At 32.3% G+C, this 216,874-nt stretch carries 183 protein-coding genes and 2 tRNA genes; 66 read left to right on the plus strand and 119 right to left on the minus strand.

Annotation, left to right across the window (positions count from 1 at the left end; translation table 11 throughout):
* Positions 1-57: 57 nt before the first annotated feature.
* From FHK87_RS12855 to FHK87_RS12890, 8 genes are all read left to right on the plus strand, one after another.
* A complete protein-coding gene (locus FHK87_RS12855) occupies positions 58-846 on the plus strand; it encodes a TatD family hydrolase (protein ID WP_140593527.1) in 789 nt (262 codons plus the stop codon).
* 27 nt (positions 847-873) lie between these two features.
* The gene (locus tag FHK87_RS12860) at positions 874-1,896 is read left to right on the plus strand and encodes an asparaginase (protein ID WP_140593529.1); all 1,023 of its coding nucleotides are present in this window, start codon (positions 874-876) and stop codon (positions 1,894-1,896) included.
* Positions 1,897-1,965: 69 nt separating this feature from the next.
* A tRNA-Ser gene (locus FHK87_RS12865) sits at positions 1,966-2,053 on the plus strand.
* A gap of 211 nt (positions 2,054-2,264) precedes the next feature.
* On the plus strand, positions 2,265-2,942 hold the full coding sequence (locus tag FHK87_RS12870) for a MotA/TolQ/ExbB proton channel family protein (RefSeq protein WP_394344923.1): 678 nt from the start codon (positions 2,265-2,267) through the stop codon (positions 2,940-2,942).
* Positions 2,943-3,054: 112 nt separating this feature from the next.
* Positions 3,055-3,528 (plus strand): hypothetical protein, encoded by a 474-nt coding sequence (locus FHK87_RS12875; RefSeq protein WP_140593533.1) that lies wholly within the window; start codon positions 3,055-3,057, stop codon positions 3,526-3,528.
* Positions 3,529-3,530: 2 nt separating this feature from the next.
* Complete coding sequence (locus FHK87_RS12880; RefSeq protein ID WP_140593535.1) at positions 3,531-4,139, plus strand: ExbD/TolR family protein; 609 nt, start codon at positions 3,531-3,533, stop codon at positions 4,137-4,139.
* Positions 4,140-4,163: 24 nt separating this feature from the next.
* Entirely contained in the window at positions 4,164-4,649 is a 486-nt protein-coding gene (locus FHK87_RS12885) for an ExbD/TolR family protein (protein ID WP_140593537.1), read from the plus strand.
* Positions 4,650-4,809: 160 nt separating this feature from the next.
* Positions 4,810-5,520, plus strand: coding sequence for a porin family protein (locus tag FHK87_RS12890; RefSeq protein ID WP_140593539.1), 711 nt, complete (start codon positions 4,810-4,812; stop codon positions 5,518-5,520).
* On the opposite strand, the gene FHK87_RS12895 is transcribed toward FHK87_RS12890, so the two are convergent.
* From FHK87_RS12895 to FHK87_RS12925, 7 genes are all read right to left on the minus strand, one after another.
* Positions 5,515-6,120 carry a hypothetical protein gene (locus tag FHK87_RS12895; protein WP_140593541.1) on the minus strand — a complete coding sequence of 202 codons (606 nt, stop codon included), beginning with the start codon at positions 6,118-6,120 and terminating at the stop codon, positions 5,515-5,517. The two genes, FHK87_RS12890 and FHK87_RS12895, sit on opposite strands and share 6 nt — an antisense overlap.
* Positions 6,120-7,580 carry an RNA polymerase factor sigma-54 gene (gene rpoN / locus FHK87_RS12900; RefSeq protein ID WP_140593543.1) on the minus strand — a complete coding sequence of 487 codons (1,461 nt, stop codon included), beginning with the start codon at positions 7,578-7,580 and terminating at the stop codon, positions 6,120-6,122. Before rpoN ends, FHK87_RS12895 begins: the two co-directional genes overlap by 1 nt.
* Positions 7,581-7,834: 254 nt before the next feature.
* Complete coding sequence (locus FHK87_RS12905; protein WP_394344924.1) at positions 7,835-8,479, minus strand: response regulator; 645 nt, start codon at positions 8,477-8,479, stop codon at positions 7,835-7,837.
* A 50-nt stretch (positions 8,480-8,529) separates the two neighbouring features.
* The gene (locus FHK87_RS12910) at positions 8,530-9,324 is read right to left on the minus strand and encodes a sensor histidine kinase (protein ID WP_140593547.1); all 795 of its coding nucleotides are present in this window, start codon (positions 9,322-9,324) and stop codon (positions 8,530-8,532) included.
* Positions 9,325-9,966: 642 nt separating this feature from the next.
* Complete coding sequence (locus tag FHK87_RS12915) at positions 9,967-10,671, minus strand: hypothetical protein (RefSeq protein WP_140593549.1); 705 nt, start codon at positions 10,669-10,671, stop codon at positions 9,967-9,969.
* Between the two features lie 363 nt (positions 10,672-11,034).
* Entirely contained in the window at positions 11,035-12,258 is a 1,224-nt protein-coding gene (gene odhB / locus FHK87_RS12920; protein ID WP_140593551.1) for a 2-oxoglutarate dehydrogenase complex dihydrolipoyllysine-residue succinyltransferase, read from the minus strand.
* 65 nt (positions 12,259-12,323) lie between these two features.
* Positions 12,324-15,101 carry a 2-oxoglutarate dehydrogenase E1 component gene (locus FHK87_RS12925; protein WP_140593554.1) on the minus strand — a complete coding sequence of 926 codons (2,778 nt, stop codon included), beginning with the start codon at positions 15,099-15,101 and terminating at the stop codon, positions 12,324-12,326.
* Between the two features lie 116 nt (positions 15,102-15,217).
* Between FHK87_RS12925 and FHK87_RS12930 the strand changes: the two genes are divergently transcribed.
* Entirely contained in the window at positions 15,218-15,757 is a 540-nt protein-coding gene (locus FHK87_RS12930) for a hypothetical protein (RefSeq protein ID WP_140593556.1), read from the plus strand.
* Positions 15,758-15,761: 4 nt separating this feature from the next.
* Here FHK87_RS12930 and FHK87_RS12935 read toward each other — a convergent pair whose 3' ends face one another.
* Together FHK87_RS12935 and FHK87_RS12940 are read right to left on the minus strand one after the other, a co-directional pair.
* Positions 15,762-16,391: a hypothetical protein gene (locus FHK87_RS12935; protein WP_140593559.1), complete on the minus strand. Its 630-nt coding sequence runs from the start codon at positions 16,389-16,391 to the stop codon at positions 15,762-15,764.
* A 56-nt stretch (positions 16,392-16,447) separates the two neighbouring features.
* Entirely contained in the window at positions 16,448-17,422 is a 975-nt protein-coding gene (locus FHK87_RS12940) for a polyprenyl synthetase family protein (RefSeq protein WP_140593561.1), read from the minus strand.
* Positions 17,423-17,627: 205 nt separating this feature from the next.
* Between FHK87_RS12940 and FHK87_RS12945 the strand changes: the two genes are divergently transcribed.
* From FHK87_RS12945 to FHK87_RS12970, 6 genes are all read left to right on the plus strand, one after another.
* On the plus strand, positions 17,628-18,233 hold the full coding sequence (locus FHK87_RS12945) for a TetR/AcrR family transcriptional regulator (RefSeq protein ID WP_140593563.1): 606 nt from the start codon (positions 17,628-17,630) through the stop codon (positions 18,231-18,233).
* Positions 18,230-19,597 carry a TolC family protein gene (locus FHK87_RS12950; protein ID WP_140593565.1) on the plus strand — a complete coding sequence of 456 codons (1,368 nt, stop codon included), beginning with the start codon at positions 18,230-18,232 and terminating at the stop codon, positions 19,595-19,597. Before FHK87_RS12945 ends, FHK87_RS12950 begins: the two co-directional genes overlap by 4 nt.
* 7 nt (positions 19,598-19,604) lie before the next feature.
* Positions 19,605-20,771, plus strand: a complete 1,167-nt coding sequence (locus FHK87_RS12955; RefSeq protein ID WP_140593568.1) for an efflux RND transporter periplasmic adaptor subunit — start codon at positions 19,605-19,607, stop codon at positions 20,769-20,771.
* Between the two features lie 5 nt (positions 20,772-20,776).
* Entirely contained in the window at positions 20,777-24,283 is a 3,507-nt protein-coding gene (locus FHK87_RS12960) for an efflux RND transporter permease subunit (RefSeq protein WP_140593571.1), read from the plus strand.
* A 236-nt stretch (positions 24,284-24,519) separates the two neighbouring features.
* A complete protein-coding gene (locus tag FHK87_RS12965; RefSeq protein WP_140593573.1) occupies positions 24,520-27,504 on the plus strand; it encodes a sensor histidine kinase in 2,985 nt (994 codons plus the stop codon).
* Complete coding sequence (locus tag FHK87_RS12970) at positions 27,479-28,249, plus strand: LytR/AlgR family response regulator transcription factor (protein ID WP_226294226.1); 771 nt, start codon at positions 27,479-27,481, stop codon at positions 28,247-28,249. Before FHK87_RS12965 ends, FHK87_RS12970 begins: the two co-directional genes overlap by 26 nt.
* Positions 28,250-28,378: 129 nt before the next feature.
* On the opposite strand, the gene FHK87_RS12975 is transcribed toward FHK87_RS12970, so the two are convergent.
* The 3 genes from FHK87_RS12975 to FHK87_RS12985 form a co-directional block, all read right to left on the minus strand.
* A complete protein-coding gene (locus tag FHK87_RS12975) occupies positions 28,379-29,965 on the minus strand; it encodes a DUF5018 domain-containing protein (protein ID WP_140593575.1) in 1,587 nt (528 codons plus the stop codon).
* Positions 29,966-30,454: 489 nt separating this feature from the next.
* Positions 30,455-31,813, minus strand: a complete 1,359-nt coding sequence (locus FHK87_RS12980) for a RagB/SusD family nutrient uptake outer membrane protein (protein ID WP_140593577.1) — start codon at positions 31,811-31,813, stop codon at positions 30,455-30,457.
* A 15-nt stretch (positions 31,814-31,828) separates the two neighbouring features.
* The gene (locus FHK87_RS12985) at positions 31,829-34,861 is read right to left on the minus strand and encodes a SusC/RagA family TonB-linked outer membrane protein (protein ID WP_140593579.1); all 3,033 of its coding nucleotides are present in this window, start codon (positions 34,859-34,861) and stop codon (positions 31,829-31,831) included.
* A 319-nt stretch (positions 34,862-35,180) separates the two neighbouring features.
* On the opposite strand from FHK87_RS12985, the gene aspS reads away from it, so the two are divergent.
* From aspS to FHK87_RS13010, 5 genes are all read left to right on the plus strand, one after another.
* Positions 35,181-36,929, plus strand: a complete 1,749-nt coding sequence (gene aspS / locus FHK87_RS12990) for an aspartate--tRNA ligase (RefSeq protein ID WP_140593582.1) — start codon at positions 35,181-35,183, stop codon at positions 36,927-36,929.
* Positions 36,930-37,016: 87 nt separating this feature from the next.
* A complete protein-coding gene (locus tag FHK87_RS12995) occupies positions 37,017-38,804 on the plus strand; it encodes a chloride channel protein (RefSeq protein WP_140593584.1) in 1,788 nt (595 codons plus the stop codon).
* 153 nt (positions 38,805-38,957) lie between these two features.
* Positions 38,958-39,266 (plus strand): hypothetical protein, encoded by a 309-nt coding sequence (locus FHK87_RS13000; RefSeq protein ID WP_140593587.1) that lies wholly within the window; start codon positions 38,958-38,960, stop codon positions 39,264-39,266.
* 517 nt (positions 39,267-39,783) lie between these two features.
* Positions 39,784-40,041: a hypothetical protein gene (locus FHK87_RS13005; protein WP_140593589.1), complete on the plus strand. Its 258-nt coding sequence runs from the start codon at positions 39,784-39,786 to the stop codon at positions 40,039-40,041.
* 82 nt (positions 40,042-40,123) lie between these two features.
* Positions 40,124-40,321: a cold-shock protein gene (locus FHK87_RS13010; protein ID WP_140593592.1), complete on the plus strand. Its 198-nt coding sequence runs from the start codon at positions 40,124-40,126 to the stop codon at positions 40,319-40,321.
* Positions 40,322-40,367: 46 nt separating this feature from the next.
* On the opposite strand, the gene FHK87_RS13015 is transcribed toward FHK87_RS13010, so the two are convergent.
* Entirely contained in the window at positions 40,368-40,817 is a 450-nt protein-coding gene (locus FHK87_RS13015) for a nucleoside deaminase (RefSeq protein ID WP_140593594.1), read from the minus strand.
* 166 nt (positions 40,818-40,983) lie between these two features.
* Between FHK87_RS13015 and FHK87_RS13020 the strand changes: the two genes are divergently transcribed.
* The 5 genes from FHK87_RS13020 to FHK87_RS13040 all read left to right on the plus strand — a co-directional run bounded on the left by FHK87_RS13020 (position 40,984) and on the right by FHK87_RS13040 (position 45,448).
* Entirely contained in the window at positions 40,984-41,649 is a 666-nt protein-coding gene (locus FHK87_RS13020) for a hypothetical protein (RefSeq protein WP_140593597.1), read from the plus strand.
* A gap of 93 nt (positions 41,650-41,742) precedes the next feature.
* Positions 41,743-43,515 carry a 1-deoxy-D-xylulose-5-phosphate synthase gene (locus FHK87_RS13025; protein ID WP_140593600.1) on the plus strand — a complete coding sequence of 591 codons (1,773 nt, stop codon included), beginning with the start codon at positions 41,743-41,745 and terminating at the stop codon, positions 43,513-43,515.
* A 364-nt stretch (positions 43,516-43,879) separates the two neighbouring features.
* Positions 43,880-44,191 carry a lipocalin-like domain-containing protein gene (locus FHK87_RS13030; RefSeq protein ID WP_394344925.1) on the plus strand — a complete coding sequence of 104 codons (312 nt, stop codon included), beginning with the start codon at positions 43,880-43,882 and terminating at the stop codon, positions 44,189-44,191.
* A 239-nt stretch (positions 44,192-44,430) separates the two neighbouring features.
* A complete protein-coding gene (locus FHK87_RS13035; RefSeq protein ID WP_140593605.1) occupies positions 44,431-44,859 on the plus strand; it encodes a hypothetical protein in 429 nt (142 codons plus the stop codon).
* A complete protein-coding gene (locus tag FHK87_RS13040) occupies positions 44,852-45,448 on the plus strand; it encodes a hypothetical protein (RefSeq protein WP_140593607.1) in 597 nt (198 codons plus the stop codon). The genes FHK87_RS13035 and FHK87_RS13040 overlap by 8 nt, the downstream gene beginning before the upstream one ends.
* 67 nt (positions 45,449-45,515) lie before the next feature.
* Here FHK87_RS13040 and dgt read toward each other — a convergent pair whose 3' ends face one another.
* The 4 genes from dgt to FHK87_RS13060 form a co-directional block, all read right to left on the minus strand.
* The gene (gene dgt / locus FHK87_RS13045) at positions 45,516-46,859 is read right to left on the minus strand and encodes a dGTP triphosphohydrolase (protein ID WP_140593956.1); all 1,344 of its coding nucleotides are present in this window, start codon (positions 46,857-46,859) and stop codon (positions 45,516-45,518) included.
* Positions 46,860-46,942: 83 nt separating this feature from the next.
* The gene (locus FHK87_RS13050) at positions 46,943-49,405 is read right to left on the minus strand and encodes a ribonucleoside-diphosphate reductase subunit alpha (RefSeq protein WP_140593609.1); all 2,463 of its coding nucleotides are present in this window, start codon (positions 49,403-49,405) and stop codon (positions 46,943-46,945) included.
* Positions 49,406-49,774: 369 nt separating this feature from the next.
* Positions 49,775-50,752 carry a ribonucleotide-diphosphate reductase subunit beta gene (locus tag FHK87_RS13055; RefSeq protein ID WP_140593612.1) on the minus strand — a complete coding sequence of 326 codons (978 nt, stop codon included), beginning with the start codon at positions 50,750-50,752 and terminating at the stop codon, positions 49,775-49,777.
* A 393-nt stretch (positions 50,753-51,145) separates the two neighbouring features.
* A complete protein-coding gene (locus FHK87_RS13060; RefSeq protein ID WP_140593614.1) occupies positions 51,146-51,715 on the minus strand; it encodes a DUF3109 family protein in 570 nt (189 codons plus the stop codon).
* Positions 51,716-51,829: 114 nt separating this feature from the next.
* Here FHK87_RS13060 and FHK87_RS13065 point away from each other — a divergent pair, with 114 nt between their 5' ends.
* Together FHK87_RS13065 and FHK87_RS13070 are read left to right on the plus strand one after the other, a co-directional pair.
* Positions 51,830-52,402 carry a MarC family protein gene (locus tag FHK87_RS13065; protein WP_140593617.1) on the plus strand — a complete coding sequence of 191 codons (573 nt, stop codon included), beginning with the start codon at positions 51,830-51,832 and terminating at the stop codon, positions 52,400-52,402.
* 11 nt (positions 52,403-52,413) lie between these two features.
* Complete coding sequence (locus tag FHK87_RS13070) at positions 52,414-52,614, plus strand: hypothetical protein (RefSeq protein WP_140593619.1); 201 nt, start codon at positions 52,414-52,416, stop codon at positions 52,612-52,614.
* Positions 52,615-52,639: 25 nt separating this feature from the next.
* Here the strand turns inward: FHK87_RS13070 and FHK87_RS13075 are convergent, their stop codons facing one another.
* The 4 genes from FHK87_RS13075 to FHK87_RS13090 all read right to left on the minus strand — a co-directional run bounded on the left by FHK87_RS13075 (position 52,640) and on the right by FHK87_RS13090 (position 55,658).
* Positions 52,640-52,945 (minus strand): hypothetical protein, encoded by a 306-nt coding sequence (locus FHK87_RS13075; RefSeq protein ID WP_140593622.1) that lies wholly within the window; start codon positions 52,943-52,945, stop codon positions 52,640-52,642.
* Between the two features lie 21 nt (positions 52,946-52,966).
* On the minus strand, positions 52,967-54,553 hold the full coding sequence (locus FHK87_RS13080) for a S41 family peptidase (RefSeq protein ID WP_140593625.1): 1,587 nt from the start codon (positions 54,551-54,553) through the stop codon (positions 52,967-52,969).
* Entirely contained in the window at positions 54,554-54,985 is a 432-nt protein-coding gene (locus FHK87_RS13085) for a deoxycytidylate deaminase (RefSeq protein WP_140593627.1), read from the minus strand.
* A gap of 88 nt (positions 54,986-55,073) precedes the next feature.
* Entirely contained in the window at positions 55,074-55,658 is a 585-nt protein-coding gene (locus FHK87_RS13090; RefSeq protein ID WP_140593630.1) for a HupE/UreJ family protein, read from the minus strand.
* Between the two features lie 312 nt (positions 55,659-55,970).
* Between FHK87_RS13090 and FHK87_RS13095 the strand changes: the two genes are divergently transcribed.
* The gene (locus tag FHK87_RS13095) at positions 55,971-56,351 is read left to right on the plus strand and encodes a hypothetical protein (protein WP_140593632.1); all 381 of its coding nucleotides are present in this window, start codon (positions 55,971-55,973) and stop codon (positions 56,349-56,351) included.
* Positions 56,352-56,386: 35 nt separating this feature from the next.
* The gene (locus tag FHK87_RS13100; protein WP_140593635.1) at positions 56,387-56,935 is read left to right on the plus strand and encodes a hypothetical protein; all 549 of its coding nucleotides are present in this window, start codon (positions 56,387-56,389) and stop codon (positions 56,933-56,935) included.
* 8 nt (positions 56,936-56,943) lie between these two features.
* Here the strand turns inward: FHK87_RS13100 and FHK87_RS13105 are convergent, their stop codons facing one another.
* Both FHK87_RS13105 and FHK87_RS13110 read right to left on the minus strand, forming a co-directional pair.
* Positions 56,944-57,594, minus strand: coding sequence for a response regulator (locus tag FHK87_RS13105; RefSeq protein ID WP_140593637.1), 651 nt, complete (start codon positions 57,592-57,594; stop codon positions 56,944-56,946).
* A gap of 4 nt (positions 57,595-57,598) precedes the next feature.
* Positions 57,599-59,653 carry a tetratricopeptide repeat-containing sensor histidine kinase gene (locus FHK87_RS13110; protein WP_140593640.1) on the minus strand — a complete coding sequence of 685 codons (2,055 nt, stop codon included), beginning with the start codon at positions 59,651-59,653 and terminating at the stop codon, positions 57,599-57,601.
* 238 nt (positions 59,654-59,891) lie between these two features.
* Here FHK87_RS13110 and FHK87_RS13115 point away from each other — a divergent pair, with 238 nt between their 5' ends.
* Positions 59,892-61,400, plus strand: a complete 1,509-nt coding sequence (locus FHK87_RS13115; protein WP_140593642.1) for an eCIS core domain-containing protein — start codon at positions 59,892-59,894, stop codon at positions 61,398-61,400.
* A gap of 81 nt (positions 61,401-61,481) precedes the next feature.
* On the opposite strand, the gene FHK87_RS13120 is transcribed toward FHK87_RS13115, so the two are convergent.
* From FHK87_RS13120 to FHK87_RS13250, 28 genes are all read right to left on the minus strand, one after another.
* Positions 61,482-61,727, minus strand: a complete 246-nt coding sequence (locus tag FHK87_RS13120) for a hypothetical protein (protein ID WP_140593645.1) — start codon at positions 61,725-61,727, stop codon at positions 61,482-61,484.
* Between the two features lie 54 nt (positions 61,728-61,781).
* Complete coding sequence (locus FHK87_RS13125; protein WP_140593648.1) at positions 61,782-62,171, minus strand: DUF4280 domain-containing protein; 390 nt, start codon at positions 62,169-62,171, stop codon at positions 61,782-61,784.
* A gap of 12 nt (positions 62,172-62,183) precedes the next feature.
* Positions 62,184-63,545 (minus strand): ATP-binding protein, encoded by a 1,362-nt coding sequence (locus FHK87_RS13130; RefSeq protein WP_140593651.1) that lies wholly within the window; start codon positions 63,543-63,545, stop codon positions 62,184-62,186.
* On the minus strand, positions 63,533-67,237 hold the full coding sequence (locus FHK87_RS13135) for a contractile injection system tape measure protein (RefSeq protein WP_140593654.1): 3,705 nt from the start codon (positions 67,235-67,237) through the stop codon (positions 63,533-63,535). The genes FHK87_RS13130 and FHK87_RS13135 overlap by 13 nt, the downstream gene beginning before the upstream one ends.
* An 11-nt stretch (positions 67,238-67,248) precedes the next feature.
* The gene (locus FHK87_RS13140) at positions 67,249-70,101 is read right to left on the minus strand and encodes a hypothetical protein (protein WP_140593656.1); all 2,853 of its coding nucleotides are present in this window, start codon (positions 70,099-70,101) and stop codon (positions 67,249-67,251) included.
* An 18-nt stretch (positions 70,102-70,119) separates the two neighbouring features.
* Entirely contained in the window at positions 70,120-70,872 is a 753-nt protein-coding gene (locus tag FHK87_RS13145) for an adhesin (RefSeq protein ID WP_140593658.1), read from the minus strand.
* A gap of 22 nt (positions 70,873-70,894) precedes the next feature.
* Entirely contained in the window at positions 70,895-74,542 is a 3,648-nt protein-coding gene (locus FHK87_RS13150; protein WP_140593661.1) for a hypothetical protein, read from the minus strand.
* Between the two features lie 28 nt (positions 74,543-74,570).
* Complete coding sequence (locus FHK87_RS13155; protein WP_140593664.1) at positions 74,571-75,047, minus strand: GPW/gp25 family protein; 477 nt, start codon at positions 75,045-75,047, stop codon at positions 74,571-74,573.
* A 26-nt stretch (positions 75,048-75,073) separates the two neighbouring features.
* Positions 75,074-76,858, minus strand: coding sequence for a type VI secretion system tip protein VgrG (gene vgrG / locus FHK87_RS13160; RefSeq protein ID WP_140593666.1), 1,785 nt, complete (start codon positions 76,856-76,858; stop codon positions 75,074-75,076).
* 9 nt (positions 76,859-76,867) lie between these two features.
* The gene (locus tag FHK87_RS13165; RefSeq protein ID WP_140593669.1) at positions 76,868-77,548 is read right to left on the minus strand and encodes a CIS tube protein; all 681 of its coding nucleotides are present in this window, start codon (positions 77,546-77,548) and stop codon (positions 76,868-76,870) included.
* A complete protein-coding gene (locus FHK87_RS26240; protein ID WP_226294227.1) occupies positions 77,549-77,707 on the minus strand; it encodes a DUF5908 family protein in 159 nt (52 codons plus the stop codon). It lies immediately after the preceding gene.
* Between the two features lie 6 nt (positions 77,708-77,713).
* Entirely contained in the window at positions 77,714-78,160 is a 447-nt protein-coding gene (locus tag FHK87_RS13170) for a phage tail protein (protein WP_140593671.1), read from the minus strand.
* A 5-nt stretch (positions 78,161-78,165) separates the two neighbouring features.
* Positions 78,166-78,627 carry a phage tail protein gene (locus tag FHK87_RS13175; RefSeq protein WP_140593674.1) on the minus strand — a complete coding sequence of 154 codons (462 nt, stop codon included), beginning with the start codon at positions 78,625-78,627 and terminating at the stop codon, positions 78,166-78,168.
* A gap of 55 nt (positions 78,628-78,682) precedes the next feature.
* Positions 78,683-80,359: a phage tail sheath family protein gene (locus FHK87_RS13180; protein ID WP_140593676.1), complete on the minus strand. Its 1,677-nt coding sequence runs from the start codon at positions 80,357-80,359 to the stop codon at positions 78,683-78,685.
* Positions 80,360-80,380: 21 nt separating this feature from the next.
* Positions 80,381-81,409 carry a hypothetical protein gene (locus FHK87_RS13185; protein ID WP_140593679.1) on the minus strand — a complete coding sequence of 343 codons (1,029 nt, stop codon included), beginning with the start codon at positions 81,407-81,409 and terminating at the stop codon, positions 80,381-80,383.
* Positions 81,410-81,421: 12 nt separating this feature from the next.
* The gene (locus tag FHK87_RS13190; protein ID WP_140593682.1) at positions 81,422-82,000 is read right to left on the minus strand and encodes a DUF4255 domain-containing protein; all 579 of its coding nucleotides are present in this window, start codon (positions 81,998-82,000) and stop codon (positions 81,422-81,424) included.
* Positions 82,001-82,006: 6 nt separating this feature from the next.
* Positions 82,007-82,330 (minus strand): hypothetical protein, encoded by a 324-nt coding sequence (locus tag FHK87_RS13195; protein WP_140593685.1) that lies wholly within the window; start codon positions 82,328-82,330, stop codon positions 82,007-82,009.
* Positions 82,327-84,054, minus strand: coding sequence for a glycosyl hydrolase family 18 protein (locus FHK87_RS13200; RefSeq protein WP_140593687.1), 1,728 nt, complete (start codon positions 84,052-84,054; stop codon positions 82,327-82,329). The genes FHK87_RS13195 and FHK87_RS13200 overlap by 4 nt, the downstream gene beginning before the upstream one ends.
* A 592-nt stretch (positions 84,055-84,646) precedes the next feature.
* Complete coding sequence (locus tag FHK87_RS13205) at positions 84,647-86,101, minus strand: arylsulfatase (RefSeq protein WP_317133546.1); 1,455 nt, start codon at positions 86,099-86,101, stop codon at positions 84,647-84,649.
* Positions 86,102-86,122: 21 nt separating this feature from the next.
* Positions 86,123-87,721: a sulfatase family protein gene (locus FHK87_RS13210; RefSeq protein ID WP_140593690.1), complete on the minus strand. Its 1,599-nt coding sequence runs from the start codon at positions 87,719-87,721 to the stop codon at positions 86,123-86,125.
* Between the two features lie 67 nt (positions 87,722-87,788).
* Positions 87,789-89,444, minus strand: a complete 1,656-nt coding sequence (locus FHK87_RS13215; protein WP_140593692.1) for a SwmB domain-containing protein — start codon at positions 89,442-89,444, stop codon at positions 87,789-87,791.
* A 14-nt stretch (positions 89,445-89,458) separates the two neighbouring features.
* Positions 89,459-91,234 (minus strand): RagB/SusD family nutrient uptake outer membrane protein, encoded by a 1,776-nt coding sequence (locus FHK87_RS13220; RefSeq protein ID WP_140593694.1) that lies wholly within the window; start codon positions 91,232-91,234, stop codon positions 89,459-89,461.
* A gap of 12 nt (positions 91,235-91,246) precedes the next feature.
* Positions 91,247-94,315, minus strand: coding sequence for a SusC/RagA family TonB-linked outer membrane protein (locus FHK87_RS13225; RefSeq protein ID WP_226294228.1), 3,069 nt, complete (start codon positions 94,313-94,315; stop codon positions 91,247-91,249).
* Positions 94,316-94,370: 55 nt separating this feature from the next.
* On the minus strand, positions 94,371-96,257 hold the full coding sequence (locus FHK87_RS13230; protein WP_226294229.1) for a right-handed parallel beta-helix repeat-containing protein: 1,887 nt from the start codon (positions 96,255-96,257) through the stop codon (positions 94,371-94,373).
* A 173-nt stretch (positions 96,258-96,430) separates the two neighbouring features.
* Positions 96,431-98,767, minus strand: coding sequence for a glycoside hydrolase family 2 protein (locus tag FHK87_RS13235; RefSeq protein WP_140593698.1), 2,337 nt, complete (start codon positions 98,765-98,767; stop codon positions 96,431-96,433).
* A gap of 8 nt (positions 98,768-98,775) precedes the next feature.
* Positions 98,776-100,302 carry a sulfatase family protein gene (locus FHK87_RS13240; RefSeq protein WP_140593699.1) on the minus strand — a complete coding sequence of 509 codons (1,527 nt, stop codon included), beginning with the start codon at positions 100,300-100,302 and terminating at the stop codon, positions 98,776-98,778.
* A gap of 3 nt (positions 100,303-100,305) precedes the next feature.
* The gene (locus FHK87_RS13245; protein ID WP_140593700.1) at positions 100,306-101,718 is read right to left on the minus strand and encodes an arylsulfatase; all 1,413 of its coding nucleotides are present in this window, start codon (positions 101,716-101,718) and stop codon (positions 100,306-100,308) included.
* The gene (locus FHK87_RS13250; RefSeq protein ID WP_140593702.1) at positions 101,708-103,117 is read right to left on the minus strand and encodes a sulfatase; all 1,410 of its coding nucleotides are present in this window, start codon (positions 103,115-103,117) and stop codon (positions 101,708-101,710) included. The genes FHK87_RS13245 and FHK87_RS13250 overlap by 11 nt, the downstream gene beginning before the upstream one ends.
* Positions 103,118-103,413: 296 nt before the next feature.
* Here FHK87_RS13250 and FHK87_RS13255 point away from each other — a divergent pair, with 296 nt between their 5' ends.
* Complete coding sequence (locus FHK87_RS13255) at positions 103,414-103,698, plus strand: EF-hand domain-containing protein (protein ID WP_226294230.1); 285 nt, start codon at positions 103,414-103,416, stop codon at positions 103,696-103,698.
* A 12-nt stretch (positions 103,699-103,710) separates the two neighbouring features.
* Here the strand turns inward: FHK87_RS13255 and FHK87_RS13260 are convergent, their stop codons facing one another.
* The 7 genes from FHK87_RS13260 to galE all read right to left on the minus strand — a co-directional run bounded on the left by FHK87_RS13260 (position 103,711) and on the right by galE (position 113,868).
* Entirely contained in the window at positions 103,711-104,790 is a 1,080-nt protein-coding gene (locus FHK87_RS13260) for a hypothetical protein (protein ID WP_140593708.1), read from the minus strand.
* A 53-nt stretch (positions 104,791-104,843) separates the two neighbouring features.
* Positions 104,844-106,775, minus strand: coding sequence for an FAD-dependent oxidoreductase (locus tag FHK87_RS13265; protein ID WP_140593711.1), 1,932 nt, complete (start codon positions 106,773-106,775; stop codon positions 104,844-104,846).
* A 126-nt stretch (positions 106,776-106,901) separates the two neighbouring features.
* Positions 106,902-108,335 (minus strand): glycoside hydrolase family protein, encoded by a 1,434-nt coding sequence (locus tag FHK87_RS13270; protein WP_140593714.1) that lies wholly within the window; start codon positions 108,333-108,335, stop codon positions 106,902-106,904.
* A 313-nt stretch (positions 108,336-108,648) separates the two neighbouring features.
* A complete protein-coding gene (locus FHK87_RS13275; RefSeq protein ID WP_140593716.1) occupies positions 108,649-110,166 on the minus strand; it encodes a hypothetical protein in 1,518 nt (505 codons plus the stop codon).
* 113 nt (positions 110,167-110,279) lie between these two features.
* The gene (locus FHK87_RS13280; RefSeq protein WP_140593719.1) at positions 110,280-111,821 is read right to left on the minus strand and encodes a sulfatase; all 1,542 of its coding nucleotides are present in this window, start codon (positions 111,819-111,821) and stop codon (positions 110,280-110,282) included.
* Positions 111,822-111,828: 7 nt separating this feature from the next.
* Positions 111,829-112,830, minus strand: coding sequence for a LacI family DNA-binding transcriptional regulator (locus FHK87_RS13285; RefSeq protein WP_140593721.1), 1,002 nt, complete (start codon positions 112,828-112,830; stop codon positions 111,829-111,831).
* A 6-nt stretch (positions 112,831-112,836) separates the two neighbouring features.
* Entirely contained in the window at positions 112,837-113,868 is a 1,032-nt protein-coding gene (gene galE, locus FHK87_RS13290; protein ID WP_140593964.1) for a UDP-glucose 4-epimerase GalE, read from the minus strand.
* Between the two features lie 104 nt (positions 113,869-113,972).
* On the opposite strand from galE, the gene FHK87_RS13295 reads away from it, so the two are divergent.
* The 10 genes from FHK87_RS13295 to FHK87_RS13340 all read left to right on the plus strand — a co-directional run bounded on the left by FHK87_RS13295 (position 113,973) and on the right by FHK87_RS13340 (position 132,822).
* The gene (locus FHK87_RS13295) at positions 113,973-114,971 is read left to right on the plus strand and encodes a GntR family transcriptional regulator (protein WP_140593723.1); all 999 of its coding nucleotides are present in this window, start codon (positions 113,973-113,975) and stop codon (positions 114,969-114,971) included.
* Positions 114,972-114,975: 4 nt separating this feature from the next.
* Positions 114,976-115,914, plus strand: a complete 939-nt coding sequence (locus FHK87_RS13300; RefSeq protein ID WP_140593726.1) for an aldose 1-epimerase — start codon at positions 114,976-114,978, stop codon at positions 115,912-115,914.
* Entirely contained in the window at positions 115,902-117,764 is a 1,863-nt protein-coding gene (locus FHK87_RS13305; RefSeq protein ID WP_140593728.1) for a solute:sodium symporter family transporter, read from the plus strand. The genes FHK87_RS13300 and FHK87_RS13305 overlap by 13 nt, the downstream gene beginning before the upstream one ends.
* Positions 117,764-118,909, plus strand: a complete 1,146-nt coding sequence (gene galK / locus FHK87_RS13310; protein ID WP_140593730.1) for a galactokinase — start codon at positions 117,764-117,766, stop codon at positions 118,907-118,909. Before FHK87_RS13305 ends, galK begins: the two co-directional genes overlap by 1 nt.
* 10 nt (positions 118,910-118,919) lie before the next feature.
* Entirely contained in the window at positions 118,920-119,945 is a 1,026-nt protein-coding gene (locus FHK87_RS13315; protein WP_140593732.1) for a UDP-glucose--hexose-1-phosphate uridylyltransferase, read from the plus strand.
* 214 nt (positions 119,946-120,159) lie between these two features.
* Positions 120,160-124,200, plus strand: coding sequence for a hybrid sensor histidine kinase/response regulator transcription factor (locus FHK87_RS13320; RefSeq protein ID WP_226294231.1), 4,041 nt, complete (start codon positions 120,160-120,162; stop codon positions 124,198-124,200).
* A 377-nt stretch (positions 124,201-124,577) separates the two neighbouring features.
* Positions 124,578-126,260 (plus strand): T9SS type A sorting domain-containing protein, encoded by a 1,683-nt coding sequence (locus tag FHK87_RS13325; RefSeq protein WP_140593737.1) that lies wholly within the window; start codon positions 124,578-124,580, stop codon positions 126,258-126,260.
* Between the two features lie 267 nt (positions 126,261-126,527).
* A complete protein-coding gene (locus FHK87_RS13330; protein ID WP_140593739.1) occupies positions 126,528-129,368 on the plus strand; it encodes a PQQ-binding-like beta-propeller repeat protein in 2,841 nt (946 codons plus the stop codon).
* Between the two features lie 137 nt (positions 129,369-129,505).
* Positions 129,506-130,987 carry a sulfatase family protein gene (locus FHK87_RS13335; RefSeq protein ID WP_140593741.1) on the plus strand — a complete coding sequence of 494 codons (1,482 nt, stop codon included), beginning with the start codon at positions 129,506-129,508 and terminating at the stop codon, positions 130,985-130,987.
* A gap of 14 nt (positions 130,988-131,001) precedes the next feature.
* The gene (locus FHK87_RS13340; protein ID WP_140593744.1) at positions 131,002-132,822 is read left to right on the plus strand and encodes a right-handed parallel beta-helix repeat-containing protein; all 1,821 of its coding nucleotides are present in this window, start codon (positions 131,002-131,004) and stop codon (positions 132,820-132,822) included.
* Between the two features lie 169 nt (positions 132,823-132,991).
* Here FHK87_RS13340 and FHK87_RS13345 read toward each other — a convergent pair whose 3' ends face one another.
* From FHK87_RS13345 to FHK87_RS13365, 5 genes are all read right to left on the minus strand, one after another.
* Complete coding sequence (locus FHK87_RS13345; protein ID WP_140593746.1) at positions 132,992-134,119, minus strand: glycerate kinase; 1,128 nt, start codon at positions 134,117-134,119, stop codon at positions 132,992-132,994.
* Positions 134,120-134,129: 10 nt separating this feature from the next.
* Positions 134,130-135,737, minus strand: a complete 1,608-nt coding sequence (locus FHK87_RS13350) for a sodium:solute symporter (RefSeq protein ID WP_140593748.1) — start codon at positions 135,735-135,737, stop codon at positions 134,130-134,132.
* On the minus strand, positions 135,734-136,336 hold the full coding sequence (locus FHK87_RS13355; protein WP_140593750.1) for a GNAT family N-acetyltransferase: 603 nt from the start codon (positions 136,334-136,336) through the stop codon (positions 135,734-135,736). Before FHK87_RS13355 ends, FHK87_RS13350 begins: the two co-directional genes overlap by 4 nt.
* A 9-nt stretch (positions 136,337-136,345) precedes the next feature.
* Positions 136,346-137,668, minus strand: coding sequence for an MGH1-like glycoside hydrolase domain-containing protein (locus FHK87_RS13360; RefSeq protein WP_140593752.1), 1,323 nt, complete (start codon positions 137,666-137,668; stop codon positions 136,346-136,348).
* 70 nt (positions 137,669-137,738) lie between these two features.
* A complete protein-coding gene (locus FHK87_RS13365; RefSeq protein ID WP_140593754.1) occupies positions 137,739-140,402 on the minus strand; it encodes a TonB-dependent receptor domain-containing protein in 2,664 nt (887 codons plus the stop codon).
* Between the two features lie 130 nt (positions 140,403-140,532).
* On the opposite strand from FHK87_RS13365, the gene FHK87_RS13370 reads away from it, so the two are divergent.
* Complete coding sequence (locus FHK87_RS13370; RefSeq protein ID WP_140593757.1) at positions 140,533-141,564, plus strand: LacI family DNA-binding transcriptional regulator; 1,032 nt, start codon at positions 140,533-140,535, stop codon at positions 141,562-141,564.
* 61 nt (positions 141,565-141,625) lie between these two features.
* Here FHK87_RS13370 and FHK87_RS13375 read toward each other — a convergent pair.
* A tRNA-Leu gene (locus FHK87_RS13375) sits at positions 141,626-141,707 on the minus strand.
* Between the two features lie 155 nt (positions 141,708-141,862).
* Between FHK87_RS13375 and FHK87_RS13380 the strand changes: the two genes are divergently transcribed.
* From FHK87_RS13380 to FHK87_RS13405, 6 genes are all read left to right on the plus strand, one after another.
* Positions 141,863-142,804 carry a ribose-phosphate pyrophosphokinase gene (locus tag FHK87_RS13380; RefSeq protein WP_140593759.1) on the plus strand — a complete coding sequence of 314 codons (942 nt, stop codon included), beginning with the start codon at positions 141,863-141,865 and terminating at the stop codon, positions 142,802-142,804.
* 25 nt (positions 142,805-142,829) lie between these two features.
* Positions 142,830-143,432 (plus strand): 50S ribosomal protein L25/general stress protein Ctc, encoded by a 603-nt coding sequence (locus tag FHK87_RS13385; protein ID WP_140593762.1) that lies wholly within the window; start codon positions 142,830-142,832, stop codon positions 143,430-143,432.
* A 207-nt stretch (positions 143,433-143,639) separates the two neighbouring features.
* Positions 143,640-144,269, plus strand: coding sequence for an aminoacyl-tRNA hydrolase (gene pth, locus FHK87_RS13390; RefSeq protein WP_140593764.1), 630 nt, complete (start codon positions 143,640-143,642; stop codon positions 144,267-144,269).
* Positions 144,270-144,421: 152 nt separating this feature from the next.
* Positions 144,422-145,354, plus strand: coding sequence for a bifunctional riboflavin kinase/FAD synthetase (locus tag FHK87_RS13395; RefSeq protein ID WP_140593767.1), 933 nt, complete (start codon positions 144,422-144,424; stop codon positions 145,352-145,354).
* Entirely contained in the window at positions 145,351-146,670 is a 1,320-nt protein-coding gene (locus tag FHK87_RS13400; protein WP_140593769.1) for an HTTM domain-containing protein, read from the plus strand. Before FHK87_RS13395 ends, FHK87_RS13400 begins: the two co-directional genes overlap by 4 nt.
* A 17-nt stretch (positions 146,671-146,687) precedes the next feature.
* The gene (locus tag FHK87_RS13405; RefSeq protein WP_140593771.1) at positions 146,688-148,589 is read left to right on the plus strand and encodes a tetratricopeptide repeat-containing sensor histidine kinase; all 1,902 of its coding nucleotides are present in this window, start codon (positions 146,688-146,690) and stop codon (positions 148,587-148,589) included.
* Between the two features lie 248 nt (positions 148,590-148,837).
* On the opposite strand, the gene FHK87_RS13410 is transcribed toward FHK87_RS13405, so the two are convergent.
* The 3 genes from FHK87_RS13410 to FHK87_RS13415 form a co-directional block, all read right to left on the minus strand.
* Entirely contained in the window at positions 148,838-149,278 is a 441-nt protein-coding gene (locus tag FHK87_RS13410; protein ID WP_140593773.1) for a lipocalin-like domain-containing protein, read from the minus strand.
* 80 nt (positions 149,279-149,358) lie between these two features.
* Positions 149,359-149,517, minus strand: coding sequence for a hypothetical protein (locus FHK87_RS26245; protein WP_226294232.1), 159 nt, complete (start codon positions 149,515-149,517; stop codon positions 149,359-149,361).
* Between the two features lie 14 nt (positions 149,518-149,531).
* Positions 149,532-149,744, minus strand: a complete 213-nt coding sequence (locus tag FHK87_RS13415) for a hypothetical protein (protein WP_140593775.1) — start codon at positions 149,742-149,744, stop codon at positions 149,532-149,534.
* Between the two features lie 364 nt (positions 149,745-150,108).
* Here FHK87_RS13415 and FHK87_RS13420 point away from each other — a divergent pair, with 364 nt between their 5' ends.
* From FHK87_RS13420 to FHK87_RS13475, 12 genes are all read left to right on the plus strand, one after another.
* A complete protein-coding gene (locus FHK87_RS13420; protein WP_140593777.1) occupies positions 150,109-151,248 on the plus strand; it encodes a helix-turn-helix domain-containing protein in 1,140 nt (379 codons plus the stop codon).
* Positions 151,249-151,423: 175 nt separating this feature from the next.
* Positions 151,424-152,695: a serine--tRNA ligase gene (gene serS / locus FHK87_RS13425; protein WP_140593780.1), complete on the plus strand. Its 1,272-nt coding sequence runs from the start codon at positions 151,424-151,426 to the stop codon at positions 152,693-152,695.
* A 161-nt stretch (positions 152,696-152,856) separates the two neighbouring features.
* Complete coding sequence (locus FHK87_RS13430) at positions 152,857-154,635, plus strand: tetratricopeptide repeat protein (protein ID WP_140593782.1); 1,779 nt, start codon at positions 152,857-152,859, stop codon at positions 154,633-154,635.
* A 99-nt stretch (positions 154,636-154,734) separates the two neighbouring features.
* Positions 154,735-155,049 carry a DUF4286 family protein gene (locus FHK87_RS13435; RefSeq protein ID WP_140593784.1) on the plus strand — a complete coding sequence of 105 codons (315 nt, stop codon included), beginning with the start codon at positions 154,735-154,737 and terminating at the stop codon, positions 155,047-155,049.
* Positions 155,042-155,908: a 16S rRNA (adenine(1518)-N(6)/adenine(1519)-N(6))-dimethyltransferase RsmA gene (gene rsmA, locus FHK87_RS13440; protein WP_140593786.1), complete on the plus strand. Its 867-nt coding sequence runs from the start codon at positions 155,042-155,044 to the stop codon at positions 155,906-155,908. The genes FHK87_RS13435 and rsmA overlap by 8 nt, the downstream gene beginning before the upstream one ends.
* Positions 155,909-156,148: 240 nt before the next feature.
* Positions 156,149-156,865, plus strand: a complete 717-nt coding sequence (locus tag FHK87_RS13445; protein WP_140593788.1) for a hypothetical protein — start codon at positions 156,149-156,151, stop codon at positions 156,863-156,865.
* A gap of 298 nt (positions 156,866-157,163) precedes the next feature.
* Positions 157,164-157,523, plus strand: coding sequence for a hypothetical protein (locus tag FHK87_RS13450; RefSeq protein WP_140593790.1), 360 nt, complete (start codon positions 157,164-157,166; stop codon positions 157,521-157,523).
* Positions 157,524-157,867: 344 nt separating this feature from the next.
* Positions 157,868-159,217, plus strand: coding sequence for a magnesium transporter (mgtE, locus tag FHK87_RS13455; RefSeq protein ID WP_140593792.1), 1,350 nt, complete (start codon positions 157,868-157,870; stop codon positions 159,215-159,217).
* Positions 159,218-159,351: 134 nt separating this feature from the next.
* A complete protein-coding gene (locus tag FHK87_RS13460) occupies positions 159,352-159,747 on the plus strand; it encodes an acyl-CoA thioesterase (protein ID WP_140593794.1) in 396 nt (131 codons plus the stop codon).
* Positions 159,748-159,758: 11 nt separating this feature from the next.
* Positions 159,759-160,124 carry a cupin domain-containing protein gene (locus FHK87_RS13465; RefSeq protein ID WP_140593796.1) on the plus strand — a complete coding sequence of 122 codons (366 nt, stop codon included), beginning with the start codon at positions 159,759-159,761 and terminating at the stop codon, positions 160,122-160,124.
* A gap of 85 nt (positions 160,125-160,209) precedes the next feature.
* Complete coding sequence (locus FHK87_RS13470; protein WP_140593798.1) at positions 160,210-161,076, plus strand: DUF2911 domain-containing protein; 867 nt, start codon at positions 160,210-160,212, stop codon at positions 161,074-161,076.
* Positions 161,077-161,161: 85 nt separating this feature from the next.
* Complete coding sequence (locus FHK87_RS13475; protein ID WP_140593800.1) at positions 161,162-162,241, plus strand: Gfo/Idh/MocA family protein; 1,080 nt, start codon at positions 161,162-161,164, stop codon at positions 162,239-162,241.
* Between the two features lie 219 nt (positions 162,242-162,460).
* Here FHK87_RS13475 and FHK87_RS26250 read toward each other — a convergent pair whose 3' ends face one another.
* The 32 genes from FHK87_RS26250 to FHK87_RS13630 form a co-directional block, all read right to left on the minus strand.
* Entirely contained in the window at positions 162,461-162,637 is a 177-nt protein-coding gene (locus tag FHK87_RS26250) for a hypothetical protein (protein WP_226294233.1), read from the minus strand.
* 172 nt (positions 162,638-162,809) lie between these two features.
* Positions 162,810-163,883, minus strand: a complete 1,074-nt coding sequence (locus tag FHK87_RS13480) for a family 16 glycoside hydrolase (RefSeq protein WP_140593802.1) — start codon at positions 163,881-163,883, stop codon at positions 162,810-162,812.
* Between the two features lie 54 nt (positions 163,884-163,937).
* Positions 163,938-164,762 (minus strand): AraC family transcriptional regulator, encoded by an 825-nt coding sequence (locus tag FHK87_RS13485; RefSeq protein ID WP_140593967.1) that lies wholly within the window; start codon positions 164,760-164,762, stop codon positions 163,938-163,940.
* Positions 164,763-165,209: 447 nt separating this feature from the next.
* Positions 165,210-166,277, minus strand: coding sequence for a ribosome small subunit-dependent GTPase A (rsgA, locus tag FHK87_RS13490; protein WP_140593804.1), 1,068 nt, complete (start codon positions 166,275-166,277; stop codon positions 165,210-165,212).
* A gap of 400 nt (positions 166,278-166,677) precedes the next feature.
* On the minus strand, positions 166,678-167,343 hold the full coding sequence (locus FHK87_RS13495; RefSeq protein ID WP_140593806.1) for a hypothetical protein: 666 nt from the start codon (positions 167,341-167,343) through the stop codon (positions 166,678-166,680).
* Positions 167,324-167,683 carry an MmcQ/YjbR family DNA-binding protein gene (locus tag FHK87_RS13500; RefSeq protein WP_140593808.1) on the minus strand — a complete coding sequence of 120 codons (360 nt, stop codon included), beginning with the start codon at positions 167,681-167,683 and terminating at the stop codon, positions 167,324-167,326. Before FHK87_RS13500 ends, FHK87_RS13495 begins: the two co-directional genes overlap by 20 nt.
* Positions 167,684-167,954: 271 nt before the next feature.
* Positions 167,955-168,242 (minus strand): YciI family protein, encoded by a 288-nt coding sequence (locus FHK87_RS13505; protein ID WP_140593810.1) that lies wholly within the window; start codon positions 168,240-168,242, stop codon positions 167,955-167,957.
* A gap of 96 nt (positions 168,243-168,338) precedes the next feature.
* Positions 168,339-169,547 (minus strand): WG repeat-containing protein, encoded by a 1,209-nt coding sequence (locus tag FHK87_RS13510; RefSeq protein ID WP_226294234.1) that lies wholly within the window; start codon positions 169,545-169,547, stop codon positions 168,339-168,341.
* Between the two features lie 823 nt (positions 169,548-170,370).
* On the minus strand, positions 170,371-170,793 hold the full coding sequence (locus tag FHK87_RS13515) for a hypothetical protein (protein WP_140593814.1): 423 nt from the start codon (positions 170,791-170,793) through the stop codon (positions 170,371-170,373).
* A gap of 277 nt (positions 170,794-171,070) precedes the next feature.
* On the minus strand, positions 171,071-172,549 hold the full coding sequence (locus tag FHK87_RS13520) for a nitrilase-related carbon-nitrogen hydrolase (protein WP_140593816.1): 1,479 nt from the start codon (positions 172,547-172,549) through the stop codon (positions 171,071-171,073).
* Between the two features lie 109 nt (positions 172,550-172,658).
* On the minus strand, positions 172,659-173,420 hold the full coding sequence (locus tag FHK87_RS13525) for a LytR/AlgR family response regulator transcription factor (RefSeq protein WP_140593819.1): 762 nt from the start codon (positions 173,418-173,420) through the stop codon (positions 172,659-172,661).
* Positions 173,421-173,430: 10 nt separating this feature from the next.
* Positions 173,431-174,486, minus strand: coding sequence for a sensor histidine kinase (locus FHK87_RS13530; RefSeq protein WP_140593821.1), 1,056 nt, complete (start codon positions 174,484-174,486; stop codon positions 173,431-173,433).
* 321 nt (positions 174,487-174,807) lie between these two features.
* On the minus strand, positions 174,808-175,413 hold the full coding sequence (locus tag FHK87_RS13535) for a hypothetical protein (protein ID WP_140593823.1): 606 nt from the start codon (positions 175,411-175,413) through the stop codon (positions 174,808-174,810).
* A 66-nt stretch (positions 175,414-175,479) separates the two neighbouring features.
* A complete protein-coding gene (locus FHK87_RS13540; RefSeq protein ID WP_140593825.1) occupies positions 175,480-176,427 on the minus strand; it encodes a hypothetical protein in 948 nt (315 codons plus the stop codon).
* Between the two features lie 458 nt (positions 176,428-176,885).
* Positions 176,886-177,974, minus strand: a complete 1,089-nt coding sequence (locus tag FHK87_RS13545) for a serine hydrolase domain-containing protein (RefSeq protein WP_140593827.1) — start codon at positions 177,972-177,974, stop codon at positions 176,886-176,888.
* Positions 177,975-178,060: 86 nt separating this feature from the next.
* On the minus strand, positions 178,061-179,197 hold the full coding sequence (locus FHK87_RS13550) for a helix-turn-helix domain-containing protein (protein ID WP_140593830.1): 1,137 nt from the start codon (positions 179,195-179,197) through the stop codon (positions 178,061-178,063).
* 129 nt (positions 179,198-179,326) lie between these two features.
* The gene (locus FHK87_RS13555) at positions 179,327-180,196 is read right to left on the minus strand and encodes an ankyrin repeat domain-containing protein (protein ID WP_140593832.1); all 870 of its coding nucleotides are present in this window, start codon (positions 180,194-180,196) and stop codon (positions 179,327-179,329) included.
* Between the two features lie 645 nt (positions 180,197-180,841).
* Positions 180,842-181,579, minus strand: coding sequence for a hypothetical protein (locus tag FHK87_RS13560; RefSeq protein ID WP_140593835.1), 738 nt, complete (start codon positions 181,577-181,579; stop codon positions 180,842-180,844).
* Positions 181,580-181,603: 24 nt separating this feature from the next.
* A complete protein-coding gene (locus FHK87_RS13565) occupies positions 181,604-182,035 on the minus strand; it encodes a hypothetical protein (protein WP_140593837.1) in 432 nt (143 codons plus the stop codon).
* 230 nt (positions 182,036-182,265) lie between these two features.
* Entirely contained in the window at positions 182,266-183,063 is a 798-nt protein-coding gene (locus FHK87_RS13570) for a hypothetical protein (RefSeq protein ID WP_140593839.1), read from the minus strand.
* Positions 183,064-183,159: 96 nt separating this feature from the next.
* Positions 183,160-183,924, minus strand: coding sequence for an SH3 domain-containing protein (locus FHK87_RS13575; protein ID WP_140593841.1), 765 nt, complete (start codon positions 183,922-183,924; stop codon positions 183,160-183,162).
* A gap of 864 nt (positions 183,925-184,788) precedes the next feature.
* Complete coding sequence (locus FHK87_RS13580; protein ID WP_140593843.1) at positions 184,789-185,634, minus strand: toxin-antitoxin system YwqK family antitoxin; 846 nt, start codon at positions 185,632-185,634, stop codon at positions 184,789-184,791.
* A gap of 732 nt (positions 185,635-186,366) precedes the next feature.
* Positions 186,367-187,104, minus strand: coding sequence for a DUF6733 family protein (locus FHK87_RS13585; protein WP_140593845.1), 738 nt, complete (start codon positions 187,102-187,104; stop codon positions 186,367-186,369).
* 189 nt (positions 187,105-187,293) lie between these two features.
* Positions 187,294-187,749: a DoxX family protein gene (locus tag FHK87_RS13590; protein WP_140593847.1), complete on the minus strand. Its 456-nt coding sequence runs from the start codon at positions 187,747-187,749 to the stop codon at positions 187,294-187,296.
* Positions 187,750-187,813: 64 nt separating this feature from the next.
* The gene (locus FHK87_RS13595) at positions 187,814-188,380 is read right to left on the minus strand and encodes a Crp/Fnr family transcriptional regulator (protein WP_140593849.1); all 567 of its coding nucleotides are present in this window, start codon (positions 188,378-188,380) and stop codon (positions 187,814-187,816) included.
* Positions 188,381-188,761: 381 nt separating this feature from the next.
* Entirely contained in the window at positions 188,762-189,241 is a 480-nt protein-coding gene (locus tag FHK87_RS13600; protein ID WP_140593851.1) for a hypothetical protein, read from the minus strand.
* Positions 189,242-189,291: 50 nt separating this feature from the next.
* The gene (locus FHK87_RS13605) at positions 189,292-189,801 is read right to left on the minus strand and encodes a hypothetical protein (RefSeq protein WP_140593853.1); all 510 of its coding nucleotides are present in this window, start codon (positions 189,799-189,801) and stop codon (positions 189,292-189,294) included.
* A gap of 146 nt (positions 189,802-189,947) precedes the next feature.
* Complete coding sequence (locus FHK87_RS13610; RefSeq protein WP_140593855.1) at positions 189,948-190,556, minus strand: SMI1/KNR4 family protein; 609 nt, start codon at positions 190,554-190,556, stop codon at positions 189,948-189,950.
* 158 nt (positions 190,557-190,714) lie between these two features.
* On the minus strand, positions 190,715-191,722 hold the full coding sequence (locus FHK87_RS13615; protein WP_140593857.1) for a DUF2931 family protein: 1,008 nt from the start codon (positions 191,720-191,722) through the stop codon (positions 190,715-190,717).
* 2 nt (positions 191,723-191,724) lie between these two features.
* Positions 191,725-192,021 carry a hypothetical protein gene (locus tag FHK87_RS13620; protein ID WP_140593859.1) on the minus strand — a complete coding sequence of 99 codons (297 nt, stop codon included), beginning with the start codon at positions 192,019-192,021 and terminating at the stop codon, positions 191,725-191,727.
* Between the two features lie 413 nt (positions 192,022-192,434).
* Entirely contained in the window at positions 192,435-193,478 is a 1,044-nt protein-coding gene (locus FHK87_RS13625; protein ID WP_140593861.1) for a serine hydrolase domain-containing protein, read from the minus strand.
* Between the two features lie 283 nt (positions 193,479-193,761).
* Complete coding sequence (locus FHK87_RS13630; RefSeq protein WP_140593862.1) at positions 193,762-194,394, minus strand: LysE family translocator; 633 nt, start codon at positions 194,392-194,394, stop codon at positions 193,762-193,764.
* A 125-nt stretch (positions 194,395-194,519) separates the two neighbouring features.
* Here FHK87_RS13630 and FHK87_RS13635 point away from each other — a divergent pair, with 125 nt between their 5' ends.
* Entirely contained in the window at positions 194,520-194,981 is a 462-nt protein-coding gene (locus FHK87_RS13635) for an Lrp/AsnC family transcriptional regulator (protein ID WP_140593864.1), read from the plus strand.
* An 82-nt stretch (positions 194,982-195,063) separates the two neighbouring features.
* On the opposite strand, the gene FHK87_RS13640 is transcribed toward FHK87_RS13635, so the two are convergent.
* From FHK87_RS13640 to FHK87_RS13695, 13 genes are all read right to left on the minus strand, one after another.
* Positions 195,064-195,525 (minus strand): hypothetical protein, encoded by a 462-nt coding sequence (locus FHK87_RS13640; RefSeq protein ID WP_140593866.1) that lies wholly within the window; start codon positions 195,523-195,525, stop codon positions 195,064-195,066.
* A gap of 54 nt (positions 195,526-195,579) precedes the next feature.
* Entirely contained in the window at positions 195,580-196,215 is a 636-nt protein-coding gene (locus FHK87_RS13645; protein WP_140593868.1) for a DUF2306 domain-containing protein, read from the minus strand.
* Between the two features lie 142 nt (positions 196,216-196,357).
* Entirely contained in the window at positions 196,358-196,909 is a 552-nt protein-coding gene (locus tag FHK87_RS13650) for a hypothetical protein (protein ID WP_140593870.1), read from the minus strand.
* 195 nt (positions 196,910-197,104) lie between these two features.
* Positions 197,105-197,956: an SH3 domain-containing protein gene (locus FHK87_RS13655; RefSeq protein ID WP_226294235.1), complete on the minus strand. Its 852-nt coding sequence runs from the start codon at positions 197,954-197,956 to the stop codon at positions 197,105-197,107.
* A gap of 64 nt (positions 197,957-198,020) precedes the next feature.
* On the minus strand, positions 198,021-198,161 hold the full coding sequence (locus FHK87_RS26255) for a hypothetical protein (protein ID WP_226294236.1): 141 nt from the start codon (positions 198,159-198,161) through the stop codon (positions 198,021-198,023).
* Between the two features lie 240 nt (positions 198,162-198,401).
* Entirely contained in the window at positions 198,402-199,175 is a 774-nt protein-coding gene (locus FHK87_RS13660; RefSeq protein WP_140593874.1) for a leucine-rich repeat domain-containing protein, read from the minus strand.
* A 54-nt stretch (positions 199,176-199,229) separates the two neighbouring features.
* Positions 199,230-200,099 carry an RNA polymerase sigma factor gene (locus FHK87_RS13665; protein WP_226294237.1) on the minus strand — a complete coding sequence of 290 codons (870 nt, stop codon included), beginning with the start codon at positions 200,097-200,099 and terminating at the stop codon, positions 199,230-199,232.
* A gap of 59 nt (positions 200,100-200,158) precedes the next feature.
* On the minus strand, positions 200,159-200,551 hold the full coding sequence (locus tag FHK87_RS13670) for a YybH family protein (RefSeq protein ID WP_226294238.1): 393 nt from the start codon (positions 200,549-200,551) through the stop codon (positions 200,159-200,161).
* Positions 200,552-200,808: 257 nt separating this feature from the next.
* Positions 200,809-201,099 (minus strand): hypothetical protein, encoded by a 291-nt coding sequence (locus tag FHK87_RS13675; RefSeq protein WP_140593880.1) that lies wholly within the window; start codon positions 201,097-201,099, stop codon positions 200,809-200,811.
* Positions 201,100-201,182: 83 nt separating this feature from the next.
* Positions 201,183-201,647, minus strand: a complete 465-nt coding sequence (locus FHK87_RS13680) for a hypothetical protein (protein ID WP_140593882.1) — start codon at positions 201,645-201,647, stop codon at positions 201,183-201,185.
* A 105-nt stretch (positions 201,648-201,752) separates the two neighbouring features.
* On the minus strand, positions 201,753-202,493 hold the full coding sequence (locus FHK87_RS13685; protein ID WP_140593884.1) for a hypothetical protein: 741 nt from the start codon (positions 202,491-202,493) through the stop codon (positions 201,753-201,755).
* A 239-nt stretch (positions 202,494-202,732) separates the two neighbouring features.
* Positions 202,733-203,227 carry a VOC family protein gene (locus tag FHK87_RS13690; protein ID WP_226294239.1) on the minus strand — a complete coding sequence of 165 codons (495 nt, stop codon included), beginning with the start codon at positions 203,225-203,227 and terminating at the stop codon, positions 202,733-202,735.
* 76 nt (positions 203,228-203,303) lie between these two features.
* On the minus strand, positions 203,304-204,119 hold the full coding sequence (locus FHK87_RS13695) for an AraC family transcriptional regulator (protein WP_140593886.1): 816 nt from the start codon (positions 204,117-204,119) through the stop codon (positions 203,304-203,306).
* Between the two features lie 277 nt (positions 204,120-204,396).
* Between FHK87_RS13695 and FHK87_RS13700 the strand changes: the two genes are divergently transcribed.
* The 5 genes from FHK87_RS13700 to FHK87_RS13720 all read left to right on the plus strand — a co-directional run bounded on the left by FHK87_RS13700 (position 204,397) and on the right by FHK87_RS13720 (position 208,575).
* Positions 204,397-205,326, plus strand: coding sequence for a hypothetical protein (locus tag FHK87_RS13700; RefSeq protein ID WP_140593888.1), 930 nt, complete (start codon positions 204,397-204,399; stop codon positions 205,324-205,326).
* A gap of 71 nt (positions 205,327-205,397) precedes the next feature.
* On the plus strand, positions 205,398-205,994 hold the full coding sequence (locus FHK87_RS13705; RefSeq protein ID WP_140593890.1) for a zinc ribbon domain-containing protein: 597 nt from the start codon (positions 205,398-205,400) through the stop codon (positions 205,992-205,994).
* A gap of 6 nt (positions 205,995-206,000) precedes the next feature.
* Positions 206,001-206,813 carry a hypothetical protein gene (locus tag FHK87_RS13710; RefSeq protein ID WP_140593892.1) on the plus strand — a complete coding sequence of 271 codons (813 nt, stop codon included), beginning with the start codon at positions 206,001-206,003 and terminating at the stop codon, positions 206,811-206,813.
* Positions 206,814-206,838: 25 nt separating this feature from the next.
* On the plus strand, positions 206,839-207,855 hold the full coding sequence (locus FHK87_RS13715; RefSeq protein WP_140593894.1) for an SPFH domain-containing protein: 1,017 nt from the start codon (positions 206,839-206,841) through the stop codon (positions 207,853-207,855).
* A 45-nt stretch (positions 207,856-207,900) separates the two neighbouring features.
* Positions 207,901-208,575 carry a hypothetical protein gene (locus tag FHK87_RS13720; protein WP_140593896.1) on the plus strand — a complete coding sequence of 225 codons (675 nt, stop codon included), beginning with the start codon at positions 207,901-207,903 and terminating at the stop codon, positions 208,573-208,575.
* 92 nt (positions 208,576-208,667) lie between these two features.
* Here the strand turns inward: FHK87_RS13720 and FHK87_RS13725 are convergent, their stop codons facing one another.
* The 7 genes from FHK87_RS13725 to FHK87_RS13760 all read right to left on the minus strand — a co-directional run.
* Entirely contained in the window at positions 208,668-209,324 is a 657-nt protein-coding gene (locus tag FHK87_RS13725) for an alpha/beta hydrolase (RefSeq protein ID WP_140593898.1), read from the minus strand.
* Positions 209,325-209,375: 51 nt separating this feature from the next.
* Complete coding sequence (locus FHK87_RS13730; protein WP_140593900.1) at positions 209,376-209,837, minus strand: GNAT family N-acetyltransferase; 462 nt, start codon at positions 209,835-209,837, stop codon at positions 209,376-209,378.
* A 253-nt stretch (positions 209,838-210,090) separates the two neighbouring features.
* Entirely contained in the window at positions 210,091-211,347 is a 1,257-nt protein-coding gene (locus tag FHK87_RS13740; RefSeq protein ID WP_140593902.1) for an outer membrane protein assembly factor BamB family protein, read from the minus strand.
* 118 nt (positions 211,348-211,465) lie between these two features.
* Positions 211,466-213,277: a toxin-antitoxin system YwqK family antitoxin gene (locus FHK87_RS13745; RefSeq protein WP_140593904.1), complete on the minus strand. Its 1,812-nt coding sequence runs from the start codon at positions 213,275-213,277 to the stop codon at positions 211,466-211,468.
* A gap of 318 nt (positions 213,278-213,595) precedes the next feature.
* Positions 213,596-214,627: a hypothetical protein gene (locus FHK87_RS13750; protein ID WP_140593906.1), complete on the minus strand. Its 1,032-nt coding sequence runs from the start codon at positions 214,625-214,627 to the stop codon at positions 213,596-213,598.
* A complete protein-coding gene (locus tag FHK87_RS13755; RefSeq protein WP_140593908.1) occupies positions 214,628-215,578 on the minus strand; it encodes a hypothetical protein in 951 nt (316 codons plus the stop codon).
* 96 nt (positions 215,579-215,674) lie between these two features.
* A partial coding sequence (locus tag FHK87_RS13760; RefSeq protein ID WP_226294240.1) for a hypothetical protein occupies positions 215,675-216,874 on the minus strand: 1,200 nt, incomplete at its 5' end.

A 216,874-nucleotide genomic window follows, 5' to 3' on the forward strand; every position in this document is an offset into this window, starting at 1 on the left:
ACAAGTCATGCTGCAAAAGCGATATTTTTTCGTTCAAAAATTAGTTATTTTTGCGGCATGATACTTACAGACACCCACACTCATATCTACAGCGAAGCTTTTCTTGAAGATCAAGATGATATGATGCAACGCGCAATACAAAATGGAATACAACGTTTTTTTGTACCTGCTATAGATTCTACGTATACAAAAGCTATGTATGAGATAGAATCAAAATATCCCGATCATGTTTTTTTGATGATGGGATTACATCCAACTCACGTAAAAGAAAATTATAAAGACGAATTAGCTCATGTAGAAGAAGAGATTAGATTGCGTTTTGATCAAAACAATAACAAAAAGTTTTATGCCATTGGAGAAATTGGAATAGATTTATATTGGGACAAAACATTTCTAAAAGAACAACAAGAAGCTTTTAGATACCAAATACAATTAGCAAAAAAATACAATCTACCAATCGTAATACATTGCCGAGAAGCTTTTGAAGAAATTTTTGAGATTCTTGAAACTGAGAAAGATGAAAGACTTTTTGGTATTTTTCATTGCTTTACAGGCACTCTAGATGATGCGCATCGTGCAATTAGCTATAATATGAAATTAGGTATTGGTGGAGTGGTGACATTCAAAAATGGTAAAATCGATACTTTCTTAGACCAAATACCAATAAAACATATTGTATTAGAAACAGATGCGCCTTACCTCTCTCCTGTACCTTACAGAGGCAAACGCAATGAAAGCGCATACCTTGTCAATGTGCTGTCTAAGTTAAGTTCTATCTATAATATTAGCCAAGAAGAAATAGCAGCTATTACAACAAAAAATTCAAAAGATATTTTTAAAATATAAGTAACAGTAATTATTTGATATCGTCACATGAACATATTACTTATTTATACCGGGGGCACTATAGGAATGATCAAAAACTTTGAAACAGGAGCATTAATGTCTTTTGATTTCAATAAACTACTACAAAACATTCCAGAGCTCAAACAATTAGATTGTACTATTGACACATTTAGTTTTGAAAAACCAATAGACTCTTCTGATATGGATGTAGACCGTTGGAAAGAACTAGGAAACATTATAAATGACAACTATGATAATTATAAAGGATTTGTAGTATTACATGGTAGCGATACGATGTCATACACAGCCTCTGCAATAAGTTTTATGTTTGAAAACCTTAATAAACCTATCATTTTTACGGGATCACAACTTCCTATAGGAGACTTAAGAACAGATGCAAAAGAAAATTTGATCACTGCCATTCAAATTGCTGCATTACAAAAAAAAGGCAATCCTGTGATCACAGAAGTAGGTCTCTATTTTGAATATAAGTTATTACGAGCAAATAGAACCACAAAAATTAATGCAGAACATTTTGAAGCCTTTAAGTCTTTGAATTATCCCTATCTCGTAGAATCAGGAGTACATCTTAAAATTAATACTGCTTTTTTAAGAAAAAGCAATAGGCGAAAAAAAATGGTTTACCATACTCATTTTGACAATAATATTATTGTAATCAAAATGTTTCCGGGTATCAATGAAAGCATCTTGAAGAGCATTTTTGAACTAAAAACTATCAAAGGTGTAATTTTAGAGACTTATGGCGCAGGAAATACCACAACAAAAAAGTGGTTCATAACGTTATTATCTAAAATGATAAAAGAAGGAATACCCATTGTAAATGTTACTCAGTGTATAGGAGGAAGTGTTTCGATGGGAAAATATGAAACTAGTGTAGCATTAAAAAAAATAGGAGTAATTTCTGGAAAAGACATCACAACCGAGGCTGCAATTGCTAAGCTTATGTATCTTTTGGGAGAAAAATTACCACTTAAAGTGCTCAAAACCATATACGAAACTTCTTTAAGAGGTGAAATTTCAGAAAATTAACGCCTCAAATTTTAGTAGTTAACATTTTTTTCGTTATTTGCCCTGCTCGTTTTTACGGGTAAAACCCATAGAGAGGTGGCCGAGTGGTCGAAGGCGCACGCCTGGAAAGTGTGTATACGTCAAAAGCGTATCGAGGGTTCGAATCCCTTCCTCTCTGCAATATATTTGATTTTTTAATAGATTTTATATTATTTTTATATCTTTAACCCTTTAACTAATTAAAATTAAGAATCAGCGCAATGAAAAGATTATTTTCTATTCTGGCAATCGTAGCGGTAACAGCTTTTGGAAATTTACAAGCATCTACTGCACAATCCCAGTTATTAACAACAAATATGCAATTATTAATTGCTCCTGTAACAACAACTATGGCACAAGATACTGAAGCAGCTGGCGACACAGCTGAAGAATTATCTTTCCATCAAAATCTTAAAAAACGTTTTATAGAAGGTGGACCAGAGTTCATGGGAATTGTACTTTTATGTTTGATCTTAGGTCTTGCGATTGCAATTGAAAGAATTATCTTTTTAAATCTTTCTACTACAAACACTAAAAAATTGCAACAAAATGTTGAAGATGCTTTAAATAGTGGTGGTGTTGAAGCTGCTAAAGAAGTATGTAGAAACACAAAAGGACCTGTAGCATCTATTTACTATCAAGGACTTGATAGAGCAGACGAAAGCATTGATGCTGCTGAAAAAGCAGTAGTAGCTTATGGTGGTGTTCAAATGGGACAACTAGAAAAGAATGTATCTTGGGTTTCATTATTTATCGCTCTTGCACCAATGTTAGGTTTCATGGGTACGGTAATAGGTATGATCCAGGCATTCGATAAAATTGAAGCAGCAGGAGATATGCAGCCATCACTTGTAGCAGGTGGTATTAAAGTTGCACTTCTTACTACGGTATTTGGACTTATTGTTGCTATTATCCTTCAGATTTTTTACAACTATATAGTTGCAAAAATCGATAGAATCGTAAATGATATGGAGGATGCATCGATTACTTTAATCGATATGCTTGTAGCTTACAAAAACAAGAAATAATAAGATTTAGATCAAATTATAATGGTTACTTTTTATAAAAAGAACCATTAGAAATACATTACCTTATTATTAACTTGAGTGCTGTAAGCATTCCAAACAAAAAAATAGACACATGAAAATTTCTAAAATATTATCATATCTTGTGCTAGCAATAGGTATCTTAGGAGCTATCCTTTGGTACGCAATGAGTAGCTCAATAAGTGATTTGATGGATCAAAATGGTGTTTCTGAAGCAAGAGAACTTTCTCTAGATGAAGCAGCGCCAATGGTAAGCCCACTATATAGTTTAACATTAGTAATATTTGTAATCACTATTGTAGTTACTCTTATTACAGTATTTTCTACATTAGCGAAAAACCCTTCAGGTCTTAAGAACACATTGATAGGTATTGTAGCCTTCGTTCTTATTATAGGTATTGGTTTTGTTATGGCAGATGGTGTGGAGACTCCACTAAAAGATGGAGATGTGCTATCTGAAAGCGGATCAAAATGGGTAGGAACCGGATTATATGCATTTTATTTCCTCGCTGCAATAGCAGTTGGTTTAATGTTCTTATCTGGAATTAAAAAATTAATCGGTAAATAATTATGGCAAGAAGAGCAGCACCAGAAGTTAATGCAGGATCTATGGCGGATATTGCATTCTTACTTCTTATATTCTTCCTGGTTACTACAACTATCGAAACAGATAGTGGTATTAGCCGTAAACTTCCACCTCCTCAAGAGGATAATGTAGAACCTCCTGTTCTAAAGCAGAAAAATATTTTTGTTGTAGAATTAAACAAAAACAATGATCTTTTGGTAGAGGAAGTTCCTATGGAATTGAAAGACCTTCGCGAAGCTGCTATTAAATTTTTAGATAATGGTGGCGGAAGAGGTGAAGACGCTTGTAAATACTGTCAGGGAGCTAAAGACCCTTCTTCTTCTGATAATCCTACAAAAGCAGTAATTTCTCTACGTAACAACAGAGAAACAAATTATGCTACTTATATCGCAGTGCAAAATGAGCTGGTAGCAGCTTATACAACACTTAGAGACAGAGAATCTAATAAACTCTTTGGTAAATCTTTTACACAAATGGAAAAAGAACTTAAAGATGTTAATTATTCTGGTAGCAAGGATAAACTAAAAGAAGATATTAAGAAAATTCAGCTTCTGTTCCCTGAAAAACTTTCTGAAGCAGAACCTAAAAAGTAAATAACATAAAATACAATTCTTATTATGTCAAAGTTTAAAAAGAACAAAAGTAACGAACTGCCTGCTATATCTACGGCTTCTTTACCAGATATCGTATTTATGTTATTATTCTTCTTTATGGTGGCAACTGTAATGCGTCAAAACACTTTGATGATCGAAAACAAATTACCTGTAGCTGATCAAATTGAAAAGTTAGACAAAAAAGACTTGGTAATGTATATCTATGCAGGAAAACCAAGTGCAAGATACAGTGCTAGTGCAGGAAATCAGCCTAGAATACAGCTTAATGATAAGTTTGCTAATGTAAGCGACATTAAACCTTTTATTTTAGCTGAAAGAGCTTCTAAAAGAGAAGAACTTGTACCTTTTCTTACAACTGCCCTAAAGGTGGACGGACAAACCAACATGGGACTTGTAGGAGATATCAAAAAAGAACTTAGAGAAGTACAGGCTCTAAAAATCAATTACACCACCAGAACTGGTGATGCAACTGATAATCTGAAGCAATAAATTCATTGCAAAATTGAATATTAACAAAAAAAGGAGCTTTATTTATCTATTTATACTTTTATAAAGCTCCTTTTTCTTTTAAAATTTATTTTTTATGGAGAGTTCTTATCAAAGAACTTCTTATTTCTAAAGAAATAAATTTATTTTAGTGCTCTATATCATGAAAACTGTTTTTGCCACTACATTTTGTTCTTTATTTATATTCCTTTCTTCTTTTGGTCAGGAAACAGTTAATGATTCTATTCCCAAAATAGAAGTTGATTCTCTATATCGTGAAGATCAATTTTACCTGGGAGTTACTTTCAATTTACTTTTAAATAGACCAAGCAAAATAAGTCTTTCTGGATTTTCAGGTGGTTTACATCTTGGATTTATAAGAGATATGCCTATCAACAAAAGACGTAATGTAGCTATTGGATTAGGATTAGGATACTCTTTAAATGTTTACAATCATGATTTATTTGTTGGTGAAGAAGAAGGAACAGAAACAACAATATTTAGAGATCTTGAAGATATCGATTTCTCAACCAATAGATTTACCACACATTTAATCGAAGCTCCGCTTGAGTTTAGATGGCGAACTTCTGTACCTCAAACACATAAGTTCTATAGAATTTATACAGGAATCCGAATGGGGTATATGTACTCTTTTGTATCTAATTTTAAGCAACCAGGCAATCAGGTACGGCAAACAGAAATAGATGAATTAAACAGATGGCGTATAGGAGCGACTTTCACTTTTGGATGGAACACATTTAATTTTCATTTTTATTATAGCTTAAACACACTATTTAATAGCGAAGCTTTGATAGAAGGACAAGAAGTAGGGCTAAACCCTGTAAGAATTGGTTTAATGTTTTATATTTTATAACCAAATATTAGCCAAAGTCAACTGAGGGATTACTCCAATAAGAAAACCTAAAATAAGTTCAAGGTTTGTATGAGCTTTACAATGTAATCGAGAAGTAGCCACCATACCATTCAACACAAACAGAACAGCAATTAATAGGGTTAAGTTAACTCCAAAATGCACACTTAATGTCACGACAAACATCGTGATCGCACTTATGCCAACCATGTGCAAACTTGCTTTGATATTAAATAACACCATAAAAATTGCACTTAGTGAAGAGAATAAAACGCCCAAGAAGAAAAAATATAACTCCGGATAATTGTATACATCTATCACAAGCTTAATCACAACGATAAGCAAAACAGATTGTAGCAACAAAGGGATTTTACGTTGTTTTACATTTTCTAAATGCATGGATGTGATTGCCCCAAGGCTTTTTAATAAAAAAAATAAAACGATAGGAATCAAAACCGTTAGAATGAGAATCCCTGATATTTTAAGCTGTATGATTTCAAAAGGCATAAACCTTGGCGCTGTAAAAAAGTAAATAACCGCACCAGCTATAGGCATCAGTAAAGGATGTAAAATAAAAGAAATGCTTTTTAGAAAAAAATTCATTAAATCTTTTTTCGTAGTCTTGCTACAGGAATGTCTAATTGCTCCCTATATTTAGCTACAGTTCTTCTGGCAATAGGATACCCCTTTTCTTTAAGGATTTTTGCAAGTTTTTCGTCTGTCAACGGTTTTTTCTTATCTTCTTCTCCTATTGTTATTTCCAGTATTTTCTTAATTTCTCTAGTAGAAACTTCTTCACCTTGATCATTGGTCATTGATTCAGAAAAGAATTCTTTGATTAGTTTGGTTCCATAAGGAGTATCTACATATTTACTATTAGCAACTCTTGACACTGTACTTACATCCATACCAATCTCATCTGCAATATCTTTTAAGATCATCGGTTTTAGATTTCGCTCATCTCCACTAAGAAAATAACTTTTTTGATAGTGCATTATTGCACTCATGGTTACAAAAAGTGTTTGCTGTCTTTGTTTTACTGCTTCGATAAACCATTTTGCTGCATCTAGTTTTTGTTTGATGAACATTACAGCATCTTTTTGTGATTTAGATTTTTCTTTACTTGCTTTATATCCCTGAAGCATATTATTATATTCTCTAGAGACATGAAGTTCTGGAGCATTTCGGCCGTTTAATGTCAATTCCAACTCTCCATCAACGATTCTTATAGTAAAATCGGGGACTACATGTTCTATCAAACGATTATTCCCAGAATAAGCTCCACCGGGTTTAGGGTTAAGATGCTCGATCTCATCAATTGCTTCTCTTAACTGCTCTTCAGTTACTTCGAACTTAGCTAAAAGTTTATCATAATGTTTCTTACTAAAATGATCAAAAGTTTGCTTTAGAATTTGAGAAGCCAATTTTATTGGTATGGTTGTTTCTTTTCTATCTAATTGTATCCAAAGACATTCTTGTAAATTTCTAGCCCCAACTCCTGCGGGATCTAGCTGATGCACTATCTTTAAGATATCTTCTATTTTATCTTCAGAAGTGTATACATTTTGTGTAAAAGCCAAATCATCCAGAATATCAGTCAAAGGTCTTCTTATATAACCACTTTCATCAATACTACCAACAAGAAACTCTGCTATTTCTCTTTCTTCTTCATCTAGTCGATATGTATTCAATTGATTAATTAAATGTTGATGAAATGATGTTCCTGAAGCGTATGGTATACTTTTTTCGTCTTCATCACCGCTGTAATTATTAGAATTTAATCGATAACTTGGTATTTCGTCATCACTTAAATATTCATCTACATTGATTTCTGCTTCTATTTTTTCGGTTCCATAATCATCTTCTGCAGTACTCTCATTGCTAAATGTATCTTCATATTCATCTACTTTTTCCTTACCACTATCTAAGGCAGGATTTTCTTCCATTTCTTGTTTAAGACGTTGTTCAAATGCCTGCGTAGGCAATTGAATCAACTTCATAAGTTGGATTTGTTGAGGAGAAAGTTTCTGAGAAAGTTTAAAATTTAATTGTTGCTTTAGCATAAAAAATATCAATGTTCATCTATTGACAAAAATAAACAAAAAACGGTGTTTTTTTAAGAGACTAAAATATTTGTTACCTCTCAAAAAAGTAAAAAAATAATCATGTCAAAAAAAAGAAATATAAACGTGAATTTATACTTAATCTCTTCTTTTTAAGAATGTTTTTTGATTTTTGTTATGCCTAATAAACGATTTAAAAAGTAATTATAATATATTTTAAGCTAATTTTATCAATTGTATAAATCAAAAATTTATCAAGGAATAAATAGTTTACTTTTAATAGCATAAATAACAAGACCGGTTCTATTCTTTAAATTCAATTTTTCAAAAATTGAATCCCTGTACCCTTCTACAGTTTTAGGGCTAAGACACATATCTTTTGCGATTTCTTTATATGTCTTTTCGGTACAAGCATGCTTAATAAACTCAATTTCTCTCTCTTTTAACAGCACTTTCTTTTCTTCTTTTTTTGGTTCTAAAGACCCCAAAAGCAGGCTTGTAACGTTTTCTGTATGATAAAAACCTGTTTCTTGTACCTGTACAAGTGCATTTTCGAGTATACTTTTTTCGGTATCTTTTAATAAATATCCTTTTGCCCCTGCTCTCAACATTTTTAAAATTGTATGCTCATCTTCTTCGACCGAGAGTGCTAATACTTTTACTTTTGGATATTCTTTTTTAAGTGCTTCTGTGGTTTCTATACCATTCATAATCGGCATATTGATATCCATAAGAACAACATCCGGTATATTTTTTGCGTCTTTAAATCGTGTAAGGAGTTCTTTTCCGTTTTTACAGATATAAAGCACTTTGAATTTAGAAAAACCATTAACCAATCCGGATAGTGCCTGCGATAACAGGATATGATCTTCTACAATGACCACTGTGTATTTCATAATTTTACAATTTTGTAATTGATTAAGATGACCTCATCATTATGTAAAACCTACTAAATTTCTTCATCTAAAGGGGGTAGACCTTCTTTTTTGTATTTATATAATAATGTTATTGATGTTCCTTTTCCTTTTTGGGAAGTGAGTTCTACATTAGCCCCTATTAGCTTGCCTCTGTTTTGCATATTCTTAAGCCCTATTCCCTGTTTAACATTGTTAAACGAACTATTATCAAAGCCAATTCCATCATCTTCTGCTTTTACAACTAACTTATCTTGATCATATCGAATATCAACTGTAAGCTTTGTAGCTTTAGAATGTTTTATCGTGTTTGTAAAAAACTCTTGAAAAATCCTAAAAATGATAATTTCGACTTTGTCATCTAATTTAACAATTTCTTGATTACTGGTGACACTAGCGTTTACAAATTGCATTCTATTAAACCTTTCGATTTCTAAAGTGATCGCCTCGGTAAGGCTCAAACTTTTTATGGCGTCAGGGTTAATTAACTTAGAAAGTGATCGTAATTCTGTTAGACTTTTGGTGATCGTGTCAGTAACTTCTGCTAATTTCTCGGGATCATCTTGCGCAATATTAACCTGTATCTTAGCTAAAGTGAGCAACTGACCAATATTATCATGTAGCTCCCAGCTAATATTGCGCAAGGTTTCTTCTCTTATTTCAATTTGTGTCTCGGCAATAGCCTTCTCAAATTTCTTTTCTGCCTCTTTCTGTTGTAACAACAAACTATTTTTTCTTTTTTGAAAAATCGAAAAAAGAGAAATCATTACTATAACAACAACAACAAGTACAATACTTGCAATTAATATTGCTGTTTCTTGTTGCTCCATATAAACCCTATTATAAAACAAACATTCATTACAATTGTTAAGGTAAAATTCACTAGAAAATAAACTGTAGCATCTGTTAAATGTAAATAATAATTTCTTAAAATTCTAAAAGGAAGATTACCCATAAAATATAACAAAAGACCTACACTAATCCAAAAAAGTAAATTCCCTTTTGTATTTAATACTCGTTCGGAATTCAATATTTCAATAAAATAAAAAACTATAATGACTAATAATGAGAATGCAGCAAATATGTATGGAAACCTTTGGAATTCATATATATAATTCTCAAAAAAACCATTAATAATAAATATCAAAAAATAGGTTAAACACAATATTAAAGTAATCCTTTTATAATTTTTATTATTCAAATAGTGATGATATAATAAAATTAAATATGTAAAATTTAAAACATGATATATATTGTAGATTATAGCATTATAATTTGAAACATATTCACGTATTAACACACCACAAATATCATTAATAACTGAATACCAAAGCAGTACACAAAAGAACTTCAGAAATGTACCCTTATACTTGTAAAAATAAATAGATCCAAATATAGCCGAAAGTAGTTCTACAAAAATTCCAAAATTCACTATTGTTATTAATACCTCTCTTTTCACTTTTATTAATCAGTTAATATGGTGGAGAACCTCCTAATTCGTTAGCAATAGTACTTATCTCATCATTAAAACTTGTACTATAAAATGAGAAAAAGCTGGCAGTATTTATTCTTGAATCTTGAGACTCTTTACCTTCACCAACTGGTGATTCTCCACTTTCAAGTAATTCTTCAATAAATTGTAATTCGACTTTACCATCATTGTTTTTATCTATAAATGTAAACCCTCTATGTGCATTTGTTTGTTCATGAAACATTGTAGGGGCAATGAATATTGTATTTCTTCTTTTATCTAACTTTCTTATACCTTTCCCATCTCTCAAATTTGTACTATCAGGATAATTCCCTAAATACAAACGATATCCAGAAACTTTAACAGTATCTCCTGTCACTTGTTTGATATAAGCTAAATATTGTTCTAAAAACTCTTCTTCTAAATGGAATGCACGAGAGGGAATAAAATTTAAATCTGGTTTTCGTTTCGAAGGACATAAAGTATTTATTATACTATCTTTTCCCCCTTCATAAGCCTTAATGATACAAGATCTATTAGTAGTATACTCACTATATAATTCTATAGCGTCATTTAGAGATATAATTTCTTCTGGTGGATCTACTGGAGGAGTTGGATTATCACATTTTTTAATCACTAAAAAAGTAATGATTATAGTAATAATAATTACTATGGGGTATCCAATTAAACTGGTTTTTCTTTCCATTTTGATAAAATTTAAGATGTTTGATACGATATGTGTTGTTAAGTGCATGATAGAACTTTACCTCTCTCATACACAGTTAAAAGTAGTATTATTAAATTATATCAAAAAATTCTTTTATAGTTTTATGACCATACTACCCTTGTAAAGCACTGATAACAAGAGATTTTTCAGACTTAAAAAAACTGCAAAAACAATACGCACCTCAAAAAACAGGGGGATTTACCCCTAAGCAATTAGGGGGATTTTCCTGTTGTTTTATTTTAGAAATAAAGACTGAAAATTCTTTCAAACAAAATGTTAGAAAACAAAAAAGCCCCACATCTTAAATCAATGTGGGGCTCAATAAAGTTTTATTTTGTACAACTATAGCTCTAAAGCTTTAGCTACATTAGAATTCATCAGTAATTCTTCAGGGTTCTCTAATGCTTCTTTAACAGCCACTAAAAATCCTACAGATTCTTTACCATCTATAATTCTATGATCATATGATAAGGCTACATACATAATAGGTGCTATTACAATTTGACCGTCTCTTACGATAGGACGTTCTACAATATTATGCATCCCTAAAATAGCACTTTGTGGAGGATTAATGATCGGTGTGGACAACATACTACCAAACACACCTCCATTAGTAATGGTAAATGTTCCTCCTGTCATTTCATCAACAGTAATTTGTCCATCACGGGCACGTAATGCCAAACGTTTTACCTCAGACTCAACGCCTCTAAAACTTAAGTTCTCTGCATTACGTATTACCGGGACCATTAGACCTTTTGGCCCAGAAACAGCAATACTTATATCTTGAAAATCATAAGAGATCATTTCTTTACCATCAATCATAGAGTTCACAGCAGGATACATCTGTAAAGCCCTTACACATGCCAACGTAAAGAAAGACATAAAGCCTAAGCTTACACCATGTTTACTCTTAAAAGTTTCTTTATATTGACTACGAAGATTAAAAATAGGTTGCATATCTACCTCATTAAAGGTAGTTAACATTGCGGTTTCGTTTTTAACAGCAACTAAACGCTCTGCTACTTTACGACGCAGCATTGATAATTTTTTACGCTCTTCTCCTCTGGTTCCCGGACCAGGAGTACCCATTGATGGTTTTGCCTCTATGGCATCAGCTTTGGTTATTCTTCCGTCTCTTCCTGTTCCTTTTACTGCTGCAGGATCGATTCCTCTTTCTGCAAGTACTTTTTTTGCAGCCGGTGAAGCTGTCCCAGTAGCATATGTTTCAGTTTTAGCAGGTGCAGGAGGTGGTGTTGATACTTCTTCTTTTTTCTCTTCCTTTTTTGGAGCTTCTGCAGCAGGAGCATCACTACTTCCTTCTGGTTTTGCAGCATCTGTATCAATATGACACACAACCTGCCCAACTGCAACGGCATCACCTTCTTCTGCCATTAAGGTAATGATTCCACTTGCTTCTGCTGGTAGTTCTAGTGTAGCTTTGTCACTATCTACTTCAGCAATTGCCTGATCTTTTTCAACATAATCACCAGTCTCAACAAGCCATTGAGCAATTTCTACTTCTGTGATAGATTCTCCCGGTGATGGGACTTTCATTTCTAAAGCCATAATTCTAAGTTTATCCTTTAAATAATTTCCTTTAGGAACTTTACTTTATGATTATTTACTAAATTTTATCTTCTTTGATTATCTTTTGTTTTATCAAAAACATAATCAATTACTTCCTGATGTCTACGTTTAGAACGTGTAGCACTTCCTGCAGCAGGTGCTCCATAAGGTCTTCTACTTGCAAATCTAAGTGTATGAGCGTTGTCAAAATGCATCATAATATGGCTTAACGCACCCATATTACGAGGTTCTTCTTGTGCCCACACAACTTCTTCAGGATTATATTTTTTTATAATTTTATTAATCTCTGCAACCGGTAGTGGAAATAATTGCTCTATTCTCACTAATGCAACATCTTTTTTACCAAGCTTTTCTTTTTCTTCTAATAAATCGTAGTAGAATTTTCCTGTACAGAATACTAGTGATTTTGTATTCTTAGCTGTTGCTTCAGAATCATCGATTAAGGTTTGGAAGCTTCCGTTTACAAATTCATCGACAGAAGACAATACTTTTGGATGACGCAATAAACTCTTTGGTGTAAATACAATTAGCGGTTTACGATATTTAGCTTTCATTTGCCTACGTAACAAATGAAACATATTTGCAGGAGTTGTAACATCTGCTACAAACATATTATCTTTTGCACACAATTGTAAATATCTTTCCATCCTACCGGAAGAGTGTTCTGCTCCTTGTCCTTCATAACCATGAGGAAGCAACATTACCAAGCCATTTTGCAATTTCCACTTATCTTCGGCAGATGATATGTATTGGTCGATCATGATTTGAGCACCGTTACTAAAGTCTCCAAATTGAGCTTCCCAAATTGTTAATGTATCGGGACTTGCCATTGCATATCCATAGTCAAACCCTACAACACCATATTCTGAAAGTAACGAATTATAAATATAAAAATCTCCTTGATCTCCTTTTAGATGATTCAACAACAATACTTCCTCTTCACTATCTTCAACCTTGATCACAGCATGTCTATGGGAAAAAGTACCTCTTTCTACATCCTGACCACTCATTCTTACATCATATCCTTCTTTTAGTAAAGAACCATACGCTAATAGTTCTCCCATCGCCCAGTCTAATTGATCAGTTTCAAAAAACATTTTATGTCTTTGATCGATAAGGCGTTCTATTTTACGTAAGAATTTTTTATCCGAAGGAAGTTTTGTTATTATTTCTGCTATTTCTGTAAGGTGCTCTTTTGGATATGTAGTATCTACAACCTCCATCATTTCATCCTCCTGAACTCTTTCAAAGCCCGCCCATTCGTCTTGCATGAAAGGAGTAATAACGGTCTTTTCTTGCTTACGCGAATCTTCAAGCTCTTCTTCTAAAGAAGCTTTATATTCTTTTTCTAAAGTCGAAACATAATTTGCATCTATAATCCCTTCTGATATAAGCTTTTCTGCATAAATATCTCTTGGATTTTTGTGTTTTGAAATGGCTTTATAAAGTTTTGGTTGTGTAAATCTCGGCTCATCTCCTTCATTATGCCCGTATTTACGATACCCTAATAAATCTATAAAAACGTCTCTTTTAAAAGTCATCCTAAAGTCTAATGCAAAATTTGCAGCGTGCACTACAGCCTCAGCATCATCCGCATTGACATGTAATACAGGGGATAACGTTACTTTACCTACGTCTGTACAATATGTAGAGGATCTGGCATCCAAATAGTTTGTTGTAAATCCTATTTGATTATTTACAACAATATGTATGGTTCCTCCTGTTTTATACCCATCAAGTTTTGCCATTTGCACCACTTCATAAACGAGTCCCTGGCCTGCAATTGCTGCATCTCCATGAACTACTATTGGCAATACCTGAGAGATATTATCTTTATAGTGACTATCTTGTTTTGCTCTTGTGATTCCTTCTACAACAGAACCTACTGTTTCCAAATGTGACGGATTAGGAGCTATATTCATATTTATGGCTTTGCCAGAATCTGTCTCTCTTTTAGAAGTCCATCCTAAATGATATTTTACATCTCCATCAAAAACAGTTTCTTCATAATCTTTACCATCAAATTCGCTAAAAATATCTTTAGGGCTTTTTCCAAAGATATTGGTTAATGTACTCAAGCGTCCTCTATGCGCCATCCCCATCACAAATTCTTTCACTCCTAAATCTGCTGCTTTTTCTACAAGAGCGTCTAATGCAGGGATAAGAGATTCTCCTCCTTCTAGAGAAAATCGTTTTTGCCCTACATATTTTGTATGCAAAAATGCTTCAAAAGAAACTGCTTGATTTAATTTTCTAAGAATATGTTTTTTCTGGTCTGAAGAAAACTTTGTTCTATTCGTATTAAAATTAACTCTAGCTTGTATCCACTCACGTTCTTCGGGATTACGAATATACATATACTCTATCCCTATAGAATCACAATATATCTGTTCTAGATGAACAATAATATTACTAAGTGTATTAGGACCTATGCCTATTATCTCTCCTGCATTGAATACTGTATTAAGGTCTCCTTGACTTAACCCAAAATTTTCTAGCGCTAAAGTAGGGGTGTATTTTCTACGTTCTCTTACTGGGTTTGTTTTGGTAAACAAATGCCCTCTGGTTCTGTAGGCATCTATTAATCGAACTACCTGAAATTCTTTTTGAACATTTTCTGGAACAGGTACTGTTTCACCGCTTCCAGATTTTTCTACATAAATAGTCTCTGTCTGTCCATCTGCACTTTCTAAACCAAAATCAAAACCTTGAAAAAAAGCTCTCCAGCTGGGTTCTACACTATCGGGGTTTTGCAAATACTGATCGTATAAATCTGCAAAAAATGCGGTATTAGCCGCATTCAAAAATGAATATTTATCCATATGTAAGTATTCAACTGTGTTTTTTAAATTATAAAACGAAACAAAAATACAACAATTACGGTATATTAAGTATCGAATTATCTATATTTATGTTATTATTTTTTATGAATTTAACAATGAAAGTATCTTTTCTTCAAAGCCGTAAAATTTTTCTCTTAGTCTTTTTAATCATCATATCATTACACAATACTATAGCACAAGAAAATAATTTTTGGTCAAATGTAAGATTTGGAGGTAATTTAGGAATAGGATTTTCTGATGATACTTTTAATGCTGTAGCTGCTCCTGCTGCAATCTATTCTTTTAATGATCAATTTAGTGCTGGGTTAGGTCTAATTTTTGGGTATAGCACTTTTGAAAATGATAGACTTAATGAAGAAAGAACAAGTACTAATTATGGCGCTAGTGTAATTACATTATTTAATCCTTTTGAAGGCTTACAATTATCTGCAGAATTTGAGCAAATGGGAGTAAGCCGAAGTATTGAAATCAATAATGAAAAATTTAATGATGATTATTGGTATCCAGCTTTGTTTCTAGGCGGAGCATATAGAGTTGGCTTTGTGAGCTTAGGTATAAAATATGATGTTTTGTATGATGATGACAAAAGTATCTATGGTAGTGCCTATGTACCTTTTGTTAGGGTGTTTTTTTAGAAAATTACCATAAATGAAATATACATCCGGGATTTTTTCTATCAGAAATTAATTTTTTTTCAGCTTTGCGAAGTAATCTATATTTATACAAAATATCATCTTGATCTTCTACACAATCGGCCTCTTCAAAAGGTAATGTATTAAAATAAGCCTGATCCCATTCAGAGAGTTTTTCACCATGGCTTCTGGTTTTACAAGTCGCCACAGAATTCTCATCAAATACCATACGATGTTCTACTAATTCTAACACTTTTTGCGCACTGAATGATTGGCGTTGCGAACTTTGAACACTTTGTGTATTATAATGAATAATTTCGGTAGAGGTCGTTTTTATTCGTAACGTATTGTTTTTCAAATAGTATCTCTCTATATGCCAGTTATCATATCTTCCTTGTTTATAAGAATGCGTAATAAGTTTAATGGTATCATTCTTATAATAAAAATATATGGTTCCTTCTAGATTTTCAGAACATTTATATGTCTTATATGTTGTAGAAATTAGAGTATCCTTTTTATTGACAGATTCCAAAAACAAATCATATGATCCATACAACGCATCTGTTGAGTCGTCTTGACAATAAGATATATTCAAAACCAATAGAGCTAAAACAAAAAGAAAATGATATAACTTCATCTGTTAAAACTAGTCAAAAATTAGATAATATTCGTTTTAAAAAAGAATTAAAGATTCTACACATTTCTATTCATCAATTGTTGTCCAAAGACCTTTAAAATTTGCTTCTTATTATCTGCAATATCAATAGTATCCAAAAGGGCAAAGGCCTTATTAGTATATTCTTCGATAGCGGATCTTGCTGCTTCTTTCGCACCTGTTTTTTCGAACAAATATTTGACTGTTGCTATTTTTTCATCAGAATTTTCAGGAGTAAGAGAAAACAATCCTCTCAGTTGTTTTTGTTCTTCTGCAGAAGCAAATTCAAGCGATTTCAAATACAAAAAAGTCTTTTTATTTTCAATAATATCACCTCCCAATTGTTTTCCAAAAGTTTCAGGATCACCAAATGCATCAAGGTAATCATCTTGAAGTTGAAACGCAAGACCAAGTAATCGACCAAAGTTGTAAATAGAAGACTTACACGATGAGTCTGCATCTGCTATAATTGCCCCCATTTGCATCGCTGCACCAACTAAGACCGCAGTTTTATACTCTATCATTTTAATATACTCTGTAATGGTAACATCATCTCGAGTTTCAAAATCAATATCGTATTGTTGCCCTTCGCAAACCTCGATTGCTGTTTTGGTAAACAACATTGCAAGCTCTTTAAAAGTATCACCCTCATAGTTCTCAAAAAGCTGGTAGGCATTGATAAGCATTGCATCTCCCGAGAGAATCCCTGTATTTATATCCCATTTCTCATGAACGGTTTCTTTACCTCTTCTCAATGGAGCATCATCCATTATATCATCATGAATAAGTGAAAAATTATGAAAAACTTCTATTGCAAGTGCTGCATCAAGAGCATTTTTATATGAAGTTCCAAAAATTTCTGCTGTTAACAACACCAAAGTAGGCCTTAATCTTTTTCCTCCTAAGTTTAAAATATATGATATTGGTTCATATAGGTTTTTAGGTTCTTTAATATTATTTTTTTGTTCTAAAAATTTTAAAAAATACCCCTGATAATCTGAAATACTATACACTATATACTGTTTATTTTCCGCTAAAATAATTGAAACTTTTTAAATAATAAGAATAGATAAATGCTATATCCATATAAGACCTATATATAAGCAAAACACTTAACCCATAGCGATAATGTTAAATTATTGTAAAACTTTAGAAACTTTTACTGTTTTTAAAGTTTCCATCTTTACATTTGCTGCAAAAATTAAGCTCAACACAATAATGAAAGAGGAAATTATTCAAAAGGCAAGTGACATGTTTTTAAATTTGGGTTTCAAAAGTGTAACGATGGATGACCTTGCTTCAGAGTTAGGGATTTCAAAGAAAACGATTTATGCACATTTTCAAAATAAAACAAAATTAGTTGAAGCTACAACAGATCATCTTTTTTGTTCCATCTGCGAAGGAATAGATGAAATCTTAGATAAAAAATTAGACCCAATAGAAGAGTTGTATGCTATCAAAGCTATCGTAATGCAACATCTTAAAAATGAAAAAACATCTCCCCAATATCAATTACAGAAATATTACCCCAAAATACATAGTGATCTCAAGATAAAACAATTCGATGTTATGCAAGAGTGTGTTATCGAAAACTTAAATCGAGGCATTGAAAAAGGTATTTTTAGAGAGAATATTGACATAGAAATCATCTCAAGATTATATTTTATTAATATGACTGGTCTAAAAGACGTTACTATGTTTCCTCTTCAAAAATTTACAATGTCTACTCTTATGGAACAATATCTTGAGTATCACCTACGTGGCATTACAACAGAAAAAGGAAGAACAATTTTAAACAATCTTATAAAAGAGAATCAAGCATGAAAAACAACTTTTGGCTAATTTGCCTTGGTTGGTTATTTACCAATTTTGCAATAGCCCAGCAGCAATCGCCTGTTAGCTCTTCATATTCTTTTACCTTGGACGAGGCAATAGAATTTGCATTAGAAAACAGTTATCAGTCTATTAATGCAAGACGCGATGTCGCAAAGGCATTAAAAAGAAAATGGGAAGCTACCGCAGATGGTTTACCTCAAATAGATGGTCTCATTGATTATCAAAACCAACTAAAACAACCTGTAACCTTAATTCCCGGAGAAGTAGCCGGTGGAGAACCCGGAACATTTGTACCTGTGATTTTTGGAGTAAAACAACAAGCGTCTCTAACCGCAACATTAAGTCAGATTATTTTTGACGGATCATATCTTGTAGGTATTGAAGCCGCAGAAAGCTTTTTACAGTACAATGACGATCTCGAAGAGAAAACCAAACTAGAAGTTCGCAAAAGTGTTATTAATGCATATGGTAGTGTACTTGTTTCACAAGAAAATGTAGAAATCCTTAAAAATAATGAAGCTACTCTAGAAAAAAACTATCTGGAAACCAAAAAGATCTTTGAAAATGGTCTCGCAGAAGAAGAAGATGTAGAACAATTACAGATTACATTATTAGAAATCAAAAATCAACTTAGCAATGCTGAGCGATTAAAAAAGATTTCACTCCAAATGTTTAATCTTACTATTGGCGTTGATGTAAATTCTAATACAGTATTGTCTGATCAACTAGAAAATCTAGCCATGAAAAATATGGATCAATCTGTAACTACAAAACCTTTTATTCTAGAAAACAATATCGATTACAGGTTATCATATCTGCTTACAGAACAAACAAGATTAGAACTAAAACTTGAAAGAAGCCGTGCATTACCAAGATTAACAGCTTTTGTAAATTATGGTACGTCTGCCTTTGATGATGACTTTGTGTTTTTCGAAAGTGATACCAGATGGTTTCAATCTTCGATATTAGGAGCAAGTCTTAATATCCCAATCTTTAGCTCTCTTAGAAGAAGTGCAAGAACACAACAAGCTAAAATTGCTAACGAGCAATCTAACACTGATTTTTTAAGAGCTCAGCAAGAAATACAACTCCAGTATGAGACTGCTGTGAGCGATTATAAATTTTCTATAGAATCTTATGAAACCTCTAAGAAAAATCTTGCATTGGCAGAACGAATTGAAAACAAAAATCAAATCAAATATTCCGAGGGACTTGCTACTAGTTTTGAACTAAGACAAGCACAATTACAATTATATAACACTCAAAATGTAGTTCTAAATGCTATGCTTGATATTATAAACAAAAGAGCAGAGCTAGAAAATATTTTAAATACACCAAACAACAATAATTAACCCTATTATGAAAAAGATATTTATCGCAATATTCATTTCAGTATTTATCATATCATGTGGTAATGATGGTACAGCCTCTATTGAAAAAGTAATAGAGAAAGGCGATCTTAAAGCTTTACGAGCAAAAAGAACAGAAGTCGTAGAAAAACAACAAACTATAGCAGGTCAATTAAAACAAATTGATGAAGCTATTGCTGCTTTGGATACCGTAAAAAAACTTCCTTTAGTGACAACTATAGTAGCAAAAGACACAATTTTCAATCATTATCTTGAGCTACAAGGAAATGTAGAAACCAAGCAAAACATAGTACTTTTTCCCGAAATAAGTGGGATTTTGACTAGAGTTTATGTAAAAAAAGGACAAAAAGTATCTAGAGGTCAATTATTGGCAAGAATAGATGATGGGGGATTAAGCCAACAACTTTCTCAAATCGAAGTACAAATGCAATTAGCAAAAACTACATTCGACCGCCAAAAAAGATTATGGGAACAAAAAATCGGTTCTGAAATTCAATATTTGGAAGCAAAAACTAATTTTGAAGCACAACAAAACGCAGTAAACCAGATTAAACGTCAGTTGGCAAAAACAACTATAAACGCCCCTTTCTCTGGAGTAATAGATGACATTATTACTGAACAAGGTAATGTTGTAAACGCTGGTCAAAATGAGATCATCCGTATCGTCAATCTTAATGATATGTATATAGAAACAGAGGTGCCCGAACGCTACATTGCCAATATTACTAAAGGCAAAAATGTAGAAGTGTATTTCCCTGTTTTAGGAAAAACTGTACAAACAAAAGTTAGACAAGTAGGAAACTACATTAATCCTAACAACAGATCTTTTATGGTCGAAGTTGCTATCCCATCCAACGATGGTGTAATCAAACCTAATTTGACAGCAAAAGTGAAGATCAATGATTACACAAACGAAAAAGCAATATTAATACCACAAAGTATTATTTCTGAAAATGCTGAAGGTGATCAATATACATATGTAACTTCTGATCAAGATAGTCAGAGTATCGCAGAAGCTAAAAGAGTAATTGTAAAGACCGGAAAAACACAAGGAGATTATATCGAAGTCCTAGATGGATTAACTAATGGCGATGCCATTATTAGCGAAGGTGCCAGAAGCGTAAAAGATGGCCAAAAAGTTAAAATTTTAAATTAACAACTATGGAAGTTAATAAGAAAAAGGTAGATAAGGAGTTTAAATTATCCTCGTGGGCAATAGACAACCCAACTACCATTTATGTAATGATTGCCATATTCTTGTTTTTAGGACTATCTGCATATTTTGCTATGCCGAGAGAAAACTTTCCTGAAATCAATGAAACAAAAATATACGTAAGTGTTCCGTATCCCGGTAATACCGCTGAAGATATCGAACGTTTAATTATAGATCCATTAGAAGATAAGCTCAAAAACGTAAGTAATGTTGTAGAGATTGTATCTACATCACAAGAAGATTATGGTATTATCACTGTAGAGTTTGAAGAAGAACTTACAGTGGCAGAAGCAAAACAAAAGGTTAAAGATGAAGTAGATTCTGAAAAAGCGAATGAAGATTGGCCAACTTTTAATGGAGCAAAAGTAGAACCGAATGTTTTTGATCTAAGTATCTCTGAAGAGACACCGATAATGAACATTAATATCGCGGGGGATTATACTGTAGAGAAATTAAAAGAATTTGCAGAATATCTCGAAGATGAAATTGAAGATTTACCTGAAATCAAAAAAGCTGAAATACGTGGTGCACAAGAAAAAGAAGTAGAAGTAGCTGTAGATATCTACAAAATGATGGCTGCCAAAGTAAGCTTTGATGATGTTATAAACACTATTCGAAATGGTAATATGACCATGTCTGCAGGTAATATGATTACAAGTGGACAAAGGCGTACTATTCGAATTTTGGGAGAAATTGACAAACCCAGACAACTAGACGACTTTGTGGTAAAATCACAAGATGGAGCTGTCTATCTTAGAGATATTGCCAAAGTAACTTTTAAAGAAGAAGACAAAACTACTTATGCAAGAGAATTTGGTCATAATGTTGTGATGCTTGACGTTATGAAACGTTCTGGTAAGAACATGATCGAAGCTGTAGAAAAAATCAATGTAATTTTAGAAAAAGCAGAAGAAGATATTTTTCCTAAAGACTTGGATATTTCTGTAGCCAATGATCAATCTGAAAAAACTAACAACCAAGTAAGTGACCTTGTAAATAACATCATTTTTGGTATCATTCTAGTTGTTGGTGTACTTATGTTTTTCTTAGGATTTAGAAATGCACTATTTGTAGGCTTTGCAATACCAATGTCGATGTTTATGTCCTTTATGATTCTTTCTGCTCTAGGATATACAATGAATACTATGATTCTTTTTGCATTGATCATGGGACTAGGGATGCTAGTAGATAATGGTATTGTAGTGGTAGAAAATGTATTCAGATTGATGGAAGAAGAAGGAATGTCTCGCATAGAAGCTGCCAAAAAAGGTATCGGAGAAATTGCATATCCTATTATTATTTCTACTGCTACCACAGTTGCTGCCTTTATTCCATTAGGAATGTGGCCGGGGGTTATGGGAGAATTTATGATTTACTTTCCAATAACCTTATCTGTAGTGTTAGGTTCCTCTCTTTTTGTTGCGATTTTTATCAATTCAATGCTGGTTTCTCAATTCATGGAAATTGGTGAGAAAAAATTAACTCGTAAGCAACTTATCCGATTAAGTATTATTCTAGGTGGGATTGGTACTTTTATTTTAATTATCGGTGGTCAAGTACGAGCCCTCGGAAGCCTAATGATTGTTACTGCAATTATGTTTTGGATCTATAGATATGTGCTTAAAGGTGCTGCTAATTTTTTCCAAAGAAGAATATTAACATGGCTTGAAAACAAGTATCAGCTCTTTTTGACCTTTGCTTTAAAAGGTTGGCGCTCTTATGGATTCGTGATCGGAACCTTTATTTTACTATTTGTGGTATTTGCCATGTTTGGTCAATCAGTAGGTAGTCAAAGAACTAAAGTTGAGTTTTTTCCTGATAATAAGCCTAACCAAATCATCGTATACATTGAATATCCACAAGGTACAGATATTGATAAAACCAATGCTATCACAAAAGAAATTGAGCAACGTGTATATGCCGTTGTAAACGACAAAGAGTATATAGAAGGACAAAGCTATAATTTCTTGGTAGAATCTGCGGTATCGCAAGTAGGTGAAGGAGCAGGTAATCCACAAACAGATGGTGGTAGTAATGCAGAAATGCCACATCGTGCAAAAATTACTGCTACGATGAGAGAATTTAAATTTAGACAAGGTAAAGATTCTGAAATATTACGAAGTAAAGTTCAAGAAGCTCTTAAAGGAATTTATCCTGGAGTTGCAATTTCTGTAGAAAAAGATGCCGTTGGACCTCCTGCCGGATACCCTATTAACATAGAAATAGAAGGACCAAACTATGATGAGTTAATTAATATCGCAGAACAGATGCGAAACTTTATTAACGAAAAGAACATTCCTGGGATTGAAGAACTTAAGATTGATGTTAATAAAGGAAAACCGGCCATGCAAGTAGTGGTAGACAGAGAAAAAGCTGGTGAATTAGGCGTTGCAGCAGGGCAAGTCGGTAACCAATTACGTCGCTCTATCTTTGGAGAAAAAGCTGGTGTGTATAAAAAAGATGGTGAAGATTATGACATTTATGTTAGATTCAATGAAGATAACCGCTATAATACAAGTGCTTTATTCAATCAGAATATCACATTTAGAGATCAAGCAACCGGAAGGTTGAAAGAAATTCCTGTTTCTGCAGTTGCTTCACAAAAAAACACCTCATCTTTTAGTGCGATCAAACATAAAGACACCAAAAGAGTGGTAACTGTATATTCAGGACTTCAACCCGGATTTACAGATGCAGGAGCTATCGTATCGCAGATACAAACCGAAATGGCAAGTTTCCCTGATTTACCCGGAAATGTAAAAATTGATTATACTGGTCAGATCGAAGAACAAAACAAGCAAATGTCATTTTTGATGGGAGCCTTTTTCTCAGGATTAGGATTGATAATGCTTATTTTGATCTTCCAGTTTAGTTCTGTGTCAAAACCAACAATCATCATGATTGCTATATTCTTAAGTTTTATTGGTGTATTTGGTGGTATTTTGATTACAGGAGCACCTTTTGTTATCATGATGACAATGATGGGAATCATATCATTAGCAGGGATTGTAGTAAATAATGGAGTAGTTTTACTGGATTACACACAATTGTTAATCGATAGAAAAAAGGTAGAGCTTAATGTTCCTGAAAAAGATCTATTACCAAATGAAGAAGTTATGCAACTTATTATTAAAGGTGGTAAAGCTCGTCTAAGACCTGTATTATTGACTGCAATCACAACAGTATTAGGATTGATACCCCTAGCTATTGGTTTTAATGTTGATTTCTTTTCATTATTCAGTACTGGTAATCCAAAAATATACCTTGGTGGAGATAACGTAATTTTCTGGGGTCCATTAGCTTGGGCAGTAATCTACGGATTAGTTATCGCCACTTTCTTAACGCTAATTATAGTACCTTGTTTATTTTATATTGTAAACAGAGTAAAAGTTAGATTCAGTAAAAAGAAAGTTGTAGAAGTACCTATAGCATCAACTAAAACTGCAACAGCTTAATCATTTTTGAAAAATTGATCTAAAAACGTCATACTTCAAGTATGGCGTTTTTTTATTATCATTACATTTTTTAAAAATATTTGGATTTCTCAGAACATTTTAAGTTTTATAAAATCAAAAGAATAATGTAGCTTCATATAGTCATAAACAATATTCAGAAATTGAGAGTGTATTTTCAGAAACAAATTAATCTATATTATTGAGATAATTGTATTTTTATAGGCTATGCTTTTGCCATGAATAAAGTTTTATCACTATTATTATTTTTTACTTCTTTACTTTATTCTCAGCATCCATGTTTTTATCATTTAACTGAAAAAGATGGACTACCAGACTTTGAGTTTTATGATATGTTACTCGACAGTAATGGTTTTTTGTGGTTGGCTGCAAATAATGGATTATTTCGTTATGATGGAAAAACATTCAGAAGTTATACAAACTCAGATAATACAGGATTATCTGTATTTGGCTTATTTGAAGATAAACAACAAAGGATTTGGTGTAATAATCTGGCAGGGCAAATATTTTATGTAGAGAATGATACCCTCAATACCTTTATAGATATTAGCCACTATACAACTGCAGAACGCGTACATGAGTTTGCAATCTTTGATGATCACCTTTATATTAATTCGAACAAAGAACTATTTCAAATCAATATTAATACTCGCAAAATTGACTTTTTAAGATCAGGGAACTGCGATAATAAAGACTGTCAAACTTTTAGTCTTAAAAAAATAAAAGATCAATTATGGTATAGAAAAGGAGAAAAATCAAAAGTTTTTACTATTCTTTCTAGAGATAGAACTAGAGAAACAGTCGATATTCCTTTTTTATATTCTAGACTATTCAAAACCACAAATCATACGTTTTTAACATCTGGTCATTATACGTTTAATAAAAAATTATATTATTGGGATCAAAAAAGTCAAAGATATTTCGAAATCAAATTCCCCAAACATTTACAACCAAATCGAATCGTTGATATCAAAGAAGACAATAAAGGTTTTATTTGGTTAAGTACTAATATTGGTGCAATTCGATTTAAGTGGAAGGGTAATGAAGCAATTGGTTTCAAGCATTTGTTCCCTAACAAGTTTGTATCCAGAGTGATCCAAGATTATTCTGGACATTATTGGTTTTCTACAATCAAAAACGGTATCTATATAATACCAAATCTAGATATTATATCATACACTACTCAAAATTCGAGAATTGCAACTAATGAGATTAGGTCATTGACCAAAGACAGTGCAAGCAATCTATATTACTCTATTGATCATAAAGGGTTTGGAAAAATAGACATACAAAAAGATAGTGTTTACCCTTTTACAAAATTCTCAAAACACGTCGCTGAAATCACTAAACTAGAATATGAAAAAGATTACAACATGCTAGTATCACTTGGGCATGGTAATAATTTATATACAATAGAAGGAAAAGAAAGATTAATTAGTGAAATAGGGTGGAAAGATTATAAAATTCTCTCTAATGATTTAATACTGTTTTCATCAATAAAAGGCTCTGGCATTAAAAGAAATAATTTTATTGAACATAAAGGATCAAATTCAGACATTATAGATTATGAAAAAATATTTCGAAAAAAAAGATCGTACGTCAATCACTACAACAAAAAAGAGCACAAAATATACATAGGCTATATAGACGGATTATTTGTTTATGACAAAAAGTATAATGAAAAGAAAATACTATATAATAACCAACCTATTTTCACCAAAAACATTAAAGAAACAGATGACGGTACGATATGGGTTTCCACTCATAAATATGGTCTTCTGGGGATTAAAAATGATGAAATAGTAGAGCACTATGACAATAATAATGGATTATCCTGTATAAAGATTAGACAAATAGAAACAGATGGAAATCATGTTTGGGTTTCTACAGACAAAGCACTACAATTTTTAAAAAGAGATTCAAAAAACAGAGTAGTTACAGAGATTACAACTATCGATCGTAGTGATGGGTTACAAGCTTTAGATATTTTAGATATGCAAGTCATAAAAGACAAACTATTTCTTGCCACTCTCAAAGGTTTAATCCAAATTAATACTGAACAAAATTTTAACAATCAAATTTCTCCTTTAATTGCAATAGATCAAATTAAAATCAATCAAAGAGATACTATTCTCAAAAATAGCTATACGTTACCATATGATACTAATGTAAACATTAGTTTTAACTCTACTTCTTTTTTAAACCCAAGTGTAACAAAAAAATTTAAATACCGATTAAAAGGATCCGATATTGATTGGATTACAACTACTAGCCAACAAGTACAATATTCTTCGTTTCCTCCGGGTCAATATATTTTTGAAGCAAAAGCAGTGAATCATGATGGTATTGAAAGTGTCGAAGCACAAAAAGTCACTTTCAAAATTCTTCCTCCATATTGGGTCACCTGGTGGTTCTATGTTTTGATTGCAATTGCGGCAACTCCCTTATTATTAATTTATTTCACTATTCGAATTAAAAAAATAAAATATAGAGACCTATTAGAGCAACAAAAAAAGGATACCGAATTAGAACTCATAAACTCTAAACTTACCGCATTACAATCGCAAATGAATCCTCATTTTTTATTTAATGCACTTAATTCTATTCAAGAGTTTATATTAAATAATCAAAAATATAAAGCATCAGACTATCTTTCAAAATTTGCAGACCTTGTGCGTATCTATCTCGAATATAGCAAACGTAACATGATAAATTTGGAAGAAGAGATAGAAACCTTGCAATTATATTTAGAACTTGAAAATGCCAGATTTAATGACGAGATAGAATATGATATAGAAGTAGAAGATGATCCCTCAATCATGATTTGTCAAATTCCTCCCCTACTCATTCAACCTTATGTTGAAAATGCTATCAAACATGGTTTTTTGCATAAAGAAGGAATTAAAAAATTAGAAATATCCTTTTCTTTTTCTAAATATATAGACAATAACATAATTTGTAAAATCAGAGATAATGGTATTGGTAGAGAAGCTTCTATGCAAATCAACCATGCCAATTCACGACATAACTCTTTTGCTACTGAAGCAGGAAAAACAAGATTAGAGCTTTTAAAAACAAGGCAAAACCGCAGAGTAGGAGTACAAATCATTGATTTGAAAAAGAATACCATTGCAATAGGTACAGAAGTTATAATACGAATTCCAATTATTAAGAATCATGAAAATCGAAGCACTTATTATTGATGATGAAAACAAAGCCAGAGCTTTATTGAATACTATACTAAAAGAATGTTGCCTGGAAATTACAGAGGTTTATGAAGCAAAAGATCTTCTAGAAGGAGTTTCGCTAATCAAGCAATACAATCCCGGTATTGTATTTTTGGATATTGAAATGCCTAAATACTCCGGTCTCAAAATTTTAGAGTTTGTAGACAGAAAAGACTTCAACTTTGAGATTGTTTTTACAACTGCGTATAGCAAATATGCAATAGAAGCTTTTCAATTATCAGCAGTAGATTATCTTTTAAAACCAATACATTGGAAACAAGTCCAAGAAGCTGTTCAAAAAGCTACAATACTTTTAGAAAAAAATCAAACTTATGAAAGATTACTTGGGTTATCCCATGTACTTTCTAATCCTTCTTCTTATCATAAAATAGCACTCCCTGTAAGCGATGGAGTTCGGTTTCTAGAGCTAAATGACATCATATGTTTTGAAGCAGATGGGATGTATACCAAAGTTTATATTTTGAATGATGAGGACATCTTGATCAGTAAACCCTTAAAACATTTTGAAAATCTATTGCGTAAAACCTCTACTTTTTTCAGACCTCATCGTTCTTATCTTATTAATATTACTCATGTAAAAAAATATATTAACAAGGAGGGAAATTATATACAAATGGATAATGGCGTTACTTTTTCTATTTCTCGGCAGAAAAAAGACGAATTCATTTCTTTTATGAATGTTTTTCAAAGGTCTAATTAATCATATTAAAGACTAACACCTCTATTTGATAAATTTTCTTTGAAATAAAAACATTTCAAAAAAAGAGCCACTATCAAAAGTGACTCTTTTTGTCTGAAAATTCGATTTTTTATAAACCTCAAGCTTTATCTACAAGCTATTTTTAATATCATTCTTAGCTGCATCACTAATTTCCCATTTCATATCATTCTCAAAAAAATCGATCAGGTCACGTTCTGCAGAAAGACTCCAAATTTTATAAACATTATCTCTACATTCTTGATAAGCAAATACCCCAGAGCGATTAGGTATAGAAGAATCTTTGATGTATTTATAAAAGTTTTTCATCCAGAGATCTCCTCCAAAATTTTCGTAGGAATAAATCAAGAGTCCACTCATCAAATCATTGATTGATTCCGTACTATTCCAAGGCATTAAACTTTGTTTCCATCCATAATCAAAATCATAAGACGAAGAGTTTAAATAGGTAGTAAAATTTTGAACCATTCTGTTTCGAAAACCATCCCTGTTTTGTCCAAAATAATCTAGTTCCGTATTTATAGAAGCGGTTAATATCACAGCCTGAGCATTATTCATACCCACTGTCCACCAACCGTAATTCGCGGGCTCTTCATTCATCGCCCAATCAATTTTTTTATTAAACTTAGGCAACCAGTAATTTCTATTGATTTCATACAAAAATACTTGAGGGATAGCATTAGATCCCATTGCAATATTATTGTACAAATTATCAAAAAAGGAGACTCCTGTAGACATTCCAAGTACACCGTGAGATGCCAATCCTCCCGAGCCGCAATTGTCTTTTACAATTTCAATCACTGTTTTCCCTTCATGTTCTGATGCTTTTCTCAGGTTTCTTAAACCTGTAAATTCTTGATATTTATCATCAACTTGTTGCAATAAATCTATTGCTCTATTCATAATCTGAGCATTTCTATCCGAAGATGTTTCTCCTTCTATCATAATTACTATTGATTCTCCTATCCAGGCAGTAGATTCTTTAGCTCCCACACAATGAGCGATCTGATAATTATAATTAACTAATTTTGATTCGGCAGGTTCACTATTTGAAGTTACAGTAACAACATATTCTTTTACTAGACCATTTTCTGCAGTCACTTTATAAGTTACAGGGCTCGTAAAATCTTGCATAACTCCAGAAGCAGGGCTTATGGTAGCATTTGTCGAAATTTTGATATTTGGTACTAAAGATGCCAAATTAACAACATCTATGGATAATGTAATTGTTTCGGTAAGTTCATCAATAGTTCCATCTATACCAGAAATAGTAAAACCGGTTATAGACGCATCATTAGTTTTAGTCTTTTTAACCGTTATTTGATAGTTAACTGTCGAGCCATTTTCTGCAGTTACTATATAAGTTACAGGCTTTGTAAAATCTTGAACAACTCCTGAAGCAGGACTTATAGTGGCATTAGGAGAAACCTGAATATTTGGTGTTAAAGATGTTAAATCATTTTCATTAATGATAAGTGTAATTGTTTTTGTAGATTCATCGATAGTTCCGGTTACATCTGCAATATCAAAACTTTTTATCACTTTTTGATTACTTTCTGTTTGACTACTCTCGGTTTCAGCACCTTCTATTTGATCAGTGTCTATAAAATCGTCATCACCGTTACAGGAGATAATTATAAAATTAATCATAAAGGTTACCGACAATACAAAAAATAGTTTAGCCTTATTTGTTATCATAATATTATTTTGGCAAAATGTTAATAAAATGCTAAAATATATTAACTTATTAAAATTCTTTAGGTCGACCCATACAGTTTCTATTATCAGAATAAAGTTTTTATTCCAAATTCAGCATAAAAAAAGAAAGTTCTATTGATTACTACACTCCATAAAATTGTAACAAGAATAAGGTAATCAACGTTCTAATAAATCGGTAAACTCCTCATTATAAAATTCTTAAATAACGTTTTTAGGAAGATTATTCAGCTACATATTTATATAAAGAATAGATGATTACTGTACCCAATTTTAAAATTATTAGTCACTAAAACGAATACTAAACTTTACTGGTTTTTGATATACAGAATACTACCGGTTTTAATTTTTGAAATTAGAATTCAAAAACGATATAAAGAGTCAAATTTGAGTATTATATGCGGTTTTAAGCAATAAAAAACCACTATGATAATATAGTGGTTTTTTCTTTATAAAAGTTTTAAGTCAATCTTATCGGTTTTCATTTTCCGGCGTAGGGAATTGCTCAAAAATATCATCTCCATCTCGATCTAAAGGTCTTAATTCATCAAGACGATCAAATCTTCTAAGATCAATCCAACGATGTCCCCCTTCTGCATATAAAGAATATCTTCTTTGTCTTAGAATTTCTGTCACTAATTCAGCTTGACTCGTACCTCCAGCATAATCTCCAAGTCCCGCTGCATTTCTTATAATATTTATTGCATCTACGGCAGCAGTAGGATTTGTAATATGGTTTGCTTCTGCGGCCAATAATATTAACTCTTCATTTCTTATAATAGCAACAGGCGAAGTATTAGATTCATAAATAAACACATCATGTGTACCCGTAAGGTTTGATTGTGTAAGAGGGTTTGGTTCTACAACTCCTGCTGAGTTTTCTGCCTCTCTAAAAACAACTTTGTTTAATCTAGTATCTCCTGCTTCTGCGTCGTCAATAAATGTAGGATGCGCAATTCGGGCATTAGCTCCTGTTGAATTTTTGGCAAAAAATAATGGGTTTGGAACGTCTGCACCAGTTAAAGCAAATGTGAAGTAAACACCTTTTGATAAATTACCTCCACTCATTTCCATAAAAGAATCATCAAGCAGCTCTAATACTGAGGGATAGTTTCCTCTATACGCTTCTACTCTTGCCGCAAGAGCATTAGTAAATGCGATAAACCCAGATACTCCCCCATCGCCTTCGGTTGATAAGTCATTAAAACCAGAAGGAATGCCAAATGGTAATGAATCTCCTGAATTAGATAAATCAGTAGCAGCATCAGTCAACATAGTGAAAATATCCGTTAATGCCTGTTCATAACTTACAAATGGTCCTAAATTTTCTTCATCTGCAACATCGATTCTAATCCCGTTAAGAAATTGTAAATTAAGTACCATAAGTAATTCATGTGCTTTAATTGTATTTAAAACACCACGTATTCCTGCTTTCTCTTCATCAGTAAACGTTTCTGTTGAATTTTCTAGACCTTCTAAAATCAAATTTACATTTTTGATGCTAGCATAGCGAGCTGCATAAGGATTTGTTGTATAAAATGTATTATTATCCAAAGTCCCTGTCAATAAATCAGCTGTCCATCTGGGATCAGAACTTTGAAAACGCCAATATTCTCTTCCTGCTACCGCTTGAGCATCGATTTGAGTACCTAATTGTGTTCTCATATCTGCAAAAACCCCAAACATAGCATCTCTCAATTCTCCCCTGCTTAAATCACTCGATATTGATTCTGTGCTTGGTCCATTTAAATCCTGCCCGTCTTCTACATCACAAGATATAATAAGCATTGCTACACATATATATCCTAATAATATTTTATATATCTTCATTTTCTTATGTTTTAATTAAAAGTCAACTGCTAGGTGAAACAATACCCTTTTTGATGATGGAAATGGTGTTACTTCTACTCCTGTAGATAAACCTCCTGATCCAAAATTTGATACCTCGGGATCGTAACTATTATAATCGAAAATATTAATCAAGTTATTCCCTGAAAAACCTATCTTCACTCTAGATACATTTCCTTTAAAGGCGCTATCCAAAAATTTTGTTGGTAATGTATAATATAGCCCTATCTCTCTTAATCTCAGATAAGATGCATCTTCTGTAAAAGGTGTTGCATTTCCTGATGAAAAAGCTCCTACTCTAAACGGTCCATTTGGTGTTACTCCTGCCGGGTCAAGGTCGATATCATCAAAATCCGGACTAGTTCCACCAAAATCAGTAAGCAGATTTGTTAAGTTGATATTATCTCCACCTTCTTTCCAGTGCCATAAAAAAGATAATGTAAAATCTTTGTATCTAAAGTTATTGGTAAATGTCATTTGAAAATCAGGCTCTGCGTCTCCTAAAACTACTAAATCTCCATCTGCATTATTCCCAACAATTTGAGTTACACTTTTACCTTCTTCAATTCTAAACGTACCTAGACCTGTACCAAAACTTCCTAAATTAAAAGGTGCTACATCTAACTGTGTAACTTCTGATTTATTCTTAAAAAATAACACTCCTGTATTCCATTCAAAATCTTCTCCTTGAAAAACATTTGCATTTAAAGTTACTTCTACACCTTTGTTTTCAAGATCTCCCGCATTTGCAAACTCTGTAGTGAATCCTGATGATGGTTCTACATTTGCTTGTAAAATAAGATCATCTACACTTTTGATATAATATGTGAATTCAAGATTAACTCTTCGCTTTAAAAAGCTAGCATCTAATCCTAGTTCTAATTCTTTTTGTCTTTCAGGCTCTATATTTGGGTCTCCCAAAGTTGGAGGAACCACGATACCAGCAACACCATCGATTAATGAATTAGTGTAGGTAGTAAATAAAGCTCCATTAGGCGCAAAATTACCTGCTTCTCCATAAGCTCCTCTTATTTTTAACTGATTAAGGTTTTCAGATTCCCAAAGTCCAAAGTTTTGTAAATTAACTGCTAAAGAAGCTTTTGGATAATAGAAAAACTCATTTGCATCTCCATTGTTACTAGACTTATCACCACGAATCCCTAGTGTACCGATAATTTTACCTTGGTAATTCACTTCTTCCTGAACAAAGAAACCAACATCTTCTTGTTCTTGTCTAAATTGATTTACTCCAACATTCGCAGCTTGATCCAAATTATCTTCAAAAGCAATTAGATCAGAAGCAACAGTATTCACTGTATTTCTTTCAAAAGTCAATTTGGTTGCCCCGGCCTGTGTTGTAAAATTAATATCACTATCTGTTTTATAATTATGTACCAAAAATCCAGAATAATTCGCATCTTTATTTTCTGTATCTCCTACAGCAACCAATCCATTTAAACCACCATTTGTAACCTTTTGGAATTGTAAAATCTTTGGAAAAAGAGCATTTGTTGTTAATTGATAATAATCTACCCCTCCACTTAAGATCAGTTTTAAATTAGATTTATCATTTTCAAAAAGTTTTATATCTAGGTTTCCTCCAATAATAAATCGATCAACATCTTCTCTGTTTGTGATAAGGTCTCTTGTCTGCAAAGGATTAGAAGCTGCATCTGGATTATCCGGATATACTCCTAATTCATTTGGAAAAAGATCTCTATAAGGAAGCGTAGATGTTAAAGATACTCCAATTGTGGTTCCTGAATTATCATTATTAAAGAACCCTCTATCAGCTTTTGAGTCTACATAATTTGTATTCAAAGACAATCGTATTTTATCCTTAAAAAAAGTATGATTCAAGTTAAATCGTATAGATTTTCTGGTATACCCTGTATTTTTGACAATCCCATCTTCAGCATTATTAGAAAAAGCCGCATAATATTGTGTATTTTCTGATCCCCCAGAGATACTAACATTAGTATTAGAGATAAACCCTTCTTCTCCAAAAATTTCATCTTCATAATCTATAAGTCTACCCGAATCTCGAGCAGCTCTAAAAAGAGCAACTTGATCATTTGCAGCATCTCTCGATCTTTGTTCGGCAATTGGGTCTCCAGGATTAGGGTTGAAAAAGAAATCAAAAACCCTATCTTCTGTATAGGTTCTTTGTCCTCTAGAATTGAGTATTGTATTGAACCCTACATCTTGATTAAAAGAAATTTTGGTTCTACCTTGTTTACCTGTTTTGGTTTTAATTATAATAACCCCAGCAGCAGCTCTTGCACCATAAATTGCAGCAGCAGACGCTCCTTTTAGAATTTCAACACTTTCTATATCATCTGGGTTAATATCTGCAATCCTATTTGAAGGGTTATCTTGATTAGAAGCGTTACCTCCAGCGGCAGCTCCAGAAACAGCATTTAAACCAGCTCCAGAAATACTATTATTATTAACATACACCCCATCAACAATGTATAGAGGTTGAGAATTACCATTTACAGAAGTTACCCCTCTTAGTCTAACAGAAATACCCCCTCCCGGTGCACCAGAACTACGAGTAATTTGCGCTCCTACAAATTTACCGGCAAGTGCTCCATCTAATGTTTGAGGTGGTGTAAGTTCTGCCAATTCTTCTGCAGATACCGTAGAAACAGCATTAGCTAGATTCTCTCTTTTAACCGAAGTAGCTAAACCTGTTACAACTACTTCATCCAAAGCTTCAGAAGACTCACTAACTTGTATAGTAATATCCCCAGCCAACGATACCGGAATAACTTTTTCAGCAAAACCTAGTGCAAAAACCTTTAATCTTACTGGTAAGGAGTTTACTGTAATACTAAAACTTCCATCGATATCACTAGATGTTCCGTTATTCGTACCTTCTTCAACAATATTCATAAAAGCAGCAGGCTCTCCACTGCCCTCAATGACCACTTTCCCTGTAATGGTCTCTTGCGAAAGCAAAATTGTAGGAATTAAAAATAATAATAGCAAAACCCCCGTTTTGCCCCATTGAGTTGTTTTCTTCATAATGATCTGTTTATAATGTTCCGTTAAATCTATTAAAAGATATCGATATATTAATGTTAAAACTAACAATTGTTTGCAATAAAATAAAATAAAACATACAAACACCACTACAAATAATGGCTATTTGCGAATTATTCGCAATTTTAAAAAATAGAGCAATAATAAAGAAATTGATCCCTAAGCTTTGTTAATAACAATCATTATTAATGGGAAAATATAAGTAAAGTTTACTCTATATCGACAAATAAAAAAACTATCAACTTCCTACAATTAACTTAATGAATAAATCTTCTTATTTTTGCAGCCTTAATATAAAGCTATGTACAGAAGTCATTCTTGTGGCGAGTTACGCCCCTCAGACATTAATAAAGAAGTCACCCTTTCAGGATGGGTGCAAAAAATACGTAATAAAGGATTTATGATATGGGTAGATCTCAGAGATCGATATGGGATCACTCAATTAATATTTGATGAAGAACGAACTCCTGTAGCTGTTGTAGAAAAAGCTAAAACACTAGGACGAGAATTTGTAATACAAATCAAAGGAACAGTAATCGAACGAGAGTCTAAAAATAAAAATATCCCAACTGGGGATATCGAAATACTAGTCACAGACCTTAACATTCTCAATGATGCTATCGTTCCTCCTTTTACTATAGAAGATGAAACTGATGGAGGCGAAGATATACGAATGAAATATCGATATCTTGATATTAGGAGGAATCCTGTAAAAAATAACCTGATGTTTCGTCATAAAGTAGGAATGCTCGTTCGAAACTACTTATCCAACGAAGGTTTTATAGAAGTCGAGACACCATATCTCATTAAATCTACCCCAGAAGGAGCTCGTGATTTTATAGTACCATCACGTATGAATGAAGGTCAATTTTATGCTTTACCGCAATCGCCACAAACATTCAAGCAATTGCTTATGGTAGGAGGTATGGATAAATATTTTCAAATTGTAAAATGTTTTAGAGATGAAGATCTTAGAGCAGATAGGCAACCAGAGTTTACGCAGATCGATTGTGAAATGTCATTTGTTGAGCAAGAAGATATCTTATCTATTTTTGAAAACTTAACTCGTCATCTTATTCATGAAATCAAAGGAGTAGATATATCGGATTTTCCTAGAATGACATACGACGAAGCAATGAGAACCTACGGAAATGATAAACCAGACATACGATTTGGTATGAAATTTGGCGAACTTAATGCTGTAGCAAAGCACAAAGACTTCAATGTATTCAATACCGCAGAACTTGTTGTTGGTATAGCTGTTCCTGGGGGAGCTTCTTACACCAGAAAAGAAATTGATAAACTTATAGACTGGGTAAAGCGTCCTCAAGTAGGAGCTCTGGGTATGGTTTATGTAAAATGTAATGAAGATGGCACATACAAATCTTCTGTAGATAAGTTTTATGATCAAGAAGACCTTGCAAAATGGGCAGAAACTACAGGTGCACAACCAGGAGATCTGATTTGTGTATTATCGGGTGAAACAAATAAAGTAAGAGCGCAGTTGAGTGCATTGCGTATGGAACTCGCAGAGCGTTTAGAATTAAGAAACCCAGAGGAATTTGCTCCATTATGGGTTGTTGATTTTCCTTTGCTAGAATGGGATGAAGATACACAAAGATATCATGCTATGCATCATCCTTTTACTTCTCCAAAACCAGAAGATATTACACTTTTGGATACTGATCCAGGTAAAGTAAGGGCAAATGCGTATGACTTAGTTTTAAATGGTAATGAAATCGGTGGAGGTTCAATTCGTATCCATGATAAAGAGACTCAAGCACTAATGTTTGATCATCTTGGATTTACACCAGAAGAAGCAAAGGCACAATTTGGATTCTTGATGGATGCTTTTCAATATGGCGCCCCCCCTCATGGTGGTATTGCTTTTGGATTTGATAGACTGGTATCTATTTTGGGAGGACAGGAAACCATTAGAGATTTTATTGCTTTTCCAAAAAATAATAGTGGTAGAGATGTAATGATCGATGCTCCTGCAACAATAGATCAAGAACAACTTAAAGAACTACACATAAAACTTAGTATATAACACACACTATATACATGAAAATCTAGTTATGTAGACATCCCACGTTTTGTGGGATTTTTTTTACCTTTAAATTGTTTAACCTTTATTATGCCGGTAGCATCAAAAAAAACAATACTTTATAAAATTCTCAAATGGCGGTATCGCTACATTTCTGATAAGAATTTTGTGTTGATTCTCAGCATTATTGTTGGTTTTATGGCAGGGTTGGTTTCTTTACTATTAAAGAACATGACTCACTTGATACAGCTTGTATTAGAAGGTGACATTATTCTTTGGCAAACTTCGTTTTATTTTATCATCCCAATTATTGGCCTTTTTATTGTATATATTATTACGAAATATATCACCAAGCAAGACACAGAATCTTCGATTCCACTTATTCTATATTCATTATCCAAAAAAAATGGAGTCATCAAACAAGTACAGGGGTATCTCCCCTTGATTCTTGCTCCAATTACTGTTGGTTTTGGGGGATCTGTAGGGCTTTTGGGGCCAGCCATTGGTTCTGGTTCTACTATAAGCTCTGATATTAGTAAAATATTTAAGCTCGATACTAAAACCAGGTTTTTGCTTATCGGTTGTGCCGCTGCAGGTGCCATATCTGCGGTTTTCAAATCACCGTTGGCAGGTTTAGTATTTGCAGTAGAAGTATTCAGCCTAGACCTTACCCTTACTTCTTTGTTACCACTTCTATTTGCTTCTGTATCTTCAATTATTACTTCTTACTTTTTTTTGGGAGATGAAGTTTTATTCAGATTTGATGTTCTCGAAAAATTTGACATCTACGATACTCCTTTTTATATCATTTTGGGAATAGGTACAGCCATTGCTTCAATATATTTTACTAAAATGTATTTTGGAATTCTTCATTTTTTTAATCGTTTCCCAAAAAAGATACATCGATTAATAATTGGAGGAATAGCCATAGGAATCATGTTATATTTTATCCCTCCTCTGTATGGAGAGGGACTTGGTTTTATCAATAATTTATTGCACGGCAATCATATGGCGGCAATAGGCAAAACACCATTTGATAATATCACTGGTAATGTGTGGGTTATTATTGCTTTATTAACAGGAATTACCTTTTTTAAGGCCATAGCGATGACCTCTACTTTTGCTGCAGGAGGTTCTGGAGGTATTTTTATTCCGACTATGGTCATGGGGAGTGCTCTAGGAAATGTTGTTGCCAAGGTAATCAATAATCTGGGAATAGGGTTTCAGGTTTCTGAAGCCAATTTTACCTTATTAGGAATGGCTGGCCTTATCGCAGGAGTATTACACGCTCCATTAACTTCTATTTTTTTGATTGCTGAAATTACCTCTAGCTATGAATTATTTGTACCATTGATGATTACCACAGCAATATCTTTTATTATTTCAAAAAATAAGATTGAGTATACCATTTACACTAAAGCATTAGCACAAAAAGGACAACTTTTAACTCATGATAAAGACAAGGCTGTATTGACATTAATGAACTTAGAAGAATGTATTGAAACCAATTTTATACCAGTACATCCAGAATATACACTAAAAGAATTACTCAGCGAGGCAGTTGCTAAATCCAACAGAAACCTATTTCCTGTCACAGATGATGATGGGATACTTGTAGGTCTTGTATCATTAGACGATATAAGGGATATTATGTTTGATATTTCTTTATATCATAAAGTAACCGTAAACACTCTCATGTCGCCGACAAATGCAGTGATTATTTTCGAAAATGATAATGCAAAAACAGCAATGCGCAAATTTCAGGATACAGGCGCCTGGAACCTTCCTGTAATCAGAGATGGAAAATATATTGGTTTTATTTCAAAATCAAAATTACTGACTGCCTATAGAAGAAAATTAATCTATTTTACAAGATAGATAATAATCAATTTCATATAGTTTTCTTAAACACTATCCATGTACTATTACTTCTTGATATTTTAGTTGACGATATAAATACAACTTTTTATAAGAAAGGATTATAATAGGCTTTGTAATAAAAAATCCAAAGTCATAGTACAAGAATATGTGATGAGTGATATTTATAGAAAATGTCAAGATTGTGGAACTTTTACGCTCAATGAAGACTATTGCCAACAATGTGGAGCAATTATCAATACGCAACTTAAAAGAAAATTACAAAGAGAACATCAAGCTATAGAGAGAGAAAAAAGAGCCCAATCTGAAAAACCAAATGCGGTTACTCTATTTTTTCAAAATGCAATGAACCATTCTAATATTTTTATTAGACTAATTGTAAGGTTTTTTTATTCTATATGGGTTATTGTTCTTGCTATTGGCTCTTTTATAGCTTTTTTAATAGGATATATAGCTGCGTAATGGTTAATGTATAAAGAGTATGGTCATTTTGGTTAAAAATATTCTTCGATACCTGCATAAGTCTTATTTCTACATCTTCTTGGTTGTTGGAATATGTATATATTGTGCTCAATATTTTAAAATAATACTTCCTGATGTTATCAGAAATCATGCAAACGATTTTCTTTGCATACCTATCGTACTTTTTGTTTGTCAATATGTGGCAAGGTTAATAAAAAGTGATAAACAGCTTAGAATACCTTTTATACTATCACTGGTAGTTACCCTTTTATACTGTATCTATTTTGAATACTACTTACCACAATTTAATGATCGATATACCGCAGACATTATTGATGTTATCATGTATATATTCGGTTTATTATTCTTTTATAGCATAGAATACAAAAGAACATAAAATTACTTTTTTAACCTTATATATAGTCTATCTATTCAATCAAAAACATGGTTTCATATAGCACTTAATATCAATATAATATCTATTTTTGTTTACTAATTTTATCAATGTTTCATATTTATGAAGTATGTTATTCAATTTCTTTTTGCCGCCTTTGTTATCTTGGTAAGTGTAGGGTATTACTTTAAAAATTCGGGAGATCACAGCACTGGTGATAAATTGGTTGGTATTGGGATTCTTGTAGCATCATTTATCTTAATGCCAATATTTATTTACCATACCTGGAAAAATAAAAAAGTAAAAGATTATATGCTTACTGAAGAAAATCTTAAGAAAATGAGGGATTACGAAAAGAATGTGGAAAACCGTAAGCGATAAGTTTCAAAATATTCACATTTCCATAACGATTCCTTAAAAATTTAAAACTACCTTTAAGAATCAAATATTTATTTTTATTACAATGGAAGGAACAGTAAAATTTTTTAATGAATCAAAAGGTTACGGATTTATTACTAACGACGAAACAGGCAAGGATATTTTTGTCCATGCCACTGGTTTAAATGGAGAGGCTTTGAACGAGGGTGACAAAGTAGAATACCAAGAACAAGAAGGAAGAAAAGGAGTTATTGCGGCAAAAGTTCGTGTAATTCATGATTAAGATATAGATGACCAAAGTTTCAAAGCGCTACTGTAGTAGCGCTTTTTTAATTATTACCTCTTTTTTCTTTAAAAAACTGTTTGATCAACATACTACATTCTTCTTCTAGAACCCCTCCTACGATTTCAGTTTTTGGATGCAATGTTGTTCCCATTACAGTACACCCTCTATGTTCATCTTTTGCCCCATATACAACTCGTCCAATCTGGCTCCAATATAGTGCTCCTGCACACATTTGGCATGGCTCTAAGGTTACATACATTGTACATTCATTAAGATACTTACCACCCAAATAATTAGATGCAGAAGTTATTGCTTGCATCTCTGCATGAGCTGTAACATCATTTAAACATTCGGTCAAATTATGAGCTTTAGCAATTACTCTACCTGCAACCACTATGATTGCACCAACCGGCACTTCATCTCTATCATAAGCAACCTCTGCTTCTTGTAATGCTTTTCGCATAAAATGTGAATCGTCATACGGATCAAACATAATATAACAAATAGGAATTGAGGCACAAACTTAATCAAATACTATCTTTTTATCTATGGCGACACTACAAAATCTATTATAATTTCACTGAATATAGGGTATCATATGCTTCCTCTTTTTTGGAAATTCATAATCTGAAAAAAACCACTACATACTATTCTATTACATGAAAAAACGATATAAAATTACGATACCAGAACCCTGTCAAGAAAATTGGGATAAAATGAAACCAGTTGCAAAAGGTAGATTCTGCGACTCTTGTACAAAAACAGTCATTGATTTTACGAAAATGTCTTCACAACAGATACAGCATTTCTTTGAGCAACAACAAAACCCCGAAAATATTTGCGGGCGATTCACAAACGATCAGTTAGATACAATAACGCTAGAAATCCCTCATGCAATTATACAGCAAAGACATTCTTTCAAAAAAGCTTTTATATTGGCGCTACTTGTTGCAATGGGAACAACGTTAATGAATTGTACTGCTCACGATAATACACAAAAAACAATTGCTGAAGTAAAAATCACTAAGGAATCTGCTTTTCAATATCATCCATTTCAACCATTAATTGATCGTAGTAAAAAAGAAGAATATGGTCCAAAAGATCCAAAAATTGGATATGACTCTATAATTGAATCTGAATTATTCGAGGCTATGAAAGTTGAAACTAAAAAAATGAAAGAAAAAAAGGAGATGGAAAAAATAGAAAAACAAATTGATTCTATCAGTAAATCTTATAAAAAAACAAGAAGAAATTCTTGTACAACCATTTCTGGAAGGACGATGGGAGCTCCTAGAAGAATCATCATACCTGACGAAAAAGATTAGCGTTTAAATTCTAATCTATAGAGAACCATAACCTGTATTTTATAATAAGGTTTCTATCATAAAGTTGTAGCTTTGTATTTTCTTTATTTTCTAATGTCAAATACACTTTTACAAAATATACAATACCCATCAGACGTAAGGAAACTCTCTTTAGAACAGCTTCCGGAACTTGCGAAAGAACTACGAGAATTTATCATCAATATAGTTGCAACCAAAGAAGGACATCTGGGCGCTAGTCTAGGGGTTGTAGAACTTACCATTGCATTACACTATATATTCAACACCCCCGAAGATCTTCTAGTCTGGGATGTTGGGCATCAGGCATATCCACATAAAATCCTTACTGGAAGAAAAGATATATTTCATACCAATAGACAATTAAATGGTATTAGTGGTTTTCCTAAACGTAGTGAAAGTATTTATGACACTTTTGGAGTTGGACATTCTTCAACCTCTATTTCTGCTACTTTAGGAATGGCAATTGCTTCAAAATTAAAAGGAGAATACAAACAACATATTGCAGTAATTGGTGATGCTTCTATTGCCAGCGGAATGGCTTTTGAAGGCCTCAACCATGCAGGAGTAACAGATACAAATCTTATTGTAATTTTAAATGATAACGCCATAGGTATCGATCCTAGTGTAGGAGCATTAAAAGAATATTTAACCAAAGCAACGGTTGGTATAAAACCAAGATCAAATAATATTATTGAAGCTTTAAATTTCAATTATTTTGGTCCAATAGATGGGCATGATTTCACATCCTTAATCGATACGCTAGAAGAGTTAAAAAATAGCAAAGGTCCCAAACTACTGCATATCATCACGACTAAGGGAAAAGGTTTAAAACAAGCCGAAGAGAACCAAATACAATATCATGCTCCGGGCAAATTTGATGCAACTACCGGAAATATAATCCCAAAAGACAATAGTGGTTTACCTCCAAAATTTCAAGATGTATTTGGTTACACCATATTAGAACTTGCCCGAAAAAATAAAAAAATCGTAGGAATTACTCCTGCCATGCCAACTGGTAGCTCTTTAAAATATATGATGAAAGAAATGCCAGATCGTGCCTTTGATGTTGGGATCGCTGAACAACATGCTGTAACTCTTGCAGCAGGTATGGCAACACAAGGATTAATCCCTTTCTGCACCATATACTCTACATTTCTACAACGTGCCTATGATCAGATTATTCACGATGTAGCATTACAAAACTTACCTGTAATTTTTTGTGTCGATCGAGCAGGTTTGGTCGGCGCAGATGGGGCGACTCATCATGGTGTTTTTGATATTGCATATCTTTCTTGTATTCCTGATATGATAATTACGGCTCCCGCAGACGAAATTGAGTTGCGTAATCTTCTTTACACAGCTTCCTTAGGGCTAGAAAATCCTATTACAATAAGATATCCAAGAGGCAGAGGTCATATTAGAGAATGGCAACAACTTTTTCAAAAAATAGAGATCAATAAAGGAAAAGTATTTCAAAAAGGAGAACACATTGCAATTCTTTCTACCGGCACAATAGCTTCAAATGTAACTTCAGCATTAAAAGCCTTAAACTCAAAAATAGGTCACTATCATTTTATGTGTATAAAACCTATCGACAAAGAGTTACTTCTGGAAATATTAGAAGAATATCCGACAATAATTACTGTTGAAGATGGTGTAATCAAAGGTGGTTTTGGAAATACTATAGTCGATTTTGCAAATCAACATGAGTACAAAAACAAAATCATAAATTTAGGAGTGCCTGATCATTTTATTCATCATGGTTCGGTAGACGAGTTACATGACATCTGCAATATTTCTTCTCAAAAACTTCAGAAAATTATAAAAAAGCATCTCATTAAGATCTAACGATATATTCTATAAAATCAGAATTAAATATTGATTCTTACACCTCAGAAAAAGAATTCTACAATAGCATTCATAATATTCTCCTTACATTCTTATATTTTATTATATGGAAATGACAACAACATATTAGTAATTATTGCAATCAATATAACTACAAAAGTTAAATGTGAATAAAATCTTAAAAAAATGCTTTTCATCCTAAAAAAGTGTTCTTTTGCCGAAAATTTAACCCTCAAATCTAATTTAAAATGAAAAATTAAGTTTATGCTTTTTATTAGCCACTTCTATTTTTATTTCTTGTAGTACTGATGATGATTCTAATCCTCAAGGAGAAGAAGTATTAGTTGTCAAAGAAGCTGATTTAATAGGAAAATGGCAATTAACAGAAGCTACTGAGAATGATTCTGATGAGCAACTGACGGAATGCGATTTATTGGACACCAGAGAATTTAAAAGTGGTGGAGAACTTATCGTGGATAGTCATTTTGAAATAGCTGACACGTGTGATAACACTATCAGAACAATAGAATGGGCTTTATCAGAAAATGTAGTTACATTTAATGGAAGTGATAAAGAAACAGTGATAGAATTAACAAGCACGACAATAAAATTTCAATACACTGAAAAAGACGGAGATGATGAATTTACCTATGTTGAGACTTATAAAAAATTGTAAAAAATAATTTTGACCATCTAAAAAGCCGTTGAAAACCTATTTTCAACGGCTTTTTTTAATAAAAAATCACGTTTGTTAAAATTTTAATAAGTTTTAAGATTTAGCAAAAAATATAATTAATATTGCTCCTTCATATAAGACTCTTATACAAGGTCTCCTCTCTACTTTAAAACGATTTAAGAATGTAAATTATATTCTTAATTAGTAAATCAGTTATTTTAAATTTAAAAATTTGATCAATGAAACATTTGTTACCATTGCTATTTCTCTTTACCGTAGTTTCTTGTGGAGATGATAGTTACCAATATACAGAAAGTATTGTTGGAGAATGGACAGCTAAAGCTCTAAAAATAAAAGGCAAAAGCTATTCTATGGAGAAAACGAAATTTATCCTAACGTTTAATGAAGATCTAACGTATTCTTTAGACAGTAAACTTACTAAAATTGCAAATGATTATTTTTTTGAGTCTATTCCATTCAGAGGAGAGGGAACTTTTAAAGGAGATTACGCCGTCGTTTCAGATAATATGATCCGGATAAAGGAGAAATATAGGGACAAAATCCCTTTATACCCTTCTATTAAAAATGATGAGCTCACTCTTATGTATATAAGCAGAGACAATACTAAAATCATAATAACACTAACCAAAACACCAGAAAATGAATAAAATAGGATATTTAGCTACCATCATAGCCAGTTTTGTGTTAGTCTCGTGCTCCAAAAAGTTTCCGGTAAACGAATCTGCCAAAGTTTTAATACTAAATCCCAATAATGATGATCTCGATCTTCATATCAATAATGAATTTGTAAGAGATGTTACTAAAAAAGTTGGTCACGTATATCTGAATCAAGGTGATTTTAATTTTTCTATTATCAAAGATGGAAAAACAGAAAACGAAGTGATCATAGAAATCGATTCAGACGAGGCCGATAGATCTTCTTTTGATAACGAACATGTAAAATTAGTCAATTCTAATCTAACAAATGATTATGTATTAGTGGATTGTAGTGCAGCATATTCTGAGGATGAGAATGCAGCATACACAATAAAAGAAAAATACATTGATCAACCTTCTATACAATTAGAGTACATCTCTTATCAATATTTCCGTATGGGATGGGAAAAGCTTCCTAACAGTCTGTCTGGATATGGAGACCTTACTATATATAAATTATTTTATATCCCCGAAGAGTATACTACAAAATCTGATGAAGAGATATTAAAATACTGTGCTACTCAAGGTTTATACGAATAACTTATTCCTCTATATATAGAAGTTAAAATACTAAAAAGCTATTGATAATTTTAATCAATAGCTTTTTTTAAACTTGTAGTCCTCTTATTTTCTGAAACTTTAATAATGCATTACCATCTGTAAGACTCGCGACATATTTACAAATACTTATCAATCTTGTATAAAGATCTTCGCTCTTATAATCAAAATTACCATCTTCTGCTCTTAAAATAAGCTTATCATAATTTGAACCATTATTTAAACTATAGTGATCACTTGCCACACAATAACGATCTAATAGTGTAGCCAGAATCTCATATCCTGCAATTTCTTTTTCGGTTACTTCTTGACTTTGATAAATTTTATCGACACTAATTCTTATAATATCATCTATTTGGGCTTTATATTTACTCTTATCAATCAATGCCGCGTCAAATGTTCCTGATAATATTTTTTCTTCATTTTCGATAAAGACACTGGTAGCTTCTTGTATCAAAGTATTTATAGCTAATGATCTAAGATAACCAAGTCTATCGGCTGTAGTTGTTAAACCACTATATTTTGAAATATTGAGCGTATCTTGCACTAACTTCTTTAAATATTCAAGCGCATGATCTTCTGGTATTAGCCCCAAATTAATTCCATCTTCAAAATCAATGATGGTATAACAGATATCGTCTGCTGCTTCCACCAAGAAAGTTAAGGGGTGACGACTATAAGTAACCTCATTTTCTATTCTATATTTAAGTAATCCCACTTCTTCTGCTACATCATTAAAACAGCCAATCTCATTTTGAAAATACCCAAACTTTTTATGAGCTATGTGTGGTGTTGGTTTTTTGGGTAATGATTCTTTAGGGTATTTCATAAAAGCGCCTAGAGTGGCATATGAGAGCCTTAATCCTCCTTCTATACCCTCTCGCGTTTCTGTCAAAATTTTAAACCCATTAGCATTCCCTTCAAAATCAATGAGATCTTGATATTGTTTGGCGGTAAGTTCGCTTTTGTATCGAACACCACTACCGGTTTTAAAATATTCTCCTATTGCTTTTTCTCCTGAGTGTCCAAAAGGTGGGTTACCAATATCATGGGCTAGTGCTGCTGCTGCGACAATTGCTCCAAAATCATTAAAATGATATCCATGAATAGTAGATAGGTGAGGATGTTTTTCTAATATTTTTTTACCTACTACTCGCCCTAATGATCTTCCTACTACCGATACTTCTAAACTATGTGTTAATCTGGTATGCACAAAACTAGTTTTGGACAAGGGTATGACTTGTGTTTTATCTTGTAAGCTTCTAAAAGCTGAAGAGAAAATGATTCTATCATAATCCACCTCAAAACCCAAACGAGTTTCATCTTGTTCTTTTCGTAATCTTTTGCTCGTGTCGCCCTGTCTTTTTAAAGAAAGGAGTTGTTCCCAATTCATCATATTTCTAAAAAAATCGAATATACAAAAAAGGGAAGTATCATTACGATAGCTTCCCTTTTGCCCTATATAAATCTAGGTCTCTATGACCCACACATTAAACAATCGTCTCCTTCGCCTTCTTTTGCTTGTGCTATTAATGCTCTAAGCTCTTCTGGGCTTAATGAAGTTCCTTCTGGAGAAACAGGTGCTTGTTTTGGTTGTTCTTTGGCAGCTTGTGCTTCCATTACCTGTGCAGCAGCTACTGCTACTTTCTCTGCTTGTGGCACTTCTTTTTTATCATTTTTAAGTGTAAACTTGATCGCATCTACAGCAGATTTTGTTCTCAAGTAATACATTCCTGTTTTCAATCCGCTTTTCCAGGCATAAAAATGCATTGACGTAAGTTTTGCCATTGTTGCACCTTCCATAAACAGGTTAAGTGACTGAGACTGGTCGATAAAATATCCTCTGTGACGAGACATATCGATAATATCTTTCATACTCATCTCCCATACTGTTTTATACAATTCTTTAAGATCCTGAGGAATGATATCAATGTTTTGAATTGATCCATTGGCACGCATAATTGCATCTTTCAAGTCATCATTCCATAATCCTAACGATACCAAATCTTCTAAAAGGTGTTTATTTACGACAATAAACTCTCCTGATAATACACGTCTAGTGTAAATATTGCTTGTATACGGCTCAAATGCTTCATTATTTCCTAAAATTTGAGATGTAGATGCTGTAGGCATTGGTGCTACTAGTAATGAGTTACGCACGCCATTTTTAAGGACTTGTTTACGTAATTTGGTCCAATCCCATCGTCCACTTAATTCTTCATCTTTGATTCCCCAAAGGTTAAATTGAAACTCTCCTTTAGAAATAGGCGAGCCTTCATAACTTTGATAAGGACCATCTGCCTTAGCTTCTTCCATAGAAGCAGTTACAGCTGCAAAATATAAAGTCTCAAAAATCTCTTGATTTAATTTTTTAGCCTCATCACTAGTAAAAGGTAAACGCAATTGAATAAATGCATCTGCCAGACCTTGTACTCCTAAACCAACAGGGCGGTGACGCATATTGGAATTTTCTGCTTCTTTTACAGGGTAATAATTGCGATCAATAACCCTATTCAGGTTTTTGGTCACCCTCTTTGTGATTCTAAATAGTTCTTTATGATCAAAAACTCCGTTTTTTACAAACATAGGTAATGCTATCGAAGCTAAATTACATACCGCTATTTCGTCCGGACTTGTATATTCAAGAATTTCTGTACATAAATTAGATGAGCGAATAGTCCCTAAATTCTTTTGGTTTGATTTGCGATTGGCAGCATCTTTATACAACATATAAGGAGTACCAGTTTCAATCTGAGATTCTAAGATTTTTTCCCAAAGTTCTCGAGCTTTTATCTTTCTACGACCTTTTCCTTCCGCTTCATATCTCGTATAGGTTTCTTCAAACTCTTCACTATGCATGTCAAATAATCCCGGGCACTCATTAGGACACATTAAGGTCCATTCTGCATCGTCTTGTACTCGTTTCATGAATAAATCAGGTACCCACATTGCATAAAATAGGTCACGTGCTCTCATCTCTTCTTTACCATGATTTTTCTTTAAATCAAGAAAATCAAAAATATCTGCATGCCAAGGCTCTACATAAATAGCAAAAGATCCTTTTCTTTTTCCTCCTCCTTGATCTACGTAACGTGCAGTATCATTAAATACTCTAAGCATAGGCACTACTCCATTTGAGGTACCATTTGTTCCTGCAATATATGAACCTGTAGCTCTCACATTATGTATGGATAATCCGATACCTCCAGCAGATTGTGAGATTTTGGCAGTTTGTTTTAATGTATCATAAATACCATCTATACTATCGTCTTGCATTGCAAGCAAAAAGCAAGATGACATTTGTGGCTTAGGTGTACCTGAGTTAAATAATGTAGGTGTAGCGTGTGTAAAGTATTTTTTTGACATTAACTCATAAGTTTCTATGGCTGCATCCAAATCATTAAGATGAATTCCTATAGAAACCCTCATTAACATATGTTGTGGGCGTTCTGCAATCTTACCGTTTATTTTAAGTAAGTAAGAACGTTCTAATGTTTTAAAACCAAAGTAATCGTATCCAAAATCTCTATTATAGATAATAGTAGAGTCTAGCTTCTCTTTGTTTGCCATGATCACTTCATATACCTCATCAGAGATCAATGGTGCTCTTTTATTGGTTCTGGGATTTATATATTCATAAAGATCCTTTACAACTTCTGAGAAGGTTTTCTTGGTATTTTTGTGTAAGTTAGAAACAGAGATACGTGCGGCAAGCTTTGCATAATCAGGATGAGTTATTGTCATAGTTGCAGCAATTTCTGCTGCCAAATTATCTAACTCACTTGTTGTAACCCCATCATATAATCCTTCTATCACCCTCATTGCCACTTTTACTGGATCAACTAGTGGGTTTAGTCCATAACATAACTTTCTTACTCTTGCGGTAATCTTGTCGAACATAATTGGTTCTTTACGCCCATCTCTTTTTACTACATACATACTTTTTTTGGTTTTAAATTTTCTTTACTTTACAAAAGAATCTAATGTGTTACTAATTTTTTTCTGAAGCCCCAAATGTTGTTGTTTATCATCCTAGAAGTAAACAAAAACTATTTACAAATTCTTTTACTCAAAGAATTATGTATTAAATAGAAATAACATTATGACTTTTGTCCCTAATTTTTGTCTGTTATGAAGTTTAAAAACTTCTATACAAACTGAGCTAATCGTTTAAAACAGAAGAAACGTTTTTGAATTAGCTCAGAATGATATTTTTATAGTTTTAAATATTTTATTTTAACCTGATTTGTCTATATCAATAACCAAAAAGAAGTTGGTATAAAGATTCGTAATTATTTTAATTATAGGTTAAAAATCTGCATCAAAACTTATTTTATTGTCTTCGGTATCTTTGTTTAATACGCCTGCTTTTTGATATTCTGACACTCGCTTTTCAAAGAAGTTAGTTTTTCCTTGTAAAGAGATCATATCCATAAAATCGAATGGATTTGCAGTACCATATTCTTTCTCACATTGAAGCTCTACTAATAGTCTGTCGGTCACAAATTCTAAATATTGTGTCATAAGATTTGCATTCATCCCAATAAGACTTACAGGTAATGATTCTGTAATAAATTGTCTTTCAATATCTAAAGCATTTATCAAAATCTCACGGATTCTTTCTTTTGGTACTTTGTTGATCAAATGATTATTATGTAGGTGTACCGCAAAATCACAATGCACACCTTCATCTCTAGAAATCAACTCATTAGAAAAGGTAAGTCCTGGCATTAAGCCTCTCTTTTTTAACCAGAATATAGAACAAAATGCTCCTGAAAAGAAAATACCTTCTACAGCAGCAAATGCAATAAGACGCTCTGCAAAAGAATCAGATTCGATCCATTTTAATGCCCAATCAGCTTTTTCCTTAATTGCCGGAAAATTTTCGATTGCTTTGAAGAGAACATCTTTTTCTTTCTCGTCTTTTACATAAGTATCGATAAGCAATGAATATGTTTCTGAATGGATATTTTCCATCATGATCTGAAATCCATAGAAAAATTTCGCTTCACTATACTGAACTTCGTTCACGAAATTTTCTGCTAAATTTTCATTAACAATACCATCGGAGGCAGCAAAAAAGGCAAGTATATGTTTGATAAAGTATCTTTCGTCATCAGTAAGTTTACTACTCCAATCTGTGATATCTTGATGTAGATCTATTTCTTCGGCAGTCCAGAAACTAGCTTCAGATTTTTTATACCATTCCCAAATATCATGATGTTGGATTGGAAAAATTACAAATCGGTCTTTATTTTCTTGCAAAATAGGCTCTACTACACTCATCTTAATTTTTTTTGCTGTTTTGTGATTTTTTTCTCTTTCAAAAGGGTCTTACAAAGATCAAAAAAAGGGGTAAAAGTTCTACGAAAATCCAACAAACGTTTTCAACAAAGTTTTCAACATGAAATAAATTATCTTCAAAAAATACATTTTGAAACATCTTTGTAAAAAACTGATTAACAATGTATTATAATTTTCAAATAGAGTTCAAAAATAAAAAGGAGTTTTTTGAAAACCCCATATTTTTCACTTGTTAGCCAAGATTTTCAGGTCTAAAAACAGAAAACAAAAAAATAAAAGATTTACGGTTAAACCGTAATGTTAGTAATTCTAAATTTTAACAAAAAAAGAGCTAGAATTCAAGAAAAAAACAAGTATAAAGCTTTAGATATTGAATTATTTTTTCAATCCGGTAGCTACCTTTTCTAATTCGGTATACCAATCTTCGCCAAATTTTCGAATTAGTGCTTCTTTTACAAATTTGTAGACAGGAACTTGTAATTCTGCACCCAATGAGCAGGCATCATCGCAAATTTCCCACTTATGATAGTTTACCGCAGAAAATTCTGTATATTTTTGGATTCGTACCGGGTACAAATGACATGAGATTGGCTTTTTCCAATCGATAGCACCTTGGTTATATGCTTCTTCAATTCCACACATTGCAGTGCCTTTTTCATCAAAAATCACATAAGCACAATCTGCTCCCTCTATGAGTGGAGTTTCTAGATCATCAAAATCTGTTTTGATAAAGACACCTTGTTTTTCTATAGCCTCTATTCCTTCTTTTCTGAGATAAGGTTTTACTATAGGATATACTTCTTCTAAGATTTGTATTTCTGATTCATCCAATGGAGCTCCAGCTTCTCCATCTATACAACAAGCTCCTTTACATGCAGAGAGATTACAAACAAAATCTCTTTCTATAATTTCTTCTGAAACAATTGTCTTTCCTAACTGAAACATGGCGCTAAGATAGTTTTTATGTAAGATATTTTTTACTATTTATTCACCTTTTTATAATATCTTTATCTTGAAAACTCTTTTTACATTTGTTCAAATTTTTGAAATTAATTCCACATGCATTTTGATCCAAAAGAAATATTAACTGCGAGTATGATATTATTTGCAGTTATTGATATCGTAGGTAGCATTCCTATTATTATTGACTTAAGAAAAAAAGTAGGACATATCCAAAGCGAAAAAGCATCTATAGTTGCTGCTATATTAATGATTCTTTTTCTATTTGTTGGAAAGCAAATCTTAAGCTTGATTGGCATAGATGTAAACTCTTTTGCTGTAGCGGGATCTTTTATTATTTTCTTTCTTGCTATAGAAATGATTCTAGGGATACAACTTTATAAAGATGATGCTCCAGAAACTGCTGCGGTTGTTCCGCTTGCTTTTCCTTTGATTGCAGGAGCAGGTACTATGACTTCTATCTTATCATTACGAGCAGAATATCATACCATCAATATTGTGATTGCTATACTTATTAATATTATCTTTGTATATCTTGTTTTAAAATCTTCTGGAAGAATAGAAAAAGTATTAGGAAAACAAGGAATTAATGTAGTAAGAAAGATATTTGGTGTGATACTATTAGCTATTGCTGTAAAATTATTCGCCACAAATATCAAAGGACTTTTTTAAATAACTAAAGAATGAAATACTTTATATATATTTTGATTGCTCTGGCAGCAGGACTCATCATTTACAATATTACTCATCTTGATTTTGAAAATTTATTGATCGGTAACAGCAAAACAGCTCTGATCAGTATATTTGCTTCGCTATGTGTAATCGTACTAATGTCGATTTTACTAGTATCAAGAACAATCCAAAAAAAGAGCAATCGCAAATAATATTGAGACTCATTCCGCAACCGGTCTAAAAAACAAAAAAACAAGCGATAATAACAGGCGGAATAGAGATTACCATCAAGATCATAAAGAAGTTGTGTAATTTTCTAAATACTAATGATCGTTTTAAGCTGTTTTTGAGTTTTTCGTCTTGAGTTTCTCTGATGTATTTACGTATCGTATCACCAGATACATAAGAAGTATCAACAAGAATATCGTGCCTTAAAAAAATTGAAGCACTATTATCTAACAGCTTAAATCCAACAGCAATAATAAAGAGAAAGAGTGGTGAGCAAATCGCTATTGCAATTAAATATTCTTCTAATTCAGACATATAGATTTACAGATCAAAGTTTTACTCTTTTTCTTCAGAAATTGATACCACTTTATTAATCATCGCATCATCTTTATTTATAATTTTTTCAAAAACATCTGTTCCAAATAACTGTTGTGCCATAGTCGCTTTAAGATATTTTTTGAGTTGTTCTCGGTAATTTTTCAATTCAATTTCAATACCTCTTCTTCTTGCGTATTTAAGAAACCCTTCTGCAAAAGTATCATCAACATTAACTTCTTGCTGGAAACTTTCTTCTGACAACCCATTATAATACATACGATTTTTATCTAATTCTTCAAAGATGTACCCTCCCATTCTTCCTGAGCGAAGCATGTAATCAAGCGTCTCTCCTATTCGGGTCGTATCCTTACTTACAAAAATATCAGGTATAATACCTCCTCCTCCATAAACAATTTTTCCTTTTGGGGTTTTAAACTTTAAAGAATCTGCAACCTGAATGCTATCTGCATTTTGCAATTCTCCATTCTTATATCGCTCTAAATATTCGTTAAAATATTGTTTATTCCCATTACCATATGGTTTTTGTATTGAGCGCCCTGTAGGAGTATAATATCTCGAGATTGTAAGTCGTATAGCACTACCATCTCCCAGAGACATTTCTCTTTGTACTAATCCTTTGCCATAAGAACGTCTTCCTACAATTATACCTCTATCATTATCTTGAATGGCGCCTGCAAAAATCTCACTGGCAGAAGCAGAATTCTCATTAATCAATACATATACTTTGCCTTTTTCAAAACTTCCCTTACGAGTGGCATAATTTTCCTCGATCGCTCCTTTTTTATTTTTAGTAAACATAATCAGCACATCATCTTCTAGGAATTCGTCTGCCATTTTTAACGCCGGTGCTATAAATCCTCCTCCATTGTCTCGAAGATCTATGACTAAATCAGTTACACCTTCATCTATCAAATCATCTAATGCTGTTTTGAATTCTTTGTAGGTAGTCTCTGCAAATCGATTTACTTTTATATATCCAAGTTCATCAGTCAATAAATAAGAAGCATCTACACTTTGAAGTGGAACACGCCCTCTTTTTACCATTACATCAAAAACTCCTTTTCCTTTTCTATATACCTTGAGTTGTACCTGACTATTGAGTTCTCCTTTTAATTTATTTGCTAATCCTTCTCTAACCAGATTTGCTCCAAAGAGAGTATCTCTATCTGCCATCAAAATTCTATCACCTGCTTTGATACCGGATTTTTCACTTGGCCCTCCTTTTATAGTATTGATTACAGAAATCGTATCCCTATAGGGGTAATAACTTACTCCTATACCGATAAAATCTCCTTGCATACTTTCTGTAATACCTTCTAGTTCTTCTGGTGAGATGTAAACAGAATGTGGATCTAAATTTTCTAAAATTCTATTTACTGTTACTTCTACGATACTATCTGTATTGATCTCATCAACATACTCATAATCAATATAATCTATAAGCCTATTGAGTTTCTCTTTTTTTGCATTATAAGAAAAAAGCTTAGCAGAAGGATCATTAAAATCAAGTTTGCTTCCTAAAAAGACTCCTGCACCCAAGGCTAAACCTAAAAATAAAGGCAAGTATTTTTTTGAATATCCCATTTATTCTTCTAAATCCATAATCTGTTCTATCTCTACTCCAGCTTTTTCTAAAAATTGTAAACCTGAATTATCTTTATAATCAAATTGATACACTATACGTTTAATTCCTGCTTGATGAATCAATTTGCTACATTCTTTACAAGGTGATAATGTTATATATAAGGTTGCTCCTTTACAGGATTGAGTAGACGATGCAACTTTTAAAATTGCATTTGCTTCTGCATGTAACACATACCACTTAGTATATCCTTCTTCATCTTCACATGGATTTTCAAATCCCGTTGGGGTACCATTAAATCCATCTGATATTATCATTCTATCCTTAACAATAACCGCACCAACTTTTTTGCGTTCGCAGTGCGATAATTTCCCCCACTCTCTTGCGATCCTTAGGTAAGCTTTGTCATACTTTAATTGTTTTTTATCAAGCATAGGGTAGATTACTAATCGTTGTATTGATAACACTCAAAATACGAATATATTATTACGATGTGGCAAATACAACTTCATAAACTTTTATTTACCAAATTTTGTTGGCAATCAACATAGGAATGACTAATCCTACTACAATCGAAGAGATAATAAGCACCCAATCTCGTTTGGCAAATCGTAAAATAGATTGTCCAATAAACCCAAGAATAAGGACTATGAAAACAACCACAATTTGAGCAGCTTCTATACCTAAGGCAAATTCTAATAGAGGTAAGATTTTAGAACTTACATTACTACTTATCGTTCTAAAATATCCTGAAAAACCGAGTCCATGTATTAAACCAAAAAATATTGTTGTGCCATACAAAACTCCTGCCTTACTACTCTTTGAAGTGTTTTTTGCAGTTAGTATATTAAATACCGCAGTAACCATAATAGTTACGGGAATCAAGAATTCTACCAATCTGGAATTTACCGATATCACATTGTAAGTCGCTAAAACCAAGGATAACATATGCCCTATTGTAAAAAGCGTAACTAAGATTAATACTTTTTTCCAGTTATCAAATGTATATCCTACAGTAAGAACAATAAGAAATAAAATATGGTCATATGCATGCCAATCTAATACATGACTAAAGCCAAGTTTTACATAAAACCAAAATTCTGTCATAATTTTAAATTTTGAGGTATGGGACTAATGTACAACTAAATACGACAAAGATGAAATGCAAAAAAAATTCTTATCAAAAGTTTAAGATGATTATTTTTATACTATACTGAAAAACAACAAACTAACAATTACACTCCAAAGTCAAACTATTTTGAGTTATTTTTTATGAATTTTTAAATAAGTATTTACTTACAAGCATTACAGGGATATTCCCCTCATTTTAAAAAAATAAAATACTTACATTTACCATAGTAAGTAAATCAACCAACTCGAGATAGATTTCTACTTCAGACAATACACAAAATTGAATTAATGAAAGGCATAAATATTAGTAACATTCTTCAAATTGTAGCTCTTTTATTTTTGATCATAATTGGCTATATGATTTTTGACTCTGGCTCTCAATGGAAATTTATCAAATCTGAGTTGGAAAAGACACGACAACAACTAGAGCTTTCAAAAGATACTTTGGCTAAAACTAAGGCCAATCTTAAGCTTTCTATGGAAGACTTAAATAAAATGAATCTTCAGAAAAATATTATCAAGGGAGAACGAGATTCTCTTCTATTACATTTCAAACGAAAAAATGCAAAGGATTGGGAATCTTTGCAAGGAATTAAAGACAGTATTTCTGACATCACAATAGAATTAAATACCAATAGATCGTTATTAGATAGTCTTTTTGGGCTTTAGAAACTAAACATTTATCACACAAAATCTCTATTTTCATGAAAAATATATACTTTTTTATTGCGTTTATCTTTATCATTTCTTCTACATATAGTCAAGAAAAAGATTCATTAGATATTATTGAGATTCCAGAATCTTATGCAAATCGTTTAGGGAAACCTTTATTGGTAAAAAAAGACAGTCTTTATGTTTTTCGGACTCCGCACGTATATCTGGTAAATCGTAAATCTTATGAAGCGTTAAGGAATTTTTATAAAGCTGTTGGTAAAAAAAATGATATGACCAATGCATTGCTCGAAAACTATACTGCCACATTGCAACGTAATATAGAGTTAGAGGTTGAATTAAAAGCAAATCTTGATAAAAACGATAGTCTTGACACTGCTATATATCAAAAAACGGAAACCACATTAGTAAATACCCAAAAAGCACTAGATCATACAATTACTAATCTAGAAAAAGCAACTAATAGTCTAGATCTTATTGAAAAAAGTGTAAAAAAACAGCAACGAAAAAGCATTTTTGAAAAAATATTAATCGGTATTGGCGGTGTTGGTGTTGGTGTTCTTGTTGGGGCTTCTTTATAGTTATTTAATTACTCTACTAATCCGAATTTGAATGCATATTTGACTAGGCCTACAACATTTTTCACTTTTAATTTAGAGATTAGACTTGCTCTATAACCTTCTATTGTGTATTTACTTAAAAAAAGTTTCTCTGCTATCTCTATAGTGGTATACTCTTTTGCAATAAGTTGTAAGATTTCTTTTTCTCGTTTGGTCAAGCGTATTTCTGTTTCTTTATTTTGATTAAAAATACTCTCTGAATATGCTTCTTTTATACTATTTGAAAAATACTTTTCGCCTTTCAAAATAGTTTCTATGGCTAATAATAATTCTGATTTTTTAGCATTTTTGGGCACATATCCATCTAAGCCTTGTTTCATTAGCTGTGAAATTTTTTTTGGATCAGCAAGCATGCTAACAATCAATGTTTTTATTGTAGGATGGTTCTTTTTTATATATTCATTAAGGACTACTCCACATACATTTGGCATATTAATATCAAGTATAGCAAGGTCTATTTTCTCTTCTGCATTTATTTTTAAATATTTCTGAACATCTTTACCATCATTTGCTGTAAAAATAATTTCGTAATCAGATTCATGAAGTAAAATACTTAATAAACCATCTAAAAACATTTTATGATCATCTGCAACAATGAGTTTGTATTTTGTTGTCGTCATAATTTTAGTTAGGTATTTTAATCCGTATAGCTGTTCCTCTATTGATCATAGAATCGATATCCATTTTTGCTTGAAGTTGATTGAGACGTTGTTGTATATTACTTAATCCTATCCCATTTGCGCTTTGTTCTTTATCAAAACCAATTCCATTATCTTCAAAAATAATTTCTATATCACGGTCATACACATTGAGACAAATTTCAATTATTCCTGCCTTTGCATATTTCAAAGCATTGGTAAGAAGTTCTTGAATAATTTTAAATATTTCAACCTTTAAATGGTCTGCCATACGATTCACTTTATTTTTGGGATGGGGAATAAAAACAATCTCTGGTTTTTTTGCTTTTTTTAAACTTTCTATATAATTATCAATGTAGTTGGTATATAAAGTATCGCAAATCTTCTTCGGAATTAGGTTATGCGATATCTCTCTAACTTGCTCATAGATATCATCTAGTTGTTCTAAAACTGATTCTTGCAAGGAGTCATTTTCATGAGTATTTTCTATTTGTAACTTCAGACTTGCCAGATTACCTCCTATATAGTCATGAAGTTCTCTGGCAATTCGACTTCTTTCTTCATTTTGAGCAAAAACATAGGTATTTGCCAACTTTAATTCTTGTTCTTTTAGAAATGCATCTATTTTTTGTTTATTGATCTCCTCACGCTGCATATTGACTTCATTTTTTATCTGTAGTTTTTGGTAGTAAACAAATAGTAAAGCCATAATAGGTAATAAAATAATGAGAAAACCGATGATAAAAGACCTCTTTAAAAGTCTTTCTCTTTTTATTTCTTCATTTTTAAGGAGTTGTTCTTCTTTAAGCGTTAAAATCTCATTTTCTCTTTGTTGTTTTGTATTCTTCAATACAAGGATTTCATTAGTTTTCTTCTCATTTTCAAGAGCCTGTTCTAGTGCTATTTGAGAATAGGCTTTTTGCTGATTTTTTAACTCTAGATCTTTATTCGCAGTTTTAATTTTTAAGAGATCTATTTCTTTTTGTTTCCTGGCAGTCTCATACTTGACTTCTAATTCTACAATCTCTTTTTGTTTCTGTTTATATCGTATTGAATCTTTTAATGTATATAAACGTTTTAGGGAAATATTTGCAGATTGATGATTACCAATTTTACTATAAATATTAGCAAGATTCTCATTAATAGTTTTTTGTATTTCAAGATTGTGATTTTTTTCAGCAGGAATGCGTGCCGCTTCTAAAATACCAATAGCATCTTCTTCATTTCCTATTGCATCTAAAACCATTGCCTGATGTATAGAAGCGTTTAAGCTTTTATCTTTGAGGCCATGCATATCTGCTATTTGTTTGCTTTTTTGATAATAGTCAGAAGCTTTTTTATATTTCGAATTTTCGAATAAGACCGAACCTAAGTTTAAAGCAATTGTTGCCGATACTTTCGGATCTTTTTGTTTGGGCATAAGCTCAAATGCTTTTGTATAGTACTTTTCTGCATTATCGAAGTCTCCTTTGTAAAAATAAATATTACCGATATTGACATAATTTCCATAAACTGCCTGACCATTCTCTGCTATTGCTATACTTTCTTTTAAGAATTGTAACCCTTTCTCAAAATCTTTTTCATTAATATATAAAATCCCAAGATCTGATTTTACTTTAGAAATCATCTCTTTGAATTTGATTTCTTCTGATATTTCCAAACTTCTAAAAAGTAACTGTCTTGCATTCTTCATTTTTCCCTTTCTCCTGTATGAAGACCCAAGTACTCTGTATGCAGTAGCAAGGTGTTTTTTACTTCTTAAATGGATCAAAGATTTTCTGGCATAATACATTGAAGAATCAGCAATCCCTATAGAGTTAAAATATCTTGCTAATCCAAGTTCGGCCTCTGCTCTAACAATGTAACTCTTTTGCTTATTTTTTGAAATTTTAGAAAAAAGGGCATAAGAGTAATTTGGATTAGACATCATAGAGTCTAAAGCCGTATTTAAAGCTTCATCTGAAGTTTTCTGTGCGCTTAGTAAAATAGAAAACAAAAATATGAAGGATGTAACTATTTTTTTTACATCAATACTTTTCATATAAATGCGTATATCTAATATGTTGGTTATTAATCAGCTAAAGTAAGCATTTAAATAGGAAACATATCTTATAAATGCCTAGTAATATCTACTTTTTTAGAGTTAAAATACTCTTAAACACTTAGTGTTTTTTTAACATTATAGAATTATAATACTAACATTCCATTAGTCGATCACCTAGATCAATTGTATGTTCTTAAAAATTTAAGTAATTTGTAAAATCTAATTAACCAATGACATGTTTACATTATACAAGCAACACAAAGACGAAAACCGTTTACCCAATCATAAACCAGTAGGTCAAGCATTACAATTCAAAGATAACAGGGCACACAACGATAGAGTAACAGAGACAAATCATGCCATTGAGCAAAGCGAAAGGACAACGTTACAAAAAGCTAAAATTGATACCCTATACTCTTCTCCTCTTCAAAAAAAGGAAGCAGATGATACTAACAAAAGTAAAAATGAAACAGGATTACCCGATCAATTGAAAACAGGTATAGAAAGTTTATCCGGTGTTGATATTAGTGATACTCGAGTACATTACAATTCTGATAAACCTGCTCAATTACAAGCACATGCATATGCACAAGGTAATGAGATTCATATTGCACCCGGCCAGGAAAAGCATCTACCTCATGAAGCCTGGCATGTTGTACAACAAAAACAAGGTAGAGTACAGCCGACAATGCAAATGAAAGGTAAAGTTAATATCAATGATGATGATAGTTTGGAGAAGGAAGCTGACATAATGGGAGCCAAAGCACTTAGTCATACAGTTGTTACACAAACAAAAAAGAATACCACCGCATCTACCTCTTCATCATACGTAATTCAAAAAAAGACAAAAAAACTAGACGTAAAAGGTGCTGGAGAAGTGGATTGCTACTGGGAGCCAGGAGGATCAATGGATAAATTGAAAATTGATAATCTCAAGCCAAGTACTGATTTTCTAGTAGGAAAACCTAAAGAGTTTTTTGAGAATGCTATTATAGCTGATGTTGATGTATCTCCTGATAAAACCAAAATACTGGTATTTCCTAAAAACACAAAACATGGTATATTTCGCTTGCAACCTGCTTTGGGTAGAGGTAACGATAATGCTAGTATACAAAACCCTGCTTCATGGGTATTTTTTGGTCAAGAAACAAAAGTTGGAGTGTACGGTTTTAGAGAAGATGTTGCTTATAGTCACAAATATATGAATGGTATCGAAGGTCTTACTACTGTAAAGGCAATTGCAGATAAAATCTATGATAATATGTTAGGAAAATTAGAGTACATACCTGTAGGAAGTTCTGTAGATGGCATCATTAAAGGAGACACAAAAGGTATGTGCCATGCTGTTAATTCTGCTATGGGAATACTAATCCAAGCCGGTCTGGCATCTAGAGATAAAAGTGCAGTAATAAAAAATCATACTCACGAAACCCCATTTTTAACTCCTGATCGTCAATCCAATTCTATTATAAAAGGAGCAAAAACAAATATTATCAAGTATAATGACGCCAATTATAATGGTCATCGTATAAAGTTTGATAATCATCAATGGATATCTGTTGCAGGTAAGGTATACGATTTGGTAGCAGGAATTAAAAATGGCGCTGCTAGTGCGATTGATAAAAACCTGGAAATTGTAGAGCCTGATAAAAAGTTCAAATGGGGCTCTAAAACCTTAACAAAAGTACAAAATGGAGGAACTGCTCCTTGGGGTAGTGGTTACGCTATGGCTGATGAAGAGTAATTCTAATCCTAGTTATGTTTTATAAGTCGACCTACTTTGGATCAAGTCTACAAAGTAATTAAACCTTGATTATCGAGCAAATCACTTATTTCTAATTCGCTTACCATGCTGATATATTTTGTTAGTACCTTTTATAATTTTGAAAAGAGCTTCTATACACAAAAATATTCCGTAGATACTAATCCCATGTTTCCAGTGTAAATTTAATTCTGCATAACCTTTGTCATACAGTTCTTCTATTCCAATAGAAATTAACCCTATAGAAACTAATAGGTTTACAAAAGGATTGTCTAATATTTTTGATAAAAGAGTTTGTATTTTTTTCATGTAATACATTATCTATTTTTAGAAAACCTTAAAGGTTTTGGTCATTGTATCTCATTAGGAATCTACTACATCTTCTTCTCCAGCATTTGAAACAGAAATCACCCCTGCCCATTCACAATTACAGGTACTACTATCATCTAACGCATTCATACTATTGATTAAAATATCAGACATGCCCGGTGACCAGGGAGTTGTAGTTACGGGTACGCAAGGCATAGGAGTCAATACGCCTTGTGCGGCACTTGTTGCAGAAGCTACTTCTGGATTTGATTCTGATGAACACTCGCCAAATGACATAATATTAACTAGCGGAATATAATCATTGACCGTTGCCGCAGGTTGGCTATCTGCATTTACTTCATTTGTAGGTAAAACAACTAAACTTGATGTTGCTGATCCAAAAGTACATGAGATTGTAGCTTCGTTACATACTTGATTTGCCATAATTATTTGATTTTAATTAAACGTTTTATTTGATTTATGATATTCGCGTTTGATCCCTGTCATAATATTAGAGGCACTAATTTTTTTCTCTCCTCTATTTGCTGCTTGTATCGCACAATAGCGTACTACATTGATCATTTCTCCTCCGGACAGCTCATATTTTTTTGCAATAGCATCTATTATTTCTTCATTTCCTTCTTCAATTTCAAAAACATCTCCTACAAGATGTTTCCATAATAATTTGCGTTCTTTATATTTTGGTTTCGGGAAATTAACTGTACTCTGAAAACGTCTCAAAAATGCTTCATCTATATTGGTTTGTAAATTTGTAGCAAGAATTACCAACCCATCAAATTCTTCTATTCTTTGTAGTAGATATGCTACTTCTTGATTAGCATGTCTATCATTAGAACTATTTGTTTGTGTTCTTTTACTAAATAAGGCATCAGCTTCATCAAAAAATAAAATCCAATCTTTTGACTCTGCGATATCAAAGAGTCTTCCAAGATTTTTTTCGGTCTCTCCTATATATTTAGAAACAATCATAGAAAGGTCCACTCGAAATACAGGTTGATCTGTAGCTTTGCCCAACAATGTCGCTGCCAGTGTTTTTCCTGTACCCGGCGCACCATAAAACAATACTCTATACCCCGATTTTAATGTTTTATCCATCTCCCACTGATCCAGTATAAGATTACTATGTTGTAACCATTGTAAAATTTCAAGAAGCTGCTCTTTGACATGTTTTTCTAAAATGAGATCGTTCCATTCTAGTTTAGTAGTAATTTGTCGAGCAGGAAATTTAGAACTGTAACTAGGTGTATATTTTTCTCCTGTAATAATCATACTCAAATATTCTTCAGAAAGCTGTAACCGTTCCTGAAGCTGAACAGGATAGTTTTCTGCGTACAGAATCCCTTCACGATACAGAATATGATTCTTGTGTATCGTTTTCATAAAGTCCAGACGTTTTTCTAGCATATCTGCTCCTCCCAAAAGAAAACATACAGTTTCTAGTGTAGGGACAAAACCATTATATTTTTCATCCTTAACACCACCGAATTCAGAAAATTCACGATCCAAATTCTTGTTTTTAATTAAAAACAGATCTAACCCTTGTGGTTTTACATGAGGCATTAATGCTAGTATAAGCATTAATCGCTCTTGAAACGACAGATCATATTTCCTAACCACTCGAGTATATGCTGATGTATCATGATCATGTGGTTGTATAGGATGTATGTCTGTTATGGTTTGGTACTTACTATCATTTTTAAAATACAAAGCAAGAGCTGTCTCAATAATAGATTCTAGCCAAGAGATATCATTTGCTAACAATTGCTTATGTACTGTATTGGTCATTATTGTCTCCATATCACTTCTAATATTTTTTGCATCCAGCTAAATTTTACCATCCCGATACTCCATGGAATTTGATCTAATAACATATCAAATGTTTTCTGTTCTACAGTGAGCACGTAAGCATTCTCTTTAACATCAATTTTTCCTTCTCTACATAAAAAAGTTTCTCTCAAACCTGCTATTGATGTTTTTCCTATAATACTCCAATTGGTAATCACAGCGTTCAATAGGCTTTCGACAAGTGCTTTTTCTTCTGCTGTGATTACAATATCACAAGCAACAGGTTCATGAATGGGCATTCCGCAGATAATTTTATTGAGTGTCAAAAATTGCTCTTCTTGTTTTTCTTGACCTGTTATTGCATATTGTAACATATGAACTGCCTTGTGCATACAACTCTCATCTTTAAATTTTTGATTATCAATAAGCTGTAGTCTCTCAAATAACATTGGGATAAATGGTCCCAGTAGTACCATACCTGCATTCGTTATATAAATAGGTTCTCCCGATTCTTCTTCTTTAACATCAAGTGGAATAAAATCTTTTTTGTCTCTCTTTTGTTTTAGATGTTCCTGTAACTGATCTGCAACATTTTTAAATGGATCAGAAGTAGTATCGATAAGAGAGGTTTGTAGTTTTGCCAGAGATTGACGATCTAATGTATTGATTAACAATTGAATAAAAATGTGAATCCAGTCTTTACGTAACCATGTAAGAGGGGCATCTATTGTTATTTTTAAAAATACAGATGCCATAAATGCATTCCACATCATTTGATATTGAACTGTTGTAACTTGTCTTTGAATTTGACTAAAAATATGAATGATGGTTTCGAAATCTGAATGTTGAGAGGGATCAAAAAACAATTGAACAAATTCTATTTGTGCTTTTACACTCAACTTTTTGATTAGCTTTTTTCTAAATGTATCTTTTCTAAGATATGATCGTAACAGTTCTGGTTCTTTTGCATGTATCGATGTAAGTATTGCCATACTCTGTTTGGATGAAGAAAAAGTGAAAGCCTCTTTCCAGTTTTCCTGGTCTTTTAATGCTTCTTCAATCGCTGTATCAAATGCCTCTAGTGTGTCTAATTGCGAGTTTACCCACAGTTGTAATTGTTCTACAGCATCAGAGATAGAGGTTTGTTGTGCTATTTTTTGTTGTATCAGTATATAGAGATCATTTGCAGTTAGTTGTACGGTCGAAACTATCTGATGAATAAGGTATTTTATGGTATCTACCAGCACAGGGTTTTGATTTGCTAATAGATATTTTATCAATAAATGGTTGCTATTCTTTTTATACTTTGAAGGTACGCTTTTGATACCTGAGATCTCATGATATATGATTGCATCAAGAATGTCTTTAATTTCTAAAACAGGTGTTGCCAGTTTTGGATGTATTTGTTTTATAAATATTTGATAAGTATCATCATCCATATAGCGAACTATTGATTCCTGATGTTTTGATGTTGTAAACCAAACAATAAACTGATCTCCAAATTTTGAAATCACTTCTTTTGCATAGCGCATCAAATCTTTTGAAGATGTGTTTTTTGCCCACCAGGGCAAAAGGCCTTTCTCTAAAAAATATTGAACAATATCTGCTTGATGTTGTAAAGTAACGGTATCCTTTAGATTATTTTTTCTATTATTTATTTCATTTATGATCTTTTCTAAAACTACAGAATGATTTGTTTTTGTAAGTTCTCTCTGTAAGTGTTGTTGTAAAAGTGTACGATTGATGTTATGATTTTTTGAAAAATCATTTAATATCGCGTTTATTCTTTCATATACATCTTCTTGAGAATCAATATAGAATTCTGCTTTCAAAAGCCTAATCAATTCTTCTAATGTTGATGAAGAAATTTTTATATCTTTTGTTGTTTCATATTGTATCAACACTTCTTGTATCGCAACATATACTTCATTATCAATGGTAAGGTCTTTTACAATTTTTAGCATCTCTGCTAGAATTGTGAGTACAGGTTTGCCTTTGGATATCAGTTCTTCTGTCCTTGTAGATACCCATTCTGTAATATCTTGCACTGCCCTAATATTTCCTTTAGAATAGATATCTATAAGAATAAAAACCAATTGCAAGGCTTCATCTTTGTACTTTGCTTGTTGTAATTTTTCTTGATAGTGTTGTAATGTATCTTGATTTTTACATCTGTAGGATTTGTATAGTTGTTGAGATTGCTCTAAAAACACAGCCGTTTTATCGCTTTGCGAAGTTTTTTTTGGTTTAGAAACTATAGGTTTTAATTCCTCAACAAAAAGTTGAATGCTACTATTTTCTTTGACTTCTTTATCATTTTCTAATAGTCGTAATATGGTCAAAAAACCTTTATCAATGGCTGTATAACGGATCACCTGAAAAAGAAATTCTAGTATTGCATTTGTACTGCCTTTGTTTACATTATAATAAGTATACAAAAGAATAGTTCCTGATTTGTGTTTTAAATTTTCTAATGTTGTAGATGAGAGCTGATGTTGATTAACAATTTCAAATAATCTAAGGAGTATTGTATTTAATCTCTTAAAAATACGATTAGGATTTTTGGATACCAGCAGATTCAAAGTTTGATTGGGTAGAAGTTTTACAATCCTGTCAATATTGATGTCACTCTCTATATGTTCATTAAAAAATGTATAAAATTCGTCTGAAGTAAGACTCAATTTCTGGTTTAGCAATGTATACATCAATTCATAAGAAGACAATGTACTGGTAACTGGCAAAGAACCATTTTGTAAGTAGTACATAAATGATGTAAAAAAAGAAGTTTCTGACTTGTAATCTAGTTCAGTAAAAATACTTTGCGTTTGTTGTTCTTGTTCTTCATACAGCGCGTTGATTACTTTTTGAATACTAGGTGAAATATATGTATTCAAATTAATGGCAATTCCTTTTTTTAAGGTACTTAAAAGACTCTTGTATGTTGATCTATATTTTAATGCAATTTTGTTGATACTATATTTCAAAAAGCTTTTCTGATTAAAATAGCTTCCTGTTTCTATAAATATATACGTAAGCAGGATTTCCCATAAAGCATTTCTAAAATCAGATTGTGCAATATGTACAAGGGTATAATGATCTTGGTATTTTGTAATATCCTGTCTATAGTTATTAATATACTCTCCTTCTTTACCCACTACCGAAACAACTATTTTTTCGAGAGATGAGTCTTCTAATTGATGAATTAAACGCTTACGTACCGCTTCTTTTTTACCTTGTTTTTTGAGCAGTGTAACAAGTTCTTTGGTATTGTTTTGAAGCAGGGACATCAATAACTCAGACGGTGTTTGAGAGAAAGAGGTATCCCACTGCAAATATCCATGTGTTAAAAAGAATTCAATTTGTTGAAGTTTCTTATTATAAATTTGTTTGCGTTTTCCTACTTTAAGCGATCCGTTATCATGAATATTATTTTTGAAGAAATCAGAAAAAGCTTCTTCTATTTTAAAAAGAAGCTCTTGTTCAAAATTAGTTGCAGAAACTGTACCTAAGTCTAAGGTAACTGACTCAAATTGATCCAAAAACTCTGAGGTATCATATTGATCCATAATTTTTTGCAACAAGATTCTTACTTTATGATCTTGTAATTGACTGATTCGCGATTGATATACATATCCTTTTGAAGCATCGCCTATAGTGATTTCATATTCCTGACTTTTGATAATATGTGTTTGTGGATTCTTCAAAATATGTCAAATTATTGCTTATCTAACTCTTGTAGCATTGTAATGATTTGATATGCTTGATACATACGCGCTTCTACCTTATCTTCTTTCTGTAGTAACTCTAGCCATTTAAAATAGTAGGTTTCAAATAAGTGTATTACATCATAATCTAACCAATGCACTGTAGATTTGATATGAAATGGTATTTGTTCATACACTGTATTTTCAAAAATTCTTCTAAAGTTTTCATCCTGAAATCGAACAGGCCATGAGGGTGCTATAAAACTCATCTGAAATGAAAAAAATTGCTCATCTACAGATTGTTTTCCATAATATACATTACATTGAACAATTTCTTCTAGCTGATTAATGCTATATTCGGAACATTCGTTTTCTAGAATCACAATCATTTTCTGAAGTTTTTCTTGACTGCTATAAGCTTCTTTTGAAATTGCGAGAATCTTCCCGTTATCTGAACTAACCTCTAACTGATATTTTCCATCTTTGGGAACACTTTTAAACTGTAATTGTTGTTTTAGCAATTGATTTACAATACAGGTAACAATTTCATCTCGTTTTTGACATGACGTCTGTTGTGTATGAACCAATTTTAGAGATAGTTCGCTATTCAACAAAGAAAAATCAAAACAAAACCCAAAGTACTTACCATGATAAGGAGGAAGTAACAAAAGATGTTCTATCGTAAAAAAACCTTCGCTTTTTTGGCTAACATCAACTAGATACTGTATTGCTTTTTGTATCGCAGCACTTGCCAAATCATGACTTCTTGCAATATGTACAATATTTGATTTTTTGTTTTCTCGTTGATAGAGGACATGATATAAGTCTTTTTTGCTCTTTTTGATCTTATAATTTTCAGAAATGATACCGTTTTTGAGAATATCATTCAAGATCATATCTTCGTCTCCTACATAGTGCATTACTTTTGATAGATCTTCTACTCTTTCTTGAATTTCTATTTTTTCAACTTCGATAACCTCAATTTCTTCAAAAGGGGTTTCTATATCTATCTGTCGTATTGTGATGTCTATATTTGATGTTCTGGGATGTACTTTAATTCCTGAATCTTGAATATTTTTGGCTAAAGATCGAATGCCAATTTCTTTAATCCCCATTAGTATCCCAATTTTACGAAATGCTCCCGGTAAAAATTGAGGGTATTGATTATTAAGTGTTTCTAAAGCATTTTGGTAATTAAAAGATTGTGCTCGAGTATAACTAATTGATGCGTATTCTTGTACCAATTGTCGTTTTGATGCTAATAATTCTTTTTCGAATCGTTCAGAACTGAGTGCTTCTTGATAGCTATTACTATTAATTTTGCTTAAAGAATAGGTTTGAAATGTCTCATGAAACCTTGATAACAAATGGTCTGTTAACTGATGTAATCTTTTTAATGCATGGTCATCAAATCTATCATTAAGTGTATTGATTTCATTTTTCCAATACGTATCAACTTCATCACCAGAGTCTGCATGTTTAGGTGTTGCAACCAAGTCTTGTAATTGATCTATATCAGGTAAGAGACCAGAAAAATAAGATGCATATGTATCTGAATCAACATCATATAATTTGTATATATTATTCAATTGTGCCAAAAAATTAACCATTAACTGGTCAAACGGCATCAAATATCCCTTTAATTGTTTTACTTGTGCCTTCCGTAATGCATCTGAGTTTATAGAAATCCCTCGATCTCCGATTCCATATAATTCCGGAAATTGTTTTCTCAACGGATAATACGATTCCATATCATAATATGCTCCATTGGGAATAGGGATACTATTTGATGAATCTGAAGCTGCTTTGAATCCCTCATAATCTAATGATTGAATAAAGGAAAGTTGCCGTTTGGTTTCAGAAAGATCAGGTTTGAAAAAGACTCCGGAATGTTCAAAAAGTAGCCGTTCATTGGATTCAGGAAATAAAACAATTGCTGTTGTATGTTTAGGAATATCAAAGGTGTCTTTTATGATCTTTTTTTCTTTGGTCTTTACATCTTCATAATAGAGGTAGAACTCATTTATATTTATAATTCCGGGAATCTTTGATATTAGCTTTATAAGATCAGAAATCACAATCTTTTTCATTGGTTCTTTCAGATCTTCATCTTTTATAAAACCACTTGATAGCTGTGGCCCATTAAAGATTTCATTTACAGATACATTCTCTTTTTGTAATGCATGAAGTGAATAATACCGTACTCCCGGTGCCAAATACTCGTTTATTTTATGAAAAAGAGTGGCTAGAACTTCTTCTCCCTGCTTTGTATTAGCAAGTGTAATCTTAAACTCAACAGTAATAGTTAATGGCGTATAGACTTCTACATCATATAAATCTTCACACAGGTTACGATGCTTGTGATAGATATTTTCGATCTCTTTTATAATTCGATCATCTTCTTTTTTGTTTTGATCAGGATTAAGACTATACTCGTATTTCTCTACATATACATGCAATAATCCTTTGGTATTATTGATCTCTGTATCGTAATCATCTATTGAGTAAATCCATACATTTTTTACATTGGCTACCTGATCTATCCATAACTTACGATAATCATCAAAAGTAATAGGGGCGGTTGTAAGAATATCTCGAGCAATAAAAAAACCATGATCTCCCGATTGTAGTGGTTCTCCTTTTGAGGATATCAGAATATCTTGTATTCCAAGAGTGGTCTTATGCGATAATTCTGTAATCGCATATGCTATATTTTCTAAAAGTGTTACTCCGGGATCATGCTCATTATAGTCTGTCCAGATAGCACTGCTCAATTTCTGTAGTACTTCCAGACCTTCTAGATGAAGTTCTTCATACAGGCTTGATCCTTTCTTTTTTTTAGCAATATATCCTTCGGTACTCATTGTTCTGTAGCACTTATTTTATTTAAACAATGTTGTCATGTTATTATCCCATAATTTGGTTACATGAAAACGTATCTTTTGATCTGTTCCATAATCAGACCGTGTTCTGATCTGCAATTTATAGTTATACGTACTTCCTGTAAATCGGATCGCCATTTTATTCCAAAACCAACCGTAATGTGCTTGTGTTTTACGAATTTTATGATGTGATTTTCCGAATGTACTAATGGCATGTGCATGTAGTAATGCGTATTTACCGGTTTTCTCTTTACCTACCTGAGCTACTATTTCAAAAGCAACACATCCATCAAGATCAGAAACAATATCATGCCATTTTCCGTTTGCCGGCACAGTATCTAATTTGTAAGTTCCTAAGCGCGCTTCGGTTCCCAATGTACCTTTGACGTCGAGGTCTGTCTTGGGAGTTTTGGTTCCTATCCCTATCTCTCCTGACTTTTGAAAAGATATAACCGTGTTTGATTTGGTTTTATCAATTGGAGTAATTATCGACAATCCGTTGTTTGTTTGCTGATCCAACTCAAAACTCCATTGAGGTAATTCATCTTCAACATTTTCATAAAAACTAATCACTCGATCAGATTCTTTACCTTCTGGAGATAATATCAATCCGTCTTCTTTATTTTTTGAAATCCCATCATCTATTTTATTTACCATAGAATCAATCAGACTAAAAAAATTACTCTCCTTTGGCCTTGCTCCTGCACTAAATAATGTTTTGAGACTTTGTCTATTCAGTAACTTGATTTTCATTATAGTATCTTCTAATAAGGGGTTATTTAATTGTAAAGGACAAAATCGTATTTGATTTTGGTTTTGGTACAACTTCTTCTTTTTGTTGCACTTCTATATCCGGTTTTTCTTCTTCTTTTATATTTGGGATTGGTAATACCTCATCATCATCCGCAGCAATTATAAAATCAACTCCTACTTGTGGGTGTTGTATTTCTTCTATCTCTTCTTCTTTATCTTCTACAATAGGTTCTGACAAATAAATATTATGTTTTGATTTTGGCACTAGCATTGACCAAGGAGTTGTAGGTTTGATCTCTTGATTTTCTTTGTATATATTCAAGGTATAATCATCCAACCCTTTTTTTACGATATGTTCGATCTCTATTTTTTTTACTGACTTGATATAATAGAGATTTTCTACATAGCTTTTTAGCATTCGCGGAATAACCACTGTACCAATACCTTCTACCGTATTTTTATCAGAAAAAGTCAATGGACATAAATATTCGTTTAATACCCTATTAAGTTCGTTTATAAAATACCCTCCATTGTCTTCTTCATGAAATTCTACAATGCTATTCACTAATAACCATTCGATTTTTGGGTTCATCACCTTAACTTTAATGAACGAATTGCATTTTTTCTTCACAAACTGCCTAATGGTATCTAACTGATTCAAGTTCAAGTAATGATGGTTATCCTGACTCCATTTTTTGGATAATACAATTAAGGTGAGTTTACCTGCCTGAATCTTGAAATGTTGATTAAGATTCGTACACTTTACAGCTACGACTTCATGAAAATATTCTAAAATTAATCTTTCATAATCCCAAATCGTCACTGCTCTATCCTTATGCCGCAACCGCTCGCTAATTTCTGTATAAAACAAATTGGGGGAGTCTGGTAGTTTACCTCCAAACGAGGGTGCGGGTTGAATGATTTTGGCAACTTCTGGTATTTTACCTACCGGTTTAGTAATACTATTTTCCGGAATTTCTCTTCCTATTATTTGTTCATCTGTAGAAGTCGAAGAAGCAATCACGGCGTTGGGATATATCCCTCTTACCACTGGATACTTATATATATCCTGATATGCCAGAATTCTCAATTCATAATTTGTGGCGTCTATCATATGATCAGGCAACATAATTTCTATGATTCCTGATTTGGTAAATTGATTAGTCCCGTCAGAAATAATATGCTTTTTGGATAATGAAGTCCATTTTGCTATTTTTTTATATTGAATATCGATATTATCCTGATAATTGATATGTACAGGATTCATATTTTGCAGATCAAAAAACAATGATACTGTATTGTTTGGTTTTACCCCTTTAAGCTGCATATACAAATACCCTTCTCCTTTAAAATCCGGAACCATTATATTTTTATACACTCTATTATCGTCAACTATTTTTTCTGTTCCGAAAGGGGTAATATGTATATAGTCTCCAACAACTGTATCCGAACTATCATCAAATGCATTATCAAAATAAATAACATCTTTTGCATTGTAGTTTACAGTAATTTGCCTCACTTTGGGAATAAATGGTTTGTTTGGCAGAGGAAGGTTCTCTTGGTTTCTTGCATTATCTTGTGCTACTCTGGTGTAATTTTTTTGGTACACATCTTTACCAAAAGCATCTTTGGGTGCTGCCAAAGTAAGTTTAAAAAACCCATTTTGAGTATGCATATCAAATCGTATCGGATCCTTAAGTCTATAATCTTTTGAAAGCTCATATTGTCCTAATTGTTCTAGGTTTAGTTCTTTTTTTGGAGCCACCAAAACACTACCATATCCTTCTGGTGTCTTACATGGTTCTGTATCAAATAAGTTGATTTGTTCTAACAGTTCTTCTTCTCTAGGAAACCAATATCCATTGGATAACGCTGTTATATTAACTTTAAAAGAATCATTAGTAAATAACTCTTCATACGCTTCATAATACGCATCAAAACCCCCAAAACCTCTAGGAATCGTATCCCATTCTATACAAATAGCCAGATTTTTGAGTTCTTTTTTAAAAAGTTCACTCTTTGCCAGCATTAAATACCCTCCCAAATCTGGTTTTGGTCCAAACATTACGAAGGGCTTATTCAGTGATACTTTGCCAATATTATTATAAATAGAAAGATTCTTGATACCTATAACCTCTACTTCTATATTTATGGATTGTAAGCTTACTTCTTTGAAAAACGAATATGCATATATAGGTGCATATTCGTCAAAAAGAATCTTAATCATTGGCCATTTAGAATGTTCTGTAATGGTCTCGCATACCGTTACAGGAGGTGATATATTATCGATCAGACATCTAATCGTAAAAGTATTTGCTGCTTTATCAAAAGAAAGCTCGTATGATGATATGGCTTCCCACCCTTTGATAGAGGTGTAAGAAATCAAAAATGCTTTTTCAAATACCATATTGAAAACAACATCCATCGGTAATCCTTGATTTTTTGACATTTGATCCAGCAACTTCCAAAAAATGTTTTTTGCAGAACTTTCTTCCAAAGTAAATGTAATATCAATTTCTCGTCTACCTTCTTCGAGAAATAAAACCTGAGATCCAATCATAATACCAATCTCGGTAATCGTATCTGGTTCTAGCTCTGAGTTGACTAGAGTATCTTCGTCTGCTCCAAACAAAGGCCAGAGTTCTGTATTTTTATTTTTTTTTGATGTGTTGAGCAGTGTACCCTTGATAACACTAGAAATAATGGGGTCATCTGTCCCTATTTTTATATATGGGCTTTTATTAAAATATAGTGTTTGTAATTTTTCTATTTGAATAGGATGCGCAAGTATGGGCGTATTCGTTTCAAAAATAATATTCTTCTTACTCCCAAATAATTTTCCGGCAGAAACCTGTGTACTCTCAGGAATATAAGCACTTTTTCCTTTGGGAAGTATATCAAAACATATCATTACTTCACTGGCAATGCCGGAGTTAAGTTCTTGTTGTAAGATATCTTTGTAATAAAAATCTAAATGTCGAGTCTCAATTGTATTAAGTTGTTCCTGAATTTTTTGGTACAATATCACAAATGCGATATACATCGCATTATTAGGCATGTGGTTGTCTTTTGCAAAGATTCTTGTTTGTAAATAATGTTTTGTAAAATCTTGAACGTGTAATATTATTTTCTTGAATGTATAAGCGATTTCATTGATATCAAAGTCTGGTTTATCGCCTTTTTTTGAAAGATTTGTGTATTTCTTTAAAGCCTCATGAAAGGTCTGAACCTCTTTCTCTTCTTCTTGTACATACTCCAGATATTCGACAAGGTCATTTTTTTTCTTTTGTAGCACATCAGATAATGCATTCCCGATTTTATCGACAAGAATTTTTTCGTCTAAGTGGGATAATCTGGCATACCATTCTTCAATCTTAGCATACCAATCCAGCAAGTTTTGAATATGATCACTAGACAAATCATCAGTAGTATTAATATGTACAGGCTCTTTTATGATTTTTACCATGTAAATAACAGGGTCCTGCTCTATTAATGTTCTCCAAGTGCCACTGATAACATTTTCTGTAGTATAAAAGTTAATTTTATCAACATAAGAGATAATATACGCTAACAAATCTTCAAAAGATCTATCGTCTATCTTAAAATTAGTATTAAGCAGATTATGATTTGTCCTTTGACTTTGTGTAGTTCCTTTTCTTCTTTCTATCATTAATCAAACATTGATTTTTAAAAAAATTCTATTGTTTTGCTGGATTGCCAATAGCAACTTTTGGTATTTCTCTAGACTTCTGATACAAATCAGGAATATTTGTCCCTTCAATTTTGTAATAGGGAAATACAAGATTAAATCGATTATTAGTTAAGGGTACTTTGTATTCTAAATTGATTTTGATTATCCCATCGAGATATTCTGACTCGTCAAGATGAACTTTGATGATTTTGATTCTAGACTCATATCGTAAGATCGCTGTTTTGATCATTTCGATAATAAGATGAACTCTTGAGTTGGATATCGATTCAAACAAATAGCTGTAGAGGTCACATCCATATCTAGGATTCATAATACGTTCTCCCAATTTGGTATTGAGTAATATTCCTAGTGATTGTTGTATATCTTTTTCATTAGATGTCATTTCTACTCCTATACCTTCTTCGTTGTGAAAAGTAGGAGGAAAACCCCATCCTGTTCCTAAAAATGAATTATTATTTTTCATTTGTCTTTCATGTTTCAAGTGGTTCTTTAGTTTAGGTTTACGGAAGAGCCACTTACATTCATATTTCCGCTACTGCTCACTGTACATTCGCTATCTCCATTTATAGTAGCAGAATCATCTGCTGAAGCTGATATAGAATTACCACTCACAGAAATATCATTGTCAGCAGTAATTGTAACCGAAGATCCTTGTATTGTTAAATCATCTGATGCGGTAATCGTCATACTAGAAGCACTATTTATGGTAACACCATCTGCATTCATTTGAATTTGATTACTGTTCTCATCGATTATGGTTATCCCCTGATCATTATCGCTAACTACAATGGTATTATTATTAGGAGTAAGCATAGTCATCACAATGTTTTCATCATCAAATTGAAGTTGCAATTGGCTTTTGGTCATCAATGTCTTTATATAGTTATTTGCATCAGAAATTTCTTGTGGTGGTGTCAAAGCACTACTATACATACTCCCCAATATTATTGGATACGCCGGGTTGCCTTCTATAAATCCTAAAATCACCTCATCTCCTACCTCAGGATAGAAAAAAGCGCCAAAGGTATTACTGGCATAAAACGATGATAATCGGGCCCATACTAATTCTGTATCATCATTCAATACGGGAATTTGCACTTGTACCCTATATTCTGTTTCATTCTCGTCATAAATACTTTTTACAATCCCTACCTGCAAACCTTTTACTCCTGTTAATTCTCCTTTTGCTTCGGGTCCTGATGAATTAACTGCTTTTTGACTGTGCCATTCTGTAGAAATGCCTATTTGTACATCTGTAGACCAATTGCCCTCACTAAAACTATGGGTAACTGCAGATACATAAGCATTACCATCAAAAAGATCTCCCAAACCATTTAATGAAATCAGTGTATTAGGTTTCACTAAAGCTGATCCGGGAAATTTAATCGACCCCCGATATTTAGACATTCTATATTTTAATAAGATAGAGTTTGTCAATTCTTCTGCTTCATCTGTAGTAATAGGTATAGAGGTATTCAATACCTGATCTACTGATTCTACTGTTTCCAAATCTGATTCTGAAACATCTCCCTGCTCATTTACCGTAGGTTCTCTTGCTTCAGAATTAACAACATCCTGACTAGAGAGATCCCATGCATTAATCGATAAGGAGGTTAATTGTTTTACTGCTTCCAGTTCAACATCCATTTCCATAATATCTATACCATACTCTAGTTCTAATACTGGGTCATCGTCTACTGCAATTGCATTAACAACCAATTTTCCTGAATCTGTAACGACCACCATACCATTGCGCTCGGCACTACTTACTATAAAATCCCAGTCTGAGGCATGGTATTGAATAATACGTTCTTTTTGTACAGTAGTAGCTGTTATATCATTTTCTACACCAAGATTACTGGCTATTTGTGTAATGGCATCACTATCTAAAGCATCAGAAAGGACAAGATTGCTTTTACTGTCAATAGCTTTTACCAACAGGTCTTTGCAAGTAACCTGAAATGTTGTTCCTGAGTCATCTACCCGAACAGACTGACGTGTAACCACCCCAGAAAAAATAGCTTCGTTATCAGTACCATATCCAAGAGAAATTTCTATTGTACTGTCTGTTTTAAAAGTATCTGCATCGGCAATTTCAAACATTTGCTTGGTAGGATTACCGTCTCTAATTGTTATCTGTGCTTGTGCTATTTTATTAACTTCTTGTGTAATCGTTATACTCATTACCCCATAAGTATCAGGAATAGCATTACCTCCTGAGGTAATACTCATAGAAATCAAATCATTTCCGTCTACAGTAGGTGAACTTGCCATAAAGTCTTTTTATTTAAGTGGTGGTAGATATAGTTTTGTTCCTGGTTTTATATCTCTAAAGTTGTATAGATTATTATATGCTGCTACCTCAGTATAATAGTTACTATCGCCATACACTCTATAACAAATCAATGGAAGCGTATCGCCTTCTTTAACCTCTATAAGATGCGTCAAATCCGGTGATTGATTATCTGCTTCTGATGCAATATCACTAGCAGAAACTGCTTCTTCAAAAGATACATTTAATTTTGCTCTAAGAGGCGTACCGTCACTTTGAAAAAGCGTATAAGAAATGTTTAATGACGTTAACTTGCATTTAAACACAAGAGTCCCCCATGAAATAATCAGATAATTAGGTTCGTGTATACTACCATTATAGGTAAAACAAACACTTTTGAATGTATCTATCTGATCTGATACAGAGGTTTGTGATGATAACAAACTACTAACACTACTGCTACTTACAGCTCCTGTGGCATCAAAATAAATCTCAAAAGAAACCTTTTCGGGAGGCGTTCCTTTGAACCAAATTGATGTACCGGCAGACCCTATAGGTTGAAATTTGTTGTACTCTACATTATGCTCATGCGTATACGATGCAGGATTGATTTGCACTGTACAACTATCTCCGGTCTCGCTAGTATATTCATTATCAGAATATGCTATTATCTCCATTAAATCTTTGGCCATCTACCGCTCTTTACTATTCTGCAATTGTCTTTTTACCTCTTTTTTACAGATGTTTGCTACAGTTTGCCGAATCATATTCATATCAAAATCTTCTGTATGTGATTTTTTAGATTCTTCAACCTTTACCTTGATGATCAGCTCTCTTATCTCTATTGGCATATCTTTTTATATTACTAAAGAATAATCGTATGTTAATTCTAATGTTTCGATAAGAATTTCATTATTCATAGAATTCAATGGTGAAAACTCCCACTTTACAGGCCAGGCATTGATAAAACTCCAGTTTTTTATCGGAAGACTATCTTCATTAAGCAAACTCAACAAAACAGTTTGAGTAACCAAAGTGGTTGATAATCCTCCACCTATTGTTGCTTCACACCATAGAGACAATGCCGAAACACTTGATGTCACTCCTCTTTTTAAGACCAGATTCTGATATTTTGCTCCGGTAGGGACCCGATGTTTAAATCGGTTTTCCCCACCTTCTGCAATTTCTTCTATTCCCATCTCCATATTCATGCCTGATACTTCTTTGAATGATGTATCTAACAATCCTAATTCTAATGGAAAAGAAAGCCTAAAATAAAAGCCTGTCAATGGATAGTCACTCATATCGTTTAGCCATTAGCTATTGTTAATCCTTCATGAGCCAGCTCTAGTGTTTCCATAGCGACCTCATTTGCTTCTGATTTAAGATCTGTTCCTGTTATTTTTGTAGGCCATGCATTTGTTAATGTCCATGTCATTGTAGGAGATCCTGACTCGTCTAGTAATTTTATAACAACTGTTTCTCTTTTAATGGTATTCATTTTTATGGCATCATACCATTTCCAGAAATTATTGTCTTTTACAAAAATTCCCTTTTTGAGTGTTACATTTCCTACTTTGGTAATACCAGGCATTTTAATTGTACTAAATACTTTACTATCACCATGTCTGTATTCTACGATTTGTGTTTCTGTATCAAGTCCTGTTACTTCCTGAAAAGAAGCTGTACTATCTTGTGAGCCTAAATTAACCGAAAAATAAAACCTAGTTAACGGCCATATTGCACCTTGTGCTGATCCATCATCTGCCATAATTGTATATTTTTTTTAAAATAATTTTCTTATTGTGTGTATAATGATTTGTTGATTATCCTTTTTGCATTTCTTGCTGGAATGTGATTTCTATGAATTCTGCCGGATGTGAAACTGCTACTTTTACAGCTACAATCATTCTTCCATTAAGAATATCATCTGCAGTCATGGTACTTCCTAATCCTACTGATACAGAGAATGCATCTGCCGGCTTAGGCCCAACTAAACCTCCTTGGTTCCATAATCCTAAAAGGAAATTACTGATCATGCTTTTTACAGTTACCCATGTATTGGCATCATTAGGAGCAAATACATATGCCCCAGCAGCTTCTTTTACGGATTGTTCTATATAAATCAATGTTCTTCTTACATTAATATATCTCCAGTCATTAGAGTTACCATCTAATGTTCTCGCTCCCCATACCAAAATTCCTTTACCGGGAAATGATCTAATAGCACAAACAGATTTACCATCCAATGGCATATTGAGATCCTCTTGCGCTTTGAAATCTATTTTGATTGCAGGAGCAACCACACCTTGTACTCCAACATTTGCAGGGGCTATCCATACGCCTTCATTATTATCAACAGTCGTATATATACCTGCCATAGCAGCACTTGGTGGCATTAAATTGAGTTTTTCAAGAATATGCTTCAATAATAGTTTATAAGAAGGGCTCAGGTTTTTTAACACCGAATCTGCCTTATCTTGGGTAATTCCATCTGCTCCGGGTTTGGCGGCAAATAATGCATTTACATATTTGACCGGATTTGGAACAGAATTTTTAGTACTTGGATCAATTACATTAGGAAAATCAGCAGTAAGCATTGCTTTTGCTACTGTATAACTTGATGGAGCTATATTTTTGTAAGAAACATCTGTTAATTGATTAACCGTTGTATGAAGCCATGGATAATAGGCCGCTGCGTAACTATTAAACTTTTGTAATGTGGGTTCTACAGCATTTCTAAATCCCTCTACGCTTGTTGTTCCTACTAGTGGCTCACTATATCCTCCAGGAATATCAATTAATGCAACTCTATTGGCTAATTCTCCACTATGATTAATCATTTCACCTTGTAACGTGTAACAGAGCGCATACTTTTTTGCCAAATCTGTTTCTGTATCATCCATGAGCTCTACTGCATCAGGAATCACAATCATTGTAGGTTCTGTTTCTTTTTCTAAAAGCGTAAGTGCATCTGTAAAGGGTTTGGTAGAAGATAGCCCTGTCATGGTATAATCATACCCACCCGTAGAAACTACATAGCATGTTCCTCCTCCGTTTTCATAAAAAAAACGAATAGCACTATATAATCTGTAGTTTACTGTTGCGGTCGCAAGACTATATCCTTTTGCTCCTGCAAAAAAATCCGGAGTTACAATCGCTTTTGCCGAACTGGTTGCAGACGCATCTGATTTTGAAGCATCAGCAGATTTCTTTTTACTTGCGTCTCCTGTTGGTGCAGGTTTTGTTGTAGCACTAGCTGTAGCAGAAACATCTGCAATGCTAAATTGAATCTGAGGAGGAGCTCCCCCAAAAATTGCATTAAACTCTGCTAGTGATGTAATTCTTACCGCCTTATTTACCAAATCTTTACCATTGTAACTCGTTTGCCCGGTATATCCTATAAAAGCAGGAATCGCAGTAGGCACGGGTACAACGGCATTCCCAAAAGCATCCAATTCCTGGATGTATACTCCTGGTGTTTTCATTGTTGTTACTGACATTCTTTTTAAATTATTTAAGAGTTATATATAAATTATCGTTTGAGAATAAAACATATTCTCATTATTCACTTCTTTAGTAATAATTGATGAAACACCAGGCACAGGAATGGTAATGTCTTGTTCTAGTATCAAATCAGAAAAATCATTGTTGTAATGTATTTTTAAAATAGAATTATTGGTTGCGCTCTGTTGTAAAGTAATCGTTTCTGCCGATGTAAAAATGTTAGATGCTTTTCCTCCGATTACAGTACTTTTATCAGGTCCTGAATATTTGATATTGCTATCATTCTCTATAACCATATCCTGAACTGTAATTTTTTTATCCTCGGGTACTACAATTACATATTGCCAAAAGGTTGATCTGGCTTCAAAATTAATTTTTAATAAAGGGGTTATATTTTGTTTTAAAGATTCTAAAACAGATTTCATTTGTAAATGAAATATGCCATAGCAATTATTTTCAATCATTTCTGAAGTCCCAAAAAACTTCTTGGACAATGTATTATTAATCCATATTTCATAAACTCCGGTTCCAAAAGTATTGATATCAACATAAATCTTTTGTTGTTCTTTTTGTACCTCTTGAGTAAAGATTTCCTGACCTCTATCATCTCTAATTATGACCTGATCAGATTGTGTCGATGATACAGCAACATAAAACCTAAGTGATTGTACATCGAGATATGTTTCTGGCACTATCTGTTCTTCTGAAACTATTCTATTTTCTACTCTTGAATTTGTAAGATATAATACTGTATTTTGTTTTTTGGGTAATGTAACATTTGTATAATTATCAAAATTTTGATCTGTATTGAGGAGTTGAAAGTATAAGTCTTCTTTTGTATTTAGCTCATCCCAAATAGTTTTTGAAGGCCTCATCTGTACATATCCCTCATATCTATTTTCGTGATTTCGAAAACGGATATTATAGTTTTTCATTAGGCGGCTCGTATTTTCCATAGGCAATAATTGAAATACAGAACACTTGCCATTATTGAAATAAGAATGCCATATTTCTAGAGTAAGCCAACAATATAAATTTGTGTTCATATCTATTCTTTTTTATCTCTTTTGAGCGCTTGTTCCTAAACCGCTGATGCCAGATATTTCTTCTTTTATATGACCCTTTTGTATGCTTATCATTCTAATTTTATACAATATAGAAGGAACATATTTTGCTCCTATACCGCTCCATAAATGACTTAATTCTTGAATGGGAACATTATAAATCTCAAAAGTTAAGCGTTGGATTGATGGATCTAAATCCGGATGTGTTTCGGGTGTAAAAATCATCGATGCCTGAAATAATCCTATCACATGGGTGAGCATTTTTAATGCTTCTACATAATTTTCTGAATTATAGTTTGCTGATACCAACATGTATATATTTAAGTATACAGGAGGGTTCACTTTGCCATATTTACCTTGATCATCGACGATATAGCCTCCCATATGTTTCACTGTTTTTTCGTGCTCAAGGTTAATCACCGACAATACTACTTTGTTTTCTATATTTTGAGTTACGCTTCCGTCAAGATTGATCAAACTTCCCAAGACCACAATATCATCAGCAAGCCCAAAAGACATCTTAAGGTCTCTGTTCAGTAAATTTGTTATAAATAACAGGGCTTTGTCTAACATAAATCTCTATTTTTTATTTTCTATTTGTGTTTTTATGGCGGCAGCTACCATTCTCGAAAAATAAATTCCTAAGACACATAATCCATATAAAACTGTAAATGTTGGATGCTCTTTTGTAATGATTTGAGAGACCTCTTCGATTTCTGCAAAAGCGCCAGCATCTTTCTTAATCACATATTCAAGGATCAAGGCTATCGGGATACTGGCTAGTAATACAAATAACATCCACAAAAACTCTTTAGAAATTACTTTCTTTACCGCAGCCCATATTTTTTTGAACTTACCTTCTTCATTTTTAATTTTTTTTTCGTCGTTTACAGATACATTCATGGTAAATCCTTTCTCCTTTTTTCTATGATTTTGTTTGCGAAATAGAAAGCAACCACTCCCAATACAAAACCTATGATTAGCATCACAATACCATCGTCAATCCATCCTAACATTCTAAAAACCACTATAGCGATTATTAGCATTAGCGTGATATAATACGATTTCAAAGCGGGGTCATTAAAAAATCCCGCTCTGGTATTGGGGTAAAACATCGCTCCCAAAAAACCAAGGCATCCAAAAAACAAAACGAATGATAGAATGTATAATAGAATGGTTTTGTAGTTGGTTATCGAGACTAACTTTTTTTCTACCCGATTAATTTTACTATCAGGATCTGTAAGTCCCAATGCTTTTGTAATACCAGAAACAAGAGAGCTAGATTGCCCATCATCATCTAAAGCTGTAGTAGTACTATCTACAGGCTTTGCTAACTCTGTACTGATCACCTTCCACAAACCGTCATATCCTTTATCATACCCTAAAGCCCACAATCCTAGGCCTTTTAGTTTTTTGTCTTTGATGAATTGAGTTTTGTATATAAAACTAGAATCGTTCTCGAACCAGCATTGTCGATATTCTGTTTTTTTACCTTGTATTCTGTAGGCACTATAGGCACTTTTACTAATCGGTTCTATATAAAAAGACTCATTGTTTTCAATATTAGATTTGATATAACTGTATGTTCTACTGCCAATGTATTTTTTTACTTTGGATTGAAGGCTTTGATTTTCAGTTTGCCAAAGACTTCCATAAGTAGGTAGTGCAAGGATTAATTTTTCTGCAGGAATACTATTTTTTAAGTAATAATCTACTGAGGATGTAAGGTTATAGGGTTCCCAGGTCTTTTCACTTTCTAAAGGAGATACAGGTCCTGCTACGGTACTGGTCGCACCATAATAATCATACCCCATAATCACAAAAGTATCTACAGCCTGATTCAATGCTTTAAAATCTAAAGCTTCGGCCCAATTAACACTTGGCAGGGTTATATATACTTTATAATTTTTATTTGCTTTTTTGAGTGCATTAGATAAGGTTAACAAGAATCCGGTATATTTATCTTTTTCACTTTTATGTACTCCTTCAAAATCAATACATACCCCGTCTCCCTGACGTTTTGATAATAGTGTAATGAGATTTTTAACAAGTGTATCGATTGCATCAGGGTTTCTCAATAATTTTCTATTATTCTTCTCACCAAAATTACTTACCGTGAGTAATATCCGCTTATTAGGATATGTTCGTATAGAATCGATCAATGCAGTAGTCTCCCAGTCATGAGTAGAAATCGCATTTCCTGATGTCGGGTCTACTTCATAAGAGAAATAAGCAATAGTAGAAAGTAGAGAAAAGTTGATATTTTTGTAATAATCTTTTTCCCAATATGGATACCATCCAAGAACTTCATACCCCAGTTCGAAGTTACTGGCAGTTGTAAAAAAAGAAGATAGTGTATCTCCATCATCGATATTGGTCTCGAATGTAGGTACTTTTTTATCTCTTAGCTGTTTGTGATGCTGATGGATAAATTTTCTTCCTAGTTTGGTCGAGTCATCGTGATGAAATAATTTTTTGAGTAGTTTAAGTTTTTTAGATGCCTTTTTAATCACCTTGGACGTATCTTGAAAGAACAAAACTCTTTCTGAGATCGTCGATGAAAAAGCATAATTATGGCATAAAAAAACATAAAGCACTGCTATAATAGGGATCGTTTTGTAATGCATATTAATTCACTGTAATCTGGATTAACAGAAAAATTTAATACGGGGGAGTCATAGTAACAATCAGAACTATAAAGTACTGTGTTCAATCTTAAAATGATCAATAAGAATATCTTATATAAAATCTATTTTAGATTTATTCGTGTAATTATATTTTATGGTATAAAGTTAAAATCGGTTAAACATTGTCTACTACAAATTGAATAAAAATTATCGAGACCGCATTATGGCAAAACCACAATATTTATCCTTTGTTGGCGTAATTTTTTCATAGTCTACTGGTAAATAGAGAATAACATCCTAAAAATAGGATTCAAAATGGGTTACATCTGTTCTAAAGAATTCATATTCTTTTTTAGTATTATCCTTTATGTCAAGTGATACAAACATATTCAAAGGAGCTTACCAAAGACTTAACCTTTTGGTTTTTAGAATTTTTCATATGGATTCTGATCAAAAGCACCTTTATTTTTTCAAGATTTTTTTACTTTTCAGTTTGTGAATAGACAACAGCTTAGATTTAAAAATGAGATAAAAAAAATATCAAGAGGATTTAACTCCCCTCGATATTTTAAAATACACAAGTTAACTAATTCTATTCAAAAGGGAATAATTTTGACGATGTCGAAGATATTTTCATTAGGTTTCTAAATTCTTCTACAAGCTCAGGATGTTTTTCTGCTATATCATTCGACTCAGACATATCCTCATCTAAGTTGTATAATTCGATTTCTCCTTGCTGTTTTTTATTAATATTGTACCAAACTGCTTTCCAGTTTCCTTTTCTAATTGCTTTTCGGCCACCTTTTACATTAAACTCCCAATATAAATAATCATGTTCCTTCTGATTACCTTTACCAAGTAATGTAGGAAGCATAGAAATCCCATCACTGTTAGTTGGTTCTTCTGCCCCTACCAGATCTGTTAATGTAGGCATAACATCCCAAAACGCTGAAACGTGATTTGAAACTGTCCCCTCTTTAATATGATTGGGCCATATTACAATAAATGGAGATCTAATACCTCCTTCATACAAATCACGTTTAATCCCTCTTAGTCCAGCAGCACTATTAAAAAAGACCGGATTTGCTCCACCTGCATTATGAGGACCATTATCACTCGCAAACATGATAATTGTATTTTCGGCAATACCCATATCTTCTACTTTCTCAACTATTTGCCCTACATATGCATCTAATCGGGTAACCATAGTAGCATAAGTAGCATAAGGTTGATCCTGAGGACTATACCGTTTTTTAATTATATCCGGGCCATAATCTGATGCATATTTATCCTCAGAGGTATATGGGATTTCTTCAAATTTTCCTTTGTATTTTGCATATATAGAATCATTGGGCGAAATCAATTCTGCATGAGGTAATACTAATGGTACATACAAAAAGAAAGGATTATCTTTATTTGATTCTATAAAACCTAGCGTCTTCTGCTGAATTACATCAGGTGCATAGGTGTTTTTATGGGTCCAATCATTACCTGGTAATGTCACTTGTTCTTGGTTATGATTAAGATATGGTGGATAATAACGATGGGCTAATCGCTGACAGTTATACCCAAAAAATTCATCAAAACCTTGATTATTAGGGTCTCCTTCATTAAATCCTAATCCCCATTTTCCAAATGCCGCAGTGGCATACCCTTCTTTTTTAAGCAATTCGGGAATAGTAATAGACGCTGCTGGCAAGGGTACTTGTCCCTCTTGATTTAATTCTCTATTACCTCTTATAGGGGTGTGCCCTGTATGCTGACCTGTCAACAATGAAGAACGAGCAGGTGCGCATACTGCGGCTCCACTGTAATGTTGTGTAAATTTAATCCCTCTAGAAGCTAATCTATCTAAATTTGGGGTTTCAATTTTTTCTTGCCCATAGCATCCCAAATCACCATATCCCAGATCATCAGCCAAAATATAAATAATATTAGGTTTTTGATTCTTTGCAACAACCTCAACCTTATTATCTTTTTTTTCTTTTCCACAAGAAAATAAGATGAGAGAGAGTAGTGCTATAAGATGTGTTGAATACATTTTCATATTTGTAGGCTTCTATATTTTTTATCTAAAGGTTACTTCTTTCACGTTATTTTTATATTCTTTACCTCTCAGAGATTCAAAAGTTTTTATCATTTCTGCAAGCTTATCAGGATTTGATTTTGCTAAATTATTTTGCTGCCCTATATCTTCTTTTAAATTATAAAGCTGAAACTCAGGAAGACTGCCGACTTCTATTCCCACTTTTTCTCTAAAATTCTTTCCTGGATACATTGGGATCATGAGCCAATCGCCGCTTCTTAACGCTGTTCTTGAAGTTGCTTCAATTATTAAGTTTTCTCTTCCTTTATTAGATTCACCTAGCAATACATCTAATAATTCTTTGCTGTCAGTAGACGTTTCTTCTGTATTAACTAAATTAGCTAGTGAGGCTAGTAGATCCATTTGGCACACAATAGCATCAGACACCTTAGGTTGAATTTTCCCTTTCCAATACGTTATAAATGGTACACGGGTGCCTGCTTCAAACAAACTATATTTACCTCCTCGAAGTCCTCCTTTGGCATCATGCTTGCCATTCTTTTCTACCGCATCATCATAATAACCATCATTAAGCACAGGACCGTTATCACTAGAGAAAATTACCAAGGTGTTTTCAAGAATTCCCTCTTCTTCGAGTGTTTTCATAAATTCTCCGATACACCAATCGGCTTCTAAAATTACATCTCCTCTTGGCCCTAAACCAGATGTACCAGCAAATCTTGGATGTGGTGTCCTTGGTACATGTGGTTGTTGCATCGCGTAGTACAAAAAGAAAGGCTTATCCTTATGTGTTTTTACATAATCTTTTGCTTTGGCTAAGAAATGGTCAGCCATATCAATATCACTCCATTTGGCGGCTTCTCCACCTTTCATATAACCGATTCTTCCTATACCATTTACAATACTATTGTTATGCCCATGATGCCATTTCATTTTTACCATTTCTGGATTAGAAATTGCAGTAGGCTCCCCTTCGAAATTTTCTTTATAATTTACCAAAATTGGATCGTCAGGATCTAAACCAACAACATTACCATTTTGGATATAAACCGTAGGAACACGATCTTGGGTAGCTGCCAAAATATAGGATTCTTCAAAACCTACTTCGTTTGGTCCAGGAGTAATTTTTGTATTCCAGTCTACAACACCCGTACCCAAACCAAGATGCCATTTACCAACTATCGCTGTTTGATAACCTTCTTTTTTAAGCATCTTAGGCAAGGTTTGCTGTTCTGTACTAATCAATAATGGTGCAGTACCTGGTAATATCTTTGCTTTTTTATTTCTCCATGGATACATCCCTGTGAGTAATGCATATCTACTTGGTGTACATGTCGCTGACGAAGCATATCCACTTGTGAACTTCACGCCTCCTTCTGCTAATGCATCTATATTAGGAGTTTGTAGCTCTGTTGCTCCATAAGAGCTCAAATCGCCGTAGCCTAGATCGTCTAAATAAATCACTACGATATTTGGTTTAGTAGATGTATCTTTTTTACTATCAGTATTGGCAATTTCTATTTTTTCTTTGTCTTCGTCTTTATTTTCAGATTTACAGTTGGTAAAAAACACTATTAATGCTATTAGTGTAATTTTAAAAATCTTACTTATTATAGTCATATTTTAAAATCTTTATTAAAGTTGTTTATTCATAAAATATTAAGGGTCATTTTTTGAAAACTTACATCTACATCCTTGGTTCAATCAGTGCAAAAGAATTATCATCAAAATATATAATTTGTTCACCAGTAACACCAGAATTTGTATTTGGCCTAACTCTAATATGATATTCATCACTCATATCCATGGTTAAATTAGCTTCTTGCGAAAGTTCGACCCATTGCCCTTTAGCAACACCCATTAGATCCCATGTTAAAGTAACATTATCAGAATTACTAGGATACTTAAATATGGTATTAAAGGCAAGTAATGTAGATGAAGGATCAATAAATACCTTTATAGAGACTCTATATGATCCTGCAACACCAGTTGCCCCATTAGCATAAGTTATTGTACCTTTCAACCTTGTATTTGTGGTTACATTAGTAAAACTCATTGATGCTATACCACTGGCGGCAATGCTCTCGGTACGTGCATAAATCTGATCCGAATCATCTCCATTAGCATTTCCAACATTATAACCCGCTGCAAAAGCATTTTTAAAATCAGAATCTGAGACTTCATAACCAGCCCAATCTGAATCTAAAATGTTATCAAAAAATATTTCAACAGCTTCTGGACCAAAGCTTTCCAAGGTTCGTGTATCTACAGATTGGATATTACCTGTTGTATAGGTTATGGTGATCTCATCTGAATTATAAATTGGTGCAGATAAGGTCAAATCAATCTGTGAAGCATCATCTGCATTAATAGCCACTGAGCTGACAGGGATATTTTGATTAAATCCTGCGACTGTATTGACTACATTTACAGTAAAATTATTCTCTTCTCCTTCTGCTATTGAACCAACCTCTCCATTGACCTTAAAAGAAATCATATCTGAAATATCTTCGGTTAGGTTACTTGAAATCACAAAAGGTTTTGATGATGGTATTACTTTAATATTTAGTGGGATTAGTTTTACTGCCTCACCATCAGGTGCATCATCACTTCCTCGTTTTGAAGTTATAATCCCTGCTGTAAAATTACCCAAACGATTGTATAGCACACCTACAGATTCTTTATTATTTGTATCAATATTTCCGTTATTAAAAGTCCATACTCTTGTATCGGGTTCTCCAATAGTAGTCATATCAATATATGTTAATTCTTCACCGGCTTCAATAGTTACTGTTGGCCATGACGCACTATCTGCTTCATTTGGCATATCTACCTCACTTACGTTCAGAATTTCTTCATCTCCTTTCATCACTTTGAAAGCAGGCTCTATATCATCAAAAACTTTTACTGTAAAGGTCTTTTCGACAACCCATTGCCCACCAACGAAAGTTGATTCTTTGACTGAATCTCTAAATACATTTCTTAATACTACCTCTTTGATTCCGGGTTCTGTAAATTGTACATTCATTAATTTTTCTTCGTAAGACAAAGGGCCATTTTGAACCACAAATTCTGAATAGATTGAATCATTTTCTGTAAAATCATTATTTAGCAGTTTGGTTCCTTCCGGTATTCTCCAACTATGTTCGATTGCATTCCTGGAAACATCGATAAAACCAATATAATCTCCTAATGCTAATACATAATCACTGCTTTCAAACCCTTGGCTAGTAGTCCATCTTAAACTCGAAAAATCACCAAATGGAGCTTCATAATCATCGCCATTGCAGCCAACAAAAAGGGCAATCAATCCCATTAAAATACTGTATATTACTTTTTTCATCTTTTTGCTTTTAATTAGTTTGAGCCTGAAACTGCTGGATTATTTAATGTCTCAATAGTTGGTAGTACTAAATAGCCATTGGTATAAAACTGTGCGGCACCTGTATATTCTTGTATGAGTTGGGGATCGTTATCTGGATCAGGGCTTATTCCTTGTTGTACAAAACTATCTGCACTAGTTTCTAGGGCAGCATTGGCATCATTGTAATATTCGTAATCTATTACATAATATGGCTGTGTAGACAGATCAGTATACCTCTCTTTAGCAATCCCCCATCTTCTAAGGTCAATGGCACGAATAGACACTCCTTCTACAGATAACTCTAATGGGCGTTCTACAAACATCAAATGATCCATTAAAGATTGTTGTGTATAGGGCACTCCGGTAACCAAATCAGCATTTATATCAAGCAACTGTAATCCCCAACGCTCACGTATTGGATTTATATTATCAATAGCTCCTTGAATATCATTATCCCCTAATAGTAAGCATTCAGCATACATCAAGTATACATCTGCTAGACGGTTCAAGATTACATTTTTACCAGATTTAAAATTAGTATCGCCTTTTTCTATTTCATTTTCGGCAATATCATGATTAGTATATTTTTTGAAAAAACCATATTTTCTTTGTTTACCGGAAAAATTCACTTTGTTTGGTGCTGATGGAGAAAGATAATATTCTGTATCCTCATCATTGACCATGGCTATCATTGCTGAAGCTCTTAAAGACACTTTTCTTAAACGTGTTAAACCAGTTCCTCTATCTGTTACTGTGTTTCTTGGGTCACTCGTGTTTAAAGGTTCATTTGAATATGCATGTATTAACCATGCAGCAGCTGTAAACTGCTCATTAACACTTGCCCCTCCAGCATCCTTAGGCGCAGAAAATCTACCGTTTCTGGTCGCAAAACTCTCTTCATCAAAACTCCCATCTTCTAATTGTAGCTCTGTTGTATAGTTAAGTTCGAATATAGACTCTGAATTGTAATCTCCAGCTTCTACGAACATAATGCTTGTATCTTGAACTAGTTTATAGCCATAAGGACCATTGATTACATCTTCAAAATATCTTTTTGCAATTTGATAATCTTCAGGGTTCTGTGATGCTGAATATAGGTAACTAGTACCTAAAATTGTGGCAGCAGTTCCTGCGGTAACTCTGGTTCTATCAAAAAAAGTCGGAGGCAAATTTTCATAAGCAAATAATAAATCTTCTCTAAAAAATTCTATAACCTCTTCTGAAGTGCTCAATGTCTTTTGAATTTCTTCTTGATTTGCCGGTACAGCATCTCTTATCACAATTTTGCCTTCATTATATAGTGAATGCAGGTAGAAATGTGCCAAACCTCTAAAAAAACGCGCCTGTCCCATTTGATTTGTCCATTCTTGTTGGCTTTTTAAGCTATCATCCATGCTATTCAATCCATCAATAAGTTCATTAGCTCGCCATATTACTTGGTACAATGCCTGCCATCTATCATTAATAAAAGTATTATCTTCTAAAATAACATGCTGATAGTAGTTTAAAGCATTGATGGCAATATTTCCTTCTCTAATCCCTGGGAACGCCATATCAGATCGCCATGCTTCTTCTCTTGCACTTACAATCCAGGAGTTTAACATAGAACCATATACTCCTGTTAAAATCCTATTAGATTCCTCTAAGTTTCTAAAAAATGTATCTGTAGATATTTCATTTGGATTTGTTACTTCTAAATAATCGTCACAAGATTGCATACAGGCAATACAAATAACAAAAAGTAGTATTCTTTTTAAATATGCTTTCATTTTTCTTGTTTTTTAAAATGCAATTTGTAAACCTAAACTATATGTAGATGAAATAGGATATCTGGAAGAGTCAATACCTCGATTTTCTACACTATTACCACCAATTTCCGGATCGTAACCATCATATCCTGTAAAGGTTAGAGGATTCTGTGCAGTTAGGTATAATCTTAACTTGCTCAATGCAACACTTTCTAATGGTTCTTTTGGAAGTGAAAAACCAACAGTTATTTGTTTTAATCTTAAATAGTCTCCACTCTCTAACCAATAATCTGTATTAAAATCATAATTTGGATGTTCGCCATTATTTCCTCTAAAAGAAGGTATATCAGATGTAGGATTATCAGGAGTCCATTGATTAACTAAATCCTGATGGCGTTGAAAACTATATGTTGCTGCTTTATTACCATTTAAAATTTCTGCCCCTACAGTACCAAACCAGTTCATAGAAACGTCAAAGTTCTTGTAATCCCAGTTTAGATTTAGGCCATATTCAAAATCTGCTAAACCACTTCCTTTATATATTCTATCTTCATTTGTAATATTACCATCTCCATTAGTGTCTACATATTTTAAATCTCCCAATTGTGCATCTGATCTAGATGGCAATTGTCTATATGCTTCAAGTTCTTCTTGTGTTTTAATGGTACCATCGGTTTCAAATAAGAAAAACGCACCAGCTTCAAAGCCTCTTGCTATTACAGTATTTGAGTTGATGTTATTAGAATCATTGAAAAAAACCACACTATTACTTACTACTTTGGTCACCTCATTTTTAAAAGTAGTAAACGTTCCTCCGATTGTTAAGTTACTTGCCCCGATTTTTGTCCTGTAATTTGTGGTTATTTCAAACCCTTCGTTGGTCATGTTTCCTACATTTAGAAACAGGTTAGGGTTATCGATTGCACCTGCAGAACCCGGTAAGGTTACTGGAAACAACATATCTTCTTTTTCTGTTTGATAATAATCTAGTGTAAAACTTAATTTATTATTGAAAAGACCAAGATCAATTCCAATATTTTTTGATATCGAAGTTTCCCATTTTACATCTGCATTGGCATATGCTCGTATTGCCGATCCCACATCAAAATTATTGTCATTTACGTCAAAAACATAATCTGCAAACTGTGCTATGGTTTTTGCAAATTCAAAATCTCTAAAACCGTCATAACCGACTTCTGCATAGCTTAATCTAAGCTTAAAATTATTAACGGTTTCTTCTAGAGGTTCCCAAAAGGATTCACTAGATATATTCCAGGCTGCAGAGACCGAAGGAAATGTACCCCATCTAAAATCTTCACCAAATCTAGATGAACCGTCGTAACGAACTAGAGCTTGCAAAATATATTTTTCTTTATAATTGTATTGAAGCCTTGCCAAGGTACCAACACGCTTTGTAGTATAATCAAATCCACTGCTTACATTTTCATTAATAGTACCTCCATTTAAAACATCAATCGCATTACTGGTTATACCCTCTATAGATGCAGTAAATTGTTTATTATTATCTTCTTCTAAAGTACCAACAGTTTGCAGTGTCACATCATGATTTCCAAATTTCTTGTTATAAATAAGGCCGGCATCCCAACTGAATTTGGTTGTTCTTCCAGAAGATGTTGTTACTCCGCTTCTGGTTGGATCATTTTCTGATATTCCCGTTTCTACATTAAATAGATCAAATCTTGGAACAAAGATATTTCTAAAATCGTTGGTTATTGAAGATCCCAGGTTTGTAGTAAAATCAAGATGTTCACCTAACTTACGTTTAATTCCTAAATTAATATTGGTTCGATCTGTATTACTATCGTCTTTCCTTTTTAGTGCTTGCCCTAAAGCGATCGCTGGTGTTCTTGTACCACCCGAATTATTTATAATTGCCACCTCGGCATCTGGATCAATTTCTGGGAAATAAGGTCTATATCTACTTGCTGTCACAATGAGCCCGGTACTAGAACGTCTTCTTTTTTCATGGGTGATCGCCACACTAGCATCAATTTTCCAATTATCAGTTACGTATGTGGTAGTGATACGACCATTGTAACGCTTAAAATTAGAATTAATTAGAGAACCATCTTGATCAAATAACTGCCCACTAGCATTATAAGTAAATTTATCTGACCCACCAGAGATATTTAGATTATATGTTTTTATCTCGGCATTATCAACCAGTACAAAGTCGTCAAATTCGTTATCATTATTCAACCATTCTGGAGTATTATTAGTTGTAGGACGAAAACCATTAAAATATTCAAATGTATCAAGTTCATAAAATAATTGATCCTCGGTATTCATTAGTGGAGTACCGTCTCCTAAAAACTGAAACCCATTATTAAGATCAAAATTTACCTTCATCGATCCTGCAACACCCTTTTTGGTCGTTATTAATATAACTCCTGCTGCACCTCTTGATCCATAAACAGCTGTCGAAGCGCCATCTTTTAGAACATCAATAGTTTCAATTTCATTTGGACTCAATCCTGGGTCCCCTATTTGCGGGATTCCGTTGACCACAAATAAAGGTGCATTATTACCTTGTAAAGATGTAATTCCTCTAATCAAAATATTTGCTTGTTCACCCGGCTCTCCTGAACTTGAGGATACACTTACCCCTGCAATTTGTCCTTGTAATCTAGATGCAATATCCGATGTTACAAACTGCTGAATATCTTCGGTATCTATTCGGTCTACTGCACCGGTTAAGACTTTTTTACTCACAGTACCATATCCAACTACTATTATTTCATCTAAACTTTCCGCATCTTCCTCAAGACTTACATTTAAACTTGCCCCTGTGACTGTTACAGATTGATCTTTTAATCCCAAATAGCTAAACGTCAAAACATCCCCTATTTCGGCGTTGATTGAGTAATTCCCATCAAAATCTGTTGAAGTACCTCTAGAAGTACCTTGTATTAAAACTGACACTCCCGGGATTGCGAGGTTGTCTGCGGCGCCAACCACTTTTCCTTTTACTTCTATTGTATTTTGAGCGTACCCAACAAAGGATATGCTTAATACAATTAACATGAAAAGATTGAGCCCCTTTCTCCTTATCTTTTTTTGAATTGATTGTTTTCTCACCATATGACTAGTGTTTGTGTTTGAATTTTGCTTTGATCTTTGTTTTGAATTTTGATTTTTATTGAAAAGTAATATCAGGCATTGATTCATCAGCTTCTATTAGATTAGGTGCTTTGCCTTTGTATGTATTATTTTCAAATTTTATATTTTTTGAATCTTCTATTTTAATGGCGGGACTTTCTGGATATAATTGTGGAAATGTACCGGAGTTTGTGATCGTATTCTCTTTAAATACTAAGCCATTTGTATTCGTTACCTGTAAAATTAAATTATCAAATTGATTAAAAATATTGTTCGTTATTTCAATATTTTTAAACGCTATATTCTTGTTATCATCATCTGTATTAAATCGGATAACTCCTCTATTTTTACCTCCATGTTGGCAATCTTGAAATGTGTTTCCTCTTATCACAACATTAGCAGCATTACCCGATTCGTACCAATGACTACTCTCAACAGGAATCAGCAATGCTTCCATTTCTGTATTAAAAAAGTTATTTTCAATAAGAGTATTCTTTGGGTTAGAAATTAACAACCCTCTAGCTCTATTATTACCTATTTTACAATTTTTAACTATCACTTCGGGATAAGCATCTAGGTTTTCTATCAAATCCCCTTTCTTTATATCATTTGGTAATTTCTCATTCAAGGTTATAATCTGATACCTGTTATTGATATATTCAATGTCTTTAATCGTTAATTGTTTATAGGGAAAGAAAGAGTTACTTAATCTAACAAGACCAAGATTATCATTAGGTCGACCTATTACAAAAGCTTTTTGTTGATGATGTCCCATTCGAACACCAATTCTGTAATCGTCAAGTACATCTACAATTTTTTGATAACTTCCATGTATATTAGATGCATCATCCAGTTGGTTTTGAAATGTACAGTTTGTTAATATAATTTTCCCTCTACATCCTACAAAATGTGTTGCATCTGCAGTCGTCGATACCATACGGCCTTGAGATGGTATAACATTAAAATTATCTAATAGTAGGTCTTCAGAATTTTCTGCAATAATACCCATACCGCCTGCATGGTGTATAGTAACATTTGTACCCTTAAAACCTTTTGTATGTGTCACCCTAAAAGCAGGCGCAACTCTATTTAATCCTTGTTCGCCTTTCATGCTCAGGATATTACCAACTGGTGGTATCTTTTTTTTATGCCCATGAACCCTAATTAAACCAGGTTTTAGTTCTTCTGCCCTAACACGACGTTCTACACCTATATTTTTATTTCCAACATCACGCTTGTCATATTCATATTTATATACAATATTATCTAGATTGAATGTTGTTGATGTTTTCGATTTTGTTGTGATACTGGTGTATTTTTCAGTATTAAAAGAAATTCCTTTTCTCTTAGGATCAAATAATATAGATTGTCCTAATGTATGTTGATAGTACTCTTTTATAAAGAAAATTTCGCCATTGCGAATATCATATGGATATTCTTTTGAAATCTCCATATCAAATGTTTTATTTTCTATATTATTGGCTACAATTAATCCTTCACTATGAAATGATTGATACCAATCTATAGATACATTTTTGACATTGATATTTGTACTGCCTTCTATAAGAAATGGAATAATAACACCATGAAATATAAATAGTGAGCCTTGACCGTCTATCGTTAAGTTTTCTTTATTTAATATTGGAAAAGGGGTATTGACCATTCCATCTCCGTGATTTGAGATATAACAAAACTTTTCATATCCTTTGTCTGGATAAAAATGATAGGTTCCTTTTTCAAATCTTATTTCTGAAATAGGTTTCTTATCGGCTTGTAGGATTCTAGACACTACAGCAGGTGTAGCATCTTTGGCGATTTCTAAAGTAAATTCTACTATTTCTTTTTCAGGTAGTGTATTACTCGAACAACTTATACTAACAAGTATCGACACTAACAAAATGACGATTGTTTTATTTTTTAACATTTAAGTACTGAATTTCATAATTATTAGCATTGTAAATTTCATTTAATTCAATAGATAGCTTGTGCATATGAGTAAATTAAATGTGCTTAACAGTAAATTAACATTAAAGACATAAAAAATTAAGCTTTATATATAATTTGAGGTATAGTACTGTTTTGAGGGCTTTAGGAATACTAGTGAACTATAAACTTGTAGTCTTTTTTGAAGTTTTTTGAACTTGTAGATATATTAATTGGTCCTTTAGCATTTCCTATTTTGATCAATGCTGTTGCGATACCTGCTTCGGCTTGAATAGTATCAAGATTAACTACTTCTGCATTTCCGTCAATGCTTATGTTGATCTTTTCTTCAAAATCCGGATTAATTGTATCATTATCATCTACTCCGGCGATATACAGAAATAATACATCATTTTGCCCGGCAGTTGCTTCTTTTCCACTTTTATCCAACCAAACACGAAGATTTGTTGTTTTTTGTGGTGTTTTTACAATATCTTCTGATACTTTTTCTCCATTCACAAATCCTATAGCTTTTAAAGACCCAGGTGCAAACCTCTCTACCTTAAAAGTAAATGGGGGATTCTTCAGGTTTTCAGTATTCTTACCCAGGTCTGGTTTTTGTTTTGCAATTAAAGCCTCATTAAGGTATAAAGCTACTTCATCACAATTAGAATAAACTTTGATTTCATTAGAGGATTTTTCATTCCAATACGTTGCAAGTTTTACTACTGCTCCTTGATCAATCTCGCGCTGGCTTTGATAGAAATAATAGGCAAATTTTGGTAATCTAAAAATATCCATCAATCCTGAATGTTCGATATTATCATGATTCCCTCGATTATAATCATACATTACCCAATAACTATCTGAATAGGCTGGTGTATTAAAGTTATCATTATGTGCTTCTTGCACATTATATGCTTGTAGCATCATACGTTTTTCTCCAAAACCTCTTGCTTGACGACTACTCAATTCCTCACGTAACTCATTTGGTAATTTGTCTTGATTAAGCCCTGCATTTTTAGAAAAATACTCCCAATCACCATATTCTGAAACTGAAAGGGGTTTGTCTTTTAACGGATGAGGCCTTAGAATTCTATGTTGTCGCGCTTGCAGATAGATATCATAAACCTCATCCATCCATCCGCAAGAATATACATTTTCTCCTGGGAATTCTGCGTGAACAATTTCATTGAGTTTTTCCATAAAATGAACCGGCATTTTTGTCTCATTCAAAGAGACCTCCCACGCCATTACACAAGGATGATTTCTATCTCTTCTTATTAATTGCGTTGCTGAATTGTAGCAGTAATTTCTAAATTCGTCTGTATCATTATAAAATTGCCACCCCATGATTGCATCAATGACTACTATCCCCAACTCATCACAGGCATTCATAAATGCAGGTGACTGTGGATAGTGGGATAATCTGATATAGTCAAATCCTGCATCTTTAATTTTTTTTGCGTCTCTATATTGCGCATTATCGGATAGTGCATAACCAATAAAAGGGTATTCTTGATGACGATTCACACCTCTCAAAAACGTTTGCTTACCATTAATGTAGAGTTTATTGTCTTCAAAAGTAAATGCTCTAATACCAAATCTTGTTGTTTGTTCTTCGATCACCTTACCATCTTGTGACACCTTTGTTACCAGATGATATAAGTTTGGATGTTTTGGCGACCATAAAGCAGGATTGGTAAGCGCAATTTGATCGGTTAACTCGATATCGCCATCTGCTTTAATTTTTACATTAGAAGTTGTTTTTGTTTCAACAATTTTTTCATTTCTATATATAGTTTGAGTAAGTTCTACCGATGCGGCTTTCTTATACTCATTCACTAAATGCGTTTTTATATTAACGATAGACTTTTCTTCTGATACTTTAGGATACGTAATAAAAATACCTCCACCTGCTACTTTGTTGGCTATACTAGGGTGAGAAATATAAATTTTTTCTTTTGTGATTAATGAAGCTTTTCTATATAACCCTCCGTACATATTAAAATCCAGTCGCTTCAATGGTTTTGGACCCGTGACAATATTATCTGTATTATCAAGGCGAACAGCAATTAGATTTTCTTCTCCTGTTTTTATATATTTTGAAATATCTATAACAATCGGTAGATATCCTCCTTGATGCTCATTTACCTCCATACCATTTATCCATATTTTAGAATAATTCATAGCAGCTTCGAACTCCAAAAACATTTTTTTGTTTTTATGTTCTTTTGGGATGTACATTTTTTTTCGGTACCAACATATCCCTTGCCATTGGTCATTAACAACAAAAGGTTCTATATTCGCTGTATGAGGTAAACTTATAGTTTGCCAAGTAGAATCATCATAATCCGGAGAATGAATCTCACCTTCAAAATCCTTTGATTCTTCTATTTTACTAAACTTCCAAGAGGCATTGATATTAGATTCTTTTTGGGTAGTTTTTTTACAAGACTGAAAAGCTAAAGCAACAATCATTAGAAGTATAAGTATTCTTAAATATTTCATATGTGATATTAATTCGTTTGACCCTTTTTAATTTCCCCGTATTTGTCTTTCCATTTTTTGAACCCTATTTCTACACCATTTTCCATTTGTTTGTGCACTTCAGGATACTCATTTTTGAGCCATTCTACGAGTCCACGAGTTTGCTCCATAGATTTGGGTTCATATACAGTACTTACAGGTATCATCTTTTGATCCAAATCTTTCGTCATTGACCTCAATTCTGTTAATTTATAAGCATATTTTGGGTTTTTTGCCAGATTAACCAGCTCATGAGGATCATTTTGTAAATTGTATAATTCTTCAACAGGCTTTGAGTCTTCAAAAAAGAATTTTTGAGCTTCATTTAATGCTTCTTCTTCTTTTAAGGTTCTCATAATATGTACTGCCGGTCTGTAAAACTCTAAGTATATTTGATGTGCATCGTAGGGTACCTCTGGTTTATCATTTCTAATATATTTCCAATCGGCAGAAGTAATTCCTCTTGATTGTTCTTCTATCTCGTCCCATAGATCACGAGCTCCGTAAACATATTCTCTATTAAAATCTTTATCAAAAATTGGTTTTCCTGTCATATACTCAGGAATCTTGATACCAGCAAAATCCAGAATAGTTGCAGTTATGTCTGTAGCACTGACAACATCTTTTCTTATCTTACTTTCTTTAAACTGCTTAGGGTAATAAACTATTAGAGGAATTCGTAACCCCGGATCATGTAAATACCCTTTACCTCTTATATTACAGCGACCATTGTCACCAATAAAAATAACAATGGTATTCTCTGCCATTCCTTTTTCTTCAAGTTCTTTAAAAATCATCCCCACCTCGTGATCCATATATTCAATTTGATCCAAATATTTCGCCCAATCTAGTCGTATCATCGGATGATCAGCCATATAGGGGGGCATTATAACTTTCTTTGGATCTACAGGATGCGAAGATTGTTCTCTTACTTTATCCCACCAGTCACCTCTGTGTGTTACCTTTAACTGAATTTGTGCAAAAAATGGTTCATCAGCTTTCTCAAATGTGTCATACTTATCAAACAGACCGAATTGCGTCTTACCGTTCCATATTCCCAGAGGTTTATGTTTAAAATTAACATCGATCTTACGGCCTTTGTCCATCACTGCATGATGCCCAAGAATAGTTGTGTATCCTGCATTTTTGAGCCAATATGTATATGGTTTGAATGTTGAATCTAAAGGTACATTTCTATTGCTTCTATGATGATGGGTGTTTGTTTTTACCTGATGTGTTCCAATCATCATCGCAGAACGACTTGGTGAACAAATAGGATTGGTTACAAAAGCATTGTCAAATCGAACTCCCTGAGCAGCCATTTTATCCAGGTTGGGGGTTTTTACATTTGGCATACCATAACAAGCTAAATCCGTACTGATGTCTTCTGCCATTAACCAAATGATATTAGGCTTCTTTTGTTTTTTTGTACGATCTGTTTTGTTTTGTTTTTCAACACAAGATGTCAAGACAAAAACCGAAATAAAAAATAATATGTATTTATAAAGTCTTTGCATCTTCTATTCTTTAAAAATCCCACCAGATTGAGGATAGTGTTCTATTTTCACACTCTCCTGTTTTAATATAGTATTTGCTTTTTCGACTATTTCTGGATATTTTTCAGAAACGTCTTGATTTTCAGTGATATCTTCTTCGAGATTATATAATTCTGTGTGATATCTATCAAACAATCGTACGGCTTTCCATTTTCCAAAACGTGTAGCTTGTTTAAACCCTTTAACACCTTTACCAGCTTGAATTTCCCAATATAAATGATCATGTTCTTGTTGTTTTTGATTAAACAACTCTGGTAAAAAAGAAATACCATCTATATTTTTTGGTGCCTTTGCTTCTGCAATATCTGCCAATGTGGGCATTACATCATAAAATGCACTAGGGTGATTAGAGGTGGTACCCGCTTGAATTTTATTCTGCCAATAGGTAAACATTGGAACTCTTATGCCTCCTTCATATAGATCTCTTTTGTATCCTCGAAGGTTACCACCACTTTTAAAAAATTGGTAACTGTGGTGGTTTTCGTTTGTAGGTCCATTATCACTTGTAAATATTACAATTGTATTTTCTAATTCTCCAGATGCTTTTAGTGCATTAAACAATCGTCTTATTTGAGCATCAAGCATTGTGATTCTAGCTGCATGACGACGTTCTATTTCTGGCCATTCTTCAATTTTATCTACGTACAAATCTGTTTTACTCAAAAAATATTCATGCGCATGCGGAATTCTATATGACATGAATAAAAAGAAAGGTTTTTCTTGATCTTTTTGATCTAAGTAGTCTAAGGCAAAATTGGTTCTAAATTCGTCTAAGCAACTCCAATTATTATAATTATAAAATATAGAATCCTGAGTATTATTTACCCAGTGTACTCTCTCATCTATTTCTTTTCCTTTTTCATCAGGACCCCATTGTTCTTGTACTGCATAATCAAAACCACGTCCTTTTGCCCAGGTAGAATAATCGTAAGATACTCCTAGATGCCATTTTCCTATCATTGCAGTTTGGTAACCTGCACCTTGCAGCATTTCTCCAATAGTGGTTTCTGATTTTTGTAGTGGTACTCTGGCATATTTTTCTGGATATTTCCCTTTGTTTCCTCTAATACTCACATGCCCTGTATGCAACCCTGTCATTAATGAAGCTCTAGACGGTGAGCAAACCGACGTACCTGCATAAAAATCAGTGAAACGCATTCCTGCTTTTGCCAGTGAGTCTAAAAAAGGAGTTTTTATAACTTTTTGACCATAAGAACCTAACTCACCATATCCCATATCATCTGTTAACAGGAAAACTATATTTGGCTTTTTATTTAGGTTGGTATTTTTAGTTTTTGGTATGGGTTCAGGTTGGCTTTTATTCTTGCAAGACACAAATCCAATACATAGTATTATGATTAGTATATTAACTTTCATTGTTGTCATTATTTTTTTTCATTTTATATTTTGGTACCGCTTCCTCTTCCCACGAAGCTAGATCTGTTTTTAATTGATTTTCTATTGGTAATCCTTGTCCAATTAGGTTTTTTGTTTCGCTAATGTCTTTTTCTAAATTGTAGAGTTGAAACTTACCACTACGATATTTGATCAGTTTCCAATGATCAGAAATAACTGCTGCATATTGATCTTCATAACTTCTAAAGAAGTACAGGTTACGTTTCTGGATAGTATTTCCCTTTAGAATTGGTAATAAGCTCACTCCATTGATCTGTTTATCTTCACATATTTTACCGGAAGCAATTTCTATCAAAGTCGGATATATATCTATAGATTGCACTGGTACTTTTGAAACTGAATTTGGTTTGGTCACTCCAGGATAATATATCATAAAAGGTACTCTTGCTCCTCCTTCTCCTAAGGTATCGCCCCCTTTTTTACCTCCTCGAAGTGGTCCGTTTTTATACATTCCTCCTTGATCTGATAATACTATAATAATTGTGTTGTCTGCAATACCTTTTTCTTCTAATGCTTTTCTGACCCGACCAACTGACTGATCTACTGCTTCTACCATCGCATGATGATTGGCATATTTTTCTTCTATATCAGCTTTCTTGTACTTTTCTAATAGATCTTTTCTCCCTATAGTTGGAGTATGCACGGAATAATACCAGAATGACAGCATAAAAGGCTCTTCTTTATTGTAGTCTTTTATAAAATCCACTGCGCCATCAGTCAAAACACTTGTTAAATAGTCTCCTTCTTGCACTCCTGATTGTAGAAATCCATTGGGATCATCTTGAGGCTTAAAGAATGGATAATAATAGCTTTTAGGGTGTCCTGCATCGGTAACACCATAAGACTTATCAAAACCTTGTTTGGTAGGATAATGTTTCTTGTGACCAAGGTGCCATTTGCCTATAAACATATTATAATATCCAAATTCTTTTAATCTTTCTGCATAGGTTATTTCTTGTAGTGGCATATAATTAATTGATGGCATTTGTGCCGGATCTTTGGGCCAGAAGCTATATTTGGCATCTGGGTTGTCAGGATCTATTTTAATATGCCTTACCATTTCACCTCGCACAGCCTCTTTACCAGTTAACAAAGAATATCTACTGGGACTACAGGTTGGTGTTGGTATATATGCTTTTTGAAATTCGAGACTTTCTGTCTTTAATTTATTAAGGTTTGGTGTTTTGAAAGAATCATTACGATACCCAATGTCCGCCCAACCATAATCATCTACAAATAACAAAACAATGTTAGGTTTTTTTGGTTTTTGTTCCTGTTTCTTTTTAGGTTCCTTACAAGATGAAAAGGAAAGTAAAGCGATTGCTAAAAGCGCACCTAATATCTGTTTGTTGTTTCTCATTGGTTGAGTAGTATGATTGTTTTATTTATGTAAATATCTCTTTACACCTTCTAAACTTTGTTCTTATACGTTTAGAAAATGTAGCTGAAAGTAAATTTGTAACTAAAAAGATCATATATCAAAATTAATGTCGTCTTTGTCTACATGAAGCTTATGAATATAAATCAAGAATTTATTGCATACTCATAACTATTAGGACTAAATTTATTTTGAAATACAAAAAAATTACTATCAAAAACACATGAATTTTGTGGTTAAAATATATTTATGGCATCAAATATTTAATGAATCAAGTTATGAATTATTCAAAGATTATTTTAGCAACTATACTATTAACATCATTCTCACAATTACAGGCTCAGGATGTTGATCCAAAACAAAAAAAGAAATTTGAAAAGATTGATGCTAATAATGATAATGGTATTGATCTCGATGAATTATCTGCTTTTTATAAAGGAAAGAAGAAGAAAAACGGAAAAGATTTTGATGCTGCTAAAATGTTTGCCAAAAAAGATGCTGATAATAACGGTAAGTTAACATTACAAGAATTTGTAAATAAAGGAAAAAAGAAGAAAAGCTAAGTATTTTAATTTTTATAGTTGTTCTTTATACTTTTCAAAAAAACGATTTAGTATACTCTGCTGCTCATGATTTAGTTCTTGAGTTTTAAGAAACCAATATGCATTTCTAGCAATTAATAGGTCTCTTTCTAGTAAAGGCAAAAATGCATCAGTTATCTTTTTAGAATTTAAATTTCTTTGACTTCTCAATCGTAAAAAAAGAGCAATCTCTTGATAGGAAGACAGGTTTGGAAGATTTAAGCAAAACTCTTCGAAGTATGCTGTTGTGATTTCATGTTTTGTTTTCAATAATGAATTCAACATTGCTATTCTTATCTGTTTATTTCCTTTAAAAAACAAGGTTTTCACTATTGAAAAATAGTCTGAGGAGTTTGTTTTTTCAACATAATGCAAAGTCTTTAGTAATAGAGCGTTGTTTGAAATCACTTGAGTGATCAATGTTTCTCTCAATACATCATTATACAACATTATGCGTGTCATCTGTTCAATGGCAAATAGTTGCTGATCCGTTTTCTTTGATGTTAAATATCTTTCAAATTGCTTTGTCTGAAAAGAGTTACCTGTTAAATCTCTTATTTTGGACACAATATCTCCATGGGTCCAATGCCAAAGTGTATAGCAGGTCAAAGAAGCTCCATGTACTGTATCTTCTTCATCCATCTCTAATAAGGTTTCTCCCGCAACAGCATCTACGATATCATGAGATTTTACTGTTGTAAGTATTTCATCAATACGTACCGTTTTAAATGGAGAATTTATGTTTTTTAAAATTTGATGCGTTTTCTCATAGTCTTCTTTTGTATAAGGTTCTCCTTCATATTTTTCCAACGCCGCACCGTTAATCATTTTGTAACGTTGATACTCCCCCATTACATTCCAAAATATACGAACAGGAACTATTTTACATAGATTTTCGTAGCAAATCACTGATTCTACATCCATATAATATTCGACCGGAAACTTATCATTCTCGTCTCTGATTTCTGTTAGAATAACGGTTTCTACGTTGTTTTCACCTTTTCCGGGATGCTTTATTTCGAATGTATGCTCTATTTTATTCTGAAATACAAACAACTCTGTAATTCTAGTCAACGGATGATAGAACAAAATGAAAAACAGGCATATGTATTTTATTTTTAAAAGCATTAATAGCAGCGAATTTCAAAAACCTTAATATTTGGATCACCATACGTATCTTTTAGCTTTACACGTACCGCAGTTGTTTTTACTTCGTTAAAATTAACTTTAACCAAACGCGTTAAGTTCTCTTCGACCTTACCCACTTCTTGCCATTGACCAGCTATTCTTACTTCTACCGAAAAGTTTTTTACCAACTCAGGGGGTACACCAATTACTTGTCCTTTATTCTTTGCAGGGTTTTTGTGCATCATCATTTTGCGTTGTAGATTGGTATCAAATTTTAATTCTACACTAGTAAGGCTTTGTTTATTCTTCCATTCTAATTGAAGTTCGGCATTCAACCCGTTGGATTGCCAATGATTTATTTTATCAACCTCTGCTCGACCAACACCATTAATAAGATTTTTGACGTCTCCTGATAGTGTAGAAGAACCAAAAATAACACTTACAGCCCTTGCTTTGTCTAGTTGATCATTTGCCGGTCGATTGGGTAAATACGAATCATCTCTCAACAACTGTTCTTGCAATTCGTTGATATACTTTTGCCCTACTTGTCTAGGTGTTGCTCCATACTTTAAACAAAATGCAGAGGCTGTTCCTACTGCTTGCCCCATCAATGCACATGTAGCAATTATACGAGAAGATGATAGCGCCATATGCGAGACACTTGCGTTTCTACCTGCCATCATCAAATTATCGATATTCTTAGAGTATAGGCATCGAAACGGAATCTCATATACTTGTTTGAAACGAGAATGAAAATAACTGGCTGGTTCTGTTAAATTTTCAATTCCACCAGGGCAGTGCTCATCTAGTGACCAACCTCCATAGGCTACGGTATCCTCAAAATGACGATACTCTTCCATATCTGGTTGCGTTAAAATATAATCTCCCATAAAACGTCGAGACTCTCTTCTTCCGGGCACAGATCCAATCCAATCTAACGCAATATTTTCTGCCTCAGGAAACTCTCCAGAATTCTTAATATGATCCCAAACACCATAAAAATTGGCTAATAGTTTATGTTTAATCTCTTCTCGCTCACCGATAATATCTGTATTGCTTCCTATCTCTACCCACCAAAAACCCTCTTTTATTTGTTTGATCTTGCGATGTTTATCTTTAAAAGCAGTTGCTGCATCAAAAGGAATTGCATAACGTGGTGGTTTAAATTTAATTGGCCTCCCAACATCTTTGGTAATCATCATTATACAGTCTCCCATCACCCAATTATCAGGTTGATCCGGCGCATACGATTCATTAAATTCTGCTTTACCTTCTCTACCAATTCTATATTCTGCACCGCTCATTTTTGCCAATAAACCATCTCCTGAAGCATCTATAAATATTGAGGCATTGATTGTAAATTCGGTTTCTGTTGTTGTTTGTCTACAAATCGCAGATTTTATTTTATTATCATTCATCACAACATCAAAAGCCTGTATATTTAACATCAGGGTCAAATTGTCCTGACGTTTTACAAAATCGTACAACACATGATCCCAAACCGGGTAGGATTCTTGCTCATTATAATACCAATTTTCAATAAGTATTTCTTCTAGAATACCTGTTTCGCGTTCAACAACATGCTTATTTTTCAAGCTTTGAACACCATTTACAGTTACTCGTATCTCACTAGATGCGTTCCCTCCTAAAACAGGCCTATCTTGTATTAAAACTGTTTTATTTCCTAATCTTGCAGAAGAAACTGCTGCACATATTCCTGCCATTCCTCCTCCTATAACCACAACCTCAAAATCTAATGTTTTTTTTCTGGCTAGTTTACCCGCTTTACCCTTAAACTCTTCATCAGCCCAAAAAGGATCAGAATCACGTTCTATATCATCTGTTTTTGCAGTAAGATTACCTACTACAGGTAATAAACTTACCCCTAAAACACTTTTTACCCCCTGTTTAAAAAAATTTCTTCTTTTCATTTACGTAATACTTGTTATACAAATTCAAGTTAAAAGAAAGTCCTTATACAAATGTGTTTATTGATATAGAATAAATTATAGATCAAACCTCTTCAAACTCATTACTAAATTTATTTTACGAATTTATTATTGACAATAATTACTATTGGCATCTTCATCATAAATTGTATTATTTATGCTATCGAAACAATCCAAAAAACCTTTAGCACTTATTGTTCCTGTAAACTCTACATTAAACTTACCATCACCTTCATTATTTCCTGCATATCTTTTGTCTGTTAGCCCTTTCATTTTAGGTATAATATCATTTTCATGATCAATAGAAGTATATGATATTGGAGCTATTGATGGGGTTTTATAACGAATAACAGGTTTTGTAGGAGATTTTATCCCTCCGTTTGGACTTTTTTTAAATTCATTAAAATCTTTTAATCTAATCGATTCTGGGTAAAATTTCCAATCTTTAGCTTTAATCTGAGCAGTGTTACTTTTATAAATTGCGGTTACATTGGTAACTTTTACAGATTGAAATATACCTTTCTTATATTTTGAAGGATTAGAGTTTGCAGAAAAATTATTTGGATCACGAATTTCTCTATCTATAAATCCTCCTTCAGCTTTAACAGCAAAACCGCATCCTGTTGCAGTTACATCTCTTACTTCGACATCTCCGTGTATTCTTCCATGGGGGGATAACATAAGTGCCACTTTCCCATCAGTGCAATTAATATTTTGTGCTTGAATCCCTTTTATTACAGCAATATCTGTATCGATCAAAGTACCAATATAAGTAGCTCCTGCTCCAGATTCAAACCTTAAAGTAACCCCGCCTACTCCGTATAAATCCTTAAAAGACACATCTACAGCACATTGAACCTGTATTAAACCATAACCATAAGCTGCTCCTGTAATACAACCGTTAATAATGTCTCCTTTTTTTGCAACAGCAACAGCTCTTCTGTTGTTTACATTTGGATCTGTATTACCCGGATCCTTTTTACTAAAAGGACCGGTTATCAAGGGAACGATATTCACAGCAGAGTGAGTAGTATAATTATCTAAAACTTTAAAATCAGAAATATGAAAGTTTTCCACTCTTTCTATTGAGAATGCTCTAATACGTACTTTGGGTCCGTAACTGGTATAATCGATAGTATAATATCTGTCATCATCGTATGCAGGTTTACTTGTATCACAATTGGAGCAATATATTTTGATATTCTCTAACTTAGGATCTTTAATTTTTCTTGTTCTTAAATTAAAAAGTACATTGTTACCGGGTGCTACTGTGATATAAGCATCTTTATCAATATCAATATGTACATTAGAAGCCAGATTAATCTGCCCAAGAGTATAGTTTCCTGCAGGAATACTAATTTTTATGCCTTTTGGTCCTGCATTATTGATGAGTTTTTGTAGTTGTGATGTAGATTTGACATTAGCATCAGGCAATGAAACTACCGTAGAAGGAGTAGAACCATCAAACCTAGCAACAGGAAATTGAGCCGATGAAAATACATAACATAGCAAAAAAAAGCATAGGAGATTTCTTTTTATCATATCTCTAAAAAGTTAATGGGTTCAAAAAGTAAACTGATTCGGCATTTTCCATTTATAACTATGGTTTAAATGCTCGTTTACATTAATATTTTGTGCAAAATAGAGTCAATTAATTATACAAGTGTCCTTTTACATTCAATTCATGTATTCCTCAATAATTTTTTTATTTAGACTATTGTATCATCTGTAGTTTTAATTTAATATTTCAAAAAAAGAGCTAAATGGTAAGAGTACTCCTTATTAATATTTGTAATATTCATAAAAGCTGGAAATATATTTAGACCTATTGAAACTATAAATACTTGTTTTGGTATTATTTTTTCTTGGTCTTTTTCTTATTCTTTTTTCCTCCAATCACTGTTGAGAAATCAGATGATTCATCACAAGCAAAACTCTCTTTTAAGGAGATTTTTTTTATATCTTTTCCAAATCCATTACCAATAATAGTGGATTCATCTAAGTTAATTCGATACCCTCCCTCTCCTATTTTTTTGGCTGCCGATGCGTAGTGTAATGGAAAGAGAGAAGGTCCTCTGTGTGATTCAAAATCTAGGCCTTTTGTAATACTTAAACCAACATTTTTTTCATATTTACCTCTATCTACTCTTAAATCGCAAGGTATATATCTAAAATTTTTGGACTTCACCTGGGCATACTGACCAAAGTCAGCAATTACATCACTAACAACGGAGTTACTTGCAAAAGATCCTGGTACAATACCAAATTTTGAAACTTCCAGACCAGCATTTTCTTCTCTCTTAAAATTATTAATAAAGCCTCCGCTTATTCCACCTCCTGCTTCACAGCTTTTAGTTCTGATTTTAGATAGAAAGACACTTCCTTGTTTTATGGTATGTGGTGACATCATAAATCCTCCATGTCCATTTTCACAATAGATATTAGTCCCATAAACTTGGTTTATTTTAGGTTGTTTATCTATAGTTAGTGGCAATCCAACTCCATCAACAGTATAAATAGGTTCAGAACCAACAGGCCTAAAAAGTTGTGCTATGTTTAATCCGGACTCTAGTCTTAGTGTAACACCACCTGTACCGCTTAAATCTCTATAAACAATATTGTTCCCTGCCTGCATTTGCACAAGTCCATAACCGTAAGCTCCATTCTCATTATGCATTTTTTCAATAATACCTTTACTAGGCACTCCAAACACTTCAGTAATTAAGCTAGATCGAGAATTTTTCTTATTCTTTTTGATTTTCTTTTTACCATTCTTTTTAGTCTTCTCTATTTCTGGCCCTGCAAATACATTTACAGTACTAAATTCTCCGGATAAAACAACTGATGCTCCTTTTGTATAAGCATCTATAATTTTAATATTAGAAAGCTTAAAGTTGGTAGCATATCCTATTCTGATAAAACCTTTCTTTGGGTTTGAAGTTTCTGTATTGCCATATTTAAAATGTACTGTAAACTGCTTTCCCGTATCCGAATGTAATCCTATAATACTAAAGTTAGAAATGGGTCTCCCGGTTGTTTTGCTTCCTGCTGTAAAGATATCACCATCATTATCCATGTAGAAATTAACACTAGGCTCTACATGTATGTGTACATTGCTTTTTAGTAGTACTCCTTTTTTAAAATTATAGTTACCATTTTTAATGGTGATAATACCACCACCTTTATTATGAACTTCGTCAATAGCAGATGTCAGCTTTGCATCAATAAATTTTTCATTACTAGACGTTATAGTTACATTATGATTTCCATAAATTGGGCTAAAGTAGAATTCATCAGCTTTTTGAGTTTGCCCAAATGAATTGAAAGCGACTATCAGTAAAAAAAAGATTGAGAATTTCTTGATGTATTTCATGAGGTATATTTTATTAAACTAAATTATTAGACTAATTAATTTTAAAACGAGGTTCATCCTTATCTCGTTCTAATATTTTTTACTTAGACTATTCTATAATCAATAGGTTTAATTTAGTATTCTAAAATAGAGTTAGGTGGCAAGGGCACTGCATTTGTTTTGCGCCATGTGACTAATTCTGTCAGCAGTTCTTTAGTGATTTCTGGTTTTTCTTCTGCAAGGTTAGTGCTTTCTACAGTGTCATTTTTTAGATCATATAATTCAAGCTTTCCATCTGCCAGGAATTGAATGAGTTTAAAATTATTTTTTCTGATTACCGAACAGGTTCCATGTTTGTTTTTACTTGCAATATGCCAAAATAATGACCTTGTTGCTAGTGATTTATCATCTTCTTTAAAGAGTGTTGTTATTGAACGGCCATCTAATGTATTATTATTTGTTTTAATATTGGCAAGGTCCATAAAAGTAGGAAAGATATCTAGCGCAGTTACGGCTACATCACTTCTTCTAGGTTTTATTTTTTCCGGCCAATTGACAAGCATTGGTACTTTTATACCTCCTTCATAAATTTGACCTTTTGAACCTCTTAAAAGATCATTTCGGCTTTGCCCGCTATTACTTCCATTATCTGAAGTAAAAATAAGTATCGTATTTTCTCGTAATCCATTATTATCTAAATACTTCAACAGTTTCTTCATATTATCATCAACAGACTCTACCATTGTGGCATAGCCGGCATAAATCTGTTTTCTTTTTTCATTAGATGCTATACCTTGTCCTGTAACAGAATCTACAGGTTTTGTCATATATTTTTGCAATAGCTCTTCACTTCTCGCTTTAATTGGTCTATGTACTGCATAGTAATGTAGATTAATTAAAAACGGTTCATCTTTATTAGCATCTATAAAATCTATTGCTTCATCAGTAAGTCTATCGGTAAGCCAGTTATCATCTGGCTTTGGATCTATAAACGGGTTACTGAATGGTGCCCAGTACCCACCTGTTTTACTTTTATACCCACCTTCTTCTAGTGCAGGGTCACCTCTAAATGTTCCTCCTACGTTTTTAATAAACCCTCTTCCTTCGGGGTAAAACTGTTTAACTTCTGGAGTTTTATGATTATTCACCCAAGTAAAATCTCCAGGTTGAGGTTGTGTCAACTTTTGTTGAATCGGAAATTGCATTGCAAGTTCTTGATTAGGATATGGTCCGACAATATGCCATTTTCCGACATGAACAGAACGATAACCAGCTTTTTGTAAAGGTTCTGCGTAAATAGGATGTTTTTTTTCTACAGTCCATCGTGAGAAAATATTTTCTTCGGCTGATCCTTTTTCTAATACCGGAACCGTATACACCCCTGTTCTAAAAGATTGTTTTCCTGTAAAAATAGCAGCTCTAGAAGGCGAACATGTTGGATACATATATGCATTATCAAGCACTAAGCTCTCTTTTGACAATTTATCTAAAGTTGGTGTTTCAAAATACTTAGAACCATTAAACCCTACATCACCATAACCTAAATCATCTACCAATACAAAAATAATGTTCGGATTTTTAGACTTTTTTTGATCTGGTGGAGTATCATTTTTACAGGATTGTATAATACTAATAATCAAAAAACTGAGTATTATTTTTAATAGAGATTTTTTCATTACAAAACTAATTTAAGTTTACAGAAACCGTTTTTGTACAGTATTCACTATTTTCAACATTTTTTATTCTCTGTAGCATTAGCTTTGCTGCTTGAGTACCGATTTCTTCGGCATTTTGATCAACAATTATCAAAGAAGGGTTGTTATTTGCCTGATACTGATTGCAAAACCCTGCTATGGTTATTTGTTTACTATGATCGTTAGACTTTAATTGGTCGGTACAGCTTATTGCTTGTAAGACTGCTTGCTCATTAACTCCAAAAATTGCATCGATGGTTGGGTCTTTTTGTAAAGTTTCATTAAGCTTATGTTTTAGCTCATCAACAGTATTTGCTACGAGAACTTTACCGATAACATTCGATTGATGCGCTTCTATTGCATTTTTAAACCCTTCTGCTCTTAATTTTCCATGTTGCATTTTATCTATTAGCGATGCCATAACAATATTCTTACACTTTTTATGCGTTATGATATGTTTGGTTGTATTAAAAGCTGCCTTATAGTCATTGATTATTACTTTATCACAGTTTATTTTCTCACAAATTCTATCAAACAAAACTACTGGTGTACCTTGATCAATAAGCCCGTTAATATGGCTATATGTATTAGTGAGTTCGGTTTCTTGTGTCACACACACAATTAACCCATCGACATATCCGCCTGCCATTTTGGTCATTACTTTTGCTTCTTTGTCTATAGATTCGTTTGAAATAGATGTGATTAACTTATAACCACTGTTATCTAGATAATTTTCTATACCCAATAGAACTTTTGCGTAAAAAGGATTGAGAATATTTGGAATAATAAGGCCTATAGTATTTGTATATCCCTTGCGAAAGCTAGCAGCAAAGTTATTAGGCACATAATTACACATTTTTGCAAAATCACGAACTCGCTGTTTTGTTTTTATGCTTATTTCCGAACTTCCGGAAAGTGATTTGGATACTGTAGAGATAGACAAATTTAATGCCTTAGACATTTCTGACAATGTTGTTCTTGATTGTATCATAATACCTTAATTTGTATTGTTTCTTAGATTTTTCTCCCAGTTCCAAGAAGAACTTATCATATCGTTGAGTTCTTTTTCTGCAACCCATCCTAACTTTTCTTTGGCTAAATCTGTTGAAGCATAAAGCTGCGGAACATCACCATCTCTTCTATCTGTTATTTCATAATTTAATTTCAAATTTGTAACAGACTCAAATGAATGAATTACATCTAAAACAGAATACCCTACTCCTGTACCAAGATTAAAAAACTCCAGAGGTTGTTCATGCTTTTTATTAAGTAAACGTTGTAAGGCAATAACGTGCGCTTTTGCCAAATCTACAACATGAATATAGTCTCTAATTGGTGTACCGTCTTTGGTTGGGTAATCATTACCAAAAACTTTTAGTTTCTCTCTAACTCCTGCTGCAGTTTGGGTAATGTAGGGCATTAAATTATTAGGAATTCCATTTGGTAATTCGCCAATATCGCCAGAATCATGAGCTCCAATCGGATTAAAATACCTTAATGAAATAGCACTAAAATCATGCTTTGCTTGTGTAAAATCTTGTAAAATTTCTTCAGCAACTTTTTTAGTATTTCCATATGGTGAAAATGGACGTTGAGTCTTATTATCTTCTGTAATAGGTAAGGTATCTGGAGTACCATATACGGTGGCAGAAGAAGAAAAAATAAAGTTGTTTATCTCATATTTACTTTGCGCTTCTAAAGTGTTTAATAAAGAATAAAAATTATTCTTATAGTACAGTAATGGTTTTTGAACAGATTCTCCAACTGCTTTGTGAGCCGCAAAATGGATAACTCCAACTGCATCTTTATGATCGGCAAATACTTTTAATGTAGCTGCAGCATCTTTTAAATCTACTTTGATAAATGTAGGAGTTGTTCCTGTGATCTTACCAATTCTTATAATTGTCTCTTCTGTAGCATTTGACAAATCATCTAATATGACAACTTCAAAATTATTATCTATCAATTCAATTGCTGTGTGTGATCCAATATAACCACATCCTCCGGTAACTATAATTTTGTTTTTCATCATAGCGTTTTTGTATTTAAAAGGGCAATTTATATTTTTAAATACAAAAAAACTACTAGTACCTACCAGTTTGTTTATTTAAGATTTTATTCTACTTTTGTCATATGGGAATTGTAAAAATTAAAGATAAATCCGGAATACCAAAGTATAAACAGATCGTAACTTCTATAGAAGAAGCTATCGTGAATGGTGCTCTTAAAAAAGGTGATAAACTTCCTTCGTTGAATAGTATTAAAAACCAGCATTCACTATCAAGAGACACTGTTCTTACTGCATTCAATGAACTAAAAACCAGAGGAATTGTTCACTCTGTAGTGGGTAAAGGTTATTATGTTACGAGTGAAGATATTGAGGTAAATCAGAAGATATTTTTATTATTTGATGAGTTTAATTCCTTTAAAGAAGATCTTTATAATTCTTTTAAAACTGGTCTGGGAGACAATGTGCAAGTAGATATTTTTTTTCATCATTTTAATTATGATGTGTTTAATAAGCTGATAAATGATAATGTTGGAGACTATAGTTATTATGTGATCATGCCGGCAAACTTAAAAGACACTAAACAAGTCATTGAAAGACTCCCAAATGATAAAGTGTATATTCTAGATCAAACTAACAAAGAATTATTAGACTACCCATCTGTATATCAAAACTTTAAAAAAGACATCTATCAAGGGCTTCAAAATGGTTTTGAACTCGTAAAAAAGTATGAAAAGATTGTTTTATTATATCCTGAAACTCGCCAACCAAAAGGAATTCTAGAAGGTTTTAGTCTTTTCTGTTCTCATAACAATATTGAGAATGAAGTGATAGAAACATTAACCGATCAAAAGTTATCACCGGGAGAATTATATATCATTTTGGACGATAAAAACTTAATTCGAATTATAAAACGAATCAAAGAAAAGCAATTTATCATTTCTAAAGATATTGGTATCATCTCTTATAATGACACTTTATTAAAAGAAATTGTTGAAGATGGTATTACTACCATATCAACAGATTTTAATCTGATGGGGAAACGATTGGCGCAAATGATCTTAACAAACGAGTTTGCTCAAGTTGAAAACCCGAACAACCTAATTATTAGAAAATCACTATAAAGGTTTGTACACACTAATCGAAAAGAAAATACAAGAATTAAATTATATAGAACTGATAAGTTCTGATAAAACATCAAAGGCTACTTTTTGCCTTAATCAAGGTGGCAGGCTTAGTAGTTTCATATTTGAAAATATTTCAATTCTTGCAGACTTTCAATCATTAAGCTATACAAATAACTATGCATCATGTGTATTATTCCCATTTGCAAATAGAATCAAAAATGGTAAATACAGTTTTAATGGTATTGATTACACTTTAAAGTGTAACGAAACTGATAAAAACAATGCATTACATGGATTAGTATACAATAAACCATTTGACTGTTTACATACAAAAACGACTTCTAACTATGCTTCTATCACCTTAGGTTATACGAGTGAAGGAGATGAGGGTTTTCCATTCAAATTTAGTATTGAATTAACGTATACCTTATCTAAAAGAGGTATCAGTTTATTTGTAAGAGTCAAAAACCTTGATCAAAAACCGTTTCCATTTACAATAGGATGGCATCCCTATTTTAAGAGTGCAGATTTAAACAAAAGTGTCCTTCAATTCAAAAGTAATTCTAAATACCTTTTTGATAAGCAACAAATTATCTCAGATATTACAGATGTAGCTACAAATATGCCTTTTCAGCTCAACGAAGTAAAATTAGATGATGGATATCCTCTTGAAACAAATAAAATTGAGTTTTTTACACCTGAATATCATTTAACATTTACCTCAACATCAAAAGAAAATTTTTTACAGTTATATACTCCGAATCAACCTAATGTAATTGCTATAGAACCTATGACCGGTGCAACAGATAGTTTTAATAACAAAATGGGCTTACAAATATTACCCCCCAGCAGTATCTATAAAGTTGAATGGGCAATAACTATAAAAAACCAAATAACACAAACAACAACTAAAACCATTAATACATCATGCAATTTTTAGCATTTATTGGGTTCACAGCGCTTGTGGCCATTATATCATATATCAAAACCAGAAAAACAGAAGAAGGAACTTCTGATGGGTATTTCTTGGGAGGAAGAAGTTTAACTGGCATTGTTATAGCGGGATCATTATTATTAACTAATTTATCTACAGAACAAATAGTAGGTCTAAACGGCCAAGCTTATGAACAAGGACTATTAGTAATGGCTTGGGAAACTCTCGCGGCTATTACAATGGTTATCATCGCTATATTTTTACTCCCCAGATATCTAAAAGGCGGGATCGCTACTATTCCACAATTTTTAGAAAACAGATATGATAAAACCACAAAAGCAATAGTTTCGGGATTATTTTTATCAGGATATGTAACAATTTTTTTACCTGTAGTACTCTATACCGGAGCTTCAGCTATAAACACAATGTTTGATATTGCCGGTATACTAGAAATTTCTGAAGGTTCAGCATTATGGTTAACAGTAACATCCATTGGAATCATCGGTTCTATTTATGCTGTTTTTGGAGGGTTAAAAGCCGTTGCAATATCAGACACAATAAACGCTATCGGTTTAATCATCGGAGGACTAATGATTCCCTATTATGGATTAACATACATTGGTGATGGAGACATGATACTTGGTTTAAATACATTAATGACGACTCATCCCGATAAATTTGATTCTACAGGTGCTGAAGATTCTTATGTACCATTATCTACTCTATTTACCGGTATGCTATTGGTCAATCTCTTCTATTGGGGGACAAACCAAGCGATTATACAGCGTGCTTTGGGAGCCAAAAACCTTGCAGAAGGACAAAAAGGGCTTGTTTATGCGGCTTTTTTAAAAATTCTGGGGCCGTTACTTTTAGTTTTACCAGGCATTATCGCTTTTCATATTTTTAGTGGTAATCTCGAAAAACCTGATCTAGCCTATGCATCATTAGTTTCAAAAGTATTACCCAAACCATTAGTAGGATTTTTTGCTGCTGTGCTATTTGGAGCCATTTTAAGTTCTTTTAACTCTGCATTGAATAGTTGTGTTACCCTATTTGGTATTGATATCTATCAGGAATATATCAATAAAAGTGCTTCAGAAAAACAAATTGTAAAAGCCGGAAAATCTTTTGGCGTATTTTTGGCAATCTTATCAATACTTGTAGCCCCGTTTATCGCCAATGCCGGCAGTGTTTTTGCTTATTTACAAGAAATTAATGGTACGTACTCGATTCCTATTTTAACGATCGTAGTTGTAGGGTATACTACAAAGTTTGTTCCTGCAAAAGCTGCAAAAATAGGCTTGATTTCTGGTGTGCTTTTGTATAGTATTAGTCAATTCATTTTACAACCTTATTTTGTGGATAAAAACTTAAGTGTAGAATCCCCTAAGATTACAAACGAACTAGTGATTCTGGAACAAGAACTTTCTAAAGAACAAGGGACTCATACAGAATACAAAGACGTTTTAAAAGCTATTAACGAGTATAAGATCGATACTGAACATAATAAAAAAGCGGTAGATCAACTCTTTGAGTCATTTGACAATTTAAATACAAAATTTAAAGAAAAAGAAGTCTCTCTAGGTGCAAATATAAAAGAGCATATAAAAAAGGTGAAAGGAGTTGTCGAAAGTATCACAAAATTATCCTATCCACATTTCCTTCATATCATGGCTATATTATTTGTAATCAATACAATTATTATGTTAGTCATAGGAAAAGTTTTACCTAGAAAAGAAGCATATACACTACAGTATTCAAAAGAAGTTGATATAACACCTTGGAAATTACTGAAGCCAATGGCAGTTTTAGTGTGTGTGATAGTCGTTGGTATTTATATTTATTTTGCGAAATAATGGATAAAAAGTTAATCAAAGAAGTAAAGGCTAGTTTTGAAAATCAATTCAAAACCAAACCATTAATAGTGTTTTCACCAGGAAGAATCAATCTTATTGGAGAACACACAGATTATAATGATGGTTTTGCTTTTCCGGCTGCAATAGACAAAGGGATTGTCGTTGCTATAAGCAAAAGTGACTCTGAGAAAAGTAGCGTATATGCGTTTAATAAAAAGGAAGCTTATGAGTTTGATACTAAAACCGTTGAGCAACTTACAGATGGAGCGTGGAGAAACTATATTTTGGGAGTTATTTCAGAAGTACAAAAACTTGGAAAGCAGGTTCCTAATTTTTATGCTGTTTTTGCTGGTAATATCCCCGGTGGGGCAGGCATGTCTTCTTCTGCTGCTTTAGAAAATGGTTTTGTATTTGGGCTAAATGAATTATTTGATCTCGGACTGTCTAAAAATGAAATGATTTTAATATCACAAAAAGCTGAACATAATTTTGTAGGTGTAAAATGTGGTATTATGGATCAGTATGCAAGTATGTTTGGTGTAAAAAACAGTGCTCTTTTTTTAGATTGTAGAACTGTAGAATCAAAGCCTTACAAAATAGACTTCAAATCATATAAATTGATGCTTATTAATAGTAATGTAAAACATGATTTATCAGAAAGTGCATACAATGACAGACGCGAAGTCTGCGAAAAAGTATCTAATTTATTACAGGTTAAAGCCCTACGTGATGCTTCAAAAGAAGATCTTAACCGGATTAAAGAACAAATATCAAAAGAAGAGTATCAAAAAGCACTTTTTATTATAAATGAAAATCTTCGTGTTCAACAATTTTCTGAGAATATACAGAAAGAAGATCTTGCCAGTTTAGGAGATTTACTATATCAATCGCATGAAGGTTTGAGTAAAAATTATAATGTAAGTTGTCCTGAGTTAGATTTTTTGGTAGACAGTACAAAAGAGAATCCTCATATTCTTGGTGCCAGAATGATGGGAGGCGGTTTTGGTGGTTGCACAATAAATCTGATTTTAGAGAGTGAATACAAAACATTTAAAGAAGAAATTTCTAAAAAATTTAAAGAAAAATTTAATAAAGACTGCTCAGTTTACAGTGTTACATTATCACACGGCACACAACTAGTTTAATATATTACAGATGGATACAAATTTGCAAGATTATTCACATAAACGTTTTAATATTCTCACAGGAGAATGGGTTTTGGTTTCTCCACATAGATCAAAACGTCCATGGCAAGGGCAAAATGAAACGATTTCTAATGAGATACGCCCCACATACGATCCAAATTGTTACTTATGTCCAGGCAATACAAGAATTAATGGTGAAAAGAATCCGGACTATAAAGATGTTTTTGTTTTCACAAATGATTTTGCCGCATTACAGGTAGATTCACCTAATTTCTCGTTCAATGATGGATTACTTAGAGCCGAAAGCGAGCAAGGGATTTGTAAAGTAATCTGCTTTAGTCCCGATCATTCGAGAAGTTTAGCAGATATGAAAGTTGATGACATAAACAAGGTAGTTCGAGTATGGCAAAAAGAATATATTTCTTTGGGTTCGAATGATATGATCAATTATGTTCAAATTTTTGAAAACAAAGGAGCCGTTATGGGGTGTAGCAATCCGCATCCGCATGGTCAAATATGGAGTCAATCCTCACTTCCTAATGAAGTAGAAAAAAAAGATAAACAACAAGAAAACTATTATAGTCAAAACAATAGTAGTTTACTAGGTGATTATCTTAAACAAGAAGTAGAGCTTAATGAACGGATTATTTATCAAAATGATCATTTTGTAGTATTAACTCCGTTTTGGGCAATATGGCCTTTTGAAACTATGATTATTCCCAAAAAGCATTATACTGATATTGCTCAAATTTCTGAACAAGAAAGTTTAGCTTTTGCAGACTCGATATCAAAAATTACTAAAGCTTATGATAAACTATTTCAAACTTCTTTTCCTTATTCAAGTGGAATTCATCAAGCTCCGACCAATAATAAACAAAACGATCACTGGCATTGGCATATGAGTTTTTACCCTCCATTACTTAGAAGCGCTACTGTAAAGAAGTTTATGGTTGGTTATGAAATGTTTGGCTCACCACAACGTGATATTACCGCAGAACAAGCGGTAGAAAGAATTAAAGAAAATCTTGAAGTTTAAGATTTTTACTGATTTGATTTTTAATAATAAGTACCTTTGTAACAAACTTTATTAATTTATAGAAATGAAGATATTAGTTCAGTCATAACAGTGTCATCATAAAACAATTTACATTGAAATAATGTTAAGGATACCTTCATTTATTATTTTTCTGTTTTTATTATGTTTTACAACTTCAAATGCTCAGCAAAATCAACTTAAATATGTAAAAAAGTTGAGTATCAAAGATGGTGTAGCGCATAATGGTGTGACATCAATATTCGAAGATTCAAGAGGTTTTATTTGGTTTGGAACTTATGAAGGAATCAATAAATATGACGGGTATGAACTAAAAACAAATAAAAATACTATTGATGTCAAAAGTTTAACGAGTAATCGTGTTCGATCTCTTAATGAAGATAAATTAGGAAATATATGGATCGGAACAGACGAAGGTGTTACTATTTATAATCATCAAAAAGAAAAATTCACTAAACTTACTTCTGACGAATTAGTCTCTAAGCAATTCAATCAGGCAATTATTAGAGATATCATTATTAATGATCAAGATAATCTCATCATATGTGTTACACAAAGTAAAGGTTTATTTGTTTTTAGTCAGAGTGACTATACTTTAAAAGGTCATTACTACCCAGATGAGTTTAATAATACTTTGATTAATTTTTTTGAATCATTACAAATCAATCAGTTTACTTATGTAATCACTACATCTAGTGGTTTATTGAAATTCAATATCCAATCCGGGAAATTTCACCAAGTTTTAAAAGATGAAATTCAATTTTGCAAATCCATAACTCGATTAAGCGACACTTCTTTACTAATTACACTTTTAAATGGTGTGGCGATTCTTAATATACAAGAAACTAATACTTCTTCTTCATTTGATATCGCACGCAAAGATTTAGAATCATATTCGTTTAACAGTTCTTTACTTGACAGTGAAAATAACCTTTGGTTAGGCACTTTAAATAGAGGCATTATTTTTATAGAAAATGCTTCAAATTTTAAGACTGACAATGGCTTTGAATCAAAGAAGTTTAATGATGATTTACCGGTATTAAGGTCAAGTAATATTGTACAAACTTCAAATGGCAACTGTTGGTATGCAACATTTAATGAAGGTTTATACCGTTTTGATGTAAAAGAAAAGCCTTTTCACAATAGTACATTTAAAACAAATTTTAAAAACGATTTAGGATCAAATAATGTAACTCATATCGCAAATTATGATGAAAACAGAGTTCTTTTGACTTCCTCCCTTGGAGGGTTAAAAATGTTTAACATAAAAGAGAGAGCATTCGAGACGCTTCCGTTTCAAATTCCTAAAAAATTGATCTCAAAAATCTATGCAGTCTATGTAGATTCAAAACAAAATGTATGGTTTAGAATCATGGGAGAAAATAAACTGATGTATATCCCCTATGGACAAAAATCACCAAAAAATATTGAAAATATAAAAATTGATCTTAACGACAATATTTTATTACGTTCTTTTGACCAAGATAAGTTTGGTAATATATGGATATCTTCTAGTTCTGATGTTTTTAAAATTATTTTGGACAAAACAGGAGAAGTCAAATCTGTAGAATCGTTAACATCTCATCCTTTATTCAAAAATGACCAATTATTCGCATCAAGAAAAGTTCTCGTAGACCCTTTGCATGATATTGTATGGATTGGAACTCAATCAAACGGTTTACTAAGAATCGATAACAAAAAAAATACGGCACTCTCAGATACCAACATCAAACAGTTCACTCACAACAAATCGAATACTAAATCACTCTCTAGTAATTTTGTAACATCAATTGTAAGATTACCTAATGATGACTTATGGATTGGTACCGAAGGAGGAGGAATTTGCAAAGTACTAAATCCGAATACTGACCCGACTTTTATCTCTTTTACAGAAAAAAACGGATTATCAAACAATGTAGTAAAAAACATCTTATATGATGATAACCATAACCTTTGGATCTCCACAAATATTGGTTTAAATTCTTTTAATACGCAAAAAAAAGAATTTAGAAAATTTAGTTCTTCTGATGGGCTAGCTTTTGAGGATTTTTGGTATGCTTCTAGCAAGCTCAAAAATAAAACATTGCTATTCTCGGGTTTAGATGGTTTTATCTATTTTAATCCAAATGATATTCCAACAAGAGAAAAGTTACCCAAAATTCAGTTTGAAAACTTCAAGGTTTTCAACAAAAATATTAAACCTGGTGACACCATCAATGGAAGAATCTTATTAGAGAAAACAATTTCTGAAGTTGATAATATCACTCTAAAACATAATGAGAATGTTTTTTCTGTTGATTTTACAAGTTTGCATTATCTCAATCCAAAAAATCACAGTATAAAATATAGATTACTACCTTTTAATGAACAATGGATTGAAGTACCTTCTAATCAAAAAACAATTTCATACAGTGGTCTTCAGCCCGGTCAATATAGATTAAGTGTACTGGCATCTAATTCGCTTAATAAATGGACAACACCCAAGACACTTATTATTGAGATTACTCCTTCGATTTGGAATACTAAACTAGCCTACGCTTTATATGTTCTATTAGCTATTCTGATTATTTGTATTGCGATACAGGTCATTTTAAAAATTCAAAAATTAAATCACAAAGTAGAAATTGAACAACTTAATAAGGACAAAGTTGAAGAGGTAAATGAAGCTAAACTTCGTTTTTTTGCAAATATCTCACACGAGATTAAAACACCACTTACACTAATCTCTAGGCCTATTGATGTACTCTCACAAAGATTTAGAGGTAATACCGAGATTAGTGATAATTTAAACCTCGTTAAACGTCAATCTAATAAGATACAACAACTAATAGAACAAGTACAAGACTTTAGAAAAGCTGATGCTAATGTATTAAAAATGAACTATTCAAGATTTAGTTTTAATTCTTTTATTCAAGAGCTCGTATTAGATTTTAAGTTTCTGGCTGATAATGATCAAAAAAAGTTGACCATAACAGAAAATAATGCCAATATTATTGTCTCTGCAGACAAAGATAAATTAGAAAAAATATTTAATAATTTACTCAATAATGCTTTCAAATACACTAGTACAAGTGATGCTATTACGGTAGAATATAAGCAAGATGGTGACAAAGACTTACTAGTTTCTATATCAGATACAGGTAGAGGTATCGATAGTGTAGATATCAATCATATTTTTGAACGCTTTTATCAATCCAAAAAACAAGACAATACTCATATTAGCGGCTCCGGTATTGGTCTAGCTTTTTCAAAACGACTCGTCGAGATGCATTATGGCTTTATTAGTGCAGAGAGTGAACTTGGCAAAGGCACCGTTATTACAGTACGTTTACCAATCGTAAAAAAACACTTGCCAACAGACACACTTGAAGAAATCACTTTACCTACAGAAAAAGAAGTTCCTATCAGCTCTAAAATCATTCAAGAGAACACCTCTTCAAATATCATTATTTCGGGAGAATTTTCTCAATCGGTTATTTTCTATGCAGAAGATAATCTCGAAATGAGAGATTTTGTCTCCAATATTTTATCCAAGTATTTTAAGGTTACCTCTTTTCGCAATGGCAAAGAGTGTATCGAAGCTATGGAAAACGAATGGCCGGATATCGTAATCAGTGATGTACAAATGCCCGAAATGAATGGATTAGACTTATGTATAAAAATAAAATCTGATTTGAAAACAAGTCATATACCGGTAATATTATTAACTGCGCTCACAAATATTGAAGATCATGTACAAGGTATTCGAGATGGAGCAGATGCTTACATAAAAAAACCATTTCATGTTCAACATTTGATTACAAATATCGAAGCATTGCTTACGGTTCGTAAGCAATTACGTGAACGTTATCAAATAGGGATTCCACTAACAAAAGAAAACAATAAGAATAATAAAAATGATAATGCTTTTCTTGAAAAATTGTATAGCTTAATTGAAGAAAATTTAGATAATCAAAGCTTTGATTTAAATAATTTAGCAAGAGAACTATATCTGAACAGAACACATTTTTATCAAAAAGTAAAAGTACTTACAAATCAAACTCCTTTTGAACTTTTAAAAATGTATCGTCTCAAGAAAGCGGCAGAATTATTAGCTCAAAAAGGATTGTCGGTTAACGAAGTATTTATGATGACAGGATTCAAAAGTCGTACTCATTTTGCTAAAGTATTCAAAGAAAAATACAATATCTCTCCTGGAAAATATGCAACAGAATCTAAGAAAAAATACTCTACTTAATTCTAATTTATCTCTTAATTAGATCTTTTTTACTCTCTAGAATTGTTGTTTTTAACAAAAAGGAACTTTTCATAGCATTTTTACCCGTAACAAGTAGGGTATTTAACCTCACCTACATATAAAGCCATTAGTCAATATCTTCTTTTAAGTTCTTGATCTATAAACAAATTAAAAAAAACGATCACATTTATAAAATTCCAAATCACGCTTATCAGCAGGTTTTCTATACTCTCCCAAATATCGAACAATTTTATTTACACAAAAAGACATTCTCTGAACCCAGAGAAACATTAGGTTTTTTGAAAATAATTGACTTTGTAACCGTAATTACCAACGATTACATAAAATAATTTTTAACGACTCAAAAAACCTAAAACATGTTATCCAAAAAAACCCTATTTGGAGCTTTGTTAGCTCTATTTTTTGTGCACACAACATTTGCACAATTTCCCAAAACCAGATTTACAGGAAGTGTATCAAATCGAGAAGAAACTTTATTAAAAAAACCTAACAAAACTGATTCTGAAGAACTCACTAGACTTATCGATGTCGTAAATGGTTTCAACAATGGTGGAACCATTAAAATACCTGCAGGAAATTATTCTCTTGGCAATATAAAATTAAAATCTAATGTTCATATTGCAATTGATAAAGACGCCATTATTACTTTAGAAGATGGTGAGAAATTAGTTTTCAAAATTGGAAGCAGAGAAAATCAAGCTCCTATCAAAAATGTAAAGATTTATTGTGACAATTGTAATACTTCATTAGCAATGGGCGAAGATAATAGGTATTACAATTTTGATTTCTCAAGCAAAAGCCCAGGATCAGATGCTAGAGCATTTACAATTGAAAAAGCAGAAAATTTTCACATTTCAGATTTCAAAGTAACAGACAATGGAACAAAGTTTTCAGTTATGAACCTTATCCCTCTGATTACGGGTAAATTTGATCCTAAAAAACCAGAAGATAGTGAAAGAAGAGCTAAAGCAGTACCCAAAAAAGGAGATATTATTAATGGTTATACGACAGGTGCAGACTACGGATATGGTTTGATACAGGTACAAGCTGCAATAAATGTAAGTTTCAAAGATTTATACAGTGGCGGTGGTGTTACATTACGACTAGAATCGGGAGCCGGATCTACTTATATCGGCACTAAATTAGACACAGACATTGCTGTGATGAAAGGTATTGAAGCCTATAATATACACGGAGCAAACGGGAAAGGATCTCTTATGTTAAGCCCTCATGGAAGAATCCATGGCAGTGTTAAAGCAAGAAAAATTAGATCTAAAGGTTCTGCTTATGCCGTAGAAGTTTCACCAGGTTTTATTGATAGAGAAGTAAAACGAAATGATCAAAATGTTGCCCCGAATAGATTCAAAAAAGGGGTTTTTGTTGGAGCAGATATTAGAGATGTAATCGCTACATCTTTAGATAATACTGCCCAAATCAAGAGCAAAGACTGGAAATATTACCCTACCTCAATAAGATTAAAAAATTATGATGCTTTCTTAGCAGGACCCAATAGTGGCGAAGCAGCAGTTACAGGATCAGGAGTGAGAGTTAATGTTCCTTCGGTTATTCCTTTTGGGTACTTCGCAATAGATGAAAAAAACGAGGTTGTGCCAGATGTTACAGGACCTAACGATTCTAGATATAATGGAAGAAAAGAAGGGGATGGTAAATATAATATTACTCTAAGAAATGTTTCTTCAGAGGATTTCTTCTCGTGCTTTGATGATCCTAATATCGATAACATTATCTATAATGGTGATGCAAAAACTGACTATTGTGACTCTCCATCAACATCGATTAGTGTTAATCAAAATAATAGCTTTGTTGTATACCCGAGCCCTGCCAAAGATATACTATATGTCAATGCTAAAAAGAATAGTACCATAGAAATTTATGACATAAACGGCACATTATATACCTCTAAAACCAGTGACAAAAAAGACACAACTATGGATATTGGTAATTTACGCAAAGGAATGTATCTCGTAAAAATCATTAATAAAAACGACGTTTTTAATAAAAAAATTATAGTAGAATAGTTATAGTTGCATATTAAACCAAGAAAGGGATTATTTAACATATTAAATAATCCCTTTTATTTTTTAGGATACTCCTTACAGTATAAGATTATCAATAAATACTTTGACAATATCTAAAAGTAATTATCTAACAATAGACTTTTTATATCTCTAGCCTTTATAAACATCTAAAATATTGACAACAACAATACATTTATCTCAAAATACATCTAATTGCAAATTAAATCTCATTTTTGATTAGCTTCTATTCATGAAACCTATCCTATTATGATAAAAACATATAAATATCCAGTTTTACATATTTTGTGCTTAATATTTCTAAGTTTGTTGATTATCAGTTCTTCTGCAAATGCTCAAGCAAACAAAAATCTCTCAAAAGGTGTAAATAGCATTAACACCGATTATACAATAACTAAGGTAAGAACTGCCCATAATAAGAATCAAAATTATATCATTGCGACGAGCTACGAAGGTACCATTCTTGCTGTAACCTATACAGGTGATATTATCTGGAAAAATTCACTATCAGGTTTTATGAACCATGATATTTGGGTAGAAGATATTACAAATGATGGAATAGATGAAATCTTAACTGCAAATGCAGACGGAAGCATCTATTGTTTGAATCATAAAGGCAAGTTATTATGGAAATTCAAACAAAATAATGCGCCTATGTATGCAGTAACTGCTATTAAAAGCAATGAACAGGCGTATGTAGTTTGTGGGGGATATGATACAAGTTTATACTACATATCAAATACAGGTACATTAATTAGTGAAATCCCCTCAAAAACATATTCTATAGAAAAGCCTACAAGTAGAAGAAAAGATAAAAAGCTACCCCCAAAAGGATTACATATTACCAATTTTATCAGACCTGCAAAATCGGCTAATGGAAAAGAGTTTTTGGTCGTTAATGGCGTTCAGAACAGTATGAGTGGTAGCGGTTCTATATACTTTTTTAATCCTCTAGAAAAACAACCTTTTAAGGCTATAAAAATAAAGGCAAGAGGTCCTTATGGAGATATGAAAATAGTAGACATGAACTCAGATGGAAATAGTGAAATATTACTTGGACGTGTCGGTGGAAAAGCAAAAGGAACAGGTTTTACTATTCTCAAAACATTGACAGGTGAACAAAGTTTTTTTGATTTAAAAAAGATAAAAAATACATCATTAAATAGAGGGATGTACAGAGTAACACAAGCTGAAGTTATTAATAACAATAAAAAATCGGCATATGCAGTACTCTTAGGAAGCAATATTATAATCTCAGACATTGACAAGGATCAAACTGAAGTTATTGCAACCAAATATTCTTTTAATGACATGCATAAGGACCCTAATGCCAATAAAATGATTTTAGGAAGTGCTCAAAGTGGTGGTAGCGCTATACATATCATAAATTTTGACAATCCCCTTTGGAAAAAAGAGTTCGAAGCATTAAATCCAATAGGAAAAATACAATCAATCCTAACCAATACCCATAAAATAAGAGAAGATCTAAAAGAGTTTAAAAAACCTACATATCAAAAAGAATCTGCCAAAGTATATTTCATGACCGAAAGTCGAAAAAACCGTTATGCAGCAAATGCTATTTCTAGTATTGAACAAGAATATGATAATCCGATTTTTTTGAATGGGGGTAATTTTGCAAGTGAAAAATGGGATCGTTCAACTATGCCTAGTGAAATTTATAAAAACAAACGAGACAGACGTAAAAAATACACCCTTACTCAAGATGAAGTCCTAGAAGAAATAACCAAAAGGCATAAAATGTCTAATGGTAAGGGGATTTCATATTGGGGAGGACATGGTAATGACCCTTATATGTACCAGCCTTCTACAACAAAAAAAGGATTGGACATTGCTAATGGAAATAAAACGGTTTTGGTATATCCAGAAATCGAAGATCACTCAAATGAATTCGAATTTGTGATGAATGACCTGATATTACCTCTTGCAGATTATGCAAAAACAAGAAATGGTAATATCTATTTACGTAACAAGCACTTATTTTGGCAATCAAGTGTTTATATGGATAAATGGAAACCATTAGTATCTGGTAAATACGCAAATGTATTTGTTCCTGCGATGGAAGAAACAACAGATAAGTCTATGGAGTTAAGCTTCACTTCTAGGTTAGGACTTTGGGCAAGTGGAGCTGTTGATAGTTGGGGAGCTCGCTGTGCCAGAGACAATGCAAGTTTTGATCGTTTGCGCCAACATTCAAATCAAACGTTGCCTAATCATTTTTTAAGGACTATGGTTTATAGTATTGCAAGTGGTGCACAATACATTAATAATTTTTCTGTAGATCAAAAATATATGAGTTTACTTTGGAACTTAATAGCTCAAGGTGCTTTGTATGTTCCAAAACGCTCAGAAATACTTAGCTTTTCACCGATTCATATTAGCATCGCAAATCCCAACGATCAGTACCTAAACGAAGCTAGCAATGTAAAATGGTTAACATTTTATGATAAGAATAAAAACGAAGATTCTTTTGTTTTTGGAAGACTAAATGGCACATGGCCCGGAGCACCACTAACAGAATGGGATTTTTCTAGATATGCCGCCGGAGCAAAAGAGCGAAGGTTAAATTTTATCCCTAAGTACAATTATGGGATGGTTTTAATTACTCCACCTCAAAAAGGTGTTTTTGCAGATCAAAATGCAGTTAGAAAACCTTTAGCCAAAAACTTACACCCTTGGTACAAAAACATATGGAAAGAATATTATTCTGATGGCAAAAATTACTTCTCTGCTAATGGTAAAACAACTTATACTCCCGAAGAATATTATAAAATAATTAAAAAAGATATAGAGGATTCTGCCTCTTTACTCCCCATTACAGTTTCGGGTAATGTAGGATGGGTTGTTACGCAAATCTCACCTAAGCATCTTCGCCTAACAATTGTAGAAAATGGATATATCAATCCAAAAAAAGCTAAAGCGTCTATCAAGGTTAATAATATTAGCATAAAAAGTATCAAAGATATTTTAAGTAACGAAGAGTTTACAATTCATAACAACTCGATAACAGATATCGATATCCCATTAGGTAGCTTTCGCTTTTTGGACATCGAACTAAACAAAGAATTATAAGCCTCCGTATTGATAGATACATTTTATGTATTAATACATACAAGTTTTGAGCAGTATATAGGTTAATTTACGATTAATTTCCTGTACGAGTTAAAAAAGAATAACTCTATACGGTTTTTAATTTTTAGCAAGAATATATGTTTATTAAAAAACTAATCCGGCTGGTACTATTATTTGCAATCATAATCTGTTGTAGTAATTGTGATAAAAAGCAAAGTGAAAAATCTGTTTCTGAAACGATAAATACTCAAAACAGACCCAATATCATTTTATTTGTAGCAGACGACCACGGTACTGATGCTTTGGGCGCATATGGAAATCCTATAATAAAAACTCCTAACTTAGATCAACTAGCTAAAGAAGGTACCAAATTCAACAATGCTTATTGCACTAGCGCAAGTTGTGCTGCAAGCCGTTCTGTGATCCTTTCGGGGTTATTTGGGCATGCGACTGGTTCTTATGGACATGTACACGATTACCACCATTTTAGCACATATGATACTATAAAATCGCTTCCTGTTTTATTAGATAAAGTTGGATATGAAACTGTGCGAATTGGCAAATACCATGTCGCGCCAGAAAAAGTATATCAGTTCAATACTGTGTTAAAAGCGAATCCACGCAATACAGTAGAAATGGCAGAAAAATGTGCTGATGTTTTAAAAGCAGACAAACCTTTTTTCTTGTATTTCTGTACAGACGACCCACACAGAGGGCACCCTTTTGAACCCAATCAATGGGATACTCCAAATAATTTTGGAAATAAAAAGGAAGGTTACCTAGGGGTAGAAACGGTCACATACAATCCAAAAGATGTTTTGGTACCGGATTTTTTACCTGATACAAAGCAAACACGTGAAGAGATTGCCGAATATTATCAAAGTGTATCGAGAATAGATCAAGGTTTTGGAAAATTAATGCAAATGCTACATGAAACAGGAAAAGCCAAAAATACTATTGTCATTTACATCTCAGATAATGGTATGGCGTTTCCGGGAGCAAAAACTACGGTTCATGAGCCCGGTATAAAACTACCATGCATTATTAAAGACCCGACAAAAACAGAAAAAGATATTACCAGCAATGCCATGATTTCTTGGGTAGACTTAACACCTACAATTCTAGACATGGCAAAAATAGATTACGATGTCAATGCATTTCATGGAAAATCATTTTATGACATCATAGGAAAAAAAGCAGTAAAGGGCTGGGATGAAATTTATGCCTCTCACACTTTTCATGAAATTACCATGTACTATCCCATGAGAGTTGTAAGAAATAATAATTACAAACTCATCTGGAATATTGCCCATAGATTAGAATATCCTTTTGCATCAGACTTATGGGCTTCGTCGACTTGGCAATCCGTCTATAGAAATAATGTTGAATATTTTGGAAATAAAAAAGTGAAGGATTACCTATTTAGACCAGAATTTGAATTGTATGACTTAGAAAAAGACCCCAATGAAACTAATAATCTAGCCAATGAAGAAACTTTCAAAGAAGTATTAGAGACCATGAAAAGCAAGCTAAAATCTTTTCAATCCAAAACAAAAGATCCTTGGATGATTATGTGGAGCCATGATGCCTCATTACAAGGAAGTGGTGTTAATCTATAACAGTATATCAAAGAATGAAAAAAATCAAAAATAATATTTCGGCAGGGATCATACTATTAGTAACATTTATGTATTGTTCTTTATCCCATGCTACAGAAATCATCAAAATCAAACATCAAGAAGGCGATATAACACCAGTTATTCGAGAAGTTATAGAAAATACTAAGAGTAGCGATATAAAATTAGTATTTGATAAAGGTATATACACATTTCTTACGGATTATGCTATAGGCCAATATAAGTATGTTACAAATCACAATAATGGGTTTAAAAAAATCATTTTCAATTTTGAAGATTTTGATTCTGTAGAAATTGAAGGTAATGGGGCTGAATTTATTTTTAGAGGACAAACTTTGCCTTTTGTATTTGAAAATTGCAAAAATATTTTGATAGATAATATTATTATCGATTGGGATATTCCATTTAGTTTTCAAGGAGATGTTGTCAAGGTAGATAAAAAAAATAAATGGTATGACCTAAAACCATACACCAAAGGTTTTTCATGGAATGTAAAGAAAGGGAAACTAATTTTCCCTGATATTAACCATTTTAGTTTTACCTCATTAGGAAATTCATTGTCGCATAATAAAGAAACAAAAGCAGTAGCGTATGGCGCATGGGATCAATCAATAGACCCAAACCATGTAGAAAAACGTCCTGATGGATTATTACGCTTTTATGTAAAAAACATGAAAAAGTTTCCTAAGGTAGGTACTGTTCTTCAATCTAAAGGGGATCATGCAAACAACAGATATGCACCTGCATTTTTGGTTAGAAATTCAAACAATATAGTATTCGATCATGTTGTAATTCATCATGCCTTGGGAATGGGATTTTTGTTTGAAAGATCCGAAGAAATTAAGATCGTAAACTCAGGAGTGTATATTAGAGAAGGCTCAGATAGAGTAATGTCTACAAGTGCAGATGCTACTCACTTTGCAAATTGTAAAGGCAATATCCTAATAGAAAATTGCCGTATAGAGGGCATGTACGATGATGGCACCAATGTACATGGTACTTATGTAGAGGTCAATCAAATCATTGACAAAAAAACAGTTAGAGTTGCATTAAAACACAAACAACAAATGGGCTTTGAATTTGCTGGCATTGATGACGAAATCTGGTTTATTAAACAACCTGATCCCAAACGCAAAGAAACTAACAAGGTCAAGAAGGTATCGATGATCAATGACTATTATACTGATCTTACATTTTATAACGATATCCCTTCTGATCTAAAAATTGGAGACATTCTAGAAAACAAAACATGGAATCCTGTATTTACTATGCGTAAAAATAGAATTCGAGATCATAGAGCGCGTAATATTATTATCAAAACACCTCACAAAATTATTATTGAAGACAACGACCTTTCTTCTATGATGTCATCAATAATGCTACGTGGTGAAACCTATTTTTGGTATGAATCCGGTAATGTAGAAGAGGTAATCATCAGAAATAATCGTTTTGTACGATGTGCATATGGTGGAGCAGAACATGCTGTTCTAAAAATATCTCCCAGACTTGGTAAAACTTTTGATCAAAAAATAACTTATGATAGAAATATAGTATTCGAAAACAATACTATCAAAACATTTGATAATAGGATTATTTGGGCAGATCGTGTAGACGGACTCATTATTAGAAACAATACCATCAAACAAACATTTTCTGACACACCTCAATACCCTAATGCGTATATGTTTGACTTGATTAACTGCAAGAACATAGAAATTACTGATAATATTTATGTAGGAAATAATGAGAAGGTACTTAAAGCAGATAAAAGCTCAGAAAAGACCTTAGTATTCAAAATGAATAAAGGTTTTAATTAAATATGGTTGCTGTTACATCTTATCTATTTTATTACTTTTGATAGGCCTATTTTTAGAATAAACATTATAAAAACTAAGCTCATTATTTAAATTCAGGATATTTTTTGAAGGAGATTATTTTAATATAATCAGAAGGTTTTTTTGGTATATAAGTCCTAAAAAGTTTTATTTAGTTCAAAAACTTTTGGGCAAATGTTGCAGTTATGTTTTTCAAATATTGACTCGCATTCTTCATAGCGTCGTCTAAATCGACTGCTTGCTCTATTACAGAAGCCGCATAAGAAATACCAAAATCTTTAATAATATCTTCTTCTAAATCGACAGTTCCACAAAACACTGCTATATTAATGTCTTTGTTCTTTGCCGAATGTATAACTCCCTGAATTGTTTTACCCGAAAGGGTTTGATGGTCTAGTTTTCCTTCACCAGAAATAACCCAACTTGCCCCCTGAATCTGTTCATCGAATTTGGCAAGTTTTTTCATAAGTACAATACCCGATTCTAAAGTACCTTTTAAAAATAATTTTGATGCTATTCCCATTCCTCCGGCGGCACCAGCCCCCTTTACTGATTGAACATCTATGTTAAAAACAGCGTTTAGAACTTTTGAAAAATCTTTCAAACCTGTGTCCAACACTTCAATTTCTTCTTGTGTTGCGCCTTTTTGACCTGCATAAACATATGCAGCTCCGTTTTTACCATATAAGGGGTTTGTAACATCACAAGCAATTGCAAACTCTACATTACTCAATCTTGTATCTACATGCTCAACATTAATAGCTACTATTTTAGACAAATTAGCTCCAATTGGTTTAACTTGCTCATTATTTTTATCCAAAAATTGATACCCCAGAGCAGAAGCCATACCAATACCACAATCGTTTGTAGCACTACCACCAAGGCCTAAAATAATTTTAGAAGCTCCTTTATTAATAGCATCAAGAATCATCTGGCCGGTTCCAAATGTTGTTGCATTTTTACAATCTAATTGATCTTCTTTTAGCAATTTTACACCAGAAGCTTCGGCCATCTCGATAAAAGCTGTTTTGGTAGACGCTGAATATAGATATGAGGCTTCAATAGATTGAAAGAAGGGATTATTCACTTTGAGTTTTACTACTTTTCCTTTCAAATAGTAGTTTACCACCTCTATAGTACCATCTCCACCATCTGCCAAGGGTAATTTTACAATCTCAGCATCTGCCTTTATTTGCTTAATACCCATTTCTACAATTTCGCAAAACTCTATTCCTGTCAAAGAGTTCTTAAATTTATCCGGAGCCAAAATAATTTTCACATCAACGTATTTAACTTAATATTTTGACCATAGAAATTGCCAGAGCGCATATGATCACAAAATACCCTAAAAGTATGAAAACTTCTCGTTTTCCTTTTTTGTAGAATACAACTTTTAGCCCTTCTTTTCTTTTATACCTAATTAACAAACTAGTGATATATCCAACTCCCATGGTAATCAAACATCCAATAGCATTCCACCAAAACCAGAATACTTCGGGTACATATAACCATAAATATATATTGAGGATTACACCGGCAACAATACCAATATTAGCTCCAAGAGCATGTGTTTTTTTGGTTAAAATAGCCAGTATAAATGCAGCTAAAATTGGCCCGTAAAATACAGAGCTAACTTTATTGATAACTTCTATAACTGTACCTTCTATATTACCTGCAAAAAACGCAAAAAATAAACATACCGATCCCCAAAATACAGATAGCAGTCTTGAATACATCACATATTTTTGGTCTGATATATCTGGTTTAAACCGCTTAACAAAATCTTCTAACGTAACCGCAGATAATGAATTGACTGTTGAACTCAATGTAGACATTGCTGCCGACATAATCGCTACGATCAAAATTCCTATAATACCATTGGGGAGGTATTTTATGATAAATACCGGCACCATCAAATCTGCTTTTTTCCCTTCTAAGCTACTAATATTAGTTTGGTATACCTTATCCAACAATTCTTGAAAACCTAAATCCTGAAAAAGTAGCGTACCAAGTACTAGTCCCATAATACAATATGTAAGGGTGATAGGAAATCGAAATAATCCGTTGGCAAGTAATAATCTTTTAATGGTTGGCATTCCTTTGGCTGATAGTAACCGTTGCGATTGTGTTTGATCTGTCCCATAATATGATGCATATAAAAATACTCCTCCAATCACCATAGGCCAAAATCCAAATTCATCATTTTTATCTGCATTGTTGAACCCCCATTTTGAGAAATCTACTGCAGTTAATCTTTCTTTATCTACATTGATCAAGAAATTTTCAAAACCACCTAACTCACTTAATCCATAGACCAGACATATAATAATGCCGAAAAAAAGAATACACATTTGTATAACATCCCCCCAAATTACTGCTTTCATCCCCCCTTGAAACGAATAAATCATGGTAATAATACCAATAAGTAATATTGATATCCAAAAATCTATTCCGATAGTTGCTTGCAAAATAAGAGCCATAGTATACACCATTACTCCTGTCGCTACAGAACGACTAATTTGAAACACAAAACTTATAAGCAATCTTGACGATGCATCAAAACGTTTTTCTAAATATTCATAAACACTTACAATCCCTGAATTATAAAGTGTTGGTATTATTGCTATCAACAAAAAAGCCATAGCAAGCGGAACTCCAAACTCATAGGTTAGCCATTGTAGCCCTCCTCCTTCTTTGAGTCCAACAAAGGCAGGAGCAGAAATAAAACTAATTGCAGATAATTGCGTTGCCATTGTTGACAAGCTTAGTGGAAACCATCCTAGGGACTGTCCTCCTAAAAAATAATCTTTGGAGTTCTTATTTTCCTTAAAAAAGTACCCAACTCCCAAAAATGCCAGTAAATAAACTACAATAATAATGTAATCTACATAATTCATAATGTTGTTTTCAATTTCTGAAGTAACTCAGATTTTACAATAGTTTTCCATTCACTTTTTATAATACTCAGTAACATAATATCTGTTCGTCCTTTTCCATCTAGAGAGGGGATAAAGTTTCTTAATATTCCTTCTTGCTTACAACCAATACTTTTCATTGCTGCAATACTGATTTTATTTTCTTTGTGTACTCCAAACCCTACTCGCTCTACTTGCAATTCTTCAAAAGCAAATGCTAATAAAAGATATTTACAATTTTTGTTTACATGAGTTCCTCTAAAATCTTTGCCGTACCAAGTATGTCCTAATTTAATCACTTTTAACACCTCTGAATAATCATAAAATCGAGTAGTCCCAGCGTAAGCACTTTTAATTTTATCATAAATTACAAAAGGATATTCTTTTTTATTTTTTCGATTGGATACGGCTTCTGAAATATATGTGAATAATTCATTTTTATCTTTTCCTTTTTCAATTAAATATGTCCAAATATTAGGATCGTTAGATAGTTTGTAGAGCTCTTCTACATGTTCAAGGCGAAGAGGTGTGAGTCTGACAACATCATTTTCTAAAACATAATCATTTGAAAAATCTAACATCTTTGTTTTTTAAAATTTTAAATCTTCTTTTGGATTTATAAAATCAATTAACAAAGCAGCACTCCAAGAAAAATCATGACCTCCATATCCTGCATTTTCTTCTGCATGTACTTTTTTTCTAGAATCAAAATATTCATAAAACCCATTTTTCTCAATGATTTCTATAGAATCTTTTTTCACACGTTCTGCAATATCTTTATATCCATATTGAACTAAACCTCTATACAACATCCAATTTAGATTTATCCAAACAGGACCTCTCCAGTATTTTTTAGGATTAAATCGCTCGCTCGACGGATCAAAAGAAGCACATAAATATTGGTCTTCTCTACCAAACTTATCCATCATAATTTTAATCATAGATTCGGCTCTCTTTTTGTCAGGAATCCCAGCAAATAATGGCGAGAATGATGATGATGAAATATAGTTAAGTGATTTTTCATTTCTTAAATCGTAATGAACATAAACTCCCAGTCGTTCGTCAAATAATTTGTCATTAAATGATCTTATACTTTTATTTTGCCATAGCTGTAATTGTTTTATTTTGGCATCATGACCTCCTATGAGTTTATATAACTTTATCAAAGATTCATTTGATTTTATCAGCATAGCATTAAACAAAGGGTCTTGCACCAAGAAAGGTGAAAGTTCCATTATTTTCTCGTCATTATAATGATATTTTTTTGCTATTTCAATGATATGTAAATAGTGATCATATTCTCTTTTTGAGGGTCTTTCTGAGGGATCTACATGAGTAGTATCTCTTCTTTCAAAAGTATACTCTGGGGGATTCATCGTACTCCAAATATCATCCCAGATAGGTGAATTATCTGTACCAGACTCCCAATTATGATAGATATATACCAACCCTTCATTTTTAGGATCTCTTTGATGATAGAAATACTCATGATTAAAGTATACTTGATCAATATTTCTTTTAATAAATTCTAATGTAGCTTTTTTGTCTTCACTTATTTTGTATAATTCTTCTAACACAAAACCAGTTACCGGAGGTTGGGTCATTCCAGTAGACTTATATTTTTTTGATGCTTGCGGGTGTAAATTTGAAAGATGAAAATCAGCTCCGGGAAAATATGTATCTGTTTCAGTATGAAAGATAATATGTGGAATAAATCCATTTTCCCACTGCGCATCTAACAATGTTTCAATCTCTTTTTCTGCCTTAGGCATATCAAAATGAGCAAAACCTATAGCAATCAAACCAGAGTCCCAAAACCACTGAAAAGGATATAGATTTGCACAAGGTATACTAAAATTACCTTTCCAGTTCTTATTCAAAACCTCGATTGCTTTTTTTTGTAATAACTCCATGGAATATTGATGTAATTAGAATAACCCAATGCCCGATGTTATAGCATTGGGTTACACATGTGTTAGTAGGTTAAAAATGAAATGTGGCTGTTAGGAAGACTCTACGAGGTAATATAGGTCTTCCGAAAAAGAATTCTCCATCTTCTGATTGACCTGCAATACCGGCTCTTGGATTACCTTCGGTAAGTCCTGAATCATCAAATAGATTAAATATTGAAAATCCAAACCTTACTGAATTATAATCTTGTATTTCAAAAGTATATCCTCCACCAAGCCTCGCGATGGCAATAGCATCTAGTTCTACATTATTGGCATCATCTGTAAATTTTTCTCCAGTATAATTCAATGTAAAATTGGCGTCAAGTTTTTTATTATCATAATTAGCAGCTATACTTCCTAACAAATTTGGCTGTCGTCCTATTTCGTTTCCTTCATTTATTATTAGGGTTGTATTATTTACCAAATCAGTAGTTTCATTTTTAGTAATCTCATGATCTTGATATGTAAGTGTTGCATTAACGCTTAAAGCATCAGAAAAACGGTATCTTGCTGTGGCTTCAAGTCCAAAGGTTCTTGTCGTTTGTTCGCTTCTAGCCAGATCTACTAATTGCCCACCGGATATTGCTTGATCAATACGAATACGATCACTTAGATTTACAAAATACCCTGCAATAGATCCTGAAAAAGCTGAGTTTCCGAACTTAGCTCCTAATTCTCCCTGAAGAATTGTTTCTGCATCATAATTTGTATCTCGAATACCAGGTGTTGGCGCAAAACCTCTTAACTGTGGAAAGAAAAATCCTCTCGAAAAATTAGCATACAGATTCGTAAAATCTGTCAATTCATATAACCCTGCCAAAGAAATAGCCCAATCTGTAGCATCTATCTCCCCTGTTGTAAAGCTTCCATCGGCAAAACTAACATTTTGAAGCTCTGTAGTTAAATCTGGGTTATCATATACCTGAGACTCTTCTATACCACCTCTTCTAAAAGTTCCTTGTGTATTTTCAATACGAATACCAACATCAAAACGCCATTTATCAAATACCATTTCGTCTGTTAAATAAAACGCGGTTCTATTTTGTGTCAGAAAGTTGTTTACCGTCATACCAATTCTGTTATATATACCTCCTTCAGAATAAATAACATTGGCACCTCCTGCATCTGTATAACTTAGATTTACTAAACGAGGATTATTATTAAATTCAGAAAGTACTCTGTATTGGTAATTTACATCTTCTGCTTCTGTTCTTGCTAGATACGTCCCTAATGTAAAGGTGTGGTTACTTTCTCCAGGTTTTAATATTAAACTTGCTTCTCCCGAATAGTCTGTCATTGGCCTTAAGCGATCAATATGCAAGTTTTCTACCACTAGATCCTCACCATTAATTTGTTCTCCTGAACCTCCCTGATAAGTAGCATTTACAGCCGTATTTCCCGGTGCGATTTCTTCAATATAATCTGATAATGTTATAGGGTTTCCAAAATCACCGTTCCCACCGAGATAGAGCGCAAAATTATGTTTATAATTAGCATATTTTGTTTTTGCTTTGAATCTTAAATCATCAGTAAGATTGTAGTCAAAATCTACCATAAGGTATCCTCCTTTTGTATAAACGCCATCATCTATTGGGCTTTCATAAACTCCACCAGGGGTTAAAAAAGAAGTATTTGCTAACTCTCCTGATAAAAGCTGTTCAACTTCTTCTCCATCATTACCATTAATACGCTCTCTAGATCCACCTTGAAGGGGTAACGGTAGAAAAAACTGTGCTCTATCATTAATAAATTGTCCATGTACCGTAAGAGAACCATTCTCTAGTTTCTTTTTGATATTGGCTCTAAATTGTACCCCTCTTGTATCCAAACCTGTCTCGATAGGTCCATTATCTTTTCGTACAAAACCTGTTAATGCATAGTATGTGTTAGATTCTTCTCCACCCAATTTGCCTCCTGTGTAGAAATCCGTTTTTAGTCTACCTCTAGTACCATACTCCAGATTGATTACATTTTCGTCATTAGTGTCCCCTGTTTTACTGGTGTAATTTATAATACCAGCAACAGATCCGGCTCCATAAAGCACGGCAGCTCCTCCTCTAACAAATTCTACTCCCTTAAATCCGATATCTGGTCGGGCATACACATCATGAGCCGAAGAATTAAGTCCAAATGTACTCATCAGAGGCATTCCGTCATATTGCAGTGGATTAAATACATATTGTCCTCCTGAGGGAAGCCCTCTTACAAATAAATTTGTAGCGGTTTCACCACCCCCGCCTTCTGCCGTAATACCAGGTACATCACGTAAGATATCTGCCTGACTATTCGCCGAAAGTTTTGTAATCTCACTTATTTCTTTTGAACTAATCGATAAAGGCGCTTGCTTTTGCGATCTAAATGTAGAAGAAGCTGTAAGTACAACTTCGTCTAAACTGTTACCTTCTTGCAAAACAATTTGAAGAACTATCGGAGAAGCATTCAACTCTATTGATTCTGTATACGTTTTATAGCCTATATAAGAAACTTGTATTGTTTTTGACCCCGTAAGATCTGATGAAAAACTAAAGTTTCCATCAAAGTCAGATATTGATCCTGTATTACTACCTACTATTGAGATATTGGCTCCTGGCACAGGAACACCGGCATTATCCTTGATAGTCCCCGAAATTTCGGTTTGCGAAAACGTTATAAACGTACCGAACAGATATAACATCGCAATGATACTTTTTTTCATTTTGAATGGATTTATTTGATGTTTACCTCAAAAATATTATTGTATCAACAAAAAAAACGCTAAAAAATTAGGATATTTGTACGCAAACGTTTTCGCAAACGTTTGCAATTTGATTTTATTATTTTTTGATATGAAAAAAGAGATTACTACTTTAAAAATGTTGGCCCAAAACTTAAATCTTTCGATTTCTACAGTTTCGAGAGCTCTAAATGATCATCCGGATATAAGTGATGACACCAAAATAAAAGTAAAGAATCTGGCAAAGTCAATGAACTATATCCCTAATATTTTTGCAAAAGGGTTTAGAAAACATAAATCTAATATTATAGGTATTATCGTTCCAAATATTACTCATTACTTTACTGCCACTATAGTTCGTGGTATACTCGAAGAAGCATCAAAACAAGGATATCGTGTTATTATTTCTGAATCTAATAACGATGTTATCAAGCAAAATGAGATGCTTAATACAATGATACAATTTGGCGTTGACGGAATCTTAGCATCTTTAACAAAAATGACTAAAGACATAGATAACATATTACCTATTATAGATACGCTTCCGTTTATTTTATTTGATAAAGTATCTGATAAAATTCCTTGTACGCAGATCACCATAAATGATGAAGAAGCTGCTTTTAATGTTGTTGAGCACCTCATCAATATTGGAAAAAAAAGAATTGCTATTATTAAAGAAAGGGAATTTTCTTATAATTCTGAAAAAAGATACGCTGGATACTTAAAAGCTTTAAAAGAACATCAAATAGAAATTGACGAAAAAATCATTTTAAGTGTAGATGATATCTCTCTTCAACATGGAAAAAGAATGGCCAATATTTTGTTGAGCATTAAAAATAGACCTGATGCTATTTTTGCAATTACAGATAGTGCTGCTGTAGGTGTTATCCAAACACTAAATAAATTTAACATCAAAATACCAGAAGATATAGCAGTTGTTGGGTTTAGTAATTCTAAATATTCCACAATTATTGAACCCAAACTTACCACTGTAGATCAGCCCGGTAATACAATAGGAAAAACTGCAACTAAGTATTTAATTAAAGAGATTGAAAATGACAATACCAACGATATTGCCACTAGTAAAACTGTAGAAGTCAAAACACAGTTGATTATAAGAGAATCAACTTTCAAAATTTCATAATTTTAAAGACAAAATTGGATGAAAAAAAATAACCTTCGATCTCGAAGGTTATTTTTTTAAGTACTCAAGGTGGGAATCGAACCCACACTCCCGAAAGAACTGGATTTTGAATCCAGCGCGTCTACCAATTCCGCCACTTGAGCGTTTTCGTCCGAATGGATGGCAAAATTAAAAAAATATTCTTTTCATCCATCAAAATAAGTAATAAAATAAGAGCTAGAGTTGAAATAAATTTTTAAATTTGCACCTTATTTTTCAAAATAGAGTTTTAACTCATTACAACACAACAATTTACCCTATGTCAGCAAGAGTTCCAGAAGCGAAATTTTTTGCATGTAGTCAAAGTACCGAGTTAGCAGAGCGTATCGTAGCGTATTATGGCGCTAAGCTTGGTAATGTTATCACGTCCACATATAGTGATGGTGAGTTTCAGCCTTCTTTTGAAGAGTCTGTGAGAGGATCTAGAGTTTTTATTATAGGATCTACAAATCCTAGCTCTGACCATCTTATGGAAATGCTATTGATGCTTGATGCTGCCAAAAGAGCTTCGGCTCGTCATATTACAGCGGTTATACCTTATTATGGATGGGCTCGTCAAGACCGAAAAGATAAGCCAAGAGTTCCTATAGCAGCAAAATTAATAGCAAAGATGTTAGAAACTGCTGGAGCAACAAGGATTATTACTATGGACCTGCATGCTGATCAGATACAAGGATTTTTTGAAAAACCGGTAGATCATCTATTTGCATCAACTATTTTTTTACCACATCTTCAATCCCTAAATTTGGATGATCTTACTATTGCTTCTCCGGATATGGGAGGGTCAAAAAGAGCCTATGCATATTCAAAAGCATTAAAAAGTGATGTGGTTATCTGTTACAAACAGCGTGCAAAAGCAAATGTAATTTCTCATATGGAATTAATTGGTGATGTAACCGGCAAAAATGTAGTACTTGTAGATGATATGGTAGATACAGCGGGTACATTAACCAAAGCAGCCGATCTTATGATGGAACGTGGAGCAAAAAGTGTAAGAGCTATTTGTACACATCCTATTCTTTCGGGAAATGCATACGAACGGTTAGAACAATCAAAATTAGAAGAATTGATCGTTACCGATTCGATTCCTCTAAAACAAAAAAGTGATAAGATTAGAGTAGTAAGCTGTGCAAATTTATTTGCAGATGTTATGCACCGTGTGCATCACAATGAGTCTATTAGCTCTAAATTTATAATGTAAATTAATAATTAATATTTTAAAAAAAATGAAATCATTAACAATCAATGCATCTCAAAGAGAAAGCGTAGGCAAGAAAGCAACAAAAGCCTTACGTAATGCTGGACAGGTACCTTGTGTTATTTACGGAGGAGAAACCGTTTTACACTTTGCAGCTCCAGAAATTGCTTTCAAAGATTTAGTGTATACTCCAGACGTACATACCGTGGTTATTGCGTTGGATAATGGTAAAAATGTAAACGCTATCTTACAGGATATACAATTTCATCCTGTAACTGACAAAATCTTACATATCGATTTTATCGAGATTTTTGATGACAAACCCATCACTATGGAAATTCCTTTTAAAACAACAGGAAATTCTAGAGGTGTTCGTGCTGGAGGTGTGTTACGTTTCAACCTTAGACGAATCAAAGTAAAAGGTCTTCCTTCAAAATTACCGGATGTAATTGAAGGAGATATTACTGAATTAAGAATTGGTAATAAACTTTATGTAACTGATGTAGCTAGTGAAGATTACACAATCTTACACCCTGACAATACTGTAATTTGCCAGGTTAAAACTTCTCGTAATGCTGTTGCTGATAGCGAAGAAGAAGGAGAAGAAGCTGAAGCACCAGCCGAAGCATAGTTTACTGACCAGAGAATATTACAAAAGCACTTTGACTATTATATTCAAAGTGCTTTTTTTATTTTTATCTTGATTTTATGAACCCGGGAGCATCTCTACTACATTTTTAGAAAAAACTTCTTATGAATCATACTTTGGTTTCATTGATCTAATATTAAAAAAACCTAAATATGTATCGTATGATCCTTCGTTCAAAATACAAAATATATGTTTTCTCTATTTAGAACACTTTTTTCAAAAAATAAAAAAGAAATAATTCAAGAAGATCCCATGAAAAAATTTCTAGTTGTAGGACTTGGAAATATTGGTCCTAAATATCATAACACCAGACATAATATTGGATTCAAAATTTTAGATGCGATTGCAAAAGACGCAGAAATATCTTTTGAAACTAAAAAACTCGGGGATCTAGCAAGTTTTAAGCACAAAGGTCGAACCATTTTGCTTCTAAAGCCTAGCACTTACATGAATTTAAGTGGAAAAGCTGTACGATACTGGATGGAAAAAGAAAAAATTCTTCTGGAAAACATTCTTATTATTACTGATGACATCAATTTACCTTTTGGTACATTACGCTTAAAATCAAAGGGAAGCGCAGGAGGGCACAACGGTCTTAAAGATATTGAAGCACAATTAAATACATCAAAATACTGTAGATTTAGATTTGGGGTTGGTGCAGAATTTAGCAAAGGAAGACAAGTAGATTATGTACTTGGCGAATGGAATAATGATGAAGAAACCCTCATGCCAGAGCGTCTAGAAAAAGGTATTGCTATTGTAAAATCATTTACTACAGCAGGACTTACCAATACAATGAACACCTTTAACGGAAAATAGATAAATGTATCAGAACTATTTTTTATTTTTACATTCATTTATATATTTCCTCTTTACATGAATTTTAATTGTAAGACCAACATCAAGATCATCTACAATGTTCTATCAGCGAACTCTATCTGTGCAATTAAGAACAAATCAACATTGAATAGATGAAACGTTATACAAACGCTACCGAATATGACAATCTAAACCCTTCTGTAGTTACTATTGGTACTTTTGACGGTGTACATATAGGGCATAAGAAAATTATAGAACGATTAGTAGAAAGTTCTCAAAGAAATGGATTAGAATCTGTAATCCTTACTTTTTTTCCACATCCTAGAATGGTACTACAACAAGACTCTAATATTAAGCTTATCAATACTATAGAAGAGAGAGTACAAATTTTGGAAAAAACAGGGCTTGACACACTTGTTATACATCCATTTACAAAAGACTTCTCTCGTCTTTCCGCAGGAGAATATGTACAACAAATGCTAATAGATGCACTTAATGTAAGGCATGTGATTATTGGCTACGACCATAGATTTGGAAGAAATCGAAACTCCAATATCACTGATCTTGCTTCGTATGGGATACAAAATAACTTTACAGTAGAAGAGATCTCAAAACAAGATATCGATGATGTTGCGGTGAGTTCTACTAAAATAAGAGAAGCCTTATTTGATGGGGATATTACAAAAGCAAACAAATATCTTGGCTATGAGTTTATGCTAACAGGTATTGTTGTTAAAGGAAAAGAACTAGGACGAAAACTTAATTACCCAACTGCAAACCTGTTTATAGAAGAACAATATAAGATCATTCCCAAAAATGGTGTGTATATTGTAAAATCAACTATCGAAAACAGAACTTACTTTGGGATGATGAATATTGGAACTAATCCCACCGTAAAAGGGACACACCAGACTATTGAGACTCATTTTTTTGATGCTACTTTTAATTTATATGATAAAAAAATTCAAATTCAAATATTAAAACGTATTCGAGACGAAAAAAAGTTCGATTCTGTTAAACAATTACAAGATGCCATGCAGCAGGATGAGGATTTCTCTCGAGATTATATAAACTCATTGGTATGATAAATCGTTGGTTATTTACACACGTCGATAACAGTTCACTTATTATATTCAGAGTATTTTTTGGTTTTCTTATCGCAGCAGAAGCAATAGGAGCTATCTTTACGGGTTGGGTAAGACGTACTCTTGTAGAACCGCAATTCACATTCAATTTTATCGGGTTTGATTTTTTACAACCTTTACCTGGCAATGGCATGTATTTTTATTTTGCCATTATGGGCATTTTAGGGTTATTAGTCATGGTAGGCTTCAAATATCGATGGAGTATGATTGGATATACTATCATGTGGGCAGGAGCATATTTTATGCAAAAATCTTCATACAATAATCATTATTACTTACTTTTCCTTTTATGTATTCTCATGAGTATTTTGCCTGCCGGAAATTATTTTTCGTTAGATGTAAAACGTAATCCTGCTCTAAAAAAAATATCAATGCCTCGCTGGTGTGTCATTGTAATCATAATACAACTTTGGATCGTATACACTTATGCTTCTGTAGCCAAACTATATCCGGATTGGCTTGATTTTTCGGTTCCAAAAAATTTAATGGCTGCCAGAGCATATTACCCTATTATTGGAGATCTTTTGCAAAATCATTGGGCACATGTAACCGTTGCATATTTTGGTATTTTATTTGATTTGCTCATTGTACCGCTTTTATTGTGGAAACGAACAAGATCAGCCGCTTTCTATTTTAGCATTTTCTTTCACATATTTAATTCAATTATTTTCCAAATTGGCATATTTCCCTACTTATCGCTAGCTTTTACTGTATTCTTCTTTTCCAAAGAAAGGATTCATAAACTATTTATGAAGAAAAAAGAGTTTTACCATCAAAATGAAATAGTGCTTCCCTCTTATAAAAAAATACTAGTTCCTATTGCTATCATATGGTTCAGCATACAAATTGCATTACCCATACGTCATTGGTTTATTCCGGGAGATGTATTGTGGACAGAAGAAGGGCATCGATTAAGCTGGAGAATGATGTTAAGAGGTCGATCTGGTATTACCAATTTCTATATTGTAGATAAGAATGATCCCGATGCCAAACAAAAACCTATAAATAAAAAAGATTATCTTACAAAAAAACAAATACGATCTGTAACTACAAAACCCGATTTTATGTGGCAATTTGCACAACACCTTAAAAGTGAACATGCAAAACAAGGAAAAGATATTGCCGTTTATGTAAAAAGCAGGGTTTCTGTAAATGGAAAAAAATATAGGGATTTTATTGACTCAAAAGTTGACCTTACGAGTGTTCCTTGGTATTATTTTAAAACAAATCCTTGGGTCATAAAGTATATTGAATAAAAAATTATAATAAAAAAATGTCTTTGTATTCTTTAAAAATTGTTATCGCAACTATTTTTTGGATATCAATCGCCGCATATAGCCAACAAAAACAGACCTACACCTCTTTTGGTGTTATTCCTAATCATGTTGATAAAGAACTTTATTTTAGTCTGAAAAACACTGATGACCCACTTCAAAAAATAATGATTATGGATACTATAGCCAATAAGCATATCTTATATGGCAATACAGATTCAATAGTTCATTATGGAAGCAGGCTAAATGAAATGGTGTTAAAAAACCAACAACATATTGATAATAAGAATTATTACATCTCTAAATCTTATTATATCTCAGGAAAAGGAAAATTAAAAAACGGACTGCTAGAAGATGCTCTAAAATATCATATTGATGGAATTGCTATTTCTCCTGAAAAAAACATGAATACTTTGCATTACAAGCATCAATTAGGGCTGGCTACTATTTATTTTCACAAAAAAGAATTTGATTCTGCTTTACCAATTTTAGAAAAATGTATCCAAAAAGCAAGCAGTAAAGAACTCAAAGCAAACGCAAAAAAGCTTATTGCTGATATTGATCTATACCAAGGAAATTTTGACAAAGCAACTTCGGCATACAACGATGTTCTTAAAGATTTGGACACCAATAAAAGTGAAGATCTCAAAAAAAGTTTAGTAATACAACTCAACCTTGGCAGGATTGAATCCAGAAAAGAGAATTATGACAATGCATTAACACTACTTGACAACATTAAACAACAAGCTTTAGATAATAAGTTTTATGATGTATATATTAATAGTGTATTACAAATAGGAACCATAGATTACAGGCTCAAAAATTATGAAACGGCCGAATTAATATTAAACACCGCTTATGTAAATACAGTTCAATGGAATAGGCTAGAATTACAAAAAGTTGTAATAAGAGCACTTACAAGACTTTATAGCTATCAAGAAGATTATAAAAATGCTTATAATCTAATGACTCATTATACACGCGTTTCTGATGAAATCAATGCAAAGCAAAATAAAGAAGCAGTAAGAGAATTAGAAATAAAATACCAAACACTTCAAAAAGAAAAAGAAATCTTATCTCTCAAAAAAGATCAACTTATAAAAGAAAGCGAGATCAAACGACAAAGAACTATTAAAATTGCTGTTCTTATAGGGTTTCTTATTGTTTTACTTCCTGTAATTGGGCTATTAGTTTTATATTTTCAGAAATTAAAGACACAAATTGCGCTCAATAAATCTCAAGAAGAAGTCAATACACAAAAAATTTATGGTTTAATGAAAGATCAGGAATTAAATTTGATCAAAGCCACAATGAAGGGACAAGATGAAGAACGACAAAGATTAGCACAGGAGTTACACGATAGTGTGGGTGGTAATTTGGCAAGCATCAAACTACAACTTTCTAACACCGATAATATTGATGACCATCATGCCAATATAATCAAGCAAATAGACGAAACCTATAATAATGTAAGAGATTTTTCGCATAATCTTGTTCCTAAAAAATTTCAAAAAAATACGATTACAACGCTTATCAAAGAATATGTTCAAAATATCAAAAACGGAATCTCTCAAAACATATCTTTTCACCCTTTTCCTAAAAATGAAGTGAATCAAATCAACACCTCTCTTACAGAAGAGTTATTTAAGATTATACAAGAATTACTTACAAATTGCATAAAGCATTCGAGGGCTAAAAATATAGATATTTATCTCAATCATTATGATGATTCTATCCAACTTATTTTTGAAGATAATGGTGTTGGTTTTGAAACCAACAAAGCCAAAGATGGAATTGGTTTTAGAAATATAAAAAACAGATTAGAAAAGCTATCCGGCACTTTATTTATAGATTCTGTATTAAATAGAGGTACTATTATTAATATCGAAATTCCTTCTTAAAACAAGCTAATTAAGAAGGTAATCCTTAACTATGAGTAGGTTCACAAAATATAATCTTGAGATAAACCCAGAACATTTAAAACTAGATTAGCGGTTATTTTTAATTTTATGACCTTCTCTAAATAGGTTTTTAAACTCATTTACATAGAAAATCGCTAAACTATGCTTCTCGTCTCGAGTGCAATAATTCTAATTGAAAAGAAAACAATTTGAAATAAGAACCTCAAAAAGCGCACTTGCCGGATACTTTATTTGGTTTTTTCATAAGTATCTATGAGGGTAAAACTTTCACTACCATCATTCAATGTATATTCTTGTACTTGTACTGTATTGTTTTGAGAGAACACTACTGTAGCTACATAGTTAACATCCCCATCATCTATAATTATTCTGTATTCAGACTCAGAAGTTTTTTCCCAACTCCCAGAATCATCAATAATTTCTCTACACTGATTACCATTTGTATCAGGTTCAAAAAATCTATCTATAATCGTTCCTTCGTTAAGAAACTCAATACGATCATTAACTTCACAATTTGATATTGTGAGAGTCGAACCATTTTCGATTCTTTCATTGAGCTTCCACTCTCCAACAATTGGATCTATTACATTTTCATCATCATCATTCGAACAACTAAAAAAAATCATTAGTGACAAGAAAAAATAAGTTGCATTTACTTTTTTAATCATTTTATTCTTCAAGTTTATTACACTTGGATCGCTCAAATTTCATATTCGGGCGATCCAATTATTAAGATATTAAATAGTTATTATAATAGACAGTTCCCCATAAAACAAGGTACAGGACACCTTGGAGCATTAGGTCTACTATTACCACCAGGGCAATAATACCCCCCTGATTTTCCGTTGATTTGTTTAAGTTGTTCTCTATTAAGAACTTTTCCGAAATTTAGAATTGATTTTTTCATGAGTATATACTTTTTTAGTTACGAATTCCATCATCAAAAACGTGACAAAAAGGAGTTGATCCATCTGGACACAATTCATCACAAGAGACTCTAGCAATAACTTGAGGTGGGTTCGTTCCATTGGCATAGCAATAACCTATAGGATAAACAAAGCCAGTTCCCCCATTAATACTCTTTTGTTCGTTTTTGTTCAAAACTTTTCCTAAGCTTAACAATGAGTTTTTCATTATGTAATAACTTTAAATTGATTAATCCTTGAACATTTATTGACACTCAAGGTTTGTGTCTTAATTGTTATATTTTTTTTGCTTAAGTATAATTACTGTAGCGAATTAATAGCTTATTTATTTCATATTCGTACCAGAAGAAGATGTGGCACCCTTTTTTGAGTCTTTGCAGCCAGTAAAATAATATTTTTCGTTTGAGGTTTATTATATCGATCGTTGTAACACTTATAGTTACTACTAATTTTATAAATTCATGAAAAATAATTTTACAAAAAGTTAAAAACATGGATTATTTCTTAAAATTTAACTCTAATTTTATGTTAACTTTAGACTTGACACTTGTTTTTAGCCCTCATAATTACAAATGGAATTATTTACAGACTTTACCCTACATTTAGGAATACTCGCCAACACTTTATTACTCTATGTTTTATGGAAAAATGGTTGGAAAGAGTTTCATTTTAAAGTATTATTTGTCATTTTTTTATGGATTGTATTCACACAGATTTGTTTTTTTGGTTTTATCAAAGAGAGTAAACCTATTTTTTATTTTACTTTTCTGTTTCAAGATACCATTCCGATAAGCATTGGAGCTTGTCTTTTTTTATATGTAAAAGCTATATTTTATCCTTCTCAAAACATCATAAGAAAAAACATTAAACATTTTATCATTCCGTTTTTGTATTTACTATTTGCAAGTATCCCTAAATTAATAAGCTTGCTAAACAGTCCTAATGTCTTTGAGCATCTACGTACAGGGTTAGAAAATTTATGGGCCCTTAGTATTATATATTCATTAATATACTGCTTTATTGCCATAAAACTTGTTAAAAAAACGAATAAAGTTGTAAAACTGTACTATGCGAATATAAACCCAGCTGATTTTAATTGGTTACTAAAATTATTATATGGCACTACTGTTATTATAGGCATAGATATTTCTATTACCATTTACGAAGTACTTTTTGGAGACATTAATTCTTCAATAGGAATCATTGCACTTTTTGTAGTATTTTTAATTGTTTATCTGGCATATCACGGACTCTCACAAACCAAAGTATTTCTTCCTGAATTTTTATTGAAAAAAGAACGCTCAAAAAAAGTAGAGGCATCACCAACTACTGTTTTATCTACAAGTAGTAGCAAACCAATTTATGATGCTAATGAAATGCAATCACTACAGAAACAATTAGAAATATTAATGCAACAACATAAATGGTACCTCAACACTGAACTATCTTTAAAATCACTAGCCGAAAAATTAAATATTTCTGACAAAAAACTTTCCTATTTATTGAATCAACATATGCGAATAAGTTTTTACGATTATATAAATCAATTTAGGGTTGAAGAGGTAAAGCAAAGAATCAAGAATCCCTCTTTTGCCCAATATACGTTATTAGCTATTGCCTTAGAATCCGGGTTTAATTCTAAAACCAGTTTCAACAGAACATTTCAAAGATTTGAAGGCATAACCCCTTCTAATTTCAGAAAGCAGATATAAGAAACAAAAAAACAACTTCAATAATTATCGTATATGATATTTACACCACACTTTTGACTAAAATTTCTATAATAGATCAGGGTATTAAAACACATCTTTTCTTTACATTTGTGTCCTTTCTTCTGATAAGGAAAAATAGGATATAATAAATAGAAGATTGCTAAAATAACACATCATGTTAGTAGTACAACAAATCATAGCCAACAAAGAAGCTTACATTCAAGCTTTAGCAAAACGTAATTTTGATGCCGCACCGGTATTGGATCAAGTAATCGCTTTAGACGAAGACCGGAGAGCTACCCAGGCAAAACTCGATAACACCTTAGCAGATTCTAATAAGTTCTCTAAAGAAATCGGTATACTATTCAAAAATGGGGAACAACAAAAAGCAAATCTTCTGAAAGAAAAGACTGCACAGCTAAAAGAGGTTTCTAAAGAATTATCCAACCATCTTAATGATGTACAGAATAAGCTTTCTGAACTACTATACACAATCCCAAATATCCCCCATCCTTCTGTTCCTAATGGGCAAAGTGATGAGGATAATGAAGAAGTATATCAAGAAGGAGAAATACCAAAATTAGAAAACGAAGCACTACCCCATTGGGAATTAGCAAAAAAATATGATATCATTGATTTTGAACTAGGAGTAAAAATCACTGGAGCCGGTTTCCCGGTATACAAAGGTAAAGGAGCACGACTGCAAAGAGCCTTAATCAGTTATTTCTTAGACAAAAATACTGAAGCCGGATACAAAGAATATCAAGTTCCTCATCTGGTAAATGAAGCTTCAGGCTACGGTACAGGTCAATTACCAGATAAAGAAGGGCAAATGTATCATGTTACAGGAGATGATTTATATCTTATCCCAACCGCAGAAGTTCCGGTAACCAATATGTTTAGAAACGATTTACTCAAAGAAAGTGATCTCCCTATTGGCTGTACAGGGTATACCCCTTGTTTTAGGAGAGAAGCTGGTTCGTATGGAGCTCATGTACGAGGGTTAAATCGTTTGCATCAATTTGATAAGGTAGAAATCGTTCGTATTGAAAAACCTGAAAACTCTTATGAAGCTTTAGATGGTATGGTAGAACATGTAAAAGAAATTTTACGAGAATTAAAACTTCCTTACCGAATTTTACGACTTTGTGGAGGTGATATTGGTTTTACCGCTGCATTGACTTATGATTTTGAAGTGTTTTCTACAGCACAAGACCGTTGGTTAGAAATTAGTTCTGTTTCAAATTTTGAATCTTATCAGGCAAATCGACTAAAATTGCGTTTTAAAGACAAAGAAGGCAAAAAACAATTGGCACATACATTAAACGGAAGTTCTCTGGCATTGCCTAGAGTAATTGCAGGAATTTTAGAAAATTATCAAACTCCAAAAGGAATTAAAGTTCCTGAAGTACTCGTGCCATACTGTGGGTTTGAATGGATTGATTAATATAACATACAGATAGCGATTATTGCAAATTATAATCACTATAATATATTAGATTTTTTAGGTCTTTAATTGTTGACAATTAAAGACCTAATTTTTTCAACAATAAAAAAACTCGATCCCATCAGTAACTTATTTATTATCTTTATAAAAAAACTTGCAAAATGCGTTCAATCATTTTTTGTATATCCTTGTTATTGGTATTTTCTGCACATGCCCAATCAGAAAACCTTGCTCAAAACTATATCCAACAAGGACAATATGAAAAAGCACTATCTATTTATCAAAAACTATATGAGCGCAACCCCAATAGACTTAACTATATTTTAGGGTTAGTAGAATCATACCAACAATTAGAAAAATTTGATGAGGCAGAACGTATTCTAAAGACAAAAATTGAGCAAACACAATACAAATCTCAATTTTTAGTCGAGCTAGGATATCATTATGATTTACAGAATAAAACAGAAGAAGCTAAAACATACTACCAAAAAGCTATAGACGAATATAAACCTAATAATGCTTACACCCTTGCAAGAGTCTTTGAAAAATATAGCCTTTTAGATCAGGCAGCTATAATTTATGAAAAAGCTATGCAAGATAATCCCAGAGCGAATTACAATATTCAATTAGCAAAAATATATGGTGAACAAGGACATCTTGAAAAAATGTATAATAGCTATCTTTCACTGCTACAAGTTCAACCAAACTATATAAGTAGCGTACAACGTAATTTCTCTGAATACATCACAGAAAACCCTACAAACGAAGCCAATATTATTTTCAAAAAATTATTAATCAAAAAACTACAACAAGACCCTAATATTATTTATAACAAAATGCTCAGTTGGCTTTTTGTACAACAACGAGATTTCAAAAAAGCTTTTGTGCAAGAAAAAGCAATCTATAAACGTAATGAGGAAGGCCCAGAAGGGATTATAGACCTAGCAAGAATAGCTATTGCTGAAAAAGATATAAAATCCGCAACAGAGATATTAAACTATGTTTTAGAGACTCCCGCAACAAATGATATGAAGCTTACTGCTCATAAAATTATTTTAAAAGCAAAAGTTGATAATGTAGGACCAAAAGAATATAACACTATTGTAGATCAATATAACACCGTCTTTGAAGAGTACGGAAAATCCAGAGCAACTATAGGCTTACAAATAGATTATGCGCATTTTTTAGCGTTTAATTTAGATCAAAAGCAGGAAGCTATACAGTTTCTAAAAGAACTTATAGAACGAGAAAACTTATCTCGATTTCAATCCTCTAGAGTAAAAATGAAAATCGCTGATGTTTTGGTACTTCAACAAAAGTTCAATCAAGCTTTGATTTATTATACTCAAGTTCAAAATATATTAAAGAATAACTTTTTAGCACAGGATGCTCGTTTTAACGTAGCTAAAACCAGTTATTACAAAGGTGACTTTGCATGGGCACAAACTCAATTAGATGTACTCAAATCCTCAACTTCTCAATTGATTGCTAATGATGCTATGGAATTAAGCTTAATTATAAGTGACAATTCTCTCGAAGATTCGACTCAAACAGCACTTAAGATTTTTGCAAAAGCTGATTTATTGGCTTTCCAAAACAAAAATCAAGAAGCTATTGCCATGTATCAAAAAATTTTAACGGATCATAGAGGTGAAAAAATTGAAGATGAAGCCTTTTTACGACAAGCAAAATTATTCGAAAAAGAAAAACAGTATGAAAAAGCAAAGGTAAACTATCTCAAAATCATTGAGTTTTATAACGACGATATACTAGCAGATGATGCCTATTATTGGTTAGCAGAACTGTATGTTAATCAACTAGAAGCCCCTGAAAAAGCAAAAGAATTATATGAAAAAATCATCTATAATCACGCAGATAGTATCTTTTTTGTAGAAGCACGAAAAAAATACAGAACCTTACGTGGCGATGCTATAAATTAGATGAGAATACAAAGTCGATTCCCCTAAGTTTACTTACCTTTGCTTGCTTATTTTTAGATGAAATTAATTTTTCTTCTCAATTAAAATTTGATAATACCTATGTACATATATAATGTCACAATAAATATAGAAGAAACAATTCATGACGAGTGGTTAGATTGGATGAAAAAAGAACACATCCCAAATATGATAGCCACAGGAAAGTTTAGTAAAGCCTTAATGACTAAAGTACTTGTAGAAGAAGAAATGGGAGGAATAACCTACTCTATTCAATATACCACTGATAGTAAAGAGACTTTACAACAATACTATACTGAAGATGCTGAACGCCTTAGAGCAGAAGCTAATCATTTTGCTGGTAAATTTGTTGCATTCAGAACAGAACTAGAAATTGTGAGCGAACAACATGTCTAAATCGAAGAAACATAAAAAATACGCTTCAAATAACTCATCATTTCAAGAAAAAACAGCCGTAAAGGCTAAAAAACATCTTGGGCAACATTTTCTAAAAGACGAAAATATTGCAAAAAAAATTGGAGATACTTTAACTCTTGAAGGATACAAAAACGTAATAGAAATTGGTCCGGGAATGGGTGTTTTGACCAAATATCTTCTACTTAAAGATATCAATGTCATCGCTATGGATCTTGATAGTGAATCTATTGTTTATCTCAATCACAGTTTCCCTTTGGAACACCCTAAGGTTCTAGAACAAGAAAATACTTTTCAGGTGATTGAGGCTGATTTCTTAAAATATGATCTAGACACCTTATTCGAAAAAAAACAATTTGCCATCACAGGCAATTTTCCTTACAATATCTCATCCCAAATTATATTCAAAACTCTAGAACATAAAGATAGAATTCCTGAATTTACAGGAATGTTTCAAAAAGAAGTAGCTAAACGCATTTGCGAAAAAGAAGGTAGCAAAACATATGGAATCCTTTCTGTATTAGTGCAAGCGTTCTATGAGGCAGAATATCTTTTTACGGTACACCCAGAAGTTTTTAATCCTCCACCAAAAGTACAAAGTGGTGTATTAAGACTGATACGAAAAAAAGAATATGCACTACCTTGTGATGAAAAATTGTTTTTCAAGGTAGTAAAAACAGCATTTGGACAACGCCGTAAAACATTAAGAAACAGCCTTAAAATCTTTCAACTATCTGATGAAATCAAAACATTAGATATTCTTTCAAAACGACCGGAACAATTAAGCGTTGATCAATTTATAGAACTCACTATCACTATTCAAAATCTTAAAACTCCATAGCGCTTAATTACGGTATCTAATTTTTATTGGATGATAAATGAATTGCCTCTCATGATCAACCATCTACTTTGAAACACTTCAACACAATACATCACTTGCTACTTAGTAATATTCTCCTATAGTTTATCTATTATACAACGTTATATGAAGATTCTACTAGTATTAGGGGATTTTAGACAGAAATAGAAAAATATATTTGAGGTCTGCAATAAGTTATTAAAACATAAAAGCACTTTAAGTATGAAGAAAAACATTTTCAGACTGATGTCACTGTTAGCAATCCTATTCCTTATTACTAGTTGTGATACCGATAATGATATCGAAAACACTCCTGAGGGCCTTAAATTACAATCTGTAGAAAACCTTCAGCACACACAAGACAAAGGTTTTACAAAAAATTCGTCTCTATGTGATATACGTATTTCTTTTGAAGGTACAATTTCAGGAAATGGAGAAACCGGAATAACTCCCCATGTAGGTACTTTTTTGAATTTAGAATCTCCTTATGATGGTTCTTGGAGTGTAAGTAACGAGTTTCAGATTATTGGTGATTCTAGAGGAAAAAAATTACGTGTTTTGAGAGTCGGAAGAGAAGAAGGCACTATAGTTTTCTTCACACGTATAGGAAGTCAAACCAGAACTTGTGAAAGAACTTTTCCAGAAGCTCCTTTAGGCTGTCCGGATCGTAATCATGCTACTATTCATAAAACTGAAAGAGCTGGAGGTTCTCGTCTTCGTCTTACACCTCGTGGTTATAATTCGGGATATAATTACTTATGGAAAATTGAAGATATCAACGGAACGTCTCACAAAACCGGTAGCTCTGTTAATATCAATATTGATGAGGAAGATGTTACTGTTACTCTTGAAGTTTCTTTACCGGGATCAAACTGCCCTGTGCAGACCAAAACTAGCACCTATTTAGCATCTTCATCATTTCCGGATGAAGAAGAGTAAAACGAATTACTGTTTTTAACTAGAGAGAAATTAAAATTCAATCACTAATAAGTTTGCTTGCTTTATTTGCAAAAATACGATGTAGAGGTGTTGATTTTTCCACACATTTTTTACCAAAAACTACGAATACATTGTATTGTAATGAGGACGTTTTAAGGGGTTAAAACGTCCTCTTTCTTACTAATTCATGCAACCATATTCCCCATATAATATCAAGTTTAGATTATTTATACATATCCTTTCAAAATTGCTCAATATCTACATATTATTAATAAATGACCAAAAAATTACCCAAATCATGAACAGACTATTTTTTAAACTACTCATACTTCTTGCTATATTGTTTGCCAGCAATAGTTGTAACAAAATTAATACCAACATCAATTCTGAAAGTACTACAAAACAAACCATAGAAACTCTCAAAATTAAAACTGGAAAAAAAATTCGATTAACACAAAAATCTGATTCAATTTCAAACCTTCCTATATGCGATATAATCATTTCTTTTGAAAATCCAATTTCAAACAATATAACAGAAGAGAATATACCAAACGTAGGAACATATTTGAATGTAGAGTCTCAATACAAAGGATTATGGACTGTAACTCAAGGGCTTCGAATCATTGGTACCCCTAAAGGAAAAAATTGCGTGTTTTAAGGACAGGAAAAGAGAAAAGCTCAATAACTTTTTTTAAAACAATCGATGAAAAAGCTTATATCTGTACTGCTATCGTTCCAGAAATCCCTCCATTATCTTCAAATAATAGTTACTATGCATCAATAATTAAATAATAAATTTGAAGTGTAGGTGCTCATTTTTATTTCATTATCCAACGATTATAAATTGCATCTATAATTACCCTAAAAAAACCAAAAAATATTCTTTCAATTTTCAATAATGTATTCCGTAGTTATAAAATAACACTATTATAAAATGCAATTAAATTCTTTGGTTATCTTTGTGGGCGTTTGCACATCTAGGGACACTAAATTATCAGGCATATGCAATTTCAGATTTCTGAAGAACTTATAAAACAGGTAAAACACCTTATCCAAACAGAGAGTGATGATAACCTGCGCAGTATGCTTAATGAGATTCACTTTGCTGATGTTGCAGAAATTCTTGGTGAACTTAGTTTATCTAAGGCAACATACCTTATCAAACTTTTAGACAGTGAAAAAACTTCTGAAGCCCTAATGGAGCTTGAAGAAGATTTTCGCGAGCGCATTTTAGAAAACCTTTCTGCAAAAGAAATCGCAGAAGAGCTAGAAGAAATGGATAGTGATGATGCTGCCGATATAGTTGCAGAACTTCCTGATGATCGTGCAGAAGAGGTAATTGCAAAAATAGAAGATGAAAAACGAGCCGAGGACATCAAAGAGTTACTCTCTTATGGCGAGGATACTGCCGGAGGATTAATGGCCAAAGAGCTTGTAAAAGTAAAAGAAACATGGACTGTAGCCGGATGTGTTAGAGAGATGCGTCAGCAAGCAGAAAAAGTTACCAGAGTACATTCTATCTATGTAGTAGACAAAGAAGGAAAACTAAAAGGACGATTATCGCTCAAAGATTTACTTACTGCTCCAGCAAAAGCACATATAAGTGATGTATATATACGTAAAGTAGACTATGTAGATGTAGATACAGAAGGCGAAGAAGTTGCCCGTATCATGCAAAAATATGACTTAGAAGCAATTCCTGTTACAGATCGAGACGGCATTTTGGTAGGTCGTGTAACAATCGACGACATTGTCGATTTTATCAAAGATGAAGCCGAAAAAGATTATCAATTAGCCGCTGGTATTTCTCAAGACGTAGAAGCAGACGATAGTGTGTGGCAATTAACTCGTGCAAGGCTCCCTTGGTTAATCTTAGGACTTTTTGGGGGTTTGGGTAGTGTTTTTATAATGGAAGGTTATGAAGAAGCACTTGCCCAATACAAAGAACTTTTCTTTTTTACACCTTTGATTGCAGCAATGGCTGGTAATGTAGGGGTACAATCTTCTGCTATTATTGTACAAGGTTTAGCAAATGATGTAGTAAAAGGAAGCCTATTCAATCGTTTGATTAAAGAAATTAGTCTTAGTCTCATCAGTGGGGTTACTCTTGGCATTCTCGTTATTATATTTGGTCTACTAGATGGTATGGAACTCATATTTAGCTTCACTATTGCTGTTTCAATGCTTTTTGTAATTATTGTTGCTGCATTGATAGGTACATTTGTTCCTATTATTCTAGATAAAAAAGGGATCGATCCTGCAATAGCAACAGGGCCATTTATTACAACCAGTAACGATATTTTTGGTATTTTCCTCTTCTTTTCGATAGCAAAACTAATTCTTGGCTTCTAGTACAACATCTAAATTTTTCATTAAAATCTTAAGAAAAATTTTAGAGCTTCATTAGATTTCAATTGTTGTTATATCAACAGAATTGAGTACATTCAAAATCAGAAAAAATCAAAACACAACTACAATCATCATATATGCAAGACATTGCTTTTCAATATCATTTTACAGTTCCAAAAACAGCAATAGACGATATGAATCATGTAAACAATGTTGTATATCTACAATGGATACAGGATATTGCAAAAAAACATTGGGAGTTTAAAACTGATCAACAAATGAGAGACACCTATGTTTGGGTAGTCTTGAATCACTATATAGAATATCATCTTCCTGCTTTTGAAAACGACAACATCACCTCTCAAACCTGGATCGATAATTATAAAGGAGTAAAATGCGAGCGGCATACCAGAATTATCAATTCTGATACTCAAAAAGTACTGGTATCAGCAAAGACCAGTTGGTGTTTACTATATAAAGAAACGTTAAGACCTGCACGCATCACAGATGAAATAAGTACCTTGTTTTTCTAAAAAATAGTTTTATGAAAGCAATTAATATCGAAGAAAAATTTTCAAAATTTGAAAAACAATGGCACCCACACCGTATTGCAAAAGTAGATGACAATCAAGTATTCTTAGCAAAATTGAGTGGGGATTTTATATGGCACAAACACGATGATGAAGATGAACTTTTTCAGGTAATAAAAGGTACATTGCACATGAAGTTTAGAGACAAAACCGTTGTCGTAAACCAAGGCGAAATTATTGTAGTTCCAAAAGGCGTTGAGCATTGTCCTTCTACTCAAAACGGTGAAGAAGTACATGTTCTTATCTTCGAAAAATTAAGTGTAAAACATACTGGTGAGATACAGAGTGAACGTACCGTATCTGAATATACTGAAATATAAACTTCTAACTCCCTAATAAATACAGTTTTTTTCTTATTCTAAAAGAAAAGTATAGCCAGTCTATAATAATGATTCAAAACAACAAATGAAACTCTCTTTCCTAAAAATCCTTTTCATATTCCTCATAGCTCCTTTTTTTGTAAATGCACAAATCAACAAACCCAGTCTTAGTCCAAGAATAGTCAAAGAACTACAAGTAGGCCTAGCAAACGTAACACTAGACTATGGACGACCCAGTACAGGAGACAGGCAAATCTTTGGCGCATTAATTCCTTATGGAAAACTTTGGCGTACAGGGGCTAATGCTTCTACCAAAATATCGATAGATCGAGATGTTCAGCTCGCAAAACAAAACATCCCTGCTGGTTCTTATGGATTATACACTATTCCCGGAGAAAAAAATTGGACAATTATCATCCATAAAAACACAAAGTTATGGGGAGCCGGTAATTATAATCAGGCTGATGATTTATTACGTTTTACAGTACCTACAATCAAAATAAAAGATAAAGTAGAAACCTTGGCTATTTATTTTGAACGTTTTAATGCAAATGGTGGCGATCTGGTAATTGCATGGGAGCATACAAAAGTTGTGATTCCTTTATTTATAGACTCCGATCCGATCCTATTTAAAGAAATAGAAGAAAAAATTCTTAAGGCAACAGGAGAAATTAAAGCTCAAACCTATTTTGATGCTGCTCAATTTTATTATCATAAAGGCAAAGATTTTGATATTGCTGCAGAATGGTTTGATAAAGCGATAGTGATGAAACCAAAGGCTTTTTGGTATAAATATTATCGAGCAGAATTAGCATACCATGTAAAAGATTATAAAACTGCCAAAGAAAAAGCAACTCAGTCTTTGGATCAAGCAAAAACCAGCGAATCCGGAGATTATGGATATATAGCCAAATGCGAGTTACTACTACAAAAGATCAATACGCAAAAGTAATTTCTAATATTGATTTAACACATCTAAAACAGAGTTTTATAAAATTTACAACTATCTTAACTACTTGACTTTTGCTCTTTACACCATGCAAGATAGAAGACAATTTATTAGAAAAACAGGACTAGTCGTAGTGAGTAGCTTGCTTCCTTTGCCAAATATGTTTGGTAATACATCAAAAAAACTAAACGTTTGTCTGGTAGGTCTAGGGAACTATAGTAAAACAGTTTTGGCACCTGCGCTTCGGCTTACAAAATATTGTAAGCTTAATGCTATTGTCACAGGAACTCCTTCAAAAATTCCAAAATGGCAAAAGAAATATGGTATCCCTGATCAAAATGTGTATAACTACGAAACTATGCATCAGATTGCAAACAATCCGGACATAGATGTTATCTATATTGTAGTTCCAACAGGGTTGCATGCTAAGTATGCTATTATTGCCGCAAATACAGGAAAACATGTATGGTGCGAAAAACCCATGGCAAAAACTGAAGCAGAATGTCAAAACATTATTGATGCATGTACTAAAAACAAGGTAAAGCTTTCTATCGGGTATCGCATGCAGCACGAACCTAATACGCGAACAGTAATCTCCTGGGGAAAGACAAGACCTTTTGGAGCCATTAAAACGTTGAGAGCTGAAATAGGATATAATGTTTCAAATCCAAAAAAGAGTTGGCGCTTGGATGCTGATTTAGGAGGAGGAACCATGTATGACTTAGGCGTATATGCACTTAATGCCGCGAGATATACCACTGCCGAAGAACCTGTATCTGTCATAGCAACACAAATGACAACCCGACCTAAAATCTTTACCGAAACTGATGAAACTACACATTTTACTTTAGAATTTCTTTCTGGCGCCATTGCTCATGGCAAAACAAGTGTTGGTAAATCGATGCACGAGCTTTATGTAGATTGCGAAAAGGGATGGTATACCCTTGCGCCTTTTTCTATGTATGCCGGTGTTCAGGGTAAAGCAAGTAATGGAACTTTGTTAAATAAACCTATAAATAATCAACAAGCAAGACAAATGGATGATGATGCGTTGGCAATACTAAATGATACTCCTGTTATGGTTCCCGGTGAGGAAGGAATGAAGGATATTAGAATAGTAGAAGCCATCTATAAATCTGCAAAAAGTGGTGCATTGATTTCTTTATAAATCATTGGCATTTTTCTTAAGCTTGTGTGTGTTTACTTCTTCTTTGATTTCATTATAGTGATATTCAAACCAAGATATTACTTTATAATCTTTTAAACATTTTATGTACCTTTCATCAAACTGTAACGGTTAGCTACTTTAAGACAAGCTTACAAAACACAAATGAGTATTTTTAATGTATTGATTGTTGAGTAACTTGAAATAATCCAATAACTAGGTTTAACCTGGAAATTCTGCTCCACTCGAAAATGCTAATAATAATAGAATCCATGGTAGAAGCAACATCAATAGGATAAGTATTGAAAATAAGATTACGTATTTTCTTTTCTTTGTTATTCTCCAAACTAGTAATCCCCCAAGAACACCTACTACCAACAATCCAATAATATATTCCATTCTTTATATATGTGTTTATTTCATATCACTTGCTAAAAGTAATTGTTTTTTACGAGTCTTTACAACGATTTATGATATCACATAAAAGATATAGACTCTAAGATATTACTAAACAGTATAAAATAAACTAAATATTCCTTTACACTACATACGAATTGGATTGTAAAGCATATCATTTCAATTTACCCATCAATCCCCAACCGTTTGCTTTGTCTATAACAACACAATGTATTTTGTTGGTTCCTTTTTTGAGCGGTAAGTATATTGTGTTGACAGTATCTCCCATATGCCCCATGTATTGTTTTCCTTTGGCTCTAAAAGAATTATTCCCTGCAAAAAGAAGTTGACCATTTAGATACACAATTATTTTGTCACTATAATCAAATGAAAAAAGTTTTGTCTCTTCATTATCAGCATGAACAGTAGTAGAGGCTACAATATACTCCTCTACATTTTTTTCGAATTTACCGGAAGTAGATTTTTTGACATATTTAGAAATAAGTAAAAGTCCTGATGCTTCAGTTGCAACTGTGGTATATTTTTCTTCTAAAAAACTTTTAAAATCTAACTTTTCTGCTTCGTAAGGACGTGCTTTTGTGATATTCCATTTCGTAATCATTGCAGGATCAACAGCAATAGCGCTATCCTTTTCTGGCTTCTGTACTGTATCTTTAGGTGTGATTCTAAAGTTTGAAAACCTGTTGGAAAATAAAGCAAAAAGACCAATTTCTCCACCAGTTTGATCTGTTCTTAAATGGTCTACGGTCAGTGCTTTTTTATCATTTACAAAAATATCTGCACTTTGATTATGAACTTCAATTCGCAAAGTATTCCAACCTTTATTTGCAAAGGTTACCTGCGCCTGATATTCTTTAAATAGCTGCCAGTTTGATTCGTTATTAAAGATAGGGGTATATTGCACAGCATCTACCTGGCTGGATTTGTGCATTCTCATATACACTTCTTCCATATTATCATTTTGTTTTCTAAACGTGATCCCTGCAAAACTTCTGCTGGTATTGGCGTAAACATCTACTTCAATAGTTCCGTTTGTAAACTGTACATTTTTTACAGTAGCCCTATCTTTTTTTAAAAGCAATGTCTCTCTGTTATCAAATTTTTCAAATACAGCACCTTCAGGTACAACCCAATTGGTATCAAGCATATCGATTTTTACAGATGCCCCTTGTCCAGAAATGATTTGAATACTGAATATTACAATGATTGAACATAGAATTTTTGCCATGATTTTTTATTTGTAAATATCTAATTTCATCTCTTTTATCCTCATATCATTTTGTTAAAAAGTACTATCATTTTGGAAGTTTGCTCTATAAATAGTAGGATTAACACCTTCCATTTTTTTGAAAAACCTTGTCAAATTATTAGGCTCGCCAAAATGTAAAGCATACGCTATTTCTGCTATTGTTTTATTAGAATAACGAAGTTCTGTTTTTATTTCCTGTAGAAGTCTGTTGTTGATGATTTGTTTTGAAGTATGCCCGGTATGTGCTTTTACCATAGTATTTAGTTTATGCCGATCTGTTTGTAACAAATTGCAATAGTCATTTACCGAATGTAATCTGCGAATATTCTGTTCGAGTAATTCTTTGAATTTGTGAATTTGTGAGTTTGATCGTGTGTCAGGAGAAATATTATAGAATTTTGAATAAAACCGATTCAATTTTGATAATGAAAAATACAAAAGTGAGCGTATAATGTGTGAGCTATCATTTTGGTAATTATTTATCTCAGAAATGATCTCATTCAACGCATATTGAATAACGTTGTACTCTTCATTTTTTAGTTGTAAATATTGAGGTTGTTGAGCATTATAAAAGTATTGTAATCGATAGGCAAATAGTTTGTCATCAAAAAAATCAGATAAAAAATCATTTTGAAAAACAAGATGAAAACCTTTGACATCATCCATAGGAATATTACACGATTTTTTCTGAAACGGGCAGATAAAAAAAATACTATTCTCTGTAACTTTTAATGTCTCTCCATTTAATTCCATCACTCCTTTTGCTTTTTGAAAAATCATGATTTCAAAAAAATCACATGTATGTGGATCAGGATCAAAAAAAGCGTTAGGATTGTTTTCAAACGTATGTAAATCCATGAGTAGCTCAAAGCCATATTTTCTTTTTTCAAAAATAAATTTTCTCAAAATTCAATAATATCTTATTTGTTTTATCTGGTTGATAACAATTAATATAACTCTCCCTTAATTATTGCTTTAAGATTAAGTTTTTAATCGTGTGCGTTCCACTATTTATTTCTTTCTTGTTTATTTTGTAATAGAATTTTTCATTTTTCAAATTAATACCTGCTCTAATCACGCCTTCTACTCCTTTTTCAAAGAGAATGATAACATAAAATAAATTTGTTTTCTTTGGATTGACAGTGATTTGTAATTTGATTAATAAAGAAATGTATCTTCTTCTACATAATGATATAATGCTTCAAAACCATGGTATATTTTCATGATACTAAATCTTTTTTGTAGTATTAAATATACATATTACTCATGTATTATGAATAGTATCCATAATACATGAGTGCTATATTAGAATTTACTCGATTTTTTTAGATTTTTAAATTGCTTTACCATTTTTCCAAAGTTTTTATCCTTTTTGCGTTTTTCGGCAACGGTACTTTCAAAATGGTCTTTTTCTTTTTGCATTTTTAAGTAATTCTCATAGGAAGATTGATCAATTTCTCCAATGTCGACTGCCGCGATAACCGCACATCCAATCTCTATTGTATGTGTACAATCTTTAAATCTACACTGTTTAGAATATTCATAAATGGTTTCAAATGTTTTTTCTAAACCATAGGATCCACTTGCAATACCAATTTCTCTCATCCCGGGATTATCAATTATAATCCCACCATTATCAAGAAGTATCAGCTCACGATGTGTTGTTGTATGCTGACCTTTTTTGGAATGTTCACTAATATTTTTGGTTTTCATTAATGACGTGTTTGTAAGTATATTTACAAGTGTAGATTTTCCAACTCCCGAAGAACCCAAAAGACAGTAAGTCTTTCCTTTTGATATGATCTCTTTTAGTTGTTCGACACCTTGTTTTGATATACTACTTATTGCAAATATTGGTACAGCATTGATTCTTTTTTTGAGATCATCCATCAATGTATTGAGCGATAATTTATCAATCAAATCAATTTTATTAAGAATAATAAGAGGTTGAATGTTTGATGTATTACAAATAGTAAGATACCTTTCAATTCTATTGATATTAAAATCTCTGTCGACCGCTTGTACAATAAAAGCGTAATCTATATTTGTTGCGATAATCTGTATATCTCCCGATTGACCAACCGCTTGTCTTGCTAGCATTGAGCTACGAGGTAATACTTTGTGGATAATCGAGTTATAGGAATCATACATCACCAAAGCAACCCAATCTCCTACAGCCGGAAAATCTTCACGAGTATTTGCTGTATATCTTAAGTTTCCTGTTATTTCTGCTTCATATTCTCCTTGTACTGTTGTAACGATGTATCGTTCTTTATGCTCCAAAATAACTCTTCCGATTTCAAAGGCTTCTAAGTTGTTTTCTTTCTTTAGTGTTTCTATTTTATTGTTATATCCAAAATCTTCTAGTTTCATATATATATTATTTTAAACACCATAGTAAATACTTCTGATATTGATGCATACAGCCAAGCTGATTGAAATACAAAAGGTATCTACAATGTGGTATTTATTTGTAAAATGTAAAAAAGGTAATTACCCCTCAGAGGGTTATCTGAAGTAAAGAGTGATGATAGCCAAAAGAGATTGACTATCTTATTTTACAATATCCGAATATGATATTAAAGATGTATTGTACATAAAATTTTAATAGACTGTAAAGTTAAAAAATATCTTCAGTAAAAATTCTAATAAAAGATGTTTTTCGTTTTTCGTTTCATGAAAACATAAAGATTTACCTTTTTTAATTAGGTTCAAAAAGGTTCATACTAGGCTTTTTTTTATAAACTACGCATTTATGTTGTTGCTATTAGTGCTATGGGATATTATTTTCAAACTCAACTATTCCTCTTTTATCGATGAACATTAAGGCTTTATTAAAATCATTGAGCACCCAACAAGATAGATCATGATTTTCTTCGATCTTTAATTCAGAGAATTTTTGAGCCAATTGAATAGTATCAAACTTATGATAAATATTTCCCTCTCCGTTATAGTGTGTAAAATCAATACTTAATCTCTTATGTAGCGATTCAAAAACAACAGCGACTTCTTCATCTTTTAATTCTGGAAATTCAGTTGCTTTTTTTAATTGTAAGTTAATTTTGTCATCTAGATCATGAATAAACATTTGTTTTAGATGCTCTTGTGGTTTCCAATTGTTATCCAAACCGTACAAGATCACCTCTCTTATTGTTTTGGGTGTAACAATAGTTCTTTGATATAAACTCCAACTTGCTGCTATACCATTTTTATTAAAATTTAACACATAATTAGAGTGATAAGAAATATATCCTATTAGAACTTGCCCATTAATATCAGGAAGACCTATAATAAATCGTATGCCTCCATCCTCTCCTGTCACGTTATATTTATAAACAGTATCGTTTACAGTTATTGACCTAAATCCTTTTTTTGGTAATGTCATTCTTAATCGTTTCTCATTATAGGCTGGTGCGTTTTTAATCAATATTAATTTCATCTCTTATCTTTTTCGGAAGTTTTGCAACCACTAAACGATAAGAAATGTCTAACCATTCATAAAGTTGCTTGTCCGAAATTGTTCCGTCCATTTCAACTCTACACCAATGCTTTTTACTAAAATATGATGGTTCTTGAAGTGCTGGAAATGAAGCCCTAAGTTCATCTATTGTCTCGGGTTTGCATTTAATACTAAAGCTTGCAAATGTTGTAATATCCGTTCCCGTAAACATTTTACCATGTACTTTGAATACCAATACATTCGGTAACTTAGAGAATGGAATAGATTCTGTTACTCCCTTTTTTGATAAGCAATAAGTTCTAAATTCCTCTATATTCATAATGAAAGTCCTAATTTTTCTATTAATACTATTATGTTGTTCAAAATTTTATTAATAGCTTCTAGAGAAATTTTTCCTAAACCTATTTTATAGATTCTAATTTAATATCTGAAGCTAAATCATTTGGAAAATATTACCGCTTTCTGAGCCCTCATAAATTTCGTTTTAATAATACGCAATGGTCTTATATCACCATCAAATACAAAATTAAATTAGCGATTATTTTCGGATCAAGCACAAGCCTTAGCAATTCTGAGTAGATTCGTATTTTTTATTCCATCAAGAATTTGAGCTCGTCACAAGTTTTACTTGGCACGAATTCAGTTAGCTCATAACTCGCTAATTCATGTTTCTTGAACGGGTCTTTTTCAATAATTTTTTCCAATTCAGATTTCGATTTTATATTCGACAGAATTACTCCTCCAGTTCTTGGAATTTTTCGTCCTGATGCTAGAAAATGTCCTAATTTATACTGCTCATTAAGAAATTCAATATGTTCATTCAGAAATTGGTCAATTTTTTCCAGTTCAGTTTTATAAGTCAAGTTTATAATGAACATTTAAGTATTTGTTTTTCGTTTGTTTTTAAATTCAAAACTGCCTTTTACAGTTTTGAAAAAATAAAATTTTGATATTATTTAATTCCAAGAAGCACTTTATTTTTCTGGAACGGTATAGATTAATTCTCCTTTTTTGTTAATATAGTTTTTCTTTGGATTAGCATTTTTGTCGTAAACAGAAGCTATACCGTTATAAAATGGGGTCGCGCTAAAAAAACGTGGTTCTATGATGTAATTACCTTTCAAATCAATATAACCATATTCATATGTATATTCTCCTGTTTTCATACCTACAACAGCTACACCATCAATAAAAGGTTCAGCAACATCAAACTTCAAAGAAATAACCAGTTTTCCTTTATTATTTATGTATCCCCATTTTAAATCTCCATTTTTGTCATTTCCTTCTCTGACAGATACCGCAGCCAAACCTTCACTAAAACCATGAACATAATCATATAAAGGTGATATGACCCATTCTCCATTCTTATCTATAAAACCGATTTTCTTACTACGGTTTGTTGCAACTGCCATATTCTCTTGAAAATTTTTTAATTCATAAAAATCCAATGGTACAATAACATTATCTAAAGTATCTATAATTCCATTTTTAAAATATTTCTCATTAACTACAGCATAACCATTGATAAAAGGTGCTACTTCATAATATTTTAATGGGATTTTTTCATTGCCATGAGCATCAATAAATCCCCAAAGACCTTCTCTACTAACAGCAGCATATCCTTGAAAAAAATCTTCAACCCTGTCATATTTTGGTTCAACTAGATATTTTCCATTTTTATCTATAAAACCATATTTATCATTGACTTTTACTGCCGCAAAACCTTCTTTAAAAGCATTTGCCTCATCAAATATTGGTTTTATAATCTCCTTTCCTTTTGTATTTAAATATCCATATTTACGAGTATTTTCAAAACTTGAAAATGCAGCCATACCATCACTAAAATGAAAAACATAGTCATATTTTATAGGTATTACTACTTCTCCTTTTGTATTTACAAATCCGTATTTCCTGTTTAATCTTACAGAGGCTAGTCCATCAGTAAAATAACGTACCCTATCGTATATAAAACCTGTTATTTCTTCACCTTTTTCATTTATAAATCCATCATGACCATTAAATCCTACTCCAATAACACTATTAGAATAACCTTCAAAATCATTGTATATAGGTTCTATAATCATATTTCCGGAATAGTCAATAAAACCATAATTACCGTTAACTTCAATTGGTAATAATTTGTTTTCGTAATTTGTCTGACAGCTCAATAAAAATGAACTCAAAATAAATATAATTAATATTGGTTTATGCATTATTAAAATTCTTGTGGTAGTAAATTTAAATTTTTGTTTTTATTGTAGGCAACAACAAAATAAAGAACATACATATGTTATATTATATATCTGTTTATCTACAAATCTAGCAGAATTCTTAACCAAATTAAAATTGTATCCTGCTCCTTGAGTATCTATTCCTTTTAGTTACGTTCTTTATTAGTAGTGTTTTGTCGTTGGTGCATCTTATCGAAAAAGGAGATGAAAATTCAATTTGGTAAAAGAGTGAAGCTTATATACTGCTTCCTTAATGAAGTGACGTTTTAGAGGAGTTTTTTAGTATAGGTTCTATTTCTTTTAGTTTAATACGTAGTTCTTTTTCAAAAGATGGAATACTATCGAACTCAACTATTTCTTTCTCCCAATCTTTATAAACAGGAAATATCCCCTTAGATCTAGCACTAAACTTTGCTCTGAATTCATATATAATGTTAGCACCCGTTATGCTTCTCCATTTATATAGATAATTTCAAATTCAGATGTTTTCGTATTAATTTGTGCTTGCTAACGGTCTCTTATAACTGTCAGTTATGGGATAAAGTACACAAGCTTTTCGATTTGGAACAGGCGTTAGTAATCCCGAGTTGATTAGGACCTAGTCAAATCCGGCATAATTGCGGTTATACATTGTTGTACAACATTATTGGTTTTTCATCTATTTTGTTTAGTATAAGGAATAGTCCAAGTGCAAAAATTGAAACGCCTAATGCTGTATAAATCAAATTACCCAACAAAAAATATCCAATTCCCATAGAAACAGCTCCAATTGTTGTTAATAAGTAACCATAAGACTTGACTTTATAAAATTCAATGCGTGAAGAGAAAGTCCAATGAATAATAAAGATGGTCCAACATAGACAAAGGGAAAAGCAATTGAAGGTGTGTTTGCCAATTGATTAAAGAATTCATCCCGTCCATCATTATCAGTTCCAAAGCTCCACGAGATAAAGTCAATTGTGTTCAGTCCTATAAACGCTATCACTCCCAATTTTGTTAATATTGAAGCTACTTTTCCAAGTTTATTTTTAGGAAATATTTTATTGAAATTCAAAAGTAAGACAGCTCCAATTAAATTTAGCCAATGGGCAAAATCAATCGGTTTTTGTGAATGCGCAAACTCATTTCCTTTACTAAAAATCCAATAACTCATAACAAATAGTGAAAGTCCAATTATACAGATAGTTTTTAATTTCAATTTTTCGGTTTGTTTTAATGTTGCACAATAATTATATAAAGAACATATGTACATTATATTCTATATCTGTTTTTACAAATCTAGCAGAATTCTTAGCTAAATTAAAATGATATCCTGCTACTTGAGTATCTATTCCTTTTATTTACGTTCTTTATTAGTAATGTTTTTTAGTTAATACTAAAAAAGCATAGGGTTTCGTCATCAAGCTGCTCATCAATAACTTTAGGGTTGCTTGATTTCAATCCGTTGTTTTTAACAGCATCATTTAAACTACGTATTAATTCTTTTCTACTTTTTTCTTTTTAATTACTATAATGACCAAAATAAGTAAGAGTACACAAAACCCAATAAAGCTATCCCCTATTTTAGCATATATAGTAGTACCCCCTTTTGTTGGTACTTGCGTGATCATTACTTTACTAGTATCCGTAAAGTGGTTCATTTCACTAATTACTTTACCGGTATGGTCTGTTCCTACCGATACTCCATGACTTGTTTGTCGAATAAAATTAAAACCTTGTTCTAGAACTCTAAATCGTGCCATATTTGTGTGTATAAAACCAATTTCTTTCCAATCATTACTTGGTGATAATAGAATATCTGCGCCTTTAGCTTGTTTCAAATAATTAGGGAAATCCAAATCAAAGCAAATCGTTCCTGCAATCGTTCCGTACTCGGTTTCTATTTTTTGAATTCCCGTAATTTTATTATTACTTATCGGAGCCTCTGCACCGGGTACAGAAATACCTTTCCAATAATCCATAACTTTCTTTCCATTTTTGTCAAATACAACAAACTTATTCTCTAGATATTTAGCATTTGTATGATCAATTACAGCTACTGCTATCCCTAAATATATATTTTGATCCGCAGCTATTTGACTCGCTGTTTTATACAATTCATTTTCATCCTCTTTGAGTATTACACTATTACCTTCTGCCCAAAACACTATTTTTGCTCCGGCTTTTGCTTCTCTAATACTTCGTTCAAATAGGTTTTGATTTAATCTTGATGTATTTTTTCTTGTTTCTACTTTAACGTCATTTGTAGTCTCATGGTTATTTAGTCCCTTTATATCAATCCCAACAGCAAGATTATCTAAAGCAGAAATAGAAGCTACACGAATGGTTTCAGAATCAGGTTTTTGAAATTGAATACGATACCCACCATATAGTAAGGTTACTCCAAAAACAAGAGTATACATAAAAACTCCCTTTTTTACATTTCTCCATTCACTCCTTTGCTCATAAACCCAATTGCATACAGAAGCAAACCAAGTAATTAAAAATGTAATATATCCTAATCCAAAAACAGATATCGATTGTAACAACACATGCTGTGATTGTTGCGTATAGGCCAAGTGTCCCCAAGTACCGTAAGCATTGAGTTGATGATATACATACTCAATTACAACAGCACTAGCAGGAAAAATAAACGTGCTTAGAAATGAGTTTCGTCTTTTTGAAAAGAAAGAATCAATTAGATACGGTAATGAGGCAAATACGCTAAAAACAGCAGCAATACCAATTGATGCAGAAACCGGCAAAAAGGGCACCACATCAAAACCTATGTAATAGCTTGTCCCCAGTATCAAAAATGCAAATAAAAACCCTTGCCATCTCTTCAAAGTTCTAACTGCAAAAAGAAGCATCACAGTAGCAATCCAAATGGCAAAAAAAACTGAAAATTGACCGTTTGAGAATAGGAGAAATAATAATAAGATGGATACGAATATTATTTTTTTAGTATGTTTCATTTGTCTAAGTATTAAATTAATATTGGTGCAATATCAATGTAATCTACCTGTCCAAACAGTTGTTTTTGTTGAAGTATCGTTTAGGCTAGTTGAACTGTAACATACTATACTACTTGTTCATCCACTTTTTAAAATCACTTGTTTTGGGTCTACTTACAATAAATTCTTGATCCCTTGGGTGAGAAATAGAAAGTTTAACTCTATGATTGAAGTAAGGGTCTATTTTTTGAATGGAAGTTTTGGCTACAATTTGACTGCGATTGATCTTGTAGAATTTATTTTGATCCAGAGAGCTAAACAATTCGTCTAAAGTTTCTTCGATAATAAAACGTTTATCAGCAGTTACCCCAAAAGTGATACTATCTTCAGAATAGCAGTACAACAATTCTGAAACTTTAATTTGCACAAACCCGTTTCCTTCTTTAACCAACAGACCTTCTCTTTTTGGGGTTGCTTGCATACCTTGCATACCATTGAGCAGTTGTTTTAAAATAGTAGTATCTACTGTGGCGGGTTTGCTCGACCTGATAAATTTATCGAGCGCCCTATCCAAATCATCTTTTTGAATGGGTTTTAACAAATAATCGACGCTATTTACTCTAAATGCTTGTATCGCATATTGATCAAAAGCTGTTGTAAAAATAATCGGAGCCACTACCTCTATTTTTTGAAAAATTTCAAAACTCAATCCATCTGCCAATTGAATATCCATAAATACAAGATCAGGTATATTGTTTTTTTGAAACCATAGCACTGCGTCTTCAACTGTATCGATAATATCCAATAATTCAAACTCAAAGTCACAGGCTTTTAGCATAAGTTGTAATTGGTTTGCTGCTCGAGTCTCATCTTCAATGATTAAAATATTCATAGCTGTTCTTTTATTGTGGTTTCTTTAATAAAGGGAGAGAGACAGAGAATTGATGACCATCATTTACTATAATTACTGCAGTGTTAGAAATCAATCCATATCGCTTTTCAATATTTTTTAATCCAACTTTTGTCGAGGGAAGTTGGGTAGATTTTTTCTGAATTCGGTTGTTTACAACGATATAATCATCCTTGATATTAATATGAATTTCTAGTGGTTTTGCCCTCGAAATAATATTATGTTTGATTGCATTTTCTAATAACAGTTGTAAACTCATGGGAACAATCATAGTATTGAGTGCAGCTTCGGGAATATTCCAGTTCAATATCAAATTTGCCCCAAATCGTTCTGATTGTATATGGATATAGGCTTTGGCGAATTTTAACTCGTCCTTTAGTAAAATTAGATTAGCATTACCTGATTCTAAAAGAAAGCGATATATCTCTGATAGCTTATCGACAAATTGCTTGGCATCTTCTTTGGGGTTTTGGTCTATAATATCACGTAGCGTGTTGAGGGTATTGAAGAAAAAATGTGGTTGCGCCTGATTGCGAAGCGCATCAAGCTGCGCTTGTACAATGGCTTGCTTTGCTTGTTCTTCATCTCTAATCGATTGTTTAAGTTGCATAAAAAAATAAATGGCTTCATAGATGGCCATTATCATAATCGTAAGCAAAATTACAACCACTAATGATCTGGTTCTTTCTAGAAAATTATAACTAACATTCTCTAAGACTAGAGAAAATAGATAGATCCCAATAAAATCAACAACGATAACTGTAGTAGTAGTTGCTATAAAAAGAAACATAATACGCAGTACACTATCTTTTAGATTGGGATATTTTTTTCGTAAGCGAATCAGGATAGCTCTATTGATATACCAGTCACAGGTAGAAAAAAACAACGCTACGACCCAAGTAACAATGACTTCTAAGAGAGTAAGGCGATCAAAAGGGTTATTAAAGATATAAACGATAGAAACACTTAACATCAGAATCCCAATGACCGAAAACCAAAAGTCATTAAAACCAATATATTGTATATTTTTCTTTTTGTGTACTCCCATTTTTAATTCTATTGTAATATAACAAAATAGTATTTATATCATATCCAGTCTTTTTTAGACGTAATCGTTATCTTTTTCTAGAAATAATATGATATCATAATGGTGACAAATTTTAGATTTTTAGCTCATCTATAAAATGACATTGAGTTGAACTATCGTGAAATGGGGTTGAATTGTAAGAAATGTGTCTTGATTTCTATTTTTCCAGCGTGGTGTTTACTAGCTTATCCTTTTTGCAAGCATTGTGACTTATTAAAAATACGACAAAATCATTTGATTGATTACTTGGATATCATATAATAGGTATAGTATTACTTTAGTTTAATATTCTTTAAAAGTGTAATCCATGTTTATCATCTTAGATTTTGGTTTTTCAAACAAAGAACCATAAAAATCGATTTTCTGAAACAAGTTAAAGCTTTCATTCTCTTTTAGAGTTCCTTTTAATTCTGTTAAATATCTATCTCCTGAGGAGAATCTAAAATATTGAATAGTAATTGTATCATTATGGATAGCATATTTGCCTAGTGTTGAAATATGAGTTTTTTCTTTATCTATTGTCTTTAGGCCAAATTCGTATATTCTTTTCTCTAATTTTTTCTGAGCTATTTCAAGGCTTTTTTTGTCATCATATTTTAGTCCATCGAAGTAATTAGTAACATATACTTTGGAATTATCATAAAAAAGTATGCCTCTAATTATTTTTGTTAAAATACTATCAGTTGGATTAGCACCACTTCCGTTTGGGACCCAATTATAATATCTTTGAACTTCTGTTTCATAAAAATAATAGCCATTCTTTTTTATCAATTTATTTTGACTTTGAGGTGGATTAAATTTTTTAAACTTTCGTTTATTAAACGTAGTAGAAAAACAAGAAGTTAATAAAAAGGAAACAATAGGTATTATTATAATACGGTTAATCATTTTTTTAATTTTCGTTAAGATATATAGTTTACACTAAATCCGTTTTTAATCTTACTGATTATTCTTTTATTCCACTTTAATTTTCATCATTATATAAGATTCTAACCTATCGACATCAACAATCTTATTTGTAATCTCATCAAAATTGTTCAATTGGGTATTCATTACAAAATATATGTATCCGTTTAAAACATCAAAAGTGGTAGGTGTATTAAAATCCTCTGTGAATTCGATTATTTTCTTTCTTTCTATAATTTCAGATTCGGTTCTATCAAGAACAAATCGGTAAAATCCATTTTTTGACTGGTTTCTCCAACCGTTTACTATTCCGTATAGGTTTCCTTTATAAAATTTCAAACCGTCTATACCCGAATACTCCTCATTGGGTTTGTTTATTAATTTTTTTGATGCTGTTTTGACAACACAGATCCCTTTTGCTGAAGCTAGATATAGGTATTCGTCATTATCGGAAATGGTGATGCCATTGGAATTAGGGATTTCTGTAGAATCTATATAGACGTTAATATTTTTGCTTGGTCTTTGGATATTATAAATTTTATTGCTCTCTGAATCGGTAATAAAAATTTCATTAGTAGAACTAATTGCTAAATCATTCCAATAATGAAAATCTGAATTATCAAGTGAATATGAATCTATGAGGTCTCCAGAGGAGAGTTGCAAAAGTAAAAGAACTGATTTGTTTTTTCTTGCAGTTAGACTATTGCCCAATGCATATAGAGTGTCTCCTTTTATCGTCATTCCAAAACCTGCCAGATAGTTATGCTCACCGGTTTTTAGAAAATTTTCAGGATTACTTCCATCAACTGCACTATTTACTATCTTCTTGTTTTTCAGACTATTTAGATACACTTTTTTTGTCTTTTGATCTATTGCAATGCCTTCGGGAAATAAATCATGCTCAAAAGGCAATTCAATTAATTCAGTTTTTTGACCCGAACACGAGATTGCTAAGAATACAATCAAATAGATCAACGTTAATTTAAACTTGAACATTTTTTTAATGTTTTCAATTATTTTTTATCGGGATTCCCTTATTCGATCCAAGTATGTAAATCACAGAAATACTCTATTCTCAAAAATTGAGTACCTAGTTAAAAAGGAACAAAAAACCTTTTGCAGATTTCTCTTTAAATGCACCAAATAGTATACCTATACTGTATAATAAACTTAAGTAAGGCTAATGATAAATAATATTTTTGTGATTGATATTAAACCAAATATAAATATTTTGCTTTTATCATTTTTTGTAAACATCCACCAAAGGATTATACTTACCAAAATATAAAATAAATACCATTGTTGTAAATTTTATATTTGACAACTTAGCGAAGAAACATAGGTCTTCTGCTTAAGCTTAAAAGACCTATGTTTCTTATACATTGTTAGTAAATGTTTATTTTCTCTTTTGGTAATAGTCATTGTAACTATAACATTTAGCTATAGCTTATTGATTATTCGAACAAAATAGAAACAATATCAAAAATTAACGTTTCGGCGATTTCAGAAGCTTGATTAGACAATATAACTATAGTAGTATTTTGCGCTTCTGTAAACCTAAACATTTGGGCATAAAAGACACCATTTCCTCCATCGTGCCAATGAACTTTTGTTCCATCTTCTAACTCTTGTATTACCCAACCATAACCATAATAGGAATCTCCGCCAGCCTCTTCGAGTATATGTTTAAAAAGTAGCTTTTGTTTGGCTTCTTCATTTAGAATTTCATTAGTATTCAGTGCTTCATGCCACTTTCTCATATCTCGTGTACTAGATAGAATACCGCCATTTGCCTTAAGGTGCCAGTAAGGTCCTTCGTCAAACCATAAATCGCTACTATTGGGAACTCCAAAATCAGTACCTCCTTGATATCCATGAGCTATGTTTTCTGATTGAAATTCTGGTGATCGATATCCGGTTTTGTTCATTCCTGCCGGAAGCCATAAATTATCCTTTAAGTATTCTTCATAAGTTTGTCCTGATGTTTTTTCGATAAGAATTCCTAAAATACTGTATCCTACATTAGAGTATGCATACTTTTCTCCTGGAGAGAATTGTAGTTCTGACGAAAAAGTTTGCTCCAAAAACATTTCGGTATCCACAACTTCATAGTCTGAACCTATAGAACCAAGAAGCCCAGAAGAATGTGTAAGTAATTGATGTATAGTGATATTTTGTTTTTCTATCGGAACATTTTCTAAATAGGTATGTAAACTATCTTCTACAGATAGTTTACCTTGCATTTCTAATTTGAGAATTGCTGCTGCGGTAAATTGTTTGGTTATCGATCCAATATCAAAAATAGTATTTGGATCGTTTTTTTGATCTTCTGTCAGGTTCTTAAAACCATACCCATCATTGATAAGTATCTCATCGTCTTTTTTAATAAGAACACTACCATAAAAGCCATCTACTTCTTTTTTGTCGAGTAATTGCGTTAATTGAGCTTTTTGTGAACCTTCATTAGGGGATGGTGATTCATCGTCTTTTGAGCAACTTGTGATGAATAAGACTACTAGTACTGTTAAAAATGTGTGTTTCATTATTTTTATTTTTAGGCAAATCTAACAGAACATCATAATGGATTGTTCGAACTTATAGAGTCGAACAACTTAGCAAGAAAACAATTTTAGTTTGTAGTCTGTTGTTTTCTATAATTACTAGGAGATACACCGGTTATCTTTTTAAATGTAGTATTGAAGGTAGTTTTGGAATTAAAACCGGATTCAAAGGCTATACCCAACATATTTAAATGTTTTTTGTTCGGGTCAACCAGGATTTTTTTGCTTTCTTCTACCCGATATTCATTAATAAAGCTATAAAAATTTTTATGAAAATGGGTGTTTAGAAAATACGATAAGAAATGAGATTTCATTTGTAACCCAGTTGCCAATTTAGGCAGTGTGATATTGCTTTCCAGGTAGGGCTGTTTCTCTATCATATATTGCAAAATGACACTTTTGACTTCCTCAATTTTTGAGGCAGATAACGCAAAATTTTCTGTATCGGGTTGCTGCTGATGTTTTATTACCTTATCAATATTTTCTAATTGTGTTTTTTCATACGGGAAAATTTCTTTCTGAAGTACAATGTGATACCCCATATAAAACAACAATAAAAACTCTACAACATCTGCAATATAAATAAGTGTATAAGAGCTACTAAAACTGAATATGATCTCGGTAAATATCAGTGTCGTTGGAGCTAATAGTAAATAGAGTAGCCATTTTAAATCAATCCTGTACACATCAGCAGATAGGTATCTAATAGATTTTTGATGTTTTAATATTGTCAGTGATGATTTTACTAGAGTAAAAATACAGAATGCTATGAAAAAGATATCGTACCATGGTTGATACCATTCATTTTCGGTAATGAATACGTCTTCACTAAAAAAAGAAAAAGATTTTAATAGAATATCAACTCCCCAAGGAATACATAAAATAACATCATTTCTAGTTAGGGTTTTGATGGGTTTTACAAAAGAATGAACCGCCAGGTAAAGAGAAATGGGTATAAGAAAAACGATAATTTCCTTGCAAAAAAACAATAAAGAATGAGTAAAATTGTCATTGAACTCTCTTAAGGGATCAATCAAAAAAACAAGGCTGAGTCCCAGGATAAATACAGTTAACCACCTATTGGCTACTTTATTTACTTTCTTAGAAATGGTAAAAGTAATAGTAGTAAGCAATATAGTAATTCCAAATTTTGTGGATAGAAAAATTACAAAGAGGATATCTATATCAGAGAAGTCATGACTCATTATATGCCATTTTCGAATTTAGTTTAAAACTTTTGAAATACTTAAAATTCATTGTGTTTTACTCTTAGGTGAGTACGTCTTTTGGTATTACTTTTCTGTTTGTCATTATTACTTCATGTGTATTAATTGCTATTCCTTTACATTTAAGCTGTTAAATAAGTTTATTAATTCAGTTTGCTTTTTTTCTATTAATATTTCCAAAGTAGAAATTCCATCAGAGTTTTTATAATTAATATCTCCACCTCTTTCAATCATTGATTTAACTCTTTCAAATTTATCATGATTTGATGCAGAGAATAGAGCAGTATTTAATTTATATTTTTCATCATCAACACTATTTTCCTTAGGCAGTTGAGGAATTTGTTCCATTCTTAAATTAGAGACACCCATATTTTTTAATGCATCAGCAACAGTTTGACTAATAACTATTTGGTAGCTTTCGTGTTTGATTCTAAAAACGTCTGGGATATCTTCTAATTTATGAGAATCAAGAATTATTTCTTCTGTATTACTTTGTGATTCATCAAAAAAGAAAGTAAACTCTGAAGCCTGATAATTTAAAACATCTAACTTCAATAGTGGGTTTATTAAAAAATAGTTTGTGGGTAATTCAAACATCGTATCCCTAAGCCCAATTCGGATACATTCTGTTGAATTTTTATCGTAAAATTTGTAAAGTACATTTTTAATCTTTTCATTAACAATTAATTCCCCGGTACATCCTAAAACATCTCCCCATTTTTTTTGATTTTCCGGATATTCATCTAATTGTGCAGCTGCAAACATCTCATTCCAATTTGCCTTATGCTCCCTATCTGAATAAAGGTCAGTTAATAAAATATCAGGATTGCTTTTTTCATATAGTGCATTTTTTTCATATATGTACTGATTACCATATTGATAAACTCTTTTATCTTTATCTTCACCCGAGAAAAAATTGTTTTCCACACTTATGTACTCATTTCTATTTCCGTAAGTATCTAAAAAATAATAATCCATTTTATATTTTATAACGTTTAAATTATGTGTCGTAGCAGTACAAATGCTACCCTTTTTTTTGACAAAAACCGTATAGTGATTGTTACCTTTTTCATTTCGCAAGCATTGTCCCTATCCAAAAATACAACAACCATTTGATTGCTATGAATGTGTATCTGTAGTTTTACACCATTTTTAGTTTACTCTATTATCCCTTTCCGATGAATTTGGTTTGTAAATAAAACTCTGTGATTATCCAAAGTCCAATAAAAATTAAAGTAATCAACAACGTTCTATTTAGTCTGCTCACATTTTTTCCAATCAAATATTTTAAATGGAAAATTATCAGTCCGAGTAAAGTCAAAGAAATTATCAATCGGATTGAGCTAAATTGTCCTTTTGTTAAGTTATAATAACTATACATATTTCCCCAAATTCCATTTCGGTTAGATATTGTTGAGTAATACATCCAACCATAAAATCCAGAAAAAAATCCGAATATCGGAATAATGAGAATTGACAATATCCAATGATAAGGTTTTAGCTTTTTATCCATTTTCAACTTCTATTAAGATTCGAGTTTGGCAATTGGGCATATCATTTTTTCTAGCCTACGTTTGTTTTCTGAAGGGAGCAAATGAAATATATAAACTGTTATCAAATGTCTTATTTAACTCTTCTAAATTCAACTAAATCTCCACTTTTATGCGAACAAAAAATTATCATTTTTTCTTCATTAACATCTATAATAGGAAATAACTTTGACCCAAATCTTGAACCGCTTATAAACAAATTATTCTTCTCAATTTCAATAATCCTGTAGAAATATTTGTCAGAATTTAAATTAATATTTTTACCGTGATAATTTTTCAGTGTTATTATTTTTTCATTTTTAATATCAGATCCATAAATCATAGAAAAATCAACAATAAAATTGTGTCCATTTAAATATTCATGAATTTTTTCTAATTTAATTTTTTTATTAGCTCTTATTCTTCTGTATACCTGAATATTGTTCTTGTCTTGATAAAATTTCAAAGTATCATTTGATAAATATGAATACATAGATTTTTTGCCCTTAGGATGTTTAATCTCAAGTGAATCATTTCTTTTTATATAAGCACCTCCTTTTTTAAAAGCATCTTCGAAATCTTCTTTGCCAAAACTCCAAGTGAGTATAGAATCATTAGTTTGTTTTAAAACTCCTTTACAAGATTCTTTATAAGACTTAGAAAAGTCTTTTTCGTAATTACCTTTAGTTAATTTGTATTCATAAATCCAAAAGTTTTCTTGTGAGAAGATAAAAGATGCTTGTAATAATAGAAATGAAAATAATAGGTTTTTAATTTTCAAAATGATTTGTTCTTTCTTTAAATATTTGTCAACGTTTCTTCTATATTTCATTTTGTTACACGTAGCTTTTTGGGATTACCCATCTACAGAGACTCCAACTTGCTTATTATTCTCAAAATATACATTAAAGAAGTAATAAGGAGTCTTTTTTTCGTGAAATGCTAATTCAAACCCATCATTATTTACTGAAATACTATTCACCTCAAAATGTTTTTCTATTGATATAAATTCCATTTCTGCATTGTTGAAACATTCTTTCAGAGCTTTTTCTGATTCAGATTTGATCTCTGACTCATTATTCAAAGCATTTATCAAAATCTGTTTTTGATGTTCCGAGATTTTTTCTTTATCCCCATCGATTAAGATTTCAATGTCAGCATCCAAAAATTGTTTTCTAAACGTCCAGTTTACATTATTTTCACGGACACTAAAACTCTCAATCTCTCCAAAATCAAGGTCTATTATTCTCAATTTTTTGCTTCCAAATAGTTTTCCAAATATTCCCATTAGTTTGATTTAATTTGGTTGATTTTAATTATGTATAACGTTTTGTATAATGACAAGTAAGGTGATATAAAACGATAAACTTTCAAGTTTGTATTAAGACAAAACACTATACTTTGTTTTTAATTTATTTATTTCAAAAGCCAAGTAAACGATTTACCTATGTGTAAATAGGGTTCAACTTTCGTAAATCATAGAGTGCCCTATTTGCTGTATACAGTGTTGAAATGTGTTTATTTTTCAAATTCATTTGCTAACAATTTATCTAAATCCCTCCAAAAGACAACAGAATATCCTGCACAATTTTGCTGTGAGTTACTATTTGTCGTTATTAATTTGAAACATTCTTCTTTTGGTTTATACTTAGCAACAGTTTCTGCCAGCATGAACTGTGTTTTTTCACCTTGAATTGTTCTAAATTTTAGTTTAGAGATTTTATTGATGTCTATTTTGTCTTTTGAAAGAAGTTCATTTTTAATCGGTAATTCCTTTTCAAACCAATTAATCAACTCACAAATTGCAGACCTACCACCCTTATCTTGATGAATTCCAATCACTCTAAATAGAGCTTTATTCTCCAGTCTATTTTGATAACTAAAAATATCGCCAATATTAAATTTTGATTCCTCCCGATATACTTTAGTAATTCTTTTTTCTTTTGGTTGATCGGTTAGAAGCTGTTGTTTGAGTTTTGCAATAACAGTCTCTCTTTTTTTAAAGTTCTTCGGATCTTCTTTCCATCTTTCCAAATCAGATCTACTGTCAATAATTTTAAGAGTATTTTTTAGAACTCGATCAATTAGTCTTCCAGTCTTCCATTGAGTGTCCGCTAATGCAAACCAAAACACTGAATTCTCATCACTATCATCTATCAAATCTTTATATTCTTTTTCAAGCATACAAGTGGCTTCCTCTGAATTAAACCCATCTCCAATTAATTGCTTAAAATCATCTCTGATATCGCATGCTAAGTCATCTGAATATATAGCTGGACCCCAAGTTCCCATAAATGTCTTTTTTTCTCTATTCAAAAGCCAAATTTAAAAATTTGGCGGTCTTTATAAATAAGTGTAAACCTTTTAGATTAACAATTAGTAACGATATTTTACAGGCCTTGTATAGGTGTTTTATTCTTGTTGTAGCCAATTAAACTTTTCGTCTTTCCAAAATACAAAACCACCTCCACAACTTTCAGAAGCGTGCATATACAAAGAATTATAATTTAGTATAATTCTTTTGTTTTCAGGAACATCTTTAAAATCAATAAAATCATCTTCGTAATTTGACCATAAAACTTCTCCTTTGTTAACTTTTTCAAAAATACCAATCCAACTATAATCTGTTATATTGAAAGGGTCGTTTTCATTTCCCAATATGTATATTTTAGTTTCAACTCCTTTATTGATAAATCCAACTTTTGTTTCTCCATTAGAGTTTTTTAATAGGATTACAATGTCATTTTTTTTATCTCCAAAAAAATCACCTTTTAAATAAAAAGGGGTAATTTTTGTATTTAAAGTTAGTTCATCAAATTCTGAATATTTGGCAATTTCATTTTCAATTTCTTTGACACTTTCCGTTTTCCGTTTCAAGTATCCATCAAATACATATCCATATTCAGCACTAGAAATGAAAGTAGGGAAGTTTTGAAAGTTTATTTTCACCCAATTTCCTTCTATTTTTTCTCCATTGTCTACTATAGTTTGACTATTTTCAGTTTTCTCAATTATGCTGACTTCTGCACCAAAATATAGTTTTCCTATTTTCTTTCCTTTTCCATTAGGTTCTTGTCTCAAAAACAAGCCATTTTCAGCAACTACAATAAATTCATTTTGACAATAAATTAAGGTTGTCAAGAATAAAGTTATGAGTAATATTATTGATTGTTTCATATTAATGGTAATGTTGTGTTTATAGTACGTAGCGGGCTGAAAACCATTATGGCCTCATACACTTTGTTAGACATAATTTCAACTAAAAAGTTCTTTTATTTTTCCCAACCTTTTTCATCAATAAAAAGTTTTTCAGGAATCTCTCCGTATTTATCAAATATTGCACTTTTAGGAATTATATTTAGTTGATATTGCCAAATAGCCATTTTTTGATTTTAATAATGCACAACAACAAAATAAAGAATATATGTCTTTTACATTCTATATATGTTTATTTACAAATCTAGCAGAATTATAATTATATCTCAATACTCAAAAACGTTATGATCTCATATCTCTACAGCTGTGTATCAAAAAACTATACTATTGATTCTCAAAATTTTTAATAAACTCGATAATATCTTGTTTAGAATCTACACCTATTTTTTACGAATATGAGATCGAGAGGATTTTATAACCGATACGGTAGTATCTTGTGATTTACTAATTTTGTTGGTTGCAAGTCCTAAGGTCATTGGACTTAATAATTCTTTTTCTTTTAATTGTGAGAAATGTTTATCGAGAATCACTTTGAAATCCAGGCTTACTTTGTTGAGGTAAGTGGGATTGAATTGTATATAAAACACAAATTGTAGCTGTAATACGTAATAGTCTTTTCATATAAGGGGCTTTTAAATTGTGCGACAAAATTATAGTAACAGCCTAGAAAATAATATAAGAGGGGGTTGCAAAAGGGTTGCAGGATTGATTTTTATGAGTATTCAACACTTCTAAGATGGGTATAAGCAGAGGTTACGATATTTTTTGAAGAGTATTAAAAGTATATTATCGTACACAAGATTTTTTTAGATCAAGGGAGAGTTACTAAGGATGGAATCCACACAACGTTATTAAACCGACTTTGATTTTATCATATTCTTCTTTAGAAATCACTTTACCGTTTGTATCCAAAGTAATTTGATTAGGGAAATTTTGGATGTTGATATGCTGTTTTTTTAACACATACCCTTGGGCAATATACTCGACATAACTATTAGCTTGTATGTCATAACGATCTATCTCAATAAAAAATATTCCATCAAAATCAGTAAGTACTGCACGACTATCTTTTTCTGAAAGTTTAAAATGTACCAGCGTATTTACAATAGGATTCTCTTGTTCATTAACAAGTTTACCTATTAATGTAACTTTTCTTTTGAATAGGAACAATGGGTCTTGTCCTTCTACATGCTCTTTTATTTCTTCAATCAAACCATTGGTATAAGTACACCATACCCCATATTTTTTGCCTTCAATAAGTTTGCCCTCTTCTTTTATGATTCCGTTTTTATCATACGCTCTCCAATACCCGCTACCTTTCGTAAAATTGGTTTCATAGATAGGTATGCCTTTATGAAAAACTTTGTACGCACCATCTAATAAACCTTTATCAAAAGTTTTAAGGATTGATACAGAGTCTTTGTGGGTATAATAATGCCATACGCCTTGTTTTAGGTTATTATAAAAAGCCCCCTGAGCTTCGCTTATTTGAGAAGTATAATCTATATAGCCGATACGATGTACCCCATTATCAAAACGTAATGTATCAAATTCTTTGTATTGATACGCTACCTGATAAGGAGACTCTATCAAAGAAATAAGTATCTCTTGTGCAGAGCACATCATGATATGACCAATACTCAACCATATGATTAACACTCTATTTCTCATAATATCTTTTTAGTTTTGATGGCATTGTACTGGCAAGATAAACAGAAGTTGTTTGATCTTATTTACGTTTTATGTAATTATTTGTTTTTTGAAGGGTTTAATTTATAACTAATTCTTATAAATAGTAAAAGAAAGAATTAGCACCTGTTCCAGAAATCATTTGCCATCTACCCACCATTCATCAGAAATCTTTTTGTATTGTTTTTGAGTGAAGTTGAGCATTTATAATTTCAAAAAATGTACGACATCTTCATTTGGTTGCTACATAGCATAGCAAAAACAAAAAGTAGTAGTTACGTTTCCTCGAAAACGAAGTACTATTTCTTGGAATCATGATTGCTGTTTTTTTAATATACCCCCTTACCGATAAGGGGTATGGGTCTTAATGAAGTACCTCGAGGCCATACTAAAGTACTTCGAGGGTATCCAATAAGGGTTGTCGACCCAAAAGTAAAGACCTATTGCCCTTTATTTTTGGCATTTGTGCCCTAAAACAAAGGCCCCCCCCCTTCTCGTATGGGGTAACAGGCCATAAAAGATCAGCTCTAGGTACTTCATCGACACCTAGAGGTATTCTGCTAAGGGGTAAAAAGAGTATCCAAAGACCTAAAACCAATAAAAACCGCTCAGAAGAGCGGTTTTATTATTGAAACTTTTTATCATCCTCTTATAGATTCTATATAATACAAAAAAAGATTACTCTTTTCTTTACGATGTATATTTATCTACTTGTTACAGAGAAGTAAAGAAGGTCAACTTGTAAAAATCATTTTGAGAAAAGGCCTCACTATCCTCTGCATTCCATCCTCCCGAAAATCTTAAACCTGTGCCTTTTTTTTGAAGTTGAACATAAGGGCCTATCCAAAGATAACCATCTGCCCTGTCTAAATCATCTCCTCCATTAACATCTCCTCCAGATAAGAACAGTTGCTCAAAATGCGCTCCAAAAGAAAAAACAGACGATACTTTGTGTCCTAAATTTGCCCAATAGTGTACATAATTATTGGTTGCTTCACCTGCCTCTGTATTATCTCTTAATGCAAGATAATATCCAAAATAAAACTGTCCTTCGAATTTGTCAGAACCATAGTTTACAGTTAGGTTAGGAACAATCCCATCACCAATGATACCTTCTTGATTTGCCCCACTAGACAATAAGCTACCCATAGTAAAACCTAATTGTGGATTGATATCAAAATTACCTGTGGTAAAATTATATCCTAAACCAACTTCGGTCCATTGTCCCCAGTCACTACCTGTACCAGCACCCCATTGGATACCATAAGCTGTAATAGAACCTGTTTCTGACAGTTCGTAAGCACCTGTCATCATTGGATTAAAACCAAAAAAAGCATCAAGATTTAAACTAAGACCAAAACTTAGTTTGTCTTCTGTATTCGCTGTATCATCTTGAGCGAAGCCAGAACTTAGTATTGCCACTAAGGCAATTGTTGTGAAGATTTTTTTCATTGTAGTTAAAATTATTTGTTAATAAAAGTGTATTGTGTTGGCCCAAATGTAGTAATTATCTTAAAAAATACGTATTAATACGTATAGGTTTACGTAATTAATACTTAGTTATGCTTTTTAGGTAAGTATTGTTTAAATAAGAGGCTTTTTTTTGAGTATTTATTAAACAGTATTTTATTTAATTTTTTTTCACAGCATTCGGATTGTGCTAATATAAGTCCAAAGAATAAACAGAAATTGTAATGGAATTCTAAACCATAGGTAAGTAAGACCATTGCCATCAAAGGTCCCTTTTTGATAATCAATATGATGGATAGAGGCATAAATATTTGCTGGTAGCATCAGTACTAAAAAAATAATTAAAGCCCATCCGCTAATTACTTTTAATCCAGGGATAAGCAAGCCAATTGCTACCAGAATTTCAAAAAGTCCTGTGATATAAACAAGGCTTGTTTTGAATGGGATACATTGTGGTATCATCATAGACATCCCTTTGGTAAATGCAACATGCGCAATTGCCGTAAAGCATAGCATTACTGACATTGCTATTCTTGCTGATAACCCAAAATCATATGCTTTGTTCACGATTTTTACCACAAAAATGGCTATTACAAAACTTGATACGAGTACAATTAATGGTTTCATATTATTTTTCTTTAATTCATTTACAAAATTGATAAATGATTATAGAGCTGGCAATGAACCCAGATTAAGTAATTCGTTTGCGTATCCTACTTAGGGCTTGAGGGGTAACACCGATATAAGAGGCAATGTATTTTAATGGGATTTGTTGTAATAGTTTTGGACGTTCTGAGAATAGGTCCAAGTAGCGTTCTTCTGCCGTTTTGTTTAGTAGTGCAATTTCCCTTTTTGACTTTATCAAAAACATGTTTTCTGCCATTCTTCTTCCAATTACATTTCCGCTTTCGGTTTTGTCATAAACTTCTTGGAGGTCTTTGAATGATATTTGCCACAACGTTGTGTTGGTCAACGTTTCGATTTGATATTCTGAAGGGGTTTGAGTAATAAAGGAATCATAAGCAGTAACAAATTGGTTTTCAAATAAAAATCCAAAGGTTAATTCATTATCTTCTTGTGGGATATAAAATCTTACTATCCCCTTGGATATAAAGGATAAGTAGTTCTCGATCATTCCGACTTTTATTAGCGTAGAGTGTTTATCTAATTCTTGCTTATGCAGTTTTGAAGAAAAAAAGGCCCAATCAGAACTACTTATTGGATATATCTGGTCTATGAACTTTTTAATTTCTTCCATTCTGTAGGGTTTTTAGCTTGTGAGTAACGCCTCTTCTATCTCGTGTTTTAATGTAGTTGGGTTTTGTTGTGAGAAGTTGTTCTTTATTTTTTTATTTTTATTGTGATTGGATATTTTTTTCCACTCATATATGTATAACCTGACACTATAATCCAATTATCATGGATACTCAGGTTTATTTCTACATCATTATGCTCCATAAAGTACAAAGCTGTTTCACAAATTTTGCTTCAACGATTTCTAAATCGTAATCTTTTTTCTCAATCAGATCAAAATAAAGTTGTTTCGAATCTTTTTTCATAATTACCTATTGCGATCCGGTTAAGAAATCGTTGCATTAGTTTTCATTGCATACCCCATTTATTTCACTTTTTCGTTTTATTATCCCAATTGCTTTCTTAAAAACCTAACCCAAAAATTCCATTTCGTCGATTTTTGATGTTCAATAAAGTTATTTTCTAGCTTATCAAATCCATCTTCAATCAATGCATTGTGCAAAGATTTAATTCCTAAAATCCAGAGTAAAGTTCCTTTTCCACGTGTATGCATATCTATAGTATGCTTGATTTCAGTTTTTTCTTTGGTCAATTCTGTCAGTTCAAACTTGTGAATTCCATTGAAACCATGTGGTTTTAAAAATCTAAACTCGATTATTTCACTCGGATTATATCTCTCAATACAATATTTTATTGGTCCATGTCCTCCTTTCGACCCAATTTTTATTCCGTCTTGAAACTTCATTGTGGGCCATTTTTCTTTTGGCCATATTTTATCATCATCAGTAGCTAAAGTTTCTAGAAGTTCTGTTATTCTACTTCTCGGTTGATTTAATACTCGTTTATGAATATTGATGACTTTCATTTTTTATTCAGAGCTTTATTTAGACATGTTGCGGTGTCTTTTTTATTCTTTCACGGAAATTTTAGTCCAAGTTCATTTACATCTTTGTCGATTTTTACCCATTCAATACTGTCGTGAATGTCTTTTCCAACGGGGCTAACAATCATAAATAGGTCTGTCAAATAAATCACTTCTACAGTTCTCTTATTATATCCTAAAGTTCCGACATCTTGCATCTGAAATTCAACTTTTTTAAAGTTCAAATGTTTATTTTGATAAATTATCTTTTGAGTTTTCCAGGCAGACGTAGAAAGTATAATTTCTAAAGGTCCTAGTATGAAAACCCCAAGCAATATCAATGTCGGAATTACAGAACCAATAATTTTCCATTTCCTTGATTTCAAAGCCCACAGATTCCACAATAGGGTTATTGGTGTCAAAACTAGTATTCCTAAATAGGTAAATGACTTTATTACCTGACTTTTAATCTCAAATGAGGTTAGCTCATCAAGAAGAAAAAGTAGAATTGTGAGGATGAAAATTCCATTTAAAAGTTTTGATACAATATTCTTGATTACCATCTCTTAAAGGTATGTCTCGTGTATGAGTAGTAGCTGATTTCTATTCAAAAACCTTTCGGTTTTGCTCGAACCATTATTATATTTTGTCTTTCGTTTTTTCATTTAAACCGCTATTACTAGTAGGGCTCATTGTCGATAATCGTTTTTTAATATTTCCATTTTTCTATAATATCTTCTCCAAACATCTCATCTAAAATTTCTTCGCACCATTCTTCTACTTTTTCTTGTCCGATTTCTTGATTGAATAAATCTATTTGACAAGAAATCAGACAACCTTTTATGTAGTCACTTGCATCATCAAATAATTTTGTCAGGAAAGGCTGAGTATCGTGATCGAAATAATAAATTTCTTTAGTTTCACAATGAAAACAAAACATATTTCCATTCCCTAAATAGTCACTAAAAGACACTAAAAAGGGTAAATACTTTTTGTCTTCATCTGAAAAATCTGGTCCATATTCAGGTTGGTCTTTCCAGATGTCTTTTATCCATCCAATTTCGGTAAAATTTTGAAGCTGCTCCCCAATATTGGCAATTCCAAATTTTTGATAAAATAATTTTAAACTATCTGGCAAAGTAGTTCCTAATCTCTTTTCTAATTCAGATAGCTGCTCTACCGAAATTGATTTAGATAGTTCATTCCCCCAGTTATCGGCAAACTCTGTTATAATATACTTCGTCTTATCTAACCAATTTTCATCTCCAATTTTTCCAAATGGAATAATAATATCTGATTTTGATTTAATGTCTATCATTCTATCAAATTATTGTCAACATATATACCTAAGTTCAATCACACATTTGTAGATATTTACAATCATATATATTTAATTATAAACCCCTGTATTGTTGTATAAAGTTAATTGTATTGTCAAAGAATCAATAATCTTTTGTTTGGTTTTTTTAAAATGCTTTATTCTTCTACTTTTAATTTAATTTTACTCGTACTGGTAACAAAAGTTTTAATTCTATCATTGAGACCTTTTCTAATTACAAATACTAGAGTATCGCCGATAGCCAGATTATTTTTCTCTGTTTTGAATTTGGCAATATACTTTTCTGATAGCGAATATGATTTTCTATCTTTTAGTTCACTTTTATTAATATCTATATGTTTTGGAACTCCTGTATAAACTAAATGTTTTGCCGTGTTATTTGCTATATACCGATCAGATTCTTGATTAAAAAAAACTAAATCAGTAGAGGTCACTTCATCAGGAAAACCAATGATTTTTATATAATACTGATACTTTTCTGAGAGGGTTTTCCATTTTTCTATCTCTGCAGGAATATTATTTTTTATGATACTATCGGTTTTTTTGCTTCTTGAATCAAAACCTTCTGGTAAAGCATTTAATAGTTCTTGCCCAGATGCATTCCAATTATAACTATCATACTCTTTTGCTTGATATCTAGCAATCTCTTTTTGAAAAAAATAACTCCCCGATATCCAAACTGTCACCATTCCACCCGGAGCAATCCCAACTCCAAAATTGTATCCATAAACAGGTGATTTGTTATATTTTTGAAATTTTTCCATTCTAGTTTTTTCTAGTTTAAAAAAACTATCTATTTTTTTGTGAGGGAGCTCAAAAGAGCCTTTATATATTTTGCGTTCGCGAAGTGAAATCCAATGAGTGGATATAGTATATGGTAGTGGAAAAGATTCAAACTCATACCCAGAGGTAAATCCCCAATAGGCATTATCTTCTTTATAGTCCTCAGAAACAGTTATAGATTGTATTTCATTTTCGGAAATAAGTTCAAACTTACCCATAATAGGATGTTCTTCTGCTACACTAACAGAAAATGAATAGTTTTTGCGTGCATAGGTTTGATATGTAAGCATTCTCCATATATGCAGTCCTATAAGAATTATAGTAATGATTAAAAAAGTTAAAGTAAGCTTGTGTATTCTCATATCTAATTCTTGAAAGCACTTGCAAGGGCCATAAAATAAGCTAATAGTGCTATTGCTATCAATGTAATTATTACGGCGATAATGCAAAGAATTTTATATATCTTTTTATTTTTAGAAGTATCAAAATATGCTATAAATCCCAACTGAATTGCAGTTACAACCCAAAATATAACAAAATAGTACAATCTCTCGTTTTCACCATCATTTACTTCTAGTAAGAAAGAAAAAAGTAATATTGTATTTATAATAGCTATTACCAATGTTAGAGAGCTATTAAATTTTGGTTTGGTTTTAATCATATTACAAAAAATATATTATCCTTCTTTTTTATTGTTCTCTCTTAATCCTTTAAAGTTTTATGCAATATAGTAATAGTCTGTATCATTCAAATAAAATAGAACAACCTAGTGAGCAATGAGTCTCAAAAACAATAGATAAACGCCTCTACTCAATTACACATTTGTGTATGTTTACAATTATCGATATTTGAGTATAGACGCTTGTATTATCATATAAAATAGTTGTACTCTCAAAAAACCAATAATCTTTTGTTTGGTTCTTTATAGGTCTCTGTATTTTAGTGGTTTTTATTTTCTTATTGATTTGCTTGAGCTAAACCTATGTCTGAGTATAAATCTTTTTGATTTAAGGTTTGTATGCTAAGCACAAGGTTTGATATGAGCAAAATGTCTTGGATTTATAACTATTTCGTCTATTCTTTATAGACATTGTTGGGTGTTTGTGTTTTTATTAATTTCATTATTTCGATATGCACTTTGAATGTTTGTTTGAAATCATCTAAATGACTAGCTGTGTTTTGCAAAACAATTAAGTTCATATTCGTTTGAGGATAGTGGTAACAAGCAGAAGCAAAACCTGGTGCGTACCCTAAAGCGCCTATTTGAATATTTTGTTCTCTTTCTTTAAAAAGTAAGCCATATCCATACTCTACTGTCTCAAAAATTGGATGAATTCTTGTAGCGAATCTTGTTGACATTAGTTCTAAAGTCTTTTTCGAAACCAATTGCCCTGAGTATAATTTTTCATTCCACTTTTTTAGGTCTATTGCATTTGAGATAAATCCACCTGCCGGAACAAAATTGTCTAAACTATTGGTTGCAAATACTAAAACTCTATTTTCGTTTTCTTCATAACCTTTTACAAGTTGCTTATACTTTTTACTGTTTGGATGAAATGTATTATCAAATCCGTATTCATGAAAAAAATCAGTTGATAAGCTTTCAAATGTTTGACTTGTAATTTTTTGAAGAATTTGTGCAAGTAATTCATAACCCAATTGTGAGTAATGAAATTTGGAACCTTGTTCGAATTCTAATGGTTTGTTTACATCAACAATCCCGTGTGTATGAGTTAACAGTTGGTGAATTGTCACTTTTTTTGCCCAAGGTTGAATAATTTGTGTCAAATATTGATCAATCGTATCATCAAGATTAATTTTACCTTTTTCGTACTCTCGCAAAATCAGCACAGCTGTAATCTGTTTGCTTATTGATCCTATTACAAATTGGTCTTTTAGATTCAATGTGGTTTCATTTTCTAAATCCGAAAACCCTATTGCTTTTGAATAAACAGTAGTTGAATCGGAAGAAATTAAAATCACACCATTGAATTTTTGTTTTTTTAGAATTGAATCAATCTGTGATGATAAATCGAGGGAGTAATCTTTTTTTTTCTGCTTGTTTGTTTGACAAGAGATTAAAAGGGATAAGGTTAAGATTAGAAAGCTAAATTTCATTAAATGCTAAGTTTTTCAAATGACGCCCAACAACAATATATGTACCTAAATTCAATTATACATTTGTACATGTTTACAATTATGCATACTTAATTCTAAACACCACTGTTGTTGTATAAAAGTAGGTGTATTCTCAAAAAAATCAACAATCTTTTGTTTGGTTTTTCTTTCTTTTTTAAACCTTAACAAAGGTATAAAACTGAATATCAACACATAAAAGAATAGCTTCGTTAAAGATCAACCATTAAGGGTTGTAGCATAAAAGTACCTAGTTGCGTTGTGGTTATTGTTTTGTAAAAGCTAATTTGATGCCTAAAGCAATAAATATCCCTCCTGTTATCTTGTCTAACCACTTCTTTATCTTATAATTTTTTCTAATCGTATTAGACAACCTAGATGAGAACATTGCTAATGCCAAGCACCAAATTGTTCCGGTTGTAACAAAAGTTAAACCCAGAATTAAAAAAGGAAGAAAACTTTGTGAATAGTCGGGATTGATAAATTGAGGTAAAAAAGCAAGGAAGAACAAAGCCACTTTTGGATTTAATACATTTGTTAGGATTCCTGAAACATATATTTTTCTATAATTAACTTGTAGGCTATTATTTTGTAGTTCAAAATTTGGGTCTGGTTTTGTAGTTAGCATTTTAATTCCCAGGTAAATTAGATAAGCGGCTCCTACATATTTTACAATTTCAAACGCTAATGCAGATTTAGCCAAAATTATAGAAAGCCCCAATGCTGCAAAAAGGCAATGAATAAGTGCTCCTGTTGCAATTCCTAAGGCAGATAATGTTCCTGCTTTTTTTCCTTGAGATATACTTCTTCCAAGAATATACATTGTATCTGCCCCGGGTGTTAGGTTTAAAACTATTCCCGCTAGGATAAATGCTTCAAAATTGGTTATTCCAAACATAATTTTTAATTTTTATTTTATGATATGAAATTATGCTAAAAAATATGTCTACTCAAATGGATTCAACTGTTAAAGTCGGTATTTTAGCAAAAAACAATGGTTAATTTTAATAAAAACAATTGATTATGGTTAAAGATGATTTTGATTGGAAAATAATAGACTTACTTCAAAAAAACTCGCGATTTTCTTTTGCTCAGATCAGTCGTGAAATCGGGTTATCTCCATCGGCCGTTGCAGAACGAATTCAGCGTCTTGAAGATGAAAATGTTATTAAAAAGCATATTAGCATAATAGACCCTAAAAAAGTGGGGTATTCATTAAAGGCATATATTACCTTTAGTATTAAAGATTTTCAGAAATATGAAAGGTTTTTAGAATCTATCGAAGAATTTCCGGAAATAATTGATTGTTCTAGAGTTACAGGAAATGATTGTTTAATCATGAAAGTTGTCCTGGTAGATAACACTCATCTAGAGAATTTAGTAAATCGCTTATCTGTCTACGGAAGCCCCTCTACATCTGTTGTATTATCAGATATCCTAACTAATGCTTCACTAAAATTTCCAAGATTTGATATTAACATTTGAACGTTTTAATATCATTTATCCCTTATTAGTATAAGTTTTTTAGTTTAGGGTTTGTTTGCTATGCTTTATACACGGTATTTTTCTAATCATTTAGTTTTGTAAATATTATGGTATGATCAGACTTTGAAATCGAAAAAATTAATTCTTTTGATTTTCTATATTCTGTCGGTTTATTCCATTCACCATGATATGTAACAGAATCAACAGAAATCGCTATCTTATTTTTATCAATAAATTTACACTTCCCAACCACGGTAGTAAAATAGTCATTACCGCAAGGAGCCACATACTGGCTAGTGTAGCTTTCTTTGTTTGAAAAAGCGGTCAGATTTCCTGCAAATTTTCTTTGAGTATACTTTGTCAAAGTATACTTCTTAACCTTATCGTTTAACCCTAAGATTTTGTCTGTTATCCAGATTTCATTTTCAAGTTCAGTTTTATAACTGTTCTCCGAACTTTTCATTTCTTGTCCTCTTACACATAAACTAAAAAACAAAATTGTAAAAATCGGTATACTCTGTTTTAATACTATTTTTTTAATCATAATACTTTGTTTAAAAGCACTCAAGGTCATATATAATATGATGAGCTAATGTTGTTAGCCACTAGTTTTTTTCTTTAGCTTTCTAATCCAATATGCAATAAAAAATCCACCTACTATCCCAGGAATAAACCAACCATACATACCCGGAAAAAACTCATTGACGACCACAAAAGCTGTTGTAGCAGAAATATAGGCTCCAATCATTTTCCCCAAGTGTAGTTTTAACCAACTATTTTTTAATTTTTCAGGATTTTTATACAAACTCAAATCCCATACAGAGAATACAATTCCTACCAAGGCGAACACACAAAGAATGATATGTATGCTTTTTGAAATAACAATTGGTAAGAAAATCATTAACATTCCTGTTATGATCATCACTATCGAAATCCATCTATCAATTTTGAGATTGGAATTCTTGTGTTTGTATTTTAACGCACGTTTTCCTGTCAAAATAAAATACATGCTAAAGATTCCTACGGCGAATAGAAACGGATTTTCGTGATTTGGCATAAGGGCAACGACCATTGCAGTAATTGCAGAAATCAGCATGGAATAATAAAATAAAAGTCCTGATTTTTTATGAACCTTACGTCCTTTTTTTGCAATCATAGAAACAAGTCCGGCTAAAAGTGCAATTCCGCCAAATCCTGCGTGAAGTAGTATCAAAATTTCAATCGTTTTTTCCATTATTTTTTATGTTTACTTTACGATTTTCAAATTCTGATATTTTTTTTATTAAATATTTTTTTTTGGTCTGAACTGTTGATTCATTGAGATGTATTGTTAGATTGCTGCTAACAGTCATATTAGTAATTGTATAAAAATAAATTTACTTTTTATTAGTTTTTGGATAGTCTTCATTCGTCAATTTATATATCATTTTGTCGGATGAGACTTTCCAATTTCCATTTTTTTCTCGGTACGAATAATACTGCTCGATATGTCCCTCTTTATTAATCTTATAGGTACTACGTACTTTATCAAAACGTGAGTGATCTAGAAGTTCTTCCTCATGATACCAGCTATTTTTATCGATAATTGCAGAAGGCCCCATACTCATATAATTTGTACTGGTGAGATAAAAGTGGTTAAGCCTATCTTTATGAGAATAGATATACAATACAGCATCACTACTCCCATCTGTATATGCGTGCTTTACTCTAATCGCACTTTTAGCAAGATCCCATTCATATTCGCGAATGTCAATTTTGGAATCTTTATAAATGTTAACTGGTGTTCCTTTGAAGCGTTTACCTATTAGGCTTACTATAGGTCCAAAATCAGTTGGTTTCATTTCAGTTTCTTGTGCTTTGGTCTGGATTGTCGTTAATACAAAACAACATACTAAAATTAATAGCGGTAAGGATTGTATTTTTTTCATTGAAGCTTATTTTTACAGGTTTTTAAATATTTTGTAACAGTCTCTTATATCGTATTTTCAAAAAGGTCAGTAATCAATATCTCTTTAAAATTCTCAAATGAATGATTTCTTGTTAGCATCTTCAATTCATTTCTGACAACGTTTAATGTAAAATACGTTTTAATACATTTTTTACACAATATTACATTGTTGGACTTATTTTTTTAAAACCAACTTTCCGTCAATATAAGTGTAGGTCGTTCCTTTATTTTTAATTTCGACATCCTCTGTACCGGGTTCTAATAATAAAGTAGCTGAATTGAAAGAGAAAATAATTTCATCGGCAACTTCATGTATTTTTATAATGTCAATTAAACATTTTTCTTCACTAGTGGATTCAATATCTAACAGCCCAATGTGTTTTATTTTTCCATTTTCGTATATGAATACTTCTCCTCCAAAACAATATTCAAAAGCTAATTGACAAATAATAATAACTTTCTCTGATTTATTATTTTTATAAAAATGAGGTTCAAATGAGTATGCTTCTCCAAACCCCTGTGATTGATATATTATTTTATCTTGAGCATTTAACATTAAAATTCTATGTCCATAATCATCCTCAGTATCAGGCAGTACTATTTTTCCGTCTTTGGGTTCATAATATCCATTAATTATTTTAAATGAATCCAACCGATACATATTGTTGATACTAAAAGAACCTAATTGAAAATCAAGGATTGGATCGGGTTTAAACTCAAAATAATTTAGTTTCTTTTTTAAAACTTTGGGGGTCAAAAAGCTATTAAAGACATAGCCTGCTATTTTATTTGAATGTATATCATATGCGGTTATATAATACCATTCTCCTTTGATGGTTGTTCCCTCATCGATAATTTCATCAAAGCGGTTGGTATTACTATAGTCGACTATTTTTTCTGCAAAAGGAAGTTTACCTATACGTTTAGAATTTTTACTTGGTTGACTTCTTACTATTAATCCATTTGCAGCAGATACATATAGACCTTCTTGTCCGAGAAGAAAATTAAAATGGAAAAATATTAACATGAATAGGAGTTGCTTCATAAATACTGACTACGATCTTAGTTAAGAGTCTTTGTGTGAGTTAACATTAGTTCTTTTGGGTGTCTAAAATAATAACAATCAAATCTTCAGGTACTTTAGAAATAACCCGTGAATTACCTAGCATAGAAAACAGCAAAAATAAAGTCAATGCTTTAAGTGTATTGAAAGTGTTCTTGATAGTCTTCATTTTCTAATTTATTATTTTAATATAATATAAACTTCTTTGAAACATACGTTTTGCAGTTAACACTAACATTTTTACTTTATGAATCGAGACAATGTAAACACCCCTTTGGACCAATTGGTTTATCTGTACATTCTTTATTTACTGTTAAACTTATAAAATTAATACCATTGCAAAAAGAAAAATACCTCTTATATCTGGCACTAAATTGCTTTGATTTTACAACATACTAGATAGTTCTTTTTAATTCATTTCTTTTTCTTTCCATCCCCATCCCCATTTCAATTTAGGTAGTTTGGCAAAATCATCATACATTTTTTTCACTTCTCTACGTCCACGAATTGCTAAATATTCTAAATTTTTTAATTCGAGTATAGGTGAATAATCTTTATTCACTAAAATCGTAGCTAGCATTCTATAACACTTTAATTGAGGCATTTTTCTTAAAAAGTCAATACTTTCAATTCGGATATTTCTGGGAGAGGTTCTATCCCCATCAATAAAAAGGCTCTCTAGCGATGTAAGTTTCGAAAAAGCGTCGTAATCTTGTATTTTTTGAAAGTTTTCAACTTGAAGTCCTTTTAGCTTTTTTAACGCTGTCAAAGGTTCAATACTTTGTACTGCCGATCCAGAACCGATATCTAAAAATTCTATTTCTGTAAGTTTTCTAATACTTGCCAAGTCTTCATAAGATCCCCATTTAATTTCTAATCTTTTTAATTCTTTTTGATGACATACTGCATCAAACAATTCTTGGGGCATCCTCGTACCAAAATATAATTCTTCAAAAGTATTAGGATTCTCTCTGAGGAAATTACACCATTCGGTCAAAATTCTTTGTTTTTCCTCAGGTTTTTTTCCATTTTTCTCGATCCAATAATCCAGTTGAGTACAATTAATTGATAATTTTCTTTCTCCATCAAATTCCTTTAATTCAACAACACTTTTAATCTTATTAGATTCATCTGGAAAAAAGTAATTGAATCCATATTGAATTTGTTTTTCTGTTAAGCTCATTTTTATATCGTTATGATCACTGCTAACATTGATTGTTAAGCTTTTATACTTCTTTTAATCAAAATTAAAGGTTTCTTTGATAACTTTTGAGGATAGTAATTTTTTTATGGATTCTAATTTTTCAGGACTTTGTAGAAAAGGGTGTTCTTGATATAATTTTTGATATTCGGAGATGATCTGATCTTTGTAAACATCTATTTTTTTATCAATTACTTTGTTGATGGTAGTAATGGTATTTTTCTGAAAATGTAGATTGATAGGATCAACGAATCCCATTTTTATAAATCCTGCTGTCTTTCTTGCACAACGACACGGGTTATTTTTATTTATAAGTCCGCATTTATTATCCATAAAATTATACAACTGCTTTTTTGCTCTGTGCAATTTAATTCTAAAATTTTCTTTTGAAATTTCCATTATTTCACTACCAATAGTATCAGTAAAATCAAATAATTCTCCGATTATATAGATCATTCGTTGTTCTCTATCAAGGCATAGCAGCATCCCTTTCATACAACTAATTTTAGCTTCTTTTACTAATAATTTATCTTCTACTTCATAAGAATAATCAGAAAGAGATTCATTAGGTATTTGATCAATTCCTTGTCCAAATTGTTCTAATGTTGGCGAATTTGCTTCATATTTACCTCTTTTCATATTAAGAAAATGGTTTTTAACAATTCGGTATACCCAAGTTCTAAAAGTACTTTTTTGTTTAAATGAACCTAGTTTAGTAACAATTTTAATTAAAACTTCTTGGGTGATATCGGCAGCTTCATCTTTATCCCCAACAAAAGTCAAAGCAATATTATAGATCCAGTCTTGATGTTTTTTAATAAGACTTTCTAAAGCATTTTTCTCACCTGCTAGAGATAACTCAATTAAAACAGCGTCAGAGCGTGTATTGTTAAATGATTTTTTCATCATATAGTTTTAAAAGTACCATTTTGCCCGTTTATAGGCAAAATGGCATTAGAATGAAATTATTTATTCATCAAGAATTGACCATGCGGATTGTCTATAACCATTAACCATGTTCCACTCTCTTGTTTTCTTAATACTGCAACAGATAATCCACTTTGTTTAATTTCGGTTCCATCGGGGGCTTTTGCTGTCATTTCCCATGGTGCAATATGTGTAGCAATATCGTCAGAAATAAATACTTCATGACCACTATAGGTGAAAACTGGATTTGCCATTGACATCCCCGAAAACATTTCTTTTAAAACGGCATGATTTGAAACCGGTGATTCAGGCTCAAAAACTACAGTTGCATTAGGTTCGTAACATGACATTACCTTTTCAATATCTTTATTTTCAAAAGCTTTTGTCATTTTTTTGATAGTGCTTAATACATTTTGTTGTTCTACTGTCATCTTTTTTGTTTTATTTGTTTGTGAATACATAGTAATTGAAGTCATACATAATAGTATGATCAGTGATAATTTGGATTGCATTTTGTAAATCATAAGGCTTCTGTTTACTTAATAGTGTTTGTTTTATGACTTAGACACAATCAACATATGACCGTTACAGTAGATGCTAATTTATTATTGAGAGATTGTTTTTTATGAAGTCTAATAGTATATATACTTAGCTACAGTTCTATATTTAAGTTTTTTTCGTATCAAATCTATCTCCACAGATCGTAAAAATAAACGATTGCTAAAAAAGCTAATGTACATAGTGCAATGAGAAAAAAATTAGTATTCACTTTTTTAATTTCCTTTTTAGAGCGCATTATCATCCATTCGATAAGCAAATATAAATTCGAGAAAATAAGTAACCCAAGTGCTATGATTTCAAAAACAGGAGGAGTCCAGTAAATATTATTTTTGTTTTGATAAATCGCTACAACCAAAAGTATAAAAGGGGATATTAATATTATACCCTTTATTATTTGATATACTTTTGATTTTTCCATCTGATGTTTTTTCGATTTTGAATACTAAAATCTAAGGCTATAAATTTGCTGCTGTATTAAAGCAACATTATTTAATAGTATCATTATTCTTTTTTCACAATTTTTCCATTTCTCCATTCCTCCCACGTTATATAGTTATTCCAAGAAAGTTCAAATTTTGAAAAATAAAAATTCCAATCTAACCAACCATATTTATTTTCATAGTCAATAAGACCGTTTAAACAATATTTATTTTCATCAACAGATTTATTATCAAGGATTAACCATTCTTTAAACAATTTAATATCAAATTCAATTTCTTTAGGTGCAATATTTTCATTTCCAGGAGTTCCTCTAAAATCTATTGTTAGACTTTCATTATTTAGCTCATAAAAAGTTAATCTACAGTTTCCAAGGACAAGGCCTTCTTCAATATTTTTTTCTGTATAATCTTCTATTTTAGCCCAATCAACCGTTAAAATCAACTTGTCTTCAATCCTATCTATTTTTTTAAGAATAGAATCGTGAAGACTTAATCTTTTAATGTTTTCTACTATTCTTTCTTTCATTCTTAGAGTGCTCTATAATGTAGGCTATGGTTAGTATGTGAATTAAAGGTGTTGAATTTTGAGCAAGTATTAGACCCGATAGTCATCACGGTTTCTATTATGATTTTAATTTTTATTTTCAGGCAATACCATCGGACTTGGAGTAGGAAAAAAAGTTGGATCAAAACTACTTATTATTTCTATATGTAGTGTTTCTATATTTATGTTTAAGTTATATGTTTTATAAAGTTCAAAAAAGTATTTAGAATCTATCATATTATGGTCTAGCCTGGTGATCGACAATTTGTATACGATATCATTCTTACTATCTGACTCTATATTAATCTCGTAGTTTTTAATTAATTTCATTATTCCTTTGGAAGCAAAATTTTGAATTTCTTCTATATCAGTTGCCACCAAAGCATCATTTATTTTTTGCAGAATAAGATCATGATTTTTAATAAGAGGATAATTAGGATAATGATCTTGTAAACGATAAAGATTCATTACAAGATCTTCGGGTTTTACTCTTTTGCCAACTTCGAATTCTATACTTCCATCGGGGTGTCTTATAACCGAGGGGTCTTCCCAATCGACACCTATATTTTGGGTTTTTGGTCCAAAATTACCTTTCTCATATATACCGGGGTTTATAAAAAAGGTTATTTCATTATAAGAATAATAATCTTTAATATCAGCAATTGTTTTTTTAAGATCCACTCTTGTCAACTGGTCTAAAGGGTATCCGTTATCTTCTAGTTTTTTAGCAATTTTTAGAATAAACTTTTGTTCCAACGCATTGAAATGAGAAATACTAGGTTCGAGACCTCTTATTATAGTGATTGATTGCTTTTTATGTTTTGTCATACTCAATAAAAGTGTAGAAATTAAAAGTATTTTTATCAATCTGAATGTCATATCTGTTTTAATAACAAGAAGTATTAATATGTAATGTTTCTTAATGAATCACAATATTTAGTGTGATACTAGCAGAAATACATTTGCTTTTGTACAACAATATACTTAATTAAACGCAAAAAACGATTTGGATAGAAATCCAGACCGTTATTGCTTTTATACCTTAATATATTTTTTTCTTTTCAACTTCAATTTGGAGAATGTAACCCCATTCTATTCCCTTCTGTATCAAGAAACATTGCAAAATATCCACTTTCGTCTGCATGAGGTGTTTTGGGAACTAAAATTTTACCTCCATTTTTCTCGACTTTATCAAGAATTACCTGAAGATCATTTCCTCCATTGAGATATAGGGTTACTCCTTTTGCAGAAGGTTCGTATCCTTCTCCTTGAACTATGACCCCAGTAACCATTTGTTCTTCGTATGGAAATATCCCCATTTGCATTCCGGAGATATCCATTTTCTCGATGTTGATCCCCAGAATTTCTTGATAAAAATTGACTGCTCTTGAAATTTCTGTGGCCGGAATTTCAAAAATAGAAATAAAGCTATTCATATCGTTTGTGGTTTGCTGTGCTATCAAATCAGTCTTTTGTATTTCTGAATTAGGTTTGCTTTGGCTATTACAAGTAATAAAGCCAAAAGCAAATAGTATAGAAATATTTAATAGTATTCTTTTCATCCTTTTTGATCAATTTATAGTACAAAGTTATTTTCTACACGAGAATGGAAATTGTAAAAATGCGACACTTCTGATCTTATTTGTAAAAAAGAGAAGAAAGTGCCATGTTTTCATTACCTAAAAACTCCTTTGGATTTGTTCCTGTAAACTCCTTAAAATCTTTAATAAAATGGGCCTGATCGTAGTACTTACTTTCATAAGCGATATGGGTCAGGCTCTCTTCATCCTTATTGAGTAACATTTTTAATGCAGTTTGCAATCGAATTACTTTGCCTAACTGTTTTGGGCTAATCCCAATTTGCTTCATAAATTTTCTTTCAAGTTGCCTTCTTTTCGATGGATCATTTTTGAGAATAGTACGTATAGATGTATTTCCCTTTGTTGATATAAGGGTATCTATAGTTGTTCTTACAATATTGTCTATTGTTGATGTATCATTAAGCTTGTCTATGAGAAAAATTTCTATGATTTCTATTCGTTCTTTAACATCTTTTGCCTTAATTATTTTTTGTTCCAGGTCTTTGGCGATTTGCTCCTCAAATAATAATGCTATTGGTGTTTCTTTATTGGCTAAATTCTTAATGGGTTCAGTGACAAAATTAGAAAAACCATAAGGATAAAAACGAACAGCAAATGTATTGACATATCCGGTAGGTTCTATATAAAAAGGTTCAATAGTTTGTCCAAGTACCATTGCACGAGGTTGTAAAATAAATGTATCTCCGATAGTATACCGCTTTATATCATCTCCAAGAATAAAAGCCATTTCTATACAGCCATCAGGTACAATGCGTTGTCTTTGCGGATCATTATCGGCAGGAATTTCTAAAGTCCAATAACAGCTAATAAGCGATGCTAAATCCGGATGGGGTTGAAATGTCTGATAATCCATTAATTGTTTGTTTTTACCTTAAGTAAGGTACAACATTCTCCTGTATGTGCAATATTGGGATTAGAGAACTTCACAAAAAATCAGTTTTAGGCTAAGAATTCGAATTTAAAACAAAAAAAAACACTATATCAACAACTTACAAACCTCTTGACTCTCTATTAGTCAGATATTCTTCAAAACAACAGGTGATAAAATTCACTGAATTCAGGGGTGTGTGAGCATAAGAATTATGACACTTTTGTAACAGATATTAATAAATCATAAACTAAATAGCAAAATGGGATTATTTGACAGTTTAAAAAACAAAGCAAAAGAAATAGCGAAGTCAGTAGAAGACACTAGTAATCAAGAAGAAGAAACGGTAAATAATGAAGAGGTTGAAGAAGTTGATCACGTTTATGAATATTCAGATAAAATAGTACAAGGAGTACATTATCCTAATGGGTGGGAATCATTAGAAGAAATTGAGATTCTTCAAAAATTAGATGATGTATTTGAAGAATTTAAAGAGATTGATGGCGATGACGATGCTGAAGATGCACTTTTCGAAAAATACGGATTTAAGGATGCTGGGCATTACGAAGATTTTAAAAATGCAATCCGCATGGAACGCGCTGAACAAGAAGGCGTTTCTTTTACTCAGGCAACTATAAATCAACATCAAGAACAGCAAACAGCTTCGCTAGAAGCAGCTAAAAATTCTGATCGCGAAGATTTACAGCCTGTCGATGGTGTATCCTTAGAAACTTGGGCAAAAGCTATGGTAAGTGTTGCTAATTCTGGGGGAGATGTATCGGGAGCATTACAAATCTCAGGAAAAGATCAAGCAGGCTGGGACAAAGTTACCGAGGAGTGGAATACACGAATGGCAAATGATACTTCTATGGTTATTATGCAAGTGTATAGCGCTGCTTTTACAGCAAAAGCGACAGAAGATAAAGAAGAAATTACAGTAGAATCCTTCCCTTTTGAAAAATATATTGAAGTCAGAACAGCTCAATCGATATTGACACAACAAGGAAAAGACCCTCAAGAAGTACTAGAGATGTTTGGGATGACTGTGATGGATTGGTCTAATGTAGGTGCCTTTTGGTCAAAAGAATTTCACTCCAATGTAGAAAAATATCATCCTTTGGATACTGAATATACCAAGAAATATGAAGAAAAATACAAATTAGGGGATAGTCATGATGATATTGACTTTTAATAAGAACGAAAATACATTCATTATTTCAGTTAGATAAAAACTTTAATTGGAATTAAAAACAATACTGCTCTATGTTTTGGAATACCCCAGAAGAAGATAATGATCATTATGAAAGCTATAAACAAAAGGTCATACAATTAAAAACAAAGTTTCATGAAGAGATCGATTATATTCGATCTGTTGCACAAACTACTGTAGCAAACTGGCATGAATACTTAAAAACAGTAGAAGTTACTCCTGTTGGGGAAACACAAAGAAAGCAAGCACAAGATACAGGTTTACCCGTACCAAAAATTGCTTTCCCATCAGAATATAGAGCAGTCTTAGTTATTTTGGATATCAAAATGCAACATCTGGTAGATGATTTAGCAAACGAAATGAGAAAAGCCAATGCTAATAAAACATTGGATCTTCTTGAAGAGTTTGTGAGCGAATATCTTGATAGAATGATAGTAGATGAGCTGAAGCGTTACCTCGATGCAAGTAAACCCAAAATATCAGTTTCAGACATTTTTGCAAATGCATCTACAAGTCTCAACAAATATTCAACTAAAGAAGTAGGGGATAAATCATATAGTATCAAGTGTTCTTCTTGTGGTGCGGCACGACTAGAAGAAGATCAATATGATGAATGTTTCTATTGTGGAACACCATTATTTTCAAATTAAAACATCATGATAACAACCAAAGAAGAACTCATTGTAAGATGGGATACCTTTTTAAACAAAATAGAACAACGGTTTGATGATATCTTAGAACAAGCCCAACAAGGGACTACACATCTGGTTTCTCAAATAGAATACGACTCAGGCAGTATAGGTAGTGCCTGGTCAGGAATTAAAGGGCAGTTATATGAACTTAGAGAAAAAGCCGATCATACCTGGGAAAATAAAATGGATGGTTTATTCGGCGATCGAGATGATGTGACTTCCAAAGAACGCATTGAACAATTCAATAAATATGAAGATCTAAGCCACCGAATGGAAAACCGCTATAATGAAGCGCAAGTGAAAGCCATGGCAGATGCAGGAAGAAAAATTTATGATAATGTGATGCAACATATCAATACAAATAAAATTCATAACTGTAAGCAATGTGGGGATCAAATGGATATTGTAGTATACTCTTTTATGGCAAAAAACATTAAATGTCACTCTTGCGGTACTGTTAATTCATATGAACCAGATCCTAGAATTCAGGCATTAGAACATTACACTATAGGAGCATTGGCAGACGAACATGTGATTGATTTAGTAATCAAAGAGGCCAATTTAGAGCATGACATCCATAGATTACATGATCTACGAAATGAAATTGGGACAGAAGAAAAGAAGAATGATCTTAGAAAAATACTGGTCACTACCCGACAAGAAAGAATTCGACAATATTATGAGTTTATGGAGACAAACGTACCTGACAAGGCGTCTTATTATGCCAGGCAAAAAGAAGAACGTTTGAAGTGGGCAGAAAATACAAAACACAACTAAAAAAATAAACTAAAGAAAATACATTATGGGATTTAGAGATCAATTACGTTCTGTTATTCAATGGGAAAACCCCGGGCAAAACGAACTTTTTATAAAGTTTACAGAAAATGGAGATGAGCTAAAAAATGCTTCTAAATTGATTGTAGGACCAGGTCAAGGATGTCTATTCGTATACGAAGGAAAAATTGAAGGATTCTTTGAAGAAGAAGGAATGTATGACCTCAAAACTGATAATACTCCCTTTTTAACAACAATCAAAAAATTCTTGACCCTTCGCAGAGATGCAGATAGTGAACATAAAACAGGGCTTTGGTTTTATAAAAAAGCTGATGTGCTTAATATTCGATGGGGTACTCGTTCTACAATTACGTATAATGATCCCGTATATACTTTTCCGGTAGGATTACGTTGTTTTGGTAATTACTCAATTCGGATTACTGAGGCCAAAAATTTCTTTACCAATATTGTAGCAGGACAAGAACTTTTTACCGTAAGAGAAATTCAAGAGGTTTTTGTATCTCGAATTGTACAACCAATCACAGACTATCTGGCAAAAGCCAAGTTTTCATATGCTGAAATTGATAGCCACATTAATGAAATAGCATTGTATTCTAAAGAAAATACAGTACAAATATTTAACGATTTGGGCTTCGAGTTAAAAGATTTCAGGATAGAAGGCACTTCTTTTGATGAGGCTACACAACAGCGTATAGCAAAGATTTCGGATATGAATGCAGATGTACAAGCTGCAAAATTAGCAGGACTGGATTACGCTCAAATGGAACAATTAAAAGCCATGCGCGATGCTGCCAGAAATGAAGGCGGAATCGCCGGATTAGGAGCCGGGCTAGGTGCAGGAATGCACATTGGGAATATGATGGGAGTAGGAAATCAAATGCAAAACGCACAACAACAACCTCCACAACAAAATGTAGATGATCCAATGGCCAAGCTCAAAAAACTAAAAGAAATGTTTGAAATGGAGTTGATTACAGAAGAAGAATACGCAATCAAAAAGCAGCAAATATTGGATACCCTATAATTTTTTAAAATAAGAACATCAGCTAGAAAATAGACATAAGATCATATGATGCGACCTATACGCTATCCCAAAAACTGGGAAGATTTGAGCCTAACCACTATTGCAGAACGATTACAGGCAATAGATCAAGAATTACAGCAAACAACAGATAGAGAACTGGTGTTAAAAAATTATGGCTTCGAGAATGAGAATCATTATAAAGAATTGAATGCTTCTGTTAAACGCGAAGATTTACAACCTGTAGATGGGATTAGTTTGGAAATTTGGGTACAAGCTTTTGTAAGCAGCCTTAAGAATGAGGATATTAATCAAGCACTTCGCATAACTAAAAAAGATCGTGCAGGTTGGGAAAAAATAAATCAAGAGTGGAGTACTCGTATGGCCACCGATTCTAGTATGATCATCCTCGGAGCCTATACAAAAGCAATGGGCGATACAGTATCATCTGCCGTAAAAACAAACCCATCAGAAACCATTTCTTTTGAGAAGTATGTAGAGATCAAGATTGCTATAGATGTACTGAATGCTCAGGGAAAAGATCGTCAGGAAATATTGAATTATTTTGGGATTGCAATACTACAATGGCTAGATACAACTATATTCTGGAAAAAAGAGATAAGGGAGAATAAGGAAAAATATGAAGCCTTATATGAACAATATGAAGAACAGTATAAAATGAAATACGAAGCAGGCGATAGTAATGCTGATATTATATTTTGATATTAATAATAAGTGAATGAATTGAATATTTTGGTCTGTTATTTTTTTGTTTTTTTATAGAAATATTGACCATCAGAGTAAATACAAACGCCTTATATTTTTTTATTCAATGCTGTGATGCTTTCTACTTTACGATTTATAATTTCACTTATTTCAATAGCGTTATCCACAATCATAAAATGTCCTCCTTTATCAATCAACTCTGTTTTGGTATTTCCTCTTGGGGGAATCAATTTATCATGGGTTCCATGTATCTTTATCACATTCTCTAATTGAGTTACATTTTTCCAATTCGTTAATTCATGAATCGCCCACTTCACAAAAGTCAAATCTGTATCGTCCAAAATTTTGTTGAGTAATGCACTGTTTTGTGCATCAAAGAGATATTTGGCAATCCATCTTGGCGGGTCAAATAAAAAAGTTGGGATCAGTTTGATAAGCTTTGTTTTGCCAAACAGCAAGAAAATTGGTCGTAATTCATTTTTAGTATGCGCAGACGAGATTAGAATAGTTATTTTAGGTTTAAGAATTTTACTTATTTCTGTTGCTATTAACCCTCCAAAGCTAACTCCAATAATACTAAAATCATTTTTTGTGTCGATTATACTACTTAGCCTTTTTGAATACGCTTCTATAGCTTCATTTTTGTTTGGTGTAATCCAATCGATAGGAATAAGTTCGACATCCAGAGTCAGAGCGTCAAAAACTCTTTTGTCTGCACCAAGCCCGCTTATTCCGTATATTTTCAATCTTTATCTTTTTTAAGAAATATCAGATATAAAAACCATCATTAGCAAATTCTAAGTCAGTTTTTTATCAAATATTTTCTGTTCTTTATTCATTTCAAATCCGATATTTTCATAAAATTTATGACTATCTTTTCTGATCACATTACATCTTACTCTAACTTTTCTACAATTTTGCAATTGGGTCCATTCCATCATCTTGTCCACTAATTTTTTACCTATCCCATTTTTTCTAAAATTTTCATTTACAACTAAGCCTCCTATTTCTACAAAGAATTCTGATTCGACCCTCATAGCATAAAATCCATGTATCCAACCAACGATTTTTTGACTTACAGTAGCTACGTAAACACGATTATCTGTTCTCTCTATAATTTTTTTCAGCCTATTTTGAGTCTCAGTATGTATCGTATTGTACCCTAATTGATTCGAAAGTTCGGTTATTGATTTTGAGTCACCTATTTCTGCTTCTCTAATGATAATTTCCATCCTGGTTTCTCTAATTACTAGTGACATTAAACATATGTATCTTAGCAAAACAAAATGTTATCATACATTTTTGTTTTCTCGTACATTGACTGCTAATTAATTCTTTGATGTTTTGTCATTCCTTCCATCACCATTTTAAATATTCTGATTTTCCCCCATCTGGGAACAGTTCGGAGTGAATATACCAATATTTTTGTTAGCCTTATTTATCAATTTCTCGATTGATAAAATATCAGATAAATTCCAAACTTCATTTTCTATTATCAGATTCGTATCGCTTTCAATAGTTTTTCTTTACAATTTCCATATAGGATTTACCTCTAGCAGTTTTTATAGAGTTAATATCTTTGATTATAATTTTAGCTTTTTTAGCTTTTAGATCAATCTTAATAATCCCCTCTTTAGAATGGTATAATAATTCTCGATCAGTTTTTTTGATTAGGTTAGATATAGGGAAATATTTCAATTCCATTTCAAATATCTTTTTCCCTGTTTTATGATCTAATTCGAACAGTATTCCACTTTTCGTATATCCGTATACATTGTTGCTTAAAATTTCAATATCATCTATATCTTCATCTTTAAAATCTTTTCTCCATAGCTCTGTTCCATTTGAAGAATTCAAAGCATAAACAGAAGAAAATGACTTCCCTTTATGTGATCCAACAAAAACGATATCTTCTAATACTTTTATTTTACTTTTAATACCGCCTTGATCATCTTTGAGTTTGAATGACCAATTTACAGATAAATCATCAGGTTTGAAAGAAGATAAATTACCACCCGTATCAGCTATAAATAAAGAATTTTTGTTAATTGTAGGAATGGAATACAGAGGAAGTTTAAACCCTCTTTGAAATAAAGCTTTTCCTGTATCTGCATTAAAATTATATAAATAACCTGCATTGGGTACGAGTACATAGTTTTTTAACATTGTGTTTGGGATAATGTTATATTCAAACTCTAATTGGTAATTCCATTGTAAAGAACCATCTTTACTGCTTAAGGCATAGATATTTTTATTTAAAGAAGAGATGAAGATTTTATTGTTGAAAATTTTCACTTTTTGTCCTGATATCATTCGTTTTTTTTGACCGATACCAATTTTGCTTTGCCATATTTTTTTACCGTTTACACCATCTAAAGCAAATATCTGTCCATTAGCAAATGGGATATAAACAACCCCTCTGTTTACAAAGAATTGATTGTCACAAGAACCGTATGTATTATTATTATCCGAATTAAAAGACCAATTCTGCTCATTCGTTTCCAAATCATAGCTAATTAATTCACCACTTTTAGAATATAATAACAAAGCATCCTTATTAAAAACAATATCTTTTAGTGCAGTGAAGGTTTCATTTACAATGATTGTCTCAGCAGTAGCGATACGATTATTTGAAAATTCATTGAAATTATCAATGTCTGTTGATTCAATCATTATATCTTCGTCATTGACATCTAATGTTGGTATTTCTTGAGAGAAGCATGTTAAAGCTAATATTAATGCTATTACTATTGTTATTTGATTTTTCATTTTTTTAAATTAATCTGTATTAGTTATTTGTGTTATTTGTAATTAAACTGAATTTTAAGAGAACTCTTTTTAAAATTCAAGCAGAAAAATTTTTATAAATAGACAAAAGGAACTGTACTTAGTTCTCTTCGATTATTTCCCCTCTTTCATAAACACATTCTCGTTTTAGATTCCCACTTTTATCATATTCAACGTACGGTCCATCTAATGAACCGTATTTGTAGCTCCCCTCTTTTTTAATTTTTCCATTATTGTAGTATTCTATAAATTCTCCATTGGGGATGTGCAAATCATAAAAATAAGAAGACTTCAAATTACCATTTTCAAAATACTCTACAACCTTTCCTGAAAGGTGACCATAGACATAGTATTGTATACTTTTTAATTTTTTATTTTTATAGTATGTTTTCCATCTACCTGATGCTTCTCCTAAACTGTTTGATGCTCCTTCTGCTATAACTTCTCCTGTTATGTAATAATTAGTAAGCTTGTATTCATTATGATCAATCAAAACTAATTTTGAGGACAAATACCTGTCTTTAAAATCATTGTAATATCCATAAAAGTCATCTCTCACTTTTTTATTGTTCTCGTAAGTTGATATCTTCTCTAATCTACCATCATAAAAATATGTTCTCCAATCTCCAACTTTTTGACCATTATCCATGAGTCCTTCTTCTTCTACAGTTCCTTCATAATGATAAACAATCCATTTACCTGTTTCTTTAGCATCTTTATAAGTTCCTTTAGCTTTAATTGTTTTACCATCATAAAAATATTCGGTATGTTTTCCATTAGGATAAACTACTACACTTTGCAGATTCCCATTTTCATGATATTTTTTCCAAGTACCTGATTCCTTATAATTCTTCATTTTTCCTTGGATCATTAATTGGCCATCTTCATAAAATACCTTATGTATTCCAGAAGGAAAATGTGTTAGTGTTTTGATTTGCCCATTTTCATAGTACTCTTTCCACTCTCCAATTCCTAAATTCTTATCATTATATTCTTTGAATTCTTGTGGTTTACCATTGTCAAAAAAAGCTTTCCAGATTCCAATAGCATTTCCATTTTGGTCATATTCTCTCTGAGTTTTTAAATCTCCGTTTTCAAAATATTCTAAAAACTCTCCTGTATAAGTACTATCAGATAAGTGAACACATTTCTCACTTATTTTTCCGTTTTTAAAATAACTAATCGTTGGTCCGACTAATTGACCACTTTTAAAGTTAATAGTCTTTCTAATACTTCCATCTAAATGAAATAGCGTCCATATTCCATCTGGCTCCCCATTTTTAAGTTTACCTTCTCCAATCACTTTATTACCTTCTTTAGAGTATCTGATAAAAGTATTGGTATTAAAGTCTGCTATTTCATAAATGGCATCATTATCGTAATACTCTATCCATTTATTTGTTCGATTCCCTTTTTCATCGTAAAACTTAATCTCTTCCAACGAACCATTTTCAAAATACCACTCCCATTTACCAGTTTTAATTCCTTCATCAGAATAGTTTCTTTCGTGTTCAAGTTGCCCATTCTCATAATACCATTCCCATTTACCAACCTTTCCTCCATTAACATTGTAGTTCTCTAGTTTTTTTAAATTTCCATTTTCATAATAGGTTTTCCACATTCCAACTTTTACAGAATCTTTAATAAGTTTTCCTTCACTTTCTTCATGGCCATTATCAAAGAAATAAATGGCTTTTCCTTCTCTTTTGTTATTTTTGAAATGCTCTCTGCTAATTATATCTCCCTCTTCGTTGAACGTTTTCCACTCTCCTTCTTTTTTATCATTTATTAGCTCTCCTTTAGAAAGTAATTGACCTGTCCCATAATACACATATTCAGTATTTTCGCTTTCTTGGGCACAACTATTGCACAAAAGAGATAGTATTAAAGTTACGCTTACTACTTTTTTCATTGATTTTCTATATTTCTTTTATTTTATGATATAAGCATACAGAATCACATGCTTAAGCCTTGTCAATTTTTAAGCTTTAATTTAACCTTATAAAAAGAGTAAATTCTGTAAATTACTAGTGTAAATAAATTATAATGAAGGCTAATATTTGGATATTACTTATCCGTTGTTTAGAAGACTAAATCTTTAATTAATCTACTAATTATCGACCGTTATATCTTTACTTTCTTCGGGTATTGGTATTCTATATCTTTCTCCAGTTTGCCCGAAACAAGAAGAGAACACAAAAAATATAAATACATATTGTAAACTTCTCATTTACGGTATCATTTGTAAAGAATCTAGAGGCTGTCCTTTTGGCAGGTATAAATATATGTTTGGAAAATTAGCCCTTAATCCACTTCCATTATCATATAAAAACCAAAAAGAAGATTCTCCTCTTAATCTAGGATCAGAAGGGGTTGTACTTGAATGTTTTAGTGCAACAATTTTACTGTTGCCATAAAATTTAATTTCATAATCTTTTATAGGTTGGAATTCTTTGTTTTTAGCTTGAACAAATAATTCACATTCTTTCAAGACATCTTGAACATATTTGGTATCTCTATATTGTGATTTTCTTCGTCTTAATTCCGATAAATAATTAATTCTTAGAAAGGTATTTATATCACTATCCTTGTATATATTCAGATATTCACTATAATAATTTAATATTTTTTTTTCAAGCTTATCTTTATCAAATTTGGTTAAATCCTGTCCTTCTGACCAGCCTTTTATTGAATATGGGACTTCCGCTTCAAAAGTAAAGGTATATTCATAATAGGGTAATCCTGCTCCCTCAAATTCTTCTGAACCCTCCTTTGTAGGGCTGGTATGCTCTTTTACTACAATTTCATCCTCTAACTCATCACTGATATTAAAGGCTTCATATTTTACTACCTTTATTTTCATTTCGGTCTTAGGCAATAGGGTAGTAATGGTTTCCCCTTCGCCATAAGCATCTTTTAATGCATCTCCTAATGGATATAAGCGCACTGTAACGGTTTGTAAACCACTTTGTAAAATTGCTCTATTGATATTGATAGGGGTAGCTAGTTTTTCTATTCCATAGTCTTGATAAACAGGGTAATCATTGACCAATAACTCATACACACAATTATTTTGTAATGGACGTATAAAATACATAGGTTCTTTATCATAGTGTTTGATCTGTGAAACTACGCTATCTACAAAATTATCGACCGTTATATCTTTACTAGCTTCTGGTATGGGTATCATGAGTTTTTCTTTAGTTTGCCCGAAACAAGAAGAAAAAATAAAAATCATAAATACATATTGTAAACTACTCATTTAAGGAATCATTTGTAAAGAATCTAAAGGTTGTCCTTTCGGTAGGTATAAATATATGTTTGTCCACCTTGCTCTTTTGGAACCATTTACACTTCTTTTAAATTTAAACCAAAATGCTCCTTTCCCTCTATGTCTTCTATCCACAGGTTCTTTACTCGGAAATTTTAAACAAACCACTTTACCATTGCCATAAAAACTTAATTCATAATTTTCAATAGGCTGATATTCTAAATTTTGAAAATCAAATTCACTTTTATATTCATTCCAAACATCTTCAATGTCCTGTCTACTTTTATATAATGCTCTACTTTTCCTTAATTCTTGATCAAACTCCAATCTTATTATATTATCTAATTTTTTATCTGCATGTAACTTCTTATACATCTTGTAGTAAGAAAGAACCTTTCCTTCCAATTCATTCTTTTCAAATTTTGTTAAATTCTCTCCGTTTGACCAACCTTCATTTTTATATGGCACTTCGGCATTAAAAGTAAAAGTATATTCGTAATAGGGTAATCCTGCTCCTTCAAATTCTTCTGAATCCTCTTTTGCAGGGCTGGTATGCTCTTTAACTACAATTTCATCCTCTAATTCATCACTGATATTAAAAGCCTCATATTTTACTACTTTTATTTTCATTTCGGTTTTAGGTAATAGTGTAGTAATAGTCTCTCCTTCACCATAGGCACGTTTTAAAGCGTCTCCAAGTGGATATAAGCGTACTGTAACAGTTTGCGGCCCGCTTTGTAAAATAACACCATTAATATTGATAGGAGTTCCTAATTTTTCTATCCCATAATCTTTGTAGACTGGAAAATCATTTACCAATAGTTCATACACACAATTGTTTTGTAATGGACGTATAAAATATTGAGATTCTTTTTCATAGTGCTTCACTTTTTCCAAAGTTTTTTCTATTACATTTTCAAAAGTTATTTCTTCGTTTTTCATTGTCTTATTTTTTGTGTCATTATTGGTTTGTTGTTTTTGAGCACAAGAAACTAAGGTGCAAATTGAACATAAGATTAAAATTAAATTTTTCATTTTTTATCGCATTAGGTAGTCCCACATAGATTGTTCAAAGATAGGTTGTTCTTTAAAATTAATGGTAAAGCCAGGTATCAATTCTACTTTGATAGGCTTCTTCTCTTCAGGACAATCAGGATCACTATTACTCACCTCTACATCAACAATAGTATCTTTTTTTTCTTCAGTATCTGGGTTACAAGATTCTACCGTAGTTTCATCTTCTTCAAAAATTTCTTCATCTTTATATTCTATTTTAATTTTCATATACAAAGTCCCTGCAATTCCTGTAAACAAGATCGTATCCTGTACAGTAGGTTGTTTAGCTTCAAATTTCCATTTAAAATTACGTTCATAGAGTAGCGTCCCAGCCACCTGCCCGTTAATATGTGCTTCGGTTTTAGTATCTTTAAAAGGAGCACCCAAATATCGTGGCATATACTCATTCAATCGGCTCCATTTTTGTTCGGCAATACTACTGGCTTTTAGTGCAATGGTAATGTCAATCCCTTTATCTCGACCAAAGGACAGCTCTTGTTGATCAGAGAGTTGTATGCTTCTGCCATTTTCTTCGAAAATGTCGAGATACATCATCTTTTTCAGGATATTGACCTTAAACTCATAACTGGCACTACAGAAACCTATAAATTCAGCTTCCATTTTAGCTTCTGTACCAAAAAGGTCTTTGAATGTTTTATCAATTTTGGATTCTATCTTTTTCTCAATATAATCTAGAAATGTTTGTATATCTCCAGTTTGTACATACTCGTGCGGTTTTTTGGTTTCGTCACTTAGGTTAACTTTTACCGTATTATTTTTTTTAATCCCATCTGCTTCTTTTTTGATCCCCATCAAACCTTGTAGGTAACCCAATATACCAACTGCTTGTTCTGCTCTATCAAATACTTGTGTGATTCCTGCAAACCCGGCTACTACTGATCCTAGTGTACCTGTAACTTTATGACTTAATGCAAATAACGGAGCTGCATCTATGCGTTCTACTAATTCTACTGCTACACGCCCGTTATCCTGATCAACATAACCAATACCTCGATACGTAGACACTTGTGGCCACAGAAAAGATGTCTCTATATTATTGGGTGATGCCGGGTCAATTGGTTTACCGCTTAATGTCTTTTCAATTATTTTTTTATGACTTACAAATCGTTTTCTGATCTTATACGCTCCTTTTACCTTTTGCCATGTAGTTGTCATTTTTAC

The organism is Aquimarina algicola, from assembly GCF_006443095.1.
In the GTDB taxonomy this organism is placed as follows: Bacteria; Bacteroidota; Bacteroidia; order Flavobacteriales; family Flavobacteriaceae; genus Aquimarina; species Aquimarina algicola.

What these genes read in the sequence shown, in the direction of transcription:
- FHK87_RS12855 (WP_140593527.1), top strand. Translation starts at nt 58, where the DNA reads ATGATACTTACAGACACCCACACTCATATCTACAGCGAAGCTTTTCTT.
- FHK87_RS12860 (WP_140593529.1), top strand. Translation starts at nt 874, where the DNA reads ATGAACATATTACTTATTTATACCGGGGGCACTATAGGAATGATCAAA.
- FHK87_RS12870 (WP_394344923.1), top strand. Translation starts at nt 2,265, where the DNA reads ATGGCACAAGATACTGAAGCAGCTGGCGACACAGCTGAAGAATTATCT.
- FHK87_RS12875 (WP_140593533.1), top strand. Translation starts at nt 3,055, where the DNA reads ATGAAAATTTCTAAAATATTATCATATCTTGTGCTAGCAATAGGTATC.
- FHK87_RS12880 (WP_140593535.1), top strand. Translation starts at nt 3,531, where the DNA reads ATGGCAAGAAGAGCAGCACCAGAAGTTAATGCAGGATCTATGGCGGAT.
- FHK87_RS12885 (WP_140593537.1), top strand. Translation starts at nt 4,164, where the DNA reads ATGTCAAAGTTTAAAAAGAACAAAAGTAACGAACTGCCTGCTATATCT.
- FHK87_RS12890 (WP_140593539.1), top strand. Translation starts at nt 4,810, where the DNA reads ATGAAAACTGTTTTTGCCACTACATTTTGTTCTTTATTTATATTCCTT.
- FHK87_RS12895 (WP_140593541.1), bottom strand. Translation starts at nt 6,120, where the DNA reads ATGAATTTTTTTCTAAAAAGCATTTCTTTTATTTTACATCCTTTACTG.
- rpoN (WP_140593543.1), bottom strand. Translation starts at nt 7,580, where the DNA reads ATGCTAAAGCAACAATTAAATTTTAAACTTTCTCAGAAACTTTCTCCT.
- FHK87_RS12910 (WP_140593547.1), bottom strand. Translation starts at nt 9,324, where the DNA reads ATGGAGCAACAAGAAACAGCAATATTAATTGCAAGTATTGTACTTGTT.
- FHK87_RS12915 (WP_140593549.1), bottom strand. Translation starts at nt 10,671, where the DNA reads ATGGAAAGAAAAACCAGTTTAATTGGATACCCCATAGTAATTATTATT.
- odhB (WP_140593551.1), bottom strand. Translation starts at nt 12,258, where the DNA reads ATGGCTTTAGAAATGAAAGTCCCATCACCGGGAGAATCTATCACAGAA.
- FHK87_RS12925 (WP_140593554.1), bottom strand. Translation starts at nt 15,101, where the DNA reads ATGGATAAATATTCATTTTTGAATGCGGCTAATACCGCATTTTTTGCA.
- FHK87_RS12930 (WP_140593556.1), top strand. Translation starts at nt 15,218, where the DNA reads ATGAAAGTATCTTTTCTTCAAAGCCGTAAAATTTTTCTCTTAGTCTTT.
- FHK87_RS12935 (WP_140593559.1), bottom strand. Translation starts at nt 16,391, where the DNA reads ATGAAGTTATATCATTTTCTTTTTGTTTTAGCTCTATTGGTTTTGAAT.
- FHK87_RS12945 (WP_140593563.1), top strand. Translation starts at nt 17,628, where the DNA reads ATGAAAGAGGAAATTATTCAAAAGGCAAGTGACATGTTTTTAAATTTG.
- FHK87_RS12950 (WP_140593565.1), top strand. Translation starts at nt 18,230, where the DNA reads ATGAAAAACAACTTTTGGCTAATTTGCCTTGGTTGGTTATTTACCAAT.
- FHK87_RS12955 (WP_140593568.1), top strand. Translation starts at nt 19,605, where the DNA reads ATGAAAAAGATATTTATCGCAATATTCATTTCAGTATTTATCATATCA.
- FHK87_RS12960 (WP_140593571.1), top strand. Translation starts at nt 20,777, where the DNA reads ATGGAAGTTAATAAGAAAAAGGTAGATAAGGAGTTTAAATTATCCTCG.
- FHK87_RS12965 (WP_140593573.1), top strand. Translation starts at nt 24,520, where the DNA reads ATGAATAAAGTTTTATCACTATTATTATTTTTTACTTCTTTACTTTAT.
- FHK87_RS12970 (WP_226294226.1), top strand. Translation starts at nt 27,479, where the DNA reads ATGAAAATCGAAGCACTTATTATTGATGATGAAAACAAAGCCAGAGCT.
- FHK87_RS12975 (WP_140593575.1), bottom strand. Translation starts at nt 29,965, where the DNA reads ATGATAACAAATAAGGCTAAACTATTTTTTGTATTGTCGGTAACCTTT.
- FHK87_RS12980 (WP_140593577.1), bottom strand. Translation starts at nt 31,813, where the DNA reads ATGAAGATATATAAAATATTATTAGGATATATATGTGTAGCAATGCTT.
- FHK87_RS12985 (WP_140593579.1), bottom strand. Translation starts at nt 34,861, where the DNA reads ATGAAGAAAACAACTCAATGGGGCAAAACGGGGGTTTTGCTATTATTA.
- aspS (WP_140593582.1), top strand. Translation starts at nt 35,181, where the DNA reads ATGTACAGAAGTCATTCTTGTGGCGAGTTACGCCCCTCAGACATTAAT.
- FHK87_RS12995 (WP_140593584.1), top strand. Translation starts at nt 37,017, where the DNA reads ATGCCGGTAGCATCAAAAAAAACAATACTTTATAAAATTCTCAAATGG.
- FHK87_RS13000 (WP_140593587.1), top strand. Translation starts at nt 38,958, where the DNA reads ATGAGTGATATTTATAGAAAATGTCAAGATTGTGGAACTTTTACGCTC.
- FHK87_RS13005 (WP_140593589.1), top strand. Translation starts at nt 39,784, where the DNA reads ATGAAGTATGTTATTCAATTTCTTTTTGCCGCCTTTGTTATCTTGGTA.
- FHK87_RS13010 (WP_140593592.1), top strand. Translation starts at nt 40,124, where the DNA reads ATGGAAGGAACAGTAAAATTTTTTAATGAATCAAAAGGTTACGGATTT.
- FHK87_RS13015 (WP_140593594.1), bottom strand. Translation starts at nt 40,817, where the DNA reads ATGTTTGATCCGTATGACGATTCACATTTTATGCGAAAAGCATTACAA.
- FHK87_RS13020 (WP_140593597.1), top strand. Translation starts at nt 40,984, where the DNA reads ATGAAAAAACGATATAAAATTACGATACCAGAACCCTGTCAAGAAAAT.
- FHK87_RS13025 (WP_140593600.1), top strand. Translation starts at nt 41,743, where the DNA reads ATGTCAAATACACTTTTACAAAATATACAATACCCATCAGACGTAAGG.
- FHK87_RS13035 (WP_140593605.1), top strand. Translation starts at nt 44,431, where the DNA reads ATGAAACATTTGTTACCATTGCTATTTCTCTTTACCGTAGTTTCTTGT.
- FHK87_RS13040 (WP_140593607.1), top strand. Translation starts at nt 44,852, where the DNA reads ATGAATAAAATAGGATATTTAGCTACCATCATAGCCAGTTTTGTGTTA.
- dgt (WP_140593956.1), bottom strand. Translation starts at nt 46,859, where the DNA reads ATGAATTGGGAACAACTCCTTTCTTTAAAAAGACAGGGCGACACGAGC.
- FHK87_RS13050 (WP_140593609.1), bottom strand. Translation starts at nt 49,405, where the DNA reads ATGTATGTAGTAAAAAGAGATGGGCGTAAAGAACCAATTATGTTCGAC.
- FHK87_RS13055 (WP_140593612.1), bottom strand. Translation starts at nt 50,752, where the DNA reads ATGAGTGTAGTAGAGCCTATTTTGCAAGAAAATAAAGACCGATTTGTA.
- FHK87_RS13060 (WP_140593614.1), bottom strand. Translation starts at nt 51,715, where the DNA reads ATGTTTCAGTTAGGAAAGACAATTGTTTCAGAAGAAATTATAGAAAGA.
- FHK87_RS13065 (WP_140593617.1), top strand. Translation starts at nt 51,830, where the DNA reads ATGCATTTTGATCCAAAAGAAATATTAACTGCGAGTATGATATTATTT.
- FHK87_RS13070 (WP_140593619.1), top strand. Translation starts at nt 52,414, where the DNA reads ATGAAATACTTTATATATATTTTGATTGCTCTGGCAGCAGGACTCATC.
- FHK87_RS13075 (WP_140593622.1), bottom strand. Translation starts at nt 52,945, where the DNA reads ATGTCTGAATTAGAAGAATATTTAATTGCAATAGCGATTTGCTCACCA.
- FHK87_RS13080 (WP_140593625.1), bottom strand. Translation starts at nt 54,553, where the DNA reads ATGGGATATTCAAAAAAATACTTGCCTTTATTTTTAGGTTTAGCCTTG.
- FHK87_RS13085 (WP_140593627.1), bottom strand. Translation starts at nt 54,985, where the DNA reads ATGCTTGATAAAAAACAATTAAAGTATGACAAAGCTTACCTAAGGATC.
- FHK87_RS13090 (WP_140593630.1), bottom strand. Translation starts at nt 55,658, where the DNA reads ATGACAGAATTTTGGTTTTATGTAAAACTTGGCTTTAGTCATGTATTA.
- FHK87_RS13095 (WP_140593632.1), top strand. Translation starts at nt 55,971, where the DNA reads ATGAAAGGCATAAATATTAGTAACATTCTTCAAATTGTAGCTCTTTTA.
- FHK87_RS13100 (WP_140593635.1), top strand. Translation starts at nt 56,387, where the DNA reads ATGAAAAATATATACTTTTTTATTGCGTTTATCTTTATCATTTCTTCT.
- FHK87_RS13105 (WP_140593637.1), bottom strand. Translation starts at nt 57,594, where the DNA reads ATGACGACAACAAAATACAAACTCATTGTTGCAGATGATCATAAAATG.
- FHK87_RS13110 (WP_140593640.1), bottom strand. Translation starts at nt 59,653, where the DNA reads ATGAAAAGTATTGATGTAAAAAAAATAGTTACATCCTTCATATTTTTG.
- FHK87_RS13115 (WP_140593642.1), top strand. Translation starts at nt 59,892, where the DNA reads ATGTTTACATTATACAAGCAACACAAAGACGAAAACCGTTTACCCAAT.
- FHK87_RS13120 (WP_140593645.1), bottom strand. Translation starts at nt 61,727, where the DNA reads ATGAAAAAAATACAAACTCTTTTATCAAAAATATTAGACAATCCTTTT.
- FHK87_RS13125 (WP_140593648.1), bottom strand. Translation starts at nt 62,171, where the DNA reads ATGGCAAATCAAGTATGTAACGAAGCTACAATCTCATGTACTTTTGGA.
- FHK87_RS13130 (WP_140593651.1), bottom strand. Translation starts at nt 63,545, where the DNA reads ATGGAGACAATAATGACCAATACAGTACATAAGCAATTGTTAGCAAAT.
- FHK87_RS13140 (WP_140593656.1), bottom strand. Translation starts at nt 70,101, where the DNA reads ATGAGTACCGAAGGATATATTGCTAAAAAAAAGAAAGGATCAAGCCTG.
- FHK87_RS13145 (WP_140593658.1), bottom strand. Translation starts at nt 70,872, where the DNA reads ATGAAAATCAAGTTACTGAATAGACAAAGTCTCAAAACATTATTTAGT.
- FHK87_RS13150 (WP_140593661.1), bottom strand. Translation starts at nt 74,542, where the DNA reads ATGATAGAAAGAAGAAAAGGAACTACACAAAGTCAAAGGACAAATCAT.
- FHK87_RS13155 (WP_140593664.1), bottom strand. Translation starts at nt 75,047, where the DNA reads ATGAAAAATAATAATTCATTTTTAGGAACAGGATGGGGTTTTCCTCCT.
- vgrG (WP_140593666.1), bottom strand. Translation starts at nt 76,858, where the DNA reads ATGGCAAGTTCACCTACTGTAGACGGAAATGATTTGATTTCTATGAGT.
- FHK87_RS13165 (WP_140593669.1), bottom strand. Translation starts at nt 77,548, where the DNA reads ATGGCCAAAGATTTAATGGAGATAATAGCATATTCTGATAATGAATAT.
- FHK87_RS26240 (WP_226294227.1), bottom strand. Translation starts at nt 77,707, where the DNA reads ATGCCAATAGAGATAAGAGAGCTGATCATCAAGGTAAAGGTTGAAGAA.
- FHK87_RS13170 (WP_140593671.1), bottom strand. Translation starts at nt 78,160, where the DNA reads ATGAGTGACTATCCATTGACAGGCTTTTATTTTAGGCTTTCTTTTCCA.
- FHK87_RS13175 (WP_140593674.1), bottom strand. Translation starts at nt 78,627, where the DNA reads ATGGCAGATGATGGATCAGCACAAGGTGCAATATGGCCGTTAACTAGG.
- FHK87_RS13180 (WP_140593676.1), bottom strand. Translation starts at nt 80,359, where the DNA reads ATGTCAGTAACAACAATGAAAACACCAGGAGTATACATCCAGGAATTG.
- FHK87_RS13185 (WP_140593679.1), bottom strand. Translation starts at nt 81,409, where the DNA reads ATGAACACAAATTTATATTGTTGGCTTACTCTAGAAATATGGCATTCT.
- FHK87_RS13190 (WP_140593682.1), bottom strand. Translation starts at nt 82,000, where the DNA reads ATGTTAGACAAAGCCCTGTTATTTATAACAAATTTACTGAACAGAGAC.
- FHK87_RS13195 (WP_140593685.1), bottom strand. Translation starts at nt 82,330, where the DNA reads ATGAATGTATCTGTAAACGACGAAAAAAAAATTAAAAATGAAGAAGGT.
- FHK87_RS13200 (WP_140593687.1), bottom strand. Translation starts at nt 84,054, where the DNA reads ATGCATTACAAAACGATCCCTATTATAGCAGTGCTTTATGTTTTTTTA.
- FHK87_RS13205 (WP_317133546.1), bottom strand. Translation starts at nt 86,101, where the DNA reads ATGAAAATGTATTCAACACATCTTATAGCACTACTCTCTCTCATCTTA.
- FHK87_RS13210 (WP_140593690.1), bottom strand. Translation starts at nt 87,721, where the DNA reads ATGACTATAATAAGTAAGATTTTTAAAATTACACTAATAGCATTAATA.
- FHK87_RS13215 (WP_140593692.1), bottom strand. Translation starts at nt 89,444, where the DNA reads ATGAAAAAAGTAATATACAGTATTTTAATGGGATTGATTGCCCTTTTT.
- FHK87_RS13220 (WP_140593694.1), bottom strand. Translation starts at nt 91,234, where the DNA reads ATGAAAGCATATTTAAAAAGAATACTACTTTTTGTTATTTGTATTGCC.
- FHK87_RS13225 (WP_226294228.1), bottom strand. Translation starts at nt 94,315, where the DNA reads ATGGTGAGAAAACAATCAATTCAAAAAAAGATAAGGAGAAAGGGGCTC.
- FHK87_RS13230 (WP_226294229.1), bottom strand. Translation starts at nt 96,257, where the DNA reads ATGTTAAAAAATAAAACAATCGTCATTTTGTTAGTGTCGATACTTGTT.
- FHK87_RS13235 (WP_140593698.1), bottom strand. Translation starts at nt 98,767, where the DNA reads ATGAAATATTTAAGAATACTTATACTTCTAATGATTGTTGCTTTAGCT.
- FHK87_RS13240 (WP_140593699.1), bottom strand. Translation starts at nt 100,302, where the DNA reads ATGCAAAGACTTTATAAATACATATTATTTTTTATTTCGGTTTTTGTC.
- FHK87_RS13245 (WP_140593700.1), bottom strand. Translation starts at nt 101,718, where the DNA reads ATGAAAGTTAATATACTAATCATAATACTATGTATTGGATTTGTGTCT.
- FHK87_RS13250 (WP_140593702.1), bottom strand. Translation starts at nt 103,117, where the DNA reads ATGAGAAACAACAAACAGATATTAGGTGCGCTTTTAGCAATCGCTTTA.
- FHK87_RS13255 (WP_226294230.1), top strand. Translation starts at nt 103,414, where the DNA reads ATGAATTATTCAAAGATTATTTTAGCAACTATACTATTAACATCATTC.
- FHK87_RS13265 (WP_140593711.1), bottom strand. Translation starts at nt 106,775, where the DNA reads ATGAAAAGAAGAAATTTTTTTAAACAGGGGGTAAAAAGTGTTTTAGGG.
- FHK87_RS13270 (WP_140593714.1), bottom strand. Translation starts at nt 108,335, where the DNA reads ATGATAAAAAGAAATCTCCTATGCTTTTTTTTGCTATGTTATGTATTT.
- FHK87_RS13275 (WP_140593716.1), bottom strand. Translation starts at nt 110,166, where the DNA reads ATGAAATACATCAAGAAATTCTCAATCTTTTTTTTACTGATAGTCGCT.
- FHK87_RS13280 (WP_140593719.1), bottom strand. Translation starts at nt 111,821, where the DNA reads ATGAAAAAATCTCTATTAAAAATAATACTCAGTTTTTTGATTATTAGT.
- FHK87_RS13285 (WP_140593721.1), bottom strand. Translation starts at nt 112,830, where the DNA reads ATGATACAATCAAGAACAACATTGTCAGAAATGTCTAAGGCATTAAAT.
- galE (WP_140593964.1), bottom strand. Translation starts at nt 113,868, where the DNA reads ATGAAAAACAAAATTATAGTTACCGGAGGATGTGGTTATATTGGATCA.
- FHK87_RS13295 (WP_140593723.1), top strand. Translation starts at nt 113,973, where the DNA reads ATGGGAATTGTAAAAATTAAAGATAAATCCGGAATACCAAAGTATAAA.
- FHK87_RS13305 (WP_140593728.1), top strand. Translation starts at nt 115,902, where the DNA reads ATGCAATTTTTAGCATTTATTGGGTTCACAGCGCTTGTGGCCATTATA.
- galK (WP_140593730.1), top strand. Translation starts at nt 117,764, where the DNA reads ATGGATAAAAAGTTAATCAAAGAAGTAAAGGCTAGTTTTGAAAATCAA.
- FHK87_RS13315 (WP_140593732.1), top strand. Translation starts at nt 118,920, where the DNA reads ATGGATACAAATTTGCAAGATTATTCACATAAACGTTTTAATATTCTC.
- FHK87_RS13325 (WP_140593737.1), top strand. Translation starts at nt 124,578, where the DNA reads ATGTTATCCAAAAAAACCCTATTTGGAGCTTTGTTAGCTCTATTTTTT.
- FHK87_RS13330 (WP_140593739.1), top strand. Translation starts at nt 126,528, where the DNA reads ATGATAAAAACATATAAATATCCAGTTTTACATATTTTGTGCTTAATA.
- FHK87_RS13335 (WP_140593741.1), top strand. Translation starts at nt 129,506, where the DNA reads ATGTTTATTAAAAAACTAATCCGGCTGGTACTATTATTTGCAATCATA.
- FHK87_RS13340 (WP_140593744.1), top strand. Translation starts at nt 131,002, where the DNA reads ATGAAAAAAATCAAAAATAATATTTCGGCAGGGATCATACTATTAGTA.
- FHK87_RS13350 (WP_140593748.1), bottom strand. Translation starts at nt 135,737, where the DNA reads ATGAATTATGTAGATTACATTATTATTGTAGTTTATTTACTGGCATTT.
- FHK87_RS13355 (WP_140593750.1), bottom strand. Translation starts at nt 136,336, where the DNA reads ATGTTAGATTTTTCAAATGATTATGTTTTAGAAAATGATGTTGTCAGA.
- FHK87_RS13360 (WP_140593752.1), bottom strand. Translation starts at nt 137,668, where the DNA reads ATGGAGTTATTACAAAAAAAAGCAATCGAGGTTTTGAATAAGAACTGG.
- FHK87_RS13365 (WP_140593754.1), bottom strand. Translation starts at nt 140,402, where the DNA reads ATGAAAAAAAGTATCATTGCGATGTTATATCTGTTCGGTACGTTTATA.
- FHK87_RS13370 (WP_140593757.1), top strand. Translation starts at nt 140,533, where the DNA reads ATGAAAAAAGAGATTACTACTTTAAAAATGTTGGCCCAAAACTTAAAT.
- FHK87_RS13380 (WP_140593759.1), top strand. Translation starts at nt 141,863, where the DNA reads ATGTCAGCAAGAGTTCCAGAAGCGAAATTTTTTGCATGTAGTCAAAGT.
- FHK87_RS13385 (WP_140593762.1), top strand. Translation starts at nt 142,830, where the DNA reads ATGAAATCATTAACAATCAATGCATCTCAAAGAGAAAGCGTAGGCAAG.
- pth (WP_140593764.1), top strand. Translation starts at nt 143,640, where the DNA reads ATGTTTTCTCTATTTAGAACACTTTTTTCAAAAAATAAAAAAGAAATA.
- FHK87_RS13395 (WP_140593767.1), top strand. Translation starts at nt 144,422, where the DNA reads ATGAAACGTTATACAAACGCTACCGAATATGACAATCTAAACCCTTCT.
- FHK87_RS13400 (WP_140593769.1), top strand. Translation starts at nt 145,351, where the DNA reads ATGATAAATCGTTGGTTATTTACACACGTCGATAACAGTTCACTTATT.
- FHK87_RS13405 (WP_140593771.1), top strand. Translation starts at nt 146,688, where the DNA reads ATGTCTTTGTATTCTTTAAAAATTGTTATCGCAACTATTTTTTGGATA.
- FHK87_RS13410 (WP_140593773.1), bottom strand. Translation starts at nt 149,278, where the DNA reads ATGATTAAAAAAGTAAATGCAACTTATTTTTTCTTGTCACTAATGATT.
- FHK87_RS26245 (WP_226294232.1), bottom strand. Translation starts at nt 149,517, where the DNA reads ATGAAAAAATCAATTCTAAATTTCGGAAAAGTTCTTAATAGAGAACAA.
- FHK87_RS13415 (WP_140593775.1), bottom strand. Translation starts at nt 149,744, where the DNA reads ATGAAAAACTCATTGTTAAGCTTAGGAAAAGTTTTGAACAAAAACGAA.
- FHK87_RS13420 (WP_140593777.1), top strand. Translation starts at nt 150,109, where the DNA reads ATGGAATTATTTACAGACTTTACCCTACATTTAGGAATACTCGCCAAC.
- serS (WP_140593780.1), top strand. Translation starts at nt 151,424, where the DNA reads ATGTTAGTAGTACAACAAATCATAGCCAACAAAGAAGCTTACATTCAA.
- FHK87_RS13430 (WP_140593782.1), top strand. Translation starts at nt 152,857, where the DNA reads ATGCGTTCAATCATTTTTTGTATATCCTTGTTATTGGTATTTTCTGCA.
- FHK87_RS13435 (WP_140593784.1), top strand. Translation starts at nt 154,735, where the DNA reads ATGTACATATATAATGTCACAATAAATATAGAAGAAACAATTCATGAC.
- rsmA (WP_140593786.1), top strand. Translation starts at nt 155,042, where the DNA reads ATGTCTAAATCGAAGAAACATAAAAAATACGCTTCAAATAACTCATCA.
- FHK87_RS13445 (WP_140593788.1), top strand. Translation starts at nt 156,149, where the DNA reads ATGAAGAAAAACATTTTCAGACTGATGTCACTGTTAGCAATCCTATTC.
- FHK87_RS13450 (WP_140593790.1), top strand. Translation starts at nt 157,164, where the DNA reads ATGAACAGACTATTTTTTAAACTACTCATACTTCTTGCTATATTGTTT.
- mgtE (WP_140593792.1), top strand. Translation starts at nt 157,868, where the DNA reads ATGCAATTTCAGATTTCTGAAGAACTTATAAAACAGGTAAAACACCTT.
- FHK87_RS13460 (WP_140593794.1), top strand. Translation starts at nt 159,352, where the DNA reads ATGCAAGACATTGCTTTTCAATATCATTTTACAGTTCCAAAAACAGCA.
- FHK87_RS13465 (WP_140593796.1), top strand. Translation starts at nt 159,759, where the DNA reads ATGAAAGCAATTAATATCGAAGAAAAATTTTCAAAATTTGAAAAACAA.
- FHK87_RS13470 (WP_140593798.1), top strand. Translation starts at nt 160,210, where the DNA reads ATGAAACTCTCTTTCCTAAAAATCCTTTTCATATTCCTCATAGCTCCT.
- FHK87_RS13475 (WP_140593800.1), top strand. Translation starts at nt 161,162, where the DNA reads ATGCAAGATAGAAGACAATTTATTAGAAAAACAGGACTAGTCGTAGTG.
- FHK87_RS26250 (WP_226294233.1), bottom strand. Translation starts at nt 162,637, where the DNA reads ATGGAATATATTATTGGATTGTTGGTAGTAGGTGTTCTTGGGGGATTA.
- FHK87_RS13480 (WP_140593802.1), bottom strand. Translation starts at nt 163,883, where the DNA reads ATGGCAAAAATTCTATGTTCAATCATTGTAATATTCAGTATTCAAATC.
- FHK87_RS13485 (WP_140593967.1), bottom strand. Translation starts at nt 164,762, where the DNA reads ATGGATTTACATACGTTTGAAAACAATCCTAACGCTTTTTTTGATCCT.
- rsgA (WP_140593804.1), bottom strand. Translation starts at nt 166,277, where the DNA reads ATGAAACTAGAAGATTTTGGATATAACAATAAAATAGAAACACTAAAG.
- FHK87_RS13495 (WP_140593806.1), bottom strand. Translation starts at nt 167,343, where the DNA reads ATGAAATTAATATTGATTAAAAACGCACCAGCCTATAATGAGAAACGA.
- FHK87_RS13500 (WP_140593808.1), bottom strand. Translation starts at nt 167,683, where the DNA reads ATGAATATAGAGGAATTTAGAACTTATTGCTTATCAAAAAAGGGAGTA.
- FHK87_RS13505 (WP_140593810.1), bottom strand. Translation starts at nt 168,242, where the DNA reads ATGTTCATTATAAACTTGACTTATAAAACTGAACTGGAAAAAATTGAC.
- FHK87_RS13520 (WP_140593816.1), bottom strand. Translation starts at nt 172,549, where the DNA reads ATGAAACATACTAAAAAAATAATATTCGTATCCATCTTATTATTATTT.
- FHK87_RS13525 (WP_140593819.1), bottom strand. Translation starts at nt 173,420, where the DNA reads ATGAATATTTTAATCATTGAAGATGAGACTCGAGCAGCAAACCAATTA.
- FHK87_RS13530 (WP_140593821.1), bottom strand. Translation starts at nt 174,486, where the DNA reads ATGGGAGTACACAAAAAGAAAAATATACAATATATTGGTTTTAATGAC.
- FHK87_RS13535 (WP_140593823.1), bottom strand. Translation starts at nt 175,413, where the DNA reads ATGATTAACCGTATTATAATAATACCTATTGTTTCCTTTTTATTAACT.
- FHK87_RS13540 (WP_140593825.1), bottom strand. Translation starts at nt 176,427, where the DNA reads ATGTTCAAGTTTAAATTAACGTTGATCTATTTGATTGTATTCTTAGCA.
- FHK87_RS13545 (WP_140593827.1), bottom strand. Translation starts at nt 177,974, where the DNA reads ATGAAACACACATTTTTAACAGTACTAGTAGTCTTATTCATCACAAGT.
- FHK87_RS13550 (WP_140593830.1), bottom strand. Translation starts at nt 179,197, where the DNA reads ATGAGTCATGACTTCTCTGATATAGATATCCTCTTTGTAATTTTTCTA.
- FHK87_RS13555 (WP_140593832.1), bottom strand. Translation starts at nt 180,196, where the DNA reads ATGGATTATTATTTTTTAGATACTTACGGAAATAGAAATGAGTACATA.
- FHK87_RS13560 (WP_140593835.1), bottom strand. Translation starts at nt 181,579, where the DNA reads ATGAAATATAGAAGAAACGTTGACAAATATTTAAAGAAAGAACAAATC.
- FHK87_RS13565 (WP_140593837.1), bottom strand. Translation starts at nt 182,035, where the DNA reads ATGGGAATATTTGGAAAACTATTTGGAAGCAAAAAATTGAGAATAATA.
- FHK87_RS13575 (WP_140593841.1), bottom strand. Translation starts at nt 183,924, where the DNA reads ATGAAACAATCAATAATATTACTCATAACTTTATTCTTGACAACCTTA.
- FHK87_RS13580 (WP_140593843.1), bottom strand. Translation starts at nt 185,634, where the DNA reads ATGAGAAATAGAGTGTTAATCATATGGTTGAGTATTGGTCATATCATG.
- FHK87_RS13585 (WP_140593845.1), bottom strand. Translation starts at nt 187,104, where the DNA reads ATGAAAAAAATCTTCACAACAATTGCCTTAGTGGCAATACTAAGTTCT.
- FHK87_RS13590 (WP_140593847.1), bottom strand. Translation starts at nt 187,749, where the DNA reads ATGAAACCATTAATTGTACTCGTATCAAGTTTTGTAATAGCCATTTTT.
- FHK87_RS13595 (WP_140593849.1), bottom strand. Translation starts at nt 188,380, where the DNA reads ATGGAAGAAATTAAAAAGTTCATAGACCAGATATATCCAATAAGTAGT.
- FHK87_RS13600 (WP_140593851.1), bottom strand. Translation starts at nt 189,241, where the DNA reads ATGAAAGTCATCAATATTCATAAACGAGTATTAAATCAACCGAGAAGT.
- FHK87_RS13605 (WP_140593853.1), bottom strand. Translation starts at nt 189,801, where the DNA reads ATGGTAATCAAGAATATTGTATCAAAACTTTTAAATGGAATTTTCATC.
- FHK87_RS13610 (WP_140593855.1), bottom strand. Translation starts at nt 190,556, where the DNA reads ATGATAGACATTAAATCAAAATCAGATATTATTATTCCATTTGGAAAA.
- FHK87_RS13615 (WP_140593857.1), bottom strand. Translation starts at nt 191,722, where the DNA reads ATGAGAATACACAAGCTTACTTTAACTTTTTTAATCATTACTATAATT.
- FHK87_RS13620 (WP_140593859.1), bottom strand. Translation starts at nt 192,021, where the DNA reads ATGATTAAAACCAAACCAAAATTTAATAGCTCTCTAACATTGGTAATA.
- FHK87_RS13625 (WP_140593861.1), bottom strand. Translation starts at nt 193,478, where the DNA reads ATGAAATTTAGCTTTCTAATCTTAACCTTATCCCTTTTAATCTCTTGT.
- FHK87_RS13630 (WP_140593862.1), bottom strand. Translation starts at nt 194,394, where the DNA reads ATGTTTGGAATAACCAATTTTGAAGCATTTATCCTAGCGGGAATAGTT.
- FHK87_RS13635 (WP_140593864.1), top strand. Translation starts at nt 194,520, where the DNA reads ATGGTTAAAGATGATTTTGATTGGAAAATAATAGACTTACTTCAAAAA.
- FHK87_RS13640 (WP_140593866.1), bottom strand. Translation starts at nt 195,525, where the DNA reads ATGATTAAAAAAATAGTATTAAAACAGAGTATACCGATTTTTACAATT.
- FHK87_RS13645 (WP_140593868.1), bottom strand. Translation starts at nt 196,215, where the DNA reads ATGGAAAAAACGATTGAAATTTTGATACTACTTCACGCAGGATTTGGC.
- FHK87_RS13650 (WP_140593870.1), bottom strand. Translation starts at nt 196,909, where the DNA reads ATGAAAAAAATACAATCCTTACCGCTATTAATTTTAGTATGTTGTTTT.
- FHK87_RS13655 (WP_226294235.1), bottom strand. Translation starts at nt 197,956, where the DNA reads ATGTTAATATTTTTCCATTTTAATTTTCTTCTCGGACAAGAAGGTCTA.
- FHK87_RS26255 (WP_226294236.1), bottom strand. Translation starts at nt 198,161, where the DNA reads ATGAAGACTATCAAGAACACTTTCAATACACTTAAAGCATTGACTTTA.
- FHK87_RS13660 (WP_140593874.1), bottom strand. Translation starts at nt 199,175, where the DNA reads ATGAGCTTAACAGAAAAACAAATTCAATATGGATTCAATTACTTTTTT.
- FHK87_RS13665 (WP_226294237.1), bottom strand. Translation starts at nt 200,099, where the DNA reads ATGAAAAAATCATTTAACAATACACGCTCTGACGCTGTTTTAATTGAG.
- FHK87_RS13670 (WP_226294238.1), bottom strand. Translation starts at nt 200,551, where the DNA reads ATGACAGTAGAACAACAAAATGTATTAAGCACTATCAAAAAAATGACA.
- FHK87_RS13675 (WP_140593880.1), bottom strand. Translation starts at nt 201,099, where the DNA reads ATGGAAAAATCAAAAGTATATCAAATAATAAAGGGTATAATATTAATA.
- FHK87_RS13680 (WP_140593882.1), bottom strand. Translation starts at nt 201,647, where the DNA reads ATGAAAGAAAGAATAGTAGAAAACATTAAAAGATTAAGTCTTCACGAT.
- FHK87_RS13685 (WP_140593884.1), bottom strand. Translation starts at nt 202,493, where the DNA reads ATGACAAAACATAAAAAGCAATCAATCACTATAATAAGAGGTCTCGAA.
- FHK87_RS13690 (WP_226294239.1), bottom strand. Translation starts at nt 203,227, where the DNA reads ATGAAAAGAATACTATTAAATATTTCTATACTATTTGCTTTTGGCTTT.
- FHK87_RS13695 (WP_140593886.1), bottom strand. Translation starts at nt 204,119, where the DNA reads ATGGATTATCAGACATTTCAACCCCATCCGGATTTAGCATCGCTTATT.
- FHK87_RS13700 (WP_140593888.1), top strand. Translation starts at nt 204,397, where the DNA reads ATGGGATTATTTGACAGTTTAAAAAACAAAGCAAAAGAAATAGCGAAG.
- FHK87_RS13705 (WP_140593890.1), top strand. Translation starts at nt 205,398, where the DNA reads ATGTTTTGGAATACCCCAGAAGAAGATAATGATCATTATGAAAGCTAT.
- FHK87_RS13710 (WP_140593892.1), top strand. Translation starts at nt 206,001, where the DNA reads ATGATAACAACCAAAGAAGAACTCATTGTAAGATGGGATACCTTTTTA.
- FHK87_RS13715 (WP_140593894.1), top strand. Translation starts at nt 206,839, where the DNA reads ATGGGATTTAGAGATCAATTACGTTCTGTTATTCAATGGGAAAACCCC.
- FHK87_RS13720 (WP_140593896.1), top strand. Translation starts at nt 207,901, where the DNA reads ATGATGCGACCTATACGCTATCCCAAAAACTGGGAAGATTTGAGCCTA.
- FHK87_RS13730 (WP_140593900.1), bottom strand. Translation starts at nt 209,837, where the DNA reads ATGTCACTAGTAATTAGAGAAACCAGGATGGAAATTATCATTAGAGAA.
- FHK87_RS13740 (WP_140593902.1), bottom strand. Translation starts at nt 211,347, where the DNA reads ATGAAAAATCAAATAACAATAGTAATAGCATTAATATTAGCTTTAACA.
- FHK87_RS13745 (WP_140593904.1), bottom strand. Translation starts at nt 213,277, where the DNA reads ATGAAAAAAGTAGTAAGCGTAACTTTAATACTATCTCTTTTGTGCAAT.
- FHK87_RS13750 (WP_140593906.1), bottom strand. Translation starts at nt 214,627, where the DNA reads ATGAGTAGTTTACAATATGTATTTATGATTTTTATTTTTTCTTCTTGT.
- FHK87_RS13755 (WP_140593908.1), bottom strand. Translation starts at nt 215,578, where the DNA reads ATGAAAAACGAAGAAATAACTTTTGAAAATGTAATAGAAAAAACTTTG.